This is a genomic window from Bordetella genomosp. 10 (assembly GCF_002261225.1).
GTDB lineage: Bacteria > Pseudomonadota > Gammaproteobacteria > Burkholderiales > Burkholderiaceae_B > Bordetella_C.
Genome location: NZ_NEVM01000005.1, coordinates 1831939 through 2058990 on the forward strand (window position 1 = coordinate 1831939; position 227052 = coordinate 2058990).

At 66.2% G+C, this 227052-nt stretch carries 212 protein-coding genes, 1 tRNA gene and 2 pseudogenes (2 of these 215 cut by a window edge); 99 read left to right on the forward strand and 116 right to left on the reverse strand.

The window, feature by feature from the left end; translation table 11 throughout:
- From CAL29_RS24245 to CAL29_RS24275, 7 genes are all read left to right on the forward strand, one after another.
- On the forward strand, nt 1–248 hold the end of the coding sequence (locus tag CAL29_RS24245; RefSeq protein ID WP_094855492.1) for a fumarylacetoacetate hydrolase family protein. The gene continues 598 nt to the left of window position 1, outside the view; the window shows 248 of its 846 coding nt (coding positions 599–846); the start codon falls outside the window, past its left edge; it ends in the stop codon at nt 246–248.
- Between the two features lie 36 nt (nt 249–284).
- On the forward strand, nt 285–1478 hold the full coding sequence (locus CAL29_RS24250) for a mandelate racemase/muconate lactonizing enzyme family protein (protein WP_094855493.1): 1194 nt from the start codon (nt 285–287) through the stop codon (nt 1476–1478).
- Between the two features lie 74 nt (nt 1479–1552).
- Nucleotides 1553–2479, forward strand: a complete 927-nt coding sequence (locus CAL29_RS24255) for a LysR family transcriptional regulator (RefSeq protein WP_094855494.1) — start codon at nt 1553–1555, stop codon at nt 2477–2479.
- Between the two features lie 13 nt (nt 2480–2492).
- Nucleotides 2493–3032 carry a nuclear transport factor 2 family protein gene (locus CAL29_RS24260; RefSeq protein ID WP_094855495.1) on the forward strand — a complete coding sequence of 180 codons (540 nt, stop codon included), beginning with the start codon at nt 2493–2495 and terminating at the stop codon, nt 3030–3032.
- Between the two features lie 57 nt (nt 3033–3089).
- Complete coding sequence (locus CAL29_RS24265; RefSeq protein ID WP_094855496.1) at nt 3090–3617, forward strand: AAA family ATPase; 528 nt, start codon at nt 3090–3092, stop codon at nt 3615–3617.
- Nucleotides 3618–3783: 166 nt separating this feature from the next.
- Nucleotides 3784–4560, forward strand: a complete 777-nt coding sequence (locus tag CAL29_RS24270; RefSeq protein WP_179284163.1) for an enoyl-CoA hydratase/isomerase family protein — start codon at nt 3784–3786, stop codon at nt 4558–4560.
- 5 nt (nt 4561–4565) lie between these two features.
- A complete protein-coding gene (locus CAL29_RS24275; RefSeq protein WP_094856886.1) occupies nt 4566–5744 on the forward strand; it encodes a CaiB/BaiF CoA transferase family protein in 1179 nt (392 codons plus the stop codon).
- 113 nt (nt 5745–5857) lie between these two features.
- Here CAL29_RS24275 and CAL29_RS24280 read toward each other — a convergent pair whose 3' ends face one another.
- Both CAL29_RS24280 and CAL29_RS24285 read right to left on the reverse strand, forming a co-directional pair.
- A complete protein-coding gene (locus CAL29_RS24280; protein WP_179284164.1) occupies nt 5858–6670 on the reverse strand; it encodes an enoyl-CoA hydratase-related protein in 813 nt (270 codons plus the stop codon).
- A gap of 25 nt (nt 6671–6695) precedes the next feature.
- Nucleotides 6696–7664, reverse strand: coding sequence for a Bug family tripartite tricarboxylate transporter substrate binding protein (locus tag CAL29_RS24285; protein WP_094855499.1), 969 nt, complete (start codon nt 7662–7664; stop codon nt 6696–6698).
- 129 nt (nt 7665–7793) lie between these two features.
- Here CAL29_RS24285 and CAL29_RS24290 point away from each other — a divergent pair, with 129 nt between their 5' ends.
- Complete coding sequence (locus CAL29_RS24290) at nt 7794–8678, forward strand: IclR family transcriptional regulator (RefSeq protein ID WP_094855500.1); 885 nt, start codon at nt 7794–7796, stop codon at nt 8676–8678.
- Between the two features lie 212 nt (nt 8679–8890).
- The gene (locus CAL29_RS24295; RefSeq protein ID WP_094855501.1) at nt 8891–9427 is read left to right on the forward strand and encodes a dynamin family protein; all 537 of its coding nucleotides are present in this window, start codon (nt 8891–8893) and stop codon (nt 9425–9427) included.
- Here CAL29_RS24295 and cfa read toward each other — a convergent pair.
- Entirely contained in the window at nt 9408–10574 is a 1167-nt protein-coding gene (gene cfa, locus CAL29_RS24300; protein WP_094855502.1) for a cyclopropane fatty acyl phospholipid synthase, read from the reverse strand. The two genes, CAL29_RS24295 and cfa, sit on opposite strands and share 20 nt — an antisense overlap.
- A 767-nt stretch (nt 10575–11341) precedes the next feature.
- Here cfa and CAL29_RS32345 point away from each other — a divergent pair.
- The 3 genes and pseudogenes from CAL29_RS32345 to CAL29_RS24310 all read left to right on the forward strand — a co-directional run.
- Nucleotides 11342–11461: pseudogene (locus tag CAL29_RS32345) on the forward strand (ionic transporter y4hA); the annotation flags it as partial.
- 107 nt (nt 11462–11568) lie between these two features.
- Nucleotides 11569–12018 (forward strand): hypothetical protein, encoded by a 450-nt coding sequence (locus CAL29_RS31710; protein WP_179284166.1) that lies wholly within the window; start codon nt 11569–11571, stop codon nt 12016–12018.
- Nucleotides 12019–12078: 60 nt separating this feature from the next.
- Nucleotides 12079–12900: a universal stress protein gene (locus CAL29_RS24310; RefSeq protein WP_094855504.1), complete on the forward strand. Its 822-nt coding sequence runs from the start codon at nt 12079–12081 to the stop codon at nt 12898–12900.
- Here CAL29_RS24310 and CAL29_RS24315 read toward each other — a convergent pair.
- From CAL29_RS24315 to CAL29_RS24325, 3 genes are read right to left on the reverse strand one after another with little or no spacing between them, the layout of a single operon-like run.
- Nucleotides 12883–14091 carry an amidohydrolase family protein gene (locus CAL29_RS24315; protein ID WP_094855505.1) on the reverse strand — a complete coding sequence of 403 codons (1209 nt, stop codon included), beginning with the start codon at nt 14089–14091 and terminating at the stop codon, nt 12883–12885. The two genes, CAL29_RS24310 and CAL29_RS24315, sit on opposite strands and share 18 nt — an antisense overlap.
- A 27-nt stretch (nt 14092–14118) precedes the next feature.
- The gene (locus CAL29_RS24320) at nt 14119–15597 is read right to left on the reverse strand and encodes a sodium:solute symporter family protein (RefSeq protein WP_094855506.1); all 1479 of its coding nucleotides are present in this window, start codon (nt 15595–15597) and stop codon (nt 14119–14121) included.
- The gene (locus tag CAL29_RS24325; RefSeq protein ID WP_094855507.1) at nt 15594–15803 is read right to left on the reverse strand and encodes a DUF3311 domain-containing protein; all 210 of its coding nucleotides are present in this window, start codon (nt 15801–15803) and stop codon (nt 15594–15596) included. Before CAL29_RS24325 ends, CAL29_RS24320 begins: the two co-directional genes overlap by 4 nt.
- Before the next feature lie 182 nt (nt 15804–15985).
- Between CAL29_RS24325 and CAL29_RS24330 the strand changes: the two genes are divergently transcribed.
- The 4 genes from CAL29_RS24330 to CAL29_RS24345 all read left to right on the forward strand — a co-directional run bounded on the left by CAL29_RS24330 (nt 15986) and on the right by CAL29_RS24345 (nt 19491).
- On the forward strand, nt 15986–16723 hold the full coding sequence (locus tag CAL29_RS24330; RefSeq protein ID WP_094855508.1) for a GntR family transcriptional regulator: 738 nt from the start codon (nt 15986–15988) through the stop codon (nt 16721–16723).
- Between the two features lie 236 nt (nt 16724–16959).
- Nucleotides 16960–18072, forward strand: a complete 1113-nt coding sequence (locus tag CAL29_RS24335) for a helix-turn-helix transcriptional regulator (RefSeq protein WP_179284167.1) — start codon at nt 16960–16962, stop codon at nt 18070–18072.
- 237 nt (nt 18073–18309) lie between these two features.
- Entirely contained in the window at nt 18310–18747 is a 438-nt protein-coding gene (locus CAL29_RS24340) for a hypothetical protein (protein ID WP_094855510.1), read from the forward strand.
- Nucleotides 18748–19491: a hypothetical protein gene (locus tag CAL29_RS24345; protein ID WP_143277739.1), complete on the forward strand. Its 744-nt coding sequence runs from the start codon at nt 18748–18750 to the stop codon at nt 19489–19491.
- A gap of 65 nt (nt 19492–19556) precedes the next feature.
- Here CAL29_RS24345 and CAL29_RS24350 read toward each other — a convergent pair whose 3' ends face one another.
- Nucleotides 19557–20330: an IclR family transcriptional regulator gene (locus CAL29_RS24350; protein ID WP_094855512.1), complete on the reverse strand. Its 774-nt coding sequence runs from the start codon at nt 20328–20330 to the stop codon at nt 19557–19559.
- A gap of 212 nt (nt 20331–20542) precedes the next feature.
- Between CAL29_RS24350 and CAL29_RS24355 the strand changes: the two genes are divergently transcribed.
- Genes CAL29_RS24355 through CAL29_RS24365 form a run of 3 tightly spaced genes read left to right on the forward strand, consistent with a single transcriptional unit; the run spans nt 20543 to nt 24058 of the window.
- Nucleotides 20543–21637, forward strand: a complete 1095-nt coding sequence (locus CAL29_RS24355; RefSeq protein WP_094855513.1) for a CobW family GTP-binding protein — start codon at nt 20543–20545, stop codon at nt 21635–21637.
- 35 nt (nt 21638–21672) lie between these two features.
- Nucleotides 21673–23052 (forward strand): dihydroorotase, encoded by a 1380-nt coding sequence (locus tag CAL29_RS24360; protein ID WP_094855514.1) that lies wholly within the window; start codon nt 21673–21675, stop codon nt 23050–23052.
- 40 nt (nt 23053–23092) lie between these two features.
- On the forward strand, nt 23093–24058 hold the full coding sequence (locus CAL29_RS24365; protein WP_094855515.1) for a Bug family tripartite tricarboxylate transporter substrate binding protein: 966 nt from the start codon (nt 23093–23095) through the stop codon (nt 24056–24058).
- 26 nt (nt 24059–24084) lie between these two features.
- Here CAL29_RS24365 and CAL29_RS24370 read toward each other — a convergent pair whose 3' ends face one another.
- From CAL29_RS24370 to CAL29_RS24430, 13 genes are all read right to left on the reverse strand, one after another.
- On the reverse strand, nt 24085–24996 hold the full coding sequence (locus CAL29_RS24370) for a LysR family transcriptional regulator (RefSeq protein ID WP_094855516.1): 912 nt from the start codon (nt 24994–24996) through the stop codon (nt 24085–24087).
- Nucleotides 24997–25105: 109 nt separating this feature from the next.
- A complete protein-coding gene (locus CAL29_RS24375; protein ID WP_094855517.1) occupies nt 25106–25519 on the reverse strand; it encodes a biotin/lipoyl-containing protein in 414 nt (137 codons plus the stop codon).
- Nucleotides 25516–26910, reverse strand: coding sequence for an acetyl-CoA carboxylase biotin carboxylase subunit (gene accC, locus CAL29_RS24380; protein ID WP_094855518.1), 1395 nt, complete (start codon nt 26908–26910; stop codon nt 25516–25518). Before accC ends, CAL29_RS24375 begins: the two co-directional genes overlap by 4 nt.
- Entirely contained in the window at nt 26903–27364 is a 462-nt protein-coding gene (locus tag CAL29_RS24385) for an acetyl-CoA carboxylase biotin carboxyl carrier protein (protein ID WP_094855519.1), read from the reverse strand. Before CAL29_RS24385 ends, accC begins: the two co-directional genes overlap by 8 nt.
- Before the next feature lie 8 nt (nt 27365–27372).
- On the reverse strand, nt 27373–28146 hold the full coding sequence (locus tag CAL29_RS24390; protein WP_094855520.1) for a LamB/YcsF family protein: 774 nt from the start codon (nt 28144–28146) through the stop codon (nt 27373–27375).
- Between the two features lie 71 nt (nt 28147–28217).
- Nucleotides 28218–29147, reverse strand: coding sequence for a 5-oxoprolinase subunit C family protein (locus CAL29_RS24395; protein ID WP_094855521.1), 930 nt, complete (start codon nt 29145–29147; stop codon nt 28218–28220).
- A 3-nt stretch (nt 29148–29150) separates the two neighbouring features.
- Nucleotides 29151–29858 carry a 5-oxoprolinase subunit PxpB gene (pxpB, locus tag CAL29_RS24400; RefSeq protein ID WP_094855522.1) on the reverse strand — a complete coding sequence of 236 codons (708 nt, stop codon included), beginning with the start codon at nt 29856–29858 and terminating at the stop codon, nt 29151–29153.
- Between the two features lie 33 nt (nt 29859–29891).
- Nucleotides 29892–31100 (reverse strand): pyridoxal phosphate-dependent aminotransferase, encoded by a 1209-nt coding sequence (locus tag CAL29_RS24405; protein ID WP_094855523.1) that lies wholly within the window; start codon nt 31098–31100, stop codon nt 29892–29894.
- 256 nt (nt 31101–31356) lie between these two features.
- Entirely contained in the window at nt 31357–32787 is a 1431-nt protein-coding gene (locus tag CAL29_RS24410) for an FAD-binding oxidoreductase (protein WP_256977708.1), read from the reverse strand.
- A gap of 3 nt (nt 32788–32790) precedes the next feature.
- Entirely contained in the window at nt 32791–33780 is a 990-nt protein-coding gene (locus CAL29_RS24415) for a Bug family tripartite tricarboxylate transporter substrate binding protein (protein ID WP_179284168.1), read from the reverse strand.
- 124 nt (nt 33781–33904) lie between these two features.
- The gene (locus CAL29_RS24420) at nt 33905–35194 is read right to left on the reverse strand and encodes an MFS transporter (RefSeq protein ID WP_094856889.1); all 1290 of its coding nucleotides are present in this window, start codon (nt 35192–35194) and stop codon (nt 33905–33907) included.
- A gap of 285 nt (nt 35195–35479) precedes the next feature.
- Nucleotides 35480–36229, reverse strand: a complete 750-nt coding sequence (locus CAL29_RS24425; protein WP_094855524.1) for a class II aldolase/adducin family protein — start codon at nt 36227–36229, stop codon at nt 35480–35482.
- Entirely contained in the window at nt 36226–37194 is a 969-nt protein-coding gene (locus tag CAL29_RS24430) for a Bug family tripartite tricarboxylate transporter substrate binding protein (RefSeq protein ID WP_094855525.1), read from the reverse strand. The genes CAL29_RS24425 and CAL29_RS24430 overlap by 4 nt, the downstream gene beginning before the upstream one ends.
- A 146-nt stretch (nt 37195–37340) precedes the next feature.
- Here CAL29_RS24430 and CAL29_RS24435 point away from each other — a divergent pair, with 146 nt between their 5' ends.
- Nucleotides 37341–38030: a GntR family transcriptional regulator gene (locus tag CAL29_RS24435; protein ID WP_094855526.1), complete on the forward strand. Its 690-nt coding sequence runs from the start codon at nt 37341–37343 to the stop codon at nt 38028–38030.
- 91 nt (nt 38031–38121) lie between these two features.
- Nucleotides 38122–38583, forward strand: a complete 462-nt coding sequence (locus tag CAL29_RS24440; RefSeq protein ID WP_094855527.1) for a YbaK/EbsC family protein — start codon at nt 38122–38124, stop codon at nt 38581–38583.
- Nucleotides 38584–38638: 55 nt separating this feature from the next.
- Here the strand turns inward: CAL29_RS24440 and CAL29_RS24445 are convergent, their stop codons facing one another.
- The 3 genes from CAL29_RS24445 to ykgO are packed head-to-tail and all read right to left on the reverse strand — an operon-like array spanning nt 38639 to nt 40928.
- Entirely contained in the window at nt 38639–39667 is a 1029-nt protein-coding gene (locus CAL29_RS24445; protein ID WP_094855528.1) for an arsenic resistance protein, read from the reverse strand.
- The gene (locus CAL29_RS24450) at nt 39661–40782 is read right to left on the reverse strand and encodes an NAD(P)/FAD-dependent oxidoreductase (protein WP_094855529.1); all 1122 of its coding nucleotides are present in this window, start codon (nt 40780–40782) and stop codon (nt 39661–39663) included. The genes CAL29_RS24445 and CAL29_RS24450 overlap by 7 nt, the downstream gene beginning before the upstream one ends.
- A complete protein-coding gene (gene ykgO, locus CAL29_RS24455) occupies nt 40782–40928 on the reverse strand; it encodes a type B 50S ribosomal protein L36 (RefSeq protein WP_094855379.1) in 147 nt (48 codons plus the stop codon). The genes CAL29_RS24450 and ykgO overlap by 1 nt, the downstream gene beginning before the upstream one ends.
- Nucleotides 40929–41103: 175 nt before the next feature.
- Here ykgO and CAL29_RS24460 point away from each other — a divergent pair, with 175 nt between their 5' ends.
- Nucleotides 41104–41322 carry a hypothetical protein gene (locus tag CAL29_RS24460; RefSeq protein WP_094855530.1) on the forward strand — a complete coding sequence of 73 codons (219 nt, stop codon included), beginning with the start codon at nt 41104–41106 and terminating at the stop codon, nt 41320–41322.
- Nucleotides 41323–41358: 36 nt separating this feature from the next.
- Here CAL29_RS24460 and CAL29_RS24465 read toward each other — a convergent pair whose 3' ends face one another.
- From CAL29_RS24465 to CAL29_RS24500, 8 genes are all read right to left on the reverse strand, one after another.
- Entirely contained in the window at nt 41359–42873 is a 1515-nt protein-coding gene (locus CAL29_RS24465) for a serine hydrolase domain-containing protein (RefSeq protein WP_094855531.1), read from the reverse strand.
- A 36-nt stretch (nt 42874–42909) separates the two neighbouring features.
- Nucleotides 42910–43923: an ABC transporter ATP-binding protein gene (locus CAL29_RS24470; protein WP_094855532.1), complete on the reverse strand. Its 1014-nt coding sequence runs from the start codon at nt 43921–43923 to the stop codon at nt 42910–42912.
- Nucleotides 43920–44942, reverse strand: a complete 1023-nt coding sequence (locus tag CAL29_RS24475) for an ABC transporter ATP-binding protein (protein ID WP_256977710.1) — start codon at nt 44940–44942, stop codon at nt 43920–43922. Before CAL29_RS24475 ends, CAL29_RS24470 begins: the two co-directional genes overlap by 4 nt.
- A complete protein-coding gene (locus CAL29_RS24480) occupies nt 44939–45862 on the reverse strand; it encodes an ABC transporter permease (protein WP_094855533.1) in 924 nt (307 codons plus the stop codon). The genes CAL29_RS24475 and CAL29_RS24480 overlap by 4 nt, the downstream gene beginning before the upstream one ends.
- Nucleotides 45862–46839 (reverse strand): ABC transporter permease, encoded by a 978-nt coding sequence (locus tag CAL29_RS24485; protein ID WP_094855534.1) that lies wholly within the window; start codon nt 46837–46839, stop codon nt 45862–45864. The genes CAL29_RS24480 and CAL29_RS24485 overlap by 1 nt, the downstream gene beginning before the upstream one ends.
- A gap of 10 nt (nt 46840–46849) precedes the next feature.
- Nucleotides 46850–48457 carry a gamma-glutamyltransferase gene (gene ggt, locus CAL29_RS24490; protein WP_094855535.1) on the reverse strand — a complete coding sequence of 536 codons (1608 nt, stop codon included), beginning with the start codon at nt 48455–48457 and terminating at the stop codon, nt 46850–46852.
- Between the two features lie 3 nt (nt 48458–48460).
- On the reverse strand, nt 48461–49306 hold the full coding sequence (locus CAL29_RS24495; RefSeq protein WP_094855536.1) for a hydrolase: 846 nt from the start codon (nt 49304–49306) through the stop codon (nt 48461–48463).
- 74 nt (nt 49307–49380) lie between these two features.
- Nucleotides 49381–50964 (reverse strand): ABC transporter substrate-binding protein, encoded by a 1584-nt coding sequence (locus tag CAL29_RS24500; protein WP_179284169.1) that lies wholly within the window; start codon nt 50962–50964, stop codon nt 49381–49383.
- A 210-nt stretch (nt 50965–51174) separates the two neighbouring features.
- Here CAL29_RS24500 and CAL29_RS24505 point away from each other — a divergent pair, with 210 nt between their 5' ends.
- A complete protein-coding gene (locus CAL29_RS24505; protein ID WP_094855538.1) occupies nt 51175–51954 on the forward strand; it encodes an IclR family transcriptional regulator in 780 nt (259 codons plus the stop codon).
- 65 nt (nt 51955–52019) lie between these two features.
- Here the strand turns inward: CAL29_RS24505 and CAL29_RS24510 are convergent, their stop codons facing one another.
- A complete protein-coding gene (locus CAL29_RS24510) occupies nt 52020–52583 on the reverse strand; it encodes an MFS transporter (protein WP_094855539.1) in 564 nt (187 codons plus the stop codon).
- A 279-nt stretch (nt 52584–52862) separates the two neighbouring features.
- Between CAL29_RS24510 and CAL29_RS24515 the strand changes: the two genes are divergently transcribed.
- The 3 genes from CAL29_RS24515 to CAL29_RS24525 all read left to right on the forward strand — a co-directional run bounded on the left by CAL29_RS24515 (nt 52863) and on the right by CAL29_RS24525 (nt 57081).
- The gene (locus tag CAL29_RS24515) at nt 52863–53372 is read left to right on the forward strand and encodes a sigma-70 family RNA polymerase sigma factor (RefSeq protein ID WP_094855540.1); all 510 of its coding nucleotides are present in this window, start codon (nt 52863–52865) and stop codon (nt 53370–53372) included.
- 5 nt (nt 53373–53377) lie between these two features.
- Nucleotides 53378–54382 carry a FecR domain-containing protein gene (locus tag CAL29_RS24520; RefSeq protein WP_094855541.1) on the forward strand — a complete coding sequence of 335 codons (1005 nt, stop codon included), beginning with the start codon at nt 53378–53380 and terminating at the stop codon, nt 54380–54382.
- 290 nt (nt 54383–54672) lie between these two features.
- The gene (locus tag CAL29_RS24525) at nt 54673–57081 is read left to right on the forward strand and encodes a TonB-dependent siderophore receptor (protein ID WP_179284170.1); all 2409 of its coding nucleotides are present in this window, start codon (nt 54673–54675) and stop codon (nt 57079–57081) included.
- On the opposite strand, the gene CAL29_RS24530 is transcribed toward CAL29_RS24525, so the two are convergent.
- Nucleotides 57043–58380 carry an MFS transporter gene (locus CAL29_RS24530; protein ID WP_094855543.1) on the reverse strand — a complete coding sequence of 446 codons (1338 nt, stop codon included), beginning with the start codon at nt 58378–58380 and terminating at the stop codon, nt 57043–57045. The genes CAL29_RS24525 and CAL29_RS24530 overlap by 39 nt on opposite strands.
- Before the next feature lie 227 nt (nt 58381–58607).
- On the opposite strand from CAL29_RS24530, the gene CAL29_RS24535 reads away from it, so the two are divergent.
- The gene (locus tag CAL29_RS24535) at nt 58608–59174 is read left to right on the forward strand and encodes a TetR/AcrR family transcriptional regulator (protein ID WP_094855544.1); all 567 of its coding nucleotides are present in this window, start codon (nt 58608–58610) and stop codon (nt 59172–59174) included.
- Nucleotides 59175–59201: 27 nt separating this feature from the next.
- Here CAL29_RS24535 and CAL29_RS24540 read toward each other — a convergent pair whose 3' ends face one another.
- The 5 genes from CAL29_RS24540 to CAL29_RS24560 all read right to left on the reverse strand — a co-directional run bounded on the left by CAL29_RS24540 (nt 59202) and on the right by CAL29_RS24560 (nt 64842).
- The gene (locus CAL29_RS24540) at nt 59202–59624 is read right to left on the reverse strand and encodes a Zn-ribbon domain-containing OB-fold protein (RefSeq protein WP_094855545.1); all 423 of its coding nucleotides are present in this window, start codon (nt 59622–59624) and stop codon (nt 59202–59204) included.
- Nucleotides 59625–59628: 4 nt separating this feature from the next.
- Nucleotides 59629–60798, reverse strand: a complete 1170-nt coding sequence (locus CAL29_RS24545; protein WP_094855546.1) for a thiolase domain-containing protein — start codon at nt 60796–60798, stop codon at nt 59629–59631.
- Between the two features lie 11 nt (nt 60799–60809).
- Complete coding sequence (locus CAL29_RS24550; protein WP_094855547.1) at nt 60810–61796, reverse strand: Bug family tripartite tricarboxylate transporter substrate binding protein; 987 nt, start codon at nt 61794–61796, stop codon at nt 60810–60812.
- Nucleotides 61797–61841: 45 nt separating this feature from the next.
- Nucleotides 61842–63413 carry an AMP-binding protein gene (locus CAL29_RS24555; protein WP_094855548.1) on the reverse strand — a complete coding sequence of 524 codons (1572 nt, stop codon included), beginning with the start codon at nt 63411–63413 and terminating at the stop codon, nt 61842–61844.
- Nucleotides 63414–63612: 199 nt separating this feature from the next.
- Nucleotides 63613–64842: an MFS transporter gene (locus CAL29_RS24560; protein WP_094855549.1), complete on the reverse strand. Its 1230-nt coding sequence runs from the start codon at nt 64840–64842 to the stop codon at nt 63613–63615.
- Nucleotides 64843–65063: 221 nt separating this feature from the next.
- On the opposite strand from CAL29_RS24560, the gene gcvA reads away from it, so the two are divergent.
- Complete coding sequence (gene gcvA, locus CAL29_RS24565) at nt 65064–66008, forward strand: transcriptional regulator GcvA (RefSeq protein WP_094855550.1); 945 nt, start codon at nt 65064–65066, stop codon at nt 66006–66008.
- Nucleotides 66009–66034: 26 nt separating this feature from the next.
- Here the strand turns inward: gcvA and CAL29_RS24570 are convergent, their stop codons facing one another.
- Entirely contained in the window at nt 66035–66940 is a 906-nt protein-coding gene (locus CAL29_RS24570) for a LysR family transcriptional regulator (RefSeq protein WP_094855551.1), read from the reverse strand.
- 241 nt (nt 66941–67181) lie between these two features.
- Entirely contained in the window at nt 67182–67925 is a 744-nt protein-coding gene (locus CAL29_RS24575) for an SDR family oxidoreductase (protein ID WP_094855552.1), read from the reverse strand.
- 453 nt (nt 67926–68378) lie between these two features.
- On the opposite strand from CAL29_RS24575, the gene CAL29_RS24580 reads away from it, so the two are divergent.
- Both CAL29_RS24580 and CAL29_RS24585 read left to right on the forward strand, forming a co-directional pair.
- Nucleotides 68379–71345 carry an autotransporter family protein gene (locus CAL29_RS24580; RefSeq protein WP_094855553.1) on the forward strand — a complete coding sequence of 989 codons (2967 nt, stop codon included), beginning with the start codon at nt 68379–68381 and terminating at the stop codon, nt 71343–71345.
- 199 nt (nt 71346–71544) lie between these two features.
- Nucleotides 71545–73254 carry a Na+/H+ antiporter gene (locus CAL29_RS24585; protein ID WP_094855554.1) on the forward strand — a complete coding sequence of 570 codons (1710 nt, stop codon included), beginning with the start codon at nt 71545–71547 and terminating at the stop codon, nt 73252–73254.
- A 34-nt stretch (nt 73255–73288) separates the two neighbouring features.
- Here CAL29_RS24585 and CAL29_RS24590 read toward each other — a convergent pair whose 3' ends face one another.
- The 3 genes from CAL29_RS24590 to CAL29_RS24600 form a co-directional block, all read right to left on the reverse strand.
- A complete protein-coding gene (locus CAL29_RS24590; protein WP_094855555.1) occupies nt 73289–75622 on the reverse strand; it encodes an FAD-dependent oxidoreductase in 2334 nt (777 codons plus the stop codon).
- Nucleotides 75623–75703: 81 nt separating this feature from the next.
- Nucleotides 75704–76489, reverse strand: coding sequence for a 3-hydroxybutyrate dehydrogenase (locus CAL29_RS24595; protein WP_094855556.1), 786 nt, complete (start codon nt 76487–76489; stop codon nt 75704–75706).
- 40 nt (nt 76490–76529) lie between these two features.
- On the reverse strand, nt 76530–77270 hold the full coding sequence (locus CAL29_RS24600; RefSeq protein ID WP_094855557.1) for an acetoacetate decarboxylase: 741 nt from the start codon (nt 77268–77270) through the stop codon (nt 76530–76532).
- Between the two features lie 279 nt (nt 77271–77549).
- Here CAL29_RS24600 and CAL29_RS24605 point away from each other — a divergent pair, with 279 nt between their 5' ends.
- Nucleotides 77550–78002: a MarR family winged helix-turn-helix transcriptional regulator gene (locus tag CAL29_RS24605; protein WP_179284171.1), complete on the forward strand. Its 453-nt coding sequence runs from the start codon at nt 77550–77552 to the stop codon at nt 78000–78002.
- Between the two features lie 46 nt (nt 78003–78048).
- Here CAL29_RS24605 and CAL29_RS24610 read toward each other — a convergent pair whose 3' ends face one another.
- Nucleotides 78049–78708, reverse strand: a complete 660-nt coding sequence (locus CAL29_RS24610; RefSeq protein WP_094855559.1) for a TetR/AcrR family transcriptional regulator — start codon at nt 78706–78708, stop codon at nt 78049–78051.
- Between the two features lie 291 nt (nt 78709–78999).
- Here CAL29_RS24610 and CAL29_RS32125 point away from each other — a divergent pair, with 291 nt between their 5' ends.
- Complete coding sequence (locus CAL29_RS32125; protein WP_256977724.1) at nt 79000–79131, forward strand: hypothetical protein; 132 nt, start codon at nt 79000–79002, stop codon at nt 79129–79131.
- 63 nt (nt 79132–79194) lie between these two features.
- On the opposite strand, the gene CAL29_RS24620 is transcribed toward CAL29_RS32125, so the two are convergent.
- Nucleotides 79195–79959, reverse strand: a complete 765-nt coding sequence (locus CAL29_RS24620; protein WP_218831895.1) for a GntR family transcriptional regulator — start codon at nt 79957–79959, stop codon at nt 79195–79197.
- Between the two features lie 163 nt (nt 79960–80122).
- Between CAL29_RS24620 and CAL29_RS24625 the strand changes: the two genes are divergently transcribed.
- From CAL29_RS24625 to CAL29_RS32130, 10 genes and pseudogenes are all read left to right on the forward strand, one after another.
- Nucleotides 80123–81511, forward strand: coding sequence for a glycerate kinase type-2 family protein (locus CAL29_RS24625; protein ID WP_094855561.1), 1389 nt, complete (start codon nt 80123–80125; stop codon nt 81509–81511).
- A gap of 50 nt (nt 81512–81561) precedes the next feature.
- Nucleotides 81562–82548 (forward strand): ABC transporter substrate-binding protein, encoded by a 987-nt coding sequence (locus CAL29_RS24630; protein WP_094855562.1) that lies wholly within the window; start codon nt 81562–81564, stop codon nt 82546–82548.
- An 11-nt stretch (nt 82549–82559) separates the two neighbouring features.
- On the forward strand, nt 82560–83384 hold the full coding sequence (locus CAL29_RS24635; protein WP_094855563.1) for an ABC transporter ATP-binding protein: 825 nt from the start codon (nt 82560–82562) through the stop codon (nt 83382–83384).
- 3 nt (nt 83385–83387) lie between these two features.
- Nucleotides 83388–84173 (forward strand): ABC transporter permease, encoded by a 786-nt coding sequence (locus tag CAL29_RS24640; protein ID WP_094855564.1) that lies wholly within the window; start codon nt 83388–83390, stop codon nt 84171–84173.
- A gap of 13 nt (nt 84174–84186) precedes the next feature.
- A complete protein-coding gene (locus CAL29_RS24645; protein ID WP_094855565.1) occupies nt 84187–86274 on the forward strand; it encodes a hydantoinase/oxoprolinase family protein in 2088 nt (695 codons plus the stop codon).
- A gap of 11 nt (nt 86275–86285) precedes the next feature.
- Nucleotides 86286–88016, forward strand: coding sequence for a hydantoinase B/oxoprolinase family protein (locus tag CAL29_RS24650; protein ID WP_179284172.1), 1731 nt, complete (start codon nt 86286–86288; stop codon nt 88014–88016).
- A 2-nt stretch (nt 88017–88018) separates the two neighbouring features.
- Complete coding sequence (locus tag CAL29_RS24655) at nt 88019–88852, forward strand: sugar phosphate isomerase/epimerase family protein (RefSeq protein ID WP_094855567.1); 834 nt, start codon at nt 88019–88021, stop codon at nt 88850–88852.
- A 2-nt stretch (nt 88853–88854) separates the two neighbouring features.
- Nucleotides 88855–89322, forward strand: coding sequence for a RidA family protein (locus CAL29_RS24660; RefSeq protein ID WP_256977726.1), 468 nt, complete (start codon nt 88855–88857; stop codon nt 89320–89322).
- On the forward strand, nt 89319–90701 hold the full coding sequence (locus CAL29_RS24665) for an aspartate aminotransferase family protein (protein WP_373559807.1): 1383 nt from the start codon (nt 89319–89321) through the stop codon (nt 90699–90701). The genes CAL29_RS24660 and CAL29_RS24665 overlap by 4 nt, the downstream gene beginning before the upstream one ends.
- 22 nt (nt 90702–90723) lie before the next feature.
- A pseudogene (locus tag CAL29_RS32130) lies at nt 90724–91128 on the forward strand (TonB-dependent receptor domain-containing protein); the annotation flags it as partial.
- 16 nt (nt 91129–91144) lie between these two features.
- Here CAL29_RS32130 and CAL29_RS24675 read toward each other — a convergent pair.
- Both CAL29_RS24675 and CAL29_RS24680 read right to left on the reverse strand, forming a co-directional pair.
- Nucleotides 91145–92317: an MFS transporter gene (locus CAL29_RS24675; protein ID WP_256977728.1), complete on the reverse strand. Its 1173-nt coding sequence runs from the start codon at nt 92315–92317 to the stop codon at nt 91145–91147.
- A gap of 229 nt (nt 92318–92546) precedes the next feature.
- Entirely contained in the window at nt 92547–93452 is a 906-nt protein-coding gene (locus CAL29_RS24680; RefSeq protein ID WP_094855571.1) for a LysR substrate-binding domain-containing protein, read from the reverse strand.
- 211 nt (nt 93453–93663) lie between these two features.
- On the opposite strand from CAL29_RS24680, the gene CAL29_RS24685 reads away from it, so the two are divergent.
- Genes CAL29_RS24685 through CAL29_RS24710 form a run of 6 tightly spaced genes read left to right on the forward strand, consistent with a single transcriptional unit; the run spans nt 93664 to nt 99275 of the window.
- A complete protein-coding gene (locus tag CAL29_RS24685) occupies nt 93664–94635 on the forward strand; it encodes a Bug family tripartite tricarboxylate transporter substrate binding protein (protein WP_094855572.1) in 972 nt (323 codons plus the stop codon).
- A gap of 45 nt (nt 94636–94680) precedes the next feature.
- On the forward strand, nt 94681–95922 hold the full coding sequence (locus CAL29_RS24690; protein ID WP_094855573.1) for an amidohydrolase family protein: 1242 nt from the start codon (nt 94681–94683) through the stop codon (nt 95920–95922).
- A gap of 3 nt (nt 95923–95925) precedes the next feature.
- A complete protein-coding gene (locus tag CAL29_RS24695; RefSeq protein WP_094855574.1) occupies nt 95926–96432 on the forward strand; it encodes a MaoC family dehydratase in 507 nt (168 codons plus the stop codon).
- Complete coding sequence (locus CAL29_RS24700) at nt 96410–97201, forward strand: enoyl-CoA hydratase/isomerase family protein (RefSeq protein WP_094855575.1); 792 nt, start codon at nt 96410–96412, stop codon at nt 97199–97201. The genes CAL29_RS24695 and CAL29_RS24700 overlap by 23 nt, the downstream gene beginning before the upstream one ends.
- A 53-nt stretch (nt 97202–97254) precedes the next feature.
- Nucleotides 97255–98487 carry a CaiB/BaiF CoA transferase family protein gene (locus CAL29_RS24705; protein ID WP_094855576.1) on the forward strand — a complete coding sequence of 411 codons (1233 nt, stop codon included), beginning with the start codon at nt 97255–97257 and terminating at the stop codon, nt 98485–98487.
- Nucleotides 98484–99275, forward strand: a complete 792-nt coding sequence (locus CAL29_RS24710) for an enoyl-CoA hydratase/isomerase family protein (RefSeq protein WP_256977729.1) — start codon at nt 98484–98486, stop codon at nt 99273–99275. The genes CAL29_RS24705 and CAL29_RS24710 overlap by 4 nt, the downstream gene beginning before the upstream one ends.
- 65 nt (nt 99276–99340) lie before the next feature.
- On the opposite strand, the gene CAL29_RS24715 is transcribed toward CAL29_RS24710, so the two are convergent.
- Nucleotides 99341–99985 (reverse strand): ATP-dependent Clp protease proteolytic subunit, encoded by a 645-nt coding sequence (locus CAL29_RS24715; RefSeq protein ID WP_094855578.1) that lies wholly within the window; start codon nt 99983–99985, stop codon nt 99341–99343.
- Nucleotides 99986–100090: 105 nt separating this feature from the next.
- Here CAL29_RS24715 and CAL29_RS24720 point away from each other — a divergent pair, with 105 nt between their 5' ends.
- Both CAL29_RS24720 and CAL29_RS24725 read left to right on the forward strand, forming a co-directional pair.
- A complete protein-coding gene (locus CAL29_RS24720; RefSeq protein ID WP_094855579.1) occupies nt 100091–100840 on the forward strand; it encodes a sigma-70 family RNA polymerase sigma factor in 750 nt (249 codons plus the stop codon).
- Between the two features lie 123 nt (nt 100841–100963).
- The gene (locus CAL29_RS24725) at nt 100964–102418 is read left to right on the forward strand and encodes a DHA2 family efflux MFS transporter permease subunit (protein WP_256977730.1); all 1455 of its coding nucleotides are present in this window, start codon (nt 100964–100966) and stop codon (nt 102416–102418) included.
- A gap of 2 nt (nt 102419–102420) precedes the next feature.
- Here the strand turns inward: CAL29_RS24725 and CAL29_RS24730 are convergent, their stop codons facing one another.
- From CAL29_RS24730 to CAL29_RS24745, 4 genes are all read right to left on the reverse strand, one after another.
- Nucleotides 102421–103941 carry an aldehyde dehydrogenase gene (locus CAL29_RS24730; RefSeq protein ID WP_094855580.1) on the reverse strand — a complete coding sequence of 507 codons (1521 nt, stop codon included), beginning with the start codon at nt 103939–103941 and terminating at the stop codon, nt 102421–102423.
- A 58-nt stretch (nt 103942–103999) separates the two neighbouring features.
- Nucleotides 104000–104983: a Bug family tripartite tricarboxylate transporter substrate binding protein gene (locus tag CAL29_RS24735; RefSeq protein WP_094855581.1), complete on the reverse strand. Its 984-nt coding sequence runs from the start codon at nt 104981–104983 to the stop codon at nt 104000–104002.
- 92 nt (nt 104984–105075) lie between these two features.
- Nucleotides 105076–106740 (reverse strand): hydantoinase B/oxoprolinase family protein, encoded by a 1665-nt coding sequence (locus tag CAL29_RS24740; protein WP_094855582.1) that lies wholly within the window; start codon nt 106738–106740, stop codon nt 105076–105078.
- 12 nt (nt 106741–106752) lie between these two features.
- Nucleotides 106753–108822, reverse strand: a complete 2070-nt coding sequence (locus tag CAL29_RS24745) for a hydantoinase/oxoprolinase family protein (RefSeq protein WP_094855583.1) — start codon at nt 108820–108822, stop codon at nt 106753–106755.
- A gap of 129 nt (nt 108823–108951) precedes the next feature.
- Here CAL29_RS24745 and CAL29_RS24750 point away from each other — a divergent pair, with 129 nt between their 5' ends.
- Complete coding sequence (locus CAL29_RS24750; protein ID WP_094855584.1) at nt 108952–109986, forward strand: LysR family transcriptional regulator; 1035 nt, start codon at nt 108952–108954, stop codon at nt 109984–109986.
- Here the strand turns inward: CAL29_RS24750 and CAL29_RS24755 are convergent.
- Nucleotides 109979–110896: a peptidylprolyl isomerase gene (locus CAL29_RS24755; protein ID WP_094855585.1), complete on the reverse strand. Its 918-nt coding sequence runs from the start codon at nt 110894–110896 to the stop codon at nt 109979–109981. The two genes, CAL29_RS24750 and CAL29_RS24755, sit on opposite strands and share 8 nt — an antisense overlap.
- A 246-nt stretch (nt 110897–111142) precedes the next feature.
- Here CAL29_RS24755 and CAL29_RS24760 point away from each other — a divergent pair, with 246 nt between their 5' ends.
- The 6 genes from CAL29_RS24760 to CAL29_RS24785 all read left to right on the forward strand — a co-directional run bounded on the left by CAL29_RS24760 (nt 111143) and on the right by CAL29_RS24785 (nt 117450).
- On the forward strand, nt 111143–112201 hold the full coding sequence (locus tag CAL29_RS24760) for an esterase (protein ID WP_094855586.1): 1059 nt from the start codon (nt 111143–111145) through the stop codon (nt 112199–112201).
- Nucleotides 112202–112305: 104 nt separating this feature from the next.
- Nucleotides 112306–113379: an Ldh family oxidoreductase gene (locus CAL29_RS24765; RefSeq protein ID WP_094855587.1), complete on the forward strand. Its 1074-nt coding sequence runs from the start codon at nt 112306–112308 to the stop codon at nt 113377–113379.
- A 151-nt stretch (nt 113380–113530) separates the two neighbouring features.
- Nucleotides 113531–114538 (forward strand): ketopantoate reductase family protein, encoded by a 1008-nt coding sequence (locus CAL29_RS24770; RefSeq protein WP_094855588.1) that lies wholly within the window; start codon nt 113531–113533, stop codon nt 114536–114538.
- A 147-nt stretch (nt 114539–114685) separates the two neighbouring features.
- Nucleotides 114686–115738, forward strand: coding sequence for a taurine ABC transporter substrate-binding protein (locus tag CAL29_RS24775; protein WP_094855589.1), 1053 nt, complete (start codon nt 114686–114688; stop codon nt 115736–115738).
- 97 nt (nt 115739–115835) lie between these two features.
- On the forward strand, nt 115836–116588 hold the full coding sequence (locus CAL29_RS24780; RefSeq protein WP_256977731.1) for an ABC transporter permease: 753 nt from the start codon (nt 115836–115838) through the stop codon (nt 116586–116588).
- Between the two features lie 76 nt (nt 116589–116664).
- Nucleotides 116665–117450, forward strand: a complete 786-nt coding sequence (locus CAL29_RS24785; protein WP_094855591.1) for an ABC transporter ATP-binding protein — start codon at nt 116665–116667, stop codon at nt 117448–117450.
- Between the two features lie 108 nt (nt 117451–117558).
- Here the strand turns inward: CAL29_RS24785 and CAL29_RS24790 are convergent, their stop codons facing one another.
- Nucleotides 117559–118155, reverse strand: coding sequence for an XRE family transcriptional regulator (locus CAL29_RS24790; RefSeq protein ID WP_094855592.1), 597 nt, complete (start codon nt 118153–118155; stop codon nt 117559–117561).
- A 277-nt stretch (nt 118156–118432) separates the two neighbouring features.
- Here CAL29_RS24790 and CAL29_RS24795 point away from each other — a divergent pair, with 277 nt between their 5' ends.
- A complete protein-coding gene (locus tag CAL29_RS24795) occupies nt 118433–119530 on the forward strand; it encodes a Bug family tripartite tricarboxylate transporter substrate binding protein (RefSeq protein WP_094855593.1) in 1098 nt (365 codons plus the stop codon).
- A 100-nt stretch (nt 119531–119630) separates the two neighbouring features.
- Nucleotides 119631–120428 carry an aldolase gene (locus CAL29_RS24800; RefSeq protein WP_094855594.1) on the forward strand — a complete coding sequence of 266 codons (798 nt, stop codon included), beginning with the start codon at nt 119631–119633 and terminating at the stop codon, nt 120426–120428.
- On the opposite strand, the gene CAL29_RS24805 is transcribed toward CAL29_RS24800, so the two are convergent.
- Both CAL29_RS24805 and CAL29_RS24810 read right to left on the reverse strand, forming a co-directional pair.
- Entirely contained in the window at nt 120429–121451 is a 1023-nt protein-coding gene (locus CAL29_RS24805; protein WP_094855595.1) for an amidohydrolase family protein, read from the reverse strand.
- Between the two features lie 9 nt (nt 121452–121460).
- Entirely contained in the window at nt 121461–122423 is a 963-nt protein-coding gene (locus CAL29_RS24810; RefSeq protein ID WP_179284173.1) for a Bug family tripartite tricarboxylate transporter substrate binding protein, read from the reverse strand.
- A 314-nt stretch (nt 122424–122737) separates the two neighbouring features.
- On the opposite strand from CAL29_RS24810, the gene CAL29_RS24815 reads away from it, so the two are divergent.
- Nucleotides 122738–123478: an IclR family transcriptional regulator gene (locus tag CAL29_RS24815; RefSeq protein ID WP_094855597.1), complete on the forward strand. Its 741-nt coding sequence runs from the start codon at nt 122738–122740 to the stop codon at nt 123476–123478.
- Nucleotides 123479–123548: 70 nt separating this feature from the next.
- Here CAL29_RS24815 and prpF read toward each other — a convergent pair whose 3' ends face one another.
- The 9 genes from prpF to CAL29_RS24860 form a co-directional block, all read right to left on the reverse strand.
- Nucleotides 123549–124742, reverse strand: a complete 1194-nt coding sequence (gene prpF / locus CAL29_RS24820) for a 2-methylaconitate cis-trans isomerase PrpF (protein ID WP_094855598.1) — start codon at nt 124740–124742, stop codon at nt 123549–123551.
- Between the two features lies 1 nt (nt 124743).
- Nucleotides 124744–127374, reverse strand: coding sequence for a Fe/S-dependent 2-methylisocitrate dehydratase AcnD (acnD, locus tag CAL29_RS24825; protein WP_094856894.1), 2631 nt, complete (start codon nt 127372–127374; stop codon nt 124744–124746).
- A 100-nt stretch (nt 127375–127474) separates the two neighbouring features.
- Nucleotides 127475–127900, reverse strand: coding sequence for a hypothetical protein (locus tag CAL29_RS24830; RefSeq protein WP_094855599.1), 426 nt, complete (start codon nt 127898–127900; stop codon nt 127475–127477).
- A gap of 59 nt (nt 127901–127959) precedes the next feature.
- A complete protein-coding gene (locus CAL29_RS24835) occupies nt 127960–128652 on the reverse strand; it encodes a response regulator transcription factor (protein WP_094855600.1) in 693 nt (230 codons plus the stop codon).
- Between the two features lie 2 nt (nt 128653–128654).
- Entirely contained in the window at nt 128655–129728 is a 1074-nt protein-coding gene (locus CAL29_RS24840; protein WP_094856895.1) for a sensor histidine kinase, read from the reverse strand.
- A 137-nt stretch (nt 129729–129865) separates the two neighbouring features.
- Entirely contained in the window at nt 129866–132679 is a 2814-nt protein-coding gene (mgtA, locus tag CAL29_RS24845; protein ID WP_094855601.1) for a magnesium-translocating P-type ATPase, read from the reverse strand.
- Between the two features lie 2 nt (nt 132680–132681).
- Nucleotides 132682–133041, reverse strand: coding sequence for a hypothetical protein (locus CAL29_RS24850; protein WP_094855602.1), 360 nt, complete (start codon nt 133039–133041; stop codon nt 132682–132684).
- A 395-nt stretch (nt 133042–133436) separates the two neighbouring features.
- Complete coding sequence (locus tag CAL29_RS24855) at nt 133437–134645, reverse strand: MFS transporter (RefSeq protein ID WP_094855603.1); 1209 nt, start codon at nt 134643–134645, stop codon at nt 133437–133439.
- 129 nt (nt 134646–134774) lie between these two features.
- Nucleotides 134775–135788, reverse strand: coding sequence for a LysR substrate-binding domain-containing protein (locus CAL29_RS24860; RefSeq protein ID WP_094855604.1), 1014 nt, complete (start codon nt 135786–135788; stop codon nt 134775–134777).
- A gap of 130 nt (nt 135789–135918) precedes the next feature.
- Between CAL29_RS24860 and CAL29_RS24865 the strand changes: the two genes are divergently transcribed.
- The 5 genes from CAL29_RS24865 (at nt 135919) to CAL29_RS24885 (ending at nt 143238) form a co-directional block, all read left to right on the forward strand.
- Nucleotides 135919–138216 carry an NADP-dependent malic enzyme gene (locus CAL29_RS24865; protein ID WP_094855605.1) on the forward strand — a complete coding sequence of 766 codons (2298 nt, stop codon included), beginning with the start codon at nt 135919–135921 and terminating at the stop codon, nt 138214–138216.
- Between the two features lie 285 nt (nt 138217–138501).
- Entirely contained in the window at nt 138502–139278 is a 777-nt protein-coding gene (locus CAL29_RS24870) for a sterol desaturase family protein (RefSeq protein WP_094855606.1), read from the forward strand.
- A 55-nt stretch (nt 139279–139333) separates the two neighbouring features.
- On the forward strand, nt 139334–140260 hold the full coding sequence (locus CAL29_RS24875) for a fatty acid desaturase (protein WP_373559834.1): 927 nt from the start codon (nt 139334–139336) through the stop codon (nt 140258–140260).
- Between the two features lie 36 nt (nt 140261–140296).
- On the forward strand, nt 140297–142345 hold the full coding sequence (locus tag CAL29_RS24880; RefSeq protein WP_094855608.1) for a StlD/DarB family beta-ketosynthase: 2049 nt from the start codon (nt 140297–140299) through the stop codon (nt 142343–142345).
- Nucleotides 142342–143238: a DUF6999 family protein gene (locus tag CAL29_RS24885; RefSeq protein ID WP_094855609.1), complete on the forward strand. Its 897-nt coding sequence runs from the start codon at nt 142342–142344 to the stop codon at nt 143236–143238. Before CAL29_RS24880 ends, CAL29_RS24885 begins: the two co-directional genes overlap by 4 nt.
- An 84-nt stretch (nt 143239–143322) precedes the next feature.
- Here CAL29_RS24885 and CAL29_RS24890 read toward each other — a convergent pair whose 3' ends face one another.
- Nucleotides 143323–143778: a universal stress protein gene (locus tag CAL29_RS24890; protein ID WP_179284174.1), complete on the reverse strand. Its 456-nt coding sequence runs from the start codon at nt 143776–143778 to the stop codon at nt 143323–143325.
- A 208-nt stretch (nt 143779–143986) separates the two neighbouring features.
- Between CAL29_RS24890 and CAL29_RS24895 the strand changes: the two genes are divergently transcribed.
- From CAL29_RS24895 to CAL29_RS24905, 3 genes are all read left to right on the forward strand, one after another.
- Nucleotides 143987–144811 carry a universal stress protein gene (locus CAL29_RS24895; protein ID WP_094855611.1) on the forward strand — a complete coding sequence of 275 codons (825 nt, stop codon included), beginning with the start codon at nt 143987–143989 and terminating at the stop codon, nt 144809–144811.
- 249 nt (nt 144812–145060) lie between these two features.
- Entirely contained in the window at nt 145061–146224 is a 1164-nt protein-coding gene (locus CAL29_RS24900; protein WP_373559835.1) for a PAS domain-containing sensor histidine kinase, read from the forward strand.
- On the forward strand, nt 146221–146874 hold the full coding sequence (locus tag CAL29_RS24905; protein ID WP_094855613.1) for a response regulator: 654 nt from the start codon (nt 146221–146223) through the stop codon (nt 146872–146874). Before CAL29_RS24900 ends, CAL29_RS24905 begins: the two co-directional genes overlap by 4 nt.
- 22 nt (nt 146875–146896) lie before the next feature.
- On the opposite strand, the gene CAL29_RS24910 is transcribed toward CAL29_RS24905, so the two are convergent.
- Both CAL29_RS24910 and CAL29_RS24915 read right to left on the reverse strand, forming a co-directional pair.
- The gene (locus CAL29_RS24910) at nt 146897–147970 is read right to left on the reverse strand and encodes an Ldh family oxidoreductase (RefSeq protein WP_094855614.1); all 1074 of its coding nucleotides are present in this window, start codon (nt 147968–147970) and stop codon (nt 146897–146899) included.
- A gap of 26 nt (nt 147971–147996) precedes the next feature.
- Entirely contained in the window at nt 147997–149124 is a 1128-nt protein-coding gene (locus tag CAL29_RS24915) for an L-talarate/galactarate dehydratase (protein ID WP_256977734.1), read from the reverse strand.
- 204 nt (nt 149125–149328) lie between these two features.
- Here CAL29_RS24915 and CAL29_RS24920 point away from each other — a divergent pair, with 204 nt between their 5' ends.
- The 3 genes from CAL29_RS24920 (at nt 149329) to CAL29_RS24930 (ending at nt 152175) form a co-directional block, all read left to right on the forward strand.
- On the forward strand, nt 149329–150042 hold the full coding sequence (locus CAL29_RS24920; protein WP_094855616.1) for a GntR family transcriptional regulator: 714 nt from the start codon (nt 149329–149331) through the stop codon (nt 150040–150042).
- A 106-nt stretch (nt 150043–150148) separates the two neighbouring features.
- The gene (locus CAL29_RS24925; protein ID WP_094855617.1) at nt 150149–151141 is read left to right on the forward strand and encodes a Bug family tripartite tricarboxylate transporter substrate binding protein; all 993 of its coding nucleotides are present in this window, start codon (nt 150149–150151) and stop codon (nt 151139–151141) included.
- A gap of 38 nt (nt 151142–151179) precedes the next feature.
- Nucleotides 151180–152175, forward strand: coding sequence for a Bug family tripartite tricarboxylate transporter substrate binding protein (locus CAL29_RS24930; protein ID WP_094855618.1), 996 nt, complete (start codon nt 151180–151182; stop codon nt 152173–152175).
- 87 nt (nt 152176–152262) lie between these two features.
- Here CAL29_RS24930 and CAL29_RS24935 read toward each other — a convergent pair whose 3' ends face one another.
- From CAL29_RS24935 to CAL29_RS24980, 10 genes are all read right to left on the reverse strand, one after another.
- Nucleotides 152263–152736 carry a DUF2269 family protein gene (locus CAL29_RS24935; RefSeq protein WP_094855619.1) on the reverse strand — a complete coding sequence of 158 codons (474 nt, stop codon included), beginning with the start codon at nt 152734–152736 and terminating at the stop codon, nt 152263–152265.
- On the reverse strand, nt 152733–154040 hold the full coding sequence (locus tag CAL29_RS24940) for an SDR family oxidoreductase (protein WP_094856896.1): 1308 nt from the start codon (nt 154038–154040) through the stop codon (nt 152733–152735). Before CAL29_RS24940 ends, CAL29_RS24935 begins: the two co-directional genes overlap by 4 nt.
- 183 nt (nt 154041–154223) lie before the next feature.
- Nucleotides 154224–154754 (reverse strand): GbsR/MarR family transcriptional regulator, encoded by a 531-nt coding sequence (locus CAL29_RS24945; RefSeq protein WP_094855620.1) that lies wholly within the window; start codon nt 154752–154754, stop codon nt 154224–154226.
- A 121-nt stretch (nt 154755–154875) separates the two neighbouring features.
- Nucleotides 154876–155640: an amino acid ABC transporter ATP-binding protein gene (locus tag CAL29_RS24950; RefSeq protein ID WP_094855621.1), complete on the reverse strand. Its 765-nt coding sequence runs from the start codon at nt 155638–155640 to the stop codon at nt 154876–154878.
- A complete protein-coding gene (locus tag CAL29_RS24955; protein WP_094855622.1) occupies nt 155637–156311 on the reverse strand; it encodes an amino acid ABC transporter permease in 675 nt (224 codons plus the stop codon). The genes CAL29_RS24950 and CAL29_RS24955 overlap by 4 nt, the downstream gene beginning before the upstream one ends.
- A 98-nt stretch (nt 156312–156409) precedes the next feature.
- The gene (locus tag CAL29_RS24960; RefSeq protein WP_256977737.1) at nt 156410–157243 is read right to left on the reverse strand and encodes a transporter substrate-binding domain-containing protein; all 834 of its coding nucleotides are present in this window, start codon (nt 157241–157243) and stop codon (nt 156410–156412) included.
- Nucleotides 157244–157519: 276 nt separating this feature from the next.
- Entirely contained in the window at nt 157520–158293 is a 774-nt protein-coding gene (locus tag CAL29_RS24965) for an aspartate/glutamate racemase family protein (RefSeq protein ID WP_094855624.1), read from the reverse strand.
- Nucleotides 158294–158457: 164 nt separating this feature from the next.
- Nucleotides 158458–159972, reverse strand: a complete 1515-nt coding sequence (locus CAL29_RS24970; RefSeq protein WP_179284175.1) for an FAD-dependent oxidoreductase — start codon at nt 159970–159972, stop codon at nt 158458–158460.
- 17 nt (nt 159973–159989) lie between these two features.
- Entirely contained in the window at nt 159990–160232 is a 243-nt protein-coding gene (locus CAL29_RS24975) for a 2Fe-2S iron-sulfur cluster-binding protein (RefSeq protein WP_094855626.1), read from the reverse strand.
- A complete protein-coding gene (locus CAL29_RS24980) occupies nt 160229–161428 on the reverse strand; it encodes an NAD(P)/FAD-dependent oxidoreductase (protein WP_094855627.1) in 1200 nt (399 codons plus the stop codon). The genes CAL29_RS24975 and CAL29_RS24980 overlap by 4 nt, the downstream gene beginning before the upstream one ends.
- Before the next feature lie 355 nt (nt 161429–161783).
- Here CAL29_RS24980 and CAL29_RS24985 point away from each other — a divergent pair, with 355 nt between their 5' ends.
- The 5 genes from CAL29_RS24985 to CAL29_RS25005 all read left to right on the forward strand — a co-directional run bounded on the left by CAL29_RS24985 (nt 161784) and on the right by CAL29_RS25005 (nt 165940).
- Nucleotides 161784–162692: an arginase family protein gene (locus CAL29_RS24985; RefSeq protein ID WP_094856897.1), complete on the forward strand. Its 909-nt coding sequence runs from the start codon at nt 161784–161786 to the stop codon at nt 162690–162692.
- 37 nt (nt 162693–162729) lie between these two features.
- The gene (locus CAL29_RS24990) at nt 162730–163515 is read left to right on the forward strand and encodes an ABC transporter substrate-binding protein (RefSeq protein WP_094855628.1); all 786 of its coding nucleotides are present in this window, start codon (nt 162730–162732) and stop codon (nt 163513–163515) included.
- Nucleotides 163516–163542: 27 nt separating this feature from the next.
- On the forward strand, nt 163543–164235 hold the full coding sequence (locus CAL29_RS24995) for an amino acid ABC transporter permease (RefSeq protein WP_094855629.1): 693 nt from the start codon (nt 163543–163545) through the stop codon (nt 164233–164235).
- A gap of 2 nt (nt 164236–164237) precedes the next feature.
- On the forward strand, nt 164238–164996 hold the full coding sequence (locus tag CAL29_RS25000; RefSeq protein ID WP_094855630.1) for an amino acid ABC transporter ATP-binding protein: 759 nt from the start codon (nt 164238–164240) through the stop codon (nt 164994–164996).
- Between the two features lie 116 nt (nt 164997–165112).
- A complete protein-coding gene (locus CAL29_RS25005) occupies nt 165113–165940 on the forward strand; it encodes an IclR family transcriptional regulator (protein ID WP_094855631.1) in 828 nt (275 codons plus the stop codon).
- Between the two features lie 64 nt (nt 165941–166004).
- On the opposite strand, the gene CAL29_RS25010 is transcribed toward CAL29_RS25005, so the two are convergent.
- A complete protein-coding gene (locus tag CAL29_RS25010; protein WP_256977739.1) occupies nt 166005–167186 on the reverse strand; it encodes a fumarylacetoacetate hydrolase family protein in 1182 nt (393 codons plus the stop codon).
- 151 nt (nt 167187–167337) lie between these two features.
- Between CAL29_RS25010 and CAL29_RS25015 the strand changes: the two genes are divergently transcribed.
- Both CAL29_RS25015 and CAL29_RS25020 read left to right on the forward strand, forming a co-directional pair.
- Nucleotides 167338–168297, forward strand: a complete 960-nt coding sequence (locus CAL29_RS25015) for a LysR family transcriptional regulator (RefSeq protein WP_094855633.1) — start codon at nt 167338–167340, stop codon at nt 168295–168297.
- A 19-nt stretch (nt 168298–168316) separates the two neighbouring features.
- The gene (locus CAL29_RS25020; RefSeq protein ID WP_094855634.1) at nt 168317–169273 is read left to right on the forward strand and encodes a transcriptional regulator GcvA; all 957 of its coding nucleotides are present in this window, start codon (nt 168317–168319) and stop codon (nt 169271–169273) included.
- Between the two features lie 10 nt (nt 169274–169283).
- Here CAL29_RS25020 and CAL29_RS25025 read toward each other — a convergent pair whose 3' ends face one another.
- Together CAL29_RS25025 and CAL29_RS25030 are read right to left on the reverse strand one after the other, a co-directional pair.
- Nucleotides 169284–170480, reverse strand: a complete 1197-nt coding sequence (locus CAL29_RS25025) for a CaiB/BaiF CoA transferase family protein (protein ID WP_094855635.1) — start codon at nt 170478–170480, stop codon at nt 169284–169286.
- A 47-nt stretch (nt 170481–170527) separates the two neighbouring features.
- Nucleotides 170528–171307 carry an enoyl-CoA hydratase/isomerase family protein gene (locus CAL29_RS25030; protein WP_094855636.1) on the reverse strand — a complete coding sequence of 260 codons (780 nt, stop codon included), beginning with the start codon at nt 171305–171307 and terminating at the stop codon, nt 170528–170530.
- A 251-nt stretch (nt 171308–171558) separates the two neighbouring features.
- Here CAL29_RS25030 and CAL29_RS25035 point away from each other — a divergent pair, with 251 nt between their 5' ends.
- Together CAL29_RS25035 and CAL29_RS25040 are read left to right on the forward strand one after the other, a co-directional pair.
- Entirely contained in the window at nt 171559–172539 is a 981-nt protein-coding gene (locus tag CAL29_RS25035) for a Bug family tripartite tricarboxylate transporter substrate binding protein (RefSeq protein WP_094855637.1), read from the forward strand.
- Nucleotides 172540–172591: 52 nt separating this feature from the next.
- Nucleotides 172592–173764 (forward strand): alpha-hydroxy acid oxidase, encoded by a 1173-nt coding sequence (locus CAL29_RS25040; RefSeq protein ID WP_094855638.1) that lies wholly within the window; start codon nt 172592–172594, stop codon nt 173762–173764.
- Between the two features lie 39 nt (nt 173765–173803).
- Here the strand turns inward: CAL29_RS25040 and CAL29_RS25045 are convergent, their stop codons facing one another.
- The 4 genes from CAL29_RS25045 to CAL29_RS25060 all read right to left on the reverse strand — a co-directional run bounded on the left by CAL29_RS25045 (nt 173804) and on the right by CAL29_RS25060 (nt 177401).
- Entirely contained in the window at nt 173804–174436 is a 633-nt protein-coding gene (locus CAL29_RS25045; RefSeq protein WP_256977741.1) for a GntR family transcriptional regulator, read from the reverse strand.
- Nucleotides 174437–174632: 196 nt separating this feature from the next.
- A complete protein-coding gene (locus tag CAL29_RS25050) occupies nt 174633–175613 on the reverse strand; it encodes a tripartite tricarboxylate transporter substrate binding protein (RefSeq protein ID WP_094855640.1) in 981 nt (326 codons plus the stop codon).
- 84 nt (nt 175614–175697) lie between these two features.
- Nucleotides 175698–176609, reverse strand: a complete 912-nt coding sequence (locus tag CAL29_RS25055; protein ID WP_094855641.1) for a TauD/TfdA dioxygenase family protein — start codon at nt 176607–176609, stop codon at nt 175698–175700.
- 327 nt (nt 176610–176936) lie between these two features.
- Nucleotides 176937–177401: a hypothetical protein gene (locus tag CAL29_RS25060; protein ID WP_094855642.1), complete on the reverse strand. Its 465-nt coding sequence runs from the start codon at nt 177399–177401 to the stop codon at nt 176937–176939.
- Nucleotides 177402–177891: 490 nt separating this feature from the next.
- Here CAL29_RS25060 and CAL29_RS25065 point away from each other — a divergent pair, with 490 nt between their 5' ends.
- On the forward strand, nt 177892–178584 hold the full coding sequence (locus CAL29_RS25065; protein ID WP_094856898.1) for a DUF1345 domain-containing protein: 693 nt from the start codon (nt 177892–177894) through the stop codon (nt 178582–178584).
- Between the two features lie 14 nt (nt 178585–178598).
- Here the strand turns inward: CAL29_RS25065 and CAL29_RS25070 are convergent, their stop codons facing one another.
- From CAL29_RS25070 to CAL29_RS25080, 3 genes are all read right to left on the reverse strand, one after another.
- A complete protein-coding gene (locus tag CAL29_RS25070; RefSeq protein ID WP_094855643.1) occupies nt 178599–179798 on the reverse strand; it encodes a CaiB/BaiF CoA transferase family protein in 1200 nt (399 codons plus the stop codon).
- An 85-nt stretch (nt 179799–179883) separates the two neighbouring features.
- On the reverse strand, nt 179884–181044 hold the full coding sequence (locus CAL29_RS25075; protein WP_094855644.1) for an acyl-CoA dehydrogenase family protein: 1161 nt from the start codon (nt 181042–181044) through the stop codon (nt 179884–179886).
- 22 nt (nt 181045–181066) lie between these two features.
- Nucleotides 181067–181921: an FAS1-like dehydratase domain-containing protein gene (locus tag CAL29_RS25080; RefSeq protein ID WP_094855645.1), complete on the reverse strand. Its 855-nt coding sequence runs from the start codon at nt 181919–181921 to the stop codon at nt 181067–181069.
- Between the two features lie 161 nt (nt 181922–182082).
- Between CAL29_RS25080 and CAL29_RS25085 the strand changes: the two genes are divergently transcribed.
- Nucleotides 182083–183021 carry a LysR substrate-binding domain-containing protein gene (locus tag CAL29_RS25085; RefSeq protein ID WP_094855646.1) on the forward strand — a complete coding sequence of 313 codons (939 nt, stop codon included), beginning with the start codon at nt 182083–182085 and terminating at the stop codon, nt 183019–183021.
- 47 nt (nt 183022–183068) lie between these two features.
- Here the strand turns inward: CAL29_RS25085 and CAL29_RS25090 are convergent, their stop codons facing one another.
- From CAL29_RS25090 to CAL29_RS25100, 3 genes are read right to left on the reverse strand one after another with little or no spacing between them, the layout of a single operon-like run.
- Entirely contained in the window at nt 183069–184544 is a 1476-nt protein-coding gene (locus CAL29_RS25090; protein ID WP_094855647.1) for an aldehyde dehydrogenase, read from the reverse strand.
- A gap of 42 nt (nt 184545–184586) precedes the next feature.
- On the reverse strand, nt 184587–185183 hold the full coding sequence (locus tag CAL29_RS25095) for a thiamine pyrophosphate-dependent enzyme (protein ID WP_094855648.1): 597 nt from the start codon (nt 185181–185183) through the stop codon (nt 184587–184589).
- The gene (locus tag CAL29_RS25100) at nt 185183–185716 is read right to left on the reverse strand and encodes a thiamine pyrophosphate-binding protein (RefSeq protein WP_094855649.1); all 534 of its coding nucleotides are present in this window, start codon (nt 185714–185716) and stop codon (nt 185183–185185) included. The genes CAL29_RS25095 and CAL29_RS25100 overlap by 1 nt, the downstream gene beginning before the upstream one ends.
- A 109-nt stretch (nt 185717–185825) precedes the next feature.
- On the opposite strand from CAL29_RS25100, the gene CAL29_RS25105 reads away from it, so the two are divergent.
- From CAL29_RS25105 to CAL29_RS25115, 3 genes are all read left to right on the forward strand, one after another.
- Nucleotides 185826–186761: a LysR family transcriptional regulator gene (locus CAL29_RS25105; RefSeq protein WP_094855650.1), complete on the forward strand. Its 936-nt coding sequence runs from the start codon at nt 185826–185828 to the stop codon at nt 186759–186761.
- Between the two features lie 215 nt (nt 186762–186976).
- Nucleotides 186977–187432 (forward strand): CBS domain-containing protein, encoded by a 456-nt coding sequence (locus CAL29_RS25110; RefSeq protein ID WP_094855651.1) that lies wholly within the window; start codon nt 186977–186979, stop codon nt 187430–187432.
- A gap of 240 nt (nt 187433–187672) precedes the next feature.
- Nucleotides 187673–188449: a helix-turn-helix domain-containing protein gene (locus tag CAL29_RS25115; protein ID WP_094855652.1), complete on the forward strand. Its 777-nt coding sequence runs from the start codon at nt 187673–187675 to the stop codon at nt 188447–188449.
- A 63-nt stretch (nt 188450–188512) separates the two neighbouring features.
- Here the strand turns inward: CAL29_RS25115 and CAL29_RS25120 are convergent, their stop codons facing one another.
- The 3 genes from CAL29_RS25120 to CAL29_RS25130 are packed head-to-tail and all read right to left on the reverse strand — an operon-like array spanning nt 188513 to nt 190384.
- On the reverse strand, nt 188513–189160 hold the full coding sequence (locus tag CAL29_RS25120) for a BON domain-containing protein (protein ID WP_094855653.1): 648 nt from the start codon (nt 189158–189160) through the stop codon (nt 188513–188515).
- Nucleotides 189161–189194: 34 nt separating this feature from the next.
- Nucleotides 189195–189722: a universal stress protein gene (locus tag CAL29_RS25125; protein ID WP_094855654.1), complete on the reverse strand. Its 528-nt coding sequence runs from the start codon at nt 189720–189722 to the stop codon at nt 189195–189197.
- Nucleotides 189719–190384 (reverse strand): BON domain-containing protein, encoded by a 666-nt coding sequence (locus CAL29_RS25130; protein ID WP_094855655.1) that lies wholly within the window; start codon nt 190382–190384, stop codon nt 189719–189721. Before CAL29_RS25130 ends, CAL29_RS25125 begins: the two co-directional genes overlap by 4 nt.
- Before the next feature lie 213 nt (nt 190385–190597).
- Between CAL29_RS25130 and CAL29_RS25135 the strand changes: the two genes are divergently transcribed.
- Complete coding sequence (locus CAL29_RS25135) at nt 190598–191698, forward strand: NAD(P)-dependent alcohol dehydrogenase (protein ID WP_094855656.1); 1101 nt, start codon at nt 190598–190600, stop codon at nt 191696–191698.
- 43 nt (nt 191699–191741) lie between these two features.
- Here CAL29_RS25135 and CAL29_RS25140 read toward each other — a convergent pair whose 3' ends face one another.
- Nucleotides 191742–192641: a LysR substrate-binding domain-containing protein gene (locus CAL29_RS25140; RefSeq protein ID WP_094855657.1), complete on the reverse strand. Its 900-nt coding sequence runs from the start codon at nt 192639–192641 to the stop codon at nt 191742–191744.
- A gap of 171 nt (nt 192642–192812) precedes the next feature.
- Here CAL29_RS25140 and CAL29_RS25145 point away from each other — a divergent pair, with 171 nt between their 5' ends.
- The 9 genes from CAL29_RS25145 to CAL29_RS25185 all read left to right on the forward strand — a co-directional run bounded on the left by CAL29_RS25145 (nt 192813) and on the right by CAL29_RS25185 (nt 202873).
- Nucleotides 192813–194435: a hydantoinase B/oxoprolinase family protein gene (locus CAL29_RS25145; RefSeq protein WP_179284176.1), complete on the forward strand. Its 1623-nt coding sequence runs from the start codon at nt 192813–192815 to the stop codon at nt 194433–194435.
- A 68-nt stretch (nt 194436–194503) separates the two neighbouring features.
- Nucleotides 194504–196636, forward strand: a complete 2133-nt coding sequence (locus CAL29_RS25150; RefSeq protein WP_094855659.1) for a hydantoinase/oxoprolinase family protein — start codon at nt 194504–194506, stop codon at nt 196634–196636.
- A 78-nt stretch (nt 196637–196714) separates the two neighbouring features.
- Nucleotides 196715–197677, forward strand: coding sequence for a Bug family tripartite tricarboxylate transporter substrate binding protein (locus CAL29_RS25155; protein ID WP_094855660.1), 963 nt, complete (start codon nt 196715–196717; stop codon nt 197675–197677).
- 59 nt (nt 197678–197736) lie between these two features.
- Nucleotides 197737–198957 carry a CaiB/BaiF CoA transferase family protein gene (locus CAL29_RS25160; protein WP_094855661.1) on the forward strand — a complete coding sequence of 407 codons (1221 nt, stop codon included), beginning with the start codon at nt 197737–197739 and terminating at the stop codon, nt 198955–198957.
- Nucleotides 198958–199023: 66 nt separating this feature from the next.
- Nucleotides 199024–199989, forward strand: coding sequence for a Bug family tripartite tricarboxylate transporter substrate binding protein (locus CAL29_RS25165; protein ID WP_094855662.1), 966 nt, complete (start codon nt 199024–199026; stop codon nt 199987–199989).
- Between the two features lie 29 nt (nt 199990–200018).
- On the forward strand, nt 200019–200792 hold the full coding sequence (locus tag CAL29_RS25170; RefSeq protein ID WP_094856899.1) for a class II aldolase/adducin family protein: 774 nt from the start codon (nt 200019–200021) through the stop codon (nt 200790–200792).
- 14 nt (nt 200793–200806) lie between these two features.
- Nucleotides 200807–201601: an enoyl-CoA hydratase gene (locus CAL29_RS25175; RefSeq protein ID WP_094855663.1), complete on the forward strand. Its 795-nt coding sequence runs from the start codon at nt 200807–200809 to the stop codon at nt 201599–201601.
- 192 nt (nt 201602–201793) lie between these two features.
- Nucleotides 201794–202576 (forward strand): helix-turn-helix domain-containing protein, encoded by a 783-nt coding sequence (locus CAL29_RS25180; protein ID WP_094855664.1) that lies wholly within the window; start codon nt 201794–201796, stop codon nt 202574–202576.
- A 223-nt stretch (nt 202577–202799) separates the two neighbouring features.
- Nucleotides 202800–202873: transfer RNA gene (locus tag CAL29_RS25185), tRNA-Cys, on the forward strand.
- 98 nt (nt 202874–202971) lie between these two features.
- Here the strand turns inward: CAL29_RS25185 and CAL29_RS25190 are convergent.
- From CAL29_RS25190 to CAL29_RS25230, 9 genes are read right to left on the reverse strand one after another with little or no spacing between them, the layout of a single operon-like run.
- Nucleotides 202972–204375, reverse strand: a complete 1404-nt coding sequence (locus CAL29_RS25190; RefSeq protein WP_179284177.1) for an MmgE/PrpD family protein — start codon at nt 204373–204375, stop codon at nt 202972–202974.
- Between the two features lie 25 nt (nt 204376–204400).
- Nucleotides 204401–205165, reverse strand: coding sequence for an ABC transporter ATP-binding protein (locus tag CAL29_RS25195; protein WP_094855666.1), 765 nt, complete (start codon nt 205163–205165; stop codon nt 204401–204403).
- A 2-nt stretch (nt 205166–205167) separates the two neighbouring features.
- On the reverse strand, nt 205168–206220 hold the full coding sequence (locus tag CAL29_RS25200) for an ABC transporter substrate-binding protein (RefSeq protein WP_094855667.1): 1053 nt from the start codon (nt 206218–206220) through the stop codon (nt 205168–205170).
- Nucleotides 206221–206256: 36 nt separating this feature from the next.
- Nucleotides 206257–207015 (reverse strand): ABC transporter permease, encoded by a 759-nt coding sequence (locus tag CAL29_RS25205; RefSeq protein ID WP_179284178.1) that lies wholly within the window; start codon nt 207013–207015, stop codon nt 206257–206259.
- 2 nt (nt 207016–207017) lie between these two features.
- Nucleotides 207018–207815, reverse strand: coding sequence for an ABC transporter permease (locus CAL29_RS25210; RefSeq protein ID WP_179284179.1), 798 nt, complete (start codon nt 207813–207815; stop codon nt 207018–207020).
- 58 nt (nt 207816–207873) lie between these two features.
- Nucleotides 207874–208860: a tripartite tricarboxylate transporter substrate binding protein gene (locus CAL29_RS25215; RefSeq protein WP_094855670.1), complete on the reverse strand. Its 987-nt coding sequence runs from the start codon at nt 208858–208860 to the stop codon at nt 207874–207876.
- 47 nt (nt 208861–208907) lie between these two features.
- Nucleotides 208908–210020, reverse strand: coding sequence for an alanine racemase (locus CAL29_RS25220; RefSeq protein ID WP_094855671.1), 1113 nt, complete (start codon nt 210018–210020; stop codon nt 208908–208910).
- On the reverse strand, nt 210017–211759 hold the full coding sequence (locus CAL29_RS25225) for a hydantoinase B/oxoprolinase family protein (RefSeq protein WP_094855672.1): 1743 nt from the start codon (nt 211757–211759) through the stop codon (nt 210017–210019). Before CAL29_RS25225 ends, CAL29_RS25220 begins: the two co-directional genes overlap by 4 nt.
- Nucleotides 211760–211791: 32 nt before the next feature.
- Nucleotides 211792–213888 carry a hydantoinase/oxoprolinase family protein gene (locus tag CAL29_RS25230; RefSeq protein WP_179284180.1) on the reverse strand — a complete coding sequence of 699 codons (2097 nt, stop codon included), beginning with the start codon at nt 213886–213888 and terminating at the stop codon, nt 211792–211794.
- Nucleotides 213889–214006: 118 nt separating this feature from the next.
- On the opposite strand from CAL29_RS25230, the gene CAL29_RS25235 reads away from it, so the two are divergent.
- Nucleotides 214007–214975, forward strand: a complete 969-nt coding sequence (locus tag CAL29_RS25235) for a LysR substrate-binding domain-containing protein (RefSeq protein WP_256977871.1) — start codon at nt 214007–214009, stop codon at nt 214973–214975.
- An 88-nt stretch (nt 214976–215063) separates the two neighbouring features.
- Here CAL29_RS25235 and CAL29_RS25240 read toward each other — a convergent pair whose 3' ends face one another.
- The 12 genes from CAL29_RS25240 to CAL29_RS25290 form a co-directional block, all read right to left on the reverse strand.
- Nucleotides 215064–215297, reverse strand: coding sequence for an RNA-binding S4 domain-containing protein (locus CAL29_RS25240; RefSeq protein WP_094855675.1), 234 nt, complete (start codon nt 215295–215297; stop codon nt 215064–215066).
- 157 nt (nt 215298–215454) lie between these two features.
- Nucleotides 215455–215682: a hypothetical protein gene (locus tag CAL29_RS31420; RefSeq protein WP_143277740.1), complete on the reverse strand. Its 228-nt coding sequence runs from the start codon at nt 215680–215682 to the stop codon at nt 215455–215457.
- Nucleotides 215683–215798: 116 nt separating this feature from the next.
- On the reverse strand, nt 215799–217604 hold the full coding sequence (locus tag CAL29_RS25245) for a chloride channel protein (protein WP_094855676.1): 1806 nt from the start codon (nt 217602–217604) through the stop codon (nt 215799–215801).
- Nucleotides 217605–217655: 51 nt separating this feature from the next.
- Nucleotides 217656–218066, reverse strand: a complete 411-nt coding sequence (locus tag CAL29_RS25250; RefSeq protein ID WP_094855677.1) for a MarR family winged helix-turn-helix transcriptional regulator — start codon at nt 218064–218066, stop codon at nt 217656–217658.
- Nucleotides 218067–218168: 102 nt separating this feature from the next.
- Nucleotides 218169–219326 carry a thiolase gene (locus CAL29_RS25255; RefSeq protein ID WP_094855678.1) on the reverse strand — a complete coding sequence of 386 codons (1158 nt, stop codon included), beginning with the start codon at nt 219324–219326 and terminating at the stop codon, nt 218169–218171.
- 1 nt (nt 219327) lies between these two features.
- The gene (locus CAL29_RS25260) at nt 219328–219729 is read right to left on the reverse strand and encodes a Zn-ribbon domain-containing OB-fold protein (RefSeq protein ID WP_094855679.1); all 402 of its coding nucleotides are present in this window, start codon (nt 219727–219729) and stop codon (nt 219328–219330) included.
- Complete coding sequence (locus CAL29_RS25265; RefSeq protein ID WP_179284182.1) at nt 219726–220196, reverse strand: MaoC family dehydratase; 471 nt, start codon at nt 220194–220196, stop codon at nt 219726–219728. Before CAL29_RS25265 ends, CAL29_RS25260 begins: the two co-directional genes overlap by 4 nt.
- A 14-nt stretch (nt 220197–220210) precedes the next feature.
- On the reverse strand, nt 220211–221182 hold the full coding sequence (locus CAL29_RS25270) for an NAD(P)H-dependent flavin oxidoreductase (RefSeq protein ID WP_094855680.1): 972 nt from the start codon (nt 221180–221182) through the stop codon (nt 220211–220213).
- A complete protein-coding gene (locus CAL29_RS25275; protein ID WP_094855681.1) occupies nt 221179–221940 on the reverse strand; it encodes a 3-oxoacid CoA-transferase subunit B in 762 nt (253 codons plus the stop codon). Before CAL29_RS25275 ends, CAL29_RS25270 begins: the two co-directional genes overlap by 4 nt.
- Complete coding sequence (locus tag CAL29_RS25280; protein ID WP_094855682.1) at nt 221937–222605, reverse strand: 3-oxoacid CoA-transferase subunit A; 669 nt, start codon at nt 222603–222605, stop codon at nt 221937–221939. The genes CAL29_RS25275 and CAL29_RS25280 overlap by 4 nt, the downstream gene beginning before the upstream one ends.
- Nucleotides 222606–222608: 3 nt before the next feature.
- Nucleotides 222609–223508, reverse strand: a complete 900-nt coding sequence (locus CAL29_RS25285) for an SDR family oxidoreductase (protein ID WP_094855683.1) — start codon at nt 223506–223508, stop codon at nt 222609–222611.
- Nucleotides 223509–223629: 121 nt separating this feature from the next.
- Nucleotides 223630–224523 carry an enoyl-CoA hydratase-related protein gene (locus tag CAL29_RS25290; protein WP_256977743.1) on the reverse strand — a complete coding sequence of 298 codons (894 nt, stop codon included), beginning with the start codon at nt 224521–224523 and terminating at the stop codon, nt 223630–223632.
- Between the two features lie 256 nt (nt 224524–224779).
- Between CAL29_RS25290 and CAL29_RS25295 the strand changes: the two genes are divergently transcribed.
- The 3 genes from CAL29_RS25295 to CAL29_RS31715 all read left to right on the forward strand — a co-directional run.
- Nucleotides 224780–225619, forward strand: coding sequence for an IclR family transcriptional regulator (locus CAL29_RS25295; protein ID WP_094855684.1), 840 nt, complete (start codon nt 224780–224782; stop codon nt 225617–225619).
- Nucleotides 225620–225904: 285 nt separating this feature from the next.
- On the forward strand, nt 225905–226885 hold the full coding sequence (locus tag CAL29_RS25300) for a Bug family tripartite tricarboxylate transporter substrate binding protein (protein WP_094855685.1): 981 nt from the start codon (nt 225905–225907) through the stop codon (nt 226883–226885).
- 114 nt (nt 226886–226999) lie between these two features.
- Nucleotides 227000–227052, forward strand: partial view of a hypothetical protein gene (locus CAL29_RS31715; protein WP_179284183.1) — the beginning only. The gene runs 538 nt beyond the window's last position; 53 of the gene's 591 nt are visible here — the first part of the coding sequence; it begins with the start codon at nt 227000–227002; its stop codon lies off the right edge, out of view.

Below are 227052 nucleotides of genomic sequence, written 5' to 3' on the forward strand. Positions count from 1 at the left end.
GCCAGATCATGCAGGACGCCACGATCGACATGATGATCACCCCGATCCCGGAACAGATCGCATACATTTCGAGCATCATGCCGCTGGCGCCGGGAGATGTCATTGTGACGGGCACGCCAGGGGGCGTGGGCACCAAGCGCACCCCGCCCGTGTACCTGCGTGATGGCGACGTGGTGGAAGTCGAGATCGACCGAGTCGGCGTTCTGCGCAATCCGGTGCGGGCCGAGCAACGGGATGCGTCGGTCTGATTCCATATACACCGCAAACGCGGAGACCGCGAAAACATGAAGATCACGGGCTTGGAGCAATGGCACTGCGACGGTGGCTGGCGCACATTGTCATTTCTGAAGGTGACCACCGATGCCGGCCTGGTCGGCTGGTCCGAATTTCACGAAGGCACCGCGGCGCCCGGCCTGGGCGCCATCATCGCACGGCTCGGAGAGAAAATCCTCGGCCTGGATCCCCGCTGCGCCAATCGGATCGTGGCGGGATTGCAGGCAAGCGGCCGCGCCTTCACGGTGGGCCTGTTCGGCCAGGCGGTCGCCGCTATTGAAAATGCCTGCCTGGATATCCTGGCGCGCAGTCTCGACATACCCGTCCACGGCCTGTTCGGCGGCGCCCATCATCGGCAACTGCCCGTTTACTGGTCCCAGTGCGGCACCTTGCGCACGCGTCACGCACAGGTTCTCGGCGTTCCGCCGCTGGAAACGCTGGCCGACGTCGAGGCCCTGGGCCGCGAGGTCAAGCAACGCGGCTTCGGCGCCCTGAAGACGAATGTGCTGATACCGGATGCCTTCTCGACAACGGATTCGAAGCGGCTGACAAATTATCGACCCGGATTCGGGGATGGCCCGCAGCACCCCTCCCTGAATATGAGCCCTCGCCTGCTGGACGATCTCATTGCCCTGATGGAAGCTTTTCGGGCGGGCGCCGGACCGGACGTACGCCTGATGCTCGACTTGAATTTCAATTTCCGGCCCGAGGGTGTCAAGCGTATTGCGCGCGCACTGGAGCCCCTAGAGCTCGAATGGCTGGAGTGCGATCTGCGCAACGTGCAGGCGCTGACCGATTTGCGCAACAACACGTCGACCCCTATCGCATCCCTCGAGACGATGCTTGGGCGCCAGGCATTGCATCCGTACCTGAACGCTGTGGACGTGGCCATCATTGATCCGCAATGGAATGGCTATACCGAAGCAATGCAGATGGCGAGCCTGGCCGAGTTTCATGAGGTCAATGTCGCAAGCCACAACTACCACGGCCCGCTTTCGACCCTGATCGGCGTGCATTTCAGCGCGAGCATCCCGAACAGCCGATATGTCGAATGGGTTGTCGACCAGCCGGCCTGGTTGGCGGACCTGCTGGTGAATCCGCCCACCATCGTCAACGGCCTGGTGTCATTGCCGGACGGTGCCGGCTGGGGCTCCGACATCAATGAAGAGGTCCTGCGTGCCCATCCGCCGAAGAAGATCGGATAAGCGTCTGCTGGACGCCGCCTTGTAGACATTGCTGCCTATAATCCGGGCCGGGGCCACCCCAGCGGGAGACAGGAATGGTGCACGTCACGCGAGACAAATCAAAACTATCGTTCGAGCAGTTGGAACTGTTCGCGGCCGTCGTGCAATGCGGCAGCATATCAGCAGCAGCGCGCAATCTGCACATGTCGCCATCGCTTGCCGCACGCAAGATCGCCATCCTGGAAGCCGAGCTCGGCACAAGGGTATTTGACCGCACGACCCGTCGCGTTCATCTCACGGAATCAGGTCAGCGCGCGCTGCAATGGGCGCAGGATGTTCTGACCGGCTATGTTTCATTGACCGACGACTTGAATATCATGCAGCAGAAGTTATCGGGAACCTTGCGCATCGTCTCTAACGAATATTTGCTTACGTCTATTCTGCCAAAATTTATCGCCAATTTCTCGCGTACCTTTCCGGACGTCCGGTATACCTTGCGCATGACGGACACGCATGTCGCAAGCGAACAGCGAGACTTCGATCTTGCCATCTATTCTGGACATATCCGCGATTCCAGCCTGAAAGGAATCCGTATCCGCGACTATCGGCGCGTGCTTTGCGCCGCCCCGAGTTACATGAAACGCAGAGGCCGGCCCACTACCCTTGAGGCGCTGACAGAGCACGACTGCCTGACCCACGAACAGATCGAAGGCCAATGGACGTTTCGTAAGAATGGCCAGGTGCTGCAACAGCGCGTGAATTCGATCGCCACCAGCAGCAGCCATCTGCCACTGATCCAGCTTGCCGTAAACGGCATGGGCGTCGCGCAGATCAGCCGGGAGTCGATACGCCAGGAGCTCGCCGACGGAAAATTGGAGACCGTGCTGGACGATTATGAATGCCTGAACATCGATACGACGCAGCCCGCGACCTGGGTCGTGTATCCCGGCGAACGCAAGCTGGAACGAACGCGCGTATTCGTCTCCGAACTGACGCGATATCTTCGCAGCCTGCCCGCCTGAACCGGACGACCTCATGACTGATCTCAACGACCCGCGCCTTGTCGAATTGATGGACCGTTCCAGGATCGCGGATGTGATCCATTACTGGTGCCGCGCCATCGACCGGCTCGACTTCGATGCTATTCCCCGCTGCTTTCATCGAGACGGCATAGACGACCATGTTTTCTACCGTGGCGACATACCCGGCCTGGTCGAATGCCTGCGAAACCGGCACCGCGACATTTCATTCTCGGCGCATGCGGTTTCGAACATCCTGATCGAGTTCGAAAGCCACACACGGGCACGCGTGGAAAGCTACGTCAAAGTCACGCAACGGCGGCCGCAACCCGCCGTGGAGGGAGCGGAAGCCGATTCCCATGTATCCGAGGTCTATTGCCGCTATCTGGATATTTTTGAATGCCGCGAGGGTACTTGGGCGATCGCGCATCGCATGCTGGTCATAGACAGCGCGACGGAACATTTCGATCGGGAACCCGTTCACAGGCTTCCGCCCATGACGTCTCCCAACCGTGGGCGGCGCGACGGTGCCGATGCGGTGTATCGACGCACATAGGAAGAAGTATCCTCACTGCCCCCTCGTGGCAAGCCCATGATTACGCTGATCTAATCTATGCGTCTCGATGATCTTGGATCCCGCATCTGCATCATGGGGCCCTCCAATAGCGGCAAGTCCACCTTGGCAGCCGCGATCGGCCGGGCTCGGGGCTTGATGCCGATTCACCTGGACGTGCTCTACCATCTGCCGAACACGGACTGGCAACCCCGTCCGTACGAAGATTTCGTCGCCCTGCACGACGAAGCGATTGCTAAGACGGATTGGGTGATGGATGGCAACTATTCCCGCTGTCTACCCCAGCGGCTTGCACGTGCGACCGGATTCATACTGCTGGATGTTTCCAGCGCAACGAGCTTGTTGCGCTACTTGCGCCGATCATGGTTCGAGCGCGATCGTCGCGGGAATCTCGAAGGCGGCAAGGACAGCGTCAAATGGGCAATGATCCGTCATATCGCGATCACCACCCGAGAAAACCGTAAGCGCTACGACGAGATGTTTGCCCATGTCGACTTGCCAAAAATCAAGCTGTCATCGACGCGCGATCTCGCACGGTTCTACCGCCTGGAGCAGCTTGAGCGCTAAACGCGCAAAGCTTGACCAACCCGTGCCGAGAGATGGGGCAAGACCATCGTCCCGGTTTCGTTGCGTGAAACAGCCCTTCTTCGGAACGCGATAGACGCCTACCTTGTCGGTGAAACAACGCCCAAGGCCGAGCGACTCGGCCGGCGTTCCGAACAAGGGGCTCCGTGTGAATTCATCCAAGACGTACGCCAACCTGGCAGTCACCTCGAACGGCAATATATTTACGGTCACGCTGCACAGGCCTCCGGAAAACTTTCTCGACGAGGAGATGTTGATCGAACTCGTCGATGCCCTGGAAGACCTCGACGGCAACGATTCTTGCCGCGTGACGATACTGGCCTCCGAGGGGAAGCACTTTTGTGCCGGCGCCAACATCGCCAAACGACTCGCTGACGGCCAGCGGCGCGCAACGCACATCTACGGCCACGTCCCTCGCCTGGCCCGCATCCGCAAACCCATCGTCGCGTGCGTGCAGGGCGCCGCTGTCGGCGCCGGCCTGGGCCTCGCGTTAATGGCGGATTTCCGTGCCGCCACCGCCGGATCCCGATTCAGCGCGAACTTCAATCGGCAAGCCTATTCACCCGGCTTCGCCTTGACCTATACGTTGCCACGCGTGGTCGGCGTCCAGCGCGCATCCTGGCTGTTTTATTCAGGAGCGCGAATTGGCGGTGAAGAGGCGTTGCGAATCGGCCTGATCGACAGGCTGTCGACTTCGGCGCATCCCGGCGATGCGGCCGTCGAACTCGCGACGGAGCTTGCCCTCAGTGGCCCGCTGGCCGTCCAGGGAACAAGGGAGTTACTCCGCCAGCACTTCGCCGCGCGCGTCGAGGCTGCCATCGCGGAAGAAATGGCGCTGCAGGATCGACTTCGGGAAACCGACGATTATGTCGAAGGCGTTCAAGCGATGAAAGAACGCCGCTTGCCGAACTTTCAGGGGCGTTGATCTTCATGGGCATTCTATCCGGCATCACGATCCTGGACCTGTCGCGTATCTTCGCTGCCCCCTTCGCGACCCAGATGCTGTCCGATCTCGGCGCCAAGGTATGGAAGATCGAGTCTTTCGCGGGCGACGATTCCCGGCGCTGGGGCTCGCACGTTTTCGACGCCTATAACCGGGGCAAGAAAAGCCTGTCGCTGAATCTGAAGGACGTGCGCGCACAGGAGATTCTGCAACGGCTCGCGGCGAAATCGGATGTTTTCGTCGAGAACTTCAAGACAGGCGACATGGAGCGCTACGGGCTTTCGTACCCGCTATTGAGCCGGACGAATCCACGCCTTATCTACCTTTCCCTGACCGGTTTCGGAAATACCGGACCGCGCAGCGGCGATCCGGGATACGACACCGTGATCCAGGCGATGAGCGGAATCATGAGCCTAACCGGCGATGCCGGGGGACCACCGACGCGTGTCGGCGTGGCCTGGATCGACGTAATGTCCGGCCTGGTTTCCGTGATCGCCATTCTGAGCGCACTCGTTGAACGAGGCACGAGCGGCCACGGACAACATATCGACCTTTCGCTGTTCGACGTAGGCATGATGGCCTTGGCCGACGCCGCGCAGGCTTATCTGAAGCATGGCCAGGTACAACAGCGGGTCGGCAACGTCACGCGCAATATTTCTCCGGCGCAGGTCTTCCGGACTGCTGACGGGTGGATCGTCATCGCCATCGGAAACGACGCGCAGTTCGCCCGCCTTTGCCAGGTGCTGGGCTGTCCGGGGCTGACCGGGGATGCCAGATTCGCGTCGAACCCCGATCGCGTAAAACACCGGGATGAGCTGAACGAATACATCGTCCCTCTGTTCGCGCTCCATGATCGCGACCCGCTGCTCCAAAAGATGAAGGCAGCCAAAATCCCTGCCGGCCCGGTATTCAATATCGACGAGTCCGTAGGCGATCCCCAGTCCGTCGCTCGCGAGGCGATATGGTCCATCCCGGACGAAGCCGGGGCGATCGGCAAATATCTCGCCAACCCGCTGCGCCACCTGAGCCGTACACCCGCCAGCCCTTCAACCATCCCGCCGGATCTCGGCCAGCACACCTTCGAGGTCTTGAGCGAAGAACTCCAACTGGATGCCGCGGAGATTGACAAACTCGCGGAGGCAGGCGTGATTCAACTGCGCCGCTGAATCAAAACCTGCCAGCCGACTACAGCGCCGCCAAGCCGACCTGTTCAAGTCGATTGCATCGAACAGGCTGCCCGCCGTGAAGACGGACACCTCTATGCCCACCGGAGCCGCATTCATTTCCCGACCTTGGCGCGCTCCTGCTCGCGCTGCTTTTTACGCTCGATGAAATTCGATATGTACTGCTTCGGCTCGCCAGTGCGATAGGCATCGACGACGGCCTGGATCCCCGCCCGCGCGCCATCGGTCACCGACATGGTGGCCCAATCGAGAATCAACCTCTTCTGAAGCCGTACGGCCTGAGGGCCGCACGCGAGCAACGATGTCACCCACGCCTCGACCACGGCATCCAGCTCGGCATAAGGAACAAGCCGTTGCAGATACTGGATGCGGTACGCCTCGTCCGCGTCGATGTGGTCTCCCGTCAGCACCAGCTCGCACGCCTTTCCCCAGCCGATAAGCCGGGGCAGCACGGACGCCTCCATCCCAGACGGAAGCCCCATGCGCGTCTCCGGCATGCCGAATCTGGAATGCGTGGCGCCCACCCGCATGTCGGCGCAGGCGGCCAGTTCCATGCCGGAGCCGAAGCAAAAGCCATTAATCCGCGCGATGACCGGAACCGGAAAGGTGCGCACGGCGTCGCACATTCGATGCGTCGTATTGGACGACGCCTGCGCTTCCTCCAGATTGAAGGACGCGAGCTGCGGGAGATCCGTCCCGCCGATGAAAGACTTGTCCCCGGCGCCCGTGATAATCAGTACGCGCAGGGATTCGTCATAGCGCAACTTCGCGAGCGTATCGATGAAGCGGTTCTTGCCCGCCAGGCTGAGGCTGTTGCGCTTCTCCGGATTATTGAACGTCACCGTGGTGACCCTGCCCTCTTCACGTTCATCATGGCGGACAAGAATAAGATCTTGCGGATCCTGCATATATCTCTCCTGGAGCCTGCTCGGCTCATTGTTTGGGAACCTTGGCGACTTCGATGACATCGCCCCAGCGCTTTTGCTCCGAAGCGAGGAACTGCTTCAAGTGCCGCGGCGTGTGATCCACCGCCGTTACCGTCCCCAAGTCCTGGAGTTTGCGCGCCACATCCGGATCGGAAATCGCGGCAACCATCGCTTCGTTGAGCTTCGCGACGATATCGCCGGGCGTATGCTTGGGCGCGAACAGGGCGTACCAGACCGAAACGTCGAAATCCGGGAGTCCTGCCGCCGCCATGGTGGGCACACCCGGAAGCTGCGGAATGGGTTTCGGCGCCGCCACCGCAAGCGGAACGAGCGAGCCGTTCTTGATGAAGGGAAGCAGCGGAAACGACGTCGTCACCATGAAGTTGGTGCGGCCCACGATCAGATCCTGAATGGCCGGCGCCGCGCCCTGGTACGGAACGTGGACGGCATCCAGGCTCAACCGGGAAGCGAACCAGGCGGCGCAGAGCTGGTCCACGGACCCGATCCCCGAGGATCCATACAGATATTTGCCCGGAGACGCCTTTATCAGGGTTACCAAGTCGGCGGCGGAGTGAACATTCAGTGTCTTGCTGACGACCAGGACGAGCGGCGCGGCCCCGATCAGCCCGACGGGCGTGAGATCGGTACCGGCGTCATACGGCAAGGACTTGTAGAGCCCCGCCGAAATGGGGAGCGCGGACGTGGCGAGAAGAACGGTGTAACCATCCGGCGTGGCTTTCGCGACATACTGGTTTCCCACCACGCTGCCGGCGCCCGGCTTATTCTCCACGATCACGGATTGGCCCAGGTTTCGGCTCATGCCGGAGGCAATCAATCTCGCCACCGTGTCGGAGGGCCCCCCGGCGGCGAAGGGTGCTACGATCCGTATCACCCTGTCCGGAAAGCCTTGTTGAGACGCCGCCATGCCGGAAACCGGCAGCAGGCACGTGACGCAAAGCATCGCGCGCAGAATCATGATGTCTCCGTTTTCTCGTGTGTTTCAACCGATTCTAGGTGGGCGCAAGCAGGCGGGATTGGCGGTTTCACAGGGCGAGACGCTCCCGGCTGGCTGACGATCGAGTTTCATTTCGTGAAACCGGCGGGCATGAACCCGACCTTGGCGGGACACTACGGTGGCAAAGCGAAAAAAGGGGGCATCATGCGCACGATAGAAAGAGCGTTCGCGGTGATCAGCGCGTTCTCGCCCAGCACGCCGAGCCTTACCTTGCAGGAAATCGCGGACCATACCGATCTCCACAAGGCCACCGCGTTCCGCATCGTTCGTGCGCTGGAACGCCTGGGCTACCTCGTGCGCCTTCCGGACCTCCGGTACAGCCTCTCGCTGGGCTTCACGCGCCTTGCGGCCGTTGCGACCGAATCGCTCGACGTGCGGCGCCTGTTGCGCCCGGTGCTCGAAGATCTTGCCCGGTCGGCGGGAGAGAACGTCTCCCTCCATCGGATGCGCGGCGAATTGCGGCAATGCGTCGATATCGCATGGTCGAAGACTCCGCTGATAGACCTGGACAAGCCGAATGCATTGAGGCCGCTGACGATGGGCGCGGCATCCATCGTCCTGATGGCCTATATGGACGAAGGCCTGCTTGCCGACGTTATCGACGATGCAGCCAAAGCCGGCGAGTGCAGCATCGACGATTTTCAGTCGATCCTGGACACGACCCGAAAACAGGGATTCGCGGTCTCCCATGGCGCCGTCGTGAGATCCCTCACCGGCATTGCCGCGCCGATCTTCTGCGGCGATGGCATGGTCGATTACGTAATCGCCATCCTGAGCCCTACCAGCCGTCTCGCCGGCCGCGTGACGGACCTGATCGCGATGACCAAGTTCGCGGCGGCCAATGCATCCCAACGCCTCGGCGGCACCGGCGGGCTCAAGTACGCGATGCGCGGCTTGAAAATCCACGAGGAAACCCCGGCCACGGTATCCGTCCGGCCCGGCGCGTCAAGCAGCCTGATGGCGAATCGTCACTGACAGCCACGCCTTGGCCCAGTGGGATTTGGACGAGATACAATCTTGCCAATCCCATGACTCGCCCGTCCCGTTCCTGCGCGGGGACATGACGCAGCTACAGCGACGCATGCTCGACCAAGAGATGCGTCGCTTGCAACATGCCATGCGCCAAGTGTTCCAACGACACGAATTAACGGCGCCGCCTCTCGCTTCTGTTGCAATCGCTTGACGGTATGGAGCTCACCTTCGGCCTCCGGGATGCGCCTTGCCATTCCGCCGACGTGGATCTCGAAGTATTGTGCCGTACCGTCGATACGTACAGCCTGTTGGAGATACAGCCGGCGCTGTCGGAACTCGTCCGTCATGACGCGATGCGAGACCTGGTTGTCGTGGCACTCGGCCTTGCCAATGCCGGCAAATCTTCATTGATCAATCGGCTACTGCAAAACGATATATTGCCGGTGGAGGCGACGCCAACGACGGCTGTGGCGACGCACATTATCCACGGCCATCAATCACGGGGAATCGCTCGCATCGTATTGCGCAAGTACCTGCAATGGTCATTGCGTCGAACCCGGCTGGAAGCTGGATTATTTCCGGTGTTCAAGACTTACCTGTCCCGCCTTCACGAATGGCGGCGCGCGGCCCTGGATGACCTCTTGAAGGCCTTTACGGAAGCATGCGATCGGCGTTCCGGCATCCCGGCTACGCTTGCCGCCGACCTTGCGTACTTGCAAAGGATATCCTGCGCTACTTCATTTCGGGCCTGAAGTAGCCACCGGGAACACCGTTCTTGCTGAAGACCCATTGCCAAAGCTGGATATCCCGTGCCCGGAAGGCGCCCGCGCAGGACAGCAGATAGTATCGCCACATCCGATAGAAGCGCCGCCCTAGTTTCTCCTCGAATCTCGGCCACGCCGATTCGAAGTTCGCATGCCAGGCCATCAGCGTGGTGTCGTAGTCCGCGCCGAAGTTATGCAAATCTTCCGTGACGAACAAGCCACCCGCGGCGTCGCCGACCTGGCCGATGGAAGGCAGGTCGCCGTTGGGGAAAATGTATTTATCTATCCAGGCGTCGGGGACGCTTTGACGGAGATTCTTGCCTATGGTGTGCAACAGGAACAAGCCGTCGTCGGACAGGCAACGATGGGCGACCTCCATGTACGTCCGATGATTTTTCCGGCCGACATGCTCGAACATGCCGACGCTGACGATACGATCGAAGCGTTCGTTCAGCATCCGATAATCCTGCAGGCGAAACTCGATGGGCAATCCCGGATAACGTCGTGCCCCCCACTCTGCCTGTTCCTTGGAAATGGTCACACCCACGCATTGCACCCCATAGCGTTCCGCGGCGAACCCCATGAAGCTGCCCCAACCGCAGCCGATATCCAGCACCCGCATCCCCGGACGAAGATCGAGCTTGCGGCAGATCATGTCGAGCTTGGCCTCCTGTGCCTGCGCCAGCGTCTCGGCCCCGCCCGACCAGTAACCGCAGGTATAGGTCATTCGAGGGTCCAGCATGGCCTCGTAGAACTCGTTGCCCAGATCGTAATGGGCCTCTCCGACTTGCCACGCGCGCCGAATACTCTGCAGATTCAGAAAACGCGCCCGGAGCGCATGCAGCATCAGCCGCGCGGGCTTGACTTGCTTCTCGAGATGCGCCCTGATCACGCGGTCAAAGAATTGATCGAGATGATCGCACTCCCACAGCCCGTCCATGTAGGCCTCGCCGAGCCCGAGATTACCGCGCGAAAGGATGCGCTCCGGCACACCGGGACCGAGGTGGCGGATATCCCAGGGACGGGTGCCGCCGATCCGTATGTCCGCTCGACCAAGCAACTCGACGATCAGCCGGTATGCGCCAGACTCGGCATTTCCCTTGTCCGGGCTTACTTCAAGATCCGTCGTGGCCATTCTTACCTACTCCCTATTCGTGACCCACGGTCCTGGCCTCGCCTATTGCCGCCATCCATTATCTTGCCGCGCCGGATCGCGCAAATGACGAAGCTGGCGCCGCGGCGCAGCAACGGCCGCGATTGTATTCCCCCATTTCGCTGCGATGCAACGCCCCTGCCATTTCGTATTCGTGCGTGTTCATATTCCTTACCGCGAGCTTTCTATTGAAGAGGCGCGTTGATTTCCAGGAGGACGCTACGCTGCTACTTGCATGCGCGAATCGCTTCATGTAGCATTTTTTCCAGAGATGGCATCCTCTTTAATCGCTGGGCCCCTCCCCGCTAATGATGTCTACCGTCTACGCATCGGATGCGTATAACCTCTACAAGGACGGTAGATCATATGTGGTCCATCTGCGAATATCCCATTCAACTGGCCGGCCCCTTCCCCGCATTTTCCTCGCGTGCCTTTCCTCGTCACGCGAGCGCCTCGCCGGCGCCAACCGATATTGGCGCCAGGTGCGGCTGGCCTATCGGATATACGCCTGACGCGCCTCTCGCTCCGATGCCTCCTCCGCGCCATCGCCGCAAGCCAGATCAGCAATAGCCAGAGGCACTATCGCGAGCGCCGAGCGGCTCATGAACATGCACAGCGCGACGACCGCCTATCGCTTACCCCGATGGCCCGCCATCGCCACCGCCATTGCAGTGGCGGTGATCTCCGTCGCACGGCATGCCCGAATTCCTTCCATGGCGTTTCCGCTGGTGTTGGCGACCATCGTCGTCGCGGTCGTTGCAGCCGTCCATCATGCGCAGTTGGTCGCGCAGCGGGTCGGGCCGATCCTCGGCACGTTGGTCCTGGCCTTGAGCGTGACCGTCGTCGAAGCAGGTTTTATCGTCTCGGTCTCCTGCATGCGATTAAATCGACGGCATGGCTGCACGAGTATGTCAACGCCGCCCGGGATGCCGCCGCGCTTACGGTCACTTCTGATAACGACAAGCCCACCCGAGTCATGGCGGTGCTCAGCCTGACATTGCTGGTGATAACCTTGTTGACCATCTTCTATGGCGGCGAAACCCTGGCGCCGATGATTGAGACGATAATGCGCGACGCCGAGCTGCCTTACTCGGGCGTAGGCGTAATCATCGCGATGATCGTTGCCCTGCCCGAGACGCTGACGACGGCACGAGCGGCGCATGCGGGCCAGGTTCAGGTCAGTTTCAATGTCGCCTTGGGCTCTGCCATGGCCAGCATCGGCCTGACGATTCCCGTGGTGGCGCTGGCCTCGACGATCCTCCACATCCCGCTCGCCCTTGGCCTGGGCCCGAAGGAAATGGTGCTGCTCGTGCTCACGACGGTGGTCGGGATCCTGACCGTGGTTTCCGGGCGCGCGTCCGTCTTGCGCGGATCACTCCACCTGACGATTTGCGCGGCCTATTTATTCCTCGCATTTGTCCCATAGCATGGCGCGGCGCTCTCCGGACCGTGGGCCAGCGGCGGGATTGACGTAACTGGATGAACCATGACTACAAGACTGCTTGCCATCACTGCCGAGGCATTGACCACGACGGCCTGTCTGGACGCTGCCTATGCGGCGGCATCGGTGCTCGATGATGCCGAGATCGAGGCGCTGCACGTGGTTGTCGACCCACTGCAACTGATCGGCACCGCCGATGAAATCGCCCTGCAACAGGCCAGGATTCCCAATGAGGGTTCGGCACAGGAACGAGAGACCGCGGTATGGAACGCGTATGACCGCTGGCGGTCCAGGCACCCGGATATCACGATGCCGGTGTCGTGGAAAACGCTCGTGGGCGCCGAGGAGGATGGCGTCCAGTGGGAGGGAGCATCCTTCGACCTGCTGGTGATCGCGCGCCCACGCAATCTGGATGGACAAAATGCCTTGCATGCCGCCATTTACCATACCAGGCGCCCGCTGCTATTCGTCCCCGGGACTTGGCGCGCGAACGACGCACCGCCCTTTGGCCGCCATATCTGCATCGCCTGGCGCAATACCGCATCATGCGAACGCGCCGTCGCGGGCGCCATGCCCTGGCTGCGGCGCGCCGGCCAGATCACGTTGTTGACGATCGGCGTTGGAACCCATGGCGTCGGCGGACTCAAGGAACGTCTATCCGGCGAAGGCCTGCCGGCCCAGGTCTTCCAGGTCGAGTCCGAGGCGGCGCATCCTGGCGAGCAAATCCTCAACGAAGCCTACGGCTTGGGCGCGGACCTGCTCGTCATGGGAGCCTATCGGCATAACTGGCTGTTCGAGCTGCTCGTGCACAGCACAACGCGGCAAGTGCTCGCCAAGGCCGACCTGCCGCTACTGATGTCGCATTAGGCCATCGCGCGCCACGACTTGCCCGCCCGCCACCACCAGCCGCCGCACCGGACGCGCGACCACGGCTTCGGCTACGCCGTGGGCGTCGACCAGCACCAGGTCGGCACGGCAGCCGGGCTGCAGGCCGTAGTCGGCGAAGCCGCAGCCGCGGGCGCCGGATTCGGTCACGCAGTCCAGCGCGACGGCGAGTTCATCGTCGCGGCGCAGGTTGTAGCGCAGGCCGATGAGCATGGCGCGCTCGAGCATGTCCGGCACGCCATAGGGCGTCCAGGTGTCGCGAATACCGTCGTTGCCGCCCACGACGACGACGCCGGCGTCCCGGCAGGCCATGAGCGGCGGCACCGGGCGCGAAGCCGGCGCGCTGGTGATCAGCACCACGCCCAGCCTGGCCATGCGCGCCAGCAACGCGTCGCGTTCGGGCTGCGTCACCTCTCCCAGGCAGAAACCGTGGCTGATCGCCACGCGGCCTTGCAGGCCGTGCGCTTCGGCGCGATCCAGGATCAAACCCAGCGAAAAGGCGCCCATGGCGCCGGGCTCGTGCAAGTGAATGTCGATGGGCGACGCGTGGCGCTCGGCGATGCCGAACAATACGTCGAGCGAGCGCACCGGATCGCCGTCGATCGCACAGGGGTCCAGGCCGCCGAGCACGTCGGCCCCGGCGGCCATGGACCGGTCCAGCAACTCGGCCGTCCCGGGACGCCCCAGCAGGCCGGATTGCGGAAAGGCCACGACCTGGATCTGCTGCACGTCCTGCAAGGCGGAGCGGGTGCGCAGCACGCCTTCCAGGTGCCGCAGGCCGGCCTGGGTATCCACGTCCACATGCGTGCGCAGCCGCGTCGTGCCGTTCGCCAGGAACGCGCGGGCCAGCGCCAGCGACTGCGCGCCCGCGTCATGCCCACTTGCTTCGCGGAAAGCGCGCTCGTTGTCGATCTTGTCGATCAGTTGGGGGCCCACGTCGTTGCGGTACCAATCCAGGCCCCACATCGTCTTGTCCAGATGCGTGTGGCCTTCGACCAGGCCCGGCAGCAGCAGTGCGCCGTCCCCCTCTTCCACCCGGGCCGACGGTGAAGCGCCGAGATTCGCGCCCACGGCCGCGATGCGGCCTTCGCGCACCAGCACGTCCACGGGATCCCCTCCTAGCGGACGGACGTTGCGGACCAGCAGTTCGGGACCAGACGATACGGAAACCATGATGAAACTCCAGAAACCTTGCGTGGCTCAGGCTGCGGCGGGGACCCGCTCCGAGCGGGTCCAGGAACGCGGACCCGCCAGCGCCACCAGCGTGAAGACGACCGCATTGGCGGCCAGGGCCACCAAACCGACGTTGATGGATTTGACCATGATCGAGGCGTGCGGAAAAAGTTGCGCAAGGCTGACGCCGCCCAAGGTGTTGAGGCCGACGATCAGGCCGCCCACCACGATGCCCGCGATCGCGGCCTGCTTGCTGCCGAAGGGGTTCGGCCGCAAGCTGAACAGCAGCGAAGGCAGAAGCTGCGTCAGCAGGCTGGAAGCAAAGATGGCGACCGACACGATGGTGCTGCCGCCGCGCAGCACGAAGTACACGGCCACCAATGCGAACAGCGGCAAGGCGATGCGCGCGGCGCCCGCCACCTGGCGATCCGTCGCCTGCGGCGCGAAACCTTCCTTGTAGACGTTCCTGCCGATGATGGTGGAAGCGGTGAGAAGAATCATCGAGCCCGGCACCAGCGCCGTCAGCACGCCGGCGCCGCCTATGACGCCGACGAACCAGGGATCGAAAGTGATCTTGACCAGATGGAAAAGCGCCAGGTCGACGTCGGCGCCCTTGAGCCCCGGCACCTTGAGGATGGCCACGAAGCCCGCCAGGAACAGGAGCGCGATGACGATGGTGTAAAGCGGCATCAGGATGGTGTTGCGCCGCACGGCCTGCGCGCTTTTGGCCGTGAATACCGAGGTCAGGTTGAATGGATACAGGTAATAGCCCAGCGCCGTCAGCAGGATGGTGCTGTTGTACCAGGTAAGGTTCAAGCCTTCCTTCGGAAAGCTGAAGTAATCCGGATACTGGGCGTGGATGGCCTGGAACATCGGCGCGATGCCGCCGTAGTAATGCCAGGGCAGGTAGAAACCCAGGAAAACGGCCAGCCCCAGGACCAGGATGTCCTTGACCACCGCGATGTTGGCCGAACCGTGAATGCCGGAGAACAGCAGGTAGCCGACCATGACGGCCACGCCGATCCAGATGGAAACGCTGGGCGCGATGCCGCCGTAGGACGCCTCGGAAACGATGATGCCCAGCCCGCGCAACTGAATGGTCAGCAACGCCACCATGCCCGCCAGCGCCACCACGGACACCACGACGCTCAGCGCCCGGCTCTGGTATTTGTGGGCATAGAAGTCGGAGAACGAAACCAGCTTGTGCGCCGAGGCGTAGCGCCACACGGCCGGCAGCATCCAGAACGCGATGACGAAACCCACGCAGCCGTAGGCCAGGATGTAGAAGGTCGGCGCGCCCTTGCTGTAGGCCCAGCCGCTGGCGCCCAGGAAGGTGAAGGTGGAGAAGGCCTCGCCGGCCATCAGCAGGAACACCATGATCGTGCCCAGGCCGCGGCCGCCCAGCGCCCACTGCTCCAGGCTCATCTTGCGCCCGCGCCGGGCAAGAATCGCGAGAATCACCGCGAGGACCAGGAACGCGGCAATGACCGGCAGCGCGGCGTTCATCGTCCACCTCCCTGCTCGCCGCCCGCCGCCAGCGGATGCCGGCGGTCGATGAAGGCCAGGATCAGCGCGGTCAACACCATCCACACGACGTTCCAGAAGAGCAGGAAGGGAACGCCAAGCACGAAGGTCGGCGCCACGCCCGTGAGCCATCCCCCGCCAAAGAAAGCAAGGACCGGCAGCGCGGCCAGCCAGTAAACGGGTTTCATGCAAGGCCCCTTGAGATGAAATATAGTTGACCAAAAATAGGTATTTGGTTAACCATTTTAGATAAGCATGGTTCCCGGGACTGCCCGTGTAAACCCGAATGAAGACGGCATCCGTCCCAGTCCGGTCCCCTCGCAAGGTATCCCGCGGTAACATCAACGGCCGTTGAACCGATCCTCCTTTCATGCAGGCTTCCCCTCCCCGCCGTAACGCCGCCCGCCGCGCCGCGCCGCAAGACCCGCCTTCGAGCAACGAGGCGGAGGAGCGCGTCTATGCCGCCATTTCCAGCGCGCTGCTGAGCGGACGGCTGCGCCCCGGCACACCGCTGCGCGAGCGCGCGCTGGCCGAGGCGCTGGGCTGCACGCGCGGCGCCTTGCGCAAGGTGCTGGCCCGCCTGGGAGCGGAAAAAAGGCTGGTGCTGGAACACAACCGGGGCGCCTTCGTGCCCAGCCCCACCGCCGACGACATGCGCGACGTCTACCGCGCCCGGCGCATCATCGAGGCCGGGCTCGTCGCCACGCTGTTCGGCCGGCTCACGGACGAACAGACGGCCGCCTTGCGCCGCCACGTGCAGGCCGAACATAAGGCGTCCAGGGAAGGCCGCCGCGAGGATTCGGTGCGGCTGGCCGGCGAATTCCATCTGCTGCTGGCGCAGATGGCGGGCAGCGAGGAGCTGCTGGAATACACCCGCCAGCTCGTCGCCAACACCGAGTTGTACAAGGCCCTGTTCGACAGCGCGGCCGCCTCCCTCTGCGCGCCCACCGAACACGAGCAGATCATCGATGCGCTCACCGGCGGCACCTTGCGCCGGGCCTTGGACAAGTCCCTGGCGCACCTGGATCACCTGGAACAGCGCGTCATCGCCGGCGCCCGCGCGGAGCAGCCCGTGGAATTGGCGGATATTTTCCAGCGGATCTCGTAGCCCGTTTTTGTCGCCTGTTTTTGTCGCCTATAAGCATCGAATCCGCCCCCACGGACAGAATCCGATGCGCCACCCGGCCGACCGCCCACCGGCGGCAGGCCTCCCCGATAAGGCCCTTATTGCCACGCCCGGCGGAACGGTTCATGATGCTGCGACGCATTACCACATCTCGTTACCGAGAGTGCAGTTTCCGCATTGCCAGCCGAACCCGGGTTCGGCACTCGCCGGAGATACGCATGCCCCAGCCCGCACCTGCCACCCCCGCTTCCATTGCAGGCAACGCGCTCGATCTGGCGCTCGATGCGACCTACTGGAATCCGCTGCTGGAGAATCTCGCCGACTCCCTGCGGGGCGAGCACACCATCCTGATGCTGCGTGACGACCGCCCCGAAAACGGCGGCCTGACCGCCAGCGCCCGCCTGGCCTCCGACCATTTCCAGGCCTTCCTCGATCCCTCCCGGGCGCAGGAAATGGCGTCGATCAGCAGCCGGCTGGAAACGGACCGGGCAGTCAACTGGTCGCAGTTGATTTCGGAAAACGAATTCGAGCGCACCCCTTTCTACAACGAAGTGGTGCGGCCGGCCAACGGCTTCCACGCGGCGGTGATCCGGCATCGCCGGCCGGGATGGTCGAGCTTTCTCGCGGTCTGCCGTCCCCGCGGGCGCGGCGCGTTCGATTCGGCAAGCATCGCGCGCATGCAGGCCATGTCGGACGCCGTCACCATGAGCCTGGACCTGTACTGGCGTTTCTCCGCCGCGCGCACCAAGTCCGCCATGCTGGAGCGCATACTGGACCAGCTCGAAGATGGGGTCCTGCTCACCGACGCAAACGGAGCGCCGCTCCATGCCAACACCAGCGCGCTGCGCATTCTCGCGCAGCGAGACGGGCTTGCGCTGGGACGGTCGGGTCTGGTCGCGACCGCGGCGCCGTCCGCGCAGGCACTGAGCGACGCCATCGCGGCGGCGAGCCGGCCGGACACGCACGCCGAGCAGCGCCTGCGGATTTCCCGGCCATCGCGCCTGCCCATGCTGCTCACGCTTTATCCCATTCAGCATGCAGGCATGGAAATCGCCGGCGTGGGCAAGCCGGCCATCGCGATCTTCATCCACAATCCCGAAGCGCCCCGCGTCATCGACCAGAAGGCCGTCGCCGGCGCATTCTCCCTGACGGCGAGGGAGAGCGAGATAGCCTGCCACGTCGGCAGCGGCTGCTCCATCGACGCCATCGCCGCGATGCTGGGCCTGCAACGCAGCACGGTTCGTTCGCACCTGATCCAGATCTTCGGCAAGACGCAGACCCACAGCCAGGCGCAATTGGCGGCGTTGATGAACAGCTTCATCAGGCCGTAGCCGTCCGGGATTTCGGCAAGGCCGCGCAATGTGCGCCTTCCCACCATTTGGTGGATGCCGACCCAACGAAGTTTGGAAAGAATAATCCGGACGACGCCGAAGCACGCGACATTCCTGCCTCATGAGACGCCTGGCCTGACCCGGTCGCGGAGGACTGCCGGGCGCCGTCACCCTCTGCCTCGCCAGGACACGTCTTGCCGGGCGCAATGATTTCGACGGAACAGAGGCACCTACTCCATGATGAACGATCGATTTTTTGCCGCCGGGCCGCTCCCAAGGCAAGAAGCCCCCTTGGGGGGCAGCAAGCCGCGCGGCGTGGGGGCATTTTCCGAGCACCAGGCGGAGACCGTCGCCGCCGTTCCCATGACGCCGGCGACAGCCACGCGCGGCATCTATAGGAGATGCCTGTCCAGGCTGACCAATTTCTTCGGCGCCATCAGGGTCGTCACTTACGTTCCGACGATACTTGCCCTCTGCGAAAGCGGGAATTCCAGTCAATACAGCATCGCCACATGGCTGCTATGGATCGCGGCCAATGTCACGATGACCGTCAGCTTGTGGGAGCAGAACGACCGCAAGCCGAACAACCTGATCGTGATCAATCTATTCAACACCATGATGTGCCTGATAACGATCGGGTTCATTGCGTATTTCAGGCTCCCTGGCAAGGTCTGAATGAACGTCATCGCCGCTCCTACCCAACGAGGTGTCGCCATGCCAAGAAAGTTCCGCGGTTACGAACGTCTGGTGATATTTGTCCTGGCCTTGCTGTGCCTGATAGCCACGCCGGCGATCGGCCAGGTGTTCACGCAACCCATCCATGGCCTCACCGGTCACGGCAAGCAGTTCCGCATACAGTGCCAGGGCGGCGCCTGGGTCAATGGCATCACGATCCACAGCGGCGGCTGGGTCGACCAGCTCACGGCCCACTGCGCCGCCTTTCCCACCGGCAATCTCGACGAGGCGTCGTTCCGGCTGTCACGGAAGGTGCCCGATACGGCCAAGGCGGGAGGCAACGGCGGTTCCGAGGAAAAGACCTTCACCTGCCCCAACGACGGCTATGTCTCGGGCATCAAATACGGCTTCACCCGCAACGGCAACCAGCCGCAGTACCTGGACTATGTCGAGGTCAAATGCAGCACGCTGGACGACCATCCCGCCATCACGACAAGCTGCCTGTCGGCCGGAGACGGATGCTGGGACAAACATCCCACGCCGGGATCGTATAACGGCTACGGCCTGTCGTTTACCTCCAATTGCTCGGATCGCCCGCCCAATTCGCCCCCGAGTTTTGTCGTAGCAAGCGGCGTGGTCGGCTTTATCGGATGGGAAGGATCCTATGTCGACTCCCTGGGCATCGTTTGCGGGAGGCTGCCGGACAAACCGGTGAAGGCGGGGGCTGGGCACAATATCAAATAAGGTCGTGCCGGCGCTGCCGCCGGCCCCACTGGCGGGCCGGCTTGCCACTTACGGCGGGCGGACGATCAGGTACGCGCAACCCAGGCGCCATCGACCTCAGCCAACTTCCGACTGATTTGTTGGGCGGCATCGATCACTGCCGCACGAAACGGCTCGAGCCTGCACTGGTCTGCCCGGACGATCAGACTCAGTCCCGCCACAACGCGCTTTTCCAGAAGAATAGGCGCGGCGATGCCTATCGTGCCCGGGGTAATTTCCGAATCGCTGACGGCCACGCCGGCCTCGCGGATGGCATCGAGTTCCCGGCACAAATCCTTCAGGCTTTGCCAGTGCGAAACGGCACGAACCTGTTCTTCATTCGCGAGATACATGCGTTCGAGCGTGCGGCGGCTCTGATGCGCCAGGATGACCTTGGAGGTGGCGCCGCGGAACATCGGCATCGTGGCGCCCCGCTCGTAACGGCCGATCCGCGCTGCCGGATCGCCGATCTCCTGGTGAACGCACATGACTTTGTCCTGGTAGCTTCGCGTCAGGACGGTAGCCGATGAGGGCGTGGTAGCCGCCACCAGCCGGCGCATATGCGGCTCCGCCACTTTCAGCAAGGGATCGCCTTGGCGCATCAAGAGATCAAAGTGCGCGAACGTCGGTCCCAGCACATATCTGGCGCCTACCACCGGCGTCAAGAAATCGGCGTGAACGAGCTCCTGCACATCGCGATAAGCCGAGCTCACAGAAACGTCCATCTCCCCGGCGATCTCTTCGACCGACCATGCGCCCCGCCCGTCGAACAACTGCAGGATATGCAGTATCCGATTGCGCGTCCTGATTTCACCTGCCACGTAGACCCCTCGAGTTAGCGCGCCAGCGGGCGCACTCCAATTCGCAACAGTTGCGAAAAAACGTCATATCCAATTCTAGCAGTGTGCTCGGCAGGTCCTGGCGTCCTTGGCAGCCTCGGTGGAATCCCTTACTTGCCAAGCAACAGGCACAATGCAAAACTTTATTTATTCGCATTGATTGCGAATATCGTATTTTTTGCAGGAAATTGGCCGTGGACACCGCATCGTCTTCCGAACCTCGAATTCCAGTAACGCTTCTGACCGGCTTCTTGGGCAGCGGCAAGACCACTTTGCTCAATCATTGGCTGCGGGATCCCGCCCTGGCAGATGCCGCCGTCATCGTCAACGAGTTCGGTGAGATCGGCATCGACCACGCGCTGATTGCGAGCAGCAACGACCATACGATCGAATTGAGCACGGGCTGCCTGTGCTGCACCGTGCAGGGCGATTTGGTGGAGACGCTGCGCGAACTGCGTAGCAAGCGCAGCAATGGCAGCATTCCCGCGTTCAACCGGATCTTGATCGAGACCACGGGCATGGCCGACGTTGTTCCGGTAATCCAGGCCCTGATGACGTTTCCGGTTGCCTGTTCGTTTCGCCTCAATCGCGTCCTGACCGTGGTGGATGCGGTCAACGGACTTGCCACCTTGGCAGCGCATCCGGAAGCCGTGAAACAGGTAGCCGTCGCCGACGCATTGCTCGTCACCAAGACCGACCTGCCCGGCGCACAGGGCGCGATCCTGGAAGACACGCTCGCGCGCATCAATCCAGCCGCGGCGCGCATTGCCAGCGGATCGCCTGCTCGCCCGGATGCCGCCGTGCTGGACGGACCGGACGTCTACGACGCAGCCGCAAGACCGGAACTGGCCCGGCAATGGCTCAATGCCGCGATGTACGCAACCTCGCATGACGAAGAAGGGACGGGTGATGCCGAGCATGGCTATGGCTTCGGCCATCGTCCCGCGTATTCCCATGGCCATGCCCGTATCGAAAGCTTCTGCTTGAGCTTCGACCAGCCATTCGAATGGCTGCAGGTCAGCGCCTGGCTGGATGCCCTGGTCATGGCGCATCCGGATGAGCTGCTTCGCGTCAAGGGGATTCTCCATGTCGCCGGCCATCAACGGCCAATCGTCGTGCAAGCAGTCCAGCGTCTGTTCCATCCGCCAGCGGAACTACCCGCAGGAACTGACGTGGACCGGAGATCCCAGATTGTCTTCATCACAAATGGCTTGAGCAGGGACTACGTCCTGCAGGTGTGGAACACGGTGCGCGAGCGCGCCAGCCTGCCTGCCGCGCGAACCGCTTGATTATTTCGTCAACGCCCAAAAAAGGGAACAACAGCATGGATACGCTAATCAAGAACGGGCTTGTCATCACGCCGAAAGGCCGCCAGCGCGTCGCGATCGGAATTCAGGACGGCAAGATCGCCGGCCTGTACGAAGAAGGCACGGAACCGGAAGCGAAACAGATCATCGATGCGGCGGGTCTTTTGGTGCTGCCTGGCGCCATCGACATGCACTCGCACCACCGCCAGGGTTCGCAGAAGGGCTTCGAGTACAAGGACACTATTTATACGGCTACGCAACAATGCGCGGCGGGCGGCGTCACTACCAGCGTGGGCATGCCGAATGTCAATCCGCCGCCGAACTCGCTCGACCTGCTCGAAAAGCAGTTTGACATCTATCGCAGCGACGCCGTCGTGGATTGGAACTTCAACCCGGCGCCGACGATCGACTCGGAAATGCAGGCCATGAGCGCCACGGGCATCGCCGCGTTCAAGATATTCATGGTGGTGGATACCGGGCGCGATTACCCGCACATGCCCGGGATCGGCGTGCACGACCACGGCAAGCTTCTGCGCATCATGCAACGCTGCGCAGAACTGGATGTTCCGCTAATGGTGCATCCTCACGACCAGGCCCTGATGGACGTTATCGAACAAACCTTCTGGGATCGCGGTGAACGGGATGCGCTTGCCTATGCGCGCGCATACGCCGCACATGATGGCGTCATTTGGGAAACGGCCATCGCGACCTTGCTGCGCCTACAGAAAGCCGCCGGCTGCCACCTGCATATCCTGCACACCCAGACCGCTGGAAGCGTGCAGTTGATTCGAGAGGCCAAGGCAGCAGGACAAAAGGTCACCTGCGAAATCAATCCGTGGGCCTTGTTCCTTGGCTGCGAATGGTCGGCGATCCAGCGCCTGGGCTCGTATGCGCTGTCGTACTGGGTACCGGAGAAGAACGTACCCGGATTATGGGAAGGGCTTAACGACGGCACGATCGATATCGTTGCCACCGATCATGCGCCCCACACGCGCGAGGAGAAGGAAGTCGGCTGGACCGATGGCTGGAAAGCGCATACCGGCACGCCGTCGACGCAGTTCTACCTGAGCATGTTCCTGACGGCGGCGCAAGAAGGCAAGATCAGTCTGGAGCGGGTAGCGCAGGCTTGCTCGGCCAAGCCGGCCGAACTTTTCCGGCTCCGCGACAAGGGGGAGATCCGTGCCGGATATGACGCCGACCTGGTGCTGGTCGATCTGGAAACCGAATACGAAGTGCGCGACGAAGACGTGCTCAGCCTGGTGGGTTGGAGTCCCTACGCCGGCCGACGCCTCAAAGGAAAGCCGGTGCGCACCCTCGTGCGCGGCGCGACCGTATACGCAGACGGCAAGGTAACCGGCGCCAAGGGCGGCGGCCGGATGGCAAGCGCCGTCCGGTGACGCACAAATAGCGAAATATCAACAATACAAGGGGAATACCATGAACCGTCGTCATTTCTCGCGGCTACTCGCCGCATCGCCGCTCTTGATGTGTCCCATCGCGCGCAGCCAGGAAGGGAGTGTCACCACGCTCATCGTGCCTTACCCTCCCGGAGGCAATACCGATTATGTCGCACGCATCGCCTCGGATTCCTTACGCCGCACACTGGGTTTATCGGTAGTGGTCAAGAACCAGGCCGGCGCCGGCGGCACGATTGCCACCGAGTCGCTGATCCGCTCGCGTAACGATGGCAGCACGCTGATGATCGCTTCAATAGGCCAGGTCTCGCTGGTGCGGTTCCTGTTCAACGTGCGTTACGATCCCTTGAAAGACCTGGTGCCCGTGGCCAATATCGCAGGCAACCCGCTGGTCCTCACGGTGCCTTCACGCTCGCGCTTTCAAAATCTCGCGCAACTCATCGAATATGGCCGGGCAAATCCCGGCGCGTTGACGGTCGCGCACGGCGGCGAGGGCTCCATGTCCCATATGTCGGTGTCGGTATTTCTCAAACGCGCCGGCATAGAGGCCGCCCTGATTGGTTATCGAGGCGGCGCGCCTGCCCTGCTCGACACCATGGGTGGGACCGCCGATCTCTATTCAGCCAACATCTCTGAAATCCTGCCATACAAGGAGAGTGGCCGTATCCGATTTCTCGGGGTATCGAGCGCGAAACCGGTCCCTCAGCTACCCGGCATACCCGTCATCGCCGACACGATCACCGGCTACCAAATCGAAACATGGAACGGCTTGTTTGCGCCGGCTGGCACGCCAACGGAGGTAATCGACCGCCTCGCCGACGCGGTACAAGCGATGCTGCGCGACCCTGGCGTACTCAGTAAATTCGAAGCCTCCGGCAGCGATCCCCGTGTCGGCGAAGTCAAGGAGAAGTTCGCGCATCGTATCCGTGAAGACATTGCACTATGGACGCCGTTGGTCCAACTGATCGGTGTCAAACCGGCGAACTGACACGCAAGATCGGCGAAACCGGATCCTCATTTAACCGAATACCGGGCCGGCAAGGCCCGCACGAACCGATCGCATTCCTGGCACGCAAGCTCCGCGATGGCACGGATCTTCCCCACTTCGTTCGCGGCGCTGTAGCTGACCATCAGGGGTTGGGACGGCAAGGCGATGCCGCAATCGATCACTTGCACCTGGCCGCTTTCTATGGCCGGCCGCACGGCGGCCAGGGGCAGCAATGCGCATCCGAAGCCCGCGGCGACCAGTTGGAGAATCGCGGCGATGGAGCTGACGCGGTGTATCTTGACGGGCGCGAGGCCGACGCGGCGGTAGAGTTCGCCGAGGACGTGATCGGGATGCGAACCGCGCCCCATGGTAATGACGGGGGCGCTCAAAATGCGCTCGAGCGCATTTTTCGGATCGGCCGATGTCCCCGGCTGGCAGATCCAGCCCAGCGCGATCGGCAGGCAGGCGATGCTGGTCGAGCCCTCGCCATCGACGGTATGGGCATGCAGCGCGATGTCCAGGCAGCCTTCCTTGACCATTCTTTGTACGCTTGCCGTGCTCTCCGAGGTCAACTGGATCGTTATCCCGGGATAGGTCGTCTGCAGGCTTTTCAGGAAATCGATCAGCCAGGTGTGGATGACGCTGTCGACGGCGCCGATGCGCACGAGTCCGGTGACATCATCGCTCACGCTGCCCAGCCGCTGGATCTTCTTCTCCAGCGCGAGCATCTGCTCCCCATATTCGAGCAGACGGATGCCGGCGGCCGTCAGGCGGAGATCCCGCGCGTCCCGTTCGATGAGTTTGGCGCCGACCTCTTCCTCGAGCGAGGCGATCCGGCTGGAAATCGCCGCCTGCGTCAGATGCAGGGAATCGGCGGCCGCCCGGAAGCTCTTCAAGCGGGCGATCTGCAGGAAGGCCTCGATAAAACGCGTATTCATCCTTCTACTCCAAGCGGGCTGTTCGAAGGCACGCCAGCCTTCGACGCGCGCACCTGCACTGTTTCTGCTTCAGTGCTCCTGGATGCCTGCGCCTGGACGCGACGCGGCGCTACGAAGGACCCGCCGGATCGAACGCGAAGAGCTTTTCGCCGTACCCCACCAATGTTCCGGGCTCGACGAGCACTGGGCCCAATACGCCGTCTTCGGGCGAATAGACCGCATGTAGTTTATCGTCCACGGCGACGAACGCAACGAGCTGCCCCCGTTCTACCGCGCTCCCGGCGGAAACCAGTGGGTCCGCGTCGAGCGGATGCCGCGTCAGGAACAGGCCGACCCTGGTCGCCACGATGGCGGACGTCTTTGCCGGCGGGATCGCGGCCGGCGCCGATGCGTGCCCGCCGGCGCCGCTGGACGACGGCCCGAAACGCAGCAAGATGTGCGTGCCATGGCCCGTGTATTCGAAGGTGCCGACGCCCGCGCCTGCCAGACGCTGAACGATGGCCTCCAGCGCTCGATCCTTCATGCCGCGCCCCGCTGGCCTGTCGTCGCGGGCCGCGCTTGCCCCGCGAGCGCGCCGGTGGCCAGGAGGTGTTCCAGATGATGAATGTTGCAGCCTCCCTTCATGAATGCCGGATCCCGGAGCAAGCTTTTATGGAGATCCACGGTCGAGTCGATGCCTTCGATGACGACCTCGTCCAATGCGCCCAGCATGCGCGCGATGGCCTCCTCCCGCGTCGCCGCATGGGTCATCAGTTTCGCCACCAGCGAGTCATAGTGCGGCGGCACTTTATAGCCGCCGAATAAATGGGAGTCGACACGAACGCCCGGGCCGCCCGGCGCGAGCCAGCTTGTCACCGTGCCCGAACTTGGCGCGAACGTCCAGGGATGTTCGGCATTGATCCGGCATTCGATGGCGTGCCCCGCAAGGGTCACGTCGGACTGCCTGATCGAAAGGGGTTGCCCTTGCGCGATGCGGAGTTGTTCGACGACCAGATCGACATCGGCGTTGAGTTCGGATATTCCGTGCTCGACCTGGATGCGCGTATTCATTTCGATGAAGAAAAACTCCCCCTCTTCGTAGAGGAATTCGAACGTCCCGGCGCCGCGATACCCGATATGCCGGCATGCCTCGACGCAACGCTCGCCGATTTTCGAGATCGCCGCGCGCGCGATCCCGGGCGCCGGGGACTCTTCGATCACCTTCTGGTGCCGGCGCTGCATGGAGCAATCCCGCTCCCCCAGCCAGATGGCCTCGCCTTGTCCGTCGGCGAGAATCTGTATTTCGATGTGGCGGGGATTTTCGAGGAAACGCTCGATGTACAGGGCAGGATTGCCGAAAGCGCGCTGCGCTTCCTCCCGGGTGGTCGCGACCGCCGCGTCCAGTTCGGCCGGCCGCCGCACGATGCGCATGCCGCGCCCGCCGCCGCCGCCGGCCGCCTTCACGATCAAGGGATAACCGACTTCCCCGGCGATTCGTCGTACTGCCTCGGGATCGGCGGGCAGCGCGCCCTCGGAACCGGGAACGCAAGGAACGCCGGCCTGGAGCATCGCCCTTTTCGCATTGACCTTGTCCCCCATCAATTCGATGGTCTCGGCGCGGGGGCCGACAAACACCAGCCCCGCCCGCTCGACCGCCGCCGCGAAGCCGGCGTTTTCCGACAGGAAACCATATCCGGGATGGATGGCGCCGGCGCCCGCCAACCTGGCAGCCGTCAGGATCTCGCCCTGGTTCAGATAACTCTGCGTCGCCGGTGCGGGGCCGATGCAAAGCGCTTCGTCGGCAAGCGCGACGTGCCGCGAGTCCTTATCGGCTTCGGAGTAGATCGCCAATGTCTTCAGCCCCAAGGCGCGGCATGCGCGCAGCACGCGCAGCGCGATTTCGCCGCGATTGGCAATCAGCACCTTGTCAAACATCGGACGCTCCGATGGTCTCGATCTCCAGCAGCACCGTGCCGCTGTCGACCGCTTGGCCGTTCTCCACCCGAATGGCCGCTACCCGGCCGGCCCGGTCGGCCTCCACGGCATTCAGCGTCTTCATCGCTTCAATAATGCCGACCTGCTGCCCTTCTTCGATGACATCGCCCACGTTCACGAACGGCGGCGCCCCCGGCGCCGGCGCGACATGGAAAATGCCCGCCATGCCCGAAACGATCGTTGCCAGGGCGTTTCCTGCGCGCGGAGAATTTGCCGCCGCCGGCAGCGCCCCGACAGCCTGGGCCGGCTGCGGAACGGACGCCGGCGTCTCGGCATGGCTCGACCCCGCCGACTTCACCAAACGGAAAGATTCCCCGTTCGATGAATATTGGATCTCGACCAGCGACGTCGACTCCAATACCCGGACGAGCCGTTCAAGGGTTTCGGTATTCATCGCGGCGTTCAGTGGGTAAAAGGCCGGATCGCGACGCCGTTCGATTCGAGCGCCTTCCTGACGAAACGGGCAAAATCGACCGCGCCCGGCGTATCGCTGTGCACGCAGATCGTATCGAACGATGCCGGCAGGAATTTCCCGGAAACCGTCTCGATCCCGCCTTGCTTCACCATCCTGAGCATCCGGTCGGCCGCCTGCTGCGCGTCGTGCAGGACGGCGCCGGGCTCCTTGCGATTCACGAGGTGGCCTTCCTCCGTATAAGCCCGGTCGACGAAAACCTCGGACTTCGTGGTCAGGCCAAGTTCCTGCGCGATGGGGATCATGATTCCATTCGCGAAGGTGACACAGACCAGGCTGGGGTCGACGGCCTTGATGGCCTTGGCAATGGCCGTCGCAACGCCGTGGTCGGTTTGCGTCAGGTTCCCGAGCGCGCCGTGCGCCTTGACGTAGGTAATAGGATTGTTCGCGTAGGTCGAAAGCGCCATCGCCGCGCCGATCTGGTAGGCGACGAGACGTTCGATCTCGCCGTGGCTGAAGGGAATGATGCGGCGGCCGAATCCCCAAAGGTCCGGGAAACCCGGATGCGCGCCGACCGCCACGCCCCGCTTGCCCGCCTCCGCGAAGATGTTCGCCATTATTTCGGGATCGCCGGCATGCATGCCGCATGCGACGTTGGCCGAACTGACGACGTCCAGGATCGCGATATCGTCGCCGCGCGTCCAGGAGCCGTAGCCTTCGCCCATATCCGAATTCAGGTCTATGGTGTTTCCAGAGTTGCTCATGATCGAATGCTCCGAAGGTTGAGTCTGGGTCACGGCCGCAAAGCCGGCCGCGGGTCTTGCCGGTTTTCCTGCTAACGACGCAGCGCCTCCAGCGCCGCATCTATCGTGGTCAACGTGAAACGCACCGCGCAGCCGACCGGCGCCTGGGCGAGACGCCACAAGTCCGCCTGGATCACGGCCGCGATTTTCGGGTAGCCGCCGCAGGTATTCGCCTCCGCCATCTGTACGATCGGCTGCCCGTTCGGCGGCACCTGGACCGTTCCGGGAATGATGCCGTGCGAGAACAATTCCAGAGGATGCGCCAATTTCAGCGGTTCGCCCATCAGTCGATACCCGACACGATTCGCTTCGCTCGATATCCGGTACGAACCCTCGCGAAAATGGGCCAGGGACTCGCCGGTGAAGCAGTCGTATTCCGTTGCGGGGATGATCCTCACCCGCACGACGCCCTGCTTCAGGTCATCCAGGAAGGACACCCGTTCCGCGGGCGCGATGCCGGGATGTTCCGACAGCGCCAGCCCCGCCGATACACCCAGCGTCAGTACGTCGCCGCGCCGCAGCCCTCGCCCCTCGTAACCGCCGAAGCCCGCCTTGAGGTCGGTCGAGCGCGATCCCAATATCTCCTGCACGTCTATCCCGCCCGAAAACGCGATATACGCACGGCAGCCCAGCCTGGGGGCCTCGATGACCAGAACCTGGCCCGGCGCGGCCCGCACGCGGGTCCACGTCGGCACGGCCGCGCCATCGAGAGTCACGCGGCTTTGCGCGCCGGTGCAGGCGAACCAGATATCGTCTTGGACCCGCAGGCGTTGCGGAAAAACATTGATTTCGAGGGCAGCCGCGTTCGCTTCGTTGCCCACCAGTTCGTTTGCCATGACAAGCGCCGGTTCGTCCATGGCGCCGCCACGGCTCACGCCGGCACCGAGGAATCCGATGCGCCCCCGGTCCTGGACCAAATTCAACGCGCCGGACGAAAGCACTTCGATCGTTGCTTTGGCCATGCCTCAGGAAGCCCTTACGAACCTGACGGTGTCGCCCGGCGCGAGCAGGCACGGCGGCCCGGCATGGGGATCGAAGAGTTCGGCTTCGGTCATTCCGACGAGGTGCCATCCGGATGGCGCATCGCAAGGCTGTATGCCCGCCTGGACGCCCCCGACGATCACCGATCCCTTCGGAATCCTTACCCGCGGCTGCGTTCTCCGGGGTATTGCCAACGGCGCCGGCAATCCGCCGAGGTAAGCGAATCCCGGCATGGCGCCTATGCAGGCGACGGTATAGATGGCATTACTGTGCATCTCGACCCATTGGTCGACGCTCATACCCGCATGCGCCGCCAGGTCGGGCAGGTCTTCACCGGATTTCCCGCCATAGACGACCGGAAACACGTGCTCCCGTCCGCCTTCCCGCACACCTTGCGTTTCCGGCCAGGTTTTCAACACCAGATCCCGGACGGCTTCCGGATGCAGCGCCATGGGATCGAACAGGACGAGCAGGTTATTCACGCCCAGGACGAGTTCCGTTATTCCTTGGTCGCGGAAGGCCGATAGCGCCGCGCCCAGCGCCTGCAACCTGCGCTGGATCCGCATATCGAAGCACTCGCTACGCGGATCGAACAACAGGCCGCCCAGCCCGAGATGGCTCAACACAGGTTCAGGCGACCGGGTGGACGACAATGCCGTCTCCAGGTCGTCGCGGATTGCGTCCAAGCTCATTTGCCCGAATCCCTCGTCCCATGCATTCGAGCGTTATTGCAAGGCGGCGCACGCCGCGCGAATGCGCAGGCAGCCCTCGGCGATGTCCTTGTCGGAGCTGGCGAAGGAAATCCGCAGGTAGGGCGACAGGCCATAAGCCGCGCCGCACACCGTCGCGACCCCGAAATCCTCGAGCAGGTACTCGGCCAGTTCGACGTCCGACTCGATGACGCGGCCCGCGCGCGTGGACTTGCCCATCAGGCCGGAGACATTCGCAAATACGTAGAATGCGCCTTCGGGCTTGGAAAACGTCAAGCCGTCGATACCCGAAAGCCCTTCCGCGATGCGCGCGCGCCGGCCCTCATAGGCCTGCCGCATGGCCTCGACCGGCGCCTGTTCTCCGGCGAACGCGGCCACGGCCGCCGCCTGGCTGATCGACGTCGCGCACGTGGTGGTCTGGGACAGCAGCTTGGACATGGCCGCGATGAGCGTCTCGGGCCCCGCGCCGTATCCCAGGCGCCAGCCCGTCATGGCATACCCCTTGGACGCGCCGTTGACGATGAGCGTGCGCTCCTTGAGTTGCGGCGCCACCTTGACGAAGGATTCATGGCGGGCGCCGCCATAGACGTAGTGTTCGTATATTTCGTCGGACATCACCAGCACGTTCGGATGCCGTTCGATGACCGCCGCGAGGCGCGCAAGCTCTTCGGCGCCGTACACCGCCCCGCTCGGATTATTCGGCGAATTGAGCACCACCCAGCGGGTCCTGGGCGTAATGGCCGCCTCCAGTTCTTCCGGCTGGAGCTTGAAGCCGTTCCCGTCGCTCCCCTGGATAATCACCGGCACCCCGCCATTCAGGATGGCGAGGTCGGGATATGACACCCAATAGGGAGCATGCACGATGACCTCGTCGCCCGCGTTCAGCGTCGCATTGAATGCGTGGGCGATGATGTGTTTCCCGCCGCAGCCCGCGACCACTTCCTCGGGGCGATAGGTCAAGCCGTTGTCCCGCGCAAGCTTGGTGACGATCGCCTTGCGCAAGGCGGGCGTCCCCGCCGTGGCGGTGTAATGGGTATCTCCGGACCTGAGCGCCGCGATCGCGGCTTCGACGATGTGCGCCGGCGTGTCGAAATCCGGCTCTCCCACGGTCAGGTTGACGATATCGCGGCCTTCCGCGCGCAGCTTTCCCACCAGCGCATTGGCGGCGACGCTTGGAGAAGCCTTGATGGCATTTACCCGCTCCGACAGCATCTTGGCATCCATATTATTCAAATCAAATAGGGTTTGAGGAAGGAACACCGGCAATCCGGAAACCATAGCATGCCGCATTAATCGGCAAGCCAACTTATTTTTATCGGTCCGATAAGTTTATTGATATCGACCGCCGGACCGTGGCGCAGGACACCACGACGTATAGAGCAAGGTCATGCCGCGGACCGGCACGGTCGGCCACAACGCTCGCTGCCCGGGCTTCACCATCTCGGCCGCCAGTTCATCGGCGCCGGGAAAATCCCGCGGCTTACGCCCGCAGGATCTTGCCCGGATTCATCCGCCCCGCCGGATCGAATGCCGCCTTCACGGCGCGCATCATGTCCAGGTCCAGGACCGGCTTGAAACGTTCCAGGCGTTCCACGTGCATCTTGCCGATGCCGTGCTCGGCACTGATGCTGCCGCCCAGCTCCACGCTGGCCTCGTGGACGATCAGGTTCACGCGCGCCGCCGCCTCCTCGCACTGCTCCGGGGTCGCGTATACGTCGCGCGGCAGCACCGCGATGACGTGGATGTTGCCGTCGCCGATGTGGCCCGCATGGCAGACGATGGCGCCGGCGACCTGTTGCTCGATGCGTCCGGTGACCAGCGGAATGAATGCCGGCAGCCGCGACACCGGCACCGAGGTGTCGTTGGAGACGGTAAAGCCCGCGCGCTTGTTCGATTCGGAAATGTTGTGCCGCAACGCCCAGATGCGCTCGGTCTTGGCGATGTCGGTCGCCAGCACCGCATCGGCGATCAGCGCACGCTCGAACGCGGCCTCCATCAGGTTCTGCAATTCGGCGCCGGCGTCCCACTGCGGCGAACTGTCGGCGATCTCCATCAGCACATAGAATGGCGCGTCCAGCGCCATGGGAGACTGCAGCCCATGGCCGTGCTTCAGGACGATTTCTATCTGCTCGCGCGAAAGAATCTCGAACGCCTCGATGCGGTTGCCGATCTGTTCCTGCATGAAGCGCAACAGGTCCACGGCCTCCCGCACGCCGGCCAGCGCCATCATGGCGGTGGCCGAGACGGAAAGCCGCGGGAACAGCTTGAGCACGGCGGCGGTCACCACGCCCAGCGTGCCCTCGGCGCCGATGAACAACTGCTTGAGGTCATAGCCGGAGTTGTCCTTGCGCAGGGCGCGCAAGCCGTCCCAGATGCGGCCGTCCGGCAGCACCACCTCCAGGCCCAGCACCAGCTCTCGCATGTTGCCGTAGCGCAGCACGCCCGTTCCCCCGGCATTGGTCGACACCAGGCCGCCGATCTCGCAACTTCCCACGCTGCCCAGCAGCAAGGGAAACTGGCGCTGCCGCGCGTCGGCGGCCTCGCGCACGTTGGCCAGGATGCAGCCGGCCTCCGCGGTCAGCGAATTGTTGGCGACGTCCACCTCGCGGATGCGGTTCATGCGCGACAGGTTCAATAGCACGACCGGCCGGTCGCCATCCGCGACCGCGCCTCCGGTCAGCCCCGTGTTTCCGCCCTGCGGAACGATGGCCATCTCCAGCTCGGCGCACAGCTTCACGACCTCCGCGACTTCCGGGGTGGAACCGGGCAGCACGACCGCCAGCGCCTTGCCCCGATACCGTCCGCGCCAGTCCTGCTGGTAGCCGTTCATGTCCTCGGCCGCCGTGAGCACCCGCCCCGGGCCGACGACGCGCTCGAATCGTCCGGCCAACGCCGCAGTGTCATGCATCATGTATCACCCCCTTTTCAGGCCGCCGATGGACTTGATGACGGCGCCCCACTTCTCGGTTTCCGCGCTGACCAGCGTGGCAAGCGCCTCGGGAGACGAGCCGACGGGCGTGGCGCTCAATTCCTTGAGTTGCGTCTGCACGTCGGGCAGCGCCACCACCGCCTTTAGGGCATCGTTCAATGACGCGACCATGGGCCGGGGCATGCCGGCGGGGCCGAAGATGGCGTTCCACGTCCAGGTCTCGTAGCCCGGCACGCCCGATTCGGCCACGGTGGGCAGGTCGGGAAACGAGGCCACGCGCGCCTTGGTCGTCACGGCAAGTGCGCGCGCGGAGCCGGCGCGGATATGCGAGGCCGCGCCCGTGAGCACGTCGAACAGGATGGGAATCTGTCCGGCGATCAGGTCGGTCATGGCCGGGCCGCCGCCCTTGTAAGGCACGTGGACCATGTCCACGCCGGCCATCGCCTTGAACAACTCGCCCGACAGGTGCGGCGGCGTCCCCACGCCCGACGACCCGTAGCTGAACTGGCCGGGCTTCGCCTTCAGCAGGGCGATCAGTTCCTGGACGTTCCTGGCCTTGACGGAAGGATTGACCAGCAACACGTTGGGGACGGTGGCGATCAGCGATATGGGCGTAAAGTCCTTCTGCGCGTTGTAGGAGAGCGACTCCATCGACAACGGGTTGATCACGTGCGTGGCGATGGTGCCCATCAGCAGGGTATTGCCGGTGGGATCGGCCCGGGCCGCCTTTGCCGCGCCGATGGCGCCGCCGCCCCCGCCGATGTTCTCCACCACGACGGTGCGCTGTATGCGTTCACCCAATTTCTGCGCCACCAGGCGCGAGACGATGTCGGTGGCGCCGCCCGCGGCGAAAGGCACGATCAGGTTGATCGTGCCTTTGGGCAAGACAGCCTGCGCGAACGAACGGGGCATATACCAGCCGGCCGCCATGGCCACGCCCGCTTTCAGCACACTGCGTCGGGAAATGTCATTCATCGGTTTGTCTCCTGTTGCGGCGCCCGGCTTTTTTCGCTCGGTGCGCTTGTGTTATCGATTCTTCGTCTATCGGGCCGGGCAGGCCGGCTCCGCCATCCATGACCGCGGCCGAAGGGCATCGGCCTCAGGTGAGATCCCGCCCCTTCGTTTCGGGCAGGATCAGGCTCATCGCGAACACGGCGCCGTAGGCAGCGATGCCGAAGGCGAAAATGGCCGTTGCAAGCCCCGACTTCTCGCTGATCCAGCCCACCAGCACAGGGAAAAGCGCGCCGATCCCCCGGCCGAAGTTGTAGGTGAAACTCTGGCCGTTGGCCCGGCTCTCCACCGGATAGAGTTCGGTCAGATAGGCGCCGACGCCGCTGAACACGCCGCACGCCGAGAAACCCAGCGGGAAACCGAGAAACAGCATCTGGGTATTCGTCAGGGGCAGATGCAGGTAGAGATAGATGGAAAGGACGGAAAGCGCGGAGAAGAAAATGAAATTCTTCCTGCGCCCCCAGTAGTCCGCGAGATAGGCGCCCCCGACGTAGCCCACGAACGAACCCGCGATGATCACGAGCAGATAACCGGTGGTGTTCAGCACCGACAGATGCCGCTCCATCTTCAGGTAGGTCGGCAGCCAGGTGGACATGGCGTAGTAGCCGCCTTGCATGCCGGTGCAGAGAATCGAGGCGGACAGCGTCGTGCGCAGCAGCCCCGGCGAGAAAATCGCCAAGGCCGGGGACTTGGGCTGCGCCGACTGTTGCCGTTCCGCCTTGTTGTCCAGAAAGACCTGCGGCTCGGACACGTGCCTGCGTATATACAGCACCAGAAACGCCGGTACGATGCCGACCCAGAACAGGGCCCGCCATGCCAGGTTTTCCGGCAGAAACGAGAACATCGCGCTGTACGCCACGGCGGCGGCGGCCCAGCCTATCGACCAGCCGCTCTGCACGACGCCGACGGCCTTGCCGCGGTCCTTGCTGGCGACGATTTCGCCTATCAATACCGCGCCGACCGCCCATTCCCCGCCGAAGCCCAGGCCCTGCAAGGCGCGCAGCACGAAAACCTGCTCGAAGTTCTGCGCGAAACCGATCGCCATCGTGCACAGGGAAAACCAGATGATGGTGGCTTGCAGGATCTTCACCCTGCCGTAGCGATCCGCCAATATTCCCGCGATCCAGCCGCCGACGGAGGAAAACAGCAGCGTCACGGTGCCCAATAAGCCGGCCTGGCCCCGGTCTATGCCCCAAAGCGTCACCAGCGAGGTAATGACGAAGCTGAACACCATGAAGTCGAAGGCGTCGATTGCCCAGCCGCCAAACGACGCGTGGAACGCGCGTTTTCCCGAAAGCGGCATCTCCCGGTACCACGAAGTGAACCGCCAACCCTGCCGGGCCTGTGGCGCGGCCTGCCCTGTCACCTTTGCAGCCATGATCATGTCTCCGTTTTCGTTGTTGTTCAGATGGCGGCTTATCGGCCGCTCTCGGCTTCCGTTATTGCGGAGGCCACACGGTTGCACGCATCGGCGCTCTGCGGCGCTGCAACGACATATTGCCCAGCGTCCAATGGGCGCTGGGCAATATCAAAACTGATATGGCTATTTTTTAAAAATAGAAATTACGCATGCCGCTATCAGCATTTGTCATGGGGGCGTTCCCCGAGAGGGAAGCGCCGCCCCCATTCGGCCTCCGCGCCTTGCGATGGCGCGGACGCAACATCAGTTCTTGTAGCTGGGATCGCGGCGGTCCAGGTAGCGGAGCATGGCGGGCCACTCCATCAGGCCAAAGGGACGGCGCACGTCGGGCTGGTACAAGCGGAACGTCTTGTCCACGATGGCCTGGCCGGGATGCAGGATCTCGGCCCCCGAGGTCATGACGTCGACCTGGGCGCGGCAGGCCATTTCCAGCCAGTACATGGCATTGAAGGCTTCGGCCACGGACGGGCAGGCCACCAGCAAGCCGTGGTTGCGCAGGATCATGCTGGTGGAACGGCCCAGGTCCCGCACCAGCCGCTGCTGCTCGTCCATGTCGATGGCCACGCTTTCGTAGTCGTGATAAGCGATATCGGCGAAACGCATGGCCGTCTGGGTGATGGGCAGCAGGCCTTCCTTCATGCACGACACCGCCATGCCGGCGCGCGTATGGGTGTGGATGACGCAGCCCACGTCATGCCGGTGCGCATGCACGGCGCTGTGGATCACGTATCCCGCCTGGTTGACGACCGCGTCGGTGCAGCCCTGGTCCAGCACATCGCCTTGCAGATTGATCTTCAACAGGCTGGACGCCGTGATTTCCTCGTACATCCAGCCATAGGGATTGATCAGGATCTCGTCGTCGGTGCCGGGAATGCGCGAGGTGATGTGGTTGTAGACCAGGTCGCTCATGCCGAAAAGCGGCATCAGGCGGTAGCAGGCGGCCAGGTCGACGCGGGCCTGCCATTCGGTGGCGCTGTAGCGGGATTGTGTCATTGGTGGATGCCTCCTTTTTTCAGGACGTCGCCCCACATCTTGTAGTTGTCGGCGACGAACCGCTTGAATGCCTGCGGAGAAGCACTGGTCACCACTTCGGAGCCCAGGTCCGTCAGGCGTTTCCGGACTTCGGGTTTCTGCAGCGTGGCGACGATGTCGTCATGCAGCTTGTGCACCACGGCATCCGGCGTGCCGGCCGGCGCCACGAAACCGAGCCAGGCGCCCACGTCGAAGTTGGGCACGCCTAGCTGCTGCAGGCTAGGCACGTTGGGAGCCAGCGGCGTGGGCTGGGCGGTGCTGACCGCGATGGCGTGGAGCTTGCCGTCCTTGACATGGGGCATGGTCGAAACCACCGTATCGAAGGTCATGTCGACGTTGCCCGCGATCACGTCGGTCTGGGACTGGGAGCTGCCCTGGTAGGGAATATGGCGCAACTTGATGCCGGTTCTTTCCTGAAGGATTTCCATCAGCAGATGGCTGGTCGTGCCGATGCCGATGGAGCTATAGGTCAGGTCGTCCGGGTGGGCGAGCGCGGCCTTCTTCAGTTGGTCGAGCGACGTGATAGGGCTCTTGCCGCTGGTCACCAGCATATAAGGCAGCCAGGTCGTCTGGGTGATGTAGGCGAAATCCTTGAGCGGGTCGTAATTGATCTGCTTGTTGAACTGGGGGTTGATGTTCAGCGGGGCGGTTGCCGACAGCGCCAGCGTGTAGCCGTCGGGCTTGGCGCGCTTGAGCAGGGAGACGGCCATGCTGCCGCCCACGCCGGGCTTGTTGTCGACGATCACGGCTTGCCCCCATTTCTTGCTGAGGTCCTCGCCTATGATGCGCGCCACGTTGTCGGTGGAGGTGCCGGGCGGGAAGCCCACCAGGATGGTGACGGGCCGCTGCGGAAAGTCCCCGGCCACGGCGGGCGCCGCGGCAATGACGGCGAGGCCCAGCGTGGTCCACGAAAGAAGTTTTCTCATTTGTCTCCTCGGTGCTTTGTAGGTTTTGATATTTTCATTAATTAGAATATTAATAATTTAATCAATCATCATCAGGTAAACTCCCCATGGACGCATCGGCGTCCCTGGTCTAGGCGCCAGACCGCTAACGCTTTTCACCTTTCCCGATGGCCGATTTGCCTGACTCCCCGCCCTCCGCCGCGCACACGATTGCCTCCCAGATGGAAGAAGACATTGTTTTCGGGCGATTGCACCCGCGCGAGCGGCTCGTGGAAGATGAATTGATGGCCCGATGGGACGCCAAGCGCCACGTCGTGCGCGAGGCGCTGGCTACGTTGGAACACATCGGCCTGGTCGAGCGGCGGCGCAACGTGGGCGCCTGCGTGCGCAGCTTCAGCACGCGCGAAGTGCTGGAGCTGTACGGCTTGCGCAGCCTGCTCGAGGTGGAGGCGGTGCGGCAGATCGCGTTTCCCGTGGAAGAGGCGGCCCTGGCCGCCGTGGAAGCCATCCAGCATGACCACGACGCGGCCGTGGCCTCGGGCGATGCGTTGCAGGTATTCCGCATCAACATGGCGTTTCACCGGGCGCTGTTTTCCCTGTCCGGCAACCAGACGCTGGTGCGCGCCATCGAGGAATATGCGCGGCAGACCTATGCGATCCGCTTCAGGGGGCTGATCTCGCACGAGCACCGCGCCCTGGCCCAGACGGAGCACCGGCAGATGATCGAAGCCTTGCGCGCGGGCAATAGCGCCCGGCTACAGGAACTGTGCGCGGTGCACTTGCTGCCTTCGCGCGATGCCTATCTGCAAGCGCAGCAAGTCAAGGATGCGGCATTCGATGCGGCCAGACTCGCCTGAACAAGGGGCACCCCGACGCGAAGCCCGCGGCGCCTTTTCCCTCCCACCCAGATCCCGACTATCTCCCACAGCCAGTTTCACCGAGGCCACAATGAGTTTGCAGTCAGTCCAGGCATTTCTTGCCGAACACGCCCCCGATATCGAAGTCACCGAAATGGATGCCAGCCTGGCGACGGTCGCGCTGGCCGCCCAGGCCCTCGGCGTGGCCGACGGGCAGATCGCCAAGACCCTGTCGCTGCGGACCGGCGACGACATCATCGTCCTGGTGATGCGCGGCGACGCTCGCATCGATAACCGGAAGTACAAGCAGCAGTTCGGCACCAAGGCCCGGATGCTGGAAGCGTCCGAAGTCGAAGACATCACGGGCCACCCGGTCGGCGGCGTTTGCCCGTTCGGACTCGCCCGTCCCCTGAGCGTGTTCTGCGATGTGTCGCTGAAGGCGTTCACCGAGGTATTCCCGGCCGGCGGCGCGCAACATGCCGCGGTTCGCATCACCCCGGAACGCATGGCCGTATTGGTGAACGCCCAATGGGTCGACGTCGCGCAGGGGTGAGGATCCGCTCCGCGCGTGCGGATAAGCTACCCTTTTCCACCCGGCGTTTGCGAGGCTAGGGAATGCGGATGGCGCCTCGTGTATGCCCGGCGGACGAATGCGAGGCCGACGCCCCGCGCCGCCGCTGCCCGAGCAACACCCGCTGCAACACCGTGAGATGCGGGAACTCCACCAGCATGCCGATGACCAGGGCGGCATAGACGAGCGGCTGCCCGGGCAGGGCCGCCATCGTCACCGCCAGCATCAGCGGCGCGTTGCGGGCCGCGATGTTCATGGTGAGCAGCGCGTGCTCGGGATAATCCAGCCGTCCCAGGCGGCTGATGCCTTCGCCCAGCAGGAAGGTGGCCACGAAGAACAGGAATACGCCCAGCAGCACCCAGGCGAAGACGGCGCGGTGTTCCACGATGACGCCGATGTTGGCGGCGAAGATTTCCGTCACCAGCAGCGCGATCGCCCACGGCGTGGCCTGATCGGCGCGGTGCAGCAGGCGGGCGAAGCGCGTCTCGCCCAGCAGCCGGCGCAGGCCATAATGGGCCAGGACGGCGATGGCGAGCGGCGCGAAGAACCAGTGCAGCACCGTCTCGCCGATGATGCCCGCTTCGACCTCGACCGGGCTGCGCGTGAAGAGATGCAAGTAGACGGGGTATAGCAGCAACTGCGCCACCATGTTGACGGGAATCAGCGCCGTGCCCAGCGCGACGTTGCCGCGCGCGAGCCGCGTGAAACCCAGGAACCAGTCGGTGCACGGCGACATGAAATAGATCATGAGGCCTATCATGAACAGCGGCTGCCCCGCCAGCAGGACCGAGGCGATGGCATAGCCGATGGCGGGCACGAACAGGTAGTTGGCGAGCAGGATCAGTCCGATCGCGCGCAGTCCGCCCCGGAGTCGCGCGACGGCCTCGAAACGCACGCCGAAAAAGAGCAGGCCGACCAGCGTCAGCAAGGTGCGGTCGACCTGGCCGCCCAATGCCTCGCCAACTGCGGGCCACTGGTGGCCGACGCCCGCGCCGGCCAGGATGCTGCCCATCAGCAACAGCGAGATCCACGATGCGTGAACGGCGTTCCGGAAGGCGGTCAGCATTCGCAGCCCTCGCAGCACTCGCTATTGCCGAACGGTCCCCAGGCGCCGGCGCCGGCCTTGAGGGCGCTCGTGTCCCGGTCCAGGCATAGCGCGATGCCCTCGGCGATCAGGGCAAAACGCTGGCGAAACTTATAGATGAAGCAATAGATGCGGCGGTCGTGCCGCACCTGCGGGCCGACCAGGAACAGGCCCGGCGTGATGGTCGATTCGTCGGCCTCGGACAGGACGATGCGGCCGTCGTCGTCCCAGGCCCAGAGTTCGGCGATCTGCCGCGCGCCGCCGCCCTTTTGAAATCCCGTGCCGAGGATGGGCGCCTGCTTCTCGTCCCAGTAACGGCCGTCGCCCGCATGGATGCGGTAGCCGCCCGCTTCGTTCTGCGTGACGGCGATCACGTCCACGCCGAATACGATCTCCAGCCGGCCCGTGTCGACCGCTTCGTACAGGCGCTGGCGACTGTAGGGCGAGAGCGACAGGCTCGGATCGTGCGGGCCCGCGGGATCCCAGGTGGACTTGCGCGCGAGCAGCCGCACCTTGCGCCGCAAACGGACCAGGTTGACGGCGGCGTCCACGCCGCTTTCGTATCCCCCGATCACCGTATAGCGGCGCGCCTTGAACGCCTGCCAATCCTCGACCTGGGCGTAGTGCGGGCACCATTGCGCGCCCGGAAACGGCGCCAGGTCGGGGTACTGGAATTCGCCGGCGGCCCAGATCAGGAAGCCCGCGTGCAGCTTGCCCTTCGCCGTCTCCAGGATGAAGCCGCCGCCCGGCACCGCCGCCACCGCTTCGACCTTGCAGTCGCAAGCGACGGGGAGCTCATGCCCCTTGGCGATGAAGCCCAGGTAGTCGGCATACTGCTGTCCAGACGGATGCTCCGCCCCCGTGAAGATCGCCGGCGAACTGGGTTCGTTGACGGCGTTCAGGTCGGCCAGCCCGAAGGGGTTGCTGTGAAAGGACGGCGTGATGAAGCGCGTCTGCGCCGGCCAGCGCCGGAACGACTCGCCCACGCGGCCGGCCTCCAGCACGCCGAAGCGCAGCCCGGGAATCTTCTGCAAAGCCAAGGCCATGCCGATACCGGCGGCGCCGGCGCCCACGACAGCCACATCCAGCCGATGCATTACGACTTCCTGCTCTTGGCGCCCCCCTGGCGGGCCTTGAAGCGCGGGTTCGATTTGCAGATGACGTAGATCCGGCCGCGCCGGCGCACGACCTGGCAATCACGGTGGCGCGTCTTGGCGTCCTTCAAAGACGAGAGAACTTTCATGGGGGTTCCTTGCGAGCAAACGGTGGATTCAACAGGCAGCGTTCATGTCGTCTCGGACTCTCAAGGGAGTGCTGTTCGGGGAGGATTTATTTGATATGTTATAACATAACCAACATGATCCGCATGACCGCCCCACGTCGAGCGAAGCGCCGCCCTCTTCCAGGAAGGGTTACCGATGAACGCCCCCGTCATTCCAGAAACCTACGCGCAATGGCGTCATTGCATTACCGTCGAATGCCGGATTCCGTTGACCTTGTCGTTCGTCACGCAACGCCTCGCCGTCTTGCGCGACGAGCGCGCGCAGGAAACCGTGCGGTTCCGCGGCCTCTACGGCGATCCGCACTGGAAGGCCGTGTGCCAGTGGTTCACCCGGGCGCAGGACGAACTTCGATGACCGCCCATCCGTCGCGGCGCAGGCGCCGCGCGGGCGTCAGGAAACCCGCCTGCCGCTGAGCGTATCCATTTCCTTGCGCGTGGAGTTGGTGTTCACGCGCCGGTCGAACCGGATTTCGTCCCCGTCGAAGCGGCACACCACATGGTCGCGGAAGGCGGTTTCCACGAAGATCCAGTCCATGACCAGCGTATGCTCGTCGCGCCAGAAGGCGCGCGCCAGCACGCGCGCCTGGTCGGGCTGGTAGGAATGATGGATCCGCCAGCCGGTCATGGAGGTCTGCCCGGCCCGCCATGACGAGAACGAGGCGGCGATCTCGTGCGCGCCGCGATCGTCCGTCAGCGTGAACGTGCAGTCGTCGCCCCTGCATGCCAGGGCGATGCGGGCAACGTTATCGTCGTTGGGCGCGATGGCGTAGACCGCGTGGAAGTCCGCGCGCGACGCGGGAATCGTCTCCCCATGCTCGATAGGCATGGACAGCGCCGCGAGACGCCGCGCCAGCCGCGCATCGGCGTCCGCCGGTTTGGCGTCGGGCGTGCGCCTGCGCTGCATGTCGGCAACGATGTTTTCCCATATCAGGCGATGCACCCGCTTCTCGCGCGGCGCGATGCCGCCGGTAAAGGCGATGACCGCGTTGTGATCGGGGAAGGCGATGGCATGCTGGCCGAACAGGCCGCTGGCCGTGAACGTGTTGTCCGGCCCGCGCCACCATTGGAAACCATACCCTTCGCGCTTCTCCGCGCCGGGCGCGCCGGGGTCCGCGTAGCGCTTGCCATCGAAGTGGCCGATCACGATGTCCTCGATCTGCGCGCCCGTCGCCGCGGCGGTCCACGCCGGGCTCAACAACTGTCGTCCCTGCCATTGGCCGCCCTGCATATGGACCAGCGCCAGCTTCAGCAGATCCGAGGTCTTGGCGCGGATGCCGTTGCCGCCCGTATTGACACCGTCCGGGCCGACATCCCAGGCGAGGTCCTCGATGCCCAGCGGCTCGAAGAACCTCGGCGCCATCCAGTCGCGAACCCGTTCGCCGGTGACTTTCTGGAGGATGGCGGCGAGCATGTAGGAGCAGCCGCTGCAATACACGAAGCGTTCGCCGGGCTCGTAGACCATGGGCTCCTTGAAAAAGGCCGCGATCCAGCTCGTGGTGAGCCGGCGCCATTCGCCGCCCGAGATGCCGGAGCCGTGGCCGCTGGTCATGGTGAGCAGATGGCGCACCGTCATCCGGTGCAGCGAGGCCGGCGCATCGGGCGGCACATGTTCCGGAAAGAAGTCCACGACCTTCGCGTCCAGCGCAAGCAGGCCGCGGTCGACGGCCAGGCCGATGCCGGTTCCCACGAAGCTCTTGACGGAAGAATGCAGCATGTGACGCAGTTCGGGCGCATACGGCGCCCACCAGCCTTCGGCGATCACGGCGCCGTCCTTCCAGAACATGAAGCTGTGGAGTTCCAGTTCCTCGCGCTCCAGGCCGTCGAGAAAGGCCTGGATGGCGGAGGCGTCGATGCCGCGCGTCGCCGGGGCGGCGCGATTCAATCCATCGGAATAGGTCGATTGCATGAGCGGGAATTCCAGCGTAGGTTGTCCGTCTCTCTGTTATCGCGGCTGCAGCAGATGGCAGGCCGCGCGGTGGCCGGGTCCCACCATGCGGATTTCGGGCGCCTCCGTGCGGCACCGGTCCATCGCGTGAGGACAGCGCGGGTGAAAATGACAGCCGCTGGGCGGCGCCAGGGGGCTGGGCAGCTCGCCCTGGATGGTGCTGAACTCGCGCTGCTCGATATCGATGCGAGGCACCTCCGCCAGCAGGGCCTGCGTGTACGGATGGCTCGGACGCGTGAAGATGGCTTCCGTCGGCGCTTCCTCGACCACGCGGCCCAGGTACATGATGACCACGCGATCGGAAATGTGCTTGACCACGCCGAGGTCGTGGCTGATGAACAGGTAGGTCAGGCCCAACTCGTCGCGCAGCGACATGAACAGGTTGAGGATCTGCGCCTGGATCGAGACGTCCAGCGCGGCCACGGACTCGTCGCAGACCAGGAGTTCCGGCTGCACGGCCAATGCCCGGGCGATGCCGATGCGCTGACGCTGCCCGCCGGAGAATTGGTGCGGCAGGCGGTCGCGGTAGGCCGGGTTCAACCCCGCCCGCTCCATCTGCAACGCCAGGTAGTCCGCGGGATTGCCTTGCACCAGTTTGTGCGCCAGGGGCGCTTCCATGATGATCTCCCCCACCGTCAGCCTGGGGTTCAGCGAGGCGAAGGAATTCTGGAAGATCATCTGGGTGCGCAGATGCGCGCGCCGGTTATGGGCGCGCGCCGCGCTCTTCATGTCCAGGGCCTGCCCATCGATGCGGACCTCGCCGGAGGACGGCGCCAGCAGGCCGGCCACCATCCGCCCCAGCGTCGACTTGCCGCAGCCGGACTCGCCCACCAGGCCGACGACCTCCCCTTTATGAACCGTGATGCTGACGTTGTCGACGGCGCGCACGACGGGGGGCCGCTTGGCCAGGCCCAGGCGCGTCGCCGCGCGCTCGATCCAGTCCTGGCGCCGGCCGAAGCGGCGCGAGACGGCATCGACTTCGACCATGGGCGTACGGACTTCGTTCGTCATGGCTGAGGAGTTCCGAGGGGATGAAAGCATCGGTATTCGTGTCCTTGCAGGCCCGTGGTCTGGGGCGCGCTGGCCGCGCACTCGGGCGAGGCGGCCGGGCAGCGGGGATGAAAGGGACAGCCGGACGGAAAGCGGCCGGCGATGGGCGGCGCGCCCTGGATCTGCTTCAGCGGCCGGCCCCGCTGGTTGCGGTCGGGAACGGAGTCCAGCAGGCCCATGGTGTAGGGATGGCGCGGCGCACCGAGCACCTGCCTGACTGTGCCGCTTTCGACGATGCGGCCGGCGTACATCACGCCGAGGCGGTGGGCGAGACGGGAGACGATGGCCAGGTCGTGCGTGATCCACAACCAGGCGGTATTGTGTTCCCGCGCCAGCTTCTGCACCTGGGACAGGATCTGCGCCTGGATCGTCACGTCCAGCGCCGTGGTCGGCTCGTCGGCGATGATCAGGTCAGGGTTGTGCAGCAAGGCGATGGCAATGGCCACCCGCTGGCGCATGCCGCCCGAAAACTGGTGCGGGTAGGCGCGCAGGCGCTCCTGGGGACTGGGGATGCCCACCTTTGCCAAGGCGTCGCAAGCGCGCTGCCGCGCCACGGAGACGGAGACCTTCTCGTGCGCGGTGATCGCCTCGATCATCTGCGTGTCGATGCGCAGGACCGGATTCAGCGTCATCATCGGATCCTGGAAGATCATGGCGATCCGCTTGCCGCGCAAGGTGCGCAGGCGCTGCGCCGAAGCGTGCGCGATGTCCTCGCCGTCGAAGAGTATCTGTCCGCCGGCGACGCGGCCGCCGTCGAGCAAGCCCATGACGGAAAAGCCCGTCACCGACTTCCCTGAGCCGCTCTCTCCCACCAAACCGACGATCTCGCCGGGGCGGATGTCCAGGCTCACGTCGTCGACGGCGCGAACGGGCCGCTCGGGGCTGCCGAATTCGGTGCGCAGGCCGGCGATGCGCAGGATGGGCCTGGGCGCCTCCACCGCCCGCGGGCGGTTTTCCATCAGGCTTGCCGTCGGCGTCATGCGGGCCTCCTGCGCGGGTTCAGGACATCGCGCAGGCGATCCCCGACCAGGTTGATGGACACGATGGCGACCAGCAGCACCATGCCGGGATAGAAGCTGATCCAGTACATGCCGGACAGCATGTACTGGTACCCGTTGGCGATCAGCAGCCCCAGGCTGGGCTCGGTGACCGGCACGCCCAGTCCCAGGAAGGACAGCGTGGCCTCCAGCGCGATCGCCCTGGCGATCTGGATGGTCATGATGACGATGATGGGCGGCAGGCAGTTCGGCAGCAGGTGGCGGAAGACAATGCGCCAGCGCGACAGCACCAGGCCCTGCGCCGCCTCGACGTATTCCTTGCCTCGCTCCACCAGCGCCGCGCTGCGGGCGGCGCGGGCATAGGTGGCCCATTCGACGATGACCAGGGCCAGCACCACGTTCATGACGCTCTTGCCCAGCAGGGCCAGGATCATCAGCGCCACCAGGATGGCGGGAAAGGAAAGCTGCAGGTCGACCAGGCGCATCAGCAGGGTTTCCAGCCGGCCGCGCGCGTAGGCGGCCAGGATGCCGATGGACGTTCCCGCCAGCGCGGCCAGCAGGGCCGAGACGATGCCCACGCCCAGGGAAATGCGCAGGCCATAGAACATGCCGGACAGCATGTCGCGGCCCTGGTCGTCCGTGCCCAGCCAGTAGCGGCCGCCGTCCATGCTCTCGGCGCCGGGCGGCAGGCGCGCGTCCATGATGGAAATCTGGCCCAGGTCGTAGGGATTCTGGGGAGAGATCCAGGGCGCCAGGATGGCGACCAGGGCCAGCAGGATGAAAACCGCCAGCGCGAGGACCGCCAGGCGCGACCGGGCGAACGCCGCGAACACGGCGAGGCGCCGCATGGCGTCCGTGTCCGGCGGCTCGGCCGCCGGCGCATTGAGCGAGGGCGCTTCCATTACTGCTCCCCTTCATTGAGCCGGATGCGGGGATCCAGCACGGTATAGAGAAAATCGACGACGAGATTGGTCGTGACGAAGACCATCACGATCACCATCAGGTAGGCCACGATCACCGGGCGGTCCAGCGAATTGATGCTGTCGATGATCAGCTTGCCCATGCCGGGCCACGAGTAGATGCTTTCGGTGACGACGGAGAACGCGATCACCGAGCCGAACTCCATGCCCACCACCGTCACCACGGGAATCATCAGGTTCTTCAGCACGTGAACGAAGATGACCCGCGTTTCGGAGAGGCCCTTGGCCCGCGCGAACTTGATGTATTCCTGCGGCAGCACTTCGGCCACGCCGGCGCGCGTCAGGCGCAGCACCAGCGAGATATTGAAGAGCGACAGGTTCAACGCGGGCAGTATCAGGTGGCGCAGGCCGTCCGCCGTCAGGAAGGACCACTGGATGCCGAACAGGGCCGCCGTTTCCCCGCGCCCGCCGGTGGGAAGCCAGCCGAGCTCGACCGAGAACACCAGGATGAACATGATGCCGACCCAGAACGTGGGCAGCGAGAAGCCCAGGATGCTGAACGCCATCGTGCCCTTGGCCAGCGGCGATTCCGGCGCCAGGCCGGCGAACAGGCCCAGGGGGATGCCGATCACGACGGACAGCAGGACGGCGCAGATCGCCAGCTCCAGGGTGGCCGGCATGCGCTCGAAGATCAGGTGTATGGCGGGTTGGCTATAGACGAAGCTGGTGCCCAGGTTGCCGTGCAGCGCCGATCCCAGGAAGGCGAAGTACTGCCGCCATAGCGGCAGATCCAGACCTAGCTGGGCGATGATGCGCGCGCGGTCCTGTTGCGTGGAGTCCGGCGAAATCAGGATGTCCACCGGATTGCCCAGCACGTTGGTGGCGATGAAGACGATCACGCTCATGGCGAGCATGACCAGACAGGCCTGCCACAACCTGCGAAATATCCAGACGATCATAGGGATAGGCTCAAGTCACCGAGTAGGCGCAGCCGTCGCGCTGGGGATCCGCGGCGCCCTTGCAGGCGTCGCCGTCGATGCGGATGCCGTGGAGCGCGGCGTAGGGATAGCTGGTCGGCGAGCGCTTGACCTCGTAGCCCTCGGCCTGCAGGCGGTCCGTGACGCTGCGCCGGACGCGGTTGCTCACTTCGATCGCGTTGGAGACGGCCGTGATGCGGGGCGCGCTGACGGCCTCGATCATGGACATGTCGAAGTCCAGGACATTCATCAGGCCCTGCGCCACCGAGGGCGCGATGTAGGTCCCGCCGGGAGCCCCCAGGACGACGAACGGACGGTCGTCCTTGAAGACGATGGTGGGGGCCGCCGAACTGGCCCGGCGCTTGCCCGGCGCGATCGACGACGCCCGGCCCGGACGCGGGTCGAAACGCGCCATGGTCCCGTTGTACATGAACCCCAGGCCGCGGGTGATGGCGCCGGACGGGCTGCCCAGGGTGTGCGTCATGGCGACGGCGTTGCCCTGCTTGTCGACGACGGAGATGTGGGTGGTCTCGCGCTGCGATACGTCCAGGCGGGTCACCTTGGCCCGCTTGCCGTCGGCGATGCCGCGCGCCAGTTCCTCGCAATAGGACCTGGACAGCAACTTCTCCACCGGCACGTCGACGTACAGGGGGTCGCCCATGTAGAGGTCCTTGTCCACGGTCATCAGCTTGATCGCCTCGGCCAGCGTGCGCACGTGGTCGTAGGAGCCGTGCTCCATGGCGCCGACGTCGAAGTTCTCCATGATGTGCAGCAGTTGCAGCATCGAGATGCCGCTGCCGGGAGGCGGGCTGGTCGAAATGCGATGGCCGCGGTACTCGCCCCATAGCGGCTGGGTCACGCTCAGCGCGTACTCGGCGAGGTCCTTGCGGCCGATGAGGCCGCCGTTCGCGGCGAAATCGTCGGCGATCTGCGCGGCCAGTTCGCCATGGTAGAAATCGTCCGGCCCCAGGCGGGCCAGGCGCTCCAGCGTGTTCGCCATTTCACGGTTCACGACGATGTCGCCGATCTCCTTGAGCGACCCGTCGGCGCGGAAATAGACCTCGCGCCCGGTCTGGCTGAAGGCCAGCTTGTCGCGCGTGTTGGCGAGATGGGCCTTGCTCTGGTTCTGCGACCAGTACCAATGCACGTGCGGGCGCACCATGAAGCCCTTGCGGGCGTAATCGATGGCCGGCTGGATGAGATCGGCCCAATCGAAGGTGCCGTAGTGCGACAGGGCATGCGCATAGCCCTTGACGCTGCCCGGCGTACAGACGGCCAGGTAGCCGATTTCGCTGATGTTCCCTTCCAGGATGTAGCCGAAGCCGTCGCTGGACTGGCCGACCAGCTTGTCGACCCACATGTCCGGCGTGCAGGCGAGCGGCGCGCGGGCGTAGAACTCCAGGATCTCGTGGATGCCCTTGCCCGGCATGTAGACCTGCATCGAGCCGAATCCGCCGATGCCCGCCATCTGCGGGTCGACGACGCCTTGCACGAATGCGCAGGCCAATGCCGCATCCACCGCATTGCCGCCGCGGGCAAGGACTTCCGCGCCCGCTTCGGCGGCTTCGGGCTGGGCCGCGACGATGACACCGTTCTTCATGGATTACCCCTTGCGGCGCGACGCCAGAACCTTGGCCAGGAATTCCTGCACGTACGGAACGGCCTTCATGCGGTCGTGCGCCATGTTGGGCACGACGTCCAGCGTGACGTCGACGCCGGCGCCGCGGAACGATTCGCACAGGGCGCGGGCCCGTTCCGGGCGGGTGCGTCCGGCGTCGTTGGCACCTTCCATGTAATAGCGGCCGCCGGGCTTGTGGGTGATTTCCCAGGTTTCGAGGTCGGCCTCGCCGACGACGATCTGCACGGGCACGCGGGCCAGCGCCTCCTTGTCGAAGGCGACGCCGAACTGCGCCTGGAGGTCGCCCACGCCGACCCACCATTTCTTGCCGGTATCGAGGAGGGTGACCGAGCCCGGCGCGCCGATGCAGGCCGCCCAGAGCTTGCGCGGATGCAGGATCGCGAAGCGGTGCGTGAAATGCCCGCCGCCGGAGAAGCCGAACATCGCGAAGGTGCCCCAGTCCTGGCCGTACCTGGCGGCGACCTCGTCGACCATGTCCAGGACGAGCTGGTCGTAGCGGATGTCGCCTTCCTTCAGGTACTTGTAGCCGCTGCGTTCGTCATCGCCCAGGACGCCGATGGGAAACAGCGGGCACAGGATGGCGACCCGGTTCCAGTGGCCGAACTCGGCATAGCCGTCGCGGAAATCCAGGAAGGAGCTGCGGCTCGTGCCATGGATGGCGACCAGCAGGTCGACCTTCTCCCCGTCGCCGACGCAAGGCGGGACGTACATGACATAGGAGAAGCGGGGGTCTTTCTTGCTGGCGAAAATGGCCGTCTTGCCGAGCCCGTAGAACTTGCCGGCCTTCTGGTCTTGATCCTTGTCGGACATTGCGGAATCTCTCGATGGAAATGAGGGCGGCGCGCGGGCGCCGCCGGAGGACGATGGACGTCAGGCCTTGGGCTTCAAGCCTTGGTGACGCCCATCGCCAGCGTGTATTGGTCGACACGCGTTTCGTAGTTGATGCCCTTGCGGGCGGCCAGCACGAGCACTTCGTTGTGCAGGGGCAGCAGGACGTTGTGGTCGAACACCATGTCGCAGGCCTGCGCCAGCATGGCCTCGCGCTTCTTGTCGTCCATCGTGGACTTGGCTTCGAGCACGAGCTTGTCCAGTTCCGGATTCGAATAGCGGCCATAGTTGCTGGCGCCGGTTCCCGCCTTGGCGTCGAAGGACACGGCCGTCGCCAGCAGCGGGTTGGAGGTCTCGCCCGTGTTGGTGCCCCAGGAGCCCAGCATGAAGCTGTATTCGCCCTTGCTCAGGTGCGGGGCGTAGACCGACCAGGGCATGACGTCGACGGTGGATTCGATGCCGATGCGCGTCAGGAACTGGGCCACGGCCTGCGCGATCGCCGCGTCGTTGATGTAGCGGTTGTTCGAGCTGTGGATGGTTAGCTTGAAGCCGTCCGGATACCCGGCCTGGGCCAGCAGGGCCTTGGCGCCCTTCGGGTCGTACGCGACCGGCTTGATCCGGGTCGACGCCCCGAACGTGCCGGGCTGCACGTACTGGTCGGCCAGCACGGCGTTGCCGCTCATGACCCGGCTGACGATGAGGTCCCGGTTGATGGCCTTGGCGAAGGCCAGGCGCACGCGTTCGTCCTTGAACGGGTTGCGCGGCAGCGGCTTGCCGCTTTTGTCCGTAGCGTAGGGGGTGACGTCGCGCCCCTCGTCCATGGCCATGTAGACCATGCGCGAGGACACGCCGCGAATGATGTGCTTGTTGCCGCTTTGCTGGACCCGCGCGATCCCCTCGGACGGCACCGTCTCGATGAGGTCGCAATCGCCGCCGAGCAGCGCGGCCAGCCGCGCGCCGGGATCGGTGACGATGCGCAGCACGACGTTCTCGAACTGCGGCGCCGGCCCCCAGTAGCGCGGATTGCGGACCAGCACGACACGGCTTTCCGGCACGTATTCCTTCAGCAGGTAGGGGCCCGTGCCGATGGCCGCCTTGCCGGAATTGAAGTCGGCGCTGGGCGCCTGCGCGTACTGCTTGCTGATGATGCGGATGCGGCTCAGGGAATTGAGCAGGAGCGGGTCCGGCTGGTGCGTCTTGATGATCAGCTTGCCCGGCTCGGGCACCGACATGTCGGCGATGGAGCGCGTGTAGGTCGTGAAGGGAGCGACGCTGGTCAGGACCCCGACCCGCTTGATGGAGGCGATCGCGTCCTCGCCGGTGAATGGCGTGCCGTCGGAGAAGACCGCTTTCGGGTTGAGGGTGAACTCCCAGGTCGTGTCGTCGATCAGGCGCCAGGAGGACGCCAGGCCCGGCTTGGACTGGGATTTCGCGTCATTGGTCACCAGCGCATCGTAGATATGCATGGCCACCGCATTATTCGGCGCGTTGCTTTGCAGGTGCGGATCGAGGGTGGTGGGCGGGCCTGCCATACCGATGGTCAGCGGCTTTTCCTGGGCAAAGACCAATGGGCTGAAGGATCCGGCGGCGGCGAGCGCCGTCGTGTTCGCCAGGAAGCGGCGGCGACTGGGTGAGCGCATGCTTTTCTCTTCTAGGTATTGAAACGGAGCGGGTGGGCTGCCGCCTGTCCAGGTCGAACCGGCAGGCGGGAAGGGCTTCATGGTCGCGCTACGAGGCCGACACTGGCAACTTAGGAGATACCCTGTATCGGTAATCGATACAAAAATGGGCTGGCGGGTATAATCCGCGGCAATGGCCGGTCGGCCGGTCCCTCCAGGCAAAAGCGTCCTATGTCCCTTCCCCCCTCGTCTTCAAATCGTTCCGGCTACACGATCGAATCCGTGCGCACCGCGATGGATCTGCTCTTTTCCGTATGCGGCCAACCCGATCTCGGCGTGACGGAGCTGGCCCGCAAGAACGGCCTGGGGAAGGCGCGCGCCTACCGCCTGTTGCGCACGCTGGAGGAATGCGGACTCGTGAAGCGGACCGAGGAGCAGCGCTTTCGGCTGGGCCATGCGGCGCTGCTCGTGGGCAGCGCGGCGACCGCGCAGATCAACCTGGCGAACCTGGCCGCGGCGGAACTCGCCCGCGTGGGGGAAGCGGTGCAGGAAAGCACGCAGCTTCGCATCCGCGAAGGCGACGAGTCGGTCTGCATAGGAAGCTGGGAGCCCAACCGCGATCTTCGCGTCCATATCGTCCTAGGTCGCCGCCGACGCCTGGGCCTGGGCTCCAACAAGGCCCTGCTGGCCTTCGAGAGCGCCGACGAAATCGAGAGCACGCTGGATCGCCTCTATGCGGCCAGCGATATGCCGGTGCCGCGCGAGGTATTGCGCGCCAGGCTCGACGAGGCGCGCCGCAACGGCTATTGCATCAGCCGCGGCGAAGTGTCCGAGCACCTGGTGAGCATGTCGGTGCCGGTATACGCGAAAGGCAGGAAACCGGTGGCGGCATTGAACATCTCCGCGCCGGCGATACGCATGAGCGAAGAGCGAATCCGCTACGGGATAGAGCAACTGCTGGAAGCGTCGGCGCGGCTATCCGCGAAGCTGGGTTGCGAGCAGGCGGCGTAGGCGCGGTCAAGGCGCGCGCGCAAGCCGGCGGCACGCATGCCGATGGCCTCTCGACACCGCAAGCCTCAACGCGATCGCAGCAGATGGCGGCGCTCCGACCAGTGGTTCATCGCCGCGCACGCCAGCAATAGCGCGCTGGTCACGAAGAAGACGTGAGGCAATCCCATATGGATGCCAATCGCCCCGCCCAGCAAGGGCCCCGCAACCTGCCCCGAAAATTGCGCGGATTGAAGATAACCGAGCGCCGATCCCGAATGGCCTTCATTGACGGACTGGCGGATCAGCTTCGCCACCGAAGGCAGCAGTCCGGCAAGCGTCGCCCCCATGACGCCTCGAAGCAAGGCAAGCTGCCACCACGCTTTGACGAAGGCCTGCGGAAGCAGGACCAGTGAGGTCGCCACCAGGCATCCGACGATGACTTTCCTGCTGCCGATTCGATCGAAGGCGATTGCCGACCACTTGACCACGTCGTCCGCGGACTTTGCGCCCAGTTGCTGGACATACAACGGAAGAAAAGGCAGCAGCATGCTCAAGCTGACCAGCGTCGTGAAAGAACCAAAAACACAAACCGCGAGGTTTTTCTTCCAATACGACGCATTGCGTTCCGCATAGCCGAGTGCCGAGGTCATGACCTACCAATCTTCCGAAATCCAGATAACCCGGAAGCTACGCGCAATCCTGAATCCTGAGAACCGAATTATGAAGATGCCGGCTATCTGCATTCGCGATAGCCAAAAAGCGAAAAGCGCGTCGATGGCGACCCTGGCTGGCTCGGCCGTGCCCGAGCTCCGAATGCCTCGAATCCCCCCTTCAACCACAACCTGTTGCCAAACGCCCCCACTATCTAGATAATTAAGATTCATTCCTATTTAGATCAGAGGGCGTCCCTGGGCGCCGCCGCTCAGGCCATGCCGGACCAGGCACATTTACCCAGCGTCGAGACGCTCTATTCCGATCATCACGGCTGGTTGCAGGGATGGTTGCGCCGCAAGCTGGGCAATCAATTCGACGCGGCCGACCTGGCGCACGATACGTTCGTGCGCGTCCTGCGAAGCCGCGACCAGGACGTCATCCGCGAACCGCGCGCTTACCTGGCCACCGTGGCCAACGGGCTGGTGGTCAGCCACTGGCGCCGCAAGGCGCTGGAGCATGCGTGGCTCGATACGCTGGCCGCGCAGCCGGAAGCGGTCGTTCCCTCGCCGGAGCAACGGGCGTTGATCCTGGAAACGCTGGAGCAGATCGCCGCCCTGCTCGACGGGCTGCCCGACCGCGTGCGCGAGATTTTCCTGTTCTCCCAGATCGACGGGCTGACTTATCCACAGATCGCCAGCCGGCTCGGCATCACGGTCAACATCGTGCAGAAGGCCATGACCCGCGCCGTCGCGCAGTGCTACAAGGCGCTCTACCTGCATGGCTGACCTGAATGGCTGACCGCATTCCCGAACGCGTCGTCGAGCAGGCGGTGCAGTGGTATGTCCGTCTCGCGTCCGGCACCGCGACGCAGCAAGACCGGACCGAGTTCAACCAATGGCGCGCGCGGCATCCCGACCATGCGCTGGCCTGGGAGCGGCTGGAAAACATGGGCAGCCATCTCCAGGACAGCACGGCGCGGGTGGCGTCCGCCACGACCCATGCGACCCTGGCGCGGGTCTCCCTGCTGTCGAAGCGCCGCCGCGCGCTGAAGCATCTCGCATGGCTGGGCCTGGGCGGCGCCGGCGTCTATCTCGTCCAGGAACAGGTGCCATGGCGCGGCGAGCTGGCCGCTGCCCTGTCGGACCTGCGCACGGGCACGGGCGAGCGCCGCAGCATCGTGCTCACGGACGGAACGACGCTGCGGATGAACACCGCCACGGCCGTGGACCTGCGCTTCGATGCCCGCCAGCGCCGCGTGATCCTGCGCGGCGGCGAGATCATGATCGCCACCGCCAGGGATCCCGCGGGACGGCCTTTCGTCGTGGCGACGGCCGACGGCGAGATGGTCCCCGTCGGAACGCGCTTTACCGTGCGGCGCGACGCCGACGCCCGGCGTCCCTATACCCAGCTCGCCGTCACGGAAGGCGCGGTCGACGTCCGGGCCGGTGACGCCAGCGCCGCGACGGCGACGGTGCGCGTTCTCGCGGGCCAGGAGGTCCGGTTCACGGGTTCCACGGTCGAGCCGCCCTTCCCCTTGCGCGAAGACAGCCAGGCCTGGACGGACGCGATGTTCGTCGCCGAAGGCATGCGGCTGGACGACTTCCTCGCCGAACTGGGCCGCTACCGGCGCGGACGCCTGCGCTGTGCGCCCGAGGTGGCCGACTTGCGCATCACCGGGGCGTGGCCCCTGGACGTTCCCGACGCGACCGACCGGATCCTCGATGCGCTGGAGCGGCGGCTGCCCGTTCGGGTGCATCGCTACACCCGCTATTGGGTCACCGTGGCGCCGGCGTGACCGCCAAGGGTCGCCCCGCCGAAAATACAATTATTTACAAATAACGCGGCAGCTTTTTCCGTTTCATGCGGCTTCCCGGTAGAAGCCTCCGGGACGAAGAACGAAACCCTTCCGATCCAGCCGTTCCCGCGGGCATTCCCCAGACAACACGTATCCGTTGAGGAATCCGCACCATGGCCGCCAGCCGGGCTCATCGCTCACCATCGTTACTCCCCCGCACGCCGCAAGGCGGCCATGGATCCCGCCCGCGCCGATCCGCGCGCCCGGTACTGACGCCTCTCGCGCGCGGCATGCTGTGGGCCGCGCTCGCCGGCGCCGCCCAGCCGATGGCAAGCGCCTCGGCCCAACCCGCGCCGGCAAGCGCGCCCACCCACCTGAACTTCGATATCCCGCAGGGGTCGCTGGACCAGGCATTGAGCCGGTTCGGCCGGCAATCGGGCGCCGCCGTCTCCGTCAATGCCGCGCTTACCGCGGGCATCCGCAGCGCGGGCGTGCACGGCAGCTACACCGCGTCCGAGGCCCTGGCCCGATTGCTCGCCGGCACCGGCCTGCAGGCCGTCCAGGACGCTTCGGGCGAGTACACCTTGCGCGCCCTGCCCGCGCCGGGGGCGGCCGACGCCGGCGCTACGACGCTGCCTGAAGTGCGGGTGATCGGCACGTCCGATACGGTGGCCGAGCGCGTGAATCCGCCCACCACGGTCGGCTCCAAGACGCCGCTGACCCAGCGCGAGATCCCGCAGTCGGTCAGCGTGGTGACGCAGTCGCAGATCCAGGAGCGCAACCTGATGGACATGAACGATGCCCTGCGCAAGACGCCGGGCATCGTCGTCACGCCCTATCGGGACGGCCGCGCGGATCTTTTCTCGCGCGGATTTCCGGTCGATACGATGCAGCTCGACGGCTTGCCGATCAGCCTGAACATGACCGAAAACGGGCTGCTGGCGCCGGACCTCGCGATGTACGACCGGGTGGAAACCCTGCGCGGCCCCGCCGGCCTGTACAACGGTTTCGGCGGCCCGGGCGGCACGGTCAACCTCGTGCGCAAGCGTCCGCTGGACGACCTGGCCGCGACGGCCGAGGTGCGGGTCGGCACGGACCACGAATACCGCGGGCTGGCCGATCTCTCCACGCCGCTGAACGACGACAAGACGCTGCGCGCGCGCGTGGTCGGCTCCTACGAAAGCACCGACCTGTACCAGGACTCGACCTACAAGCGCCCCGGACTGCTGTACGGCATCGTCGAGGCGGACCTGACGCCATCCACCAAGCTGGACATCGGCGCCAGCTACCAGCGCCTGACCATGCGGGCGATGTCCGAGGGGTATCCGGCCTATACGGACTACCGCCTCATCCAGCATCCCTCCAGGGACTATATCGGCAGCAGCGGCGACGGCATGCGCTACGAATCGAATTCCGCCTTCTTCGACCTGGAGCACAAGTTCGACTCCGCGTGGCGCGTCAAGCTGAGCGGCACCCATCTGTACAACACCGCCTACATGAAGAGTTCCTACGCCTGCTGCGGCGGCGTGGACCGCGCCACCGGCCTGAGCAAGATTTCCTGGGGCGGCGGATCGAGCGGCAACAACACCCAGGACGTCATCGATCTTTTCGTGGACGGCCCCTTCGATCTCGCCGGCCGCCAGCATCACATTACGGTGGGCATGAACTACCTGCGGTCGAACAACTATATAAAGAACACCTACGGCACTGTCTCGAACTACGTCGACGTCAACGATCCCGTCGAGCTTCCGGCGTACGACGGCGCGCCGCTGACGAGCTACGCGCTGCGCACCGTCACCACGCAATACACCACGTACGCCAACGTGCGCTTCAAGCTGGCCGATCCGCTGACCCTGGTCGTCGGCGGCAATGCCATGTGGTGGCGCGCTTCCGTGCGGCCCATCGCGGACCAGAATCCGTTCGGCACGCCCGAGACGCGCGACAGCGTGGACGGCCGCGTCACGCCCTACGGCGGCCTGCTGTACGACATCGACCGGACCTACACGGCCTATGCCAGCTACGCCAGCATCTTCTCGCCGCAATCGGCGCGCGACAAGGACGGCAAGCTCATCAAGCCGCTGGAGGGCGATCAATACGAGGTGGGCGTCAAGGGCACGTACCTGGACGGCAAGTTGAACGCCAGCCTGGCCCTGTTCCAGTTGACGCAGAAGAACCGCGCCATCGCCGATCCCAGGGAGGATCCCTATTCCGGCATTTCCATCGCGCAGGGCAAGGCGCGCAGCCGCGGCGTCGAGGCATCGGTGTCGGGCGAGGCCTATCCGGGATTGGACCTGTATGCCGGCTACGCCTATACCCACGTGCGCAGCGTGGGGAGCGACGACGACGGCGGATCCAGCGGCCTGGGCGCCCAGAAGTTCACGCAGATTGCGCCCAAGCATACGTTCAAGCTGTGGGCCAACTACCAACTGCCGGGCGACTGGCACCGGCACAGCATCGGCACCGGCCTGAACGTGTCGAGCAGCTATTACTACGACGACGGCGTGGGCCGCCTGACCCAGCCCGGCTACATGACCGCGGACCTCAAGCTGGGCTACCAGATCAACGAGCACATGGACGCCTCGCTCTACGTGGCCAACCTCTTCAACAAGAGCTACTACGAAAGCGTGGGTTCGACCTGGAACCAGAACTTCCTGGGCGCGTCACGCACGGCGATGCTCACCTTGCGCTGGAAGCTGTAGCCAGGCGCCGAAGTACTGCTTGCGCCCATGGCGGACAGCGGCCGCGCAACCCAGCAGCCCGGCGAGCAGGCTGAATGCGGCGCATGCCCATGGCGTGTACTGCGTGGCGAAGATGAGGGCGAGCGGGGAGACGCTCGCCCAGATCGCATAGGTGACGTTGTAGGAAAAGGAGATGCCCGACACGAGGATGTCGGTCGAGAACAGGGAAATCATCACCGAGGGCACCGCGCCGACGATGCCCGACAGCAGGCCCGCGATCGCATAGACCAGCGCGAGCTCGGCGATATCGTGGCCGCCGAAGACCAGCGTCGCGTAGAGCAGGACGGTGCTGACCGGCAGCAATACGCTGTATAGCGCCACGCCCTTCCAGGCGCCGATCCGGTCCACCACGACGCCGGCGATCACGCAGCCGATGTTGAGAAACACGATGCCGATGCTGCTCAGTCCGAACGCCTCGCGCTGCGACAGGCCGAAGGTGGTCTGCATCAGTGTCGGCGTGACGACGACCAGCACCACGACGGCGGAAGTCAGTACGGCGGTGAGCAGCGCGGCGGGCATCAGGGCGCGACGCTGGCCGCCCAGGACTTCGCGCAGCGGGAAGCGCGTGGCCGCCTCGTCGCGCGCCTGCAGTTCCAGAAAGCGTGGCGTCTCCGTCAACCGGCGCCGCATCCAGATCCCGGCGACGCCGCACAAGCCGCCGAAGACGAAGGGAATGCGCCAGGCATAGCTGGCCATCTGCGCCGGCGTGAAGATCGACGCCAGCGCCGTGGCCGTGAGCGCGCCCAACAGGTAGCCGACGGTGAGGCCGGCCTGCAGGAAGCCCAGCGCATAGCCGCGCCGTCCCGGCGGGGCGTGCTCGGCGACGAACGCCCAGGCGCTCGGCACTTCGCCGCCGACCGCCATGCCCTGGCACAGGCGCAGCGCCAGCAACAGCACCGGCGCGAGATAGCCGACCCGCGCATAGGTCGGCATGATCCCGATCAGCAGGCAAGGCAGGGCCATCAGCAGGATGGTCAGGCTGAAAATCCGCTTGCGGCCGTATCGGTCGGCGAAATGCGCCATCGCGATGCCGCCCAGCGGGCGCGCGAGATAGCCGGTCGCGAAGATGGCGACGCTCTGCAACAGCCGCCGCCACTCGGGCATCTCCGGCGGAAAGAAGACCTTGGCCAGCGTCAACGCGAAGAAAACGAAGACGATGAAATCGTAGATCTCGAGCGCGCCGCCGAGCGCCGCGAGCCCGAGCAGCTTGTGGTCGACTTGGGCAGGATGCCGCGAAGGCGGACAGGCAACGGCCGTCATGGATAAGTCCCGGCAAGGTTCGAATTTCGATCGGCGGCGCGCGGGAAACTCTCCGGATCCCGAGGGGCCCCCGCGGCCGCTGCAACCGCAATGGCGGGCGCAGCCTATCATGATTTACTGTTCCCGGCAGCCGCTGCTGGGATAATGCCGGACGAAAGCACCGCGCGCATCGGCAAGGCAGCCCAGGCCTGGACTGCCAACGGGAGAACGGCGAAGGGCCACGCAATATGACGAAACGACGGACCCAGGAAGAATTCCTGCAAGAATTGACGCATCTGCTGATTTCCGAAGGCATCCGGACGCTGACGATCGCCGAGATCGCGGAACGCCTGAAATGCTCCAGGCGGCGCCTGTACGAGCTCGCCCCCTCCAAGGAGGCCTTGTTTCTCCAGGTGTGCCGGCAGCGCTTCGACGCCAACATGGCGAAAGGACACGCGGCGGCGCGCGGCGCGCCCGATGCCGCCGCCGCCATCTCCGCCTACATGAAAGCCGTCCTCAGCCCCTCGGGCATGAGCAAGGCGGCGCTCACCGACCTGGACGCCACCGAGGAAGGCCGCAAGGTCTTCGATGCCTACCAGGTGGCGCGCGTGCGCGGCCTGGAATCCATGATCGAGGAAGGCGTGCGCCAGGACCTGATGGTGGCGCACAATCCCAGGCTGGTCTCCGAGGCCATACTCGGCGCCGCGTTCCGCTTCCGCAATCCGCAGTTCCTGGAAGACACCGGCCTGAGCCTGGGCGAGGCCTTCAACGAGTTCTACGAGATCGTGCTCAACGGCCTGCTCAAGAAGCGCTGACGCGGGGCCGGACGGCCGGCGCCGGACTCATGGCGCGGCCGTATCCGGGGCGAAGAAAGGCATGCGGCGCCCCTGCGGCGCGGCGACGAACCGCGCGCGCAGCGGCATGCCGATCCGTATCGCCGCCGGGTCGGCGTCGACCAGGTTGCTTATCATCACGGGCCCCTCCTCCAGGCGCACGTAGGCCAGCACATAAGGCGGATCGGCGCGTTCGACGACGCTGTACGAATACAGGGCGCCGCGGCCGCTGGCCGGCTTCCACTCGGTGTCGCCGCTGCCGCACAGCGGGCAGGCCACCCGGGGGTACCAATGCGCCTTGCCGCAGGCGCGGCAGGCCTTGACCAGCAGCTCGCCCCGCTCGGCGGCCTCCCAGAACGGACGCGTCTCCGGATAGGCCAGGGCATACGGGTCGCCGGCATGGCCGGCCTGTTGTGAATCGCTTGGACTCATGGCGCTACTCGCGTTCGAGAATGATGGTGGAATGGGCATGGCTCACCCCCTGCACCAGCCCCGGCCCCGTGGCCAGCGCAAGGTCGCAGCCGGAGACCTGCACGGCGGGATGCGCCTCGCCGCGCAACTGCCGCACGGCTTCGACGAGCTTGGTCATGCCGCCGCGGTTGGCGGGATGGTTGTTGCACAGCCCGCCGCCGTCCGTGTTGAAGGGCAGCCTGCCCTGCCCCGAGATCAGGTTGCCCTCGGCGACGAAGGGCCCGGCTTCGCCCTTGCCGCAAAAGCCCAGGTCCTCCAGTTGCATCAGGACCATGATGGTGAAGTTGTCGTAGATGGAGGCGTACTTGATGTCGCCGACGCCGACGCCCGCCTCCTCGAACGCCATTTTCCCCGTCACCGCCGCGCCGCTGCCGGTGGCGTCCAGATAGCCGCCGCGGCTGGTGTTGATGGTCTCGCCCGTGCCGATGATCCTTACCCGGGGACGGCCCAGCGTCCGCGCGATCTCCGGACGGGTCACCACCAGCGCCCCGCCGCCATCGGTGATCACGCAGCAATCCAGGCGATGCAGCGGACTGGCGATCATCGGGGAGGCAAGCACGTCGTCGACGGTGACCGGCTTGCGCAACAAGGCATGCTCGTTGTGCTGCGCGTGCAGCGAGGCCGCCACCTTCACGGCCGCCATCTGGGCCGATGTCGTGCCGTATTCGTGCATGTGGCGATGCGCCAGCATCCCGTACACGCCGGTGATGGTGGGCCGGTAAGGCAGGTCCCAGGGCGTCTCCGGACGTTCCGGACCCAGCGCGCGCGGGGCCGTGCCCGTGGCCACGCCCATGCTCCTGGGCTTGCCGGCCAGCGTGATCAGCGCCACCGAGCACTTGCCCTGCGCGATGGCCATGGCGGCGTGCCGCAGCAGCACCATGTACGAACATCCGCCCAGCTCCGAACCGTCCATCCACTTCAGGTCCAGGTTCAGGTACTCGGCCATGGACAGCGGGCCGCCGCCGGGCACGTCGCCCGCGCAGAAGTAGCCGTCCACGTCCCGCAATCCCAGCCCGGCGTCCCGCAGCGCGCCCAGCGCGCACTCGGCGTGAAGCTGCGCCACGGACTTGTCGGGCGCGAACCGCGTGGGATGCTCGTAGGCGCCGGCGATATAGGCCTTGCCTTTCAGGCTCATGACGCCTCTCCTCACTCGACCGGCTTGATGTGCGCCTCGCGGACCACGCGGCTCCACTTCTCGTATTCCGCGTGGACGAAGGCCCCGGTCTGTTGCGGATCCGCCTGCACCGGCACCAGCGAGGCGGCGTCCAGTGTCTTGCGCAGCGCGGGCTCGCTTTGGGACGCCACCAGCGCGGCGTTCAGGCGCTTGACGATGTCGGGCGGCGTGCCCTTGGGCACGAAGGCGGCCAGCCAGCCCACGACCTCGAACCCGGGCACGCCGGACTCGGCGACGGTCGGCACGTCCGGCAATTCGGCCACGCGCTTGTCCGTGGTGACGGCGATGGGGACCACGGTGCCGGCCTTGATCTGGGAGACGGCGGCGCCGATGTTGGTGAACATGAAGTCCACCTGGTTGCCGATCAGCGCCGCCATGGCGCTGGACGGGCCGCTATAGGGCACGTGCGTGTATTGCAGCCCCGGCACCTCCTGCTTGAGCAGCTCCGCCGCCATGTGGGCCGAACTGCCCACGCTGCCCGAGGCGTAATTGACATGGCCCTTCCTGGCCTTGATCTGCGCGATGAATTCCTTGAAGTTCCTGGCCGGAAAGGCGGGGTTCACCACCAGCACGTTGCCGTTGGTGCCGAAGATGCCCACCGGCTCGAAATCCCGTATCGGGTCGTAGGGCACCGAAGGCAGGATCAGCGGCGAGATCGCGTGCGTCACGTTGGTTCCGAGCAGGATGGTGTAACCGTCCGGCGCCGCCTTGGCCACGTGATTGGCGCCGATGGTGGCTCCCGCGCCCGGCCGGTTCTCCACCACGATGGTGGCGCCCAGTTTCTCGCCCATGAATTTGGCGAAGGTGCGCCCCGTCAGGTCCGTCACGCCGCCCGGGCCGAACGGGACCACCAGCTTGATGGGCCGCGACGGATAGGCTTCCTCCGCGTGCGCGCCCAGCGCGCCGGCGGCGCCGAGCACGGCCAGGCATGCGCCGACCACTTGGCTCTTGATATTCATTGTCTCCTCCTTGCCGCGATCGTGCGCGGATGCGGGCATCGGTTATCAGTTGATGCTTCTGTCGTTTCCCGTCCAGTAACGGGCCTTCAACGCCTTCTTATCTATCTTTCCGAGCGCGGTGAGCGGCAGTTCGGGCTCGAACACGACCCGTTTCGGCGCATTGACCACGCCCTTGCGCTCCACGACGTGGCGGATGAGTTCTTCTTCCGTGCAGCGCGCCCCTGCCTTGAGCACCACCACCGCGGTCACGCGCTCGCCCCACTTCTCGTCGGGCGTGCCGATGACCGAGGAGACGGCCACTTGCGGATGCAGGGCCAGGCAGTTCTCCACCTCGCTGGGATACACGTTGAAGCCGCCGGAGATGATCATGTCCTTGGCGCGGTCGACGATGTACAGATAGCCCTGGGCGTCCATGCGGGCCATGTCGCCCGTGTGCAGCCAACCGCCGGCGAAGACCTTCTCGTCCTCCTCCGGACGGTTCAGGTAGCCTTCCATCAGCAGCGGACCGCGCGCGCAGATCTCGCCCACCTCGCCCACCGGCACTTCGCGCAGGTCCTTGTCCAGCAGGGCCACCTGGTTGCCGGGGATGACGCGGCCGCAGGAAGCCAGCAGTTCCGGCCGGGACAGGTCGTGGTCCGCCCGGCTCAGGTAGGTGAGCGTCATGGGCGCCTCGGCCTGGCCGTACAGTTGCCCGAAGACCGGGCCGATGCGCTCGATCGCCTGGGCCAGCCGCGACGGCGCGATGGGCGACGCGCCATAGAGCACCAGGCCCAGCGACGCACAGCCTTGGCGGTTGAAATCCGGCTCGTCCAGCAGTCCGTAGATCTGCGTGGGCACCAGGAAGGCAAGCGTGATGCGCTGTTCGCGCACGATCTCCAGGAAAGCCCGCGCCTCGTATTTCTCCATCAGGAACACCGTTCCGCCCTTCATGAAGACCGGAAGGACGATGGCGCCCGCCGCGTGCGAGATGGGCGTCGCCGCGAGATAGCGGATCTCGCGGGGCCAGTCGTAGGCGGCCAGCATGGAGATCGCGCTGGTGACCGTCGTGCGATGCGCGTGCAGGATGCCCTTGGACCGGCCGGTGGTGCCGCCGGTGTACGACAGCTTCGTGATTTCGCCGGGATCGTCGGGCAGCGGCATCGGCGCGTCGTCGTGGCGGCGGGCGCGCGCATGCAGGCCCGGTTCCCCGTCCACCTCGTCCAGTTGCACGACCCTGGGCACGGCGCCGCGTTCGTGGATGGCCCGGGCGCGCGCCGCGAACCTGCCGGTGTCCACCACCAGCGCATCGGCGCCCGCGTCCGCCAGGATGAAGCAGTGGTCTTCTTCCGAGGCCATGGGGTGCAGCGACATGCACCGCAATCCCGCCAGTTGCGCCGCGATGAGGGCGACCAGCGCCTCCACCCGGTTGCCGACCAGGAAAGCCAGCGTGTCCTGGCGCTTCAAGCCCATGTCGAGGAATTCGCGGGCGCAACGCCAGGCCCGTTTTTCCAGTTCGCCGTAGGTGATGGCTTCCTCCGGCGCCTGGATCGCGACCGCGCCGGGCGCCCTCCTGAAAGCGGAAATGTAGAGCTGGGCAACCGTGGGGCCGTCGTGCCGCCTGCGGGCGGGATGCGTCATGGTGTCTCCGGGTGGGTCTTGTAGCCTGCCTCTGGAAACCAGTGTATTGTCGGTACGGTACCAAGTCAAACGTTTTGGTACCGTAATTTTGGCGGCGGTTTTGGCCGTGATTTCGGCCGCGATTCCGGTGACGATTTCAGTGGTGATGTAGCGGCGTCGCCCTTACCCGACAGGAGCGCCGCTTTCTTCGCTTTCTGCCTTACCCGGGAAGCGGCGCCGTTTTCCTGCGCAGCGCGAACGCCAGCGACACCATCGCCAGCACGAGAGGAATGAAGGAGACCCAGAGCACCGTGTCCCAACCGAAGGCGGACAGCAATCCGCCGGAGGAGAACGAGCCGATCGCCATCAGGCCGAAGACGATGAAGTCATTGAGCGATTGCACCCGCGTCTTCTCTTCCGGCCGGTGGCATTCGAGCACGAGCGCGGATGCGCCGAGAAAGCCGAAATTCCAACCCAGGCCGAGCAGGATCAGCGTCGCCCAGAAATGCGCGACGTCGATGCCGGCCAGTCCCACGGCGGCCGACAGCCCGGTCAGCAGCAGCCCGGTGATCGCGATGCGTCCCGCGCCGAAGCGCGCGATCAGGCTGCCGGTGAAGAAACTGGGCGCGTACATGGCGATGACATGCCATTGCAGGCCGAGGTTGGCCGCTACCTGCGAATGGCCGCAGATATGCATGGCCAGCGGCGCGGCGGTCATCAGGAAGTTCATCAGCATGTAGGCGACGGCGCCGCTGACGGCCGCGGCGACGAAGCGGGGTTGCAGCGCGATCGCCGAAAGCGGCCGCCCGCCGGCCACTTCGGACGCCGTTGGCCGGGGCAATTGCACGCCCAGCAGGATGCCGGCCGCCAGCACGGCGACGATGGCCTGCACCAGGAAGGTGGCGGCAAACATGTGCGGCGTCCACATATTCATCGTCAAGGTGACGATCTGCGGTCCGATGATCCCCGCGACGACGCCGCCGGCCATGACCAGCGATAGCGCCCGCGCGCGCCGCGCCGGCGCCACGCCGTCGGCCGCGGCGAAACGGAAGGTCAGCACGACGGCGGCATAGCCGCCGCCGAAGAAGGTCGCCAGGCAGAACAGCCAGAACGATCCCAGGATGACCGCGAGCATGGCCAGCAGCCCCGTCAGGACGCCGGCGCCCGTGCCCACGAAGAAGGCGGTGCGCCGGCCATGGCGCCGGGCGATCGCGCCCACGGGCAGCGTGCATGCCGCCATGCCCACCACGAAGATGGAAATGGGCAAGGTGGCCAGCATGGCCGTGGGCGCGAGCTTGCTGCCGATGATGGCGCCGGTGGCGTACACCACCGTGGAATTCGCGCCGGCCAGCGCCTGGGCAATGGCAAGGCGCCAAATATTTCCGCTTTGGATTCTTGCAGGCAGTTCGCCCGCGGCGCCGGTCATGGAGATCGTATTGTTGTCTGTCATAGTTATCGATGCCTGAGAGGCCTTCTTGCCGGGCCGGAAGCCACGTTCGGTCCCGTAGCGGCTCACGGACACACGCTCCGCGCCGCGAGGAAGCCGGCGTCGACGGATGCCATGCGTTGGCAGGCATCATAGGCCTTTTCGCCAGGGTGAATTTTTCTTCCATTCGAACGCTCCGGCAAATGAGATAAAGTTCTCCGCAATGAAAGAAAAACTTTACCGGCATGAAGTCGCCCATCCATCTGAACGCCTTGCGGGCGTTCGAAGCCAGCGCCCGCCACCAGAGTTTTTCCGGCGCGGCGGCCGAACTGAACGTGACGCCCGCGGCGGTCGGCCAGCTCGTGCGCCTGCTGGAAGAGTCGCTGGGAACACCGCTGTTCGTGCGGAGCAACAGCGGCAAAGCGCGGCTGGTCCCGACCGAGACGGCCGAGCGCGCGCTGGCGGACATCCGGGCCGGCTTCGACCGCTTGACGCTGGGAATGGAACGGCTGCGGGAGGGATCGGCCAGCGGCGTGCTCACCGTGACGGTCAGTCCGGCCTTCGCCGCCAAGTGGCTGCTGCCCCGCATCGACCGCTTCCAGGCGGCTTGCCCGGACACCGACGTGCGCCTGGACACCAACCACAAGCCGGTGGACTTCGTGGCGCATCGAATCGATATCGGCGTGCGCTACGGCATGGGGCGCTGGCCGGGCCTGAAGGCCGACAAGCTCATGGACGAGGAAGTTTTCCCGGTGTGCTCGCCTGAGCTGTTGCGCCAGCGCGGACGCCCGCGCAAGCCGGGCGATCTGGCTCGCGCAACCCTGATCCATGACCTGTCGATGGCCGGCCATGCGGGCTTCCCGACGTGGGAAACGTGGATGGAGAAAGCCGGCGTCGCGCATACGGCGGCGCTGCGGCGCGGCATGCGGATCAACAATTCGGCGGCCGTGCTGCAGGCTGCGGCCGAGGGACACGGCATCGCGCTGGCGCGCAGCGTCATGGCCCGCGACGACCTGGCCAGCGGACGCCTGGTGCGGCTCTTTCCCGACATCGGTCTTGCCTTGGATGTGGCGTACTACGTCGTCTACCGCCCCGAATGCGCCGGCCTGCCGAGACTGGCGGCGTTCCGGGAATGGCTGTTCGCGGAGGCGGCGCGTTCCGACAGTCAAGCAGGGCACCGCTCGCCGTAAGCGGCGCCGCCGTCCCGCCAGGACAGCTACGCCAGCGGTTGCAGGTCTTTTATGTAATCGACGAACCGCCTGAGCGGTACGGGCATTTGCCGGCGGCTGTGGTAATAAAGATAGGGACCGTCGAACGCTTGCCACCACTCCTCCAGCAGCGGGACGATCTGTCCAGATGCCAGATGCGGGCTAAGGAAATCCTCGAACGTGTAGATGATCCCCGCCCCCGATATTGCGCCGGCAAGTTGGAGATCGATGGAGCTGGAGATCAGGGGCCCGTCGGGGACGATGCGGAACCGCTTTCCTTCGCGTTCAAATTCCCAGGGCCATACGATGCCGCTCGGAAACCGATTGCCGATAAGGCGATGGTCGGTCAGCAGGCTCCTGGGATGATTCGGAACCCCATGCTTTTCGATATAGGCAGGCGATGCGGCAGCCACGAAACGCTGGCGCCGCGGACCGATGGGGACGGCGATCATGTCCTTGGCGATGCGTTCTTCATATCGGACGCCCGCATCGAACCCTCTCGCGATCACGTCGCTGAATTCGTTCTCCATGACGATATCCATGCGGATTCCCGGATACTTCTCCAGGAATCCGCTGACGATATCGGGGAGAATGTGCCGGGCGACCGGAACGGGGACATTCAGACGCAGCGTCCCCTTGGGCTCGTGGGCGCCATCCTGGAGATCGTTGAATGCGGCTTCGATTTCGAGGAATGCCGGCTTCAGCCTCTCGATCAGCCTGCCTCCCGCCTCGGTCGGGGTCACGCTGCGAGTGGTTCGGTTAAGCAGGCGTATCCCGACTTCCGATTCCAGCCGGCGTATGGAATCGCTCAACGAAGAAGCGCTTGAATGACGTTTCTCGGCTGCGCCCCGGAAGCCGCCGGCCTCCACGACCGCCATGAAATCGCCGACGTCTTTCAGGTTGGGTAAAGCCATGATGGTTGCGCTCGCGCATTGCGCCTTGCCTTGTCCGCAAGTGCGCGCAGAGCTGGCAGGAGCAGTTCTTCAATAGGCCGTTGTCCATCGAACTGGCAGATAAAGCGGCCGGACTGTACGGCCGATCGTACATTGAAAAGTGCGTTCCAGCGGAGCGGAATGCGAATCGGAGTACGCGCTCCATTCGGCGTGGCGTGAGCCGGGAATATCCCCGAGGCCCGAGAGAGCCGGAAACCGCCTTCTACGCGAAGCCGCCGTTGGCGCGAATGACCTGCCCGTTGATCCAGCCCCCCTGCGGGCCGGCAAGAAAAGACACCGCGTCGGCAATGTCCGTGGGTTGGCCGAGTCGTTCCAGTGGAGGCTGCTTGGAAAGGCGTTCGATATCCTCCGCCGTTTTGCCGGCCAGGAACAGCTCCGTGGCGACCGGGCCCGGCGCAACGGCATTGACCGTGATATTGCGACCGCGCAGCTCGTTGGCCAGCACGTGCGTCAGGCCCTCCACGCCGGCCTTGGAGGCGATGTAGGCGCCGTACCCGGGAAAGGACTTCGCGATCACGCTGGTCGAGACCGTGATGATGCGCCCGCCCGTGCCGACCCGCCGGGCGGCATGCGCGAGGACGATGAAGGTGCCGCGCAAATTGGTGTTGATGGCGTTATCGAAGACAGCCAGGTCGAGGTCGGCGATCTTGGAAAGCGACATGACGCCGGCGCTGTTGACGACCACGTCCACATGACCGAACCGTTCCTGCGTCTTGTCGAACAGCGCCTGCACTGAAGCAGGATCGCTCACATCGCCTTGAATGGCGACTGCCGTGCCGCCGGCCGCTTCGATCAAACGCACGGCTTCATCGGCTTTGGCGGCGTTGCCCGCGAAGCTCACAACGACCGCGCAGCCATCCTTTGCCAGGCGCAAGGCAATTTCCCGACCGATTCCGCGCGAAGCGCCCGTGACGATCGCGACTTTCTTGTTGGCTGGGATGTTCATGAAGGTCCTCCGCAAAGTTAAAGGGTTTCTTCGACCGTGGCGTGGGTCGACATCCCTCATGGTGGTCCTTCTCCCTTCGTTCGATAAGACGGCATAAACCGAACGGGTTGTCCGCCCCACCGTACAGGGCGCGCGGATGTCGAAGTACATATCAATTTATTTCATACCCACGGCCCCCCAAATCGCAGGAAAAAAGCCCCGGTGCGACGGTGCCGGATGGTATCCGTGCGGGCTTTATACAGCTTTTGGATGGTATCCATGTCTGATTTTCAGCGAATGGGTTGTCATCCTCTGCTCTGTACTTGGTATGAGCAGAAAAGACGTATACATTGCGCCTTTTTTGCGACAAATCACTCCATTTGTGCAAATCATTTCGTTACCTATCAATACTTTTACAGCAATCCAGCAATTTTTTAGACCTCAGTCTTTTGACTGATACATGAAGGAAGTCCATTGAGATACGGCAAGAAGAAGTGGCTGAAGGCGACGATCGCGCTGAGCGCGTCCTACTGCGGCGTTGCCGCGGCCGCGGACCTGACGGTTTCGGCAGGCAGCACCCAGGTGTTCGACGGCTCGGCCAACTTTCCCGGGGGAACCGACGTCAACGGCGGCACGCTGGTGATCGGCGGGAACGGGGGCGGCGCGGGCGTCACGCTCGGCGGCAACGTCAACGCGAACTCGAACGCCACCATCGCGGGCTTCGGCTCGATCAACGGCGATCTCAACGTGACGGGCAACTCGCACGTCGCGCCCGGGTACGCCGTGGATACGCCGACCGGCGTGTCCAACGGCAACCTCATCGTCACCGGCAACCTGTCGATGAGCAATGCCGTGTTCGACTTCGAGACCGGCTATGCGGGGCTGCCCATCACGCAACCCGGCACCGGCGACAACATCACCGTGGCCGGCAACGTCGCGCTCAACAACACCACGCTGAACGTCTCGGTGAACACGCAGGGCGCCAATGCCGGCTACTACCGCATCCTGTCGTACGGCGGCACCTTGAGCGGCAACGGCCTGACGCTGGGCTCGGTCACGGGCGCCTCCACGCCGACGGCGACCATCCAGTCGCTGACCGGCGACAAGCAGATCAACCTGATCCTGGGCCCGAGCACGACCAACCTGTGGAACGGCAACGGCCTGGCGTCCGCCACCCGCGCCGGCGGCGGCAGCGGCACCTGGAGCGCCGCCAGCACGAACTGGAACAGCCCGGCCAATGCCACGGGCGCCCTGCCCGATGGCGGATACGCCATTTTCACCGGCGCGGCGGGCACGGTGACCGTCGATGGCGGCGCCGGCGCGGTGCGCGTGTCCGGCATTCAATTCGCCACCGACCGCTATCGCCTGCAAGGCGCGCCCATCACCCTGCAGGCCAGCGGCGGCAACCCGCCGGCCATCGTCGTCGGCGACGGCACCTATGCCTCCGGCCAGTTCGTCGACACCATCGACAACCCCCTTCAAGGCACGGACGGCTTCGTCAAGACCGGCCCGGGATCGGTGATCCTGACCGCCGACAGCAGCGGCCTGGGCGGCCCCATCCTGATCGCCGACGGCGCGCTGGAGATCGACGGCAAGCTGAACGGCCCCGTCGATATCGGCCGCGAAGTCGTGCTGGCGGGCGTCGGCCAGTTGGGCAGCACCACCCTCTATCCCACCGCGGTGATCTCTCCCGGCAACGACGGCTCGCCCATCGGCACGCTCACCATCAACGGCAACCTCAACTTCGGCCAGGACACCGTCTATCGCGTGCATGCCGATCCGGCCAGCAGCGCCAGCGACCACATCCACGTCACCGGCGTGGCCTACCTGGACGGCACCGTGGCGCACGTGGGGCCCGACGGCAACTACGCGCCGGCCACGACCTACAACATCCTGACGGCGGACGGCGGCATCCAAGGCCGCTTCACCGGCGCCTCGAGCGCATATGCCTTCCTCACCCCCACGCTGAGCTACGACACGAACAATGCGTTCATGACGCTCACGCGCAACGACGTGCCCATCGGCAGCGTCGGCAACACGGGCAACCAGGGCAGCGTGGGCGGCGCGCTGGATAACGAAGCGCCGCCCGCCAGCGGAGGCGGCACGCCGTCGGCCGGGAATGGATCGTCATTGGGGGCGGGTGGATCGTCTTCGAGCGGGAACGGATCGTCGGCCGGGAGCGGATCGTCTTCGAGCGGGAACGGCAACGCGTCAGCCGGCAACGCGTCGGCCGGAAACTCTGGCGGCGCTTCAGCCAATAACTCCGCCAGCGGTTCGGGCACCGATCCGGCCGGCAACTCGGCCAACGCCTCGACCGGCGGCGGCGGCCTGACGGGCTCGGTCGCGGGCGCGGCCAAGGAGACGGGCGCCAGCCAGGTGGCGACGGCGGTCCTCTCCATGACGCCGGACGAAGCGCGCGCGGCCCTGAACATGCTTTCCGGCGAAGCTTACGCGAGCAACGCCAGCGTCCTGCAAAGCCTGGGAGACACCGTGCGCACGCTGCCGATGAATCACCTGCGCGGCAACCTCGACGCGCCGGCGCTCGCCGGCCGGCCCACGGCCCAATGGGGCCCGCCGTCGCCCGACGCCCTGCCGCGCAGCGGCGCGCACCCGGTCTGGGCGCAGGTCTTCGGCAACTGGCGCACCTTCGCCGGCGACGGCAACGCCTCGCGCGTGCGCCAATCGGACGGCGGCATCTTCGTCGGCGGCGACGGCGCGGTGGGCGGCGGCTGGCGCCTGGGCGGCGCGCTCGGCTACATCGGCAGCCACAGCTCGATCGCCAACACCTCCTCGCGCACCGACGTCGACAGCTACACGGCGACCCTGTTCGGCGGCCGGAATTTCTACGCCGGTCCCGGCCATTTCCGCTTCACGGCCGGCGCGGCGTACACCTGGCACGACGTCGACACCAAGCGCAGCGTGGCGGCCGGCAGCCTGAACCAGCAGCTCGAATCGTCCTATCACGCCTCTTCGACGCAGGTGTTCAGCGAACTCGGCTACAACCTGCCGCTGGGCGATGCCTATACCATCGAGCCCTACGCCGGCGTGGCCTGGAACCAGCTACGCACCCGCGCCTTCGACGAGTCCGGCGGCACGGCCGTCCTGCACGGGGAAGGACGCACCGACGACGTGACGAGCACCACGCTGGGACTGCGCGGCGCATGGCAGTTCGATTCGGACGGCGCGCCGGGCCGCCTGACCGCCTCGCTGGGCTGGCGCCACGCCATGGGCGACGTGCGGCCGAGGCAGCAACTGGCTTTCGACGGCGGCACGACGTTCTCGGTGACGGGCGTTCCCATCGCCCGCGACGCCGCCGTGTTCGGACTCGGCGCCGAAATGGCCGTTACGCGCAACACGACGGTGGGCGTGGCCTACGACGCGCAATTCGGCGGCGGCAACCGGCAGCACTCGGGCCTGCTCACGCTGGCCATGCGTTTCTAGTCCTAACACGACGCCGGCGGGCGCGGGCGTTGCGGCGCCCCGCCATCCCATGCCGAACGCGCGGCTGCCGCCACCTGGCGGCAGCCGTCGTCCCTTCCATTTCTGCAAAACACTTGCGCCCGAAGGGCAATTGACCTCGTCCGCCATCCAAGGCACCATCAGGGCCGCCTGAACTGCGTCTGGCCAAGCCGGCCCTGAAATGCAAAGCGTCACGACCATCCTGCTTCTCGTCTTCGTCGCCGTCCTGAGCGGCATCCTGGGCCGCGTGGTAAGGATTTCCGCGCCGCTCCTGCAAATGGCCCTTGGCGCGCTCTGTGCGCTGGCAGGCTGGCATGTCGGGTTCGACCCGGATATGTTCCTGCTGCTGTTCATCCCCCCGCTGCTCTATTCGGATGCCTACCGGACACCCATACGGGAGTTTCGCGAACTCCGCTGGATGATCCTGATGATGGCGATGGGGCTGGTGCTCGCCACCACGCTGGGATGCGGCCTGTTCCTGCACTGGCTGATTCCGAACCTGCCCTTGCCGGTCTGCTTTACCTTGGCGGCGGTGTTGTCGCCGACCGACGCGGTCGCGGTCAGCGGCATGGTGGCGGGCAGGCGGGTTCCGCCCCGCTTCGTGCACATCGTCGAAGGCGAATCGCTGCTGAACGACGCCTCCGGCCTGGTCTGCTTCAAATTCGCGGTGGTGGCCACGCTCACGGGCGCGTTCTCCGTCACCCAGGCGCTGGAGGGATTCTTCGTCATCGCCCTGGGCGGCGTGGCCGTCGGCGCCGCCGTCGCATGGGGCTTGACCATGCTGAACCGCCTGCTCACCCGCTGCGGCTTCGACGACGCGCCGACGCAGATCACGCTGCTCATGCTGCTTCCCTTCGGGGTCTATCTCCTGGCCAACGAGCTGGGCTTATCCGGCATTCTGGCGGCGGTCAGCGCGGGCCTGACGGCGAAGATCTTCGGCATCCTGGATGACGGCCAGAGCGCGACCCGGCTGCGCACCAGCACGGTATGGGCGATGATCGGTTTCCTGTTCAACGCGCTCATCTTCATCCTGTTCGGGCTTCAACTGCCGGATCTGCTGGAGAACGGCATCGCGCTGAGCCGCGCCGCCAACGTCGCGCCCTGGCACCTCGCCCTGGTCATCGTCCAAATCACCGGCGCGCTGGTCCTGCTCCGTTTCGTCTGGGTATGGATTTCGCTGGCGGTGCGATCCGCGACCGCGCGGCTTCGGCATAACGGCGGCAAGTTTCCCTCTTTGCGCGGGACCACGGCAATGTCCATCGCCGGCGTGCGCGGCGCCATTACGCTCGCGGCCGTGCTTTCGCTGCCCGCCGCCTCGGCCGGCGGCGCGGGCTTTCCGTACCGCGAGTTCCTGATCGTCGCCTCGGCCGGCGTGATCGTCCTTTCGCTGGTATTGGCCAACCTCACCCTGCCCGCCTTGCTCAGCGGGCTCGGCAGCACGGAGCTCGATCCCGCCGCCGCCGAGGCCGACCGCGCCCGCGCCGCCCTGGCGCGCTGTTCCCTGCGAGAACTGGAGCAGCAGCAGGCGGAACTGGCGCGCAACCTGGACGGGGATGACGCATCGGCGACGCCGAACGAACCCGACGCGCGCAAGCTCGAAGTGCTGGCCCGCTTGCTGCCGGAATACCAGGACCGGATGTACCGTTTCGACGATTCCGAGGCGGACAATTCCGGGCAGACCGCCCGCGAACTCGCGTGGGAGCGGGCGCGGCAAAAGGCCGCGATCCGCTTGCACCTCATGCGCGCCGAGCGCGCGGAGCTCCGGAGAATGCTGCGCAGCGGCGAGATCAATGACGAGACCGACCGCCTGCTGCAACGGGAAATCGATTTGTCCGAGCAGGTGCTGCTGGCGAACGCGAAACTGCTGCCGCGCAAGCCGGCGGAAGAATAACCGGAAGGAATAACCGGCGCCCCGCCGGCGCGGCCTACGTGGTGCTGGTGTCGACGGCCGTATCCGCCTCCTCGGCGGATTGACGGCGCGGCTTCCTCGGCTGAAGATGCGCCGGCGCTTCCCCCGGCGCGCCCAGTACTTCACGCACCAGCGCATAGCCCTGGGCCTGGTGCGCGCGAACCGCGACGTCGGAGAAGTCGTAATCGCGCGAAGAAGGCTCGTTCTCCGGCCCCTTGCGCAGGAACCGCGTGATGTGCATGGGCGCCCCGTCGCCCATGAGCTGGATATAGCGCGGCCGCTGCCGGATCTTCTCCTGCCTCGCCGGCTCGATCTCCCGCAGAAGGCTCTCGATCATGCCGCGATAGGAATCGATCAACTCGCGCGTCCGCAGGTCGTTGCGGATGCGTTCCGAATAGAGGATTTCATCCCGGCGCGCCATGATTTCCGTCAGGTTTTCCGGCAGCGCCTTCTGGCCGGAGAACAGGTCGACGATAAAGACGCGCTTGCCGTCCGGGCCGCAACGATCGACCACCATGTCCAGCGGCGAATTGCTGACGATGCCGCCGTCCCAATACGGTTGGCCGTTGACGTAGGTCCACGAGAAACCGGGCGGCAGGCTGCCGCTGGCCAGGATGTGGTCGGGCGTCATGTCGTCGACGTAGCTGTCGAACACCTCGAATTCCGACGTCAGCACATTGACCGCGCCGACCAGCAGGCGCACCGGGCTGGCGGGCAGCGACTTGAAATCGACGTACTTCTCGAGCAGCGTCCGCATCGGCGCCGTATCGTAGAAGCTGGTCCACTTCCACGGCGCGACCCAGGGGGTATCGCAGGACGGAATCCACCTCGGCCGGAAGAACTGGGGCACGCCGAATTGCAGGATCTGCATCGCCGTCGCGGCCTGCCTCAACGGCTCGGGCATCGGCGCGGACACGACCTGGAGCTCGGACCAGAAGGACTCCAGCGCTTCGGTGGCGTGCTTAGGATTACCGGCGATGATCGCGCCGTTCAAGGCGCCGATGGAAATGCCGGCGACGATGTCGGGAAATATCCGATGCTCCTCCAGCCCCTTGACCACGCCGCATTCGAACGCGCCCAGCGCGCCGCCGCCCTGGAGGATCAGGACGTTCTGCATCGGCAGGAAGTCCAGCTTGAAATCCGGGTCCTGCAGTTTCAGCTTGTCGGCCCGCAGATTGGTGCGATACCGGATCAATCCCTCCGAGAGCCGGATCTCATCGGCGGGCCGGCCGAAGGAAAACAGCGCGCGCGGCACGTCGTCCTTCAGGTAGAACAAACTGAACGCGCGGCTGTTCAAGCCGCCTCGCTCTATCGTTTCGTCGGCGCCTTCCGGGTCGCCCAGCATGTCGAAGCCGATGCTGCCGATTTCGCAGAAGAAATAGGAAACCTCGTCGTACCGGCGCCGGCGCCCGAGCATGTTCATCGCCGCCAGCCGTCCCTGCTTGACGGCGTTGTCCCAGTGTTCGATATGGCGCCGGCGGGCGAAAACGGGATCCATGAAACTGACGACGTCGCCGGCGGCGTACACGTCGGGCTGGTTCGCTCTCAGCAGATCGTCGACGACGACCCGCCCGTCTTCCAGCTCGATGCCGCTACCTTCGAGGAACTGCGTCGCGGCCTGCACGCCGGTGCAGACGACGGCCAGGTCGCAAGGGATGCGCTTGCCGGCCCGGGTCGCGACCTCCTTCACCTTGCCGCGCCCGATGAATTCGACGACGGCGTCGCCGACCACCGTTTCCACGCCATTCTCGCCGGCGAAATCCCTGAAGTAGTCCGAGAGCATGGGGGATTCGAGATGCCGCATCAGGCGGCTGTCGCCTTCGACCACGGTGACGCTCAGTCCCATTTCGCGCAAGGACAGGGCAACCTCCATGCCGAGGAAGCTGCCGCCCACCACGGCCACCCGCTTCGCCTTGGCCGCGCCGCGCCGTATGGCGTCGCAATCGTCCTTGGACCGCAAGGCATATATTCCTTGCAGCGCCGCGCCGGGCACCTCGACCGGCCGCGGCGAGGCGCCGGTGGCGATCAACAATTTTCCATACTGGATATGGTCGCCCGTGGACGTCTCGACCAGATGCCGCTCGGGGTCCACGGAGACCGCACGCGTACTCAACGCGACTTCTATGCGCTGCTCCTGGTAGAACATTTCCGCATGAACCAGGATCTGCGATGCATCGACGGTGCCCAGCAGATACCGCTTGGACAGGGCGGGACGGTGATACGGCAGCACCGATTCGGCCGAGAGAATCAGGATGGAGCCTTCGGCGCCTTCTCGACGCAAGGTTTCCGCCGCCGTCGCGCTGGCGAGGCCTCCACCCACGAGAAGAAAATCGGCCTGCTTGTATTTCATTGCTTGATCTCCGTCTATGCCTATCCAGGATAGCCTGGCGTGCCTGGCTTCTTATATGCCAGGCATGCCGGGCGCGCCGCCTTATTGCATGAACCAGCCGTGGCTGACGACGAAGGACTGGCCCGTCAGCGCCGCGCTGGGGAAGGTCGAGAGGAACAGGACCGTCTGCGCCACGTCCTGCACGGTGGTGAAGACGCCGTCCACGGTGCCGCCGAGCATGACGTTGCGGACGACTTCCGCTTCCGTGATGCCGAGCTCCTTCGCCTGCTCCGGAATCTGCTTTTCGACCAGCGGGGTCTTGACGAAACCGGGGCACACGACGTGGGACCGCACATTATGCGGGGCGCCTTCCTTCGCCAGCACGCGCGCCAGGCCGAGCAAACCGTGCTTGGCCGTCACATAGGCCGATTTCAGCGGCGAGGCTTCGTGCGAATGGACCGAGCCCATGTAGATCACCACCCCGCCCCGGTTGCCCTGGTACATATGCTTGATGGCGGCCTTGGTCGTCAGGAAGGCGCCGTCCACGTGGATGGCCAGCATCTTCTTCCAGTCGGAGAAGGCATAGTTCTCGATGGGATTGACGATCTGGATTCCCGCGTTCGAGACCAGGATGTCGATCGAACCGAACTGCTCGACGACCGCGTCGATGCCTTTATTGACCGCATCTTCGTTCGTGACGTCCATGGCGATGCCGACGGCTCGTCCGCCGGCGCGCTGGATCTCCTGCGCCACGGCATTGGCGCCGTCCAGGTTCAGGTCGGCGATGCCGATCGCCGCGCCCGCCCTGGAAAGAACCAATGCGATTTCCTTGCCGATTCCGCTTGCGGCGCCAGTAACCACCGCGACCTTGCCGTTCAGATTGCTCATGACTCAACTCCTGTAAGAGTAAAAAAGCGAAATCAAAGGGTTATTTCGCCAGATAGTCGTAGACGACCTCGCCCAGTCCGAGCGTAAGGTCCGCCACCAGATGCCGGGCCTCGACGATTTCCAGGACGGGCAGGTCCGCCACCGGCGCGAGCGCGTGCGGCGCGAGCTGGAGGGCGGCAGGCCCCGTCCATGCGCCCTTCATCTGGATGTCCTCCAGGTAATACCTCACCAGTTCGCAGATGCGCGGAGAGCCGTCCACGTGCGGAATGATTTTCAGCAGAAAGTTGGGCGCGGCGAGGCGTTTCGCCTGGTCTACGATATCCAGAGACTTGTGTTTGTAGCCCATGGTTCCCGTCGCGATGCGCACGGGCCCGTAATCCAGCGTCCCCACCAGGGTATCGGTATGGGTTTCCAGCACGGGCGTCGCCAGTTTCTTCGGAAAACCCCATAGCTCCCGGCCGCCGGCGATAGGCGGATGGTCGTTGAGATACATGGCGTGCGTGTAGCTGCCCGCCACCCCGTTGTATTCCACGGGGATGACCTGGCCGCTTTCGGTGTAGTCGCCGAAGCCGGTGGAGTCAGGCATCCGAATGAATTCATAGCTGACGAGGGGTTGGCGTATCTTCAACGGTTCGGGCACGACCGCGCGCAGCCGGTCGGGGTCCGTACGATAGGTGATGATAAAGAATTCCCGGTTGACGAAGCGGTAAGGGCCCATCGGAAAGGCCGGGCTCGTCAAGGGCATGGCAAACGCGTTGCTACGTACAGCGTCGATATTCATTGGATTCCTTCAAGGTCGGATCGTCCCGCCATTTATTCAACGAATGATGAATTAAAGACAAAGGGACACAGGATTTGGATCGACTTTTCACGGCATGGGCACTAGTGCTTGGGGGTCTCTCTGCATCGTCATGCTCGACAGTGTGGTTAGGATACCACCAGATAGTTGCAAACCAAACAATTTACAATTAAACAAATACCTTAATTCCGGCTGTCGCATGCCTTCTTGTACACCTTCTTGTTTGCCGTTTTTTTTCTTCTCCACCGCAAAGGCCCGATATTGACCAAACGATCTTCCGATGCTTCCGACCAGGAACTGTATGACTTCACTTCGTCGATATATCCGGCCCGGTCGGCATGGGTGCAAACCGTGCGCGAAGCCCTGGATGACGTCTCGATATCGTCCTCGCTGGGCGTCGTGATATTGCTCGTGTACCGGAACGGCCCTCGGGTATCGCAAGGCATATTGGCGGCCAGGGCGGGGGTTACCCCGGCCACCCTGGTCAGGACGATCGACCAGGGAGAACAGGCCGGCCTGTTGACGCGCAGCCAGGTGGTCGAAGACCGCCGGGTGCGGGAAATCGAACTTTCGGCGCAGGGAAAGAAGTATGCGGCCCGCATCGAAAAGCGGCTGACGGCGCTGCGCAGGAATATCCTGGGAAGCCTCCCTTCCGAGGAAATACGGGTGGCCACCAAGGTGCTGAAATTGCTGGCTTCGGTGGGAGAGCGGTAAAGCGAGATCGCGCGGGCGTCCTCCCGGCAACGCCTGCCCTCCTTCGCTAATTCAGCATGGTCAGCGCGGTGCGGAACACTTCTTTCCTGAACGCCGCCATATCGCGCGGAAGCGATGAAAAAGTGGCCAGCATATGGCTATAGGAAACCGTCCTGCTTATCGCGCTGGTCAGCATCAGGCACAGGACGTCCGGATCGTTCTTCTTCAGCACGCCCGCCTGGATCGCGTCGCTCAGCAAAGGAACGAAGGCATCGCGGTGCGGCCGCAGCAGCTTGTCCACTAGGACATTGAAGCGCTCGCCCTGCTCGACGGCGGCCGTGGAAAAGAACGTTCCCATTTCGGGCTCGGCAAAGACCCGATCGACCAGCAGCGACACGGCCTGTTCGACGCGCTGCCGCTCGGACAGGGAGGATGTCCGCAACTGCGTCATTGCATCGAGCATGGGCTGGGCCCGCGCGGCGATCTGGTCGACGATGGTTATCCACAATTCTTCCTTCGAGCCGAAGTGATGCATCACCAGGGCCGGGTCCACGCCCGCCTCGCGCGCGATGCCGCGCACGCTTGCCGCCTCGAAGCCGTGCCTGGCGAAGGCCTGCAAGCCCGCCTTCAGCAGCGAATCGTAGCCCGCGGCCGCGTCATGGGCCGGCCGTCCGCGCGGTCTCTTCTTCGTTGCGCGCGGCGGCGTTGCGGCGGTCGTCGACGTCATCAGGTTTCCTTTTCGAACAAGTGCGCTCCCTGGCATGGTTGCCGGAGAGATAGTAGCGCCTGGCGCCCAAGCACAAACACAAGCGCAGGGCCACGCGCCGGCGGCGGCGCTTGCGTATCCTGTCCGATCCAGCCGGAAGAATTCCGGGGCTTCCGCCCTGCCAGACGAACGGGCGCCGCATGGCGCCATGCATTTCCCAAGAGTTTCCCCTTCATGCCTCGATCGCCGTTTCCCCCAACCCCCGATCTACTGCACGCGGCGTCGGATCACCTGCGCCCCCCGGCGGAGCGCATGCGCCCTCGTTCCCTCGACGACGTGGTGGGCCAGCGCCGCCAAGTCGAACGCGGCATGGAAATCCGCCTGAAGGAAAAGCTGGACCAACTGCGCGCCGCGCGCGAACAGGCGCGGCGCGCTTCCGAATAAACGACCTCTCGGCCCGGGCCATCGGCGGCGCCGGATTTCCAGGAAATCCGGCGCGCCGTCCCATCAAGTCGCAAGCGCCCTGCTCTTGCGGTTCTTGAGCCGGGTAGCGCCCCGGCTCGAACGCAAGACAGGCTCGATATCCTGCAATTGCTCGCGTTGTTGAAGGTGATCCCGCAATTTGGCCCCTTCGGTCAGGTTATGCGATTCGGCATGGTGCGCCGCCAGATCCGCGCGGCCGCTCAGCACGGCTTCCGCAAGCGGGCGATGCTGCTCCAGGATCGCGGCCGGACTCTCGATCAACGCATCGCTCGAACCGATGCACATCCTGATCTGACGTTCTATATTTTCGTATTGAACGCCAAGCCGTCCATGCCCGCTCAAGACGATCAATGCCTTGTGCAGACCGAAATCCGCCTCCGCGATTTCGGTGCTGTTCTCGCTGGCGCAGGCTCTCGTAAGGGTGAGAAATGTAGCGCCAAAGGCCGCGATCTTCTGCGCGTCGCCGCTCTCCACCAACAGGCGAGCCGCGAGCCGCTCCATGCTGGAGCGCAAGGTGTACAGCTCCCACACGTCGTTTGCGCCGAGGCTTACGACGGTCCAACCCGTATACGGGATGAGGCTGGTCAAACCCTCCTTGGCAAGATTGTGCAAGGCGGTGCGCACCGAGGCGCGCGACAGTCCCATCTCCGTGGCGAGCTGGCTTTCCGTGATGCGGCTTCCCGGCGGGATCTGGCCCCTGACGATGGCATCGCGCAGGGCATCCGCCGCCTGGACCTCGACGGAGACCTTGTTGACCGGCGAGATTCCGAGTGAATTCATGGCATCCATCCAGGGCTTCTCCGTAGCTAAACTGAAATATTGTCGCCCATTTTAACCCTCGGGCCTCGAAGCTCTTCCTTGCTAGGTAATCACCCTTAAGCGTTTCTACCAACTACATAATTGTCGACGATCGCCCATAATAGCACCCTCATGTAAACACTCGCCGTGAAAAATGAACCTCGTCAAGAACCGCGATACGTTGACCGCCATGGGCCAGAAAGCGCTGCGGACGGCGGCCCTCAACATTGCAGAAAAGGGCATCGAAGGGGCCCATCCGGGCTTGGCAACCCGGCGGATCACGCGGATCGAAGGGGATTACCTGCACATCCAGGACCGTGCCTACGATCTGCGCCAGGGCCGGGTCTTCGTGATCGGCGCGGGCAAGGCGAGCTTTCCCATTGCCAAGGCGCTGGAGGACGTGCTGGGCGACCGGCTGCACAAGGGGATCGTGATTTGCAAGCACGGGCAGGAGGGAAGGTTCGAAAGGATCCGGATGATCCTGGCAAGCCACCCCCTGCCCGACGAAAACTCGCTGCGCGGCGCGCAACTGACGCAGAAACTCCTGGATGAAGTTCGTCCGGGGGACATCGTGATTGCATGCTTCACGGGGGGATCTTCGTCCCTGTTCGTCCATCCGGCGGCGGACATCGAGGTCGCCGACAAGATCGCGGCAAGCCAGACGCTGCTGACGTGCGGCGCCAATATCGTGGAGATCAACGACGTCCGCAAGCATCTGAGCAAAGTGAAAGGCGGCCGCCTTTTACGAAATCTCCCCCGCGGCGCGCACGTGATCAACCTCACGGTTTCGGACGTCATCGACGATCCGCTCGACTACATCACCGACCCGACCTTTCCGGACCGCTCGACCTTCGCGGACGCCCGTGCCGTGCTGAGCAAGTACGAACTCTGGTCCAGGATGCCCGCATCGGTGGCAAGGCACCTGCGAGAAGGACGTGACGAGGACGAAACGGCGCGCGATTCGGAGCTTGCGCACATCGACCGCTACGACATATTGCTGTTGAAGACCGATGCGGCCTGCTCCGCGGCCGTCCAGGCGGCAAGCGAACTCGGTTTCAAACCCCTGCTCCTGTCCACCGTATTCGAGGGGGACAGCGGCATGCTGGGACGAAACTTCGTCGCCATCGCCAAGCAGATCATGCTCGATGGCAATCCCAGCCCCGCTCCCTGCGCCCTCATCGGCGGGGGTGAAACCACCGTCATCACGGGCAGCGCCAAAGGCCTGGGCGGGCCGAACCAGGAGTTCTCGGTCGCCGCGGCGCTCGACCTCGCGGGCCACCCGGGAATTGTCGTGCTGGGCATAGACACCGACGGCACCGACGGTCCGACGCAATTCGCCGGCGGACTGGCCGACAGCGACACCCTGCACATCGCCCGGGAACGCAATATCGATCTGGACCGGGCCCTGCGGGAACACAACGTATCGCCGGCGCTTCAGGCGATCGAACACCACATCATCACCGGCAATACGGGAACCAACGTCAACGATCTGAAATTGGCGCTGATCTTGCCGCCTGAACCGAGTCGTCCACAACGGGCGTGACGCCTCGCCCTCTTCGCGCCATCGGGGCGCATCCCTTATCGAGGATCATCATGTCGAGACCTGTCATCAAATGGCTGCTTGCGACCGCCATGTTCACGCTGTCCAGCATCAGTGCGCATGCCCAGGAAAAACTGTCGGTTCGCCTTGATTTTTCACCTTGGGGCATCCATGCGGCCATGCACCTTGCGCAGGACAAGGGCTGGTTCAGGCAGGCGGGCCTGGATGTCGATATCCAGGACGGCCGCGGCTCCGGCAATACGCTGCAGCTAGTGAATTCCGGCCGCGTGGATGTAGGCCAGGTGCAGTTGGGCTTGCTGCCGCAGGCCCGCGCCAATGGCGCATCCGTCATCAGCATCGCGTGCTGGGGCCGCAGGACCGATCTCGGCGTCCTGGTGGACCGGAATTCCCAGATCAAGAAGGTACAGGATTTCGAGAATAAGACCATCGCGGTCTTCGCCGCCAGTCCCTGGGCCCCGCTCATCGACTACTGGCTCAAGCAAGGCAACCTGGACCGGACCAAGGTGAACGTCCTGTTCGTCGACGCCTCGGCCTTGTGGGGGATCTATACGAGCGGCAGAGCGGACGGCCTGATGTCCACCGCCCCCTCCGTCGAGCCGGTGGCCGAAGCGGTGCGTCCTTCCCGCACGGTGCTCGCGGAAGATGTCGGGATCACCTATCCCAGCTACGGCCTCATCGTCGCGGATCAAACGGTGGAAACCCGCAAGGCGGCGCTGAAGACACTGGTCTCGGTGGAGCAACGCGCATGGAGCTACATACGCGACGGGCATTACGAAGAAGCGGCCGACGCCATCATGAGGCAGCGTCCGGACGTAAAGCTCGATCGCACCGTGCTCATCGAACAGATCAGGAAATCCGTCGATTTCTTCGATACCCCCGCCACCAAGGGCAAGCCTATCGGCTGGCAAGCCGACGAGGACTGGGTCAAGGCCCTGAACACCATGCAAGCGGCGGGCGTCATCAAGCCGGGCTGGAAGACCTCCGACTACTACACCAATCAGTTCATCAATCTCAAGTGAAAGAGGCGGACATGTCTACCCTATTGAAAGCGGTTCCGAACGCCGCTAAAGGCGATCTGCCGGAAACGCATATTTCAGTGCGGGGCGTGGATAAGGTCTACAAATCGCCTCGCGGCCCCGTCCCGGCGCTTCAGGACATTTCGCTCGATATCAAGAAAGGCGAGTTCGTCTCCATCCTCGGACCGAGCGGCTGCGGCAAGTCGACCCTGCTCAAATGCATGACGGGCCTGGAGAACATCAGCCAAGGCGCCATACAGGTCGCGGGGAAAGCACTGAACGGGCGCCCGCCGGAAGAGACCGCGATGGTCTTCCAGAAAGACGTTCTGCTCGACTGGCGCACGATCCTGGACAACGTGATGATCACGGCCGAATTCAGCCGCCAGAACACGCCGGCGATGAAAGCCCGCGCGCTCAAGCTGCTGGAACGCTTCGGCCTGCTCGGCTTCGAGGACCGCCATCCCTGGGAGCTGTCCGGAGGAATGCGCCAACGCGCATCCATCTGCCGCGCGCTGCTTTGCGACCCGTCGCTGCTCATGATGGATGAACCCTTCGGCGCGCTCGACGCGATGACCCGGGACGACTTGAATCTCGAACTGGCGCGGATCTGGCAAGACACGCGCAAGACCATAGTCTTCGTCACGCATGGCATCTCCGAGGCCGTCTTCCTTTCGGATCGCGTCGTGATCATGGACCGTAATCCCGGCCGCATCGTGGAGATCGTCGATATCGATCTGCCCCGGCCGCGTGAACTGTCTGTCCGGGAGACGAAAGACTTCGCGCACTACTACAGCCACATCCGCCACGTTTTCGCGACGCTGGGCATTCTCAAGGAATGAAACATGAGCCAACTGACAGCCAAACTGAAGGGCCCGGCAACGATTTTCTCCATGCTCGCCTGCGCGCTGGTGATCTGGGAACTGTGCGTGCGCATCCTGCAGATCAAGCCGATCCTGCTGCCGCCGCCGAGCCGCATCTGGACCGAATTCATCGGCTCGCCGGCCTATTTCATGAAAGAGACCGGACAGACCTTCCTGACCACCGTCTCCGGTTTCGCGCTCGCGGCCCTGCTTGGCCTGGTGCTGGCGATCGGCATCGTTCATTCCAAGTTCCTGGAACGCACCGTATATACCTTGCTGGTGGGCCTGAACAGCGTTCCCAAGGTCGCGCTCGCGCCGCTATTCGTGATCTGGATGGGAACCGGAACCGAACCGAAGATCGCCATCGCCATCCTCCTGGCCATCTTTTCGATCGTCATCGACGCGGTGCTGGGGCTCAGGTCGGTCGATCCGGACATGCTGCACCTCGCCCGTATTTCACGCGCGCCGATGTGGATGATCCTGTTGAAGATCCGCTTGCCGAACGCCTTGCCGAGTATTTTCGCCGGCCTGAAGGTCGCCATCTCGTTCGCGCTGGTGGGCGCCATCGTCGGCGAATTCGTCGCCGGCTCCGGTGGACTGGGCTTCGCGATCCTCACCGCCCAGGGGCAGTTCGATACCCCTCGCGTCTTCGTCTGTCTTTTCCTGCTTGGAATTCTCGGAACGGGATTGTTCTATCTCGTTGAAATCCTCGAACGTCTTGCACTTCCGTGGCATGTCTCGCAGCGCGGGAATGCCGCCGCACATTAAGGAGTCGGATCAAATGCCTACAGCACGCATCGGTGTCGATATCGGCGGAACCTTCACCGATCTCGTTCTTCTTGACGATACGGGTCATTCCTTCTCGACCAAGGTTTCCTCCACGCCAGCCGCTCCGGAACAGGCGGTTCTCACGGGCATCCGCCGCATCCTCGACCAGGCGCGGATGAATATGTCGGACGTCATCGAAGTCCTTCATGGCACGACGGTCGGATCCAATACGCTCCTGCAGAAAGCCGGAGCGCGCTGCGGCCTGATCACCACCCGGGGCTTTCGCGACGTACTGGAGATCGGACGCGTTCGCACGCCGACGATGTTCGATCTTTCCTGGGACAAACCCGAGCCCCTCATCGCACGCCGATACCGCCTGGAAATCAATGAGCGGATGCTGGCCGACGGCACGGTTCATACGCCGGTCGACATCGAGGAAGTCCTGGACGCGGGCAGGTTCTTCGAGGCGGAAGGCGTGGAATCCGTCGCCATATGCTTCATCAATTCGTACAAGAATCCGGAGAACGAACGCGCGGCCTACGATGCCTTCGTAAAGGCCTTCCCGGCGATACACGTCACGGCTTCCATTTCCGTCTTGCCGGAGCAGCGCGAATACGAGCGCACTTCGACCACGGTCGTCAATGCGTATGTCCTTCCCGCCTTGAGCGCCTACCTGCGCCGGCTCGAGGCGGGACTGCGGGAGATCGGCGTCCAGGCGCCGTTGTTGGTCAGCAACTCCAATGGGGGCCTGTCCACCGCCCGGGTCGCCCAGGATAGGCCGGTGTTCTTTATCTCTTCCGGACGTTCGGCCGGCGTCGTAGGGGCGGGCCGGCTCGGTACGGCAACCGATGAGTCCGACATCATCGTCTTCGACATGGGCGGCACCACGGCCTCCGCGTCGCTGATAAACAAGGGCGAACTGGCCCGCACCAACGAATATGAATTCCGCGCGGGCATTTCCACGCCCAGCCGTTTTATCAAGGCCGGCGGCTATCTGATGCGCGTACCCACCATAGACGTGGCCGAAGTGGGTAGCGGGGCCGGCTCCATTGCCTGGATAGACGAAGGCGGATTGTTGAACGTGGGCCCCGTTTCGGCGGGGGCCGACCCCGGTCCCGTCTGCTACGGAATCGGCGGCAAGCGGCCGACCGTCACCGACGCCAATGCGGTGCTGGGTTTCCTGCCTAACAAGCTGGCGGCGGGATCGATGGCGCTGGACCTGGACGGCGCGCGCCGGGTAATCGCGGAAGCTCTCGGCCAGCCGCTGGGCCTGAGCGCGGAAGATGCCGCGTATGGCATCCGCGAAGTCGTCAACGTCAATATGGCGCGCACGATCAAGGCCGTCACGGTGGAACGCGGCGTGGACCCGCGCGGGTTCACGCTGATGGCGTTCGGCGGATCGGGACCGGTCCACGCCTGCGACCTGGCCCAGACGCTGGGCATGCGCCGCGTGCTGTTTCCCAACGCGCCGGGGGTGTTTACCGCCATGGGCATGCTCGCGGGCAGCGTGGAACGCTACTTCGTCAGGCCGCTCGAGTCGCAGATGCAAGCGCTCGATATCCAGGAGCTCAAATCGCTGCGCGACACGCTGCGCGAAGAAGCACGGGCCGCCCTGGCGGAAGAGGGCTATCCCGCGGATCGCGTCGAGTACGTATTCGAGCTGGACATGCGGTTCAAGGGACAGGACTACGAACTTCCGATCCGCATTCCGGATGCGCTGGACGCGCAGAGCACTCAGCAGTTGTGCGACGATTTCCGCCAGGCCTATACCGCCATGTACGGATACGCCTCCAAGGACGCCATGGAATGCGCGAACGTCCGCCTGCTGGCGCGCGGCCTGGCTGCCAGCGTGCTGGATTTCAAGGACATCCGCAGCGGTTCCAAGGCGCCTCCCAATCCCGCGGCCGAATCACGCAGGGTGTATTTCAACCGCGACATCGGATGGGTCGACACCCAGGTGGTCAAGCGCACCGGCATGCCCGCCGCGCTTGCGGGGCCCGCCATCATCGAAAGCGCGGATACGACCATCGTTCTGCCGCCGGGCTGGCGCGCGGAGACCGATCCGATCGGCAATGTCATCGCCTCACGCATCAACGACTGACAGGAATCAACATGGCTCAGATGAAGATCGATCCAATCACGTTCGCCATCATAAAGAACGCCCTCGACACCATGGTCGACGATATGGCATATGCGGTCATGAGAACCGCACGCTCGCCCATCATCCGCGACGTCCTGGACTACTCGGTCACGATGTGCGATGCGCAAGGGCGCATCCTATCCCAGGCCAAGACCGTGGCATTGCACCTTGGCGCGGTGCCCGATGCCGTAGAAGTCGTAATGAAGAAATTCGCCGGAAAATTCGAGCCCGGCGACGTCATCATCCTTAACGATCCCTATGAAGGCGGAATGCATCTGCCGGATATCTTCATGTTCAAGCCGATTTTCCTGCAGGATGAATTGCAGGGATTTTCGGTCGTCATCGCCCACCATTGCGACGTAGGGGGACGGGTCCCGGGCTCCAATGCGGCGGATTCCACCGAGATATTCCAGGAAGGCCTGCGGATTTCGCCGACGAAGCTTTATGCGCGGGGCGTACCCAATGAAACCCTCTTCGACATCATCGCCAGGAATGTTCGGCTTCCCGACCTGGTATTCGGCGACCTCGATGCGCAGCTCGCCACGTGCAATATCGGCGAGCGCGAGCTGCTGCGACTGTTCGAACGCTATGGCATCGGCGAATTGAATGCCTACTTCGACGAACTGCTGAATTATGGCGAACGGCTCACGCGCGGCTCCATCGCGAAATGGCCGCAGGGCAGCGTCGAATTCACCGATTACATCGACGATGACGGTTTCTCGCCCGACCCCATTCCGATCCGCTGCAAGATCACCGTCAAGGGAGACCACCTGCTGGTGGACTTCACGGGCTCGTCTCCGCAGGTCAAGGGCGCAATCAACTCCACGCTCTCGTTCGTCAAATCCGCCACGTATCTGAGCGTGCGCTGCGCGCTCGGCGCCGACGTGCCCAATAATGCCGGCGTTTATCGCTGCATCGACGTGGTGGCGCCCGAAGGCTCCATTCTCAACCCCATCATCCCCGCTCCCGTCGCCGCGCGGGCCCTGACAGGATATAGAGTGGTGGACACCGTGTTCGGAGCGCTCGCCCAGATCGTACCGGACAAGGTGATGGCCGCGGGCGAAGGGGGCAATACCGTGGTTGCCCTGAGCGGAATGGACCCGGTCCGGAAAACGCCATTCATTCTGGTGGACATGATCAATGGCGCATGGGGAGGCCGCGCGGATAAGGATGGCATCGAAGGCGTGACCAATCCTTCGCAGAACATGTCGAACCTGCCGGTGGAAACCCTGGAAGCGCGCTACCCCGTCATCCTGGAGGAATATAGCTACCGCCCGGACTCCGGCGGCGCGGGCCGCTTCCGAGGGGGGCTAGGCCTGGTGCGCCAGTACCGGGTGCTCGCCGATGACGTCGTGGCCCAGGTACGATCCGACCGGGCCGCCCACGCGCCCTACGGCCTGTTCGGGGGAGAGCCCGGCGCCGTGTCCCGCAACGTATTGAATCCCGACACGACGAATGAGCCCTTGCCGAGCAAATTTACCTGCCGGCTTCCCGCGGGTTCGGTGATCCGGCACGAGCAGGCCGGCGCCGGAGGATTCGGTTCGCCCCTGGAGCGTTCGCCCGAGGCCATCCAGAACGACGTGCGCAACGGCAAAGTCACGCGTTCGGCGGCCGAGGCCAAGTACGGGGTGGTTTTCGATGGGGAAAAAATCGTTTCCTCCGCGCCCCGCCAGCGCCTCCAACCCTCAGGGGCCGAGGCCTGAATATGCACGACCTCAGCCGATTCGCCATCAATCAGATCACCACCCCCAAATGGGACATGGCCCAGGCCATCGATGGCTACGCGCGCCACGGTGTGCACGGCATCGCCGTGTGGCGTCATTTCATGGAAGCCTATGGCGTCGCTGCCACCCGGCGTCACCTGCGCAGCGCCGGCATGTGGGTGGCCAGCCTGTGCACCAGCGAGTGGATGAACGTCGAGACGGAAGAACAGATGCGCCGCGCGATCGAGATCAACCGGCAACTCCTGGATGCCGCCGCGGAAATCGAGGCGCCTTGCCTGATGATGGTAGTGGGCGGAATGCCGCCCACGCAGAAGAATATCGATGCTCAACGGGAACGGGTGCGCGAAGCCCTGCACGAACTCGTGCCATATGCCCGGTCGGCGGGTGTAAAACTCGGATTGGAACCCCTGCATCCGATGTATGCGGGCGATCGCAGCGTCCTCAATACGCTGCGCATGGCCAATGACCTGTGCGATGAGCTCGGAGAAGGAGCCGCGATCGTTCCGGATGTCTACCATTGCTGGTGGGATCCTGAATTCGAGACGGAACTGCGCCGGGCAGGACCCGAAAGAATCGCGACCTTCCACTATTGCGACTGGCTTGTCCCGACCCGCAATCTGCGTGATCGGGGGATGGTCGGGGATGGCGTGATAGACATACGCCGAATCAGGTCCTGGCTCGACAGCCTTGAGTATGACGGCTGCTTCGAGCTGGAAATCTTCTCCGAACTCGATTGGTGGCAACGCGATCCCGATGAAACCGTTGCCATCGCCATCGAGCGCTGCGCACCCTATGTCGCTTCAAGGAAGCCATGATCATGAATATCGAGCAACGACTGATCGAGCTTGGAATAGAGCTCCCCAATGCCCCCGTTCCCGGCGGAAACTTCATTCCTGCCAGGATCGTCGGACCATTTCTCTACATATCCGGACAAGTCCCGGCATGGAACGGGCAAGACCATAATTCCGGCAAGGTAGGCGCGGAAATCACCGTCGAGCAGGCGCAGCAGGCCGCGCGCATCTGCGCCCTCAACATTCTTGCCCAAGCGCGAACCGCGTTGGGAGGGAGCCTGGACAGGCTACGTTCCTGCATCCGCCTGGGCGGCTTCGTGAATGCAGCCCCGGATTTTGACCAGCATCCGAAAGTCATCAATGGCGCTTCCGATCTGATCGGGCAGGTCATGGGAGAAGCGGGCCGGCATGTTCGCGTCGCGATAGGCAGCAGTTCCTTGCCCCGCAACGTGGCCGTGGAGATCGAAGGTCTATTCGAGGTGGATATCAAATGAATGCAGGGAAAGAAATGTCGACCGGCGCCACCGCCGCCGCGCAAGGCAAGATGGTCAATGCTTTTACCGCGGCGGATCTCGCCAGGCTGGATCCCCAGACCCGCGCCACCGTCGAGCGGCGCGCCAGGCTGCTGGGGCCCGCCTATCGCCTGTTCTACCAAAAACCCGTCGAAGTATGTCGCGGCCGCGGCGTCTACCTATATGACAGCGCGGGCAATGAGTATCTGGACGCATACAACAATGTGGCCTCCGTCGGCCACACGCATCCCGCGGTCGTCCGTGCCGTCAGCGAACAAATGGCGACGCTTTGCACGCATACGCGCTACTTGCAGGAAGGCATCCTGCGATATGGAGAGCAACTGCGGCAGACATTCGACGGGCCCGTCCGCGACTACCATACGATGTTCACTTGCACCGGCTCCGAAGCCAATGACCTGGCCATGCGCATGGCGATGCACCACACAGGCCGCAGTGGCATCATCATCACGTCGGAGGCTTATCATGGCAACTCCTTCCTGACCGCCGGCTTCTCGCCATCCCTGGGCGAACGGTCTCCGCTTGGCACCTGGGTGCGCCGGATTCCCACGCCGGACTCCTATCGCATGCCGATCCGCGAACTTGGCCAACGAATGGCCAGGCACGTGGAGGAACAAATAGAAGACCTGGAACGACGAGGAGAAGGCCTGGCCGCATTCATTGCGGATTCCTTGTTTTCTTCCGACGGCATTTATTCGGATCCCACCGATCTGCTGGCTCCCGTGGCGGAGGTGGTGAGGAAAGCGGGCGGCCTATTCGTGGCTGACGAGGTGCAAAGCGGCTTCGGCCGTTCCGGCGACCGGTTCTGGGGCTACCAGCGGCATGGCATCCAACCGGACATCATCACCATGGGCAAGCCCATGGGCAACGGCTTCCCTGTCGCCGCGACCATCGTTGCGCCTGACATCGTCAAGGGTTTCGGGCGCGATATGCGGTATTTCAATACCTTCGGCGGCAACAGCGTCGCCATCGCAGCCGCCCAGGCAACCTTGGACGTCATGCAAACCGAGGGACTGCAGGAGAATGCCCGGCGCATCGGGCAAGCGATCCGGGACGGCGTGGGACAGCTTGCTTCGCAATTCGAGGTTATTGGCGACGTACGCGGCGCGGGCCTTTATGTCGGCGTGGAACTCGTGAGCGACCGCGCGGCCAAGACCCCGGATGGGGCCGCCGCCACCTATGTCGTAAATTCACTCAGGGAGCAGCGGGTATTGATTTCCGCGACCGGCAATGACTCCAACGTGCTGAAAATTCGTCCCCCCCTGGTATTTGACGATTCGAACGTCGATCGCCTGGTCACGGCGCTGGAGGTGGCATTCAAGGGGTGGAGAAACCACGCCTAGACGGTTTCTGGCCAGAATCCCTTTGGCGCTTCTGACTACCGCCACGCCATCAACGGCAGGCAACGCTTCCGCCGCGCTGTTCCAACTGACCGAGAAGAACCGGGCCATGTCGGATCCGCGGCATCCCGACGAGGGGTACTACGTCGCGGCCGGCAAGGCGCGCAGCAGAGGGATCGAGCTGAAGGCGACTGGAAACATGACGTCCAACTGGACACTATTCGCCGGCTATACCTACGCCGATGCCTATTACATGGACAGCAGCCCCAATCCGGATGGGATCAGCTTTTCGCAAACGACGCCCAAGTATTTATTCAAGCTATGGACGAATTACCGCTTGCCGGGCGATCTGAATAAATTCTCCATCGGCGGCGGAACGTTCGTTTCCAGCGGGATCAGCGCATCCGATGGGGTGGGCACCGTCAGGCAAGGCGGCTATGCGCCGGTCATCCCGCGAACGCGGTCCGCGGCCGCATGCGATGTAGTTGCAACAGGACCGCGAAGGCCGCCAAGCTCAAGCCGCCCAGGATCGCGAAGGTGGCCTGCGCGCCGATGCCGGCCATCAGCGCCGCGATGAGGGGCGGCGCCAAGGCGTTGATCAGGTTCATCGGCAGGGCGATGGCGGCCATGGCGGACGCATAGTCGCTCTTTTCGAAAAAAACGAGCGGCATGGTTGCCCGCGCCACGGCGAAGGCGCCGCTTCCGACGCCGAACAGTACCAGGTAGCCGGCCACCGACAGGATGCCCGCGCCACCGAGCCAGATCCCGGCCAATCCTATCGGGATCATCGCGCCGGAGACGATGGCGGTTGACAGTCCGTCCCACCTAGGCCCGCCCAGAAAGTCGATGACGCGGCCGCCGACCTTGAAGAGGCCCAGCAGCGAAGAGATGGCGACGGCGCGGGAAAGGTCCATGCCCATCGTCCGCAACAGCTCGATGCCGACCGCCTGCACGCCGAAGGTGACGAAGCTGTTCAAGGCGACGGCCGCCGCCAGCAGGACGAAGACGGCGCCGCGCCGGCCGCCGTCTTTCCGATGCGCGGCCGGGGCGGCCGCGGTCCGGGTCTCGGACAAGCCGAACCAGACCAGCGGGCCGACGGCCAGGACCATGACGACGGCATAAACGAGGACGGCGCCGCGCCAGCCGGCCAGGCGGTCGAGAAAGGCGGTGATGGGCCAGAAGACGCTGCTCGCCAGGCCGGTCGCCAGCATCAGGGTTCCCATGATGCGCCGCGCCTGGTCCGCCGCGTATTCCGCGATGTAGGCGTAGGCCGACGTCGTCAGGAACATCGCGCCCGCCAGTCCGATCACTATCCATAGGCCCCAGAAGACCAGCAAGCCGGGAGCCAGCGCCAGCAGGGCCAGCCCCAAGCCGATCAGGACCGCGCGCGCCGCCATGACGCGGCGCGCGCCGAACACGCGGAAGGCGCGGCCGGCGACGGGGGCCGCCAGCCCCATCGCGACATACATCAGCGAAGTCGCCAGGAAGACGGCCGGCAGGGACGCGCCGAACTCCCCCGCCACGGAGGCCGCGACGACGGGCAGGACGCTGACCACGCCCCATCCGACGATCTGCGTCAGGGAGAGAACGAGCAGGACAATGAAATTTCGTTGCACCATCCCCTCGCAGTTCATGGACATGAAAACGTGGGCATGAAAACACGGGCGTGGAAAACCCGGCCTGGCTGTCCGGGGCTTGCGAAGGAAGGAACAGTACACCCACGCCCTACCCTTCGTCCAACTCGCTGCGCCGGTCGATGATGCGCGAGGACGGACGTCTCAGTATCTTCGGTAAAACGGCGACGTCGACCACAGGCGTGAAGGTGCGGTCGAACACCCTTGGCGCGTCCTATCCAGCTCCCAACAGGGTGCCGGCATCGCCCAGAATACGCACCACCGACGCAATCAGGTTGCGCTCGTCCTCCGTGCGCCATACCAGCGACAGCTCGAAGCTTTCCTTGATCTCCGGCAAACGGAAGAACACCACGCCGTCGACATGCAGCCTGGAGATCGCGGAGGGCATCAGCGCAACGCCGATACCCGCCGCGACCAGGGCCAGCATCCCATAGACGTCATCGACGAACTCCGCCACCGTCGGTACAAAACCGGCATGCAGACAGGCACGTTGAGCGACGCTGTAGGCGACGTGGCCCTCCTGCGGCGGATAAATGACGAAAGGTTCGTCACGCATCTCCGCAAGCTTGATCCGCTTGCGCCGGGCAACCGGATGATCGGCAGGCACGGCCAGGACCACGGGATCGCGGAAAATGGGCCGATGCATCAGGTTTTCGGTGCCGGGCGGCGTACGTGCAACGGCAAGGTCTATCTGCCTTTGGACCAGCGCCTCCAACGCGCCATTGCTGCTGTACTGGCGCGTGTCCGCCCGCACATTGGGCAGATGAGACCGGAGCTTGCGCAATAACTTCGGCAAGAAGGTGACGCTGCCGGAACTTACGAAGCCCAGGCGAAGATGGCCCGCCTGTCCACGCTCGGTCTGCTGCGCCGCATTGACGGCCCGCTCCAGTTCGAACATCGCCGAGCGCGTTCCCGCCAGCATGACGCGACCTGCCTCGGTCAACGCCACGTTCCGGCTATTGCGTTCGAAGAGGCGAACGCCCACCTCTTTTTCCAGCTTCCTGATCTGTTCGCTCAATGGCGGCTGCGCCATGTTCAGCCGCTCCGCGGCACGCGCGAAATGCAGGTTTTCCGCGAGCGCCAAGAAGTATCTGAGCCGCCTCAACTCCAGTCGCAACATTTCATTTTCCCTCTCTCAGGCAAATTCTGGTTCATTTCAATCAATACGGTAAACGTATCAATTGAGCTGATAAATAGTATTTCACAGTGAATGCGCCCGATGATGAAATGGCGCCACTCGCTGAACAGACAAGCGAACGCTTTGCCAAGGGCAAGCGGCGGACACCGCGTCCGCACACTTAAAACAGATGTAACTCACGGAGACAGGAGTCATGAAACTCTGCAAGACGCTTGCAGCGGCGATGTTCTTCGCCGCCACCGCGGCAGGTAGCGGCACCCACGCGGCGGATGCCTATCCGAACAGGCCTATCATCCTGGTCGTTCCCTTCACGCCGGGCTCGGGCACCGATGTATCGGCCCGGCAGTTAGGCAAGACCTTGTCCGAAAAGTCCGGGCAGCAGGTGATCGTCGAAAACCGGCCCGGAGGCAACAATGCCATCGGCGTGCGCCATGTCGTGAATGCGGCGCCTGACGGTTACACCATTCTCATAGGAACAAACTCCCCCGTCGCGGGCAATGTGGCGCTGTTCAAATCGCTGGCATATGACCCGGTAAAGGACCTGAAACCCGTTGCGCCGCTCAGCCGCCAGGATTGGGTGGTGGTGGTCAAGTCCGATAGCCGCTTCAAGACGTTGAAGGAGCTTCTCGCGGCCGGCAAGCAGGACCCCTTACTGCTGACCGCCGGCGCGGGTGCGGCAGGCTATCAGTTGGCGGCCATGATGCTGGCGAAGAACGCCGGCGCGGACGTGAACGTCATACCTTACAGCGGTACGCCGCAAGCGGTGCAAGACGTTCTTGGCGGCAGATTGTCCTTTGCCGTCGTGGATGCGGGGTCGGTGCTCACGCAAATCAAGGGCGGGAATCTCCGGGCAATCGGCGCGCTGGCCGAAGACCGCATCGAACTGTTGCCTGACGTTCCGACGCTCAAGGAACTGGGCCTGCCCTCCATTCCCTTGATGAGCTGGGCCGGCATCTTCGTCCCCGCCCGAACGCCCGACGATGTCGTGACGAAGCTGCAAGGCCTGATCGAGGCGTCGCTGATCACGAACCAACTGCGTGATTACTACAAGAGCATCGGGGCAGTCACGCTATCCGGCGGCCCCGACGAACTCCGCAAGATGCAGACAGCGGATATCACGGTTTACAGGGATGCCATGAAGAAGACCGGCTTGCCTCAGATCTGACCCTCATCGTACGTCCACCACCGCTCCAACTCCCGGGCCCAAAGAATGACCACGAATTTTCCAGCTCCTTCCACTCCCCTGCTCATCGTGCGCAACGCGAATGTCCACGCGCCGGCGTCGCTCGGACTTCATGACATAGTGATCAGCGGCGAGCAGATCATCGCCATCCTTCCGGCCAACGCCTCCCTGTCGGGGTTGGATGCCGAGGAGATCGACGCCCAAGGCAATATCGTGTGCCCTGGATTCGTCGACAATCACGTCCACACGCTGGGCGGGGGCGGCGGCCTGGGGTTCTCGAGCCGGGCGCCGGAAGTACAAGCATCACAACTGACACGAGCCGGCATCACGACGATCATCGGGATGCTGGGCTTCGACGCCACCAGTAAAAGCATGGCCGCCCTGGTTTCGAAGACCAAGGGTCTGCGGGAAGACGGAATCTCGGCATACTGTCTGACCGGGGCGACGCTAGAACACCCCGTACCCACGCTGACGGGGCAGATCCGCACGGATATCGCCTTCGTCGACGAGATCATCGGCGTGGGTGAAATATCCATTTCCGAACTGGGCTATGGCTACGACAGCTTTGGCAAGGGAGCCCAGTACGTCGCCGAGGCGGCGGTGGCGGGACTGCTGGCGGGACGTTTGTCGCGCAAGGCGGGCTACTGCTGCCTGCAGGTGCCGCCCTATCTCAGGCAGGTGCTCAAACCCATGTTCGAAGTGGTCGATCGTACCGGCATTCCCATTACCCAGTTCATCCCGTCCCACGTCAACCAGACCGACGGCTATATGGCGGATGCGGCCGAATGGGGGCGGAAGGGAGGATGGGTGGATATCGGCGCCAATTATTCGCCGGAGAACAACTACGGACGCGCCACCCTGCCCCACAAGGCCTACAGCAAGCTCCGCCGCGAAGGCGTGCCCAACGAGCGCATTCTCATGAGTTCCGACGGCAATGGTGCCCCGCCCAAGGAAGAAAAAGGCGAGAACAAACCCAAGGTCGCCAACTATATGCCCATGCGCGCGCTTCATGCCGCCTGGCGCCGCGTGGTACAGGAGGAAAACGTCTCGGTGGCCGACGCGCTGCCGATGGTCACCAGCAACGTCGCCCGAGCGACCGGCCTGGCCCGCAAGGGGGAGATAGCGATCGGCAAGGACGCCGACCTGCTGGTCATGAACGCCGATCTCCAAATCCTGCATGTCATCGCTCGCGGCAAACTCTTCGTCCAGGATGGCGAGCCGGTGCGGCGCGGCATGTTCGACGAGGTGCTGTTGCGGGAGCTGAGCTGAACGATGACAACGCTTGAACCGCGGACCGTTCATATCTCAATTGACGAACTGGCGTCTTCCGTCGGCCAGGAACTGGCGGTCAGCCGCTGGGTCCTGGTCGACCAGGACCGCATCGACCGCTTCGCCGACGCGACCGGCGACAACCAGTGGATACATACCGATCCGGATCGCGCCAGCGGCTCGCCGTTCAAGGGCACCGTTGCGCATGGCCTGCTTACCCTTTCGATCGTCGCGGCATTGCGAACCGAGAGCATACAACTGACCGACGCTGCCATGAGCATCAACTATGGCTTGGGCAAAGTGCGGTTTCCGAACCCCGTGCGGGTCAACGAGTCGGTGCGCGCCCGCTTCCTGCTGCGCGAGGTGAAGATGATCTCGCCCGGTGTGCTGCAGGTGCACTGGGACGCTACGGCCGAGAGAATGTCCGATCGCATGGTCGTCTGCTTCGCACAACCCATATCCCGACTGACCAGGAGCGATCCATCCCATGGCGCCACTCGAAGCCTTTGAAACGATTCGGCTGGAACTCGACGGCCGCACGGCCCTCCTGACGTTGAATCGTCCCGGCGTAAGAAACGCGGTCAACGATGCGATGCGGCACGAACTGATCGCCGCGCTGAGCACCATATCGGCGGATGACAGGATAGGCTCCCTGATCCTGACGGGCGCCGACAAGGCATTCTGCGCGGGCGGCGACATAGCCGTGATGCGGCAGCGCCTCGAAGTGCCTGCGGATGAACTGGCCTTCGACGGCTGGAAACAGCAGCAACTGACCTATCGCGTCCTGGACGCTCTTCAAGGCCTGCACAAACCCGTCATCGCCGCCGTCAACGGGGCGGCCGCGGGCGTCGGCTGCGACCTGGCGATGTGCTGCGATTTCATCGTTGCCAGCCAGGCGGCCGCGTTCAGCATGAGCTTCGTACAACGCGGCCTGGTCCCCGACGCCGGCATGTACTTTCTTCCTCGCCGGGTCGGTCTTCCTCGTGCGAAAGAGCTTATCTACAGCGGCAGGCGGGTGACGGCCGAAGAGGCCATGGCCATCGGACTGGCCGACCGCATCGTCCCCTCCGAGATCCTGCTGAATGCCTGCCTGGCGTGGAGCGAGGAACTGGCTTCCCAGCCAGCGCCGGCGCTGGCATTCGCGAAATCGCTGCTCGACGCCAGCCTGGACCTGAGCGTCGACGAAGTCCTAGCTCGCAGCAGGCAGGCTCAGGCGCTTTGCTTCACCACGGCCGAACATCGCCGCTCGGTCAGCGACTTCCTTGCCAAAAGGAAATGAGGCCGCCGGCGGCCGCTCCGTACTCCATACCCTCAATTTTTTCAGCACCCGACATGGACAAGACACACAGCAACGCGGGCCCGTTGAACGGTCTGCGTATTCTCGACCTGAGCACCGTCGTGATGGGGCCTTACGCCTCTCATCTGCTTGCCGATATGGGCGCGGACGTGGTGAAGCTGGAGGCGCCGTCCGGCGACCAGGTGAGGTACTACCGTCCCCAACGCGGGACCGACTTGAGCGGTCTGTTCCTGTCGCTGCATCGCAACAAGCGCAGCGTCGTTCTGGACCTGAAATCACCCGAAGGCCGGGAGGCCTTCCATAGGCTGGCCGGCAGGTTCGACGTGGTGCTGCATAATTTCCGGCCACATGTGGCCGAGCGGCTAGGCGCGACGTATGCGCACCTGGGCGCATCCAATCCTCGCATCATCGTATGCAAGATATACGGCTTCGGAGAAGGGGGATCCTACGCCGACAGGCCTGCCTACGACGATGTCATCCAGGCCGCTTCCGGATTGGCGGCATTGCACCGGCGAGTCCGCGGCGTGCCGCAATACGTGCCGTCGATGATATGCGACAAGATCGTCGGCCAGGCCGCCGCGCTGGCGATCCTCGCCGCCCACTTCAAGCTTGCCACGCACGGCGCCGGCAGCGAAGTCGAGGTGCCCATGTTCGAGACCATGGTGGCCTTCAACCTAGCGGAGAACCTGGCCATGGCGGCATTCGAACCGCCGCTGGGAGAGATTGGGTGGGCACGCAACGTCAGCCCCATGCGCAAGCCCTTCAAGACGGCGGATGGATTCGTCTGCCTGCTTCCTTACTCCGATAAGAACTGGCGCGACTTCCTGGCCTATGCCGGTTATGCCCAGGTCCTGGACGACCCTCGATTCCGGACGTTGGCGGACAGGGCGCAGAACATCGACGCGCTGTATGCGTATGTGGAGGATGCCGCGGCGCGCAAGACGACGACGGAATGGATTTCGTTTTGCGATGCGAACGGCATTCCGTGCAGTCCCGTCAATGACATGGAATCGCTCTGGAATCACGAACATCTTCAGGCCGTCGAAATGTTCCAGCACGTCCAACACCCGACCGAGGGAGACTATCGGCTCTGGCGCAGCCCCTTCGTCTTCGACAAGGAAGACTGGTCGCTGCGCCGGCATGCTCCGCATCTTGGCGAACATACGGCCGAGGTCCTGAGAGAAGCGGGATTTTCTGCGGAGGAAATTCGCGTGCTCGGCAAGGCGGGTAAGGAACTCGGTGGGAACACCCAAGGAGCGCAAGCATGAATGCCGCACCCTCGCCCATGTGCGACGTCCTCTATTGCGTCCGGGAGCATGTAGCCTGGATCACGATCAACAGACCCGAGAGGGCGAATGCCCTGGCGCGCGCCACCATCACGCACTTGATAGATGCCTTTCTCGCGGCGGACCGCGATCCGGACGTCCGTGTGGTGGCGCTCACGGGCGCCGGCGAGCGGCACTTTTGCGCGGGAATGGACCTGCGCGACGTGGTGGAAGGAGGAAACGAGGCGTACCCGCATCCGATGAAGGATGCCAATCGGAACGTGCATGAAGTGCTGCTCGAGATAGGCAAGCCGACCGTCGCGGTCATCAATGGCACGGCCGTGGGCGGGGGATGCGAGTTGGCCCTGGCTTGCGATCTCCGCGTGGCGGTCACGGATGTCAAATTGGGCCAGCCAGAAGCAAAAGTGGGCATGGGCGCCAATTTTGCGGCGACCCTGCTTCCAATGCTTCTGCCCAGGAGTATCGCGCTCGAACTGCTCTACACTGGCCGAATGATGCAAGCCGAGGAAGCCGCCCGCTACGGCCTGCTCAATCGTGTAATACCGCGAAAGTCATTCGACAGCGTAGTACGTGCATTATTGGGAGAGATAACCATGAATGCGCCGCTGTCCTTGCGAAAGATCAAGGAAACATCCCTGCGGTCCTGGGGCATGCCGCCTTTCTCCGGGCTGCGGTTGAACGTCGGCCCGGATTGCTATTCCAGCGAAGACAGGGCGGAAGGCGCCCGCGCTTTCCTCGAAAAGAGGAAACCGGCGTTCCGGGGACGCTAAGTCATCTTCCGCGAACTGCGCCGCGCCGCCCCTTGGGGAGGCGCCACAGGGCGCCCCTCCACGCCCTACCCTTCGTCCAACTCGCTGCGCCGGTCGATGATGCGCGAGACCAGGCCATAGGACACCGCTTCCTCCGCGGGCATCCAGTGATCCCGCTCGATGTCCGCCAGCACCCGTTCCAAGGGCTGGCCGCTCTCGCGGGCAATGACGCGGGCGATGCGCTCGCGCGCCTTGACGATTTCCCGCGCCTGGATGGCGATGTCGCTGGCGGAGCCGCCGGCGCCGCCGCTGGGCTGATGAATCAGGAAGCGGGTCTGGGGCAGGCAGACCCGGCGCTCGCGCGCCGCGCCGAGATAGAGGTGCGTGGCGGCGCTGCCCACCCAGCCGGCGCCTATCATGTTGACCGGCGCGGCGATGAAGCGCACCACGTCGTGGATGGCGTCGCCCGACTCCAGATGGCCGCCGGGAGACGAGACGATCATGTTGATGGGCGCGCCGGATTCCGCGTCCAGCGTCAGCAGGCGGCGCACCGTTTCGGACGCCAGGGCATCGGTGATGGGTCCGAACACCAGCACCGTGCGGGTGCGGAAGGTTTTCTCCTCCAGGAACGCATTGTTCTGTCCCGGCGCAGCCTGGGAGGGATGATCCGGATCGTTGGCATGCAGGTCGTTGACATATGGATCGTTGACATACAGATCGTTGGCATACATCGGGGAAAGCTCCTGTTCATGTTAAGTTCGATAGCCAGGGCCGGCCGGCGCCCGATGCCGGCGAAGATCCAAGCTCAACCGCTAAACGAACGAGCGTCCTGAAACGTGACATTCCCCCTATCCGCCCATCCCCTGGTCACCGACGATGCGCTGCGCAGGCGCCTGATCGCGCTGGCGCGGCGCTGGCTGGCGCACGGCGCGGAAGCGGAGGACCTGGTGCATGACGCCTACCTGCGCGCCGCCGACGCCGAGCTGCCCCCTGCCGGCTCGGGGCGCGAAGCCTGGCTGGTGACGGTGCTGCACCATCTCTGCATCGACTTCCTGCGCCGCCAGGGACGGTACAAGGCCCTCCTCGCGCAAGCCGCCGAGGAGACCGGCCATGCCCTGGACGGCGACAGTCCGCGTCACCAGGTGGACCGGGCGCTACGCGTGGAAGCGGCCCTGGCGCACCTGAGCCGGACGCTGGCGCCCGGCGACGCGGCGGTCGTGATGCTGTACGAGATCTTCGAGTTCACCCATGCCGAGCTGGGAGCCATGGCCGGCCGCAGCGAGGACGCCAGCCGCCAGCACCTGCACCGGCTGCTGCGCCGCCTGCGCGCCACGCCGCCGGCCCCCCGGCGGGTGGAGGATGACGAGGACGAGGACGCGGTGTACCTGTTCGCCCTGTGCCGGCACGCGCTGGCGCAACGCGACCCGGGCGGCCTCATCGCCGTGCTGCGCGCCAGCACGCCGCAGGCGATCGCCTCGCTGGCGAACGCCGCTCCCGGAGGATGGGCCAGCACGCAGGCGATGGCAGTCGCGGACAGCTTGCATCAAAACAGCTTGTCTCAAAGCTGCTTGCTTCAAGGCAACTGACTTCAAGGCAGGTTGCTTTAAGGTCATACGCACTAGAATGATCAGGGATGACCAGGGGCTTGCCGCTCCTGTCCCCGGCCCCCGTGCCCAGCCCATCCTTGCCGGCAACGGCTTCCCGTCCACGTGTCTTCCATCGATCCCGGCCCCCCGCCCGTTCCCGCATCCAGCGCCGATAGCCGGCGCAAGGAACGCATCGATCCCCAGGTCTGGAAGATAGCCGGGGTGGTCATGCTGGCGCCGCTGATGGCGCAGCTCGACTCCACGGTCGTCAACGTCTCGCTATCGACGCTGGCGGAAAAGCTGGACACCACGCTGACGACGATCCAATGGGTCTCCAGCGGCTACCTGCTCGCGCTGGCCCTGACGCTGCCGCTGACCGGCTGGCTGGTGGACCGCGTGGGCGCCCGGCGCGTGTACCTGGCCTGTTTTTCGGTCTTCACCCTGACCTCGCTGCTGTGCGGCATCGCCACCAGCGCGCCCGGCCTGATCCTGTTCCGCATCCTGCAAGGCATGGCCGGCGGCGTGCTGACCCCGCTGTCCCAGATGATGATGGCGCGCACGGCGGGGCGCAACATGGCGCGCGTCATGGGCATCGCGGTGATGCCGGTGATGATAGGCCCCATCCTGGGCCCCACCCTCGCCGGCCTGATCCTGCAACACGCGGGCTGGCAATGGATTTTCCTGGTCAACCTGCCGGTCGGCATCCTGGCCACCCTGCTGGCCTGGCGCTTGCTGCCGCCCGACCGGGACCTGCGCGTGCGCCGCAACTTCGACGCGCCGGGATTCCTGATGCTGTCGCCGGCGCTCGCCATGCTGCTGCACAGCCTGGAGACCCTGGCCAGCGACACCGCCGGCAGCCAGCGGATGGTCTGGCTGGAGCTGGGCGCCGCGTTGCTGCTGCTGGCGGCCTTTCTGCGGCATGCGGCGCGGCGCGCGGGCGCCGCCCTGATCGACATCCGCCTGTTCCGGGCGCGCGCCTTCGCCGCCTCCGCGGCGACGCAGTTCCTGAGCAACTGCATGACCTACGGCGGCCAGTTGCTGTTCCCGCTCTACCTCATCAGCGCCCGCGGCTACACGCCGGCGCGGGCGGGCGTCCTGCTGGCGCTGATGGGCCTGGGCCTGATCTGCGCCTTCCCCCTGATGGGCAAGCTGACGGAGCGCTACGGGTCGCGCCGCGTCGCCACGGCCGGCGCGCTGATCGGGCTGGCCGGCACGCTGCCGTTCACGCTGGTGGACCGCTACGAGTTCTCCGACATGGCGATATGCGCCCTGCTCTGGCTGCGGGGAACGGGACTGGGATCCATCAATATCCCGTCCATGTCCTCCGCCTACGCGGACATACCGAGGGAAAGGCTGCCGGTGGCGACGACGGCCCTGAACATCGTGCAGCGCCTGGGCGGCCCCGTCGCCACCACGGTGCTGGCCATCTGGCTGCACGCCAGCCTGGGCGCGCAAGCGGCGCCGCCCGCCGGCCAGGTGGCGGCGGCCTTCTCCAGCACGTTCATCCTTTTCTGCGTGGTGCATGCGTTGGGCGTCCTGGCGGCCTCGCGGATACCGGGACGCAAGCGCCGGGCTTGAGTTCAGGCGCGCGGATTGAAGGGATCCTTGATCCCGGCCCCCGTGTCGATCCAGACGCTCTTCGTCTCGGTGAATTCGTAGATGGCGTGCAGGCCGTTCTCCCTGCCCATGCCGCTTTCCTTCATGCCGCCGAAAGGCGTGGCCCAGTTCGTGCGCCGGTAGGTGTTGACCCACACGGTGCCCGCGCGCAGCCGCGCGGCCATGCGGTGGGCGCGCTTGACGTCGCGGGTCCAGACGCCGGCCGCCAGGCCATAACGGGTGTCGTTGGCGATGCGCACGGCCTCTTCCTCGTCGTCGAACCGGATCAGGCACAGGACAGGCCCGAAGACCTCTTCCTGGGCGATCCGCATGTCGTTGCGCACGCCGCCGAAGATGGTCGGCATGATGAAGAATCCGCGCGACAGCGCGGGATCGGCAGGCGGACCGCCGCCGTGCAGCAGCACCGCGCCCTCCTCCAGCGCCACCGCGATCCAGTGCCGCGTCTTGTCGAACTGGGCGCGGCACGCGAGCGTGCCCATCTCGGTATCGGGGTCCAGCGGGTCGCCGACCTTGATGGCGCGCGTGCGCGCGACCAGGCGCTCCACGAACGCGTCGTAGATGCCGGCATGCAGCAAGGCGCGCGAACCGGCCAGGCAGGTCTGCCCCGTGGCGGCGAAGATGCCGGCCAGCACGCCGTTCACCGCGCCGTCCAGGTCGGCGTCGTCGAAGATGACGTTGGGCGACTTGCCGCCCAGCTCCAGCGAAACGCGGGCCAGGCGGTCGGCGGCGGCGTGCGCGATCTTCTTGCCCACCGAGGTGGAGCCGGTGAAGGCGATCTTGTCGACCCCGGGATGGCCGGCCAGGGCCGCCCCCACGGCGCCGTCGCCGGTGACGACGTTGACGACCCCGGGCGGGAATCCCGCCGCCTCGAACATCTCGGCCAGCAGCAAGGTGGAAATCGGCGTGATCTCCGACGGCTTGACCACCACCGTGTTGCCGGCCGCCAGCGCCGGGCACAGTTTCCAGAAAAGCAGGGACAGCGGGCTATTCCAGGGCGTGATCGCGGCGACGACGCCCAGGGGCTCGCGCACCGTGTAGTTGAACATGTCCGGGATGCTCAAGGGCACCGTCTCCCCATGCATCATCTCGGCCGCGCCGGCGAAGTAATAGCAGTACGCGGCGAGCGCGCGGGTCTGGCCCAGGACCTCGCGGATGAGCTTGCCGTTCTCCAGGACCTGCACGTTGGCCAGTTCCTGGACGTCGCCCTCGATCAACTGCCCGAGCTTGCGCAGCAGCCGCGCGCGATAGGCCGGCGTCCCCTTGGCCCATTCGCCGCTTTCGAAGGCCCGCCGGGCGGCGCCGACCGCGCGGTCCACGTCTTCGGCCGTGGCCGCCGGCGCGCTGGCCCAGCCTTGGCCGGTATAGGGGTCGATGCTGTCGAAGGTCCCGCCGTCGGCGGCGTCGACCCGGACGCCGTCTATCAGCATCCGGTATCGCTTGCCTGGCCGTGCGCGAAGATCGGCTGTCGGGGCTGCCTGGTTCATTGCGTCTGCTCTCCTTCCTTTATGTTGCGCGAAATCTGTTGCGCGAAATCGGGGCGCTTCAATCGATCATGGGGATGTGGGCCTTGCGGACCACGTCGCCCCAATACTGCTTCTGCGCGATCAGCCAGGTGCGGAACGCCTCGGGACTGGCGCTGACGACCGGCTCCAGGCCAATGGCGCGCAGCTTGTCCCCATAGGCCTGGTCCTTGGAGATTTCCGCCAGGGCCTGGTACAGCTTCGTCACGATGGGCCGCGGCGTCTTGGGCGGCGCGGCGACGCCCAGCCAGGCGATCGCCTCGAAGCCGGGGATGGTCTCCGACATGGTCGGCACGTCGGGGACGGTCGGCGAACGCTGCAGGGTCGTCACCGCCAGCGGGCGCAGCTTGCCGCCCCTGATCTGCCCCAGCGGCGAAGGCAGGGAGTCGATGAAGAAGGTGATCTGGCCTCCCATCACATCGGTCAGCGCGGGCGCGGCGCCCTTGTAGGGCACGTGCAGCAGCTTGGTGCCGGTGGAGAGCGCGAACAGTTCGCTGATCAGGTGCGGACCGCTGCCCGGTCCGAAGGATCCGTAGGAGATCGCGTTCGGCTTGGCGCGGGCCGCGGCGACCAGGTCCGCGACGGTCTTGTAGGGGCTGGTGGCCGACACCACCATCACGTACGGAAACGACACCACCTCGGAAATGGGCGTGAAGCCGTCGATGGGATCGAAGGGGAAATGCTGCTTCAGATTGGGCGAGACCGTGTGCACCGTGGCCGACATCAACAGCAAGGTGTAGCCGTCCGGGTCGGCGCGGGCGACCTCGCTGGATCCGATCTGCCCCGTGGCGCCGGCCTTGTTGTCGACGATGACGGGCTGGCCCAGCTTGGCGGAAAGCTTTTCCGCCAAGGCACGTCCCACCATGTCCACGGTGCCGGCGGCGGTAAAGGGCACGATCAGCTTGATCGGATGATCCGGATACGCCGCGCGCACCTGCGTTGCCGCCGCGACGGCCAGGACGGCCGCGGCGGCGGAGAGAAAACACCTGCCAGACAAGCTCTTCATTTGACTATTCCCCTTGCTGTTCGATGCCGGCGCGTGACGCGCAAGCGCAAACGGGCCCGTTGCCGGGCCCGGACTCGTTCAAGCGCCTGGGTTCATGCCGCGTACCCGTAGCGCTCTCTTGCATGCTCGGGCGTGATCAGCCCGTTCTTCAAATCCTCCGCGATGCGCGCCGGGCTGCGTTCCCTGGGGTCGCCGTAGCCGCCCCCGCCGGGAATGTGGCTGGCGATGCGGTCGCCGGCCCGCAGCGTCACCTGCCTGCCCGCGTCCTCGCTGACCCCGCGTATCGACAGGAAGGCGCGCGGCGCGCTGCCGCCGCCCAGCACGCCCTCCGGCGGATAGATGAAGCGCCCGCCGCGAAAGCTCGCCAGCACGTCGCCCACCGGTCCGAGATCGCCGTCGAGCAGGCGCAGCACGTATTTCTGGCCGAAGCCGCCGCGGAATTTCCCCGGCCCGGCGGAATCCACCCAAAGCGCGCGCTCCTCGACGATCATGGGCACTTCGCTCTCGATGACTTCCACCGGCGTGTTGCCGACGTTGTAGGGGAAGGCCAGGCAGGAAACCCCATCCTTGTCCGCGCGCGCGCCCAGGCCGCCGCTGGAGACGTTGAAGGGCGCGAAGTTCTCCCCGTCGCGGCGCTTGCCGAACATGTACTGGCCCCACATCGGCGTCGCCCCCGCGCTGGCGCAGATCCGGTCCGAGGCGCCGGGCGCGACGGCCAGGTACACCAGGTCGGGCAGGAAGGTGCCGATCGCGGTGCGGCCGAACACCGGCGCGGGAAACTTGCAATTGAGCACGCTGCCCTCTTCCGCGACGACGGTAATCGGCCGCAGGCTGCCCTCGTTGATGGACACCGGCAGGTTCAGCATGCACAGCACGCCGAAGTAGGTATAGGCGGAGGTGTAGGCCAGCGTGCAGTTGATGGCGGGCTTGACCTGCGGCGACGATCCGGAGAAATCCACGACGATGCGGCCGTCGCCGATCGTGACCGCGGTCTTGATGGTTACCGTGTCGCCGCCCACGATATCGAGCTTCGCCTCGTGCCGGTAGACGCCCGGCTTGAGCCGGTTGATCTCCTCGCGCGTCACGATTTCGCTGCGCGCCACGATCTCGTCGGACAGGCCCTGCAGATCGGGCCAGTCCATTTCGGCGCAGATGTCGCCCAGGCGCTCGCCGCCGACGTGGCAGGCCGACACCTGGGCCTGCAGGTCGCCCAGCACGGTTTCGTGCGAGCGCACGTTGGACGCGATGAAGGCTTGCACGTCCTCGTTCAGGACGCCCGCGCGGTAGTACTTGAGCATGGGGATGCGCAGGCCTTCCTCGTAGTTGTCGCGGCTTTCCGTCGTGGCGCGGCGGCCGCCGATATCGACGTGATGGCAGCAGGTCACCACATAGGCGATGTGCGTTCCCTGGAAGAACACCGGCACCATGATGGTGATGTCGTTGTGGTGGCCGCTGCCGGCCCAGGGATCGTTGCCGATGAACACGTCGTTTTCCTGGAAGCTGCCCTTGGGGTAGCGCGCCAGGATGTGGCGCAGCATCGTGCCCAGCGGCCCGCACAGCCCCGGCGTGCTGGCCGGCGTCTGCGCCAGCAGGCGCGCCTCGGCGTCGAAGACGGCGCAGCCGAAGTCGCCGATGTCCCTGACCACCGTTGAAAACGAGGTGCGGCGCAAGGTGGAGCCCAGTTCGCCGACGATGGATATCAACCGGCGCCAGAGCATTTCGAGCGTGACGGGGTCGATCTGGTGTTGCGACGTCATGGTCCGTTCCTCTTACTGTGAAAGTTCGACGATCAGGCTGCCGTGGGTATCGACCCGGATCCGCGCGCCGCTGGGCACGACGGTGGTCGATTCGTTTTCCTCGACGATGGCGGGCCCGGAGAAAGGCAGGTCCGGCGCGACGTCGGCGCGCCGGTGCACCGCGAATTCCATCCATTTGCGCGTGCGCGTGCAGAACGCCCGGCGGGTGCCGATCTTGCCGTCGCCCTTGGCCCGGCCGGCGTCCGACGCGGCCGAGGCCACGTGGCGGGCGGCGCTGGCGGTCACGCGGAAGTTCATGACCTCCAGCGGCAGGTCCGTGAATATCCGGCCGTACAGGCGCCGGTAGGTGCTTTCGAAGGACGCCCGCATCGCGGCGAGCTGCGCCGCATGGTCGCCGTCCCGGGAAAAGGCGGCCGTCACGTCGTAGCCCTGGCCCAGGTAGCGCATGTCCACGCTGTATTCGTAGGCGACCTGCGCCGGATCGACGGTGCCCGGCAGGCGCGCCCGGCACTCCTCGAACATCTCGGCGAACACCGCGTCCAGTTTTTCCGCGGACAGGTCCTTGAAGAGCGTGCGCCGCGAGCGCACGGCGGCGTACATCACGGGGGCGACGATCATGCCGAACGCCGCCGCCACGCCCGCGCGCGGCGGGATCAGCACGGTCCGCACGCCGAGGCGGGCAGCGAGATCGCAGGCATGCACCGGCCCCGCGCCGCCGAAGGCGACCAGGGCGCAGGACTTGGGGTTCTCGCCCTTTTCGCTGACGTAGGCCTTCGCCGCGGACGCCATGTTTTCGTTGACGATCGCATGCACGCCGAAGGCGGCTTCCTCGACCGAAATGCCCAGCGGCTCGGCCAGCGCGGCATGGATGGCCCGTTCGGCGGCGGCCTGGTCCAGGGCCATGCGGCCACCCAGGAAATGGCTTGGATCCAGGTAGCCCAGCACCAGGTCGGCGTCGGACACCGTCGGATCCATCCCGCCCTGGCCGTAGCAGGCGGGCCCCGGCACCGCCGACGCGCTCTGCGGACCGACTTGCAATGTTCCCACCGGCGTGCGCCGCGCGATGCTGCCCCCGCCCGCGCCGATCTCGATCAGGTCCACCACCGAGATGCGCACGGGGATGCCGCTGCCCGGCTTGAAGCGGTGCACGTGCGCCACTTCGAAATCGTTGGTCAGCGTCGCCTGGCCCTGCTCGACCAGGGCCAGCTTGGCCGTGGTGCCGCCCATGTCGAACGCCAGGACCTTGTCCAGGTTGGCCAGGCGCGCGAAATGCGCCGCGCCCAGGGTGCCGGCGGCGGGCCCCGATTCGATGATCTGCACCGGAAACTCGCGGGCGAAGTCGACCGAGTTGATGCCGCCGCTGGACATCATCATCAGCATTTCGCCCTTGAAGCCCCGGTCGCGCAGCCTGTCCTGCAACCGGGAGAGGTAGCGCGACGCCACCGGCTTGGCGTAGGCGTTGACCGCCGTGGTGGTCGTGCGCTCGTATTCCTTCATCTCGGGCAGCACGTCGCTGGACAGGCTGACGGGGCAGCCCGGCATCATCGCCTGCGCGATTTCGCGGATGCGCCGTTCGTGCGCCGGATTGCGGTAGGCGTGCAGCAGGCAGACCGCCAGCGATTCGCAGCCCTCGTCCTTCAGCGCCTGGACGGCCCGGCGCACGCTGTCCTCGTCCAACGGCGTAATGACGGCGCCCGAGGCATGCAGGCGCTCGTCCACCTCCATGCGCAGATAGCGCGGCACCAGCGGCACGGGAAACTCGATCTGCAGGTCGTAGGCATCGAAGCGCTTCTCGCGGCCGATCTCCAGCACGTCGCGGAAACCCCGGGTCGTGATCAGGCCGGTCCTGGCGCCCTTGCGTTCGATCACCGCGTTGATCACCAGCGTTGTGCCGTGCACCATCACGTCCAGCGCCGCGGCGCCCGCGCGGCCGGCCGTCAGCGCGTCGACGCCCTCCTCGATGGCGCGCGACGGATCGTCGGGGGTGGTCAACGTCTTGTAGACTCGCACATTGCCGTCCGCCTCGTTCACCTCGACGAAATCGGTGAACGTGCCTCCTATGTCGCTACCTATGGTGATCACGCTGCGCTCTCCGTGGATGTTGCGTGAGGAGAAGCTTAGGGAGGGTACGGGTTACAAGGAATGCTCAGGTGGATAAAATCGGCTTTAACTTTTAGTTAATACGCCGGACTTGCCTAGAGAAAACCCTAAGTGGATAAACTGCGCGCCCTGCAGTACTTCATCGCCGCGGCCCATGAACGCAGTTTCACCGCGGCCGCCCGGGAACTGGACGTCAGCGTGCCCGCGGTGGCGCGGCTGATCGGTGCCCTGGAGAAAAGTCTGGGGGTCGCGCTGTTCGACCGCACCGTGCACGGGCTGACGCTCACGGCGGATGGGGTCAACTACCTGGATGCCTGCCACCCGCTGCTGGAACAGCTCGCGTCGGCCGACGAAGCCGTGCGCGGCGGGGTGCAGCGGCCGCGCGGCACGCTGGTGCTGGGTACCTCGCCCATCCTGTCGCAGCATTCCATCCTGCCCGCCCTCCCCGACTTCCATGCGCAATACCCCGACATCCACATCGACGTGCGCAACGTCGACCGGGTCACGGCGCCGGAAGCCAGCACGGCGGAAGTCCTGGTCCTCTATGGCTGGCCCAAGCAGGCGGGCATGGTCCACCGGCACCTGGCCGACACGCGCCTGCTGGTCTGCGCCGCGCCCGGCTACTGGAAGCAGCATGGCGTGCCCGAATCGCCGCGCGACCTGCAGAATCATCCCTGCCTGCTGTTCCGGGACCACGAAGGGACGGTCATCGATTACTGGGAACACGAGCGCGACGGGCAGACCGAAGCGGTGGCGGTCAACGGCTGGCTGGTCAGCAGCCACCGCGATGTGATCCTGGATGCCGTGATCGCCGGGCAAGGCGTGGCCCGCTTCACCGACCTGTCGATCCGGGAGCCCTTGCGGCGGGGCCTGTTGGAACCCGTCCTGATGGACTGGCAGACCCGCCAGGCGCCCCCGATCAATCTCCTCTACCGCCACAGCCAGCGGCGCCTGCCGCGCGTGCGCCTGTTCATCGACTTCCTGACGGAGCTGTTCCAGAAGCTGGAGAACGAGCGGACGCCCGACCTGGCGTCGAACGTCGCGGCGGAGCAGCCGCATTGGTATCGCCGCCGCCACAGCCGGGCCTCGGCGACGCCGAAGTCCGGCAAACGGGAAGCGGGGACGGGAAACGCCAGGCCTACCTGACGGCGCTGTTCACCGCCGCGTTCAAGGCCGGGCCGTCGACCGTTACGGTCTGCTTGTCGAGCAGGCCCCGCAGGTAGGCGGCCGCGGCTTCCTGCTGGCGCTTCTGCCGCATGGCGTTGCGCAGGCTGTCGCGCACTTCGGCCAAGGTCGGCGTCGACTGCGGCGTCATGGCGACCAGCTTCAGGATATGGAAGCCCTGCGCCGACTGCACCGGCGCCGAGACCTCGCCCTGCTTCAGCTTGGCGACGACGGGACGCATTTCAGGCAGCAACTGGCCCAGCGGGATCAGGCCGGTGTCGCCGCCGTTCGCGGCGGACGGGTCTTTCGAGTATTTGGACATGAGGCCGGCGAAGTCGGCCTTCGGCGCCTGCGCCTGCTTGGCGACGTCGGCGGCCTGCTTGCGCGCCTGCGTCACGGCATTGGCATTGTTCGCCGGGCCGGGAATGAAGATCTGCGCCACGCGATACAAGGCGGGCTTCACCATCTGGCTCTTGGTCTGGTCGTAGACGGCCTGCAGCTCCTTGTCCGACGGATAGTCGGCGGGCACGGCGGTGACGGAGGCCAGGTAGTTGCGGAACACGATTTCCCGGGTGGCGGCCTCGATCTGCGCCTTGACCTCGGGACGCTGGTCCCACTTCTTGCCCATGGCTTCCTGCAACAGCGCCTTGTCCGCCAACTGCGAGCGCACCAGGCGCTCGGCGGCGCCCGGGTTGGCCTTGATTTCCGCGCGCGTCTGCGGCGGCAGCGTCTTGAGCATGCTCTCGACTTCGCCGCGCTGCACTTCCAGCGAACCGGCCTTGGCGACCACGCCGCCATTCGCGGCGCCGGCGTCGGCGGCAAAGGATTGCGCCGTCATGGCGAAACAGACCGCGCCCGCGGCCGCCATCCATCGGATCTCGATATTTTTCATATGTTCAGCAAATAGTCCGGTACGTGAATACGGAAAGCCTCGACCACCGGCGCCAATTATTCCATGCCTTCGGCCGGGGACATCGCGTCCGTCGCCGCGCCACGAAGGCAGAACGGTTACACGCGGCGGTTACACGCGCGATGGCCGATGATCTATCATCGACCGGGTCCTCGCAGGCGCGTCCCCTTCCCCCAGGGGACGCCCGTCCCGCGGCGGCGCCATCAACAAGAACATCGAGGAGACATCATGCCGATACGCCGTATCCTGGCCGCCCTTTGCGCGGCCGCCGCCAGCGTCCTGTTCCACGCCGCCGACGCCGCGCCACCCAAAATGCCGAAAACGCCGACGGGCCCCCTGACCCTGTCCTCGCAAGGCAGCTTCTTCATCGGCGGGCGCGACGTCACGTCCGACACGCTGTCGCTGTCGCCGAAATACGATGCGCACGGCACGGTCACCGTGGACCAGATGTACGTGCGCTACCAGATCCCGGAGCGCGCGAAGCGCTATCCCATCACGCTGATCCACGGCTGCTGCCTGACCGGCATGACGTGGGAAACCACGCCCGACGGCCGCATGGGCTGGGACGAGTACTTCCTGCGCAAGGGCTATGCGACCTATGTCATCGACCAGTCCGGCCGAGGCCGCTCCGCCACCGACATTTCCGCCATCAACGCGGTGAAGCTGGGCAAGGCGCCGCCCAGTTCGCTGCCGGATCTCTTCGCCGCGGGGCACGAAGCGGCCTGGGCGATATTCCGTTTCGGCCCGCGCTACCCGGAAGCCTTCAAGGACACGCAGTTTCCCGTGCAGGCCCAGGCCGAGCTGTGGCAGCAGATGGTCCCCGACTGGCTGGGCGCCCTGCCGACGCCCAACCCCACGGTGGCGAACCTGTCCAAGCTGGCCATCAAGCTGGACGGCACGGTGCTGCTGAGCCACTCGCAGTCCGGCATCTATCCCTTCCAGACCGCCGCGATGAACAGCAAGGGCATCGCCGCCATCGTGTCGGTGGAGCCGGGCGAATGCCCCAAGCCCGAAGACGTCAAGGCCTTGACCGGCATTCCCATCCTGGTCGTCTTCGGCGACCACGTCGAGGAATTCCCGCGCTGGGCGCCGCGCCTGAAGGCCTGCCACGCCTTCATCGACGCCCTGAACGCGGCGGGCGGCAAGGGACAGTTGATGAGCCTGCCGGCCCTGGGCATCCACGGCAATTCCCATATGATGATGCAGGACAAGAACAACCTGCAGGTGGCGGACCTGATCCTGGATTGGATCGGACGCAACGCCCGTTCGCCGAAGCGCGGCCGCTGATCGGCCTGGGGCGCCCCGGGCCGCGCCGCGCTGCCCGGGGCCCCCCTGGGTCCCTGCCGCCTGGCCGGCAACACGAAAGAATCACCGCATCGAAGGAACACCGCATGACGACGTCCCACCCTCCCCGCTACGCAGCCGGCGCGCTGACCGCCCATGCGCGCGCCCTGCTGGAAAAAGCCGGCATGCCGGCGGACAAGGCCGCCGCCGTGGCCGAAATCCTGGTGGAAGCCGACCTGATGGGCAGCCCCACGCATGGCCTGAACCTGCTCGACCCATATCTGGAACACGTGCAAAAAGGCCATATGCGGGTGCAAGGCGACCCGGAGGTGGTCTCCAAGCGGCCGGCCGTCGAAATCTGGGACGGCAAGCGCCTGCCCGGACCCTGGCTGGTCCTGCGCGCCCTGGACAGCGCCATCGAACGCGCCGCGGCCTATGGCACCGGCACGGTGGTGATCAAGAACAGCCACCACATCGGCAGCCTGGCGACCTATCTGCGACGCGCGACGGCGCGCGGCGTGGTGCTGCACCTGGTGTCGTCGGCGCCCAGCGCCACCAGCGTCGCGCCCTTCGGCGGCCGCAAGCCGGTCTTCTCCCCCAACCCCATCGCCATCGGCCTGCCCGCGGCGACCGATCCCATCCTGGTCGATATCTCGGCGTCCATCACCACCAACAACATGGTGAAGAAGCTGGCGCGCGAGGGCAGGAAGCTGCCCGGCAAGTTCCTGCTGGACGCGGACGGCAACCCCAGCGACGATCCCGCCGTCATCGGCGGCCCCCGGCCCGGCAGCCTGCTGCCCTTGGGCGGACTGGACGCCGGCCACAAGGGCTACGGGCTGGCGCTGCTGGCGGAAGGCCTGACGGCCGGCCTGTCCGACCAGGGCCGCGCGCAGGACAACGGCCCGATGGCCAATACCGTCTATCTCCAGGTCATCGACCCGGAGGCGTTCGGCGGCCTGCGGGCTTTCGAGCAACAGATGGAGCACATCGCCCAGGCCTGCCGCGACAATCCGCCGCGCCCCGGCGTCGAAGCCGTGCGCGTGCCCGGCCAGAAAGGCGTGGCCACGGCCCGCCGGCAGGCGGAGGAAGGCATCGCGCTGGCGCCGGGCATCGTCGCGTCGCTGGCCAAGTGGTCCGGGCAACTGGACGTGCCGATGCCGCAACCGGTGGACGGCGAATAAGCGCCGAATAAGCGGCGAATGGGCGCCGAATGAGCCGGGGCGTGGACAAACCGCGCGCCAGGGTCGATGATGCGCTGCGGTTCGCCGCGCCGCGAGCGGCGCCGCCTGCCCTGCCTCCCTTGTCCCTTTCTGGCCTGATGTACGACAGCTTATGAAGAAAATCTGTATCTACGGCGCCGGCGCGGTCGGCGGCCATATGGCGGCCCGCCTGGCGCGGGCCGGCCTGGACGTTTCCGTGGTGGCGCGCGGCCCGCATCTGGCGGCCATCCGCGCCCAGGGCCTGCGCCTGATCGCGCCGGACGCGGACTTCACCGTCCCGGTGGCGGCCAGCGACGACCCCGCCGAGCTCGGTCCGCAGGACCTGGTCATCTCCACCCTGAAAGCGCAATCGCTGGGACCGGCCGCGGCCGGCCTGGCCACGCTGCTGAAGCCGGACACCCCGGTGGTGTTCGCGCTCAACGGCATCCCCTGGTGGTATTTCCACGGCCTGCCCGCCGATGGCAACGGTGGGGCCGCGGCGGCGCGCCTGCCCCGTCTCGATCCCGAAGGGCAGTTGTGGCGCCACGTCAGCGCGGAACGCGCGCTGGGCTGCGTCATCCGGTCGCCCAACGAACTGGCCGCGCCGGGCGTGGTGCGCAGCACCAGCACCGTCAATACCTTCGTCATCGGCGAACCCGACAACAGCGCATCGCCGCGCCTGGCGGCGGTGGTGTCGGCCTTGCAGCGCGGCCTGCCCGGCGCCGGCGCCAGCCAGCAGATCCGCCGCGACATCTGGGCCAAGCTGGTCCTGAACGTGCCCAGCTCCCTGACCTGCGCGCTGACCGTGTCGACCGCGCCGGAAATCTTCGCCCAGGACGACATGCGCGAACTCTGGCGCCAGTTGGGCACGGAGGCCAACGCGGTGGCGGCCGCCCATGGCATCGACGCGGGCTTCGACCTGGACGCGCAGATCCGTTCCAGCGGCGCCCACCGTCATCCGCCGTCCATGTTGCAGGACCTGCTGGCCGGCCGCGCCATGGAAATCGACGCCCAGTTGCGGGCGGTGCAGGATCTCGGACGCATGGCGGGCGTCCCCACGCCGGTGCTGGACGTGACGGTGACGCTGCTGGCGCACCGCGCCCGCTCGGAGTTCGCCGCCTCGCTGCGCCAGAAGGCGTAGCGGCGAGGCGCCGCCCACGCCGGACCGGGACGCCCCGGTCCGGCGCAAGCGGCCTGGCGCCATGTGATTTCCATATCACTATCAAATCGTTTTCGATCGCCAAGGCCATCCCTAAGATGAGCGCCCGTCCTAGTCACCGGTGTTCTCATGAAAGCCTTGTTCCGCACCCTGCTACTTGCCGGCGTCGCCGCCATCGCCACGCCAGCCCACTCAGCCGAACCGCTGCCCAAGGAAGTCCGCATCGCCTATAGCGGCGGCGCGCAGTTGATCGTCAACGCCAAGGTCGATGGCTCGCTGGAAAAAGCCCTGGGCGTGCCGGTCAAATGGGTGCAATTCGGAACGGGCGCGGACGTGCTCAACCTGTTCGCGAGCAACAGCATCGACATCGCCAACTTCGGCTCCAGCCCGACGATCTCGGCGATCGTGCGCAAGCTGCCGATCGAACTGGTGGGCATTTCGGCCGACATCGCCACCTACGAACGGCTGGTGGCGCGGCAAAGCAAGAACATCGATACGCTGAACGACCTGGCCGGCCACACCGTGGGCTACCCGGCCAACTCGACCGCCCAATATGCGCTGGACACCGCGATCGCGCTGAATCATATCGATCGCTCGAAGATCCGCTTCGTTCCGCTCAAGCCCGACGAACTGGTGGCCGCCTGGCGGCGCGGCGACGTGGATGCCGGCTACGTATGGGCGCCGTTCAACTCGACGCTGGAACAAAATGGCGGCCACGCCATCTTCTACACCCGGGATCTGAAGAAGGACGGCTACCTGATCTTCAACGGCCTGTCGGTCTCGCGCGCCTTCGGGCGGCAGCATCCGGAACTGGTCGCCAAGCTGCTGGTGGTGCTGGAGCAGGAAGTCCGGAACTATCGCAAGGACCCCACGGGCGTCGCCGAGGCCATCGCCAAGGAATTGGGATCGACGCCGCAGGCGGTGCGTGAATCCATCGACGGCAACAACTATCCGACCATCGCCGAGCAATTGCAACCCGCCTGGTTCGGCGACGGCAGCCATCCCGACCAGACCGTGCTGGCCGGCGCCGCACGCAAGACGGCGGAATTCCTCGGCAGCATCGACCAGATCCGCAAGCAGGACATCCCCGCCTCGTTTTCAGACGCCATCAACCCGGCCTATCTGAAGCTGGCGCTGCGGCTGCAACAGGCCGCGGACGCCCCCGCCGGCGCCGCGCGCTGAAACGGACGGGCGCCCGCATGCGCAGAGGACTACGCGGCAGCGACGCCGGAATGGAATCCGCGCCACGATGATGCGGCGGAATCGACGCGCTTACCGCTTGTCGGTCAGCACCGCCGCCGTCGTGGCGGTGCTGGCGCTATGGCAACTCGCCGGCAGCCGAGGCTGGGTAGACACCTTGTTCCTGCCGCCGCCTTCCGAACTGCTGTCCACCTGGGCCGACCTCTGGCGCAACGGCTATGGGCAGATTCCCCTTTGGCGGCACATCGGCATCAGCCTGGCTCGCGCGCTGTCGGCCTTCGCCCTATCGGTCGCCATCGGCGTGCCGCTGGGCCTGTCGATGGGACTGAACGCCACGCTGGCAGCCGTCCTCGATCCTTTTGTGCAATTCCTGCGGCCGCTGCCCAAGATCGCCCTGATTCCCCTGGCCATCGTGTGGCTGGGTATAGACGAGGGATCGAAGTTCTTCCTCATCTTCATTTCGACTTTTCTCAATATCCTGGTGGGCGCGGCCGCCGCCGTCCAAGGCGTCGCGCAGGGCTACGTCCGCGTTGCGCGAACGCTGGGCCTGACGCGGCGGCAGGTGTTCTGGCGCGTGGTGTTCCCGCATTGCGCCGCCGACCTCTTCACCACGATCCGCCTGTCCATCGGCATAGGCTGGACCTCGCTGGTGGCGGCGGAGCTGGTGGCCTCGACCTCGGGCGTGGGTTGGATGATCGTCAACGCGGGATCCTACCTGCGCACCGACGTGGTGCTGATCGGCATCCTCATCCTGGGCGTGACCGGTTATCTGCTGGACCTGTTCCTGGTCGGCCTGCAGCGCTGGTACGTTCCCTGGGCGGGCAAACAGTGAGGCCGATGCACGCCGCTCCCCTACCCGTCAACGCAGTAAAGCGGCCCACATCGGCCGCCAGCGCCGGATGAATGCCATGTCCCATCTGATCCTGGAGAACGTCGGTTTCTCCTTCGCGTCGCCGCGCTCGCCGTCAGGTCCGCCGGTGCTGGAAGGATTCGACCTGGCCGTGGCGCCCGGCGAGTTGGTGGTATTGCTGGGACCTTCCGGCTGCGGCAAATCGACCATCCTCAACCTGATCGCCGGCTTCGAACATCCGGATCGCGGGCGCATCCTGGCGCATGGCGAACCCGTCACGGGCCCCTCGCCCAACCGCGGCATGGTGTTCCAGCAGGCACTGCTCTATCCCTGGCTGACGGTATTGGAGAACGTCACCTTCGGTCCGCGCATGCAAGGGATCCCGGCAGCCGTCCACCGCCCTCAGGCTGAAATCCTGTTGCGGCAAATGGGACTACAGAACTACCACGACGCGCGTCCCTGGGAACTGTCCGGCGGCATGCGCCAGCGGGTGGCGCTGGCGCGTGCGTGGATCATGCGGCCGGACATCCTCTTGATGGACGAACCCTTCGGCGCGCTGGACGCGCAGACCCGCAGCCTGATGCAGGAACTGCTGCTGGAGACCTGGGCGCGCGAGCGGACCACCATCCTCTTCGTCACGCATGACGTCGAGGAAGCCCTGCTGCTGGGGACGCGCATCCTGGTCATGTCAGCGCGCCCCGGCCGCATCCGCGAGGAGATCCGCGTGCCGTTCGCCATGCCGCGCGACGTCGAGACGCTGGCCACGGATCCCGCCTATGGCCTGATCAAGCGCCACACGCTGCACCTGGTGCGCGAGGAGGCGCGCAAGCACCTGGCATCGTAGAAGGCCGCGCGGGCCGTCACCGGGCGCGCGCCGCCGCGGATTGCGGGCACGCCAGCCCCCGGCGTGGCGACATGGCCCCAGGGTCGCGGGGCGTGCGCGACACGACTCCTAGTCTTCCTGCGCGATCACCAGGAGCACCGATGCCGGCGTCTTGCCCACGGACGTGATCTTGTGCGGGATGCTGGAATTGAAGTGCGCGCTGTCGCCCGCGTGCAGGGTTTCGGTGCGGCGGGCCAGCCGCAGGTCGATCGAGCCCTTGAGGACGTAGAGCAATTCCTCGCCCTCGTGATGGCTCATGGGATGGTTGTGCACGGGCTCGTCGCTGGGCGTCACCACGAACGCGACCATGCGATGGTTGGGCTGCGCGCCGGACACGACGCGCGGCGGCCGCGGCTCGTCGCGCGCGGCGGGGGGGCTTTTTTTGCCGCCGGGCTGTCCCAGAGCAGCAAGCGGCGCAGCCGCGCGGCGTGGGGACGCTTTTTCAGCACGGGTGATCACCACGGGGTCGTCGTCGGGCGAATCGGCGAACAGCTCCTCCACCGTGACGCCCAGCGCCTTGGCGATCTTCAGGCCGGCGCCGATCGAGGGCGTGGAGACGCCCCGCTCCAGCTTGGACACGTAGCTGCGCGTGAGGCCGGCGGCCTGCGCCAGCGCCTCCAGCGTCAACCCGGCCTGCACGCGCAACAACTTCAATTTGACGGACATGCCTTTCCTTTTGCTTCCTTGCGCTTCCCTCGGAAGCATCGCCCCGGGGCGCGCCGCCCTAAGGGATATTCCCAGGAAGGATCCTTTCATCAATACCTTTCCATTAGGACACAAGTGTCCTAAACTACATTCGTGTCCTACAGCGAATATGTTCCCACGAGGACACCCGCCGCCATCTTGATCCCGGACAACACCCGATGACAGGGCGGGAGACGGCGCGGCGCACACAACAAAGGCGGCCTCGCCTGGCCGCCCTGAACACGAAAAGGGGTATCTTATGTCGTTCCGCTCTCGTCTACGGGTCTTTTTATCGCCGGGCCGCCTCAAGGGAAGCCATGCCCTGGGGGGAAGCAGCGCCCTGGGACAACAGGCCGCGCCAACCGCCCGGCGCACGCGTCTTTCCCCGTTTTCCGCCTGCCTGGGCCTCGCCCTTGCCGCGGCGACGTCATTAACGGCGTCCGCGCCCGCGCGCGCCGACGCCTACCCGGACAAGCCCATCCGCCTGATCGTGCCCTTCGGCGCGGGCGGCATCACCGACGTCGCGGGACGGCTGGTCGCCCAATACCTGGGCGACGAACTCAAGCAGCAGATCGTCATCGAGAACCGCCCCGGCGCCGGCGGCTCCATCGCGGCCCAGGTGCTGGCGCAGTCCAAGCCGGACGGCTATACGCTGCTGCTGGGCACGGTCGGCACCCAGGTGGTCAACAAGATGCTCTACCGCAAGCTGAGCTACGACCCCGCCGCGCTGACGCCCGTCTCGCTGGTGAGCAACTCGCCCTTCGTCCTGGCCATCCAGGGCATCGACGGCGTGCATGACCTGAAATCGCTGGCGGCCTACGCCAAGGCGCATCCCAACCAGCTCAACTTCGGCTCGGCCGGCAACGGCAGTTCCCCGCATCTCGGCCTGGAGCTGTTCAAGCTGATCACCGGCACCCAGATCACGCACATCCCCTTCAAGAGCGGCGTCGAAGCCGTCAACGCCGCCGTCGGCGGCCAGGTGCAGATGGTCATCGACGCGCTGCCCGTCATCCAGCCGCAGGACAAGGCCGGCCGCCTGACCATGCTGGCGCTGGCGGCGCCCAAGCGCAACGCCATCGCTCCCGACCTGCGCACCAGCGCCGAGGAAGGCATGCCGGACTTCCAGGTCGGCTCCTGGAACGCGCTGGTCGCCCCGCCCGGCATGCCCCAGGCCCAGGTCGAGATCCTCAACCAGGCCCTGGCGCGCGCCATGGCGCAGCCCAAGCTGGTCGCCCGCCTGGCGGAAATGGGTATCGATCCCCTGCCCACCGGCGTGGCCGCCTATCAAGCCCACGTGAAAGCCGAGACGGACAAGTGGTACAAGGTTATCCAGGCCGCCGGAACCCGGCTCGACTAGAGCGACGAAACCGCCAGGGCCTGTCAGCGCGCAATGGCGCCGGCGCCGCGCGCCGGCATGCGGACAGGCCCGCAAACTCCAACCCGAGGTCCACCCCATCATGAACGCTAGCGATACCTTCCAGCTCGACAAGGCCACCCTGGTCGACCAGTCGACCGCGCAAATGGACCGGCAATTCGCCGACAGCGCCTACACGCTGCGCCAGAAGCTGGCGCTGACCTGCCGCATCCTGTTCGAAAACGGCCACGATTCCGGGCTGGCCGGCCAGATCACGGCGCGCACGGGAACGCCCGGGGAGTTCTACACGCAGCGCCTGGGCTACGGCTTCGACGAAATCTCCGAGGACAACCTGCTGCGCGTGGACGAGGACCTGAACGTGCTGGAAGGCGGCGGCATGCCCAATCCGGCCAACCGCTTCCATTCCTGGGTCTACCGCGCGCGGCCGGACGTCAACTGCATCATCCATACCCATGCCGTGCACACCGCCGCGCTGGGCATGCTGGAACAGCCGCTGATCGTCTCGCACATGGACAACTGCGTGCTGTACGACGACGTGGCCTTCGTCGCCAAATGGCCGGGCGTCCCGGTCGGCAACGAGGAAGGAGAACTCATCTCCGGCGCCCTGGGCAGCAAGCGCGCGCTGATGCTGTCGCACCATGGCCTGCTCGTCGCCGGCCAGAGCGTGGAGGAAGCCTGCGTGCTGGCCATCGCTTTCGAGCGCGCCGCGCGCATGCAGTTGCTGGCGCAGGCCGCCGGCGAGATCCAGCCGATCGACCCGGCGCTGGGCAAGGAAGCGCACGACTGGATCCTGCGCCCCAAGCGCAACACGGTGGCGTTCGAATACTATGCGCGGCGCGCCCTGAAGAACCCGCGCAACGCGGACTGTCTCAGCCGTTGATCACAGCCTGCCGCGCGCCCGCAGGCGCTGCGCCAGGCGGGGATAGACGCGCAAGGCGTTCTCCCCCAGCACCTTGGCGCGGTGCGCCGGCTGCAGCCATTCGACGGCGTCGATGTAGCGCTTGGTGTCGTCGTAGTAATGGCCGGTGCGCGGATCGATGCCCTTGACCGCGCCGATGATTTCCGAGGCGAACAGCACGTTGTCCGGCGGCACCACCTCCAGCAGCAGCTCTATGCCCGGCCGGTGATAGACGCAGGTGTCGAAGAACACGTTGTTCATCAGCTCCTCCACCGTGGGCCGGTTGAATTGCTGCGCCAGCCCGCGATAGCGCCCCCAGTGGAAAGGCACCGCGCCGCCGCCGTGCGGAATCACGAAACGCAGGGTGGGAAAATCCTTGAAGATGTCCGCCATCAGGAACTGCATGAAGGCCGTGGTGTCGCCGTTCAGGTAATGCGCGCCGGTGTGATGGAAATTGGGGTTGCAGGAACAACTGACATGGACCATGGCCGGCACGTCCAGGTCCACCAGGGTTTCGAACAGCGGATACCAGTGCTTCTGCGTCAGCGGCGGATCGGTCCAGTAGCCGTCGCTGGGATCGGGATTGACGTTGCAGCCGACGAAGCCCAGTTCCTGCACGCAGCGCTTGAGCTCCGCGATACAGTTGGCCGGGCTGACGCCGGGCGACTGCGGCAACTGGCACACGCCGGCCAACTGGTCCGGATAGAGTTCCACCGCGCGATGGATGAGATCGTTGCAGGCGCGCGTCCAGTTGGCGCTCGTGACGGCGTCGCCGACGTGATGCGCCATCGCGCCGGCGATCGGCGAGAACAGCGTCAAGTCGACGCCGCGCTCGCGCTGGATGCGCAACTGGTTGGGCTCCAGCGACTCGCGTATCTCGTCGTCGCTGATGTGGAAATCGGGCAGCAGCGCCTGGCCGGCGGCGTAGGCCTCGGTCTGGCGCGTGCGCCAGGCCTTGAGCGCGGCCGGCGCGGTGGTGTAGTGGCCGTGGCAATCGATGATCATGGTGTTTCCTTATTCGACCTTCAGGTTGAATTGCCGGGCGACGTCGGCATAGGCCTTCAGCTCGTCCTGGTAGAAGGCGGCGAAGGCCTGCGTCGGCTGCGGCGCCGCCTCGATGCCCAGCTTGTCCAGCGCCTCGATGACGTTCGGCCGCGCCATCACGGCCTGGATCGCGTCGGACAGTTTCTTCACCGCCGGCTGCGGCGTCCCGGCCGGCGCGAACACGCCCCACCACCCGGTGCGCTCCAGGTTGGGCACGCCCGCCTCGCCCATGGTGGGCACGTCGGGCAGCCGGTGGAAACGTTCCGAGCCGGTGACCGCCAGCGCGCGCAGCTTGCCGTTCTCCACCAGGGGCACCACCTCGCTGGCGGTGGGAATCATGAAGGTGAGGCGTCCGGCCAGCAGATCCGGCAGGGCCGCGGAGCCGCCCTTGTAGAGCACCTGCACGGGCTTGGTCCCGGTGTTCTGCGGAAACAGCAGATTGGTCGGCGCGCCGGCGCCGACCGCGCCGTAGGAGGCCTTGTCCGGATTCGCCTTCATCCAGGCGACCAGGCCGGCCACGTCATGGGCCGGCGAGTTCGCCGGCACCACCAGCACGAAAGGCGCGCGGCCGGTGCGCGCCACCGGCTGCAGGTCCTTGGCGGCGTCGTAGGGCAGATTGGCCATGGTGGCGCGGTTGAAGCCCAGGTAGGTCGCGCCCATCAGCAGGGTATAGCCGTCGGGCGCGGCCCTGGCGACGTATTCGGTGCCGATGTTGCCGTTGGCGCCGCCGCGGTTCTCGATCACCACGCTCTGCTTCAGGCGCGTGCCCAGTTCGGCGGCGACCACGCGGGAAATGTTGTCGACGCCCCCGCCCGCGGCATACGGGACGATCAGGCGGATGGGTTTGTCGGGGTAGTCGGCCCAGGCGCTGCCCGCGGCGCCGCCCCAGAGCACGAGCGCGGCCAACGCCACGCGGATGGAACGCAGATGCATGGATGTCTCCCGTTGTCTTGTCGGTATCTGTCTCGGGCCTTCCAGCCCCGGGCGCGGGACGTGTCTCTTGCGCCGCGCGCTCCTTGCGAAGCGGCCCGGCGTGCCCGGGCCTCCTATGCCCCGGCGTGTCCCTGCACCCTGATGCCGTGTCCTGGAAGCGGATTTCCGGGATACGACACCGGCAGCGTAGGCGCGACGAACGGCCGCGACAATATCGGTCCGCCAGGCGGACCGATATAAGATAAGCAGAACCATACGTCCGGCCAGACGGACGAGACGCAGACGCGGAAGCGGAAGTGGAGGCGGAGACAGCGATGAGTGAAAACCCTGACGAACTGGTCGCCGCGGCCACCCGCGCGCTGGCCATCCTGGACGCGTTCAGCATGGAAGAGCCGCACCTGGGCCTGAGCGAGATCGCGCGCCGGGTCGGGCTGGCCAAGACCACCGCCCTGCGCCTGCTCAAGACCCTGGAGGCCAGCCATTACGTCGCGCGCACGGAGCAGGCGCAATGGCGGCTGGGGCCCGCCACGGCCTCGCTCGGCTCGCGCTACACCATGGCCTTCGACGTCCGGGAAAGCATAGAGCCGGCGCTGCGCAAGCTGTCGGATGAAACCGGCGAGGACATGTCCTTCTTCGTGCGCGACGGCGATCGCCGCATCCGGCTGGTCAAGGTGAGGTGTCCGCAAGCGCAGCACAACCGCGCGCGCGTGGGCGAGGCCATGCCCCTGGATCGCGGCGCGTCCGGCCTGGTGCTGCTGGCGTTCATGGGAGAAACGGGACCGCTCTACGACGAGATCCGCGCGCGCGGCTATCACGTCACGGTGGGCGAGGCGCGGCAGACGTCGGCCAGCGTGGCCGTGCCCGTCTTCGGCAACCGCTGGCGCGTGGCGGGCGCGCTGTGCATAGGCATGCCCGCCAGCCCGGACGTGGCGCCGCGGCTGCATGCCTATGCGCCGCGCTTGTTGCAGGCGGCGCAATCGCTGTCGGCGATGCTGAGCTACGACGCCGGCGCGGCGCGCCACGAAAGCCGGCCGCGGGCGACCTGGCATCCGTAGCGGCCGCGCGGACGGCCTGCCCGCCGCCCGCTTGTCCATGCGCCGGCCAAGCGGTCAGGCCGTCACCCGATCAGGCGGACAGGCAGGACCCCGGCACGCGGATCCAGCCTTCCATCAGGATGCGCGCGCTGCGGCTCATCAAGGCCTTGGTGACCTTCCACTCGCCGTCCACCTGCTTCGCCTCGGCGCCCACGCGCAGGGTGCCGGAGGGGTGGCCGAAGCGCACCGACTGGCGTTCGCCGCCGCCGGCCGCCAGGTTGACCAGCGTGCCCGGCACCGCCGCCGCGGTGCCGATGGCGACCGCGGCGGTCCCCATCATGGCGTGGTGCAGCTTGCCCATGGACATGGCGCGCACCAGCAGGTCAGTATCGCCCGTCCCGATCTGCTTGCCGCTGGAAGCGGTGTAAGCGCTGGGCGGCGCGACGAAGGCGACCTTGGGCGTGTGCTGGCGGGTTGCGGCTTCGGCCAGTTCCTTGATCAGGCCCATTTTCAGGGCGCCGTGGGCGCGTATGGTTTCGAAGCGCGCCAGGGCCGCTTCGTCCGAATTGATCGCGTCCTGCAGTTCGCGGCCGGTATAGCCGATGTCCGCCGCATTCAGGAAAATGGTCGGAATCCCGGCATTGATCAGCGTCGCGTCGAACGAACCCACGCCCGGCACGTCCAGCCGGTCGACCACCTTGCCGGTCGGGAACATCGCGCCGCCGTCCTCGCCCTCGTCCGCCGGGTCCAGGAACTCCAGGCGCACTTCCGCCGCGGGAAAGGTCACGCCGTCGAGTTCGAAGTCGCCCAGTTCCTGCACCTGGCCGTCCACGATGGGCACGTGGGCGACGATGGTCTTGCCGATGTTGGCCTGCCAGATGCGGATGGTGATCTCGCCGTTGCGCGGAATGCGCGCCGGATCGATCAGCCCCATATGGATGGCGCACGGTCCCACCGCCGCCGACAGGTTGCCGCAGTTGCCGCTCCAGTCCACGAAAGGCTGGTCGATCGACACCTGGCCGAACAGGTAATCGACGTCGTGCCCGGGCCGCGTGCTGCGCGACAGGATCACCGACTTGCTGGTGCTGGACGACGCATTGCCCATGCCGTCGATCTGCTTGCCGTAGGGGTCCGGGCTGCCCAGCGCGCGCAGGAGAATGGCGTCGCGCACGGCGCCCGGCTGGCGCGCGGCTTCGGGAAGGTCGTCCAGCCGGAAGAACACGCCCTTGCTGGTCCCCCCGCGCATATAGGTCGCGGGAATCTTGATTTGACGGTCGGCGGCCATGTCAGGCTCCTTGTTCTTGAGCGAGGAAATCTTGCGCGAAGCGCTGCAACACCCCGCCCGCTTCGTAGACGGATACTTCTTCGGCCGTATCGAGACGGCAGGTGACCGGGACCTGGGCGGTGGTCCCGTCCTTGCGATGGACGACCAGCGTCAGCGTCGCGCGCGGCGTGCGCTCGCCCACCACATCATAGGTTTCGGTGCCGTCCAGCGCCAGCTTGTGGCGGTCGACGCCCGGCTGGAACTCCAGCGGCAGCACGCCCATGCCGATGAGATTGGTGCGGTGGATGCGCTCGAAGCCTTCCGCCACCACCGTCTCCACGCCGGCCAGGCGCACGCCCTTGGCCGCCCAGTCGCGCGAGGAGCCCTGGCCGTAGTCGGCGCCGGCGATGATGATCAGGGGCTGCTTGCGGTCCAGGTAGGTTTCCATGGCTTCCCACATCCGCATGACCTTGCCGTCGGGCTCCACGCGCGCCAGCGATCCCGCCCGCACCTGGCCGTCCGCGTCCCGCACCATCTCGTTCTTGAGGGTGGGGTTGGCGAAGGTGGCGCGCATGGCGGTCAGGTGGTCGCCCCGGTGCGTGGCGTAGGAGTTGAAGTCCTCCTCCGGCACGCCCATCCTGGCCAGGTATTCGCCCGCCGCCGAGTTCGCCAGGATGGCGTTGGACGGCGACAGGTGGTCGGTGGTGATGTTGTCCGGCAGGATCGCCAGCGGCCGCATGCCCTTGAGCGTGCGCGGATTGGCGGCCAGCGCCCCCACGCCCTCGGTGTCCCAGTAAGGCGGGCGGCGGATGTAGGTGGACTGCGGACGCCACGCGTATTGCGGGCTGACGGCCGTCTCGACGGAGATGTCGCGCGCGAACATGGGCTCGTAGACGCGCCGGAACATGTCCGGCTTCACCGCGGCCTTGACGATGCGGTCGATTTCCTCGTCGCTGGGCCAGATGTCCTTGAGGCGGATTTCCTTGCCGTCGACCACCGCCAGCACGTCCTTCTCGATGTCGAAACGCACCGTGCCGGCGATGGCGTAGGCCACCACCAGCGGCGGCGAGGCCAGGAAGGCCTGCTTGGCGTAGGGATGGATGCGGCCGTCGAAATTGCGGTTGCCGGACAGCACGGCGGTGGCGTACAGGCCGCGGTCGATGATCTCCTGCTGCAGCGCCGGATCCAGGGCGCCGCTCATGCCGTTGCAGGTGGTGCAGGCGAAGGCGACGATGCCGAAGCCGAGCTGTTCCAGGTCGCCCAGCAGGTCCGCTTCCTTCAGGTAGAGCTCCACGGCCTTGGAGCCGGGCGCGAACGAGGACTTCACCCACGGCTTGCGCGCCAGGCCCAGGCGGTTGGCGTTGCGGGCCAGCAGCGCCGCGGCGATCACGTTGCGCGGATTGGAGGTATTGGTACAGGACGTGATGGCCGCGATGATCACGGCGCCGTCCGGCATCAGTCCCTGCGCCTCCTGCGCCTTGGCCTGCTCCAGGCCCGCCTCCGTGGCGATGCCGCGCTCGGCCAGGGCGGCCGTCGGCAGCCGGCGATGCGGGTTGGACGGGCCGGCCATGTTGCGCTCGACCGAGGACAGGTCGAACTGCAGCTCGCGCTCGTAGCGCGCGTCGCGCAGGCTGTCGGCCCAGAAACCCGCCGTCCTGGCGTAGGTCTCGACCAGGCGCACCTGTTCTTCCTCGCGGCCGGTCAGGCGCAGGTATTCCAGGGTCTGCTCGTCGATCGAGAACAGCGCGGCCGTCGCGCCGTATTCGGGACACATATTGGAGATGGTGGCCCGGTCGCCGATGGTCAGGCTGCGCGCGCCGTCGCCGAAGAACTCCAGGTAGGCGCCGACCACTTTTTCCTTGCGCAGGAATTCCGTCAGCGCCAGCACGATGTCGGTGGCGGTGATGCCCGGCTGGCGGCGGCCGGTGAGCCGCACGCCGACGATTTCCGGCAGGCGCATCCAGGAGGCGCGTCCCAGCATGACGTTTTCCGCTTCCAGGCCGCCGACGCCCACGGCGATGACGCCCAGGGCGTCGACGTGCGGCGTGTGGCTGTCGGTGCCGACACAGGTATCCGGGAAGGCCAGGCCGTCCTGGACGTAGACCACCGGCGACATCTTCTCCAGGTTGATCTGGTGCATGATGCCGTTGCCCGCCGGAATGACGTCGACGTTGGCGAAGGCCAGCTTGGTCCAGTCGATGAAGTGGAAGCGGTCCTCGTTGCGCCGGTCCTCGATGGCCCGGTTCTTGGCGAAGGCGTCCGGATCGTAGCCGCCGCATTCCACGGCCAGCGAGTGATCGACGATCAGTTGCACCGGCACCACCGGGTTCACCAGGGCGGGATCGCCGCCCGCGGCCGCGATGGCGTCGCGCAACCCGGCCAGGTCGACCAGCGCCGTCTGGCCCAGGATGTCGTGGCAGACCACGCGGACCGGATACCAGGGGAAATCGCGGTCGCGGCGCCGCTCGATGATCTGCCGCAGGCATTCATCGAGGATGGCGGGATCGCAACGCCGCACCAGGTTCTCGGCATGCACGCGGGCAGTGTAGGAAAGCCGGTCCCAGGCGCCCGGCTCCAGGGCGTCGACCGCCGCGCGGGCGTCGATATAGTCTACGGAAGTGCCTGCCAGGGGCTTGCGGTAACGAGTGCTCATCCTGTTCTCGGTCATTATTTCTCGTTCGTTTCTCGTTCGATAGGGTAGCTGGTAGCCGCTGGCCCAGGCGCGCGAATCGCCGCCTGCCCAGGGCGCGGAATCAGCGCTTGCCGGGAGGCGGCTGCGGATTGTTGGCGGGATTGGTGTCCACCTTGGTCACGCCCTCGATGCCGCCCTCCGTGCCCAGCGCCGCCAGTTCCTGGCGCAGCGCCTCGGCGACGGCGCCGTCGTAGACCTCCTGGCCATTCACGTAGGCGGTGTAGACGCGGCGGTACTTGGCTTCCTTGGCCGGGTCCTCGATGGTGTCGCGCGTCCAGCGGTACAGGGGATATTGCGCCACGCCCTCGCGCTCGGCCTCGGCGACGTAATCAGCGAAGGCCTGGTATTGGGACTTGATGACGGCGCCGTGGCGATCCAGGACGGCGCGCAGCGGCGCATCCTCGGGAGCGTCGGGACGATCGCGCAACCGCTCGGCCAGGGCCTCGGTGACGCGCAGGCGAATCTGATACTGCCAGGTATCTTTCACGAATGCCTCGCTACGGAAACGTACGCCCTGGTCGGACGTGCGGTAGCCGTATTCTACGCCTACCGCGGCGGTCCCTTGATCTGGCCGCCGACGCGCACCAGGTCCGCCAGCGTCCGCACCTGCATCTTGCGCATGACCCGGCCCCGCCGCACCTTCACCGTGATTTCGCTGACGTCCAGTTCGGCGGCGATCTGCTTGTTCAACATTCCCCGCACCACCCGTTCCATCACCGCCTGTTCGCCCTCGGTCAGGGTGTGCCAGCGCGCCAGCACGTCGTCGGCGCGGGTCATGTCGGCCAGTTGCGCGCGGTCCTTTTCGACGGCCGCATGGATGGCGTCGAGCAGGTCCTGGTCGCGGAAGGGCTTGGTCAGGAAATCGACGGCGCCGGATTTCATGGCGGCCACGGACATGGGGATATCGCCATGCCCGGTGATCACCACCACGGGCACCCGGCGGCGCGCCTGCTCCATGCGGCGCAGGAAATCCATGCCGCTCTGTCCCGGCAGGCGCACGTCCAGCACCAGGCAGGCGGGACCGTCGGCGGTGTCGCCGTCGAGGAATTCCTGCACCGACCCGAATCCCCGCACCGCCAGCCCGACCGAATTCATCAGGTCCTCCAGCGATTCGCGCAGGGAAGTATCGTCATCGACGATGTAGACGATGGGCGAGCCGTCGTGCGGCGCCCCGCGCGAACCGGGCTTGGCATTCTGCGACGGCGCCGGGCCGGCGTTCCGTGTCGGGTCTTCCGTCATGATCAGGCATCCTTGCCCGCGACGGGCAGCGTAAAGCAGAAGATCGCGCCGCCGCGCTCGCCGGGCTCCGTCCACAGGCGCCCGCCGTGGCTCTCCACGATGGCCCGGCTGATGGTCAGCCCCAGGCCGGTGCCGTCCGGCTTGGTGGTCCAGAAGGCGTCGAACAGGCGTTCCCGGGCCTGGGGGCCCAAGCCCGGGCCGGTGTCGGCGACGGCCAGTTGCACCTGGCCCGGCTCGACGACGGACAGCCACAGGGTCAGGCGCCGCTCGCCGGCCGGCATGTCCCGCATCGCTTCGATGGCATTGAGCAACAGATTGATGATCACCTGCCCGATCTGCACCGGATCGGCGCGCACGGCGGGCAGGTCTTCCTGGATACGTTCGGTCAACGTCACGCCGCGCCGCTGCATTTCGCCGCGCGCCATGTCGACCGACTCCGCGGCGACGTCGGCGAGGTCGACGGCGGTCATCTGCGGTTCGGCGTTGCGGACCAGCCGCCGGATGCGCTTGACGACCTCGCTCGCGCGGTTGGCGTCGTCGATCATGCGCTGCAAGGCCCGCAAGCCGCGCTCCAGGTTGGGCGGATCGTGCTCCAGCCAGCGCTGGCAGGCGCTGCCGCTGGTGACGATGGCCGCCAGGGGCTGATTGATCTCGTGGGCGATGGAGGCGGTCAGCTCGCCCATGCTCTGGATGCGCGCCAGGCGCGCCAGTTGGGCGCGCGCCTCCTGCACGGCCTCTTCCGCCGCCGCGCGCTTGAGCGCCAGGTAGGCGGTGATGCCGATGGCCGCGATGCTGATCGCCGCATTCACCAGGCCGACGTCGCGCAGGGTCCCGCCCTCGGGCGTCATGAGCAGGCTGACGACCGTCAGGCCGATACAGGTCAGCGCCACCGCGATGACGCCCCGCCGCGGCAGCAGGCTGAGCGAGAGCAGGATGACCGCCACATAGAAGACGGCCACGGCCACTTCCAGCCGCGTCAACGTATCGGCCAGGAAAATCGCCGCCATCAGGAGCCCGAGCAGCAGCACGCCCGCTTGGGCGCGACCTCTTCGGCGTGTGACCTGGTCCAGGGACATGTAGCGTGGGCTCGAACGGATGGGAAACGGCGCCGGCGGGCCGCGCCTGCCCGGGGCTGCGCGGCGGCCCGGCATGCGCCGGTCCATAAGCTTATACCAGGGCTTGCCGCGGCCGGCCATGGCGCCCTTGCCCTGCCTCAATACCAGCCGCCGTAGCGGCGGATGTAGACGGTCTTCACGACCTGCGTCAAGGCGATATAGCCCGCGATGGTCAACGCCAGCCAGCCGAAGTACGCCCCCGGCAGCCGCGCGAAGCCGATGTCCCGCGCGATGGGCGAGAACGGCAGCCAGCACGCCGCGAGGATGGCCAGCGAGGTCGACAGCAGCACCGGCAGCGACGCCGTGCTTTGCAGGAAAGGAATCCGGCGCGTGCGCAGCATGTGCACCACCAGCGTCTGCGACACCAGGCCCTCGATGAACCAGCCGGAATTCATGGTGGCCTGCCCGGCGCCGCCTCCATGCAGCGCGTAGGCCGCGCCGGCGCCGAACACCGTCCACATCAGGATATAGGTGGTGATGTCGAAGATCGACGACGTGGGCCCCAGCCAGAACATGAAGCGGCGGATATTGCCGGCCTCCCATTTGCGCGGCTTGCGCAGGAATTCGTCGTCCATGCGATCCCACGGCAGCGTCAATTGCGACATGTCGTAGACCAGGTTCTGGATCAGCAACTGCAGGGACAGCATCGGCTCCCACGGCAGCCACGCCGACGCCACCAGCACCGAAAACACGTTGCCGAAGTTGGAGCTGGCCGTCATGTTCAGGTACTTGAGAATATTGCCGAAGGTCTCGCGCCCCTTGAGCACGCCCTGCTCCAGCACCATCAGGTCCTTCTCCAGCAGCACGATATCGGCCGTTTCCTTGGCGATATCGGCGCCGCTGTCCACGGAGATGCCCACATCGGCGTCGCGCAGCACCGGCGCGTCGTTGATACCGTCGCCCAGGAAGCCGACCGTGTGGCCGTTGGCCTGCAAGGCCCGCACGACACGGGACTTCTGCAACGGCGTCAGCCTGGCGAACAGCACGGCCCGTTCGGCGCGCTCGCGCAGCGCGGCGTCGTCCATCCGCTCGATATCGTCGCCGAGCAGCACGTCGACGCCATCGCGCGGGGCCGCGCCGCCGCCCATGTCCAGGCCCGCATCCAGCCCCACCTGCCGGCAGACCCGCGCCGCCACCACGGCGTTGTCGCCCGTCAGCACCTTGACGGCCACGCCGTAGTCCCGCAGCGCGGCGATGGCCGCCCGCGCGCTGTCCTTGGGCGGATCCAGGAAGGTCAGAAAACCGCGCACCACCAGGTCGGTCTCGTCCTCCGCCCGGAAGTCGCGCCGCGCCGGATCCGGCAGGTCGCGCTCGGCCACCACCAGCACGCGGAAGCCTTCGCGGTTATAGGCCTCGGCCTGCCGCAGCAGGCGCGCGCGCAAGGCGGCGTCCAAGGGACGCGTTTCGCCGCCGACGCGCACATGGCGGCTCACCGCCAGCATTTCCTCCACCGCGCCCTTGGTAATCATCGTCAGACGGCCGTCCTGGCCGCGCAGCACCACCGACAGGCGGCGCCGCACGAAGTCGAAGGGAATCTCGTCGACCTTGCCGAAGCCGCCGGTGGCCTGCCAGCCGTGCAGTTCGAGGGCGCGCGCCAGGATGGCGCGGTCCATCAGGTTGCGCTGGCCGCTCTGGTTGGCGCTGTTCAGCCACGCCAGCCGCAGGACCGACTCGTCGGCGTGGCCGGCGACGTCCAGGTGCTGTTCGAGGATGATGCGGTCCTGCGTCAGCGTGCCGGTCTTGTCGGTGCACAGGACGTCCATCGCGCCGAAGTTCTGCACCGAATTCAGGCGCTTGACCACGACCTTGCGCCGCGCCATCGCCACCGCGCCCTTGGCCAGGTTGGCCGAAACGATCATCGGCAGCATTTCCGGCGTCAGGCCGACGGCCACCGCCAGGGCGAAGGTCAGCGCGGTCAGCCAATCCCCCTTGGTCAGGCCGTTGATGACGAAGACGATGGGCACCATGACCAGCATGAAACGGATCAACAGCCACGAGACGCTGTTCACGCCGCGATCGAAGCTGGTCGCGACGCGCTTGGCCGAGACCACGCTGCCGGCCAGCGAGCCGAAATAGGTATTGGCGCCGATGGCGACCACGACGGCGCTGGCGGTCCCGCTCACCACGTTGGTGCCCATGAAGCAGACGTTGTCCAGGTCCAGCAGCCCGGCGCCGGAGGGGGCCGCCGCCTTCCCTTCCTCGGCGCGCTTGGCGGCCACGTGGCCCAGGGTGTCGTACTTTTCGACCGGCAACGCCTCGCCGGTCAGCACGGCCTGGCTGATGAAGAGGTCGCGCGAATCGAGCAGGCGGACGTCGGCGGGAATCATGTCGCCGGCCTGCAATTCGACGATGTCGCCGGCCACCAGTTCGTCCATCGGCACCTCGCGCCGCGTCGGCGCGCCGGCGGCCGTATCGCGGCGCACCACCGTGGCCATGCTGCGCACCATGGACTTCAGGCGCTCGGCCGCCTTGCCGGAGCGGTATTCCTGGGCGAAACGCAGCAGGCCGCTGATCGCCACCATGGTCAGCATGATGACGATGCCGGTCCAGTCCCGATCGTCGGCGGCGGCGAAGCGGATGTCGGTGAAATACGAGACCGCCGCAAGGCCCAGCAGGATCATCACGAAGGGGTTGCGGAAGGCGCGCAGCAGTTGCAGCCAGGGCGGCGCCATGCGGTCGTGCGCCACGACATTGGCGCCGCCCAGCGTGCGGCGCGAGAGCACGTCGGCCATCGTCAGGCCGGTGCGCTGGGTGAGCAGATCGTCCATGCTGGCCTGCGGAGACAGGCGGGCATGACGGACCACGGGCATCTCGGGCTGCCTGGCAACCGGCGCGGCCGGGGCCGGGGCCGGGCCGCCGGCGCCCCGGGGGCCCGGCGGCGTGGGCAGCAGGGCTTCGTAGGCGGTCTTCATGATTACCCCCTCGCCGGCACGCGGGCCGCACGCTCGGCGCGCGTGCCGGTCGTGACATGGACGAGACACGCGGAACCGGCCGGCGCGGCATGCAGGGCATGGACGCGCAGTTCGCGGCAAAGCGCGCCCAGCCAGCCGAGCAGCGACGAGATGTCGCCGTTGTTGCTGCGCAAGCGCACCATCGTGGAGGCCTGGACGCCGTCGACCGAGTACCGCACCTCGGCGACCGTTTCCGGCCGCGTTTGCAAGGCCAGGTAAAGACGCTTGCGGATGATGGCCAGGTCGCCGGCGGCGCCGTAGAACGTTACGTTGAGAAAAGCCGGCGCGGCGGGCGCGCGGCGGGTGGGGGCGAGCTGCAACATGCGCGTCTCCTTGAAAGCAAGAGTGACCCAAGGCGTTGGTGGTGTATTGGGCGCGCGCATGCTCCCCCGTGGGCCAGGACCAGAAGTCCGGCCTGTCCGTGGAAAGCAGGAAAGGGAGAATGTGAGCCGGAAATCCCGGCAGCGTTCCTCCGCCAGACCGGGCTGGAGGAAACGCGAGGCGAAAGCCGCTGCGTCAGCCTACGAAGCCCGGTGCGCGCCGCTGGCGCTACTACATCCGTCGTCGTCCACAGCGGACTCCTTATTCGATATCGACGGGACGTAGTGTAGGACGGGCGGCGCGTGCAAAACAGGCGGCGCGGGATATACCTTGGTATCGTTGCCGGGGCCGCGCGGGGCCGTGGCCGGCGGCGCCGTCCGGCGCCCCGCGCTTGGTATCAGGCCTGGCAGGCCACCGCCCGGCGGCGGCGCGACACCTGCGCCAGCACCAGCAACAGACCGGCGATGGCGATGGCCGCGCCCGCCAGCGGCAAGGCCGCATAGCCCAGGCCCGCCGAAATCGTGGCGCCGCCGACCGCCGCGCCCAGGGCGTTGCCCAGGTTGAAGGCGCCGACGTTGACCGAGGAGGCCAGGCCGGGCGCCCGCTCGGCCGCCCGCATCACGCCCATCTGCAGCGGCGGCACCACGGCGAAAGTCGCCATGCCCCACAGCAGCAGGGACACGGCGGCGCCCGCGTGATACCGGCCCAGCAGCGGGAACGCCAGCATCACCACGATCAACAGCGTGAGGAAGCCGATCAGGCTGCCCGCCAGCGAGCGGTCCGCCAGCTTGCCGCCCGCCGCGTTGCCGATGGAGAAGCCGATGCCGATCAGCACCAGCATGGCCGTGACGAATTCCGGGCTGGCGCCGGTCAGCGACTTCAGCGTGGGCGCGATATAGGTATAGAGCGTGAACATGGCGCCGGAACCCAGCACCGTCGTCAGCAGCGCCACCAGCACCGCCGGCTGCGTCAACACCGCCATCTCGGCGCGCACGTCCGGCCGCCGGCCGCCCTCGCCGCGCGGCAGGGCCAGCCACAGCGCGCTCATCGCCAGCACGCCCAGCACGGCGGTCGCGGCGAAGGACATGCGCCAGCCTATGGTCTGGCCCAGCCAGGTGGCCGCCGGCACGCCGCCGATATTGGCGATGGTCAGTCCCATGAACATGGTGGCGACGGCGCTGGCCTGCTTGTGGCGCGGCACCACGCTGGCGGCCACCAGCGAGCCCAGGCCGAAGAAGGCGCCGTGGTTCAGGCTGGTCACCAGGCGCGCCAGCAGCAGGGTGTAATAGCCGGGCGCCATCGCCGACAGCAGGTTGCCCAGCGTGAAGATGCTCATCAGGACGATCAGCGCGGTGCGGCGCGACCAGCGCGACAGCGCCAGCGTCATCAGGGGCGCGCCCAGCATCACGCCGATGGCGTAGGCGCTGACCAGCATGCCGGCGCTGGGGATGGACACGTGCACGCCCTCGGCGATGACGGGCAGCAGGCCCATGGGCGAGAACTCGGTGGTGCCGATGCCGAAGGCGCCGACGGTCAGGGCGAAGAGGGCAAAACCGGGAGAGGCATCCGTCCGGGGACGGGTAGTCGAAGTAGGAAGGTCGGACATGGGGGAGCTCGCGGCAGCCAATGCTGCATAGCAAAATAAAGCTGAAGTTTGCCGCATCCGGTCCCGCTCAAACACCACCGCCGGGGCGAAAGACTCTTGCCGCCAAGTCAACAATGCCGCCCTGCCGCTTTACCTGAACGAGACGTTTCCCTGTCCCTGGCCGTCGGCCGCGCCCACCGGCGCCCCGCCGTGGATCTCGCGGCAGACCTGGCGCAGGGACTCGGCGAACAGGGCGTCGACCGAGCGGGCGCCGCGCGCGCGGGTGAAAAGCGCGATGGGCGGCAGGGTCCAGTCGAAGGAATACGGCACGATGGCCACCCCGGCGATGCGCACCAGTTCGTCGGCCACGTCCGACGGCACGATGGAAATCGCCGTCTCGCTGGCGGCGATCATCTCGCCGATCAGCCTGGCCGAACCGCTTTCCACGATGGGCGTGGGCGGCGCCAGCCCGGCGCCCAGGAACATGTCGGCCACCTGCTCGCGCATCGGCGTGTGCGGCGCGCCCAGGATCCAGTCCAGCCCGGCCAGCACCGGCCAGTCCAGGCGGGTGCGCCCCAGCCGGGCGGCCAGGCGGCGGCTGGCGATCAGGCGCGGCTGCTGCTGGTAAAGGCGCTCGAACGCCACGCCCTCCAGGTCCAGCGTGGCCGAGGCGCGGCCGATCACGATGTCGACGTCGTGCTCGCGCAGCCGCGCCAGCAACTGGACGCTGGCCGCCTCGTGCACCGTCACGGTCAGCCGGCGCGCGCCGTCGGGCAAGGTGCGCTGGATGGCGGCGGAGAGGATGCGGCCGGAGATGAAGGGAATGACCCCGATGTGCAGATGCGCCGCATGGCCGGCGACTACGGTCTCCATGTCCCGCACGAGGTGTTCCAGGTCGTGGATCATGGCGCCGGCCCGGGCCAGCACCACCTCGCCCAGGGCGGTCGGCGCCATGCCGCGCACGGAGCGGTCGAACAGCGGCGCCCCGAACATGCCTTCCAGCTCGGCCAGGGCGTTGGTGATGGCCGGCTGGCTGCTGGCCATGCGCTCGGCCACCCGCGTCAGCGAACCGTAGCGCCGGATATTCAGCAGCAGGGTGAGATGGCGCATCTTCAGGCGCGCGCCCAGGCGGCGCAGCACCTCATCGGGTTCGAATCCGCCCATGGCCCGGCGTGACCTCGCTCATTTCATAAGGAAAATATTATCGAATCATAGCAATTCAGAATTCCAGGGTTATGTCTGGCGGCCTAGAATGCCTTCCATGCCGATTCAGGCCCAGGGAGAGGAAAGAACCATGACCACCGACAACGACCGCAAAGCCGCCCTCGACTATCACGAGCTTCCCGTTCCGGGGAAAATTGCCGTCACCGCCAGCAAGCCCCTGGTGACCCAGCGCGACCTGGCGCTGGCGTACACGCCCGGCGTGGCGGCGGCCTGTGAGGAAATCGTCGCGGATCCGGTCAACGCCGTGCGCTACACCAGCCGCGGCAACCTGGTGGGCGTCATCACCAACGGCACGGCCGTGCTGGGCCTGGGCAATATCGGCGCGCTGGCCTCCAAGCCGGTGATGGAAGGCAAGGCGGTGCTGTTCAAGAAGTTCGCCGGCATCGACGTCTTCGACATCGAGATCAACGAAACCGATCCCGACAAGCTGGTGACCATCATCGCCGGCCTGGAAGCCACCTTCGGCGGCATCAACCTGGAAGACATCAAGGCGCCGGAGTGCTTCACCGTCGAGCGCAAGCTGCGCGAGCGCATGAAGATCCCCGTCTTCCATGACGACCAGCATGGCACCGCCATCACTGTCAGCGCGGCCTTCATCAACGGCCTGAAGGTGGTGGGCAAGGACATCGACAAGGTCAAGGTGGTCACCTCCGGCGCCGGCGCGGCCGCGCTGGCCTGCCTGGAGCTGATGATCGACCTGGGCCTGCCGCTGGAGAACATCTGGGTCACCGACATCGAGGGCGTGGTCTACGAGGGCCGCACCGCGCTGATGGATCCGGACAAGCAGCGCTTCGCGCGCAAGACCGACCTGCGCAAGCTGGCCGAAGTCATCGAAGGGGCCGACGTGTTCCTGGGCCTGTCGGCCGGCGGCGTGCTCAAGGCGGAGATGGTCGCCAAGATGGCCCCCCGCCCGCTGATCCTGGCCCTGGCGAATCCGACGCCGGAAGTGCTGCCCGAGGTGGTCAAGAGCGTGCGCGACGACGCCGTGATGGCGACCGGCCGTTCGGACTATCCGAACCAGGTCAACAACGTGCTGTGCTTCCCCTATATCTTCCGCGGCGCGCTGGACGTGGGCGCCACCACCATCACGCGCGGCATGGAAAAGGCGGCGGTGCATGCCATCGCCGGCCTGGCCGAGGAAGAGCAGAACGAAATCGTCGCGGCCGCCTACGGCACCTATGACATTTCCTTCGGCGCCGACTATTTCATTCCCAAGCCCTTCGATCCGCGGCTGATCGTGCGCATCGCGCCGGCCGTGGCCAAGGCCGCCATGGAAGAAGGCGTGGCTACCCGTCCGCTGACGGACATGGAAGCCTACGTCGGCCAGTTGCAGCAGTTCGTGCACCACTCCGGCGCCTTCATGAAGCCGCTGTTCTCGGCCGCCAAGCAGTTCGTGCGCGACGGCGGCAAGGCCCGCATCGTCTTCACCGAGGGCGAGGACGAGCGCGTGCTGCGCGCGGTGCAGGTCATCGTCGACGAGAAACTGGCCCGCCCCATCCTGGTCGGCCGCCCCGCCGTGCTGCTGTCACGCATCGAGAAATTCGGCCTGCGCCTGCGCCTGGGCCAGGACGTCGAGGTCACCAACCCCGAGTTCGACGAGCGCTTCCATCAATATTGGACGACGTACTGGGACCTGATGAACCGGCGCGGCGTCACCAAGGAAATGGCGCGCGTGGAAATGCGCCGCCGCCTGACCCTGATCGGTTCGATGATGGTGCGCCTGGGCGACGCCGACGGCATGATCTGCGGCACCGTGTTCGGCTACCACGACCACCTGCGCTTCATCGACGAGGTCATCGGCAAGAAGCCGGGCGCCAGGACCTATGCGGCGATGAACATCCTGCTGCTGGACGAGCGCACGGTGGCGCTGCTCGACACCCACGTCAACGAGAACCCGAGCGCCGAGCAGATCGCCGAATACACCATCGCGGCGGCCGAGGAAATGCGGCGCATGAACCTGGAGCCCAAGGTGGCGCTGTTGTCGCGTTCGAGCTACGGTTCGGGCAGTTCGGCCTCGGGCGAGAAGATGCGCGAGGCGCTGCGCCTGATCCGCGAACAGGCGCCCGACCTGGAAGTCGACGGCGAAATGCATGGCGACTGCGCGCTGGACGAGGCCCTGCGCCTGAAGGTGCTGCCGGATTCCCCGCTCAAGGGCGCGGCCAACCTGCTGGTCTGCCCCAACGTGGATGCCGGCAACATCGCGTACAACCTGCTGAAGACCGCCGCGGGCAGCAACGTCGCCGTGGGTCCCTTCCTGCTGGGCGTGAATGCGCCGGTGCATATCCTGACGTCGAGTTCGACGGTGCGGCGCATCGTCAACATGGCGGCGCTGACGGTGCTCAAGGCGAATCGCGAACCGGCGGTGTAAGAGACGGTTCCGGGGCATCCGCGCCACGGCGCGGATGCTTGAAATCGTGCCCGACCCGCCGGGGTTGGGCGGCCAAGACTCAAGACAATATGTAATCTATATCAAAGACATGTAATCAGAAGCCAGTCAAACGCCAGGATATTCTCCCGGGAAGCACTGGGATTGCTTATGATCCCGCCCGTCCCGAGTGAAACAAAAAATGCCCCCACGCCGCGCGGCTGCGCCGCTTGCTGCCCCCCGAGGGGGCTTTTTTTGCCTTGGGGCGGCCCAGCGGAAAAAACATTCATGGCATCAGCGTTCCTAGCGTTGTCCGCCTGGCAGGTCATGCTGGCGGGGCTGCTGTTCTTCGGCGGCATCTACCTGGTATTCGGCGCGGCCACCTGGCTGCTGACGCATCGCATCCTGCCCGCGCTGGGCGTGGGCCGCGTCCTCGATCCGCGCCCGCTGGCGCCGGGCCAGTTGCGACGGGAGATGGCCCAGTCCGGCGTCTCCGTCCTGCTGTTCGGCACCGGCATGATCTTTCCCTGGGGGCTGCTCCAGCTAGGCTGGGCGCACCTGGCCATGAACGCCGGCGGCGCCCGCATCGCGCTGGAAATCCTCTTCCTGCTGGCCTGGAACGACGTCCATTTCTGGATCAACCATCGCCTGCTGCACACCCGCCCGCTGCGCCGCTTCCACCTGCCGCACCACCGCTCCATCGTCACCACGCCGTTCTCGACCTACAGCTTCCACCCCATCGAAGCGCTGATGCTGGGCAACGTCATCCTGCTGCCCATGGTGCTGCACGACTTCAGCTTCTGGTCGCTGCTGTCGGTGCCCTTGTTCAGCCTGTTCTTCAACTGCATCGGCCACGCCAACTACGATTTCTTCCCGCGCGTGTCCTATGCGCACTGGTTCGCCGCCAGCCGCCGGCATCATCTGCACCACGCCTGCTATCACGGCAACTACGGTTTCCAGTTCACCTTCATGGACCGGCTGTTCCGGACCCGCCTGGACGCGGACGCCGCCGCTCGGCAATTGCATGCCCATGAACAGCGGGCAGGTCTCGATGCGCGCGCCTAGCCGGGCCGCCCCGTCCGGCCGCGACGGCGTCGGCGTCGGCGTCGGCGGCCGGACCATCGCGGAACGCGCGCCCCGCGGCTGGCGGACGCGGCTGCCGGTCCTGCGCCACCGCCGCGACCTCCAGAGCCTCGCCTATCTGGCCGCCCTGCCGGCGCTGGCGGCCTGGCAATGGCTCTATGGATTCCAGTGGCTGCTCTATGCGCTGATGCTGTTCCTGACGCTGGGCATCGGCGTGATCCACCACAACCATACGCACCTGCGCATGTGGCGCGGACGCTGGGCCAATCGCGCCACGGACATCTGGATCACCCTGCTGCAAGGCCATCCCACCTTCGTGTTCTATCCCGCCCACGTGGCGAATCACCATCGGCACCGGCATGGCGCCCGCGACGCCGCCCGCACCTACCGATTCGGCGGCGACACCAACCATCTGTGGGGCTATCTCATCCATCCCGTGCAGGCGGTCTGGGTCCTGTATCCGCTTTTCATCGCCTGGCTGGGCCGGCTGCGCCGCCACCATCCCGGGGCCTGGCGCTACTGCATGGTGCAATACGGCGCCTGGCTGGGCCTGTGGGGCGGGCTGCTGGCGCTGCATCCCGCCAAGGCGCTGGCCTACGTCATCGTGCCGCAACTGCATGGTCTTCACTGGCTGCTGGCCACCAACTATTTGCAGCACGCGCACGCCGACGGCGGGCCGCAACGCGGCCGCGCGCTGAGCTACGCGCGGAATTTCGAGGGCCTGCTCAACCCCCTGCTTTTCAACATCGGCCTGCATACGGCGCATCACGAGCACTCGCGCGCGCACTGGTCCGAACTGGCCCGCCTGCATCGCGAACACTACCGGGCGCGCGTGCCGGCCGGCCTTAACGAAGGCGGCCTGGTGCCGTACATGTTCCGCGTCTTCGTCCTGGGCGCTTTCAGCGCGCGTTTCCGCACCCGGTCCCTGAATCCGCCCCGGCACAACCCCGGGCCGGCCCGCTAGGCCGGCGAGCCCCGCATTTCCACCCGGAGGATACCCATGCCCACCCCGTTTCATCGTGTCTACCTGGAAAGCGCCGGCTATTTCATGCCGGGCAGCCCCGTGTCCAACGAAGAAATGGACCGCTACATCGCGCCGCTGAACCGCATCTCCGGCCGCATCAAGCACCGTATCCTGGCCGAGAACGGCATCAAGCAGCGCTACTACGCGATCGACGCCGACGGCGCCACCACGCTGACCAACGCGCAGCTCGCCGTCGGCGCCATCCGCGACTGCCTGCGGCGCAACGAAATACCGCTGGACGACGTATCGCTGCTGGCCAGCGGCTCCTCGGGCGGCGATGCCCTGATGCCGGGCTTCGCCAACATGATCCAGGGCGAGCTGGCGGCCCCGCCCATGGAGACCCTGTCCGTGCACGGCATCTGCGCCGCGGGCGTGGCGGCGATCCAGGCGGCGGCGCAGGCGGTCGAACTGGGCGGCCACGCCACCGCCCTGGCCGTGGCCAGCGAAATGCCGTCGCGCCTGTTCAAGCGCTCCCGTTTCGCGGCGCGCGGCTACGACGCGGACTTCGACGCGCATTTCCTGCGCTGGATGCTGTCGGACGGCGCTGGCGCCGTGGTGCTGGGGCGAGGCCTGCGCGCGCTACCCGGCATCTCGCGCGGCGTGCGCCTGCGGCTGAAATGGGTGCACCAGCGCGCGTTCTCCGGCGACTATCCGGTCTGCATGCAACTGGGCCTGTCCGCCGACCGCGCGCGCGGGCACCTGGACTATCCCTCCTGGACCGACGCCGAGACGGACGGCGCGCTGTCGCTGCGCCAGGACATCCGGCTGCTGCCGCACCTGTTCGACATCGGCATCCACGAATACGCGGGGCTGGTGCGCGACGGCTGGGTCGATCCGCGGCACATCCATCATTTCCTGTGCCACTACTCGTCCGAGAAATTCATTCCGGTCGTGGAAGACCTGCTGGAGAAGGCCGGCCTGGCGATCGCGCGCGAGCGGTGGTTCAGCAACCTGGCCTGGCGCGGCAACACCGGCGCGGCCTCCATCCTCATCATGCTCGCCGAATTCCTGGAGACCCGCGAGATCCGGCCGGGCGAGCAGATACTGTGCTACATCCCCGAATCCGGGCGCTTCACGACGGCGTATATGTTGTGGGAAGCCGAAGCGGCGGACGGATCGGCGCGCGTTTCCGTGGGCGCCCCGGCCGCCGCGCCGGACGACGCCGGCGGCGGGCGCGCCGCCATGCCGGACGCCGGAAGCGGGACCGACGGCGGGGCCAAGTCTCAAGCAAGCACAGGAACAGCGCCCGGAAACGACGCCAACTCGGCCGCCGCCGAACATATCGCCCCGCCGCACGATCCCGACAGCGCGCCCGAAGCGCTGGGTCCGCTGCTGACCGAGCTGGCGTCGATCTGGCACGATTACCGCTCGCGCGTCTGGCGCACGCCGGTCGTCCGCCACCTGCGCAACCGCCGCTTCCGGACCGCCGACTACGTGAACTGGATGGCGAACTGGATTCCCCAGGTGCGCGAGGGCAGCAAGTGGATGCGCGAAGGCGCCGCCTCCCTCGGGCCCGCCTGGCAGCCGCTGGCCGCCCTCATCGACACGCACGCCGGCGAGGAACAGAACGACTTCAAGATCCTGTTCGGGGACTACCGCAAGGCCGGCGGCGCCATCGAGGACATCGACGCCCTGCGCCGCAATCCCGGCGGCGAGGCGCTCAACGCCTACCTGCACGGCCTGGCCGCCACGCGCGACCCCATCGGCCTGCTGGGCGCCATCTACATCATCGAGGGCACGGGCCAGCGCATCATCCCGGCCCTGCTGCCCCTGCTCAAGGCCAGCCTGTCCCTGCCGCCCGACGCCTTCCGCTTCCTCGAATACCACGGGCAGAATGACGAACACCATCTCGCGCGCTGGCTCGCGGCGGTGGAGCTGGCGCTGGATTGCGACGAGGACGGCAAGGCCGGACGGCGCATCGCGGACACCGCGCGCCGCACGGCGGCGTTGTACCTGATGCAATTCCAGTACGTGATGGAGGATCACCCCGCCATGGAACATCGCCCGGAGGACGACGCGGCATGAATCAGGAACCCGAATTCCTGGCCCGGGGCCATGACCCGGCCGACCCCAATCCCTGGCTGGCGCTGTACCTGGACCGCAGCACGCCCCTGCCCGACAAGGTGAAGAAGGCCTGGCTGACCGATTCGAGCAGCCGCTCGCGCCAATACCTGCTGCCCTTCCTGCGGCCGCTGGCGCGCGCCTTCATCATCCTGATCCAGGTGCTGAAGACCTTCCTGCCCAAGCGCTGGTCGCACTCGCGGCTGCTGCACCGCATCCTGGCGTGGGGCCTGGCGCGTTTCGTCTCGCCCGAGGCCAACTGGCTGATCCTGCGGCATTTCCACCTGGGCGCGCAGATACTGGCCTTCATCGCCGCCAACTCGCCCGTGCCCGTCGCGACGACGCCGCTGGAGCCGCGCGGGATCGAGGACCTGAAGGACGACCTCTTCGTCAAGCACGACCTCAACCTGTTCAATTTCGTGATTCGCCTGAACCAGGCGCTGCGGGACGCGGGGGTCGAGATGCACGCGCCGGCGCGCGTGGACTACTCGATGATCCGCGATCCGGGACTGCGGCTGGAAGACCTGCCGCACAAGCCGCTGAACTTCCTCGACCTGCAAAGCGCGATCGAGCTGTTCACGCCGCTGTACCAGTTGATGCTGACGGACAACGACTTCTGGCGCGCCGCCAACTCCCTGCAACTGGACGAGACCATAGGCATCTACGCGGCCAAGCTGCTGGGCGCGCCCCAGCACCTGATCCTGGTCAACAACAATCACCCGCTGGTGCCCATGTCCACGCTGCGGGCGGGCTACCGGCTGGTGCTGCACGGGCTGTCCACCGAAATGCTGCACAGCCTGTTGATGGAATTGAAAGCCGCCCAGGAGGGCGGCACGCCGCCGGCGCCGATTGCGTGACGGCAGGATCGGGCGGCGGACGGTTCAGATAGATGGTTCAGACGGACGGATCAAGCCGCCGGCCGGCCGCCCGCCCGAACTCCTTTAAGCCCCTGCCTTCGCCGGCACGAGCAGCACCGGGCGCGTCGACAGGCGCAGGAAGGCCTCGGCCACGCTGCCCAGCACCATGCGCTGGAAACCGCGGCGGCCATGGGTGCCCAGCACCACCAGGTCGGCGCCCTCTTCCTCGGCGGCGTCCTGCAATTGCTGGGCAATGGTCTGGGTGATGCCTTCCTTGTCGATGAAGCGGGCCTTGCCCCGCACGCCGGCGGCCGTCAGGCGCTCGTTGGCCATGGCCACCACCTTGTTGGCTTCCTCCATCATGGCGTCGTGGAAAGGCGTCACGTCGTAGATGGCGGCGCTGTAATACGCGCTGGAATACTCCACGACGTAGACCGGCACCACTTCCGCGTTTTCCGTGCTGCCCAGGTGCAGGGCATGCTCCAAGGCGGCCTGGGCCACGTCGCTGCCGTCGAGGGCAACCAGAATTTTGCGATACATGAAAGACTCTCCTAGGGTCGGCGTTGATGTGGCCATGATCCGGCGTACGCCGCCCGGACGCCATGACCTGGGTCAAGATTCACCCCCCGACCCGCACTGTACCCCCGCCGGCGGCGACCCGCACACCCTTTGAGCCACGTCAATACACCGCGGGCGCCCCGCCCCTACGATTCCGGCTGGGATTTCACGATTATTGCTGGGGTTGCCCATGTTCAAGCGCATCGCCGTCCACCTCGATGACGACGCCGCGTGCACGCGCCGCGTGCGGGCCGCGGCGCAGGTCGCGCGCGACCACGCCGCCGCCCTGGTCGGCATCTACACCAGTTACCTGCCGCCGCAGTACGTCTACGACGAGGGCATCGTCCCGGACGACGTCTACGCGGTGCTGCAACGCCGCCTCGCCGACAACCGCAACGTCGCCCGCGAATGTCTGCAACGGGCGGCGCGCGAGGCCGGCGTCGCGGTCCAATGGCGCGCGCCCGAGGGCTCGCCCGCGGACGTGCTGGCGCGCCATGCGCGCACCTGTGACCTGCTGGTGCTGGGCCAGTCCGGCGAGGACGATCCGGAGAGCGTCGTCACCCCCTACTTCACCGAGTCCGTCATCATGACGCTGGGGCGGCCGGTGCTGATCATCCCCACGGCCGGCGACCTGCCGCCGCTCGGCCGCAACATCCTGTTCTGCTGGGACCAGGGCCGCGAGGCGTCGCGGGCGCTGGCCGACGCCGATCCCGTGCTGCGCCGGGCCAGCGAACTGCTGGTGCTGTCGGTGTCGTCGCGCCCCATCGCGCCGGCGCTGCGCGACGACCTGCACGACTACTTCTCCGTGCACGACTATCCCCTGCCGCAGCGGCTGATCCGCGACGGCCGCCAGAGCGACGTCGGCCGCATCATCCTGGAATGCGTGGAGGAACGCGGGAGCGACCTCGTCATCATGGGCGCGTACGGCCACCACCGGCTGCGCGAATGGGTCATGGGCGGCGCCTGCAGCACCGTGCTGCGCGCGGCGACCGTGCCGGTCCTGCTGTCGCACTGACCATGCCGGTCCCGTGGACGACCGCGGCCGCGGCGACGACACCCCGCCGGCCCACGACGTATACTCTGGACGCTCGCCCACGCCCGCGGCGCCGCCATTCCGTCCCCGGCGGCGGTACGCGGCCCGGCCATCGGCACGGGCGCGGCGTCCTGGTTTCCCGCTCTCCATTCCTTCGCCATGCCATCGGTCCTGCCGTCGCTACTGCTCGCCCTCGCCTGTGCCGCATTGGGTTTCCTTGCCGCGCGGTGGCTGCAGCGCCGTGCGCCCGCTTCCGTCCCGCCCCCCTCCGCCGCGGCCGCAGGCGGCCGGCCCGGCTGCGAGAACAAGGCGCCCCGCGCGGCCGCGCCCAGCGAGAGCCGTCTCTACGGAATCATCCAGGCAGCCATGGAGGCCATCATTACGGTGGATGCCTCCCAGACCATCATCATCTTCAACCCGGCGGCCGAGCGCATCTTCCTCTGCCCCGCGGCCGAAGCCATCGGCACCTCGCTCAACCGCTTCATCCCTCCCCGTTTCCGCCATACGCACCCGCAGGACCTGGCGCGTTTCGGCCGTACCGGGGTCTCGGAGCGGCAAATGGGCGGTGACCGCAAAGTGACCGGCCTGCGCGCCAACGGCGAGGAATTCCCGCTGGAGGCGTCCATCTCGCAGTGGGAAGACGAGCACGGCAAGCTCTACACCGTGCAATTGCGCGACGTCACCGAGCGCGAGCGGGCCAACCGCGAACTGGAGCTCTCGCGCAACGAACTGACGCGGCTGTCCACCGCCATCCAGAACATCCGCGAGGAAGAAAAAGCCCACATCGCGCGCGAACTGCACGACGATCTCGGGCAAAGCCTCACCGCCATGAAAATGGGCCTGTCGCTGCTGGAGGGCATGCTGCCGCCCGACGCCGCGGCGGCGCGCGCGCAGGCGGCGGCGCTGCATGCCTTGATCAACGCCACGGTGGGCTCGGTGCGGCGGATCGCCTCCAACTTGCGGCCCGTCATGCTGGATGACCTGGGACTTTTCGCGGCGGTCGAATGGCTGGCCCAGGACTTCAGCGAGCGCTACGCCATCGAGACGGATGTTCATGTCAGCGGGGAACAGATAGCATTGGGGCACGAGCTCACCACCGCGGTGTTCCGCATCGTCCAGGAAGCGTTCACCAACACGGCGCGGCATGCCGGCGCCACCCGCATTTCCCTGCGCCTGGAATGCGACGCGCAACAGTGCCGCATCGACATCCGCGACAACGGCGTCGGGGCGACGCCCTCGCAGATGGCCAAGGCGGAATCCTTCGGCCTGCTGGGCATCCGCGAGCGCGTGCGCCTGCTGGGAGGCACCCTCGTCCTGGATAGCGAACCCGCGAAGGGCTTTCGCCTGACGGCGACCGTTCCCATCGCCATCGACACCGCCGAAGAGACCCTATGACACGCATCCTGCTGGCCGACGATCACACCCTGGTCCGGGAAGGGTTGAAACAGATCCTGGGCATGGCCGACGGCCTGTCGGTCAAGGGCGAGGCCGCCAACGGCGCCGAGGCCCTGGCCCTGCTGCGCCAGGGCGAATGGGACGTGCTGCTGCTGGATCTTTCCATGCCGGGCCGCAGCGGCGTCGAGCTGATCCGCCAGATCCGGGACGAATTTCCCCGCCTGCCCATCCTGGTGCTGACCATGCACGGCGAGCAGCAATATGCCGTGCGCGCGCTGAAGGCCGGCGCGTCCGGCTACCTGACCAAGGAAAGCGCCGCCGCCGAACTGGTGGCGGCGGTGCGCAAGGTGGCCTCCGGCGGCGTCTACCTGAACATGGACATCGCCGAGAAAATCGCGCGCGACTTCCAGCCCGAGGCCACCGAACTGCCCCACGAGCAATTGTCCGACCGCGAATACTCGGTCTTCCGCCACCTGGCCATGGGCCGCACCATAGGCGAGATCGCCGCCCTGCTTTGCATCAGCGGCAAGACCATCAGCACCTACAAGACGCGCATCCAGCAAAAGATGCGGATCAACAACCAGGCCGAACTGATCCACTACGCCATCAAGCACCGGCTATTGGACGAGACCGGCGAGGGGTTCGAGTAGGCTTGGCCGGGAAGGCGGCGGATCAGCCGCCTGCCGCCCTGGACGCCGGCAGGCTCACCCCCAGCGACTTCGCGGCCTCGGCGAGCGGCCGCCAGACCACCGGCGCATAGGCGATTCCGTCCCGCATGGCGGCACGGCGCAGGCGGGCGGCCTCATCGCCCGGCAGGCGCACGGGCCGGGCCGGATCCACCGGCGGATTCGCGCGGCATGCGTCGCCGAAGAAACCCGTCTGCCGCTGGAACTCGTCGCGTCCCGCGAAGAAATCCGGGTCCAGCACCTGGAGAAAAACGTTCCCGCCGCCCCACTGCACCGGCTTGTCGGCGCGGCCGTAGCCGGACAAGCCCTGCGACAGCGCCTCTATCATCAGCGCGAGGCCAAACCCCTTGTGGCCGTACTCCTGGCCGCCGATCAACTGGAGGGAGCCGCGCGGCTCCGTGTGTTCGAGCACGGCGGGGTCGTCGGTGGCCCGCCCGTCGCCATCCAGCAGCCATTTGTGCTCGAATCGTTCGCCCAGGGCGTGCTTGGTGCGCGTCATCGACGTGGTCGTGATGCTCGCGCAGATATCCACCAGCACGGGATGATCCTGGCCCGGATAGCCGAAGGCAAAAGGATTCGGCGTGAACAAGGCCTCCTTGCCACCATAGGGCGCGACCCGTTTCGCGGAAGGCTCGGAATTGGCGATGGTCGCCACCAGCCCGCGATCCGTGGCGAGCCTGGTCAAGGTCGCGAGGCAGCCGATATGGTGGCTGCGGCGTATCGCGATCGACACCACGCCATGGCTTGCGACCCGGCTTGCCGCCAGGGAAATGGCTTGATCCATCAGCCACAGCCCGGGCAGGCGGCGCGCGTCGATGACCAGCGCGGCGCCCCGGTCGGACACGATCTCGTAGCTGCCTTCCAGGGTCATGCTGCCCTTGGCGATATCCGAGAGATATAGGGGCAGCAGCGCCAGCCCGTGGGTGCGGCGTCCCATGGCGTCGGTCTCGACCAGCAGCTCCGCGACGCGTTGCGCCTTCTCGCGCTCCATGCCGGCTTGCGCCAGCAGGCCGGCGCCGAACGCCACCAGGTCCACGATCGCGTATCGGTTTTCACTCATGCATGTCTCCCTTCATCCCTTCATCATCAATAAGCGGCGGTGCGCACCGTCTCTTGCGCGGCCCGCCATTGCGCGGCGGCGTCCGCCAGGCTGAAGCCCAGGCCGGGCGCCGTCGGCATATGCATCTGGCCGCCGCTTATCCGGATACGCTCGTTGAACGCGGGCTCCAGCCATTCGATGTGCTCCACCCAGCTTTCCAGGGGATAGGCGCAGGCCAGGTGGATATGGATTTCCATGACGAAGTGCGGCGCCAGCTTCATGCGGCGCGCCTCCGCCATCACCGCCACCTTCTGGAAAGGCGTCACGCCGCCGATGCGGGGCGCGTCCGGCTGCAGGAAGGTGACGGACCGCCCGTCGATGAGGTTGGAGACTTCCGCCACGCTGGACAACATCTCGCCCGTCGCGATGGGTGTGTCCAGGCGCTCGCTCAGGCGCGCGTGCCCCTCGTAGTCGTAGGCCGCCAGGGGCTCTTCCATCCAGGTCAGGCGGCAGGCTTCCAGGTCGCGGCCGGCCCGCAATGCCGTCGTGAAATCCCATTGCTGGTTGGCGTCCACCATCAGCGGCACGCCCGCGCCCAGGTGCGCGCGCACCGCTTCCACCCGGCCGATATCCTTGGCGACGTCGGGCTGGCCGACCTTCAGCTTGATGCCGCCGATGCCGGCGGACAGGGAACGATCGACGTTCGCCAGCACTTCGTCCAGCTCGGCGTTGAGATAGCCGCCCGAGGTGTTGTAGCAAGGCACGCTGTCGCGGTAGGCGCCCAGCAGCTTGCCCAGCGGCAGGCCGCAGCGGCGGGCCTTGAGGTCCCATAGCGCCAGGTCGAAGGCCGCGATGGCCTGCACGGTGACGCCGGTGCGGGCGACGGAGGCGCCCTGCCACGCCAGCTTCTCCCACAGGCGGCCGATGTCGGCGGGGTCTTCGCCGACCAGGAAGCCGGCGAGGTCGCGCGCATGGGCATACAGCGCCCTGCCGCCGGCCCGCAGCGAATAGCTGAAGCCGAAGCCTTCCTGGCCGTCCTCCGTGCGGACGAGGGCCGTCAGCATATCCACGTGGGAGAGCGCCTTCTGCCTCCCGGTCAGCACCTTGGCATCCGACAAGGCTTTCTTCAGCGGCACTTCGTACAGGCCGATTTCGACAGACGCGATTTTGTCCACAGCGAGGTCTCTTCCTTGAGTTGTCCGGCAGTATGCGCGGGGCGGCAAAGGCCTGTCAATATCGTGCACGATCCTTGATCGACGATATTCGATGTAGTAATCTGCGTCCGAACGAAGCCGCCATTCCGGCCGTCGGCGTGCGCCATATCGCCGCCCACCGGCGCCGGCGGACACGGCGCGCCTGCGGCCTACTCGGGAACATCCATGACCAAGACCTTGCCCCCCAACGTGATCCGGCTCGCCAAGACGCCCTTGTCCGAACAGGCCTACGAGGAACTCAAGCGGCAGATCCTCGACCAGACGCTGAAGCCCGGGCAGCGCCTGAACATCGACGCGCTGTCGCGCGCCTGCGGCATCAGCAGCTCGCCCTTGCGGGAGGCGCTGACGCGGCTCGGCGCCGAAGGCCTGGTCGCATTCACGGCCAACACGGGCTTCGCCGTCGCCCCCGTGCCGGACGCCAACCACATGCGGCAGTTGATGGAATTCCGGCTGCTGATCGAAATGCATTGCGCCCGGCAGGGCAGCGGCGACGCGGAAGCGGCCGGGCTGATGCGCGAATCGATACGCGCCATGGTGGCGCTGCGCAAGAAAGGCAGCAGCTACCGCCACTACCGCCAGTACATCGAACTCGAACAGTCCTTCCACCAGGCCCTGGTCGACAGCGCGCGCAACGAACCCATGTCGGCCGCCTGGCGCGAGCTGCACATGATCATCGTCGTGGCCCGCCTGTCCATCGTGCCCAACAGCGACACGCTCGGATCCGAAGCCGCCCTGACGGAACACGGACGCATCGTCGACGCCTTCGAGGCCGGCGACGGGGACGCCGCCGCCGAGGCCGTCCGCCTGCACCTGGGCGGCGCCTCCTCCCGCCTGCGCCTCGGCGCCGAATCCGACGGAGGCTTGAAAACCGCCAGTTGACGACGCGGGCCGCGCGCCCGCCCCGCAAGTTGCAGCACCTCTACATAAAAACCCGGCGGGAAGGCGGCATCGAAGCCGCCCACCCGCCGACCAAGGAGACAAGGCTATGCACAAACCCCTATCCGCCAGCCTGGCGATGCTGGCCGCCTGCGCCGCCGTCGCCGCGGCCGGTCCGGCGCAGGCCGCGGATGCGTATCCCGACCACCGCGTGACCCTCATCGTGCCTTTCGTCCCGGGCGGCGGCACCGACTCGGGCGCCCGCGTGCTGGCGACCAAGCTCTCGGAGAAATGGCATCAGTCCGTCGTCGTGGAGAACCGCGGCGGCGCGGGCGGCATACTCGGCGCCGACGCGGTGGCGCGCGCCAAGCCCGACGGCTACACGCTGCTGATGGGCAATGTCGGCACGCAGTCCATCAATCCCTACCTGTACGGCAAGCTGCCCTACGATCCCGCCAAGGCCTTCGTGCCCATCTCCATGGTGGCCGACCTGCCCTTGATCCTGGTCACCTCGCCCAAGTTCAAGGCCACCGATCTCAAGCAGATCATCGCCCTGGGCAAGGCGGAGCCGAACGCCTACAGCTACGCCAGCTCCGGCATCGGCAATTCCACGCACCTGGCCATGGAAGTCTTCGAGTCCGCCTCGGGCGCCCGCTTCCGCCACATTCCCTACAAGGGCGGCGGCCAGGCCAATGCGGACGTCATGTCCGGCGAAGTGCCCATGCAGTTCACGTCCATCTTCGGCGCGGTGGGAATGATCACCAGCGGCAAGTTCAGGCCCATCGCGGTGGCCGGCCCCGAGCGCTCGCTGGCGCTGCCCGACGTGCCGACGATGAAGGAGGCGGGACTGGAAAACGCCGACTTCGCGTCCTGGATAGGCGTGCTGGCGCCGGCCGGCACGCCCGCGCCCATCGTCGAGAAAATCGCGGCCGACATTCGCGAGGTCATGAGCACGAAGGAGGTGAAGGACCTGCTGGAGGCGCAGGGCGCCGTGCCCCACACCTCCACGCCCAAGGCGTTCGCGGATCACATCGCGGCGGACAACCGGCGCCTGTCGGCGCTGATCAGGAAGTTGGGCATACACGCGGACAGCGCGCAATAGGAGCAGCCACGATGGGAGCAGCCAAGACAGGACCAGCCATGAATCACTCCGACCCGACCTTTCCGTCCCGCCGCCGCCTGCTGATCGGCGGCGCCGCGATCGCGGCATCGTTGGCCGCGCCCGGCATCCGTGCCGCGCCGGCCTATCCCACCAAGCCGGTGCGCCTGGTCGTCCCGCTGCCGCCCGGCGGGGCGTCGGACGTGGTGGCCCGCCTCATGGGCAAGTACCTCAGCGAGAAGTGGGGCCAGCCCGTCATCGTCGAAAACCGCTCGGGGGCCAACGGCAACATCGGCGCCGCCTTCGTCGCCAAGTCCGACCCCGACGGCTACACCCTGCTGCTGATGGACCTGGGCAGCCTGGCGATCTCGCCCAGCCTGTATCCGGACCTGAACTACCAGCCCACGCGCGACCTCGCCCCGATCTCCGTCGTCGCGTACTCGCCGCATATCCTGGTGGTGCGCAACGGCCTGCCGGTGAAGACGATTGCCGATCTCGTCGACTATGCCCACCAGCATCCGGGCAAGCTCAACTACGGCGAAACGCCCGGCGCCATCACGCACCTGGCCGGCGTGCTGTTCGCCCGGAAAATGAACGTCGACTGGAACTACATCGGCTACAAAGGCGGCGCCCAGGTCATCGCGGACATCGCCAGCGGCCAGGTCGACGCGACGTTCAACAGCTATCTCGCCACCTATCCCCTGGTGGCCGGCGGACGGATGAAACTGCTCGCCGTGGCCAGCCCCAAGCGCTTCGCCCAGATCCCCGACACGCCCACGGTCGCGGAAACCATCCCGGGCTTCGTCACGGGATCGTGGCAAGGCCTGCTCGCGCCGGCCGGCACGCCCGCGGCGATCATCGACAAGATCCACGCGGATATCGCCGAAATCGTGGCGTTGCCGGACGTCAGGAAGCGCTTCGAGGAACTGGGATCGGAGAAGGTCGACCAGACGCCGGCGCAGTTCAAGCAATGGCTGGAGGAGCAGACGTCCACCTGGGGCAAGATCGTGCGCGACGGGCAGGTGAAGCTGCTTTGACACGCGCGCGTCCGGGGCCGCGCGGCGGGACCGCGATGCGCGCGGCCGGGTTTCTTGTCCGTGTTTCTTGTCATCCTGCCGGCCGCCCTAGATCGCGGGCTTGAGCACCATCAGGAAATACACCGCGATCATGGCGATGAAGGCGGGGTAGCCCAGGCGTTCCCACCAGAGCGCATAGCGCCAGTACCGCGCCGGCAGGGCTGACTCGCCGCCCGCGCGCGCCGCGGCCGCCATTTTCGCCATCTCCGCCTGTAGCCAGACCACGGGCAGCCAGCAGGCCCCCGCCAAGGCGTAGAGCCCGATGGACGCCAGGATCCAGGGCGTGGTCCAGGACCAGCCCACCGTATGCGCCAGCCAGAGGCCGGACAAGGGCTGGAAGATGACGGCCGGCGTGGTGAACCAGAGGTCGGCCCTGACGACCAGTCTCGACACCGTCGCGATGGACGCCACGTCGCGCGTCCGGTTCGCGAAGAAAAGATAGAAGGCCGTGCCGAAACCGGTCCCCACCATGAGGACGGAAGACAGGATGTGCAAGGCCTTGACCACAAGATAGGAATTCATGCGTTTTCCTCCTCGCTCAACAAAACGAACAACAGCGCCAGGATGGGCAGGTTCTTCAGGATCGGGCCGAAGGGATGCCACAGGTACTCCGGCAGCGCCACGGCGATAAGAAGGGAATAGGCCAGGATCAGCGCCGCCTGCGCCGCCCAGAGCCGCCGCCCGGGGCGCAGCAGCGTGGCCACGCCCAGGACGAAGTCCAGCGCCGACGCCAGGTACAGCGCCAGCAGCGCCGCGGCGCCATGCAGGTGGACGCGGGCGAGCAGGTCCAGGCTGGCGGCCCGGGGATGGACGAAGGCGCTGCAGATCGCCGTCCCTATCCAGGTGACGGCGAGCGCGCCGCGCAGCAGGGCCGGCCGCCACGCGGCCAGGGCCTCGCCGCGCAGCCGCGGCGCCTCTTCCGGACGGATGAAGCGTTCGACGCCGGCGGGCATGCGGCCCAGCGCCCGCGCGGTCGCGCCGGGGTCGGCGGTGTTGCCCGCGTTCAACATGCGCCAGGTGTCGCGCGTCAGCACCGAACCCGGGATCCGGTCCAGCAGCGCCGCGGCCAGGCCGACCAGCGGCGCGGGCGCCGCGATCCGCCACGCGGCGGGAAACGCCAGGGACTTCCGATAGGCGGCGAGCATGTCGCGGTACTCGACCTGGCTGCCGCCCACCAGGTCCAGCGGCCCGTCGCCGCCTGCTTCCGATTCCAGCAGCCTGACGACGATCTCGGCCAGCTCGTCGACGTGGATGGGCCGCAGCAATTGATGGCCGCCGGCGGGCAAGGGATGCACGGGCAGGCTCGCCAGCGCGCGGAAGAAACGCGACGAGGCGCCTGCCGTCCCGTAGACCAGGGCGGGACGGAGAATGTGGTGCGGGATGGGCAGCGACCGCAGATAATCGTCGGCCGCGCGCTTGCTCCGGAAATAAGGGGTGTCGCCGGCCTGCGCGCCCAGCGCCGAGACCTGGACGATGCGCCGCACGCCGGCCCGGCGGCACGCCTCGAACAGCGCGATCGGCGCGCGCCGGTGCAATAGATCGAAGGTCCGGCCCTTGCCTTCGACCAGGATGCCGACCGCGTTGACGACGACGTCGATATCGCGCAGGCGCGGCATCCAATCGGCGGGATCGATGTCGCGGGTGTAGTCGATGGCGATTTCGTCGTCGCGGCGGGCCGTCGTCACGCCCTTGAACACGCGGTGCCCCTGGCGCGCCAGGGCCTCGCACAGCGCGGCGCCGATGAAACCCCGCGCGCCGCAGATCAGGATGCTCAGGCATCGGCGGTCCATGTCGCGGGCCATCTTGCGGGCCATAACAGGGTCCATCACGCGGTCCATATCGATCTCCAATTTACAGTTATTTCTGTATAAACAGAAATAACATCTTGAAAAAAGCCCCCACGCCGCGCGGCTTGCGCCGCTTGCTGCCCCCCGAGGGGGCGTTTTTGCCTTGGGACGGCCCGGCGGCAAAAAAGCGGACGCATTCACCGTCCGCCGTCGCGCGTCCGCTTACTTGCCGGTGCGCCGCACCGCCCTGCTGATCTTCGCGCCCATGCCCAATGTCTTCATCAGGGTTTCGGGCTTCATGCGCAGCATCTCGTCGGCCCAGGTCGTCAGGGTTTCCAGGAAGGCCAGGGTGTCGCGGATGCGCTGCGCCGTGGCGGCATCCTCGGCCGCGATGTCCGGGCCAGCCAGGCTTTCCCGCAGCATCGTCAGCGTCGGATCGATCTCGCGCTGCCGCCGTCCTTCCACGATCAGCTTGAACAACTCCCAGACGTCCGTCGAGGTCTCGAAGTGGTCGCGCCGGTCGCCCATGACGTGGACCACCTTGGCCAGGCGCCACGCCTGCAATTCCTTGAGGCTGGTGCTCACGTTGGAGCGGGCGACGCCCAGGGTATCGGCGATTTCGTCCGCCGGCACCGGCCGCCCGAGCAGGTAGAGCAGCGCGTGGATCTGCGCGACGGTGCGGTTGACGCCCCAGCGGGAGCCCATTTCCCCCCAGTGGAGGATGAATCGTTCGGCGACAGGCGAGAGTTTCATGGGAGCCACTTTATGGTCTTCACAAATTTCTGTCAAGACAGAAATTTGTGAAACTTCGCCGGTCATCGAACTTGTCTTTCCGGCAAAAAAGGGCGCGGCGGCCCGCCCTCTCCCCTTGCGGTCACGCCTTGTTGAAACGCGCCAGGAAGGATTGCGTGGCCGCCTGCGCCGGGTTGTCGATGACCTGTTCGGCCGGCCCCGCCTCGACCACCACGCCGTCGCGCATGAAGATCACCTGGTCGGCGACCTCGCGCGCGAAGGCGATTTCGTGGGTCACGAGCAGCATGGTCATGCCGTCCTCCGCCAGCGCCTTGATGACGGCCAGCACCTCGCCGACCAGCTCGGGATCCAACGCCGAGGTCGCCTCGTCGAACAGCATGACGGACGGGCGCAGGGCCAGGGCGCGCGCGATCGCCACGCGCTGCTTCTGCCCGCCGGACAGCATGTCCGGATAGACGTCCGCCTTCGCCTCCAGGCCCACGCGCGTCAGCAGCTCCATCGCCAGCGCGTGCGCCCGCGTCTTCGGGATCTTCTGCACCGTCACCGGGCCTTCCATGACGTTCTGGACGGTGGTCATGTGCGGGAACAGGTTGAAGTGCTGGAACACCATGCCGGTGGTCGCGCGATAGCTGGCGAGCTCTTTCTCCGGCATGCGATGGCCGCGGGGGCTGTCGAAGTCCATGCTGCGCTCGCCCACCCGTATCCGGCCGCCGTCGGGCATCGTCAGCAGGTTGATGCAGCGGAGCAGCGTCGACTTGCCCGAGCCGGACGGGCCTATCATCGCCACCACCGAACCCCTGTCCACCTGCAACGAGATGTCCTTCAGCACCACGTGATCGCCGAACCGCTTGCTGAGGTTGTTGATCTCGATCATCGGGTCGCTCATGACGCGTTCCTGTCCTGTTTCGCCAGACGGTTTTCGATGCGCTTGGACCATAGCGTGGCCGGGAACAGCACGATGAAATAGCAGATGGCCGTGATGGTGTAGAGCTCCAGCGGGCGATAGGAATCGTGCGCCGCGGATTGGGCCTGGTACAGCAGGTCCGGCACGGCGATGACCGACAGCAGCGACGTGTTCTTCAACTGCATGATGGATTGGCTCATCAGGGGCGGCACCATGCGCCGGAAAGCCTGCGGCAGGATGATGCGGCTCATGACCTGGTCGCGCCGCATGCCCATGGCCAGGCCGGCCTCCGTCTGCCCCCAATCCACGCCCAGGATGCCCGCGCGCACGATCTCCGAATAGAAGGCGCCGCCGTACAGCGTCAACGACAATGCCGCGGCGGCGGTGGGCGACATCTCGATGTTCGTCAGGACGGGCAGCGCGTAGTAGAACCAGATCAGTTGCACGAGCACCGGCGTGCAGCGGAAGATTTCCACGTAAGCGCGCAGGATGCCCGCGATGTAGCGCGGCGCGCGCACGCGCCCGATGCCGACGGCCACGCCTACCGCCAGGCCCGCCGCCACCACGATGATCGTGTACACCACGGTATAGGCCAGGCCGCTCAGCAATAGCTTGTGATAGACCCAGATGGCGCCAAAGTCCCACTGATACACAACCGCTCCTTGAAATTCATGCGATGCCCGCGCGCCCGCTGGGATGGCGGGCGGCGGGCGCCGGGTCGAATGCCCCGGCGGCTAACCGTGGCAGGATGCTAGAACGTGGCTTCCTTGGGGAACAGCTTGGGATCGACGCCCGCCAGCTTCTGCATGTTGTCGATGATGGTCTGCTTGATCACGCCCTTGGAACGCTCGGCGTTCAGCCATTGATTGACGTATTCGGTGAAGGCCGGGTCGGGCTCCTTCTGCACGCCGATGGCGGTCGGCGCGGTGGCGGCCGGCGTCGGAATCACCAGGTGGCCCAGCCGCGGCGCCTTGGACAGCACGGTCACGGCCAGCAGGATCACCAGCACCTGCGCGTCCACGCGGCCGGTCTGCAAGGCCAGCGTGGCGTCGCCCGAGGTCTCGAAGCGGTGCAGCGCGGCCTTGGTCAGGGTCTGCGTGGCGAAGGTGTCCTGGTTCGACCCCTGGTCGACCGACAGGCGCACTTCGGGCTTGTTGACGTCATCCCAGGTATTGGGATCGAAACCTTTCTTCGCCACCAGCGTGAACGTATTCTGGAACAGCGTATCGGTGAAGCCCACCGTTTTCTTGCGCTGCTCGGTGGGCGCCAGGCCGAACATGCAGTCGATCTTGTTCGATTGCAGGTCCAGCACGGCGTTGCCCCACGTGGTGTCGATGGCCTGCAGCTTGACGCCGAGCGACTCGGCCAACTGGTTGGCGAAGTCGACGCAGAACCCTTGCCATTGGCCGGTCGCCACCGACTTGACGTAGTACGGCGCCGCGCCCGCGATGAAGCCGGTGCGCAATACCTTGGTGCGCTTGACGCGCGCCATGGTCGATTCATTCTGGGCGAACGCCGGCATGGAAATCATCGAGCCGAGGCCGAACGCGCACGTGGCCGAAACAAAACTTCTGCGTGTAATCACGGCAGTCTCCTGGATACAGAACATAGCGCTGGAAACGCGTCGGACAGCCCGCCCCGCGCGGCCGGGCCTGCCCATCGGGAGGAATTCTAATCGCGCCCACCCTGCTCCCAGGACCGGCGGTTCAGGAATTCGCCAGATTTCGGGTGCCGTGGGCAAAAAGCGGGGCCGAATATGGGACACGCTTATTTTTCGGCATGCATCAATGCGGGCAAACCCTGAAACCGGTGAACGCGGTTGCTCGGCCGATTGCGGATCCGACGACTACAGTCCGGGCTGCTATTCCGCTTGCAGTCCCGGTTGGAGTCCCGACTGCGGTGCCGGCTGCAATCCCGACTGCAACCGTATCGCGTCGATGAACCACCGCAGCATGCCCACCACGTCGAAGACGGGCAGCCCGGTCGCTTCGCGGACCGCCGCCGCGAAAGGCGGCATATTGGTGCATTCGAAGACGATGGCGCCAACCTCGGGATGGCTGGCGGCCAGCGCGCGCGCCGCCGCCACCATTTCCCGCTGGAGGACGGCGAAATCGGCTTCCGAAGGAGATGCCCGGTCGGTGAACACGCGCCGGAAAAGACTGTCTTCCGGCATGCCCGCGATCGGCGTCGCGCCGTCCACGCCGACGGCGGCAAGGTGGGCGCCGGTCAGGGCGGTCCGGTTGATGGTGAGTATGCCCACGCGCTTGCCCGCCGGCAGCATGCGCTCGACCATGGGAACCTGTAGCAGCGAGCTGGTCGCGACCGGAACGGACAGCCTGGCGCTCAACTCCCGTTGGAACAGGGCGAGGAAACCGCAACTGGTCGTGATGCCGCGCACCCCCATGTCGATCAATTCCTGCGCCGCGTCGACGAAAGGATCGAGCAGGCCGCGGCCGCGGTCCTCGATGACCCGCGCCGGCGTCGCGCCGCGCACGATCTTGAATTGCAGCGGCACGGACCAGGTGGCGGCGTTGCCGATTTCACCCGGGAAGCGCGTGAAGCGGGTGTCCAGCATGAGCACGCCCAGCGTGAGGCCGTGGACGACGGGGCGGACGTGGTTCGGATCGTGGGTCATGGTGGACGATGCTCGTGGGTGGTCTGACGGAGGGTGGTCTGGCGGGGCGTGGCCTGCTGGTGGATGATCTGCTGGTGAGTGATCTGCTGGTGAGTGATCTGCTAGTGGATGATCTGTCTGCTGTTCGATGCGGGCATGGCCGCCGGGCGCGGGCGGGACTGGCCTCAAAGATCCTCCGCGCCCGCCAGCGCCGTGACGGAAACGGGCCGGATCGGCCATCGGGGTATCGCGCCGTCGATGTCCGCCAGCGTCAGGACGCCGTCCTCGTCCGGTGCGGCCATGCTCGCCGCGTGAGCGCAGAAACGGCCCTGGCACAAGCCCATGCCGACGCGGCCGACCAGCCGCAGCTCGCGCGCCGAATGCAGGTCCTGCTCCGCCAACGCGCGGCGGGTAACGCCTTCGCAGCGGCAGATGACGGTGTGGGCATCTATTGGAGGCATGGATGCCAGCGCCGGGGCGAACAGGCGCCGGAGCGACTTTTGGAACGTGGCTGCCGCGCCTTGGGGCGCATTCTCGTCCGCCGACGCGGGCTTGCCCGCCGTCGCCGACGATGACGGCGCACCGGCGTCCAGCGTCGCCGAGCCATGATGAGATGGCCGCCCGTTCAATCGGCTCATGACCATGGCGGCCACGCGCCGTCCTTCGGTCAACGCCGCGTCCGCCCCCAGCACCTCATTGCAATCGCCCGCCCTGGCGATGACGATGCCGTGCACATCCCCGGCCGGAATGCCGCGATCGTTGGCGACCAGCCCGCCATGCAACACCAGCAGGTCAACCTCATAGTCCCGCTCGCGCCCCCGCCAATCACGAGTCCGCACACGCAACGCACCCGCGCCACCGGCTGCATTGGCTGCATTGGCTGCATTGGCCGCATTGGCTGCGTCCGATGCACCGGCGGCACCGGCCACGCCCATCTCACCGGCGATACCCGCCACACCGCCCAGGCTCACGGCAACCACCGCCGTCGCCGTGCGATACGGCACTTGTGCCGCGCGCAAGCGGCGGAAGTAGCCGGCCGCCTCCAGCAACTGCCGGGGCCCCGCCGCCAGCCCGAACACCGCCCCGGGCCGCGTCCACAGATTGCGAAATAACGCCGCCGCCTCCAGCACGGCCACCGGGGCATTCCCCATCGCCGCCAATTGCGCCCCCAGCGCCAACGGCAAGGGACCGTTGCCCGCGATCAGGATGCGGCCGCGCGGCGCCTGGCCGCTTTCCTTCAACTGCACCTGAAGCCCGCCCGCCGTCACGACGCCGGGCAATTCCCAGCCCGGCACATGCGGCGCCCGCTCCGTGGCGCCCGTGGCGAAGATGACGGCCCGCGGCCGCGCCAGCTTCACCGCCCCGGCCTCGCGGCTATCGATCATGCAAACGCCGTCGCCATCGATGCCCAGGAAGACCGCCGACGTCAGCACGCGGATGCGATCCGCCAAACGCGCCAGTTCCCGCTGCAACGCGGCCCAGTTCTTCTTGTGCCGCGCCGGCATCGGCGCCGCGCAGGGACCGCCGTCGTGGGCGGCGCGATGAATGGCGCCGCCGGCATGGGGACGCTGCTCGACCAGCAGGACGCGCGCCCCGCGCGTCGCGGCCTCTATCGCCGCGCTGACGCCGGCCGGACCGGCGCCCACCACCAGAAGGTCACAGCAGGCGGACTGCGCCAGGGCCGCGGATGACATCGGCATGGTCTTCCCCCGCCCGCTCAAAACGCGCCCGGCGCGACCACCGCGCCCGCCCGCGCCAAGGTCAGGCAGGACTCCACGGCCGCCCCGCCGTCCACCGACACCAGGCAGCCCTGGCATTGCCCGATGCCGCAGAAATACCGCGCCCGCTGCCCGCCCGCCGCCGGCCCGAAATCCTCGACCTCGGCGCGGCGCAAGGCCAACGCCAGCGTTTCGCCGTCGCGGAAGGAAATGGCGCGGCCATTCCAATAAAAATGCATCATGACGACGCTCCCGCCAAGGCCTCGCCCGCCGCCGCCCTGGCGAAGCGCGCGGGCGACAAGGCCTCGATATCCAGGCTGCCCGGCCGCCCCAGCACGATCTCGGCCGCCAGCTTGCCCATCAAGGGTCCGAGACAGATGCCATCGCCCTCGAAACCGGTGGCGATGGCCAGCCCGCCGATACCCGGATGCCGCCCGACGATGGGCAGTCCATCCACGCTCGCCGTCCGCACGCCGGAGAACGTGCGGATCACCCGCCGGCGCGCCAGCGGAGGATAGGCGTCCAGGGCCTCGCGCAAGATGGTGGCGACATGCCGCACGGTGGTCTCCCGGTCGGCCAGGCCTTCCTCGCGCGTCCCGCCGATCAGCAATTGCCCCGTATTCAAGGGATCGATGACCAAGCTCACGGGATTGCGCCGGGATGCGTCGGCGCTGCGCTTGGCGGCCAGGTAGGCCGCCGACATCAGCGGTCCGGCAAAGGCCGGCACATTGTCAGTGGCCCGGTCCGTGATCACGATCTGCCCCTTGCGCGGCACCAGGATCTCGCCCAACCCGGCCAGCGCCGTCGAGCCCAGCCCGGCGGCGATCAAGACGGCATCGCCGCCGAAGGTCCCGGCATCGGTCTCCACGCCGACGGCGCGTCCCCCCTCGACCTTGATCGCGCGCGCCGCCGCATGGCGGACGATATGCGCGGCGGACCGCTTGAGCATGCGGTCGACGATCTGGTAGCCCAGCGCATGGCCGTCGTCCGGCACGGCAAGCGCTCCGACGATGGCGGGCGACACGCCGGGAACGCAAGCCCCGAACGCCGCTCCGCTCAAGCGCTCCACCCGCACGCCGGCGCTTTCCAGATCGCGGCCGTGCAGGGCCATGAGTTCGGCCTCGGCCTCGTTGCGCGCGAAAAGAAAGGTGGGACGCTGCTGGAACAGGCCGCGCAGCAAGCCGTCGCGGGTCAGTTCGACATACAGGTCCCGCGCGTTGCGGGCGATATTCATCAGGAAACCGGGCTTCTTGCTGCCCACCGACACCAGCCCGTCGGAAGCGCCCGAGGCCCCGGCCGAGGGCGTGCCGGCATCCAGCACGGTCACCGCGCAGCCGGCCTGCCGCAGGAAATACGCGGCGGACGCGCCGACGATGCCCGCGCCCACCACAAGGACGCGGAAGTCGCCGCCCGTGGGTGCTGCTGCCCCTGTATCCATGACCGAAAACCCGCCCCCGATGACCCAGGAAAGCCTGCCCGACCGCGGGCCGTCCTCCCTCTTGCTCCAAGGCGCACAACTTACACGATTTCGGCAGCCGCTTCGCGGCGGCGGGCGTGGCGGCACTGTGGCGGCGGCGTGGCGAAGTTCAGACGGCCCGATCGCGTCCGGCGGGGATTTCCCTAGCTTGCTCGCCCCTCCGCGCGACGACTAATCTAAATAACAACATGATCATATCGCTATGCGATACGACAATAGCTCTTATTCCAGATCGCCTGCCGCCCGCAGGCCCCCCCTCCCGGAGTCCCAATTGCAGCCGTCCGACCACCCTGTCTTCTCCCCCGTCGCGGGATTCATGGGCCTGCCCGCCAGCCGCTCCCCCGACGCCGGCGTGCCCCGGGCCTGCGTGGTGGGCATCCCCTTCGATTGCGGCACGCATCCCTTCCGCGTCGGCTCGCGCCAGGGCCCGGACGCCATCCGCGAACAATCGCGCCTGCTGCGTCCCTTCGACCTGTTCCGCCGCGCGGGCGTCGACAATCCCTCGGCCTTCCTGCGCGCGGTGGACCTGGGCAACGTCGTCTGCCAGCCGGGCGATACCGATTACTCCTACCCCCGCATCGAAGCCGCCATCGCGCAGGTGCTGGACAGCGGCGCCATCCCCATCTCCATGGGCGGCGACGGGGCCGTGACGCTGCCGCAGTTGCGCGCCGTCTCCCGCCGCCATCCCGGCTTCGTGGTGCTGCACATCGACTCGCACACCGACACCTATCCCATTCCCGGCTACAACACCGCCACCACCTTCACCCGCGCCGCGGAGGAGTCCCTGCTGGACGTGGGCGCGAGCTACCACGTCGGAACGCGGGGCCAGTCCTTCATGGGCGGCGTCATCGAGTACGGCCGCGAGGTGGGCTACACCGTGGTGCCCTTCGACGAGTTCATGGCGGACCGGGGCGCCGTCGTCGAGCGCATCCGCGCCGGCATCGGCGACCGTCCCGTCTACCTGTGCTTCGACATGGACATCTTCGATCCCTCCTGCGCGCCCGGCGTCTGCACTCCCGAATGGGGCGGCCTGTCGCCGCGCGAAGGCCTGGACCTGCTGCGCAGCCTCTCGGGACTGAACTACGTGGCGTTCGACGTCAACACCGTTTCGCCGCCGCAGGACGTGCAGGGCGCCACCGCGTTCCTGGCGGCGACCGTGCTCCAGGAATGCTGCGTCCTGGCCGCCGCCGCGGTCCAGGCGTATCCACAGGGCCGGCCCGCCTGAAGCGCCGGCGCCATCCACACACACAAGGGGAATGCTCATGATGTTCAAGACGATCGCCGCCGGCCTGATGCTCGCCGGTCTGCTGTTGCAGCCCGCCGCCGCGCGCACGCTGGACGAGGTGCGCGCCGACGGCACGCTCAAGGTGGTGACCACCGCGTCCTCGCCGCCGCACGGTTTCAAGAACCCGGCCTCCAACCAGTTGGAGGGCATCATGGTCGACGTGGCCGCCGGCGTGGCCAAGCGCCTCAAGCTCAAGGCCGCCTATACCGAGGTCCCCTTCTCCGGCCTGATTCCCACCCTGACTTCCGGCCGCGCCGACCTGATGTCCGGCCCCCTGTTCATCACCCCGGAACGCGCCAAGGTGGTCGACTTCTCCGTTCCCGTCTACGAATGGGGCGAAGGCGTGGTCGTCTCCGACAAGGCCGCCAAGCCGTACACGAAGTTCGAGGACATGCAGGGCAAGCGGGTGGGCGTGCTGGTGGACTCGGTGCAGTTCAACATGATCAAGGACATGCCCGGCACCAAGGTGTCGACCTATCCCGACTACGTCACGCTCATCGCCGACGTGCGCGCCGGCCGCATCGACCTGGGCGTGGTGGATCCCCCGAGCATCATCTACCAGATCAAGAGCAAGGGCATCTCCGGCGTGAAGCTGGACACCGCCTACCAGCCCCAGAAGAAATGGCAGGTCGGCATGGCGGTCGACAAGGGCAATACGGCGCTGCTGCAAGCCGTCAACCAGGCCCTGGGCGAGATGAAAAGCAGCGGCGAGATGGCCGAGATCGGACGCAAGTGGGGCGTGTCCGACCTGCTGGCCAAGTAAGGCCGCGATCGCAGGCAGGAGCCCGTCATGACCCTCGACATCTTGCGCATGTACCTCTCGCCGCTGGCCGAAGGCGCGACCTGGACGCTGGCGCTGTTCTTCTGTTCGGCCTTCCTGGCGGTGGCGCTGGGGCTGCTGGTGTGCCTCTGTCGCATGTCGCGCTCGCCGGTGGCCAGCCGGCTGGCGCGCGGCTACATCGAAATCATCCGGGGCACGCCGCTGTTGCTGCAGTTGTTCTACATCTACTACGGTCTGCCCCAGATGGGCGTCGTCATCGACGGCTTCGTGGCCGGCGTGCTGGGGCTGACGCTGAACTTCGGCGCCTACCTGGCCGAACTGTTCCGCAGCGGCATCCAGTCCGTCGACGCCGGCCAGTACGAAGCGGCGCGCGCGCTGGGCCTGAACCGGCGGCAGCGCCTGCATCGCGTCGTGCTGCCGCAGGCCTTGCGCACGGTATTTCCCGCGCTGGGCAACTATGCGCTGGTACTGGTCAAGGAAACCTCGCTGGTGGCGGTGATCAGCGTCTACGAATTGATGCGCGCGGGCGAAATGCTGGCCGGCGCCACCTTCCAGGCATTGACCGTCTACACGCTGGTGGGACTGATCTACTTCGCCATGTGCAGCGCCCTGTCCTATCTGTTCCGCCGCTCCGAGAAACGGCTGACGGTGCCCGGCTACTGGAGCGGCGCGGGCGAGAACCACGACATCAGCAAGGCATGAACATGGATGCAAGGCATGCGGGCGCAAGCGTCCCGATGATCACGCTGAGCGAAGTCAGCAAATGGTACGGCGCGCAGCAGGTGCTGCACGACGTATCGCTGGAGGTGCGCGCGGGCGATCGGCTCATCCTGTGCGGGCCCTCGGGCTCCGGCAAGTCGACGACGATACGGCTGATCAACCGGCTGGAGGAACACCAGCGCGGCCGCATCGTGGTCGACGGCATCGAGCTCGGCGACGACGTGTCCAGCGTCGAGCGCATTCGCGCCGAAGTGGGCATGGTGTTCCAGCACTTCAACCTTTTCCCGCACCTGACGGTCCTGGACAACTGCACGCTCGCGCCCCTGCTGGTCAAGCGCGTGCCGCCCGCCCAGGCGCGCGAGCGGGCCATGCAGTACCTGGAGCGCGTGCGCATCCCGCAGCTTGCCGAAAAATTCCCCGGCGAGATCTCCGGCGGCCAGAAGCAGCGCGTGGCGATCGCCCGCGCCCTGTGCATGCAGCCCAAGGTCATGCTGTTCGACGAACCGACGTCGGCGCTGGACCCGGAGATGGTCAAGGAGGTGCTGGACACCATGGTCGAACTGGCGCGCGACGGCATGACCATGATCTGCGTCACGCACGAAATGGGATTCGCCCGGGAAGTCGGCGACCGCGTCGTTTTCATGGACCAGGGAAGAGTGGTGGAGATGGACAGCCCCGAACGGTTCTTCCAGTCGCCATCGACCGAGCGGGCGCGCGCCTTCCTCGGACAGATATTGGGATAGACCGGCGCGACGGCGCCGGCCGGCAGGGCGCTGCCGGCCGGGCTTCGAATCGCATGCCGATGCAATCGCTTCGTTATGCGCTACGCTATGCTCTTTTCGCCCACCGTCCCCGCCCCATGTCCGTCGCGTCGCTCGAAGATTCCCCCCTGTTCGTCTCCGCCCTGGCGCGCGGCATTTCCCTGCTGCGCGCGTTCAGCGAAAGCAGCCCCGCCATGACGCTGCCGGAACTGGCCCAGGCGACGGGACTGACCAAGAGCGCGGTGCAGCGCTTCGCCCACACCTTGTGGACCCTGGGCTACCTGCGCAAGGATCCGGCCAGCAAGAAATTCTCGCTGGCGCCCTTGTCGCTCGAACTCGGCATGCGCTACACCCAGACCAGCGCGCTGGTGCTGGGCGGCAATCCCTTCCTGCATTCGCTGAACCGCACCAGCCAGGAAACCTGCAGCCTGGCCGAGCCCGACGGCACCGACATGGTCTACGTGGCGCGCTTCGCCACGCACAAGCAGATGTTCGTCCATATGCCGGTGGGCATGCGCCTGCCGATGTTCTGCACCGCCGCCGGCCGCGCCGTGCTGTCGCGCCTGGAGCCGGCGCGCGCGCGCGGCCTGCTGGAACGCAGCCGGCGCGTGGCGTATACGCCCTCCACCATCACCGGCATCGACCGCCTGATGGAGGAGCTGGAATTCACCCGGCACCACGGCTATGCGCGGTCCGACGGCGAGTTCTATCCCGGCGACATCACCATCAGCGCCCCGGTGATGGACGCCGGCGATACGCCGGTGGGCGCCGTCAATGTGTCGGTGCCGTCCAGCCGCTGGTCCTTCGCGGAAGCGCAGGCCGTGTTCGGTCCCCAGGTATTGGAAACCGCGCACGCCATCCGGGCATCGCGGACGCTGGGACGCATGCATCCCTACTACGACATGGCCGCGCCGCTTCCCGCCTGACAGCCTTTTGCGGCCGCCGGGCGCGATGCGGCCAGGCCGTGGCCGCGCGCAAGACGGCCGTGGCTCAGCGCCCCAACAACCCGCGCGCCCCCAGGTTCCGCATCAACTGGCCCAGCCCGAACTCCCAGGGCGGCGCGCTGTCGCTGTGCGTCACGACGTTGCGCAAGGCGCCCAGCTTCGGCGTGGCGATGCTGACCCGGTCGCCGAGCTTGTGCGTGAAGCCGCCGCCCGGATGATCCCGGTCCTCGGTCGGCGCGAACAAGGTGCCCAGGAACAGCAGGAAGCCGTCGGGATACTGGTGGTTGCGGTTCAGCGTCTGCGCCACCAGGTCCGTGGGATCGCGGCTGATCTGCGCCATCGAGCTCGACCCGCTCAGCACGTAGCCGTCCTCGCCTTCCACGCGCAGCGTCAACTCGCAGCGGCGCACGTCGTCCAGGCCGAAGGTCTCGTCGAACAGGCGGATGAAGGGCCCGATCGCGCAGGAGGCGTTGTTGTCCTTGGCCTTGCTCAGCAGCAGCGCGCTGCGGCCTTCGAAGTCGCGCAGGTTGACGTCGTTGCCCAAGGTCGCGCCGACGATCTCGCCCCGGCGCGTCACCGCCAGGACCACCTCGGGCTCGGGATTGTTCCATTCGGATTTGGGATGGATGCCGATCTGCCTGCCCGTGCCGACCGCCGCAAGGACCGGCGCCTTGGTGAAGACCTCGGCATCGGGACCGATGCCCACTTCCAGATATTGGGACCACAGGCCCTGCGCCATGAGCACCGACTTGAGATGGGCCGCTTCCGGCGAGCCGGGCTTTACCGCGCGCAGGTCCGTGCCTATCGCGTCGACCACGGTGCGCCGCACGCCTTCGGCCCGCGCCGGATCGCCCTTGGCCTGTTCCTCGATGACCCGCTCGATCATGCTGGCCGCGAACGTCACGCCCGCCGCCTTGATCACCTGCAGATCGGCCGGCGCCAGGAAATGGGGCTGGCCGGGATCGGGGTCCGCGCGCGTGTTCGCCAGCACCTCGGCGACGGCGCCGATACGGCGGCCTTCGGCGGCGCGCACGGCCTGCGCCGGGTCCGCCGCGTCCAGCAGCTCGCTCAGCGTCGGGAAGGCGGCGGAAAGGTCGTACACGCCGTCGCCGCGCAGGACGACCGGCGAAGGCCCGCCGGGTCCGCCCGCATGGCCTGGCGTCCACGCCCTGCCCACCAGCGTGGCGCCGGCGCCGTCCGCCGGCAGCGTATTTTCAGGAGTCAGCATGTGCATGGCCGTCCGCTTGTTGAATGGAGAACAGGAAACAGGAAACAGGAAACAGGAAAACCGAGTAGACCAGATCGCCGCGATGAATCCCAATGAGGATTTCTCAAGCATTGATATCATTTCGTCATCGCGAGCTGACGGGAACGCAGGCATGGCGAACGGCGACATCACCTCCAGCCAACTCTGCGGCTGGCTCAAGGCACGGCACCTGGTATTGATAGACACGCTGGCGCGCACGCGGAACATGCGTGCGGCGGCGCAGCAAATGAACCTGACCCAGCCCGCGCTCAGCAAGATGCTGCGGGACATCGAAACGATGCTGGGCTTCGGGCTGTTCGAGCGCCTGCCGCGCAGCATGCCGCCGACCGAACTGGGCGAGCACGTCGCCGCCTACGCGCGCGGGGTGCTCAACGACACCGACAAGTTCGTCGCGCAGATAAACAAGCTGCGCCGCGGCGGACACGGGCATCTGAAGATCGGGGCGATATTCGCGGCCACCTTCCATCTGCTGCCGGCCGCCATCGCCCGCGTCAAGGACCAGCGTCCGCTGCTCTCCGTCGAAATCCTCGAGCAGACCAGCGACAAGCTGCTGGACATGCTGGAGCGCAAGGAAATCGACATCGTCATCGGCCGCTTCCGCGAAGCCAGGCACAGGCAGTTGTTCGACTTCACGGCCCTGGGACCGGAACCCTTTGCCCTGGTGGGAAAAGCCAGGCATCCTTTGGCCCGCAAGCGCGCGCGCCCGATTCCGATCGCGGAACTGCGCGACTGGCCCTGGGTGCTGTATCCGGCCGGCACGCCGATACGCGAGCGCATGGACGAGGCGTTCCATGACGCGGGCGTCGAGCCGCCGGCGAACACGGTGGAAACCATATCCATGCCGACCTTCCTGCAGCTTCTGCAATCCGGCTCCAGCATCGCCATGCTGCCGGTGCCCATGATCCAGGCCCATCTCGACACGGGCCGCCTGCGCATCCTGGACAGCGACCTCAAGGTGCAGCCGCTGGAGTATGGCGTGATCCACCGCAAGGACGCGCCCCTGTCCGCCACCGCCCGCCTTTTCGTCGACGCGCTCATCGCCCAAGGCGCCGAACGCCACGCCCACGCATAGAAGACCGCCGAAGACCATCATGCCCCGTCCCATTCCGCCCTTGAACCCCCTGCGCGCCTTCGAGGTCGCGGCGCGCCATCTCAGTTTCACGCGCGCGGCCGAAGAGCTCTGCGTGACGCCCTCGGCCGTCAGCCACCAGATCAAGGTGCTGGAAGACAATCTCGGCGTCCCGCTGTTCGTCCGCGACAGCAAGTCCCTCATCCTGACTAGCGCGGGCAAGGCCTACCTGCCGGGCGTGCAGGAGGCATTCCGCCAATTGGTGCAGGCGACCTACCGCGTGCAGCGCGAACGGCAGATGCAGGCGCTCAAGCTCAACCTGCCGCCGACCTTCGCGGTCAAATGGCTGATTCCGCGCATGAAGCGGTTCAAGGCCCGGCATCCGGAAATCGACCTGCGCGTGTCGACCACCAAGAACATGTCGGACTTCGAACGGGACGACGTCGACGTCGAAGTGCGGTACGGCCGCGGCGACTATCCCGGCCTGCACGCCGAACGCTGCCTGGCGGTAGAGGTGACGCCCGTCTGCAGCCCCGCCCTGCTGGACGGTGCGGCGCCCTTGGCGCGGGCCGACGACCTGCGCCACCACACGCTGCTGCACGACGACAGCACCTACGACGACGTCAGCAACCCGGACTGGGCCACGTGGATGGCGCATGCCGGCGTGAGCGGCGTCGACACCTCGCGCGGGCCGTCCTTCTGGCCCAGCCACCTGGTGATCGACGCCGCCATCGACGGCCTGGGCGTGGCGCTGGCCAAGCGCAACTGGGTCCGCCGCGACATCGCCGCCGGGCGGCTGGTCGAGCCCTTCCCGGACCTCGCGCTGCGCATCGAGTTTTCCTACTTCCTGGTCTATCCGGAGGAACGCGAGTCCGACCCGCGCATCCAGGCCTTCGCGGCCTGGGTGCGGGAAGAACTCGCGCGCGACGGCGACGGCGAGGATGCGTGGCAGGACTCGCCGGGAAAACAGAAGCCTTGAGACAGAAGGCTCAGGAACCGAAGGCGCCCGCCTCGCGCCAGCCGGCCAGGCGCTCGTCGGGGATGCCGAGCTCGCGGAAGACCTCCTCGGTATGCTGGCCCAGCAAGGGCGCCGGACGGCGCACCTGCTGCGGCGTGCCGCTGAGCTTGACCGGGAATCCCAGGACCTTCACGCGCCCTTCCACGGGATGGTCGATCTCCATCACCATGTCGCGGGCGCGCGCCTGCTCGGTATCCAGGGCCTCCCCGTAATCCAGGATGGGCGCCGCCGGCACGCCGGCGGCCAGCAGGCGCTCGACCCAGGCGTCGGCCGGCGCTACGGCCAGCGCTTCCTCGATCAGCGGGATCAGCGCTTCCCGGTTTTTCAGCCGCGCCACATTGTCAACGAAGCGCGCGTCGCGCGGCAATTCGGGCCGGCCGATGACCTCGCACAGCGCGCGCCACAGCTTGTCGTTGGCCGCGCCGATCACCATGTAGCGGTCGGCCGCGCGCACGGCCTGGTAGGGCGCGCTCATGCGGTTGGCGCTGCCCAGCGGCGCCGGCACGCGGCCCGTGCCCCAGAATTCCGCGCTCTCCCAGACCGACAGGCCCAGCGCCGTTTCGTACAGCGAAGCATCGATGTACTGCCCCAGGCCGGTGCTCGCGCGCCCGATGACCGCGCTGAGAATCGCATACGCGGCGAACAGCGCCGCGCCCAGGTCGGCGAAGGGCACGCTGGACTTCATGGGCGCGCCGCCCGGCTCGCCCATCACGCTCATGGCGCCGCAACTGGCTTGCGCGATCAGGTCCAGGCCGGGACGGCGCGACCACGGACCGGTCTGCCCGAAACCCGAAATGCTGGCGTACACCAGGCGCGGATTGATGGCGTGCAGCGTCTCGAAGTCTATCTTCAGCCGCGCCGCGACGCCGGGACGGTTGTTCTCGACCAGGATGTCCGCCTGCCGCACGAGTTCATAGAAGGCCTCGCGCCCCGCCGGATGCTTGAGATCGATCTCGACGCTGCGCTTGTTGCGGTTCAGCGCGAGGAAGCCGCCGCTGTCCTCGCCCTTGAGGCGAAACCCCATGGCGCGGCGGGTCTGGTCGCCGGCGCCCGGGGTCTCGACCTTGACGACGTCGGCCCCCATGTCGCCCAGCAGCATGCAGCAATAGGGCCCGGCCATGATCTGGCTGACATCCAGGACGCGCAGATTGGCAAGCGGAAGCGTCATAGTCTCATCCTTTGTTTATGGTTCTCGATGTGAACGGCCGGCGCGCGTCAGCGGCCGACGAAGGCGGGACGCGCCTTGGCGAGAAAGGCGCGATAGCCGATGCCGAAGTCCTCGGTGTCGAAGCAGTCGTAGGCTTCGTCCAGCTCCGCCTCGCTCAAGGGGCGCGCGTCCGCCAGGCGCCGCACGAAGCGCTTGTGCCAGCGCGCCACCAGCGGCGCCCCCGCGGCGATGCGGCGCGCGGCCGCATCGCCCTCCTCGTCGAGCCGGGCATCCTCGACCACGCGATTCACCAGTCCCTTGCCCAAGGCTTCCTCCGCGCCGAAGATCCGGCCCTCCAGCACGATCTCCAGCGCCACCGCGGGGCCGGCCAGCGCCACCAGGCCGCCCAGCTCGCCATAGGACATGACCAGCCCGAGCCGGTTGATCGGCGCGCCGAAGCGGCTGGAGGCGCCGCACAGCCGCATATCGCAGACGGCGGCCAGTTCCAGCCCGCCGCCCACGCAGGCGCCGTGGATGACGGCCAGCGTCGGATGGCGGCATCCGGCCACCGCCTGCATGGCGCGGTGGGTCACCCGGCCATAGGCGCGCGCCGCCGCCTTGTCCTTGCGCGTGCGGGGAAACTCCTCGATGTCCGCGCCGGCGGAGAACGCCTTTCCGCCCGCGCCGCGCAGGACGACGCAGCGCACCTCGTCGTCGGCCGAAAGCCGTTCCATGGCGTCCGCCAGGCCTTGCCACATGGCCTGGTTCATGGCGTTCATCTTTTCAGGGCTGTTGAGGACGACGGTGGCGACGGCGCCATCGCGTTCGACGATGATGGGTTCGGACATGGGCTTCCCGTTCTGGAGCCGGCGCGGGTCGCGCGGCGGAGATCCAAAGTGTAGGAATGCCGCCGGGGACGGGCCAAGCGAGAAATATTGCGGCGCCTTTCAAGAAAAACTCGTCCATCGCTGTGAGAAAAACTCAGCGCCGGTTCAAAAATTTCAACGTTGCGGTCCGCCGAGCGCTCTCCCTACACTTCCCGGCATCACTACCGCCGCGTCCGCCAGATGGCGCGGCCGATAACGACAAGGAGACGCAGATGAACCGACGCCAGGTCCTGACGGCAGCCGCCGCCGCGACGCTGCTGCCCGCGGCGCTCGCACCGTTCGCCAGCCGCGCCCAGGGCGGCATCCCCAACCCCATGCGCCTGGTGGTCGGCTTTCCGCCGGGCGGCGGCACCGACATGGTCAGCCGGCTGCTGGCGCAGAAGCTGGGCGCGATGTGGAATATCTCCGTGGTGGTGGAAAACCGCGCGGGGGCGGCCGGCGTCATCGCGGCGGACTACGTCGTCAAGCAGCCGGCCGACGGCAGTTGCCTGTTGATGACGAACTTCAGCAACCATGCGGTCGCGCCCAGCCTCTATCCCAAGCTGGGCTACGACGTCGATCGCGACTTCACGCCCATCATGCTCGCCGGCATCTCTCCCAGCCTGCTGGTCTGCCGCGCCGACCAACCGGCGCGCACACTGCCCGCGGTGGTGGAGCGTTGCCGCAAGTCGCCCGGCACCGTCACCTTCGGCTCGGCCGGGCCGGGCTCCGTGCAGCATCTCGCGCTGGAGATGTTCAAGCTGCGCGCCGGCATCGACGCGCTGCACGTCCCCTATCGAGGCTCCGGCGCCATGATGGCTGACCTGCTGGGCGGACAGATCGACTACAGCTTCGAGACCATGCCCTCGGCCACGCCGCAGGTCGCCAGCGGCAAGCTGGTCGCCATCGCGCAGACCCGCCTGCGCCGGTCGCCCGCGCAGCCCAACGTGCCCACGGTGGCCGAGCTGGGTTATCCCGGCTTCGACGCCAGCACCTGGTATGGCCTGGTGGGGCCGGCGGGCCTGGATCCGGCCTTGGTGAAGCGCCTGAACACCGACCTCAACGCCATCCTGCGGCAACCCGACGTCGTCGAGAAAATGAAGACCTACGGCGCGGAGGACGGCGGCGGCAGCCCCGAACATTTCGCGGCCTTCATCGACGAGGAAAAGACCAAGTGGGCCAAGGTCATCCATGATGCGCACGTCACCGTATGAAGAAGCGAGGCAGAAGAATCGGAATGCCCGCCCGCGCGGATAGGACCGGGCCATGACCAGCATCACCTGCATCGAGGACCTGCGGGTCCTGGCGCGCCGCCGCGTGCCGAAAATGTTCTACGACTATGTCGACGTCGGCTCCTGGACCGAATCCACGTACCGCGCCAACGAAGCGGATTTCCAGCGCATGCTGCTGCGCCAGCGCGTGGCGGTGGACCTGACCGCGCGCAGTACGCAGGCGACGATGCTGGGCCGCGCGGTCAGCATGCCGGTCGCCATCGCGCCCACCGGCCTGACGGGCATGGTGCGCGCGGACGGCGAAATCCTGGCCGCGCGGGCCGCGCAACGCTTCGGCATTCCCTTCACCCTGTCGACGGTCAGCATCTGTTCCATCGAGGACATCGCCGAGGCCACCGGCGGCCATCCGTTCTGGTTCCAGCTATACATGATGCGCGACCGGCGCTTCGTGGAAAGGCTGGTGCAACGCGCGCACGCCGCGCACTGCGACGCGCTGGTGCTGACGCTGGACCTGCCCATCAGCGGACAGCGCCACAAGGACTTGAAGAACGGCCTGAGCGCGCCGCCCCGGCTCACCTTGCTCAACATGCTCAACATGGCCGGCAAGCCCGGCTGGTGCCTGCGCATGCTGCGAACCAAGCGCCGGACCTTCGGCAACATCGTCGGGCATGCCGACGGCGTCGGCGACATGGCCTCGATGGCCGACTGGAGCTCCCGCAACTACGATCCGTCGATGACGTGGGACGACATCGCCTGGATACGCCGGATCTGGGACCGCAAGCTCATCCTCAAGGGCATACTGGACCCGGAAGACGCCCGCCAGGCGCGGCGTATCGGCGCCGACGCCATCGTCGTCTCCAACCACGGCGGCCGCCAACTGGACGGCGCGCCATCCAGCATCCGCGCCCTGCCGGCGGTCGTCGACGCCGTGGGCGCGCAGACCGAAGTCCATCTGGACAGCGGCGTGCGCAGCGGCCAGGACGTGCTCAAGGCCCTGGCCCTGGGCGCGCGCGGCGTCTTCATCGGCCGCGCCATGCTCTACGGCCTGGGCGCGATGGGCGAAGCCGGCGTCACCCGGGCCCTGGAAATCATCCATAAGGAACTGGATCTCACCATGGCGTTCTGCGGACGGACCGCGGTCAGCCAGGTGGATGGCGGCGTGCTGTTGCGGGATGCGCCGGCGGTATCGGTGGGGCCGGCGTCCTGACGCGCCGCGACGACGCCGTTACCGGACGGCAGCCGCGCCTCAGCCCAGCCGGTCCTTGACGGCCCGGTAGGAGGCGCCGAGCAGCAGCTTGGCGCCCTCTTCCGCCCGGGCCGGATCGCCGGCCTCCACGGCGGTCAGCAGCCGTTGCCAATCGGAAGCGGATTCGCTGCGCCGCTGCGCTGTCTGGAAGCTGAGCGACTTTCCCCGGACCGAGACCTTCCAGAGAATCTGGTTGCTCAATCCCTCGTACATCAAGGGCAACTGCTTCCAGCCCACCGCATTGATCAGCAACTGCTGGGTCTCGATCGAGACCTTCCCGTAGGCCGCCGGCGAGGTCGAGGGCTTGCCGGCAAGCTGGCGCAGGCGCTCGACCTGGGCGCGCAATTGCTGCAGCACCGCCGCATCCTTCGACAGCGCGACCCGCGCCGCCGCCAAGCCCAGCAATTGCGCGCGAATACAGAAGATTTCCTCGATGCCTTCGGCATCGATCTCCCGCACGCGCGCGCCGAATCGGGGAACCCGCTCGATCAAGCCCCGGCGTTCCAGCGCGCCGATCGCCTCCCTCACCGTGGTCCGGCTGACGGCGAAGCGGTCCGCCAAGGTTTCTTCCTTCAGCCGGTCGCCCGGCCCGAAATCGCCGTTCTGTATGGACTGCTGGAGCTGGTCCGCCATCTGCTCAGGTAGGGATTTCGACCTGCGACCCAGTGGAAGCACGTCGTCCGCGGCTGGCTTGGATGTTGGCGTCATAGAGGCAGACTGATGGCGGCGGTGTTGGACCCGCGATGAGTTGGCGTAGTGCCGTGTAGTATATCCGCAGAGATTCCATTCTTCGCCCGGGCCGCCGCCACCGCCACGAGCCAGCCGCCGCTCAATTGATCTGGATGTTGGCCGAGCGGATGACCTTCCCCCACTTTTCGACTTCCGCGGCGATGAAGGCGTCGGTTTCCGCAGGACTGCGGACGACGACCTCGCCGCCCAGCTTTCCCACCTGCGCAATGAAGTCGGGATTCGCGGCGACTTTCTTCAGGGACGCGTGGTACGCGCTGATGATGGCCTCCGGCGTATTCGCGGGCGCCAGCAGCGCGAACCATCCCAGCACCTCGAAGTTGGGATAGCCGCTTTCGGCCATCGTCGGCGTCTGGGGCAGGAAGCGGGACCGCGTGCGGGACGTGATCGCCAGCGGCCGCAACGAGCCGTCCTGGATGTGCGGCAGCATCACCGCGATGTTGTCGAACATCATGGGCACGCGGCCGCCGATCAGGTCAGGCAAGGCGGCGGCGCTCCCTTTGTAGGGCACGTGGACGATGTCGACCCCGGCTTCCGTCTTGAACAATTCGGCCGCCAGATGCTGGCCGGTGCCGGGGCTCGCGGACGCGAACTCCACCTTCCCCGGATGGGCCTTCAGGTAGGCCACGAAGTCCTTCACGTTGTGCGCCGCGACTTTCGGATTCACGACCAGCACATAGGGCGTCACCGCCACCAGCCCGATCGCCCTGAAGCTCTTGACGGTGTCGAACGGCTGGTTCGTATACAAGGAAGCATTGGTGGCGTGGCTGCTGGGCACGAAGAGCAAGGTCTTGCCGTCCGGATCGGACTTGGCCACCAGCGAGGCCGCCAGGTTGCCGCTGGCGCCCCCGCGATTCTCCACCACGATGGAGGTCTTCAGGTCTTCCGCCATGCGCTGCGCGACCAGGCGCGCGATGACGTCCGTCGTCCCGCCCGGCGGGAAGCCCACCATCAAGCGGATCGGTTGATCCGCGTTGGCGAGCCCGAGCCAGAACGGCGCCAGCGCACAGAAGAACGCCGCCAATGCCTTGCGGGCCCATGCCTTTCCTGATGTTCCGAACATTTTTTGTCTCCTCGGCCTTTCATTTTCATGGGACGAAGGCCGCCGCGCGGACGATCGCCCATTCTCATTTTTTATAGATGGCGATCAGGACACTGCCGCGATCGCGCTGCGCGCCGCCTGCTCGTCCATCGGCGATTCATCCTGGATCACGTAACCCGACGGTTCGCCCAGCAAAGAGCATCGCATCATGTGGCGCGGCTTGGTCTGGTCGAAATCCGGCAAGGCGATATGCAGCGTGCAACGGTTGTCCCACATGACGATGTCGTTCACCGACCAGCGATGCCGGTAGACGAACTCCGGCGAGGTCGCGTGGCGATTGAGGAAGTCGAGGATGGGACGGCTCTCCTCTTCCGGCATGCCCACGAAAGCGCGCACGCGATCGCTGATGAACAGCAGCTTCCTGCCGGTCTCGGGGTGCGTGCGCACGACGGGATGCGCGATGGGAGGGTTGCGTTTTTTCAACTCGGCAATCTGCGCGGGATCGCGGCGTTCGAAGCCCTTGATCAGGCTGATGTCGTGCACGGCGTGCATATCGTCGAGAAAATGCTTGAGCCGGTCGCTCAGCGCATCGTAGGCCATGTACATGTTGGCGAACATCGTGTCGCCGCCCACCGGCGGCTTCTCCTTGCACATCAACACCGATCCCATCGCCGGACGGTTGGTGTAGCTCAGGTCCGAATGCCAGTTGCGGCCGGTATTGCGCGTCTGCGAGGGCTTGCCGTCGCGGGGCTTGTTGGTCACCAGCAGCACTTCGGGATGATTCGGGTCGCGGTAATAGGGCACGCTGTCGTTACGCTCGACTTCGCCGAAATTCCGGGTAAACGCAATCAACTGCTCCGCGTCCAGGTCCTGGTCCGGAAATACCAGGACCAGGTGTTCGCGCCAGGCGGCCTTCACTCGCGCCAATTGATCCGCTTGCAATCCCTTGCGCAAATCCAGGCCCGTCACGGACGCGCCGGCGGCATATCCCAGCGGCCTCACTACAAGTTCACTCATGTCTCTCTCCTCGTGATGGTCGACACGCATTCCCGCGGCGAGGGGCGTATCGCGTTCGGGAAAAATCATACCCTCGATTCTTGAACATTGTCGACATCGACAATGTTCAAATCTATAAGCCGTTAATTTATATGGATTTTTATAGACACAGGCGTGCCAATCGGCTCACGGATGGCCGATAGCCGCTATGGTTTTCGAATGAATGGGGAGCTTGCCGGAGCGCTTCATGGCGCGGCCGATTTCCGGCCTTTCCGGCCCGAGACGGCCGCGGTCACACCCGGGGCAGGCGCGCGCCGGCCGTGGCGCCGGCGCCGCCCATGGCAACGATCAGTGCACTTTCACGCGCACCGCCGCGCCCGGGCGCGGTTCGAAAGCGGGCACGGTGCGGTTCTTCAATTCCTCGCCCTTGGGGCCCCACACCAGGGTGTCGGTGGGGAAGCTTTCGTCGCGCGTCATCTTGTCGATCTGCGCGGCGACCACCTTGCCGGCGTCCGCCACCTCGGGGTTCCAGGCATACACGCCCCATTGGCCATACCAGACCGCGGGGGCATCGGCATCCAGGCGGCGGTCGGGGCACATCACCAGACCCTTGTCCAGCAGGACGCGCAAACCGCCCACGGGCACCAGCTTGACCGTCGGCGTGGTGCGGTCCTTGCTGTGACCGGGGCACACGTTGGCGCTGCGCGCCACGGTGCTCTCGACGACTTCGCGGTCGGATTGGGCGAATGCGGTTGATGCGGCGCACAGCGCAAGTGCGGCGGTTGTCCAGGCGAGCGTGCTACGGCGAATCATGCGTGGGCCTCCACGTCCGGAAACGGACTGTTCGATTGACGAAAAATTCCTGTATGCCGGCCACGCGCATGCACGAGTCGACGACAGCACGCCGGGACCGACTTTTTGCGAGCGCCGATCATATCAGCCACAAAGTTTCGGCGGCCGTTACAGGTGCGACAGAAGGAATACACCGAAAATCGCGCGCCATCGAGGCAAACAGCATCCGGGACACCCCACTTCGGTGACCCTTGAACACTTCCGTCACACTGTCGTCTTATTTGAGAACGACGTCCTGCATGGCGTCCAATGGAGTTTGCGGGATCGGCCATCCCGGATGATCCAAGCGTTTGCCGACACTCCCTCAATCGCCCTGGTAGCGGATTTGCATCGGCAACGCCGGTCCGTCGCGCGAGACGGAATCCGTTGGCTGGCCCGCTCGCTGGCCGGTTCGCCGGCGATCGGGTAGCGTTATGGCTCCCGAATGAATTGGACCATGCCGGAGCATGCCATGACGAAGCCGATTTCCGACAAGCCGCGGACCGAGGATGCTGGCGCGTCTTCCGACAACCTGCCTTTTCTTCACGCGCACCTCCGGCTGCTCCTGTGCGGCGTGCTGCTGCTGGCCGCGGGAGGAAGCGCCTACGCATTGGGGTGTCCGCCCAGCCTCTCGCTGCTGCTCGGATTCGACGTCGGCGCGCTGGTGTTCCTGCTGGCGACCGCCCGCGTTTTCGCCCAGGCCAGTCCGGCGTCCATGCGCCTGCGCGCCAGGCAGCAGGATGTGGGACGCTTCGGCGTGTTGTGGAGCAGCGTGGCGCTGTCCTGCATGATCATGGTGGCGTTGTGGGTGGAGCTGCGCGGCCAGGGCGGATCGGGCGGCGCGGTGAGCGTGCTCGCGGCCGCCATCACCATCGTCATGTCCTGGCTCTACATGAACATGATCTTCGCGCTGCATTATGCGCACACCTACTATGGCGATCATGCCAACGCGCACAAGGGCCTGGATTTTCCCGGCACGGAAGAACCCGATTATTGGGACTTCGCGTATTTCGCGCTGGTGCTGGGAATGACCTTCCAGGTATCGGACGTGCAGATCGTGAATCGGCGCGTCCGGCGCATGGCCCTGATGCACAGCGTCATCGCCTTCTTCTTCAACGTCTTCATCATCGCCATCAGCGTGAACGTGGCGGCGGGCAAGGCGTAATAAAGCAGGCCAGCCTATGCCGCCCCGGACGCCTTGAGCGACGAGATCGCGTCCCCGGAATACCCCAGTTCGGCCAGGATGGCGTCCGTGTGCTGCCCGAGCGCCGGCACCGGATCCATTCTCGCCCCCTCGGGGTCGGCGATGCCCGGCGGCAGGAGCGCCGGCACCGGGCCGGCCGACGTGCCGATATCCACCCAGCGTGAACGCGCGCTCAATTGGGGATGATTCCAGACGTCGGCCATTTCATTCATCTGCGCGTTGGCGATGCCGGCTTCGTCCAGCCGGCTCAGCGCCTCGGCCGCCGACAGCCCGGAAAACGCGGACACGATGCGGTCGCGCAGCGCCGACCGGTTCTCGACCCGCCTGCTGTTCGAGGAAAAGCGCGCGTCCTCGGCAAGCTCGGGCTGCCGCAGCACCTTTGCGCAGAAAACCGCCCACTCGCGCTCGTTCTGCAGGCCCAGCATCACGTTACGGCCATCGCCCGTGGGGAAAGGACCGTAGGGATAGATCGTGGCGTGCGCCGCGCCGCTGCGCCGCGGCGGCGGCGCGCCGTCGAAGGCGTAATAGAGCGGGTAGCTCATCCACTCCGTCATGCTTTCCAGCATCGAGATATCGATGCGCTTGCCGCGCCCCGTCTGCTGGCGTTCCATCAGCGCGGTGAGGATATTCGAATAGCCATACATCCCCGCCGCGATGTCGGCGATCGAGCAGCCCGCCTTGGACGGCTCGTCCTGCGTGCCGGTCACGGAGAGGAATCCCGATTCGCTCTGGATCAACAGGTCATAGGCTTTCTTGTCGCGGTAAGGCCCCGGCGCGGCCGCATTGTCTCCGTAGCCCGAGATGTCGCAGACGATGAGCCTGGGATGCCGCGGCGCCAGGGCTTCGTAGGAAAGCCCCAGCCGGGCCGCCGCGCCGGGCGCCAGGTTCTGCACCAGCACGTCGGCCTGCTCCAGCAACTTGAACAATACGTCGCGCGCGCCCTGCTGCTTGACGTCCAGGGTCAGGCTTTCCTTCGACCGGTTGGTCCACACGAAGTGCGAAGCCAATCCATGCACGCGTTCGTCGTAGGCGCGGGCGAAGTCGCCCTGCCCCGGACGCTCCACCTTGATGACGCGCGCCCCCATGTCGGCGAGCTGGCGCGTGCAGAACGGCGCCGCGATGGCGTGTTCGAGCGAAATGACGGTGATGCCGCTGAGCGGCAATTTCTTTTCCATGATCTACCCTTCTCCAATCTTCTCCAATGGCGCGGCCGATACGCGGGCTTGCGCCGGCGCGATCCCGCGCGCTCTCCCGATGGCCTCAAAAGGAGCGCGGCAGCCCCAGGATGTGCTCCGCGACGTAGGAATAGATCAGGTTCGTGGAAATCGGCGCGACCTGGTAAAGCCGGGTCTCGCGGAACTTGCGCTCGATGTCGTATTCGTTGGCGAAGCCGAAACCGCCATGCGTCTGCAGGCAGACGTTCGCCGCTTCCCAACTGGCCTTGGCCGCCAGGTATTTCGCCATATTGGCCTGCGCCCCGCAATCCTGGTGCGCGTCGAAACGACGGGCCGCCTCGAAGCGCATCAGGTTCGCCGCCTCTACCTCGATGAAGGCGTCGGCGATGGGAAACTGCACGCCCTGGTTCTTGCCGATGGGCCGGTCGAACACGATGCGTTCGTTCGCGTAGCGGCGCGCCCGTTCGATGAACCAGTAGCCGTCGCCGATGCACTCGGCCGCGATCAGCGTCCGTTCCGCGTTCAGTCCGTCGAGGATGTACTTGAATCCCCGGCCTTCCTCGCCGATCAGGTTTTCCTCGGGAATTTCCAGGTTCTCGAAGAACAGCTCGTTCGTTTCATGGTTGACCAGGTTGGGGATCGGACGCACCGTCAGCCCCTTGCCGATGGCCTCGTGCAGGTCGACGATGAAGATCGACATGCCCTCGGATTTGCGCTTGACCTCGGCCAGCGGCGTGGTCCGCGCCAGCAGGATCATCAGGTCGGAATGCTGCACGCGCGAGATCCAGACCTTTTGGCCGTTGACGACGTATCGGCCGTCCTTCTTCACCGCGGTGGTCTTGATCTTCGTCGTGTCCGTGCCGGTGGTCGGCTCGGTGACGGCCATGGACTGGATGCGCAGTTCGCCCGCGGCGATACGGGGAAGATATTTTTCTTTCTGGGCCTTGCTGCCGTTCCGCAGCAGGGTGCCCATGTTGTACATCTGGCCATGGACCGCGCCCGCGTTGCCGCCGGACCGGTTGATCTCTTCCATGATGACCGTGGCGGCGGTCAGCCCCAACCCGGTGCCGCCATATTCCTCGGGAATCATCGCGGCCAGCCAGCCCGCCTCGATGAGCGCATCGACGAACTTTTCCGGATAGGCCTTTTCCTCGTCGATCTTGCGGAAATACTCGTCCGGGAACTGTTTACACAATTGCCGCACGGCGTCGCGGATGTCCTGATACTCGTCAATGTCATTGAACATGGAATGTCTCTCGAATAGGGGGTTAGCGTGCAACCATGGCGACGGCATCCATCGTCAAGTCGCCGTTTTCATTTTTCGCCCACAACTTCACCGTCTCCGCGTCCTCCATGCGGCCGCAGACATGGAAGGATTGCGTATCGATCAGCGGCTTGACCGCGCGGAACTTGAAATGGGTGACCGTGGCATCGGGCAATTCGCGGCGCAGCAGATCGAGCAGCAAGGTCGCGATCAACGGACCGTGCACGACCAGGCCGGGATAATGCTCGACCGAGGTCGCGTAGGACCGGTCGTAGTGGATACGATGCCCGTTGAACGTCAACGCCGAATAACGAAACAGCATCACGGGATCGGGAACGATGCGGCGCGTCCACTGCGCATCGGCGGGCGCGGCAACACTGGCGGGCGCGGGCTCGTCCGCCTGCGGCATTTCGCGATAGACGATGTCCTGGCGCTCGGATATGGCCAGCGCCCCGTCCACCGACAGTTCGTGATTCACCGTGACGAAGACCAGCGGTCCGGTGCGGCCCGCCTTCTCGCGCACGTCCGCGATGCGCGAGGTGCGCGCCAGCGAGTCGCCGACCCGGATGGGGCGGTGGAATTGCAACTCGCTGCCGGCCCACATCCTGCGGGGCAAGGCCACGGGCGGCAGGAAGCCGCCCCGCCGGGGATGGCCGTCGGCGCCGATTTCGGACTGCCTGGCGATGGGCGCGAAGAACATCCAGTGCCAGGCCGGCGGCAGCAGCGCGAGGTCGGCGATGGCCTTGTCGTCGATATCCAGCAGGGCCCGCAGGCCTCGCACCGGCGTTTCGGTGACGAGGTCGTTGAGGGTTTCCGTCCGTCCAATCCAGCTTCCGAGGTCTTGAGGCTGTTCCGCCATCGGTATCTCCATAGTGGGTTTTCCGCTTGCGGCAGAACATGGGCGTCGCTGCGATCGGAATGTCATTCCGAATTCTGCGCCCTGGCGAGCTATCTGAGAAATACTTATTACGCCTATCCGCTATACTTTTTACAGCTACCCAGACGACAGGCGGAAGATCCATGGAACTCAGGCATTTACGGTATTTCGTGGGCGTCTGCGACGCCGGCAGCCTGTTGAAGGCCGCCAATCGGCTGCACATCGCCCAACCGGCGCTGGGACAGCAGATATCCGCCCTCGAGGAAGAAGTGGGCACGAAACTCTTCGAGCGATCGAGCCGCGGCATGGCGCCGACGGAAGCAGGCAAGGTCCTGCTCGAACATGCCCGGGCCATACTCATCGACACCGACCGCGCCTGCGCGGCCGCGCGCAACGTGGGCACCGTGCCCCGCGGCGAAGTCGCCCTGGGCCTTCCCACCACCGTGGCGCTGGTGGCCACGCTGCCTATCCTCGTGGCATGCAGGACGCGGCTGCCGGAGGTCAAGTTGAAACTGGTCGAAGGGTATAGCGGCCATTTACGCGAGTGGCTGCTGTCGGGCCGCCTGGATCTGACCCTCATGTTCGGCGAGTCTCCCGAGGAAAGCATCCAGAAAACGCTGTTGCTCGACGACAGGCTGGTCTTCGTTTCCACGGCGCAGGGAAAGAAACTCCCCAAGACATTGCCGATCACCGCGCTGTCGGAAGAACCCCTCGTGCTGCCGAGCAAGGAGCACGGCCTGCGCCGCGGCATCGACGAAGCCTGCGAACCGCGCGGCGTCGAACTGAACGTGATCGCCGAAATCGACTCATTGGGGAGCGCCAAGCTTGCCGCCGAGGCGGGAATAGGCAGCACGATACTTCCCCACGCGGCGGTCGCGGCCGAAGTCATGGCGGGCCGTCTGCAGACGGCCATCATCGACAGCCCGGGTTTTTTGCGCCGCGTCGTTTGCGCGACCAATACGGGCCGCACCGCCTCGACGGGCGCCATCGCGGTGAAGCGGTTGATCTGGGAAGTGCTGAAGGACATGGTGGACTCGGGGGCCTGGCCCGCCACCTGGGCGGGCGGCGACACGCGCCCCTAGCGCGCGGCCGAAAAAACGGGGCCCCGCCAGGTCCCACGCAGCGGCCGCTACCGCATGACGAAGGGGTTGCCCGTGACGGCGCCGCTATTGATCCAGACGGATTTCGTCTGCAGGTACTCGCGTATCGCGTCTATCCCGTTTTCCCGTCCCAGCCCCGAATCCTTGTAGCCGCCGAACGGCGCCATGAAGCTGACCGCCCGGTAGGTGTTGACCCAGACCGTCCCGGCCTGGAGCTTTTCGGACATCCGGATCGCCCGGCCGATGTCGCTCGTCCAGACCGCGGCGGCCAGCCCGAAACGAACGTCGTTGGCGATTTCCAGGGCATGCGTCTCGTCCCGGAATTTGATGATCGACAGCACGGGGCCGAACACTTCCTCCTGGGCGACGCGCATATCGTTGCGCACGCCGGTGAAAATCGTGGGCTCGACGAACCATCCCTTGCCGCATGCCTCGCCGGTCCCCTTCTTGCCGCCCAGGACCGCCGTGGCGCCCTCCTTGTTCGCGATGTCGATGTATTGCAAGACTTTTTCGTACTGCGGCGGCGTGGTGACCGGGCCGACCTGGGTATCGGGATCCATGGGATCCCCCATGCGCGCCGTCCGGGCCACCGCCAACAGCCGCTCGACGAAATCGTCATGGATGCTTTCCTGCACCAGCAAGCGGGAGCCGGCGATGCAGGTCTGCCCCGTCGCGGCGAATATCCCGGAAATGGCGCCGAAAACCGCCTGTTCCAGGTCCGCGTCGTCGAACACGATGTTGGGGGATTTCCCGCCCAGCTCCATGGAGGTGTGCTTGAGCAGCTTGCCCGCCTTCTCATTGATCAGCCGCCCCGTGGCGTCGGATCCCGTGAAGCTGACTTTCGCCACGAGCGGATGCTCCACCAGCGCGGAGCCGACTTCTCCGCCGAAACCCGTGACCACGTTGAAGACGCCCGCCGGGAAGCCGGCTTCCTCGAAGAGTTCCGCGAACTCCAGGGTGGACGCCGAGGTGAATTCCGAAGGCTTCACGACCACCGTGCAGCCGGCCGCGAGCGCCGGCGCGAGTTTCCACGCCAGCAATAGCAGCGGCGAATTCCACGGCGTAATCGCCGCGACCACGCCGAGCGGTTCGTGGCGCGTGTAGGCAAAGTAGCCTTTCTTGTCCAGCGGCAGCGTGCTGCCCTGGATCTTGTCGGCGAGGCCGCCGTAATAGTGGAACCACTGGGGGATGTAGTTCAACTGGCCCTGCATTTCGGCGATCAGCTTGCCGTTGTCGCGCACTTCGGTCGCCGCGAGCTTCTGGGCGTCTCGCGCGATCAGGTCGGCCAGCTTGCGCATCAGCGCGCCCCGTTGCGTCGCCGTCAACGCGCCCCACTCGCCCTGAAAACTCGCATGCGCGGCGCGGACGGCGGCATCGACGTCCTGGGCGTTGCCACGGGGGATCTCCGCCCAGGCCTGCCCGGTATAGGGGTTCTGGGACTCGAACCAGGCGCCGCCCCGGGGGTCCACCGACTGGCCGTTGATACGCAACGAATAGCGCTTCATATATCCTCCTCGTGGCTGGCCGCAAGCCGTGTTCGTTTCGATCTAGAACGGCGCCAGGCCCAGCGCGGCGCGGAACCGGTTCTTGACGAAAGGACCGTCGCGGGGCGGCAGCGCCCGCGGCGGCTCATCCGCTTCGATGAACACCTGCGCAAAGGCTACGCCCTTGCGCTGCCGGATACGCTCGGCCACCGTTTCATGCCCTTCCAGCGTATCGACCGTAAAGGCATCCTCGATGCCGAATCCCCGGGCGATCGCCACCAGGCTGGAACCCAGGCCCGAATGGCTGCGCTGCATGCCGGTTTCACCGAAATGGCCATTGTCGAGCACCACGACGGTCAGGTTTTTCGGCTGCTTGACCGCCACGGTACCAAGGCTGCCGATACCCATCAACATTTCGCCGTCGCCCGTGACCACCACCACCTGTTTTTCGGGCTGGGCCAGGGCCAGGCCCAGGCCCAGCGGCACGGAACCGCCCATGGCGCCCCACAGATAGTAATTCTCGTCGCGGTCGCCCGCCGCGAAAACGTCGTAGGACGCCGAGCCGAGACCCGTCACCACCAATGCCTCGGGCGTTTTCGCCAGCAAGGCGGAAACGAAGGCGCGCCGGCCGACGCCTGCACCGGAAGATTTCTGGTTCATTATTTGCGCTCCCACTTCTTTCTGCCGATCAGGCTCTGTCCCAGCAGAACCGCCACTTTCCCGCCCGCCTCGAAGGCCTCGTCGAAGCCGGCCGAGACGATTTCCTCGACCTCGTCCGGGTGATTGACGCGCAGCACGTGGATGCCCATCAATTCCAGGGCGCCCTGGGTGGCCTGTCCCATCGGCGCCTGCCAGGGATTGAATTCCGCATATTCGCCGCGCATCGTGACCAGCGTGAAGAAGGGGAAATCCGCCGCTTTCAGCAACGAGAACATGTTCACGCAGTTGCCGACGCCGCTGCTCTGCATCAGCAGCACGGCGCGCTGCCCGCCCAGCCATGCGCCGCTGGCGAGGGCCACGCCCTCCTCCTCGGTGGTCAGCACGATGTCCTGGATGTCGGGATCCGCGATCGCGCTGCGTATGACGTGGGAATGGCCGGCGTCGGGAACATAGGCGATCTGGCGTGTGCCGCCCGCCTTCAGGATCTTGAAAATCGTCTCCTGCCAGGCGGGAGCCGCCGCGGGTGCGTTCATCTTGTTGTCACCGTAGGATTAATGATCGAGAAATCATAAGATCTGATCCCGGGTGAATTGAAATAGAATTTCGGCATCCTGCAATCACAGTTTGAGATCGGACACCGCGATGGAATTCAAACAGCTACGCGCCTTCTTGACCGTCGCCGAGACCGGAAACGTGACGCGGGCGGCGGACATGCTGCACCTGGTCCAACCCGCGGTGTCGCGGCAATTGAGACTGCTGGAAGAAGATATAGGAACCCCGCTGTTCAAGCGTTCCCGCCACGGCATGGTGCTCACGGCGGCGGGCCAGGCCCTCGTCGGCTACGCCAGGCGCGCCCTCCTGGAGCTGGACAGGGCGCGGGCCGAGGTCGGCGGCGACGCGCAATCGGAAGTGAACGGCCTGGTCACGCTGGGTTTGTTGCCCAGCACCATAGAAATGCTGTCCAGCGCGCTGGTGGGCGCCATTACCGCCAAATACCCAGGCATACGCCTCCGTCTCACCATGGGTTACGCGGGCACGCTGTTGAACTGGCTGGAATCGGGCGAGATAGACGGGGCCCTGCTCTATGGCGCGGAGAGTTCGCCGAACATCCAGACCTCCCCGCTGATCGACGAGCCGCTTTGGGTCATCGCGCCGGCCAGCGTGCAATTGCGGCGCAAATCCCCCCTTCCCCTGGCAAGCCTGGTGGATCAGAAACTGGTGCTTCCCAGCGCGCCCCACGGCCTACGCACGCTGGTGGAGCACGCCTGCGCGGTCAGTCACGTCACCCTGCAGATCGCCGCGGAGACCAACGCGCTGAGCGTGCAGCGCAACCTGGTGCTGAGCGGCCATGGCTGGACCATACTGCCGCCCATCGCCGTCGCCGACGACCTGCGCGCCCGCCGACTGTCGGGCGCGCCGCTTACGGACCCCGACATCACGCGAACCATCGTCCTCGCGCTACCGACCAACCGCCCCAGCGGCCATCACGTCCGGTGCGCGGTGGAATTGCTGGGACAGGTGGCGAAGGAAGCGATCCGGTCCGGAACGTGGCTGGAGGGGAAGTGGCTGGGGGACTAAGGGCCCGGGGGACCAAGGGCCGGGGAAGCAAGGGCTGAAAAGGAAAAGCCCCATGCAGGGATGCCGGCGCCGGGAAAAACCGGCCAGACCCGCGATCCGGTTTGATTCAGGTCAAACGTCGCCTGTCCTCGAACGCTTACTTTGGTGGATGGAATCACAGGAATCCATCCATGCGGCGCGGTGGCCGCGGTTGCGTCCGATCGAGGAGAAGCACCATGTTGGCCCGCGACATCATGACCAGACAGCCGATTACGGTTTCCGTGCACGCATCCGTCGCCAGCGTCATACGCCTCATGGTGGACCGGCAGATAAGCGCGGTTATCGTCACGGGCGCCGGCGATGCCGTCCTGGGGATCGTGAGCGAAGGCGATATCGTGCACCGGCAGGGCAGCATGCACCAGGCAAGGCTGGATCATTGGTTGGCCCTGCTCGCGGAGGGCGAACCGCTAAACGAGGCCTTCCTGCACAGCCTGCAACTGAGCGAGCGCAGCGTCGGCACCATCATGTCGGCCCCCGTCATCACGCTCGACGAGTCCGCCTCCCTGGCCGAGATCGCCGATATTCTCGACAAGCACAGGATCAAGCGCGTCCCGATAACCAGCCACGGAAAACTCGTCGGCATCGTCAGCCGGCGCGACATGCTGCGCGCGCTCATCAACACGGGAGCGTGATCGCGCCGACAGACGGCCGCGTGGCGTCCAGGTAGTACGTCGGTAGCAATCCAAATGTCATGCTTTTGACTGTCGGCTTCATCGATCGGCAATATCATCCATACAAAAGACGCTACAGAATCGCCCCTATCCATTCCGACGCGGACCGTCCGGGTTGGCGATCGTGGCGCCTGCCTCATCCTGGGACAGCCGCTTCGCTCGTCACGTCGACCCGACGCCGCACGAACAAGGTGGAAGACCATGCGTACCGTCGAAAACAGCGTTTCTCGCACGCGGGCGAGAAACATCACCTGGCTGCGAGCCGCGGGCTCCGCCAGCCATCCTTCATCGTCGCCATGCTCGCAATGCGATGCGGGCAGCATGTGCCAGATCGCCGCCCTGGGCGGCGGGGGCCTTGTATCCGCCCTGGATACGCAGATCGGCGTCCGCGCCGTCCAGGCGGGAGAATCGATCTATCGCGCCGGCGACGCGTTGCGCAACCTGTTCACGCCCCGCTGCGGCATGTGCAAGAGCGTTCGGATCGATCGCGAAGGGCGGCAGCAGATCACCGGCTTCAAGATCAGGGGCGAATGCTTCGGCACCGACGGCATCGCCACGGGGCGGCACGAATCGGAGGCCGTCGCGCTGCTGGACATGCAGGTATGCACCCTGCCGTTTCTGCGGGCCGAGGCGGTGGCCGACGCCCTGCCCGAAGTGCATCGGGGCATGAAGCGCCTGCTCAGCAAGGAAACCTCGGACAGGGAAAACCTGCTCATGCTGGTGGCGAACCGGAACGCCGAGCAGCGCGTCGCCGCGTTTCTGCTGGACCTGGGCGCCCGCTTCGGGGAACGCACGGCCAATTCGTCCTTGTTTCCCTTGTGCATCAGCCGGGAAGACATCGGGGCTCACCTCGGACTGACCCTGGAAACCGTCAGCCGGGTATTTTCCCGCTTCCGCCGCCGTGGCCTGGTGCAATGGGAAGGGCGCGTCATACGCATACTGGACATGCCGGGGCTGGAGCATGCCGGCGACGGGTGAACATGATGAACATGATGAACATGCCGTCGCCGGGCGATACATCCGCCACCGCGCTGCCGTCCGTCACGAAACGTCCAGTTGATTGACGACCGCGGTCACGCCCGGCACGGCCCACACCGCCTTCTGCACGGCATTGCGTTCGTGCCAACTGTGAACCTGTCCCGACAGCGTCACCGAACCGCCCAGCACCTGCAGGCGTATTCCCTTGGCCTCGATTTCGGCGCTCCGTTGCAGGGCCTTGTCCACGCAGGCCCTGACGTCGCCGGCGTGCACGCGTTCCGCCACCTTGATGTCGTTCAGGATCCCGCGGATGCCGGCCAGCCGCCGCACCGTGCTTTCGCAACTGCGGCGCTGGTAATCCCAGTCGACCAGGCCGCTCAGCGTGACCCAGCCGTTCTGGACCTTGACGTGCACCTTCTCCGCCGGCACCGAGGAGTCCCATGCCAGCATGTCGGCGACCCGCTTGGCCAACTTGTCGTCCTCGGCGTGCACCGCCGGCGACAGGCGCACCTCCAATTCCTGCGCCAGGCCCCGCACGCCCTTGACGCGCTGCACCGCGCGCTCGGCGTTGTATTTCTCCGCGAACGACGTGACGTGTCCCGTGAGGGTCACGATGCCCTCCTGCACCGCCACGCCTATGTTTCTCGCGTCGATGCTGGGATCGAACTCCAGCTCGTCCAAGACCAATCTACGCAAATCCCTATCGCCCATGATTTTCTCCCGGAAAAGCGGCATGGATGCCGGTCTAGCGATACACGAGGACGGGAATCAGGCAATGCGTCAGCACTTTCTGCGTAACGCTGCCGAGCACCACCGCCCGGACGCCCCCCAAGCCGTGCGAGCCCATGGCGATGATGTCGGCCTCGCATTTCCGGGCCGCCTCGATGATCGCCTCGTAGGGCCGCGCGTGTTCGACCTGCAAGGCGGCGCAAGCGACCCCCGCTTTCGCGGCGATGGCCGTGGCGCGCTCCAGGACGCCGCGAGCCCTGTCGGTCTCATATTGGGTGAACTCGCTTTTGACCCGCTCGATCTGCGCGGATTCGGCGGAAAGCATACGGAAAGGCTCCCTCACCATCAGGAAGGTCACCTTCGCCTTCAGGTCGGCCGCCAGGGAAACCCCGCGCTCGAGCGCCGCGGTCGCGCATTCGGAACCATCAGTCGGAATCAGGACATTGTTTATCACGGTCGTCTCCTTGTTGATTTCTCCGACCTTGCGCGGATGCGCGTTCGATCGAAGCCGGCGCGAGCCTGCCGGTGCGGCCCTACGATTCATCGTTCGTCGCGCGGAGGCATCGTCACCATGCGGTCCAGGATCCTGGTCACGCCCGGCACGGACCAGATCGTGCGGCGCACCGCATTCCTTTCATGCCAGCTCCGCACCGATCCTGTCAGGGTCATGTTTCCCCCGACGAACCTGGCTGTTATGTCCGCCGACCGAATCCCGGCATTCCGGCGCAGGGCGCGCTGCGCGCACGCCTCGACGTCGATGGCGGCCATCCGCGGCTTGACGGTCAGGAGATCGACAATGCCCGACACGCCGGCGAGCCGTCCCGCGACGTCCTCGCAAAGCCCGCGCTGATAGTCCCATTCGACGGCGCCCGACAGGACGACCCATCCCCGCCGCACCCTGACTTTCACCCTGCCTGGCGGCAGCGTCGCGGTCCAGGACAAACCGTCGGCGATGCGGGCGCACAGCGCATCGTCGCCGGGCGTCTCGATGCCCTCATGCGTGACCTGCACCTCCGTCGTGATTTCAACGACGCCGCGTATCCACCGAACCACCCGCGCCAGGCGAATCTTCTCGGCATGGGCGTTCACGCGTCCGGACAACGCCACGACGCCGTCCTGCACCTGCACGCGCAGCCGTTCGCTCCGGATGCCGGGATCGACCGCAAGCGCCTCCACCACGAGATCGAGAAGCGCGAGGTCGTCCATGGCCGTCCAGTCCTGTTTCCCGTCCGCCCGTGGCGGCGTTTCATTCAGTCTCCGCCTGCCCCATCCGGCCCGTATTGACCGGGATCAAAGCGCGGACTGCCGGATGCGGGCCAAATAGCCTGGAGAGACCCTGCTTTCCCCACCGCAAGCGCTCGGTTGCGGCTTCCGTGCCGGGGCAGGCCTTGCCCAAGCGCCGCATTCCTGGAGAAGAACATGAGCAAGACGATGAAAGCCGCCGTATTCGTGGAACCCGGCCGGATCGAAATCCGCGAGAAAACCATTCCGGACGTCGGCCCGAACGATGCGCTGATGAAGATAACGACGACGACGATCTGCGGCACCGACGTGCACATATTGAAGGGCGAATATCCGGTGGCATCGGGCCTGACCGTCGGCCACGAGCCCGTCGGCATCATCGAGAAACTGGGCAGCGCCGTCACCGGCTATCGCGAAGGCCAGCGCGTCATCGCGGGCGCGATATGCCCGAACTTCAATTCCTACGCCGCGCAGGACGGATATCCCTCGCAGGACGGCAGCTATCTGATGCACAGCGGGCAATGCGGATGCCATGGTTACGCGGCGACCGCGGGCTGGCGCTTCGGCAACAAGATCGACGGCGCGCAGGCGGAATACCTGCTGGTGCCGGATGCGCAGGCGAACCTGGCCCCGATTCCCGACGGCCTCGACGACGACCAGGTCCTCATGTGCCCGGACATCATGTCCACCGGCTTCAAGGGGGCGGAAAACGCGAACATCCGCATCGGCGACACGGTCGCGATATTCGCGCAGGGGCCCATCGGCCTGTGCGCGACCGCCGGCGCGCGGCTGCTGGGCGCCACCACCGTCATCGGCGTGGACGGCAACGCGCATCGCCTGGAAATGGCCAGGACGTGGGGCGCCGATGTCGTCCTGAACATCAACGAGTGCGACGTCGTCGACGAAATAATGAAGCTGACCCAAGGCAAGGGCGTCGATTCGGCCATCGAGGCGCTGGGCTCGCAAGCGACCTTCGAATCCGCGCTGCGGGTGCTGAAACCCGGCGGCACCCTGTCCAGCCTGGGCGTCTACTCCAGCGACCTGAAAATCCCGCTCGGCGCGTTCGCCGCGGGCCTGGGCGACCACCGGATCAATACCGCCTTGTGCCCCGGCGGAAAAGAACGCATGCGCCGGCTCATGAACGTCATCCAGTCCAACCGGCTGGATCTCTCCGCGATGGTGACCCACCGGTTCGACCTGGAGAATATCGTCGAAGCGTACGACCTGTTTTCCCACCAGCGCGACAACGTGCTGAAGGTGTCCGTGAAGCCGGGTTGATCCGCCGCGGTGCCGCTGCCGGCCGGAATAGCCGCCATGGCGGCTATTTGAGCCGCTTGGCGGCGCCCGCGAAGAAGTCCTCGATTTCCTGGATCAGTTTCTGCGCCAGCAGGGACGGGGGGCGGCTCGATGGAAGCAACAGCAGCATCTCGATCGGCTGCTCCGGCACCAGGCGCCGCACCTGCAGGCCCAGCGGCGCGAATTCCGCGGCGATGAGGGGATTGACCAAGCCGACACCGACGCCCTGAAGCGCCAGGAAGCAGATGTTCACCGCATAGGTGGTTTCCACCACCACGTTCGGCACGATGCCGCTGGCCACGAAGGGCGCGTCCGAGAGCGCGCGCGACGCGGAGTCGCGCGAGGGCGCGAGATAAGGGATCCGCGCCAGGTCGTCTATCGAGATCTCCTCCCGCTCGGCCAGCGGGTGCTCCGCCGACATGACGCAGACCAGGTTCGTCTTCAGCAGCGTGCGCGACTCCACGCCGGCGACGTCGATATCCTTCAGCGCGACGCCCATGTCGAGCGTCCCCGACACGACGCCGTCCTTCACCAGCGACGAATTGATGGTCTGCAGGCTCAGCTTCACATTGGGATTGTTCACCGTATAGGCCCGCACGATGCGCGGCAGCGCCCCCATCGCGAACGAGGGCGCGGCGCCGATGGCGATGCGCCCGGTCCCTCCCGTCCGCAACTCATCCAGCGTCTGCCGCACCAGATCCAGTCCGACATAGCTGCGCACCACCGAGCGATACAGCACCGTCGCCTCGGGCGTCGGCACCAGCCGGCTGCGCCTGAGCTCGAACAGCTTGACCCGGGATCGCCGTTGCATCTGCGCGATCACCTTGCTGATCGCGGATTGCGAGGTGTGCAGCAACCCCGCCGCCGCCGTCGCGCTTCCCGTCTGCATGACGGCGCGAAACACCTCGACTTCCCTGTGATTCATTCTTGCTTACCCCTTGCCGTAGACCGATCTGCGCGGTTCTGTATGTTCGGACGATGGAAGGGTATATCGAATTGGACTACCCTGCACGCCAAAAATCATTGGGCAGCCTCGCGGCATGGTTCTAGAGTCTCATCTCAAGACTCAAACAAAACCTGGCAAGGGGCAGCAATAATGAAGGACAAGAAATCGGGCCGGTACGACGCGGTCACGCTGGAGCTGATGTGGACGCGCCTGATCTCCATGACGGACGAAGCCGCCGTGGCGCTGGTAAGGACGTCGTTCTCGACGAACGTCCGCGAGTCCAACGACTTCGCGTGCGTGATAACGGACGCCGACGGCAACTCCCTGGCCCAGGCGACGCACAGCATTCCCTCCTTCCTGAACACGGTGCCGCGGACCATCCGGCATTTCCTCCAGGAATACCCGCCCGAGACCCTGCGCCCCAATGACGTCCTGATCACCAACGACATCTGGCTGGGCACGGGCCATCTGCCGGACATCACGGTCGCCAAGCCCGTTTTCCTGGACGGCAAGCTGGTGGCCTGGGCCGGCTCGGTCGCCCACGCGCCCGATATCGGCGGGCGCATCCGATCGGCCGATGCGCGGGTCGTCTATGAAGAAGGCCTGCAAATACCGATCATGAAGGCGCTGGAGGCGGGCGTCATGGACCGGACGTTCGAGCGGATACTGCGCCAGAACGTCCGCGTGCCCGAACAGGTGCTGGGCGACCTGTACGCCCAGTTCACCGCCCTCGACCTGATCGAAGCCCGGCTGCTGGGCATGATGGCCGAACAGGGCCTGCAAGACCTGGTCCACCTGGCCGCCGACATCCACACCCGGTCCGAGGCCGCCATGCGCGAGGCGATCTCGGCCCTCCCCGATGGCGTCTACCGCGAGACCGCGATCACCGACGGACTCGCCAAGCCGATCCGCCTGGAGATGGCGCTGACGGTGAAGGGCAGCGACATCAGCGTGGACTTTGCCGGCAGCGATGAACAGGTGGCGGCTTCCATCAACGTCTGCCTGGCCTATACGACGGCCTACACCAGCTACGGCATCCGCACCGTGCTGCTGCCCAACGTCCCCGGCAACGAAGGCGTGCTGGCGCCGATCAGCGTGACGGCGCCGCCTGGGAGCATCCTGAACTCGGTGCCGCCGGCAGCGGGCGGCGCGCGCGCGCTGGTGGGCCACCTGTTGCCGATGATGGCGGTGCGCGCCCTGGCGCAGGCCTTGCCGGAGCGCGGGATCGCGACCGTCGGGTCTCCCCTCTGGTGCGTGAACCTCTCCGGCGAGCGCTCCGACCGCACCACCTTCGCCAACATGTTCTTCATGAACGGCGGCTACGGCGGTTCCCGGCACCGCGACGGCATCAACGTGCTTTCATGGCCGAGCAATATTTCTTCCACCCCCATCGAGGTGATCGAGCAGTTGTCTCCCATCCGGGTGAACTACCGGCGCCTGCGCACGGGAACCGGCGGCGACGGCGAGCATCGTGGCGGCACCGGACAGGAGATGCGCTTCGAAAGCCGCTCCCAAAAACCCTTCGTCGTGAGTTTCATGGCGGAGCGCACCCGCGACGAAGCCGCGGCGGCGGGCCTGCTCGGCGGTAGCGCGGGCGCGCCAGGGGCCGTACTGGTGAACGGCGCGCCGGTGAATCCGAAAGTGCAACACGTGATCGAGCCGGACGGGACGGTCGAACTGCGCACGCCCGGCGGCGGGGGCTATGGCGACCCCGCGCGCCGCGCGCAGCAAGCCCGGGACGCGGATCGGGCAAACGGCTATACGCGCGCCTGACGCCTGCCCCTGCATCCCGCAACCCGACCCGACCGTTTCCGAAAGCACATCTCCCCGGCTATCTCCCCATGACTACTCGCACCTATTCCCTGGGCATCGACATTGGCGGCACGTTCACCGACGTCGTGCTCTATTGCAACGAATCCGGCCGCTGCCACGCGCACAAGGAGTTGACCACGCCGCACGCCCCGCACCGCGGCGTCATCGCCGGCGTGCAGCATCTCTTCTCGCGGGAGTCCATCGCCTATGCCGACGTCAATCGCGTCGTCCATGCGACCACCCTGTTCACCAATGCGCTGATCGAGCGCAAGGGGGCGCCCACGGGCTTGATCACGACGGCGGGATTCGCCGATACGCTGGAAATCGCGCGCGAAAACAAATACGAACTGTACGATCTGCATATCGAACTGCCCAAGCCGCTGCTGGAACGGCGCACCCGCCTGGAAGTCGCCGAGCGTCTCTCGCCCGCCGGCGAGGTGGAGATTCCGATGAACGAGGAGGACGTCCTCGCCTGCGCCAGGCAGTTCTCGGAGGCCGGTATCAAGTCCATCGCCATCGTTTTTCTGCACGCCTACGCCAATCCAGTCCATGAAATCCGCGCCCGCGCGTTGATCGCGGAGCGGTATCCGGACCTTTTCGTATCGATCTCTTCCGAGGTGTCCCCGCAGATCCGGGAATATGAGCGGACCGTCACCACGGTGGCGAACGCCTATGTGAAGCCCCTGGCCGACGGCTACCTGGCCTTGATGACCGAGGAGCTGAAGAACCTGGGCGTCGCCGCGCCGCTTTTCATGATGTTGTCCAACGGCGGCCTGACGCACGTGGACGAGGCGAAGCGGGTGCCGATACAACTGCTGGAATCCGGCCCCGCTGCGGGCGCCCTGGCGGGCGCGTTCTTCGGCGAGCAGGCGGGCATCGCGGATATCCTGGCGTTCGACATGGGCGGCACGACCGCCAAGCTCGCCCTCGTGCAATCGGGAAAACCGGTCATCGCCCATCGCTTCGAGGCCAGCCGCGAGAAGCGCCTGACGGAGGGCAGCGGCCTGCCCATTTCGATCAGCACCGTGGAACTCATCGAGATCGGCGCGGGCGGCGGCAGCCTGGCCCGCATGGACGAACTCGGATTGCTCAAGGTCGGCCCGGAGAGCGCCAGCTCGGACCCCGGTCCCGCCTGCTACGGCCGCGGCGGCAAGCAGGCAACCGTCACCGACGCCAACCTGATCCTCGGCTACCTGGACCCCGCCGCCTTTGCGGGCGGAACCATGTCCATCGACGCCGGCTTGGCCGAGGCGGCCTTGCAGCCGATTGCCGACAAGGCCGGCATGCCGGTGAGCGAGTTGGCGTGGGGCGTGCATTCCATCGTCAATGAGAACATGGCCGCCGCCGCCCGCGTCCACGTCGCCGAACGGGGGCATCACGCGCCCGATTTCTCATTGCTGCTCACCGGCGGCGGCGGCCCGCTGCACGGCTGCGAGATCGCTCGCCGTCTCGGCATCGACCGCGTCATCTGTCCGCCCGCGGCGGGCGTTGCCTCCGCGCTGGGCCTGCTGATGGCGCCCGCGCGCGTCGATCGCATGGTGACGGTGGCCAGGCGGATGAGCCGCGTGGACTGGGCCGAACTCGAAGCCGCGTACGCGGCGCTGGAAGCGGACGCGCGCCGCGTCGTGCTGGAGACGCTGGGCCAGGGCGGCGCCGAGCCGGAACTCAGGCGCGCGGCGGATCTACGGTTTGTCGGCCAAGGTTTCGAAGTCATCACGGACCTGCCCGCCGGCCCCTACGACGCGGCCATCGAAACGGCCATCCGCGAGGCCTTCGTCGCGGCCTACCTGCAAAGTTTCGGCCGTCTGCCGCCGGTGGGCGATATCGAGATCATCAATATCCGGGTAGCCGCCACGGCCGCCGCCGGCAGCGGCGCCTTGCAGGCCGATGCGCCCACGGTCGGCGCCGCCCATGCACAGGCAGGAACCCGCAAGGTCTGGGTGGACGCCATGCGCAGCCATCAGGAAGTCCCCGTCTATCGACGCCAGGCGTTGCGCATCGGCCAACGGCTGGCCGGCCCGGCCGTCGTGCAGGAAGCGTCATCGACCTTGGTGCTGCCCGCCGGATCGAAGGCATTCGTTCATGAAACCGGAAGTTTGCTGATCAGCTTGTCGGGCCGTCTGGAGACGCAGCCCACGCCGACCGACGCGGCCATGGCCTGAACGCCGGGCCGCCAGGCGGACTTATCCAAGTCATAAAAAAATTCAGGCGCCGACCGGCGCCAAGGGGAAGTGTTTGCCATGAAAATGCACGCTATTGTCTTCGGCATGCTGGCCGTCGCGCTCGCATCGTCCACCGCGGCCGGGGCCGAATCCTATCCATCGCATCAGGTCCGGGTGGTCGTCCCGTACACGGCCGGTGGATCCGCCGATCTGCTGGGCCGCATCGTCGCCCAGAAACTGAGCGAGAAGTACAAGCAGGCCTTCGTGGTGGAAAACCGCCCGGGCGCCGGCGGCCACATCGGCGCGGACTTCGTCGCCAAGGCAGCGCCGGACGGCTACACCTTGGTGGTGGGCACCATACCCATCCATTCCGCCTACAAACTCTATCCGAAGCTGGGTTACGACCCCGCCAAGGATCTCGTGGCGGTCAGCATCATCGGGGAGTTTCCCAGCCTCCTCATCGTGAATCGCGACCTGCCGGTCAAAACGGTGCAGGATCTGGTCGCGCTGTCGAAGAAGCATCCGCTTTTCTATGGGTCGGCGGGCGTCGGGTCGGCGACCCACCTCGGCGCCGCGTTATTCAATCAGGTCGCGGGCACGACCATGCAGCACGTTCCCTACCGGGGCAGTTCCGCTGCCGCGACGGACCTGATGGCCGGCCAGATCCAGGTCATGTTCGAGAACCTCCCCACGGCGGTTCCCCTGGCGCAGACCGGCCGGGCCAGGGCCATCGCCGTCACGTCGAAGGAGCGCAGCCCCAGCCTGCCCGACGTGCCCACGGTCGCCGAGTCCGGCGAGCCGGACTATTCCTTCACCGCCTGGTACACGATAGCCGCGCCCGCGGGCACGCCGCCGGCCATTACGCAGCAGTTGAGCCGTGACATCGACCAGATTGTCCACTCGGACGCCCTGAAGGCGAAGTGGGCCGAGATGGGCGTGACGCCCGTCGGCGGAACCGTGGCGGACAACACCGCCTATATCGCCAGGCAGACCGAACTGTGGACCCGCATCATCCAGAAGCTACACATCACCGCGGAGTAAAGCCGTGGCGGCAAGTCATCCAGTCCACGACATTCGCCGCATCCAATGGAGATAAGGAAGTGACCCAAAACCAAACCGCTACCGTCGATACGCCCGCTGCCAAGCCCGGTGCGTTGTCGGGAATACGGGTACTGGACCTGACCCGCGTCCGGGCCGGCCCCAGTTGCGTCCGGCAATTCGCCGACTGGGGCGCCGACGTGATCAAGATTGAAAGCCCCGAATACATGGAGGTCAGCGACGCCTGGGGAGGCTGGCGCGATGGCGCCGATTTCCAGAACCTGCATCGCAACAAGCGATCCCTCAGCCTGAACATGAAGGATCCCCGTGGCCTGAGGATCTTCCACGAACTGGTGAAGACGGCCGACGTCGTGGCGGAGAACTTCCGGCCCGACGTCAAGTTCCGGCTCGGCATCGACTATGAGACGTTGAAGGAAATCAATCCGGGCATCGTCTACGTCAGCATTTCCGGTTTTGGCCAGGACGGGCCGTATGCCAGGCGTCCCGGCTTCGACCACATCGTGCAGGGCATGGGCGGGATGATGAGCATCAACGGCTATCCCGAAAACGGGCCGACCCGCGTGGGGATAGCCGTCGCCGATACGGGCGCGGGCCTCTACAGCGCCCTGGGCGTCATGACCGCGTTGCTGGAACGGCAGAAGTCGGGCCTGGGGCAATGGGTGCAAGTGTCCTTGCTCGAGGCGATGATCGCCATGCTGGACTTCCAGGGAGCGCGCTGGCTCATGGAAAAGGAGATTCCCGCCCAGGCGGGCAACAACCATCCCACATCGATTCCGACCGGCGTCTATCCGACGGCGGACGGCCACGTGACCATCGCGGCCGGCGAGCAGGCGATGTTCAAGCGCCTCGCCAAGGCGCTGGACCGGGAAGACTGGCTGGCGCAGCCCGCCTTCGCGACGGAAGACGCCCGGTCCGAGCATCGCCACGAGGTCAATGACGCCATCGCCGCGATCACCCGGCGGAAAAGCAGCGCGGAATGGCTGGAGATATTCGAGGCGGGCGGCGTGGCCGCCGGCCCCATCTACAGGATGAACGAGGTGTTCGCGGACGAACAGGTCCGGCACCTCGGCATCGCGAAACCGCTCATGCATCGCACGCGCGGCCCCATCGAGGTGATAGGCCAGCCCTTTTCCCTGAGCCGCACGCCCAGCCGGGTGGAGACGGCCGCGCCCACCCGCGGGGAACACAACGACGAAGTATTGCGGGAGATCGGATACACCAGCGACGCCATTCAGTCCTTGCGGCAGGACGGAGTGATATAGCCATACCGCCGCCAACGCAGCAACGACGCGGAGCACGGCCCACCGTGCCCGAACCAAGGGGAAGTCATGCGCAAACTGTTTTATTTCCTGGGCCTAATCACCCTATGTGCAACCACGCGGGCCCATGCCGCATGGCCGGAACATCCGGTCAAGCTGATCGTGCCTTATGCACCGGGCGGCACCACCGACATCATCGCGCGCGTCATCGCGCAGCATTTCCCGGACGTCCTCGGCCAGACCCTGATCGTGGAGAACAAGCCCGGCGCCGGCGGCACGATAGGCGCGACGTTCGTCGCCAACAGCGCGCCGGATGGCTACACGCTCGTGTTCGGCACGCCGGTCACCCACGCCACCGCCAAGTCGTTCTACCCGAAGCTGGGCTACGACCCCGAGAAGAGCTTTACCCCCGTGTTCCTGATCGGCTCGGTGCCCAATGTGGTGCTGGTCAACCGGAAGCTGGGCGTGAACTCGGTCGCCGAGTTGACGGCGCTGGCCAAGTCCAGGCCCGACACCATCAACTATGGATCGGCGGGATATGGGTCGACGACGCATCTCAGCGGCGAACTGTTTCAGCATCTGAGCGGCGCCCACATCCGGCACGTGCCCTACCGCGGCAGCGGCCCCGCCCTGACCGACCTCCAAGGCGGCCAGATCCAGTTGATGTTCGAAAACGCCCCCACGGCGCTGCCGCTGGCGAATAGCGAGTTCGTCAAGGCGATCGCCGTGACGGCGCCCCAGCGCATCAAGGCCGCGCCGGAGCTGCCCACGGTGGCCGAGGCGGGCGTGCCGGGCTATGAAGTCGTCGCCTGGTACGGCTTGTTCGGCCCGGCAAGCATGGACCCCGCGGTCGCCGCCAGGCTGAACACGGCTTTCAACAAGATCATGGCCATGCCGGACGTCGCCAGGCGCATGGATGAACTCGGGCTTATTACCGCCGGCGGAGCGGCCTCCGATCTGGGCACGCTGGTCCATAAGGAAGTCATCCGCTGGAACGACGTCATCAAGGCGGCCGGCTTGAAGCCGCTGGACTGATGGCACGCATCGAAGACAAGGAGCATCCCATGGACGAACGACATGCAGGCAACAAATCGCTCTATACGGAACGGGAGTGGGCAGCGCGTTGCGAGCTGGCGGCGCTGTATCGCCTGGTTGCCCACTTCCGCATGACCGATCTCATCTATACGCACATCAGCCTGAAGGTCCCGGGCAGCGACGACCTGTTCCTGGTAAACCGCTATGGCGTGCTTTTTCACGAGATGACCGCCAGCGACCTCGTGAAGGTCGATATCGAAGGCAACGTCCACGACGAGAATCCGGAAAGCCGGCGCCTGAACGCGGCGGGCTTCACCATTCATTCGGCGGTGCACATGGCGCGCGAGGATATCCATTGCGTCATCCACACCCACACGCAGGCGGGCATCGCGGTATCGGCCCAGAAGCAGGGGTTGCTGCCCATCAGCCAGCATTCCCTGCGCTTCTACAAGGCGCTGGGCTATCACGACTACGAAGGCTTCGCCGTGGACCTGGACGAGCGCAAGCGGCTGGCCACGGACCTCGGCGCCTTCAAGGCCATGATCCTGCGCAACCACGGCCTGCTGACCGTCGGCGAAACGGCGGCCGAGGCATTCAGCTACATGTTCTTCCTGGAGCGGGCCTGCCAGGTCCAGATCGCCGCGCAGTCCGGCGGCGCGGAACTGGTCTACCCGGCCCAGGACGTGATGGACCATACGGCGAGCCAATGGCAGAACCGCGGCGCCGAGGACTGGTACTACAAGCTATTCTGGGACGCCTGCCTGCAGACGATACATGACCAGCGAAACGACTACTGCCGCTAGATACGGAGGACGACATGTCACAGGATAACGCGCCGATCCTGGCGCTGAAGGACGGGCCGATCGGCTGGCTGGTGTTCAACCACCCGGCGAAACATAATGCCGTGTCCCTCGAAATGGCGGCGATGGTCCCGCCCATCGTCGCGGATTTCGAGGCAGATCCGGACATACGCGTGGTGATCGTGAAAGGGGCGGGAGACCGGGCATTCATCGCGGGATCGAATATCTCCAATTTCGACGCCATCCGCGCTGACGCGGAGGCGAACAGGAAATACCAGGAGATCAGCCAGGGCTCGTACGACTCGATCTACCATTGCGAGAAGCCGACGATCGCGATGATCCGGGGTTATTGCATGGGCGGCGGCATGGACTACGCCGCCAGTTGCGACATCCGTATCTGCTCCAGCGATTCGGTCTTCGCGATTCCCGCCGTCAAGCTGGGGCTGGGGTATGGCTATCAGGGCCAGATCCGCCTGAATCGCCTGATCGGCGGCAGCCGGGCGCGGGACTTGTACTTCACGGGCAGGCGCTATAGCGCGGAAGAAGCCCTGCGCTGCGGCATGGTGCACGATATGGTGCCGCCGGAGGAGCTGGACGCGCACGTCCGGCGGTACGCGATGGGCATCGCGGAGAACGCCCCCCTTACCATCAAGGCGCTGAAGCAAGTCTTTCTCGAACTGGAGTGCGACCCCGCCGAACGGGACATGCAGCGCGCCCATGCCCTCATTGCGGCGTGCTACGAGAGCGAGGACTACAAGGAAGGGAAGAAAGCCTTTGCCGAGAAAAGGGCGCCCAGGTTCCGGGGCAAGTAGCGGCGACGGGGCAGCGGCGTGGATATCCGGTTCGCGCCGAGGTATCCCGCCGCCGTGGCCATTAAGCCCGCTGTAGGAATTTTCCTACAGATGTAGTCCAGACCTGTCATCCTTTCGCGACCGCTCCCGATAGCGCGCCTGGCCCCGGGGACCGACAATGCCCATGTCAACGTCGCTTACCTGGAGTCATCCATGCAGCCCCATCCCGCGCCCAGCGCTCCGATCGTCTTCGCCCAGTCGTCCGTCCTGCCCCGCCGCCCGGACGACATGCTGCGCGGCCGGAGCAGCGCGCGCTGCACGAGCTGCGCCCTCCAGCCCGCCTGCCTCGAAGCGGAAACCTGCGAACAAATGGAGTCGGCCGGCGCCTCGCTGAACTCCGGCTGGCGCATGGTCCGGCGCGGCCAGCCCCTGTATCGCGCCGGCGACGAATTCAGCCATTTGTACGCGGTGGTGTCCGGCTCCCTGAAGACCGTGCTGTTCCATAGCGAAGGCCGCGAGCAGATCTGCGGCTTTCCCAGCGTCGGCGACCTGCTCGGCATGGACGGCATCGACGCCGGCCGCCATGCCTGCGACGCCATCGCGCTGGAAGACACCCAGGTCTGCGTGATTCCCTTCAGCATGCTCGAACAGCGCTGCCGCCAGGCCGCCGCCACCCAGCACCACCTGCTGCGCCTGATGAGCGCGGAGATCGTCCGCGAGCAGCGTTTCTTCATGCTGCTGGGCCGCATGTCGGCCGACGAGCGCCTGGCGTCCTTCCTGGTGGGCACGTCGAACAAGTTGTCGGCGCGCGGCTACTCGCCGTCCGAATTCCACCTGCGCATGACCCGCGAGGACATCGGCAATCACCTGGGCATGAAGCTGGAGACCGTCAGCCGCACGTTCTCCAAGTTCCAGGCGCAGGGCTGGATCAGCGTCCGCCAGAAGCACGTCACGCTGCACGACGTGGACGCCCTGCGCGCCCTGTCCTGCCAGTAGGCGCCCCGCCGGCGGGCCATGCCGCTCGAATCCGGAGGTCTGGATCTGCGTTGCGAAGATAGTGTAGAATAGCGGGCTTGCTCCAATTCCATCCTGGCTGACAGGGTTACCGACCCGGTTTTGCCGCTTCTGGGCTTCGGGCTTCTTTGAAGCCGTGCCCCACCGGATGGAAACGATCGGAGCATAACGGGACTCCCCACGGGGGACGCACTCCCGGCCTGCTGGCGCAATGGCAGAGTGGTTATGCAGCGGATTGCAAATCCGTGTACGTCGGTTCGATTCCGGCTTGCGCCTCCAAAATTCCCCTATAAGAATCAATGAATTGGCTCACCGCTTCGGTGAGCCTTTTGCCATCTCGGCAGCCTTCGCCGCCGCTTCGGTACATGCCGTCCCCGCTACCCCCTGCACGCCAGAAAACGCTCAACCACTTCCCCCGCATCGGGTAGCGTCTCCAACGCCATCACGCTCCCCTGCAAGCGGGCAAGCGCCGCTTCCCCCGGCTGCACTCCCCACTGCATCGCGGCCCGGAACTTCGCCAGGATTTCGTCTTCGGACATCGGATCATCGGGAGCGCCCTTCATTTTCCAGCGCTCTACCTGGACGGTACGGCCCGAGGCCAATGTCAACGTCACGCGGGCCGGCGGCACCGCCGTGGGCGGGATATCCCCGGCGTCCACGGTGCGCAGGCGCGACGCCCACGCCGTCGCCTCGCGGCGCACCTGTTCCGCGGTAAAGCTCCGGATGCCGACGCTGCCGTCGACGAGCGCGGTCGCGAAGGCATAGGCGGCATTGAACTGTGCATGGACGACAGGGTTGGGATGGTCGCGATCGAAGCGGGCACCGACGATCTGGCGGTTCACTTTGCCCAGTTCGATCACGCCTTCGACGATATCCCCGGCGGCGATCCCCTGCTCGCGGCATTGCAGCGCAAGCTGGATGACGGTATGCACGCACCGGCAGCACGGATACGGCTTCATGCTCAGTTCCAGGAGCCGCCAATGGCTGCCCCAGCCCTCGAGCAGCAGCGCCGGCTCAACCTCGCCGCGCTCATAAAGCTCGAACAGCCCCGCCTGGCCTTCCAGGAAACGCCATGGCCCCGTGATGCCGCGCCTGGCCAGGTGCGCGGCCAGCACACCCGAGCGGGCGGCGAAACCCGGTCCCAGCCGCTTGGCCAGGGCGCCGTCGGCAATGAATTGCGTGGTCCCGCTCATCTGCGTGAAAGCCAACCCCAGCGCATGCAGCGTGGCCCGCGCATCGAGCCCCATGACCTTGGCCGCGGCGACGGCGGCCGCCAGCGTGCCGAGCGCGGTGGTGGGATGCCATCCCTTGCCCAGCGAGTTATGGCAAACCAGGCCCAACCGGCAAAAGACCTCCACCCCCACGGCCAGGGCAGCCAACAGGCCACGGCCGTCCACCTTCCCCCCGGCCGACGGCAGCGTCGCCAATACCGCCGGCAACACGACACAAAAGGCATGCACCCGGGCGGGATCGTGCTGGTCGTCGAAATCGAGCGCGTGGGCCGCCGCGCCGTTGGCCAGCGCGGCCGCGGCCGGGCTGGCCGGGCTGCCATTGAGCAGCAGCCGGGCACGGCCGCCGCTTTCCAGGTCGGCCATGGCGGCCAGCAGCTCGGCCATGCCCGGCGCGCGGGCGGCGCCGCCGATGACGCCCAGCGTATCGAGCGTAAAGTACTTGAGGGTCCGCACGACCTCCGGGCCGAGATCCTCATAGGCCAGCGCCGCCACGGCCTGCGCCAGCTTGCTGCCCAGCGAATCGGGCAAATCGTTTCCATCCGCCTTCATGGTATCCACCTTCCTGTTCACCGGTTCAAGCCGCATGCGCCGAGGCGTCGTGGCGCAGGAGTTCGGAAATCTCCTTGCGCAGCGCCAGAAAGCGCGGGTCGAGCTTCATGGATTCGCGCCGCGGCCGCTCGAACGGCACGCGGATCTCCCTCAACACACGCGCCGGCCGCTTGCTGTAGACCAGGATGCGATCGGCCAGGTACAGCGCCTCTTCGATGCCATGCGTCACGAAGACGACCATCTTGGGCTCGGCCTCCCAGATGGCCAGCAATTCGTCCTGCAAGGTGTCCCGCGTCTGCACATCGAGCGCGCCGAAAGGCTCGTCCATGAGCAGCAACGCAGGTTGGATGCAGAAGGCCCGCGCGATACCCACGCGCTGCTGCATGCCGCCGGACAACTGGTGCGGCCACGCGTCCTCGAACCCCGCCAGGCCGACGCGGTGCAGATAGTCGCGGGCGCGAGCGCGGCGCTCGGCCTTGGGCACGCCGACCACCTCCAGGCCGAAAGCCACGTTGTCCAGCGCGGAGCGCCAGGGCAGCAGGTCGGATCCCTGGAACACCATGCCGCGTCCATGGCCCGTGCGGCCGGTGATGTCCTCGCCGTCGAGCCGGACATCCCCCGCATCGGGCAGCAGCAAGCCATTGATGATCTGCAGCAGCGTCGACTTGCCGCAGCCGGACGGCCCGAGCAGCGCCACGAACTCGCCTTCCTCGACATCCAGCGATTGCTCGCGCAATACCGGCATCGAGCCGAAATGCTTGGAAACGCCCGATACGCTCAGCCTCGCCATGATCAGCCCAGCTCCTTGATGGCCTGTTCCAGGTAGCTGCGATCGATGACCTTGGCCAGGTCTATCGTCCCCTGCAACGCGCCGGTCTTCTTGTAGACCGGGATCACCTTGGCGAAGGCATCCGGCGTCATCTGCTCCATGGAGCCCGGGAAGGCATGGATACGCTGGCACAGCGTTTCCCAGACCGGCTTGAGCAGGTCGTCGTCCGCCCCGCGCAGATCCTTCGACGAGGCATACTCCGCCACCTGCGACTTGTACCAGGCGTAGTCGGCAGTGGTGTGACGGAACGCGGTCAATGCCGATTTCAGCACGGCGACGGCGGCCTGCCTGTTCTCGTCCTTTTGCAGCCAGTCGGCGCGCGCCACGATGACGGCGCTGAACCAGTCTTCGTATTCCTCCCAAGGCCGCACGATGGTATCGAAATGGCCGCGGCTCTTGAGCTGCTCGAACTGCTCGACGTGCATGGGCACCGCGTCCACGCGGCCGGACATGAGCGCGCGGGCCCTATCCCCCGAGCTGCCCATTTCGACGAAATTGATCTTGTCCTTGGGCAGGCCATGCTTGTCCAGCACGCCCTGCAGCATGACGTGCATGAAGTCGCCGATGCCGCTGACGGCCACCGTCCCGCCCTTGGAGGCCAGCGACGCCAGGCTGTCCAGCTTGTCGGCGTTGGCCACCACCACCTGCGACGTATTGTTGTACGAAAGCCCGATGATGCGCAGGTCCGCCCCCGCCTCGCAGGCGGCCAGCGAGGACGCGACGTCGCCGTCGCCCAGGTCCGACGCGCCCGCGATGACCTGCTGCACGATCTGGGGAATCTTCGCGGTCGGCTGGACCTCGGGCGCCGCATAGCCGGCCAGGGTCGGCAGCACCGAGCGCAATCCCGCCTGCAAGGGCACGTTGACCGCCGCGGAGGCGGCCAGGGTATTGATCTTCAGGACCCTGCCCTGGACGTCGGCGGCCCGGGCCAGGGACGGCAAGCCGCCCAGCGTCGCCACGGCGGCGCCGCCCATGCCCAGGCCCAGGAATTTCCGGCGATTCATGTAGTGGAGCATTGTGATTCCTCGTGGTTGATTGTCGGGAGACCGGGCTCAGGATTGCCCTGTCTTGCTGGCGTACCAGGGCGCCGCGATATGCGCGATACGGCGCAACATGCCGGTGGCCAGCACGCTGACCAGCATGAGCATGACGATCAGGCCGAAAAAGCCCGCCGTGGAAAGATCGAGCCCCGCATCGTTGATGAGGCCCCCGTAGCCTGTCCCCACGAACATCTGCGCCGTGATCATGGCGCGCAGCGCGTGGGTGAAGCCGATCCGGGCCGCCACCAGGACATAGGGATGCAGCGCGGGCAGCAGCACCCAGCGAAAGCACTGGCCGCGGCTGGCGCCAAAGGACCGCGCGGCGTCCAGCAGCCGGGGGGACACGGCCCGTGCCGCCTCCATCATGGTCAGCACCACGTACCAGACGGTCGCCGCGAAGACGATGCACACGCCCAGCATCAGGCCGCGCCCCATCAGGATGATGAACAGCGGCACCAGGGCGGCCGAGGACACCACGACGAACATGCTGGCCCAGGGCTTGACCAGGATGCGCACCGCGGCCGAGCGCCCCATGGCGATGCCCAGGGGGATGCCCGTCGCAAGCGCCAGCGCATAGCCGAGCAGCATCTGCCACAACGTGCTCCACAGCGCTTTCCAGAAGACGGCGTCGGACAACAGCCCCGGCAAGGTCCGCGCGATCTGCAGCGGCGTCGCCAGCAAGGCGTCGCCCAGGCGCATGCCGGCGAACTGCCACAACAGCAGCATGAGGACGATTCCGGTGGCGTTGAACGCGAAGGAACGGGATTTCATCGTCATACCCTCTGCATCCAGCGGCACATGCGCTGCTCGGCCAGCAACAGCAGTTCCTGCAGCAGCAGGCCCAGCAGGCTCATCAGGAACAGGATCCCCAGCACGGCGGCGCTGTCGAAGCGCACCGAGGCCTGCTTCATGATCGCGCCCAGGTTGACCGTGGCCAGGAACAATTCCGCGGTGATCATGGCATTGACCGCGCGCACCACACCGATGCGCAAGGCGGCGAAGAGAAAGGGCGTGCTGGCCGGCAGCAGCACCAGCCGGGCATTGCGCCACGACCCGGCGCCGAAGGAGCGGCCGACGGCCAGCAGCCGGAAGTCGATGCTGCGCGCGCCCTCCGATACCACGATCAGCATGTCCAGCGTGCACATCAGCACGACCAGCGCGACCCGCGCCGGGAAATACAGGCCGAACCAGATCATGATCAGCGGCGCCCAGGCCACCGCGGGCACGGCGTAGATGAGGTTCACGACCGGATCCAGCATGTCGTGCAGCGCCCGGATGCGTCCCATGGCAAGGCCCAGCGGGAACGCCACCGCGATCGAAATGGCGAACCCCAGCGCCATGTGCTGAACCGCGCCGCCGAACGCGCGCGGCAGCTCGCCCGACTGGACCAGGCCGGCCAGGCGCGCCAGCACCGCCAGCGGCGTGGCTAGCACGAAGCCGGGGTAATGGCGGGCGATCTCCTGCCAGACGGCCAGGCCCAGCACGATGGAAACCACGTACAGGTAGAAGAGCGGCCGGCCATTGCGCCGGCGCACGGCGGCGGTTCGGCCTGGCTTCAGGGAGGTGATCATGGAATCTTCCATGGCGAGAGCGGCTCCAGTCGATTCTTCGTGTTCCGCGTTGCCCGGTCTACTCGACCTTCACGCCGGCTTGCCGCACGATGGCGGGCCATTTCTGCAGTTGACGGGCGATCTCCCGCTGGAATTCCTCGGGCGTGCCGCCGCCCACGATGAAGCCCAGGTCGACCAACTGCCTGGCCGTTTCGGGCTGGGCCAATACCGCGTCGGTCGCCTTGGAGAGCTGCTGCACGATGGCCGGCGGCGTGCCCGCCGGCGCCAGCAGGCCTTGCAAGTGGTCCGATTCGACGGCGGCGTATCCGGCCTCGGCGAAGGTCGGGATGTCGGGCGCGGCGGGCGAGCGCATGCGCGTCGTGATGGCCAGCGCGCGCACGGCGCCCGACTGCACCAGGGGCAAGGCCGCCGGCAGCGACGCCAAGCCCATCTGCACGTCCCCCGCGGCGACGGCCGCGACCGACGGCCCCGCGCCGTTGTAGGGGATGTGGGCCAGCGCCACGCCGGTGGTCAGGCGGAACAGCTCGCCCGCCAGGTGCTGCGCCGTGCCGATGCCCGGCGACGAGTAGTTGTAGGCGCCGGGCCGGGCTTTCATCTCGGCTACCAGCTCCCCGACGCTGCCGGCATGCTCCCTGGCATTCACGATCAGCAGGCTGGGCGCCGCGGCGAGGTAGGTAATCGGGGCGAAGCTTTTGATCGGGTCGTAGGGGATCGCGGCATACAGCCCCGGGTTGATCACCAGGCTGCTGCTGACGATGAGCAGGGTATAGCCGTCCGGCTGCGCGCGCGCCGCCGCGCCCATGGCGATGTTGCCGCCGGCGCCCGGCCGGTTCTCGACCACGACCGACTCGCCCAGTCGCGCCGACAGCCCCTTGGCCAGAATGCGCGCCAGCGCGTCCGTGGAGCCGCCCGGCGCGAACGGCACCAGCAGGCGTATGGGCTTGGCCGGATAGGCGGGCGCCGCGACGGCGCGCGCCGCGTTCAGCAGGCTACACGCGGCGACAGCGAGCAGGCCTTTCAGGCAGGCGCGTTTCGATCGGAGCATTGTGGCGATTCCCCATGATTTTCGACATGTCGTTTTATGCGCCGGTCTTACGCCGGCAAATAGATTCTCTTCACGCCACGGCCGATCTGCAAGGCCATGTCGATCACCCGCGCCGCGCCCTGATGCCGCATGGCCTCCTGCGGCGCGATGGCCATGCCGCCCTGGGCCCCGATCAGCACCGCCTCGTCCCCGGGCTGCGCGTCGGGGACCTCGCTCAGGTCCAGGCGCAGATATTCCAGCGCGGCATTGCCCACGATGGGAACCCGGCGCCCGCGCACCAATGCACAGCCGGCATGGGCGCGATGCACGCCGTCGCTATACCCGATGGGCAGCACGCCCACCCGCATGCCCGGCCGCATGGCGAACGGCGCCTCGTCCAGGAACGCATCGCGCTCGACCGTGCGCACGGCGATCAGCCGGCTCTTCAAGGCATGGAATGCCTGCGCCGCGTTGCCGCCCGCGGCGTCCACCTCGGAGAACAGCGCCGCGCCGGGGTCGACGGCGTCGAAGGCCATGCGCGAGCCCGCCATCCTCAGCACCTTGGAACTCGCCATGACCGTGCGGTGCCCGCGGATGCCCGCCTCGCGCAAACGCCTGGCCAGCTCGACCATACGCTCGTATTGCCAGTCCAGGCAGGCGGCGGCGCGCTCGCCGCCGCGCACATTGGGATGGGCGTTGACCACGGCCAGCCGCAGCATCGGGTGGGCGGCCACGCGCGCGACGAATCCGGCCGCCTCGGAATAGGGCACGCCGATGCGTTCGGGCCCGACGTCCACCTTGACCGCCACATCCAGCCGCCGGCTCGCGTGGCGGCACAGCGCCTGGAACGATGCTTCGTCATGGATCGTGGGCATGAACCCATGCGTCTCGTAGGCTCGCACGGCGTCCGCGTCATGGAGCACGCCCGCATACAGCAGGATGGGCGCGTCGATGCCCGCCGCACGCATGGCGATCGCGTCGCTCACACAGGCGAGCGACAAGGCGTCGGCGCCATGCGCCAGGACGGTGCGCGCCGCCGGCAGGACGCCATAGCCGTAGGCGTCGGATTTCAGCGTGGCGAAGAACATCACGCCCGGGCCGATCTGCGCGCGCACCCGCGCGGTGGCGCGGGCCACGGCGGACAAGTCGATCTCGAAGGTATTGGGGCGGTCCAGGCTCATGCCGCCTGCCCCTCGGGCAGGCGGGCCCGGTCCTGGCGCAGCGCCCGGGTTCCCGAAAGATCCAGGCTGCCGTCCGCGTTGATGACCACGCCATAGGCTTCCCGCGCATGCGCGGGGGTGATCTTGCCCTGCATCACATCCTCCATGACCGCGACCGGATCGCGCTCGGCCGGGTCGCCGTAGCCGCCGGAACCCGCCATTTCGGCGCGGAAGACATCGTTCTCCTGCATGACCCGGATGAATTTCGAAGGCAGGGCCGCCTCGCCGCGCGTGCCGGGGTTGAGCCACGCGCGCGCCGCCGCCCCTTCCCCGCCGCCGTTCATGCCCCACGGCCGGGACTTGAAGCGGTCGGAACGCACCTGCACCACCACGTCGGAGCTCAGGAAACGGTACTGGCGCGCGATGCCCAGCGCCCCGCGGTACTTGCCGGCGCCGCCCGTGTCCGCCAGGAAAGCGTATTCCTCCACGCGTATGGGGTTCTCCGCCTCGATCAGTTCGACCGGGACGTTGGCCAGGTTGCTGATGCAGTTCGGCCCCGCGTCCTGGCCGTCGCGCAACGGGCCGCCGCCGTTGCCGGTCGTATTGTGGAACTCCAGGTGCAGGAAACGGCGGCCGTCGGCGCCATAACCCGACGCCGCGATGGCGAACTCCGAGCCGCCCGGGCACGCCGGCATCCGGCCGCCGGTCAGCTTGCCCAGCGCGCCGAGCACGATGGAACGGATGCGGAAGCCGATCTGCCCGCGCGAGCCCACCGCGGCGGGAAAGCGCGCGCTGACGATGCTGCCTTCCGGCGCGATCACCCGGATGGGCCGATAGAGGCCGGCGTTGTTCGGCACGGTCTCCCCGATCAGGGTACGGATGGCGGCATAGGCGCAGGACGCCGTGAAGACATAGTTGCTGTGCACGGCGCCGCCCTGCTGCGGCGGCGACTGGCTGAAGTCGCAGACGATTTCCTCGCCGCGCTTGGTCAGCTTCAGGTGTATCTTGAACGGCCCTTCGTGCACGCCGTCGTCGTCGTTCCATTCCTCGAACTCCACCTCACCGTCGGGCAGGGCGGCGATGCTGGACCGGGTCAGTTCCTCGGCATAATCGATCAGGTTGGACATATAGCCGTCGAAGGCGTCGATCTCCCAGGCCCCCAGCAGCTTCTGCAGCTCCTTCTCGGCCTGGTCCAGGGCGGCAAGCTGGGCCTTCAGGTCGCCCAGCACCCGTTCGGGCACGCGGCTGTTGAACTCGATCATGCGCAGCATCGGCCGGCTCGGGCGCCCCGCCTCCACCAGTTTGACGGGTGGAATGCGCAGGCCTTCCTCGAAGATCTCGTTGCTGTCGGCGGCATTGCCGCCGGGCACCCGGCCGCCGAGGTCGGTGTGATGCAGGATGAGGCCGACGAAGGCGATGCGGCGGCCGTTGGCATAGACGGGCTTGAACGTGAAGATGTCATTCAGGTGGCTGCAGCCCGAGTACGGATCGTTGCTGGCGAGCACGTCGCCCGGCTGGATGTCGTCGCCGAAATAGTCCAGGCAGCCCTTGAGCGCCGGCATGATCGCGCCCAGGTGCACCGGCACGGCCATGCCTTGCGCGACCAGCCGGCCTTGGCCGTCGCAGATCGCGGCGGAGAAATCCATGCTGTTCTTCACGTTGGCCGAACGCGCCGTGCGCACGACCATGACCAGCGCGTTGTCCGCGATGGTGACCAGGGCATTCTTCAGCAATTCACGCTTGATGGGATCGATTTTCATCGTGGTTCTCGGATCTCTTGCAGCCGGCGCGCTCAGCGCTCCAGCACGATATTGTTGACGGCGTCGAGCCGGGCCGACCAGCCGGGCCGCACGACCGAGGTCGTGTCGTATTCCTCGATGATGACGGGGCCCTGGAGGGTCTTTCCGGCGAGGTCGGCGCGCGTCGCCACCGGCGTGCGCATCCAGCCGTGCTCGGGACCGAAATAAGCCTCCCGCGCCTGGGCCGGCGCGCGCCGCTCGCCCTCGCGCCGCAGGCTGGCGGGCATGCGCTGGGCCGCAGCGATGCCGCGGCACACGGCCTTGATCGACACGAACTGCAAGGGCTCTCCCGGCGATACGTAGCCGAACGTGCGCTGGTGCTCGGCCTCGAACCGGCGCAGCACCTCGGGCAGCGTCCCGTCATCGGCCCGCACGCCGGGCAGGGTTACCGAGAGCGGCGAGGTCTGGCCTGCATATTTCACATCCGCCCGGATCTCGATGCTGCGCTGCTCGGGGCGGCCATAGCCCTCCGAAGCCAGCAGGCTCTCCCCCTCGTTCGCCAGGGCGTCGATGGCCTCCTGCAGGGCCGGTGCGTCCACGTCGGCGAAGCGCCGGTAAAAGGCCCCGACCAATTGATGCTCCACATCGGCGAACAACATGCCCAGCGCGCTGAACAGGCCGGCCACCGGCGGGATCACGCAGCGGTTCATGCCCGCCGACTCCGCCAGCGTGGCCGCGTGCACCGGGCCGTTGCCGCCGATCGCGAACAGGGCGAACTGCGACGGATCCATGCCCTTCTCCGATGACACGCCACGCAAGGCGCGCAGCATCGTCGCATTGGCGATCAAGTGGATGCCGTAGGCAGCCTGCTCCAGGCTCACGTCCAGCCGCTGCGCCAGCTCGGCGATGGCCGCGCGGGCCTTGTCGTAGGCCAGGCTCAGTTCGCCGCCGACCAGGGCGCCGGGGTTCAGGTAGCCCAGGATCAGGTTGGCGTCGGTCACGGTAGGCTGCTTGCCGCCGCGGTCGTAGCAAATCGGCCCCGGCGCCGCGCCCGCGCTGCGCGGCCCCACCTGGATGCCGCCAGCGGCATCCAGCGCGGCGATGCTGCCGCCGCCCGCGCCGACTTCGGCGATGTCGATGGTCGGCACCTGCACCGGGAAGCCGCCGCCCTTGACCATGCGCTGGCCTAGCGCCGCCCCGCCGCCCACCTCGGTTTCCGGGCACAGCATGAACTGGTTGTCGACGATGATCGTGGCCTTGGCGGTCGTGCCGCCCATGTCGAACACGATGGTGTCGCCCAGGCCCGCGCGCTCGGCCATGCGCTGGCCGCCCAGCACGCCCGCCGCGGGCCCCGATTCGATGATGTAGATCGGCCGCTGCGCCACCACCGCGCCGGGCGCCATGCCGCCGCTCGATTGCATGATGCCCAGCGGCGCGCGGATCTCCATGCGGTCCAGCCGCGACTGTAGCGCGTCGACATAGCGCTCCACGACCGGCCGCACATAGGCGTTGACCACCGTCGTGCTCGTGCGCTCGTATTCGCCGATCTGCGGCAGCAGGGCCGTCGAGGCGGAAACGGCGACGCCGGGCAGCCGCCTGGACAAGTACTCCAGCGCATGGCGCTCGTTTTGCGGATTGGCATAGGCGTTGATGAAGGCCACCGCGACCGCCTCCGCGCCTTCCTGCTCGATGGCCCGGGCCACGTCTTCCAGGTCCTGCTCCCGCACCGCGGCCAGCACCGCGCCGTCGGCCGCCGTGCGCTCCTCGACCTCGAAGCGCAGGCGGCGCTCGATCAGCGGCTCCGGCTTGCGAAATTCGATGTCGTAGAGCCGCGGCGTGCGAAACCGGCCGAGCTCCAGCACATCGCGAAAACCCTTGGTCGTCACCAGCGCGGCCCTGACGCCCTTGCGCTCGATGATGGTATTGGTCGCCACGGTGGTGGCATGCGCGAATTCCCGTATCGACGCCGGCGACATCTTCAGCTCGTCGAGCAGCGCGCGGACGCCGTCCTCGATCGCCTCGCTGTAGTCGTGCGGCGTGGACAGCACCTTCTTGCTGTATATCGTTCCTGCGCCGTCGACCAGCACGATATCGGTGAACGTGCCGCCGATATCCACCCCCATTCTGCACTGCATATCCGTACCGTTCATGTCCAAGCGCTGCTCCAGGGTCGCCTCAGGCTGATGATCATGAAGGCACTCTAAGTATCGGGACGGGGGCCGACAAACGAATTGTTTGCGCCTTATGCATGCATTAGACTCATGCATGATGAAACGCGCCCTCCCTCCCCTCCTCGCCGTCCGCGCCTTCGAGGCCGCGGCCCGGCACATGAGTTTTTCTCGCGCCGCCGACGAGCTGAACGTGACGCAGAGCGCCGTCAGTCGCCAGATCAAGGTCCTGGAAGATTTCCTCGGGCAGGCGCTATTCGTGCGGATGACGCGGCGCGTCGAGCTCACGCCGTATGGACACACCTTCCATGCCGCCGCCACGGCGGGGCTGGATATCATCGCCAAGGCCACGGCCCAGGCCCGCCCGCAGGCCCGCTCGCTCTTGAAGATCAGCCTGCCCCAGTCGCTGGCCAGCCTGTGGCTGATGCCGCGCCTGTCGTCGTTCACCGAGACGTACCCGCACATCGACGTCCGTGTCTTCACGTCCATGCATCCCGCCGATTTCGCCCACGAAGACATCGATGTCGCCATCCGGCTGGGCCGGCTGCCGGGCAAGCGCTACACGCGCCTCCAGCCGCGCGTCCCGCATGAGCTCGTGCGGGACTGGCAAGGCGTCAGCGCCTTCTATCTGTGGGACGAGGTGCTGACGCCGGTATTGAGCCGCAAGCTGTTGAGCCAGAGCGCACCGCTGCGCACGCCGGCGGACCTGCAACACTACAAACTGCTGCACGTCGCCCTGCGCCCGGATGCCTGGACGGACTGGTTCCGCACCCAGGGCGTGGCCTACCGGGGCGGCGACTCCATGGAGTTCGGCCATTTCTTCATGACGCTGGAAGCGACCCGGCGCTGCAGCGGCGTGGCCCTGGCGCCCAAGCTCTTCATCGACCACATGGAAAGCCACGACGAGCTGGTCTGCCCATTTCCCTCGGAAATCAAGAGCGCGGGGGAATACTATTTCCTCTGCCGGGAAAGCCAGGCGAACGAGAAGAATATCCGCCTGTTCCGCAAATGGCTGCTGGCCCAGGGCGACCAGCACCGCAGCGAAACCGCCTCGCGGTCCGGCGGCTGAACGCCACATGCCGGCAACCCTGCTCCCGATCCTGTATTCCTTCAGGCGCTGCCGCCCGGCGCCGCCCAAGGGCTATGGGCCTTGAACTTCATGCCTGGCCGGCCGCCTGGACGACGATGCGCACGTTGCCGCAGGTCACCGCCTGGCCGGCCCGGATCTTCGCCGTCTTGCGCGTCTCCACCGCGCCGTCCACGCGCACCATGCCATCCGCCACCATGGCCTTGCCCGCCCCACCGCTGTCGCTGATGCCGGTGACCTTGAGCAACTGGTTCACTTCGATGTAGGACGCGCCGGGCGCGAGTTCGAATTCTATGGTTTGCATGAAGAGGTGCGAGGGAAAAAGCCGGAATGCGGAAGGGCGTAGGAAAGGACGTAGTTTACGCGCGCGGGCGCACCGGGGCGGCAAGCCTCGGCACCCGCGCTGAAGCCGCTCCTGCCCGGCCGCGAGCGAAAAGGCCGGGCCCCGCGCGTTCCGGCGCTCACGCGAGATCGACCGGGCCCGCGGGCGTCCCCTTGCGCTCATCGATATCCGCCTTCGCCGGCGCGGCGTCGTCTTTTTCGGAAGGACCCTCCTCGGCGGGAGGAGCATCCTCCCCCGCGGGATAGACGTCGGGATCTTCCGGCAGCGGGTCGGGCTTCATGCCGGGGACGATAGGATCAGTACCCAGTACATCGGGATTGTCGGTTTTGCCAGGTTGCGTAGCCATGGTGCTCTCCCTTGCGCCGCGAAAGGCGGCGTTTCAGGCAGATAAGCGCAAAGGCGATGCCCGGCGGAAATCCCGCGTTGAAATCCCGCATGGAAATCCTGCGCGGGATGCCCTGCTTACTCGCTTCGCGGCGCCATCGGGTAGTCGTTTTCCGGCGCCATCGCGGCGTCCGGCCGCAACCAGAAACGCTCCCGCTTGTGCTCTTCATCGAAATGGCTGGCCGAAGGCTTGAGCAGGTCGCTGCGCGTGACGATGCCCAGCAGGCGCCGGCCGGCCAGGTCCTGGACCACGGCCACGCGCTCCAGGCCGCGCGAGGCCAGCCGCGTGGCGACCTGGCGGCAGGTTTCCTGCGGCAAGGCCAGCGCGAGATCGCGCGGCTCCAGCACGTCGCCGATGCGCTGGTCCAGCCCATCCAGGCCGGCCCGCGCCTGCATGGCCAGGACGGCGGCGCGGTCGACCAGCCCCAGCACGGCGCCCTCCTCCACCACCGGATAGGCGCGCCACTGCTGGCCCGCGCCGAAGGGGCCGGCCATCACGGCGCGCAAGGTCATCGACGCATCGATGGCGGCCGGGTCCCGGGTCATGACCTCGTCCACGTGATGCCGCTCCAGCGGATCCACGCCGTATTCGCGGAAAATATGGTGCCCGCGGCGCGCGATCTTCTCGGTCATGATGGAGCGGCGCATGGTCACCGTGACGAAGCCGTGGGCCGCCAGCGTCGCCGCCAGCAGCGGCAGGAAGGCGTTCGAATCGTGCGTCACGCCGAAGGCGAAGACGATGGCCGTCAGCGGCGCGCCCAAGGTGGCGCCCAGCGTGGCGGCCATGCAGACCAGCGGCCACAGCGTGGGATCGCCGCCGGGCAGGATGGGACTGAGCACGACGCCAAGCCTCGCGCCCAGCATCAGCAAGGGCGCGAGCACGCCGCCCGAGGTCCCCGAGCCGAGCGCCACCACCCAGATCGCGGCCTTCACGGCCAGCAGCGCCAGGGCGGCCTGCAAGACAATGTGCTGATGCAGCAGGTCGTCGATGACGTCATAGCCCACGCCCAGCGCGCGCGGCTCCAGCAGGCCGCCGATGCCGATGACCACGCCGGCCAGCGCCGGCCACCACATCCAGTGCACGCGCAGGCGGCCGAACGTGTCTTCCGTCTTGTACAGCGCCAGCGACAAGCCGGCGGCCAGCGCGCCGGACAGCAGGCCGGCTACCAGGCAGGACAGCAGCGCCGTGGCGCCGGGCATGGCGGTCTGCATGGCGAACAGCGGATCCGACCCGAACACCAGCATGCGGGCGAAACCCGCCACGGCGCAGGCCAGCGCCACCGGCAGCAGGCTGCGCGGACGCCATTCGAACAGCAGCAGCTCGACCGCCAGCAGCACCGCCGCCACCGGCGTGCCGAACACCGCCGTCATGCCGGCGGTCGCGCCCGCCACCAGCAAGGTCTTGCGCTCGGCCGCGGTCAACGCCACGCATTGGCCGATCAACGATCCCAACGCGCCCCCCGTCATGATGATGGGGCCCTCGGCGCCGAAGGGACCGCCGCTGCCGATGGCCACGCCCGACGACAAGGGCTTGAGCACCGCCACCTTGGGCGACATGCGGCTCTTGCCGAACAGGATGGATTCGATGGCCTCGGGAATGCCATGGCCGCGGATCTTGTCGGAGCCGAAGCGCGCCATCAGGCCGACGATCAGGCCGCCCGCCACCGGCACCAGGACCACCCAGCCGCCCAGCGTATTCAGCGCCGGCGAGCGCTCGGCGAAAGAGAAGGCGCCGTAGAAGAACAGGTTGGTGCAGAGGTGGATCAGCGCCAGCAGCACGAAGGCCGCGCCGGTCGCCAGCACGCCGATCAGCACGGCCAGCCCCATCATCAAGGGAAGCCTGCCGTTGACGGCAAAGTCGCGTTTATGGGAATGGTGGTTCATCGTGAGCCGGCGATCGGAAATCAAGGAATCGGGAATCTGGGAATCTGGGCATCAAAGATCGATCTGCGGCACCGAGAAGGCGCCGCGCAGCGACTTGAGTTCGGCGCGATGCAACGCGGCCAGCCGGACGAGCAGGCGCTCGCCCGCTTCGAGCAGATGCACCTCGACCTGGCGGCGGTCGTGCGCCCCCGGCCGACGTTCCACCAGCTTGTGGCCTTCGCAGCGCGTGACCAGGGCCACCACGCCGTGGTGTTGCGCCTGCAGGCGTTCCGCCAGCTCGCCCACGGTCGCCCAGTCGCGGCCCGGAAAGCCCTTGATGTGCAGGAGCAGGAGGTATTGCAGCGGGGTGATCCCGGCGTCCTGCGCCGCACGCTCGGAAAAGCGTTCGAAGCGGCGCATCTGGTAGCGGAATTCGGAGAGCTGCTCGAAGTCGGCCTTGCGAAGATTCGAGGGGGTGGTCATTGAAAATGGGGGCAGGCCGGGGAAGCCGTTTCCAGGCAAAACGGCAAATATATCACAACATGATATATATCCCGGACCGTCCCCCCACGGCCCCCAGGGCGGCTAGATCGTCCCCGCGCCGCCCAGGATCACGGTGTACTGCGAGGACAGCACGCCGCCGTTGCCGTGCGCCAGCGCGATTTCCGCGTCCGCCACCTGGCGCGCCCCGCATTCGCCGCGCAACTGGCGAACGGCCTCGACCAGCAGGAACAAGCCGTACATGCCGGGATGGCAGTAGGACAGGCCGCCGCCGTTGGTATTGACGGGCAGTCCGCCGCCCGGCGCGATATGGCCGCCGCTGACGAAAGCGCCGCCCTCGCCCTTGGCGCAGAAGCCCAGGTCTTCCAGGAAGAGGATCGTATTGATGGTAAAGGCGTCGTAGACGCCGACCACGTCCACGTCGCGCGGTCCTATGCCGGCCTGCGCATAGGCCAATTCGCCGGCGCGGCCGGCGCCCGTGCGCACCAGATCCGGCATATTGGAGATCGACAGGTGCGTGGTCGCGTGCCCCGCGCCCAGCAGATACGCCGGCGCCTTGCGCAGGCCGCGCGCCCGTTGCGCCGACGCGATCACCAGCGCCCCGCCGCCGTCGCTCACCAGGCAGCAGTCGCGTATCGTCAGGGGATGGCTGACCATGCGCGAGGACAGCACGTCCTCGACCGTCAGCGGCGTTTTCTCCCAGGCCGCGGGATTGAGCAAGGCCCACTGCCGCGCCGCGACGGCGACTTCCGCCAGTTGCTCCCGCGTGGTGCCGAACTCGTGCATGTGGCGGGCGGCGGCCAGCGCGTAGGCGGTCGGCGGCAGGAAAGGCTTGAAGGGCGCCTCGTAGGGATTGCGCTCGCCCGGGCTGGTGTTCTTGCGCCCCAGCGACCGCTGCGTGCTGCCGTAGGCGACCACGGCCACCTGGCACACGCCCGCCTCGACGGCCTCCACGGCGCGCGCCAGATGCCCCATGAAGGACGAACCGCCGGTCGAGGTCGAATCGATGTGGGCCTCGGGAAGGCGCAGGTACTCCGCCAGCGCCAGGCCGGCCATGCGGCTCTGCGTGGTGGCGCAGAACAGGCCGTCCACGTCGCGCAGGGACAGGCCGCAATCGGCCAGGGCCCGCTGCACGCCCTGCGCCATCAGGTCGATAGGGGAAAAGCCCGGGCCGACTTCGCCCAGGTCCGACTCGGCCACGCCGACAATGGCGGCGCGGCCACGTTGCAGGGATACCGTCATATCACTCCGCCGGGATGAATACAGGATAGGGATCGTCGTCCTCGGTGTCCGGCGCGTGCACGCGCAAGCGCACGCGCAGGCCGATGGCGACGTCGGAAGCGGGCAGGTCCTCGACCCGGCTCATCAGGCGAAAGCCCTCGTCGCAGTCGATCAGCGCGACGTTGTAGGGCTCGCCCTTGCGCGGGTGGACGACGGACGTGCTGTACACCGTCCCCAGGCCGCTGCTGACGCGCCACTCCAGGCAATCGTCGCCGGTATAGGGGCACAGCACGCGGGGAAAGAACACCGCCTTGTCCGCGCCGCGGCTGTATTGATAAGCCAGGCGGCCCGCGCGCAGGTGCTCGACGTAGATGGCGTAGGGCGAGCGGCCGCCGGACGGAGCGCCCTGGGCTTGCGCCGTCATGGCTGCGCCTCCTTCGCGTACATCACCGAAATCGTCTCGGCCACCATCGCCGGACGCGACATGCCTTCGATCTCGATGCGGTTGCCGAAGGTCAGCCGCGCGCCGCCGTCGACGGGGTCGTAGGCGTCCAGGGTGCGATGCAGGCGGACGCGCGCGCCGCACTGCACGGGCGCGGTGAAGCGCACTTTGTTGGACCCGTAGTTGATGCCGCGCGAGCGTTGCCGCACGCGGCAGATCCCGGCGCCGAGAAAGGTGACCAGCGACAGCGTCAGCATGCCGTGCGCGATGGTCTTGCCGTCCGGCAGCTCGCGACGGGCGCGTTCCACGTCGACGTGGATCCAGTTGTCGTCGCCCGAGACGGCGGCGAAGGCGTCGATGCGCGCCTGGTCGATCTCCAGCCAATCGCTGGTCCCCAGCGACTGGCCGACGTAGCGCTGCAGGTCATAGGGTGTATCCACTTCAAGCATGATGCTCCTCCTCGTTAGCTTTCCACCAGGGCCGGCAGCCGCTCGCGCACCAGGCCTTCGGCCTGGCGCATGATGCGCGCCACCAGCTCCGCGCAGGTCGGCACGTCGTCGATCAGGCCCTGCACCATGCCCACCGTCCAGATGCCCTCCTCGACGTCGCCCTCTTCGTAGACGCGCCGGCCCTTGCCGCCGGCCACCTTAGGCCCGATCTCGGCGATGCCCAGGCCGGCCTGCTCCATCTCGACCACGCTGCGCGCCAGGGCGGTGCGGGCCACGCGGCTGCTGTTGCGCAGGCTGCGCAGGATCAGGATGGTGTCGGCCTCGCTGTTGGCGACGATGGTCTGCTTGATGTTGTCGTGCACGGGCGATTCCCGCGTGCACATGAAGCGGGTGCCCATGTTGATGCCCTCCGCGCCCAGCGCCAGCGCCGCCACCAGCCCGCGCCCGTCGCCGAAGCCGCCGGAAGCGATCACCGGAATGCCGACCTGTGCCACCGTCGCGGGGATCAGGATCAGGCCGGGGATGTCGTCCTCGCCCACGTGGCCCGCGCATTCGAAGCCGTCGATGCTGACCGCGTCCACGCCGATCTGCTCGGCCTTGCGGGCGTGGCGCGGCGTGGTGCACTTGTGGATGACCTTGATGCCGGCGGCCTTGAAGGCCGGCATGTGCTGGGCCGGGTTATTGCCCGCCGTTTCGACGATGCCGACGCCGCTGTCGATGATGACGTCGCGGTAGGCGTCGTAGGGAACGGGCTTGAGCGTGGGCAGTATCGTCAGGTTGACGGCAAACGGCCGGTCCGTCATCGACCGCACGCGCTGGATTTCCCTGGCCAGGTCCTCCGGCGTCGGCTGGGTCAGGGCCGTCAGCACGCCCAGCGCGCCGGCGTTGGACACCGCGGCCACGAGTTCCGCGCGCGCGACCCATTGCATGCCGCCTTGGACGATGGGGTGCTCGATGCCGAGCAGTCGGGTGATCGCGGTCTTCAACGGCCGCCTCCTTGATGATGATGGCTGGGCCCCGCCGTCACGGCGGCGGGAACATAGGGACCGCAATCCGGCGCGAGCGACAGCCGCGCGCCCGTCACGGCCTGCAATTCGGCGAAATCCATGCCTTCCAGCAGCCGGCTGACGACCAGTCCCGCCGGCGTCACCTCGATCACCGCCAGGTCGGTATAGATACGGTCCACGCAGCCGGCGGCCGTCAGGGGATAGGTGCAGTGCTCCAGGATGCGCGGTTCGCCGGACTTCTGGACGTGCTCCATCAGCACCCATACCCGGGCCGCGCCCGCCGCCAGGTCCATGGCGCCGCCCACGCCGGGGATCTGCCCTTCGGCGTCGGTCGTCCAGTTGGCCAGGTCGCCATTGGCGGCGACCTGGAAGGCCCCCAGGCAGGCGATGTCGATGTGGCCGCCGCGCACCATCAGGAACGAATCGCTGTGGCTGAACACCGACGCGCCCGGCAGCAGCGTCACGAACTGCTTGCCCGCATTCAGCACGTCCGGGTCTTCCTCTCCCGGCCGCGGCGCCGGCCCCAGGCCCAGCAGGCCCTGTTCGCTGTGCAGCAGCAGTTCGCGCCCGGCCGGCACGTAATCGGCGATGAGCGTGGGCACGCCTATGCCCAGGTTGACGCAACTGCCCTCCGGGATATCGTGCGCGGCGACACGCGCCATCTCCTGGCGGCTCAGGCCCTTGCGGCCGGCCGCGGCAATGGCGGGGCTGCTCTTGGCATCGCGGTCTGTCTTCATGGCCGGACCTCCACCAGGCGATCGATGAAATTGGCGGGCGTCACGATGTGCTCGGGATCGAGCGCGCCCAGTTCGACGATTTCGCTGACCTGCGCGATGGCCAGCTTCGCCGCCCCCGCCATGACGGGATTGTTGATGCGCGCGCCGCGGTGGTAGACCAGGTTGCCCCAGCGGTCGCCCCGCAGCGCCTTGATCAAGGCCACGTCGCCGCGCAGCGGTTTCTCGAAGACGTATTGCTCGCCGTCGATGAGGCGGGTTTCCTTGCCCTGCGCCAGCCGCGTGCCGGCGGCGGTGCGGGTGAAGAATCCGCCGATGCCGGCGGCGCCGGCGCGGATGCGTTCGGCCAGCGTCCCCTGCGGCACCAGCTCCAGTTCGATCTTGCCGGCGGCGTAGAGCTCGTCGAAGATGGTCTTGCCTTGCAGGCCGCGCGGGAAGGAGCACACCATCTTGCGGATGCGTCCGGCGCGCATCAGGTCGCCGACGATGTCCTGCCCGATGGTCGCGTTATTGGCCACGATGGTGAGATCGCGCGCGCCGAGCTCCAGCACGCCGCGCATCAATTCCGCCGGCCGGCCCGACGTGCCGAAACCGCCCACCAGCAGCACGTCGCCGTCCTTGATGCCGGCCACCGCCTCGGCGATGGACTTCATGCGTTTGTCTATCATCGTTCAATCCAGGTCGTTGCCTTTCATGTCGGCGTTGCGGCGGGCGCGGCGCGCCAGGTCCAGCAGCACCGGACCGATGCGCTCGGGATCGTCCACCGGCTCGGCCTCCGGCCCGCGGTGCCACCCTTCCATGGCCGACAGATGGCCGCCGCCCACCTCGAACACGCGCCCGGTCACCTCGGCGCTGGCGGCACTGGCCAGCCAGACGACCACGGGCGCGATCCAGCGCGGATGCCGCGCGGCGATTTCTGCTTCCGTGCGCTCGCGCAGGTTCTCCGTCATGCGGGTCTGCGCGTGCGGCGAGATGGCGTTGACCGTCACGCCATAGCGTTTCAGCTCGCGCGCCGCGATGATCGTCAGCGCGGCGATGCCGGCCTTGGCCGCGCCATAGTTGGTCTGGCCGATGTTGCCGTAGAGGCCGGAGGACGACGAGGTATTGATGATGCGCCCGTCGACCGGCTCGCCCGACAGCTTCTGCTGGCTGCGCCAGTGCACGGCGGCATGGTGCGCCGGCGCGAACGTGCCCTTCAGGTGCACGTTGACGACGGCGTCCCACTCGCTTTCCTCCATGTTCACCAGCATCCGGTCGCGCAGGATGCCGGCGTTGTTCACCAGGGCGTGCAGGGCGCCGTAATGCGCGACCGTGCTTTCGATCATGTGCCGCGCGCCGTTCCAGTCCGCCACGTCGTCGCCGTTGGCCACCGCCTCGCCGCCGGCGGCGCGGATCTCGTCCACCACGGATTGCGCCGCCGACAGGTCCTGGCCGACGCCGTCGCGCGACACGCCCAGGTCGTTGACCACCACCTTGGCGCCGTGCGCCGCCAACTGCAGCGCGTACTCGCGGCCGATGCCGCGCCCGGCGCCCGTCACGATGACGACGCGGCCCTCACATAGCTTGCTCATTCCATCCTCCTGGGAAATTCAAGGGTTTTCGGTTTCTTGTGCGTCGCTGCCTGCGCATGGCGTCTCGCGCATGGCTGCTTTTCTTCCACGCAACGCCCTGCACGCATCATGTCGGCCCCGTTCATGCCGGGTCGGGCTGGCCGAAGACCGGCGCGCGCTTTTCGACGAAGGCGGCCGCGGCCTCGCGGTGGTCGGCGGTCTGGGTGCAGCGCACGTGGCGCCAGCACTCGCGGTCCAGCATTTCCGGCAGGGACAGGCCGGCGGCGTCGTTCAGGTTCGCCTTCATGTGCGCGATGGCGACGCGGGGGCCGTCGGCCAGGCGGCGCGCGACGCCCATTACCGTACTTTCCAGCGCATCCGGCTCGGACACCGCATTGACCAGCCCCAGCGCCAGCGCGGCGGACGCGTCCAGCATGGGCGACGTGAAGTAAAGCTCGCGCGCCTTGGCCATGCCGACCAGACGCGGCAGGAAATAATGCCCGCCGAAATCTCCCGGCAGCCCGACGTCGACGAAACCGGTGCGCAGCCGCGCCGTCGTGTCCGCATAACGCAGATCGCAAGCCAGGGCCAGGCTGAGCCCGGCGCCCACCGCCGGGCCGCGCAGCATCGCGATGGTGGGCTTGGGCATGGTGTGCAGTAACTCGCAGATGCCGGTACGCCGCCGCAGGGCCGCCATCTTCTGTTCAAAGGACAGCGCCGGCGCCCCTGCGGACGAACCCTGATCGCCGCCGCCAGCACTGGCAGCCATGCGCGACACATCGCCACCCGCGCAAAAGGCCCCGCCCGCGCCGGTCAGCACCACCGCGCCCACATCGTCATCGGCGGCCGCCGCGCCCAGTGCCCGCAGCAAGGCCGCATACAGGCCGGGACTGAGCGCATTGCGGCGCGCCGGCCGGTTCAAGGTCAGGACGAGCAGGCGTCCCTCCTGCCTTTGCAGCAATTCCTGGCTGGCTGCTGCATCCCCCGTCTCCGCGACGGAGGGCGCGGCGCTCGTCCGCGTCTCGCTGTGCTTCACGCTGTCTCCTCGGCCTCTCGTTTCTTCGTCCTTGCCGCGACGCGAAGGCAGTCGCGCGGCCTTTTTTTATCCTAGGGGAAGACGATGATCGCGTGCGCGGCGCGGCCGCATTAAAAGGTCCACATACCGAGATACCGATGGCCCGACATCCGCCGCCCCGCCGTATTCCGGTTACAAGTGACCTCGGCGCCAACGCCGGCCAGGTCCAACATATAGAAGAAACGCAGCGCCACCCATGCGACGCGGAGACAGAACCATGAGTCCCAGCATTCCCACGCCCTCGGCCAGCGCGGCCGCGGGCACCCAGACCTTGCACCGCGCGGTGGCGCTGCTGCGCCTGATCACCGCCAACAATCGCAGCGGCAGCCGCCTGGTGGACCTGTACCGCCGCACCGGCCTGGAACGCCCCACGGCGCACCGCATCCTGCAAGGCATGATCGCCGAGCAACTGATACGGCAGGACAGCCGCAGCAAGCGCTACTACCTGGGTTCGCTGCTGTACGAAATGGGCCTGGCCGCGGCGCCCAAGCTGGCGCTGCGCGATATCTGCCATCCCTACCTGGAGACCCTGGCGGAGCAGACCGGCGACACCGTCTTCATGACCGTGCGCTCGGGCTTCGACGGCGTCTGCGTCGCGCGCGCGGATGGTTCGTTCCCGATCAAGATGTTCGTGCTCGACGTCGGCCGGCACCGTCCGCTGAACGTCGGCGCGGGCGGCCTGGCGGTGCTGAGCGCGCTGCCCGACGACGAGATCCAGCGCATCTGCCGCGTCAACGTGGCGCGCACCCAGCGCAAGAACCCGCGCTTCACCGACGCGCAACTGCGCGCCAGCATCGCCGCCACCCGCCGGCGCGGCTACGCCACCAACAAGGTCATGGACAACCCGCCCGTGCATTCCGTCGGCCTGGTGGTCCGCTATCCGGACGGCACCCCGGCCGCGGGCATCAGCGTCTCGACGCTGGCCTCGCGCCTGGGCAAGGACCGCCTGGAGATGGTCGTGCGCTGCCTGGGCGACGCGGTGGAATCGATCGAGGCCGACCTGCGCCGCCACCTGGCCCGCGACGAGGTGGCGCGCGCCGAACCGGAAACGGCGTGAACGAGCCGCGCGGTCAAAGAGGCCAAGGGGGCAAAGCGGGCAAAGCGGACAAAGCGCGCATGGCGCCGCGGACGCGGAACCAGCGCCCGGCAAGCGGCCGCGATACGGAAATGCCCCGCTTCGTGAAAGTCCAATTTATGGACTTGAATTTGCACCCCACGCCGCGCGCGCCCGTTCGCAACCGCCCTTGAGTCCTTAGACTTTTTTTCGTATCCCGCCGCCGCCGCGCGGCGGGACGCACACCCACAAGAAAGATACCGCCCCGCAGGGCGGTGGAGGACGATAATGACACCCCTGATTTCCCGACACCTGGCCCGCATGGCCGCGGGCCTCGCCCTGGGCGTGTGCGCGGCCGCCGCGCACGCCGACTATCCCGATCACCCCATCCAGGCCATTTCGCCCTATGCCGCGGGCGGCGCCAACGACTTCCTCACCCGCCTGATGGCGCAGCACATGGGCACCGTGCTGAAGACCACCATCGTGGTCGAGAACAAGGCCGGCGCCAACGGCATCGTGGGCGCCGGTTTCGTCGCCAAGTCGGCGCCGGACGGCTACACCCTGCTCATGGGCAACAGCGCGACCCACGGCACCAATCCGACCTTGTACAAGCAGATGCCCTACGACCCGGACAAGGATTTCGCGCCGGTGGGCATGGTGGCGTCGGTGCCCATCGTGCTGGCCGTCAACGCCAAGCTGGGCATCGACAACATCGCCGGACTGCTGGCCTATGCGAAATCCCATCCCGGCAAGCTGGCCTTCGGCAGCAGCGGCGTGGGCGGCACCGGCCACCTGTGCGGCGAGGCCTTCAAGGCGGAAACGGGGCTGGACATGGTCCACGTTCCCTACAAGGGCGACGCCCCGGCCGTGGCCGACGCCATGGGCGGGCAAGTGCAGATGGCCTTCGTCGGCGTGGCGTCGGCGGCGCCGCTGCTGGCATCGGGCAAGATCAAGATCCTGGCCGTGGCCAGCGCCCATCGCTCGGGCTCGCTGCCCAACGTGCCCACCATGGCCGAGGCCGGATACAAGGACATCCAGTTCGCCCAATGGTATGCGCTGGTCACCCGCGCGGGCACGCCGGCGCCGGTCATCGAGAAACTGAACGCGGCGACCAAGGTCGTCCTGGCGCGCGAGGACGTGAAGAAAAGCCTGGCGACGCAGGGCGCCGATCCGGAGTACATGACGCCGGACCAGTTGCGCACTTTCTATCGTTCCGAGATCAAGCGCTTCGCGGACATCATCACGCGGCTGGGGATCAAGGCGGAATAAGCCTGATACATCTGGCATCAAGGTGCAGGGCAGGAAGCGGGGCGGGATGAATAGAATGTCCGCTCCCGCCGCCGGCCTCCGGGCCGGTCCCTAGGAACGCCCTGGCCTGCCCCGATGAAACCGAGTCCGCTGTCCTGCCTTGCCCTGCTCCTGGCCCTTGCCGCCGG

Bases quoted from the DNA above. Each gene is read 5' to 3' on its own strand.
- CAL29_RS24250 (WP_094855493.1), top strand. From the start codon at position 285: ATGAAGATCACGGGCTTGGAGCAATGGCACTGCGACGGTGGCTGGCGC.
- CAL29_RS24255 (WP_094855494.1), top strand. From the start codon at position 1,553: ATGGTGCACGTCACGCGAGACAAATCAAAACTATCGTTCGAGCAGTTG.
- CAL29_RS24260 (WP_094855495.1), top strand. From the start codon at position 2,493: ATGACTGATCTCAACGACCCGCGCCTTGTCGAATTGATGGACCGTTCC.
- CAL29_RS24265 (WP_094855496.1), top strand. From the start codon at position 3,090: ATGCGTCTCGATGATCTTGGATCCCGCATCTGCATCATGGGGCCCTCC.
- CAL29_RS24275 (WP_094856886.1), top strand. From the start codon at position 4,566: ATGGGCATTCTATCCGGCATCACGATCCTGGACCTGTCGCGTATCTTC.
- CAL29_RS24280 (WP_179284164.1), bottom strand. From the start codon at position 6,670: ATGCAGGATCCGCAAGATCTTATTCTTGTCCGCCATGATGAACGTGAA.
- CAL29_RS24285 (WP_094855499.1), bottom strand. From the start codon at position 7,664: ATGATTCTGCGCGCGATGCTTTGCGTCACGTGCCTGCTGCCGGTTTCC.
- CAL29_RS24290 (WP_094855500.1), top strand. From the start codon at position 7,794: ATGAACCCGACCTTGGCGGGACACTACGGTGGCAAAGCGAAAAAAGGG.
- CAL29_RS24295 (WP_094855501.1), top strand. From the start codon at position 8,891: ATGGAGCTCACCTTCGGCCTCCGGGATGCGCCTTGCCATTCCGCCGAC.
- cfa (WP_094855502.1), bottom strand. From the start codon at position 10,574: ATGGCCACGACGGATCTTGAAGTAAGCCCGGACAAGGGAAATGCCGAG.
- CAL29_RS31710 (WP_179284166.1), top strand. From the start codon at position 11,569: ATGGCGGTGCTCAGCCTGACATTGCTGGTGATAACCTTGTTGACCATC.
- CAL29_RS24310 (WP_094855504.1), top strand. From the start codon at position 12,079: ATGACTACAAGACTGCTTGCCATCACTGCCGAGGCATTGACCACGACG.
- CAL29_RS24315 (WP_094855505.1), bottom strand. From the start codon at position 14,091: ATGGTTTCCGTATCGTCTGGTCCCGAACTGCTGGTCCGCAACGTCCGT.
- CAL29_RS24320 (WP_094855506.1), bottom strand. From the start codon at position 15,597: ATGAACGCCGCGCTGCCGGTCATTGCCGCGTTCCTGGTCCTCGCGGTG.
- CAL29_RS24325 (WP_094855507.1), bottom strand. From the start codon at position 15,803: ATGAAACCCGTTTACTGGCTGGCCGCGCTGCCGGTCCTTGCTTTCTTT.
- CAL29_RS24330 (WP_094855508.1), top strand. From the start codon at position 15,986: ATGCAGGCTTCCCCTCCCCGCCGTAACGCCGCCCGCCGCGCCGCGCCG.
- CAL29_RS24335 (WP_179284167.1), top strand. From the start codon at position 16,960: ATGCCCCAGCCCGCACCTGCCACCCCCGCTTCCATTGCAGGCAACGCG.
- CAL29_RS24340 (WP_094855510.1), top strand. From the start codon at position 18,310: ATGATGAACGATCGATTTTTTGCCGCCGGGCCGCTCCCAAGGCAAGAA.
- CAL29_RS24345 (WP_143277739.1), top strand. From the start codon at position 18,748: ATGAACGTCATCGCCGCTCCTACCCAACGAGGTGTCGCCATGCCAAGA.
- CAL29_RS24360 (WP_094855514.1), top strand. From the start codon at position 21,673: ATGGATACGCTAATCAAGAACGGGCTTGTCATCACGCCGAAAGGCCGC.
- CAL29_RS24365 (WP_094855515.1), top strand. From the start codon at position 23,093: ATGAACCGTCGTCATTTCTCGCGGCTACTCGCCGCATCGCCGCTCTTG.
- CAL29_RS24370 (WP_094855516.1), bottom strand. From the start codon at position 24,996: ATGAATACGCGTTTTATCGAGGCCTTCCTGCAGATCGCCCGCTTGAAG.
- CAL29_RS24375 (WP_094855517.1), bottom strand. From the start codon at position 25,519: ATGAAGGATCGAGCGCTGGAGGCCATCGTTCAGCGTCTGGCAGGCGCG.
- accC (WP_094855518.1), bottom strand. From the start codon at position 26,910: ATGTTTGACAAGGTGCTGATTGCCAATCGCGGCGAAATCGCGCTGCGC.
- CAL29_RS24385 (WP_094855519.1), bottom strand. From the start codon at position 27,364: ATGAATACCGAAACCCTTGAACGGCTCGTCCGGGTATTGGAGTCGACG.
- CAL29_RS24390 (WP_094855520.1), bottom strand. From the start codon at position 28,146: ATGAGCAACTCTGGAAACACCATAGACCTGAATTCGGATATGGGCGAA.
- CAL29_RS24395 (WP_094855521.1), bottom strand. From the start codon at position 29,147: ATGGCCAAAGCAACGATCGAAGTGCTTTCGTCCGGCGCGTTGAATTTG.
- pxpB (WP_094855522.1), bottom strand. From the start codon at position 29,858: ATGAGCTTGGACGCAATCCGCGACGACCTGGAGACGGCATTGTCGTCC.
- CAL29_RS24405 (WP_094855523.1), bottom strand. From the start codon at position 31,100: ATGGATGCCAAGATGCTGTCGGAGCGGGTAAATGCCATCAAGGCTTCT.
- CAL29_RS24410 (WP_256977708.1), bottom strand. From the start codon at position 32,787: ATGATGCATGACACTGCGGCGTTGGCCGGACGATTCGAGCGCGTCGTC.
- CAL29_RS24415 (WP_179284168.1), bottom strand. From the start codon at position 33,780: ATGAATGACATTTCCCGACGCAGTGTGCTGAAAGCGGGCGTGGCCATG.
- CAL29_RS24420 (WP_094856889.1), bottom strand. From the start codon at position 35,194: ATGGCTGCAAAGGTGACAGGGCAGGCCGCGCCACAGGCCCGGCAGGGT.
- CAL29_RS24425 (WP_094855524.1), bottom strand. From the start codon at position 36,229: ATGACACAATCCCGCTACAGCGCCACCGAATGGCAGGCCCGCGTCGAC.
- CAL29_RS24430 (WP_094855525.1), bottom strand. From the start codon at position 37,194: ATGAGAAAACTTCTTTCGTGGACCACGCTGGGCCTCGCCGTCATTGCC.
- CAL29_RS24435 (WP_094855526.1), top strand. From the start codon at position 37,341: ATGGCCGATTTGCCTGACTCCCCGCCCTCCGCCGCGCACACGATTGCC.
- CAL29_RS24440 (WP_094855527.1), top strand. From the start codon at position 38,122: ATGAGTTTGCAGTCAGTCCAGGCATTTCTTGCCGAACACGCCCCCGAT.
- CAL29_RS24445 (WP_094855528.1), bottom strand. From the start codon at position 39,667: ATGCTGACCGCCTTCCGGAACGCCGTTCACGCATCGTGGATCTCGCTG.
- CAL29_RS24450 (WP_094855529.1), bottom strand. From the start codon at position 40,782: ATGCATCGGCTGGATGTGGCTGTCGTGGGCGCCGGCGCCGCCGGTATC.
- ykgO (WP_094855379.1), bottom strand. From the start codon at position 40,928: ATGAAAGTTCTCTCGTCTTTGAAGGACGCCAAGACGCGCCACCGTGAT.
- CAL29_RS24460 (WP_094855530.1), top strand. From the start codon at position 41,104: ATGAACGCCCCCGTCATTCCAGAAACCTACGCGCAATGGCGTCATTGC.
- CAL29_RS24465 (WP_094855531.1), bottom strand. From the start codon at position 42,873: ATGCAATCGACCTATTCCGATGGATTGAATCGCGCCGCCCCGGCGACG.
- CAL29_RS24470 (WP_094855532.1), bottom strand. From the start codon at position 43,923: ATGACGAACGAAGTCCGTACGCCCATGGTCGAAGTCGATGCCGTCTCG.
- CAL29_RS24475 (WP_256977710.1), bottom strand. From the start codon at position 44,942: ATGACGCCGACGGCAAGCCTGATGGAAAACCGCCCGCGGGCGGTGGAG.
- CAL29_RS24480 (WP_094855533.1), bottom strand. From the start codon at position 45,862: ATGGAAGCGCCCTCGCTCAATGCGCCGGCGGCCGAGCCGCCGGACACG.
- CAL29_RS24485 (WP_094855534.1), bottom strand. From the start codon at position 46,839: ATGATCGTCTGGATATTTCGCAGGTTGTGGCAGGCCTGTCTGGTCATG.
- ggt (WP_094855535.1), bottom strand. From the start codon at position 48,457: ATGAAGAACGGTGTCATCGTCGCGGCCCAGCCCGAAGCCGCCGAAGCG.
- CAL29_RS24495 (WP_094855536.1), bottom strand. From the start codon at position 49,306: ATGTCCGACAAGGATCAAGACCAGAAGGCCGGCAAGTTCTACGGGCTC.
- CAL29_RS24500 (WP_179284169.1), bottom strand. From the start codon at position 50,964: ATGCGCTCACCCAGTCGCCGCCGCTTCCTGGCGAACACGACGGCGCTC.
- CAL29_RS24505 (WP_094855538.1), top strand. From the start codon at position 51,175: ATGTCCCTTCCCCCCTCGTCTTCAAATCGTTCCGGCTACACGATCGAA.
- CAL29_RS24510 (WP_094855539.1), bottom strand. From the start codon at position 52,583: ATGACCTCGGCACTCGGCTATGCGGAACGCAATGCGTCGTATTGGAAG.
- CAL29_RS24515 (WP_094855540.1), top strand. From the start codon at position 52,863: ATGCCGGACCAGGCACATTTACCCAGCGTCGAGACGCTCTATTCCGAT.
- CAL29_RS24520 (WP_094855541.1), top strand. From the start codon at position 53,378: ATGGCTGACCGCATTCCCGAACGCGTCGTCGAGCAGGCGGTGCAGTGG.
- CAL29_RS24525 (WP_179284170.1), top strand. From the start codon at position 54,673: ATGCTGTGGGCCGCGCTCGCCGGCGCCGCCCAGCCGATGGCAAGCGCC.
- CAL29_RS24530 (WP_094855543.1), bottom strand. From the start codon at position 58,380: ATGACGGCCGTTGCCTGTCCGCCTTCGCGGCATCCTGCCCAAGTCGAC.
- CAL29_RS24535 (WP_094855544.1), top strand. From the start codon at position 58,608: ATGACGAAACGACGGACCCAGGAAGAATTCCTGCAAGAATTGACGCAT.
- CAL29_RS24540 (WP_094855545.1), bottom strand. From the start codon at position 59,624: ATGAGTCCAAGCGATTCACAACAGGCCGGCCATGCCGGCGACCCGTAT.
- CAL29_RS24545 (WP_094855546.1), bottom strand. From the start codon at position 60,798: ATGAGCCTGAAAGGCAAGGCCTATATCGCCGGCGCCTACGAGCATCCC.
- CAL29_RS24550 (WP_094855547.1), bottom strand. From the start codon at position 61,796: ATGAATATCAAGAGCCAAGTGGTCGGCGCATGCCTGGCCGTGCTCGGC.
- CAL29_RS24555 (WP_094855548.1), bottom strand. From the start codon at position 63,413: ATGACGCATCCCGCCCGCAGGCGGCACGACGGCCCCACGGTTGCCCAG.
- CAL29_RS24560 (WP_094855549.1), bottom strand. From the start codon at position 64,842: ATGACAGACAACAATACGATCTCCATGACCGGCGCCGCGGGCGAACTG.
- gcvA (WP_094855550.1), top strand. From the start codon at position 65,064: ATGAAGTCGCCCATCCATCTGAACGCCTTGCGGGCGTTCGAAGCCAGC.
- CAL29_RS24570 (WP_094855551.1), bottom strand. From the start codon at position 66,940: ATGGCTTTACCCAACCTGAAAGACGTCGGCGATTTCATGGCGGTCGTG.
- CAL29_RS24575 (WP_094855552.1), bottom strand. From the start codon at position 67,925: ATGAACATCCCAGCCAACAAGAAAGTCGCGATCGTCACGGGCGCTTCG.
- CAL29_RS24585 (WP_094855554.1), top strand. From the start codon at position 71,545: ATGCAAAGCGTCACGACCATCCTGCTTCTCGTCTTCGTCGCCGTCCTG.
- CAL29_RS24590 (WP_094855555.1), bottom strand. From the start codon at position 75,622: ATGAAATACAAGCAGGCCGATTTTCTTCTCGTGGGTGGAGGCCTCGCC.
- CAL29_RS24595 (WP_094855556.1), bottom strand. From the start codon at position 76,489: ATGAGCAATCTGAACGGCAAGGTCGCGGTGGTTACTGGCGCCGCAAGC.
- CAL29_RS24600 (WP_094855557.1), bottom strand. From the start codon at position 77,270: ATGAATATCGACGCTGTACGTAGCAACGCGTTTGCCATGCCCTTGACG.
- CAL29_RS24610 (WP_094855559.1), bottom strand. From the start codon at position 78,708: ATGACGTCGACGACCGCCGCAACGCCGCCGCGCGCAACGAAGAAGAGA.
- CAL29_RS32125 (WP_256977724.1), top strand. From the start codon at position 79,000: ATGCGCCCTCGTTCCCTCGACGACGTGGTGGGCCAGCGCCGCCAAGTC.
- CAL29_RS24620 (WP_218831895.1), bottom strand. From the start codon at position 79,959: ATGGATGCCATGAATTCACTCGGAATCTCGCCGGTCAACAAGGTCTCC.
- CAL29_RS24625 (WP_094855561.1), top strand. From the start codon at position 80,123: ATGAACCTCGTCAAGAACCGCGATACGTTGACCGCCATGGGCCAGAAA.
- CAL29_RS24630 (WP_094855562.1), top strand. From the start codon at position 81,562: ATGTCGAGACCTGTCATCAAATGGCTGCTTGCGACCGCCATGTTCACG.
- CAL29_RS24635 (WP_094855563.1), top strand. From the start codon at position 82,560: ATGTCTACCCTATTGAAAGCGGTTCCGAACGCCGCTAAAGGCGATCTG.
- CAL29_RS24640 (WP_094855564.1), top strand. From the start codon at position 83,388: ATGAGCCAACTGACAGCCAAACTGAAGGGCCCGGCAACGATTTTCTCC.
- CAL29_RS24645 (WP_094855565.1), top strand. From the start codon at position 84,187: ATGCCTACAGCACGCATCGGTGTCGATATCGGCGGAACCTTCACCGAT.
- CAL29_RS24650 (WP_179284172.1), top strand. From the start codon at position 86,286: ATGGCTCAGATGAAGATCGATCCAATCACGTTCGCCATCATAAAGAAC.
- CAL29_RS24655 (WP_094855567.1), top strand. From the start codon at position 88,019: ATGCACGACCTCAGCCGATTCGCCATCAATCAGATCACCACCCCCAAA.
- CAL29_RS24660 (WP_256977726.1), top strand. From the start codon at position 88,855: ATGAATATCGAGCAACGACTGATCGAGCTTGGAATAGAGCTCCCCAAT.
- CAL29_RS24665 (WP_373559807.1), top strand. From the start codon at position 89,319: ATGAATGCAGGGAAAGAAATGTCGACCGGCGCCACCGCCGCCGCGCAA.
- CAL29_RS24675 (WP_256977728.1), bottom strand. From the start codon at position 92,317: ATGGTGCAACGAAATTTCATTGTCCTGCTCGTTCTCTCCCTGACGCAG.
- CAL29_RS24680 (WP_094855571.1), bottom strand. From the start codon at position 93,452: ATGTTGCGACTGGAGTTGAGGCGGCTCAGATACTTCTTGGCGCTCGCG.
- CAL29_RS24685 (WP_094855572.1), top strand. From the start codon at position 93,664: ATGAAACTCTGCAAGACGCTTGCAGCGGCGATGTTCTTCGCCGCCACC.
- CAL29_RS24690 (WP_094855573.1), top strand. From the start codon at position 94,681: ATGACCACGAATTTTCCAGCTCCTTCCACTCCCCTGCTCATCGTGCGC.
- CAL29_RS24695 (WP_094855574.1), top strand. From the start codon at position 95,926: ATGACAACGCTTGAACCGCGGACCGTTCATATCTCAATTGACGAACTG.
- CAL29_RS24700 (WP_094855575.1), top strand. From the start codon at position 96,410: ATGGCGCCACTCGAAGCCTTTGAAACGATTCGGCTGGAACTCGACGGC.
- CAL29_RS24705 (WP_094855576.1), top strand. From the start codon at position 97,255: ATGGACAAGACACACAGCAACGCGGGCCCGTTGAACGGTCTGCGTATT.
- CAL29_RS24710 (WP_256977729.1), top strand. From the start codon at position 98,484: ATGAATGCCGCACCCTCGCCCATGTGCGACGTCCTCTATTGCGTCCGG.
- CAL29_RS24715 (WP_094855578.1), bottom strand. From the start codon at position 99,985: ATGTATGCCAACGATCTGTATGTCAACGATCCATATGTCAACGACCTG.
- CAL29_RS24730 (WP_094855580.1), bottom strand. From the start codon at position 103,941: ATGAACCAGGCAGCCCCGACAGCCGATCTTCGCGCACGGCCAGGCAAG.
- CAL29_RS24735 (WP_094855581.1), bottom strand. From the start codon at position 104,983: ATGAAGAGCTTGTCTGGCAGGTGTTTTCTCTCCGCCGCCGCGGCCGTC.
- CAL29_RS24740 (WP_094855582.1), bottom strand. From the start codon at position 106,740: ATGACGTCGCAACACCAGATCGACCCCGTCACGCTCGAAATGCTCTGG.
- CAL29_RS24755 (WP_094855585.1), bottom strand. From the start codon at position 110,896: ATGAAAAATATCGAGATCCGATGGATGGCGGCCGCGGGCGCGGTCTGT.
- CAL29_RS24760 (WP_094855586.1), top strand. From the start codon at position 111,143: ATGCCGATACGCCGTATCCTGGCCGCCCTTTGCGCGGCCGCCGCCAGC.
- CAL29_RS24765 (WP_094855587.1), top strand. From the start codon at position 112,306: ATGACGACGTCCCACCCTCCCCGCTACGCAGCCGGCGCGCTGACCGCC.
- CAL29_RS24770 (WP_094855588.1), top strand. From the start codon at position 113,531: ATGAAGAAAATCTGTATCTACGGCGCCGGCGCGGTCGGCGGCCATATG.
- CAL29_RS24775 (WP_094855589.1), top strand. From the start codon at position 114,686: ATGAAAGCCTTGTTCCGCACCCTGCTACTTGCCGGCGTCGCCGCCATC.
- CAL29_RS24785 (WP_094855591.1), top strand. From the start codon at position 116,665: ATGTCCCATCTGATCCTGGAGAACGTCGGTTTCTCCTTCGCGTCGCCG.
- CAL29_RS24790 (WP_094855592.1), bottom strand. From the start codon at position 118,155: ATGTCCGTCAAATTGAAGTTGTTGCGCGTGCAGGCCGGGTTGACGCTG.
- CAL29_RS24795 (WP_094855593.1), top strand. From the start codon at position 118,433: ATGTCGTTCCGCTCTCGTCTACGGGTCTTTTTATCGCCGGGCCGCCTC.
- CAL29_RS24800 (WP_094855594.1), top strand. From the start codon at position 119,631: ATGAACGCTAGCGATACCTTCCAGCTCGACAAGGCCACCCTGGTCGAC.
- CAL29_RS24805 (WP_094855595.1), bottom strand. From the start codon at position 121,451: ATGATCATCGATTGCCACGGCCACTACACCACCGCGCCGGCCGCGCTC.
- CAL29_RS24810 (WP_179284173.1), bottom strand. From the start codon at position 122,423: ATGCATCTGCGTTCCATCCGCGTGGCGTTGGCCGCGCTCGTGCTCTGG.
- CAL29_RS24815 (WP_094855597.1), top strand. From the start codon at position 122,738: ATGAGTGAAAACCCTGACGAACTGGTCGCCGCGGCCACCCGCGCGCTG.
- prpF (WP_094855598.1), bottom strand. From the start codon at position 124,742: ATGGCCGCCGACCGTCAAATCAAGATTCCCGCGACCTATATGCGCGGG.
- acnD (WP_094856894.1), bottom strand. From the start codon at position 127,374: ATGAGCACTCGTTACCGCAAGCCCCTGGCAGGCACTTCCGTAGACTAT.
- CAL29_RS24835 (WP_094855600.1), bottom strand. From the start codon at position 128,652: ATGACGGAAGACCCGACACGGAACGCCGGCCCGGCGCCGTCGCAGAAT.
- CAL29_RS24840 (WP_094856895.1), bottom strand. From the start codon at position 129,728: ATGTCCCTGGACCAGGTCACACGCCGAAGAGGTCGCGCCCAAGCGGGC.
- mgtA (WP_094855601.1), bottom strand. From the start codon at position 132,679: ATGAAGACCGCCTACGAAGCCCTGCTGCCCACGCCGCCGGGCCCCCGG.
- CAL29_RS24850 (WP_094855602.1), bottom strand. From the start codon at position 133,041: ATGTTGCAGCTCGCCCCCACCCGCCGCGCGCCCGCCGCGCCGGCTTTT.
- CAL29_RS24855 (WP_094855603.1), bottom strand. From the start codon at position 134,645: ATGTCCGACCTTCCTACTTCGACTACCCGTCCCCGGACGGATGCCTCT.
- CAL29_RS24860 (WP_094855604.1), bottom strand. From the start codon at position 135,788: ATGGGCGGATTCGAACCCGATGAGGTGCTGCGCCGCCTGGGCGCGCGC.
- CAL29_RS24865 (WP_094855605.1), top strand. From the start codon at position 135,919: ATGACCACCGACAACGACCGCAAAGCCGCCCTCGACTATCACGAGCTT.
- CAL29_RS24870 (WP_094855606.1), top strand. From the start codon at position 138,502: ATGGCATCAGCGTTCCTAGCGTTGTCCGCCTGGCAGGTCATGCTGGCG.
- CAL29_RS24880 (WP_094855608.1), top strand. From the start codon at position 140,297: ATGCCCACCCCGTTTCATCGTGTCTACCTGGAAAGCGCCGGCTATTTC.
- CAL29_RS24885 (WP_094855609.1), top strand. From the start codon at position 142,342: ATGAATCAGGAACCCGAATTCCTGGCCCGGGGCCATGACCCGGCCGAC.
- CAL29_RS24890 (WP_179284174.1), bottom strand. From the start codon at position 143,778: ATGTATCGCAAAATTCTGGTTGCCCTCGACGGCAGCGACGTGGCCCAG.
- CAL29_RS24895 (WP_094855611.1), top strand. From the start codon at position 143,987: ATGTTCAAGCGCATCGCCGTCCACCTCGATGACGACGCCGCGTGCACG.
- CAL29_RS24905 (WP_094855613.1), top strand. From the start codon at position 146,221: ATGACACGCATCCTGCTGGCCGACGATCACACCCTGGTCCGGGAAGGG.
- CAL29_RS24910 (WP_094855614.1), bottom strand. From the start codon at position 147,970: ATGAGTGAAAACCGATACGCGATCGTGGACCTGGTGGCGTTCGGCGCC.
- CAL29_RS24920 (WP_094855616.1), top strand. From the start codon at position 149,329: ATGACCAAGACCTTGCCCCCCAACGTGATCCGGCTCGCCAAGACGCCC.
- CAL29_RS24925 (WP_094855617.1), top strand. From the start codon at position 150,149: ATGCACAAACCCCTATCCGCCAGCCTGGCGATGCTGGCCGCCTGCGCC.
- CAL29_RS24930 (WP_094855618.1), top strand. From the start codon at position 151,180: ATGAATCACTCCGACCCGACCTTTCCGTCCCGCCGCCGCCTGCTGATC.
- CAL29_RS24935 (WP_094855619.1), bottom strand. From the start codon at position 152,736: ATGAATTCCTATCTTGTGGTCAAGGCCTTGCACATCCTGTCTTCCGTC.
- CAL29_RS24940 (WP_094856896.1), bottom strand. From the start codon at position 154,040: ATGGACCCTGTTATGGCCCGCAAGATGGCCCGCGACATGGACCGCCGA.
- CAL29_RS24945 (WP_094855620.1), bottom strand. From the start codon at position 154,754: ATGAAACTCTCGCCTGTCGCCGAACGATTCATCCTCCACTGGGGGGAA.
- CAL29_RS24950 (WP_094855621.1), bottom strand. From the start codon at position 155,640: ATGAGCGACCCGATGATCGAGATCAACAACCTCAGCAAGCGGTTCGGC.
- CAL29_RS24965 (WP_094855624.1), bottom strand. From the start codon at position 158,293: ATGACCCACGATCCGAACCACGTCCGCCCCGTCGTCCACGGCCTCACG.
- CAL29_RS24970 (WP_179284175.1), bottom strand. From the start codon at position 159,972: ATGCCGATGTCATCCGCGGCCCTGGCGCAGTCCGCCTGCTGTGACCTT.
- CAL29_RS24975 (WP_094855626.1), bottom strand. From the start codon at position 160,232: ATGATGCATTTTTATTGGAATGGCCGCGCCATTTCCTTCCGCGACGGC.
- CAL29_RS24980 (WP_094855627.1), bottom strand. From the start codon at position 161,428: ATGGATACAGGGGCAGCAGCACCCACGGGCGGCGACTTCCGCGTCCTT.
- CAL29_RS24985 (WP_094856897.1), top strand. From the start codon at position 161,784: ATGGGCCTGCCCGCCAGCCGCTCCCCCGACGCCGGCGTGCCCCGGGCC.
- CAL29_RS24990 (WP_094855628.1), top strand. From the start codon at position 162,730: ATGATGTTCAAGACGATCGCCGCCGGCCTGATGCTCGCCGGTCTGCTG.
- CAL29_RS24995 (WP_094855629.1), top strand. From the start codon at position 163,543: ATGACCCTCGACATCTTGCGCATGTACCTCTCGCCGCTGGCCGAAGGC.
- CAL29_RS25000 (WP_094855630.1), top strand. From the start codon at position 164,238: ATGGATGCAAGGCATGCGGGCGCAAGCGTCCCGATGATCACGCTGAGC.
- CAL29_RS25005 (WP_094855631.1), top strand. From the start codon at position 165,113: ATGTCCGTCGCGTCGCTCGAAGATTCCCCCCTGTTCGTCTCCGCCCTG.
- CAL29_RS25010 (WP_256977739.1), bottom strand. From the start codon at position 167,186: ATGCTGACTCCTGAAAATACGCTGCCGGCGGACGGCGCCGGCGCCACG.
- CAL29_RS25015 (WP_094855633.1), top strand. From the start codon at position 167,338: ATGGCGAACGGCGACATCACCTCCAGCCAACTCTGCGGCTGGCTCAAG.
- CAL29_RS25020 (WP_094855634.1), top strand. From the start codon at position 168,317: ATGCCCCGTCCCATTCCGCCCTTGAACCCCCTGCGCGCCTTCGAGGTC.
- CAL29_RS25025 (WP_094855635.1), bottom strand. From the start codon at position 170,480: ATGACGCTTCCGCTTGCCAATCTGCGCGTCCTGGATGTCAGCCAGATC.
- CAL29_RS25030 (WP_094855636.1), bottom strand. From the start codon at position 171,307: ATGTCCGAACCCATCATCGTCGAACGCGATGGCGCCGTCGCCACCGTC.
- CAL29_RS25035 (WP_094855637.1), top strand. From the start codon at position 171,559: ATGAACCGACGCCAGGTCCTGACGGCAGCCGCCGCCGCGACGCTGCTG.
- CAL29_RS25040 (WP_094855638.1), top strand. From the start codon at position 172,592: ATGACCAGCATCACCTGCATCGAGGACCTGCGGGTCCTGGCGCGCCGC.
- CAL29_RS25045 (WP_256977741.1), bottom strand. From the start codon at position 174,436: ATGGCGGACCAGCTCCAGCAGTCCATACAGAACGGCGATTTCGGGCCG.
- CAL29_RS25050 (WP_094855640.1), bottom strand. From the start codon at position 175,613: ATGTTCGGAACATCAGGAAAGGCATGGGCCCGCAAGGCATTGGCGGCG.
- CAL29_RS25055 (WP_094855641.1), bottom strand. From the start codon at position 176,609: ATGAGTGAACTTGTAGTGAGGCCGCTGGGATATGCCGCCGGCGCGTCC.
- CAL29_RS25060 (WP_094855642.1), bottom strand. From the start codon at position 177,401: ATGATTCGCCGTAGCACGCTCGCCTGGACAACCGCCGCACTTGCGCTG.
- CAL29_RS25065 (WP_094856898.1), top strand. From the start codon at position 177,892: ATGACGAAGCCGATTTCCGACAAGCCGCGGACCGAGGATGCTGGCGCG.
- CAL29_RS25070 (WP_094855643.1), bottom strand. From the start codon at position 179,798: ATGGAAAAGAAATTGCCGCTCAGCGGCATCACCGTCATTTCGCTCGAA.
- CAL29_RS25075 (WP_094855644.1), bottom strand. From the start codon at position 181,044: ATGTTCAATGACATTGACGAGTATCAGGACATCCGCGACGCCGTGCGG.
- CAL29_RS25080 (WP_094855645.1), bottom strand. From the start codon at position 181,921: ATGGCGGAACAGCCTCAAGACCTCGGAAGCTGGATTGGACGGACGGAA.
- CAL29_RS25085 (WP_094855646.1), top strand. From the start codon at position 182,083: ATGGAACTCAGGCATTTACGGTATTTCGTGGGCGTCTGCGACGCCGGC.
- CAL29_RS25090 (WP_094855647.1), bottom strand. From the start codon at position 184,544: ATGAAGCGCTATTCGTTGCGTATCAACGGCCAGTCGGTGGACCCCCGG.
- CAL29_RS25095 (WP_094855648.1), bottom strand. From the start codon at position 185,183: ATGAACCAGAAATCTTCCGGTGCAGGCGTCGGCCGGCGCGCCTTCGTT.
- CAL29_RS25100 (WP_094855649.1), bottom strand. From the start codon at position 185,716: ATGAACGCACCCGCGGCGGCTCCCGCCTGGCAGGAGACGATTTTCAAG.
- CAL29_RS25105 (WP_094855650.1), top strand. From the start codon at position 185,826: ATGGAATTCAAACAGCTACGCGCCTTCTTGACCGTCGCCGAGACCGGA.
- CAL29_RS25110 (WP_094855651.1), top strand. From the start codon at position 186,977: ATGTTGGCCCGCGACATCATGACCAGACAGCCGATTACGGTTTCCGTG.
- CAL29_RS25115 (WP_094855652.1), top strand. From the start codon at position 187,673: ATGCGTACCGTCGAAAACAGCGTTTCTCGCACGCGGGCGAGAAACATC.
- CAL29_RS25120 (WP_094855653.1), bottom strand. From the start codon at position 189,160: ATGGGCGATAGGGATTTGCGTAGATTGGTCTTGGACGAGCTGGAGTTC.
- CAL29_RS25125 (WP_094855654.1), bottom strand. From the start codon at position 189,722: ATGAATCGTAGGGCCGCACCGGCAGGCTCGCGCCGGCTTCGATCGAAC.
- CAL29_RS25130 (WP_094855655.1), bottom strand. From the start codon at position 190,384: ATGGACGACCTCGCGCTTCTCGATCTCGTGGTGGAGGCGCTTGCGGTC.
- CAL29_RS25135 (WP_094855656.1), top strand. From the start codon at position 190,598: ATGAGCAAGACGATGAAAGCCGCCGTATTCGTGGAACCCGGCCGGATC.
- CAL29_RS25140 (WP_094855657.1), bottom strand. From the start codon at position 192,641: ATGAATCACAGGGAAGTCGAGGTGTTTCGCGCCGTCATGCAGACGGGA.
- CAL29_RS25145 (WP_179284176.1), top strand. From the start codon at position 192,813: ATGAAGGACAAGAAATCGGGCCGGTACGACGCGGTCACGCTGGAGCTG.
- CAL29_RS25150 (WP_094855659.1), top strand. From the start codon at position 194,504: ATGACTACTCGCACCTATTCCCTGGGCATCGACATTGGCGGCACGTTC.
- CAL29_RS25155 (WP_094855660.1), top strand. From the start codon at position 196,715: ATGAAAATGCACGCTATTGTCTTCGGCATGCTGGCCGTCGCGCTCGCA.
- CAL29_RS25165 (WP_094855662.1), top strand. From the start codon at position 199,024: ATGCGCAAACTGTTTTATTTCCTGGGCCTAATCACCCTATGTGCAACC.
- CAL29_RS25170 (WP_094856899.1), top strand. From the start codon at position 200,019: ATGGACGAACGACATGCAGGCAACAAATCGCTCTATACGGAACGGGAG.
- CAL29_RS25175 (WP_094855663.1), top strand. From the start codon at position 200,807: ATGTCACAGGATAACGCGCCGATCCTGGCGCTGAAGGACGGGCCGATC.
- CAL29_RS25180 (WP_094855664.1), top strand. From the start codon at position 201,794: ATGCAGCCCCATCCCGCGCCCAGCGCTCCGATCGTCTTCGCCCAGTCG.
- CAL29_RS25190 (WP_179284177.1), bottom strand. From the start codon at position 204,375: ATGAAGGCGGATGGAAACGATTTGCCCGATTCGCTGGGCAGCAAGCTG.
- CAL29_RS25195 (WP_094855666.1), bottom strand. From the start codon at position 205,165: ATGGCGAGGCTGAGCGTATCGGGCGTTTCCAAGCATTTCGGCTCGATG.
- CAL29_RS25200 (WP_094855667.1), bottom strand. From the start codon at position 206,220: ATGCTCCACTACATGAATCGCCGGAAATTCCTGGGCCTGGGCATGGGC.
- CAL29_RS25205 (WP_179284178.1), bottom strand. From the start codon at position 207,015: ATGAAATCCCGTTCCTTCGCGTTCAACGCCACCGGAATCGTCCTCATG.
- CAL29_RS25210 (WP_179284179.1), bottom strand. From the start codon at position 207,815: ATGATCACCTCCCTGAAGCCAGGCCGAACCGCCGCCGTGCGCCGGCGC.
- CAL29_RS25215 (WP_094855670.1), bottom strand. From the start codon at position 208,860: ATGCTCCGATCGAAACGCGCCTGCCTGAAAGGCCTGCTCGCTGTCGCC.
- CAL29_RS25220 (WP_094855671.1), bottom strand. From the start codon at position 210,020: ATGAGCCTGGACCGCCCCAATACCTTCGAGATCGACTTGTCCGCCGTG.
- CAL29_RS25225 (WP_094855672.1), bottom strand. From the start codon at position 211,759: ATGAAAATCGATCCCATCAAGCGTGAATTGCTGAAGAATGCCCTGGTC.
- CAL29_RS25230 (WP_179284180.1), bottom strand. From the start codon at position 213,888: ATGAACGGTACGGATATGCAGTGCAGAATGGGGGTGGATATCGGCGGC.
- CAL29_RS25235 (WP_256977871.1), top strand. From the start codon at position 214,007: ATGAAACGCGCCCTCCCTCCCCTCCTCGCCGTCCGCGCCTTCGAGGCC.
- CAL29_RS25240 (WP_094855675.1), bottom strand. From the start codon at position 215,297: ATGCAAACCATAGAATTCGAACTCGCGCCCGGCGCGTCCTACATCGAA.
- CAL29_RS31420 (WP_143277740.1), bottom strand. From the start codon at position 215,682: ATGGCTACGCAACCTGGCAAAACCGACAATCCCGATGTACTGGGTACT.
- CAL29_RS25245 (WP_094855676.1), bottom strand. From the start codon at position 217,604: ATGAACCACCATTCCCATAAACGCGACTTTGCCGTCAACGGCAGGCTT.
- CAL29_RS25250 (WP_094855677.1), bottom strand. From the start codon at position 218,066: ATGACCACCCCCTCGAATCTTCGCAAGGCCGACTTCGAGCAGCTCTCC.
- CAL29_RS25255 (WP_094855678.1), bottom strand. From the start codon at position 219,326: ATGACGGTATCCCTGCAACGTGGCCGCGCCGCCATTGTCGGCGTGGCC.
- CAL29_RS25260 (WP_094855679.1), bottom strand. From the start codon at position 219,729: ATGACGGCGCAAGCCCAGGGCGCTCCGTCCGGCGGCCGCTCGCCCTAC.
- CAL29_RS25265 (WP_179284182.1), bottom strand. From the start codon at position 220,196: ATGCTTGAAGTGGATACACCCTATGACCTGCAGCGCTACGTCGGCCAG.
- CAL29_RS25275 (WP_094855681.1), bottom strand. From the start codon at position 221,940: ATGAAGACAGACCGCGATGCCAAGAGCAGCCCCGCCATTGCCGCGGCC.
- CAL29_RS25280 (WP_094855682.1), bottom strand. From the start codon at position 222,605: ATGATAGACAAACGCATGAAGTCCATCGCCGAGGCGGTGGCCGGCATC.
- CAL29_RS25285 (WP_094855683.1), bottom strand. From the start codon at position 223,508: ATGAGCAAGCTATGTGAGGGCCGCGTCGTCATCGTGACGGGCGCCGGG.
- CAL29_RS25295 (WP_094855684.1), top strand. From the start codon at position 224,780: ATGAGTCCCAGCATTCCCACGCCCTCGGCCAGCGCGGCCGCGGGCACC.
- CAL29_RS25300 (WP_094855685.1), top strand. From the start codon at position 225,905: ATGACACCCCTGATTTCCCGACACCTGGCCCGCATGGCCGCGGGCCTC.